Genomic DNA, 226,472 nt, shown 5'->3' with positions numbered 1-226,472 from the left:
TGAGCCGTGCACACAGCGTGACAGCACGAGCGGGACACGGAAGGTGATAAAGGCTTTCACAGGCGCCGGCGGGCAGAGACGACAATGAGCAGCACCAACTATTTGAATCCGGTCAATACCCAGACCTGGACCAACGGCCGCCACCAGGTGCGCTGCGTCAAGGTGATCCAGGAAACGAAGGATGTCCGCACCTTCTGTTTCATGTCCGAACAGCCGGTGATGTACTTTTTCAAGCCGGGGCAGTTCGTCACCCTCGAGCTGGAGATCAACGGCCAGCAGGTGATGCGCTCCTACACCATCTCCAGCTCGCCTTCCATTCCCTACAGCTTCTCGATCACGGTCAAGCACCTGCCCGGCGGCCTGGTATCCGGCTGGCTGCACGACAACATGAAAGAGGGTGTCGAGCTGGTGGTGCACGGCCCGGTGGGCAATTTCAACGCCATCGACTTCCCGGCCGACAAGGTGCTGTTTCTCTCCGGCGGCGTCGGCATCACGCCGCTGATGTCGATGACGCGCTGGTTTTTCGACACCAACGCCAGCATCGATATCGACTTCGTGCACAGCGCCCGCGCCCCTTCGGATGTGATCTATCACCGCGAACTGATCCACATGTTCTCGCGCATCCCGGACTTCAATCTGCACATCATCTGCGAAAGCAAGGCGGATCTGGGCGAGACCTGGGCGGGCTATCGCGGCTTTCTGACCGAGCCGATGCTGGAGCTGATCTCGCCGGACTACCTGGAGCGCGAAATCTTCTGCTGTGGCCCGGCACCCTACATGGAGGCGGTCAAGAAGATCCTGCGCAAGAACGGCTTCAATATGGATCACTACCATGAGGAACTGTTCGGCGCTACGCCGGCCGAGGTCAAGGAAGACGTCATCGAACTGGCCGAGCAGGCCGAGGCCGAAAACGAGGAAGTGGCCTACAACGAGCTGCTCAGCGTCGAGTTCGCCGGCTCCGGCAAGAGCGTGCGCATCCAGCCCGGCGAAACCGTGCAGGCGGCGGCCTCCAAGCTCGGCCTGCATATCCCCCGCGGCTGCGGCATGGGCATCTGCGGTACCTGCCGGGTGGCGCTCAAGTCCGGCGAGGTCGAGATGGAGCACAACGGCGGTATCGACGACGAGGATATCGAGGACGGCTACATTCTCTCCTGCTGCAGCCGGCCCAAAACCGATCTGGTGGTGGACTACTGAGCTACCTGCGCCCTGTCAACCGACGACACCGATCTGTCGTGTTATACTGCGGATACCTGGATGCCAAAAGATCAACAATGCCGAAGCTGGATGGACTGAAAGAAGAGCTTGCCTATCTCAAGCTGTGGTTGGGAATCCTGATTGTTACCGCCATCAGCCTTGTCGGATGGTTACTGACAAGCTTCCATTCTGCCTCATGGTTTTTGTTGTTGGGCGGGTTTGCAGCGCTGCTTTCCATTGCCATCGGATGCTTTGCTCTGCACCGCCAGATCGGCGTCAAGATCAGAGAGATTGCGGAGATATAGACATGGAAATCGTAATGGGCCTGGTCCTTGTTGCCAGTGGCGGCTTTCTTACTTATCTCGCTCTGGATGCCGTTCGCCGCACCAGGTAAATGCAGGAGGCGCCGCGCACTGGCCGTAACCTGATGGCATTTTGATGCCACGTCGCTGCTTTCTCCTGTACTGTCCGGCATCCAGCACGTCAACAACGCCAGCCTTGCCGTCAGCCGACGCCGCCGATCTGCTTCTCCCCGCGCGCCATGGCGCGCCAGCGGCGCTGATCCTCGCGCGGCGAAAAGCCGAACAGGCGGCGGTATTCGCGGCTGAACTGTGACGGGCTTTCATAGCCCACCCGGCGCGCGATAATCGCCATCTCCAGACCGCCGCCCAGCAACAGACGCCGCGCCTCTTCCAGCCGCACGCGCTTGTGAAACTGCAGCGGGCTCATCGAAGTCACCGCACGAAAATGGTGATGCAGCGAGGAGACGCTCATGTTCACGCTGCGCGCCAGTTCGGCCATGCTGATGCCGCGGTCGCAGCGCTCGCGCAGCAGCGCCACCGCCGCGCGCACCCGGGCGGCGTGGCTGTCACGTACGACCATGGCGGCCAGCGCCGCTCCCTGCTCACCGCTGATCAGGCGGTAGAGAATCTCGCGTTTGTAGAGCGGCGCCAGTACGGCGATATCCGCCGGCTGCTCGAGCAGTCGCAGCAGCCGCAGCACGGCGTCCAGCAGCGGCGCGTTCAGCGCAGCGACGTGCAGACCGCGCGGCGTCTCTGCGCCTCCCCCGACGGCAGGCGGCATGGCGCTGACCAGGCCGTCCAGCATGTCGAGATCCAGATCGAGGCGCAGCCCCAGATAGGGCCGCGAGCGGCTGGCGTCGTCGACCTGCGCCATTACCGGCAGATCCACCGGCGACACCATATAGTGCAGCGGGTCGTAGCCGTACAGCGCCTCGCCCAGCGACAGCCGCTTGCTGCCCTGAGCGATGACGCTGAAGACCGGCGCCTGGATCACGTGGCGCGGCGGCCGGGGGGCACTCAGCCGGTTGAGGGTCAGCCCGGCGATAGCGCTGCGATGCTTGCCGTCACGCCCGGCGGTCAGACGATCGAGCAGAACCGGCAGCTCGCGCTGCATGGGTGGCAGGGCGTCGCGCTGCGCCGCCAGGGCAGGGGCGTCGCCTGATGTATCCCGCATAAGGGTGGTCATGGCGGTATCCCACCTCCTGTCACAACGTGGTGCCAGATTACGACCCGACGCCGATGGCGACCAGCGCCGATGCAGGAACAGGCAAGAATGGCGGGCGATCGCGCCACACCGCTGGGCGAATGGCATCCAGACTGTCTGCGCAGTGTGTCACTCATACAGGAGTTCTGATCATGAATTATCGCAAACTCGGCAATACCGGCCTGTTCGTCTCCGAACTCTGCCTGGGCACCATGACCTTCGGCGGTCGGGGCGAGATGTGGCAGAAGATCGGCGATCTACACCAGGCGGATGCCGATCGGCTGGTCGGCCGCGCGCTGGAGGCGGGCGTCAACTTCATCGACACTGCCGATGTCTATTCGCAGGGGGAGTCCGAGGTCATGACCGGTCAGGCGCTGAAAAACCTGGGCGTCGCGCGCGATGACGTGGTGGTCGCGACCAAGGTGTTCGGCACCACCGGCGGCGACAATCCCCACGGCGGGCCGGGGGTCAACAACCGCGGCGCCTCGCGCTATCACATCATGGAGGGGGTCAAGGCGAGTCTGAAGCGGCTGCAGCTCGAACATATCGATCTTTATCAGATCCACGGCTTCGACCCCGCCACCCCGATCGAGGAGACGGTACGTGCCCTGCATACGCTCGTCGAGCACGGCCATGTGCGCTACGTCGGCGTCTCCAACTGGGCCGCCTGGCAGATCGTCAAGGCGCTGGGCATCGCCCGTCAGCACGGCTGGCACCGCTTCGAGTCGCTGCAGGCCTACTACACCCTCGCCGGGCGCGATCTGGAACGTGAACTGGTGCCGATGATGGCCAGCGAGAACCTCGGCCTGATGGTATGGAGCCCGCTGGCCGGCGGCTTTTTGAGCGGCAAGTACCACCGCGATGGCGAAACGGACGCCGCTAACCGCCGCGCCAGCTTCGACTTCCCGCCGGTCAATCGCGAGCGCGTCTTCGACTGCGTCGAGGCGATGGCGCCGATGGCCGAACAGCGTGGCGTCTCGGTGGCGCGTATTGCCCTTGGCTGGCTTTTGCACCAGCCGGCAGTGACCAGCGTGATCGTCGGTGCCAAACGTCTCGAACAGCTCGACGACAACCTCGGTGCCACCGAGATACGCCTGACGCCGGAGGAACTGGCAACGCTGGAGGCGGTCAGCGCCCTGCCGAGTGAGTACCCCGGCTGGATGCTGACCCGCCAGGGCGAGGCACGCCGCGAGCAGCTGGCACAGTCCGGGGAGCGCTGAAACAGATGGATGGGTTTTCTGGCGCCCGAGTATGGACTAAGCTAACCGGACCAGGTTGATATTGGAGATAGCATGGATATTATCAACATGCACGATGCCAAAACGCGCCTGTCCCAGTTGGTGGACAGGGCGGCGAAGGGCGAGCCCTTTATTATTGCCAGGGCCGGCAAGCCATTGGCACGTGTGACAGCCATCGACACGCCAGAACCCGCCCGGGTCCAGCGGCTGGGATTTCTCAAGGGACAGATACAGGTGCCGGAGGATTTCGATCGCCTCGACGAAACGGATATTGCCGACACGTTCGAGGGTTGAATGAATCTGCTGCTGGATACGCATCTGTTGTTATGGGCAGCCGGCTTCCCGGAGCGCCTCGCCAGGGAGGCCAGGGCGCTGCTCGAGGCGCCGGAAAATCGGCTTTTCTTCAGCGCGGCGAGCATCTGGGAGGTCACCATAAAAAGCGGCCTGGGCAAGCCCACCTTCCGGGTCGATCCACATCTGTTCCGGCGGGGGCTGGTGGAAAACGGCTATGAAGAGCTGCCGATCATCAGCAGCCATACGCTCGCCATCAGCCATTTGCCGCCGCTTCACCGCGATCCTTTTGACCGGATTCTGGTAGCGCAGGCGGAATACGAAGGTATTTTACTGCTGACCAGCGATGACCGCGTGGCCGCCTATCCCGGCCCCATAAGGCGGGTTTGAGGTCTAGCATCCTGCGTCAGACTGAAGGTCGGCCGCATATAATGCGTTTCCGTTTATAGCGCCGATAACAATGCTCACAAATCGAGGACTTCTCGTGATAATGCCTTTCATGCGCCGCTGCGGCGCACTTTTGCTGCTGGCTGCGGCGACCTTCGCTATCCCACTCGGCGCGTATGCCGATAATCAGACGCCGCAACAGGTGCGTATCGCCGTCGACGTGCCCTACCCGCCCTTCGAATACCGCAACGCCGCCGGCAAACTGGAAGGTTTCGAGATCGATTTGGGCCACGAACTCTGCAAACGCGCCGACCTCGATTGCGAATGGGTCGTACAGGGCTGGGATGGCATTATTCCCGGCCTGCTGTCACGCAAATACGACGCCATCATGTCATCGATGCGCATTACGCCGGAGCGCGAGCGCCAGGTGCTGTTCACCGAGCCCTACGCCATGTCGCCCAAGGTGTGGGTCGCTCGCCGCGGCAGCGACATCAACCTCGACGATCCGCAGTCGCTGAAGGGCCTGAGCGCCGGCGTGCAGCGCGGCACCACCCAGGACGCCTATGTGACCCAGCGCTACGGCGATACGCTGGACATCCACCGCTACGCGACCGCTGACGAGGTGGCGCTGGATCTGCAGACGCAGCGCCTCGATCTGGCCTTTCTCAACTATCCGGTCGCGCTGGAAACGCTCGGCATCGGCAAGCCGGACAGTCAATTGGTGCAGGTCGGCCCGCGCATCGACAGCCCGGAATCGATTTTCGGCCGCGGTAATGCGATCGCCGTGCGCCCCCGCGACAAGGCGCTGGCCGAAACCTTCAACAAGGCGCTCGACAGCGTTTATGCCGACGGCACCTTTGTCAGGCTGATGCACCAGTATTTCGACTACGATCTGCGCCCCGCTTCGCGCAAGTAGTCGTCCCTCACCGAGGCACCGTCCTCGCCGGGCACCTGTCCCGGCGGGGCTCGGCGCCACACTATCCGGCCGTCATTGCCTCCCGTGCTTCTGCCTTCTCCATCTCGCCGATCAGCTCGCCCACTCGTTTCAGCGCATAGCGAATGGCGTCATTCATTACCGCGTAGTTGAGCCGCAGGCAGTGGCGATACTTGCCGGTGGCGGAGAACATCACGCCGGGGGCAATACGGATGTCCTCGGCCATCAGCCGCTCGTTAAGCGCCAGGCTGTCCAGCGCGGCGCCGCATTCGATCCATAGCATATAGCCGCCTTCCGGCTGGCTGACCCGCACCGAGGTGGGAAAATGGGCGTCGATCACATCCAGCGCGGCATGAAGATTGTGGCGATACTGCTGTCGCATGCGGCGCATATGCGGGTCGAAGTAGCCCTCGCGAATGAACTCGGCGATCGCCAGCTGGGCATGGGTGGCCGTCGAACCGGTACCCACATACTTCATGTGCAGCGCTCGCTCGCGGTAGCGCCCGGGGGCGATCCAGCCGATGCGCAACCCCGGCGCCAGCGTCTTGGAGAACGAGCTGCACAGCAGCACCCGCCCTTCGTCATCGAGCGAGCGGATGGTGGGCGGACGTGGAAATGCCCAACTGAGATCGCCATACACATCGTCCTCGATGATCGCCACGTCGAAGCGCCGCGCCAGTGCCAGCAGGGCACGCTTGCGCTTTTCCGAAAAGGTATAGCCCAGCGGATTGTTGCAGGTGGGGGTAATCTGAATGGCACGCACCGGCCACTGCTCCAGCGCCAGTTCGAGGGCTTCGAGACTGATGCCGTCGCGGGCACAAGTGGGAATCTCCAGCGCCTTCATGCCATAGGCGTTGATCGACTGCAGCGCCCCATAGAAGCTCGGCGAGTCCACTGCGATGATATCGCCCGGTTCGCATACTGCGCGCATCGCCACCGAAATCGCCTCGTGGCAGCCGGTAGTGATAACGATCTCGTCCGGATGCAGCCGGCAGCCATGGGCCACCGACAGCCGCGCGATCTGCTCGCGCAGCTCCGGCCGGCCGTGCAGGGTGTCGTAATTGAGGCCGATCAGATCGTGACGTCGGCCGGCGCGCGAAAGCGCGCGCAGCAGCGGCTTGATAGTAGGGGTGTCGATATCCGGCATGCCGCGCCCGAGGTTGTGCATATGGGTATCGGGCAGCACACAGGTGCCCTCGCGCACCTGCTCCCACTGGGAAACCGCCACCGGTCGCTGGGCCATCTTCGACGGCGGCGGAAAGGCGGGGCGCTCACGAAGCGCGCAGACGAAATAGCCCGAGCGCGGCCGGGAACGGATCAGCCGGGCATCCTCCAGCTGATGATAGGCGTGCTGCGCGGTGGAGAGGCTGACGCCGTGCGCCTCGGCCAGCGCGCGCACCGAAGGCAGGCGCTCACCGGCGCTGTAGTAGCCCGCCCTGATGCGCTCGCGCAGATGATCGGCCAGACGTTCGTAGCGGTGGGTCGACATGGCGGCCTGCCTCCGTTTTCGGGTCCGGTTCCACTCTATCGCCTTTATGACTGTATGGATCGGTACAGATAAAAACAGAAATGACCATACAGAGTTCGTTAATACCGCCCTGTATGGCAAAAAAAGTCAGCACCTGGCGCTGCCGATACCCGCCTGCCACGTCGCATGATGATGTCACACATCATCATACCGGAGGCCGCCATGAACCTCGCTGTCCAGGGATTCCTGAATCGCCTTCAGCTGGCACGCCAGAGCGATCAACACCCGCGCAACCGCGCCGCCACCGAACAGACGCCATCGTCGCCATCGCCGAGCCGCTGGCAGCGCTGGCACAGCCGTCGTCAGCTGGCGCGGCTGAGCGATGCACAGCTATGGGATATCGGCGTCAGCCGCGAAGAGGCGCTCGAGGAGGCGCGCAAACCCTTCTGGCGGTAGTACCGGCAGCCGGATAGCCTTCGAGGCGGAATGAACGCACGGCCGGGTCGACATCCCATACGCCGCTCTGGCACCAAAAGCGGATCGGATGTCGCCCGCTTCATCCGTACCAATGTCTAAGCCCCAAAACCGTCGAAACCTGCTGTAATGCCGTCTGGTGAATCGATTCAGTTACCACAGGATTCACCTACAACGGCAATATGCAAACGGGGGGTGTTGCAATGTCACGTCTCTTTCAATGGTCGATTACCGTGGCGCTGGCAGGCTTTCTGTTCGGTTTCGACACCGCGGTCATTTCCGGCGCCGACAAGCCCATTCAAGCGCTCTGGGGGCTGAGCGACCTGCAGCATGGCCTGTTGATCATGTCGATGGCGCTCTGGGGCACCGTGCTCGGCGCCATTTTCGGCAACTGGCCAACCGACAGGCTGGGGCGCCGCGCCACCCTGATGATTATCGGTATGCTCTACCTGGTCTCTGCCATAGGGTCGGCGGTCGTCTCCGACCCATGGACCTTCGCCTTCTTTCGCCTGATCGGCGGCATTGGCGTTGGCATCTCCTCCGTAGCGGCACCCACCTATATCTCCGAGATCGCACCACCTCAGCGTCGCGGCTTTCTGGTTGCCATGTACCAGTTCAACATCGTCTTCGGTATTTTGATGGCGTTCGTCTCCAATTACATTATCGGCAGCCTGATCAGCGACAATGCCTGGCGTTGGATGCTGGGTATAGAAGCCGTTCCGGCGCTGATCTACACCCTGATGATTCTGCGTATTCCGCGCAGCCCGCGCTGGCTGATCCTGAAAAGAAACGACGTCGAAGAGGCCGGCCGCACACTGCGACTGATCAACCCCGGGGTAGATATCGACGCCGAGATCGCCACCATCCGTCGGGCGGAAGAAGAGGAAGCCTCAACACAATCGCGCTTTTTCTCACGCCGCTATCGTCTGCCGATTCTGCTGGCCTTTCTGATCGCTTTCTTCAACCAGCTCTCGGGTATCAACTTCATCATCTACTACGCCCCTCGCGTGCTCGAAGCCGCTCAGCTGGGCAGCCAGGCTGCGCTGTTGTCCACTGTCGGTATCGGTATGGTCAATCTGCTCTTTACCATGCTCGGCATGTCACTGATCGACCGCTTCGGACGCCGTACCCTGCTGTTTATTGGCTCGGCGGGCTACTTACTGTCGCTGGTGCTGATCTCACGAGCCTTCTTTGCCGGCGCGCTGGGTGGCGCCGAGGTGCCGCTGCTGCTGGCACTGTTCATCGCCTCGCACGCGATCAGCCAGGGCGCCATCATCTGGGTATTCATCGCAGAGATTTTCCCCAATAGCGTGCGCGCCCGAGGACAATCCTTCGGCGCCTCGACCCACTGGGTTTTCGCGGCCCTGATCACTCTGGTGATGCCCTGGGTGCTGGGCACGTTCAGCGGCGGGCCGGTATTCGCCTTCTTTGCAGTCATGATGCTGCTGCAGTTGGTCTTTGCGATATTTTTGATGCCCGAGACCAAAAGCGTCAGCCTCGAGGAGCTGCAAAAACATTTGGTGGGCGACAACGTCAGTCTGCGCCGCGCACGCCTGTCCAGCGTGCGCACGCCTTAGCAGAGCGCTTCGTCTCGGCCCGGCAAATTTCGTGCAACGGAGCTCGACATGTTGTCGGGCTTTTATTCAGGGCCGATGTCCAAGGTGCGCTCAGGATGCTCCGATAGCCGATTGCTTGGGTCGCCACTCACACAGACGATCGGCACGACACGTCAATCGGCTCCTCATCGCTACTGGTTGATAGCGACAGATTTTAACACCCGATGGCCGATGGAAGCCGTGCTTTTGAAAATGACATTACTTCCCGAATCATGAATTCGAAAGACGATCTCGAATCTCGCCAAGACGCTCATGCATGCCGAACAGCAAAATGGCGGCTTCGCAGGTAATACGCCAGAAGACCAGACTCAGCAGGATGCCGATCAGCTTGATGAGAAAACCAAAAAAGCCGGAGAGGGGAGAGTAGGGAGAGCTGAAAAAAAGAGAACTCAGCCCCATGAGGACGATCAGAATGATCCCGATCCAATAGGCGATTTTGATGAGAGAGGGGGAAATAAACTTGTTGAACCCTGCCAAATCAGAAAATTGCATGTCTATGCTCCGCTATATTATATATCGCTTTAAAGTTATTTATTGCCTCGTATCGCTCGAACTTCGGCGTCGAGCCATGAAATTCTACTTGAAATCGCCAGATGCTCCAACCAGCAGCTTGTCGGGCTTGATCGATCATCGCGAAAACGATGGATTGTGCGTCAGGTTGATTAATCGGATGAAGCGAATAGGCCCGCTATTTGACGAATCCGGGGGTGAAGCTGACCAAAAGCCCGGGGTTTGCAACAGACCAGCGTCAAGTCCGAAAGGCTGCTGGCGATACTTGCCGAATGATCTCTCATGCCCGACGCCAGGGGTGGCCCGCAGGAGGACGGCAGAATGCAGGAATCCCGACACGTCGACCCCACCAAACCTCCTCTTCGAAACTATTTAACTTTCGAATAAAAAGATGATATCTTCCGAAACAAGCTTTCCCCTGCGACTTCGGTGCCTCTTATGCAGCGACGCCAGACACCACAGCGACGCGACGCCATTCTCGAACTGCTTGCCGAACGCGGCGAGGTCACCGTCGAGGCGCTGGCCGAGCAGTTCGACACCTCCAGCGTCACTGTGCGCAAGGATCTGGCGGCGCTGGAAGCGGCCGGCAGGCTGATACGCCGCTACGGCGGCGCTATCCTGGTCGAGCGTGACGGCGAGCGGCCGCAGCGCATCTCACCGGCCAAGAAGGCGATCGCCCGCGCCGCCAGCCGCCGCATTCGCGATCACGCCAGGCTGATTATCGACAGCGGCACCACCACCGGCGCGCTGATTCCCGAGCTGGGCCGCTGTAGCGGGCTGGTGGTGATGACCAATTCACTCGGCGTGGCCGGGGCACTGCGCGCGCTGGAGCCACCGCCGACGCTTTTGATGACCGGCGGCACCTGGGATCCGCATTCGGCCGCCTTTCAGGGCCGGGTAGCGGAGACGGTGCTGCGCGCCTACGACTTTGACCAGCTGTTCATCGGCGCCGACGGCATCGACCCGACACGCGGCACCACCACCTTCAACGAGCTGACCGGACTTTCGCAGGTGATGGCCGAGGTCGCCCGCGAGGTCGTGGTGATGATCGAGTCGGACAAGTTCGAGCGCCGCATTCCCAATCTGGAACTGGACTGGACGCAGATCGACGTGCTGATCACCGACGCCGGGCTGACGAGCGCCATGCAGGAGCGCCTGGAGGCGCTGGATATCGACCTGGTGATCGCCGGGAGCGATACCTGAGCCGTCCCGCTCACTTCACTATTAATCTTCATTGCATATTTTTATCGGGGAGTTATCAGCATGTGCGGCATTGTTGGCGCGGTCACCGACCGCCAGGTGCAGAACATTCTGCTCGAGGGACTCAGACGGCTTGAATATCGCGGCTACGACAGCGCCGGCATGGCGGTAATCGCCGCCGACGGCCGGCTCGGCCGCCAGCGGGCGGTGGGCAAGGTAGCAGCGCTGGAGGAGAAACTGCAGGCTTCATCGCTGAGTGGCAGCCTTGGCATCGCCCATACCCGCTGGGCGACCCACGGCCGGCCGAGCGAAAAAAATGCCCACCCCCATCAGTCCGGTGACAAGCTGGCCGTCGTACATAACGGCATCATCGAGAACTACGAGCCACTGAAGGCCGAGCTGGAGCGTGACGGCTACGTCTTTCACTCCGAAACCGATACCGAAGTGGTCGCCCACCTGATGGCGCGCGAAGCGGCCCGCAGGAATGATCTGCTGAGCGCCTTTCGCCATGTCGTGACGCTGCTCGAGGGCGCCTACGCGCTGGCGGTAACCCATGCCGACTTTCCCGATCAGATCGTCGGCACCCGCCGCGGCAGCCCACTGGTGGTCGGCGTTGGCATCGAGGAGGCGTTTCTCGCCTCGGACCCGCTGGCGCTTTTGCAGGTGACCGACCGCTTCATCTATCTACAGGAAGGGGACCTGGTGCGCCTGGGTCGCCATGGCAGCGTCGAGGTGTTCGACGCCGAACAGCAGCCGGTAAAGCGCGACAGCACTATCTTCGAGCACGGCGACAACGCCGTTTCGCGCGGTGAGTACCGCCATTTCATGCTCAAGGAGATCTTTGATCAGTCGCAGGTGATCACCCATACGCTTGAAGGTCGCCTTGGCGAACGCCACGTCTTCCCGCGCATTCTGGGTGCCGACGCCGATGAACTGCTGTCACGGGTGCACAATATCCAGATCATCGCCTGCGGCACCAGCTATCACGCCGGCATGGTGGCGCGCTACTGGCTGGAGAAACTGGCCGGGATTCCCACCCAGGTGGAGGTCGCCTCGGAGTATCGCTACCGCGAGGTGGTCGTGCCGCAGGGCACCCTCTTTGTCACTCTTTCCCAGTCCGGCGAGACGGCCGATACCCTGGCGGCGCTGCGCCACACGGCGCAAAAGGGCGGCTATCTGGCCAGCCTGGCCATCTGTAACGTGCCCGGCAGCTCGCTGGTGCGCGAGTCCGACCTGACGCTCATGACCCAGGCGGGTCCGGAGATCGGTGTGGCCTCCACCAAGGCCTTTACCACTCAGTTGGTATCGCTGCTGCTGCTGACCCTGGCGCTGCGCCAGGTGCAGCACGGCGATGATGAAGTGCAGGCGCGGCTGGTAAGCGCACTGCGTGGTTTACCGCAGCTGATCTCCCGCGGTCTGGCACTGGATAGCGCTATCGAAGGCCTTTCGGCGGCCTTTGCCGACAAGCATCACGCCCTCTTTGTGGGCCGCGGCACCATGTTTCCCATTGCGCTGGAGGGGGCGCTCAAGCTCAAGGAGATCTCCTACATCCATGCCGAGGCCTACCCGGCCGGCGAGCTCAAACACGGCCCGCTGGCGCTGGTCGACGCCGACATGCCGGTCGTGGCGGTGGCACCCAACGACGAGCTGATCGGCAAGCTCAAGTCCAACCTGCAGGAGGTGCGCGCCCGCGGCGGCGAGCTGTTCGTCTTCGCCGACGAAAACATCGCGCTGGAGGAGGGAGAAGGCATTCACCTGCTGCGCCTGCCGGCGGTGGATGAGTTTATCGCCCCCATCCTCTACACCCTGCCGCTGCAGCTGCTCGCCTATCACGTGGCAGTGCTCAAGGGCACCGATGTGGACCAGCCGCGCAACCTGGCCAAGAGCGTCACCGTGGAGTAATCCGCCAGCCGGCAGTTCGCGGCGCACTGGACGGCATCGGCGGCAGGCGGGAAGCATTGGCAGCGCCCCTGATATAACGCTTTGCGTTATATGCTGCGTCGCGTTAATATCAGGCTAACGGAAAGGAGCAGGGCTTGATCAAGGGTTTCAGAGACAGGCAGGCTGAAATTATCTTCTCGGGCCGCGTCTCCCGCAAACTGCCACGAAGCATGCAGCGCACTGCTCTGAAGAAGCTGCGCCAGCTGGAAGCCGCCGTCCGACTCGAGGATCTATGCATACCGCCGGGTAATCGTCTGGAAGCGCTGCAGGGCGATCGTACCGGGCAGCACAGCATTCGCATCAATGATCAATGGCGGCTCTGTTTCCGTTTCGAGGACGGCGATGCGCACGATGTCGAAATCAGCGACTATCACTGAAGAGGGAGGTAAATCGTGAACGAAGAGCAACTCCCCAACGTTCATCCCGGCGAAATCCTGCTGGAGGATTTCATCGAGCCGCTGGGACTGACCAAAAACGCCCTCGCGACGGCCATTGATGTCCCCGCCACCCGCATCGGCGAGATCACTCGGGGTCAGCGTGCGATCACGGCGGATACCGACCTGCGGCTATCGATCTACTTCGGCACCAGCTCGGGCTATTGGCTAAGGCTACAGAACGCCTTTGACCTCGAAGAGGCGAGACGCCACGGCGGTTTCGAGGGTATTCGCCCAAGGGTTGCCTGAGCCCGCCGCCAGCACGCGGCGCACTGCCGTTTTTGCTTCCGGGCCACATTAAGTCTGGCCTGAATCAAAGTCGTTTTACTACACTTCCTCCCGCGCCAGAAACAACCAGGCCTTGCGCTCTGCATATCGGTTGCCCTGCGGCATACCCGGCATAAACGCACGACCTGCACTAACAACCTCATTCAGGGAAAAATGCCCATGCCATCCTCAAGTCCCGCCAGGGCAGGTGCGCTGGTGCTGCTCGTCGCCTCGCTGGCGGGAGTGGCGCTTGCACTCTACGCCTATCTTGCCCCACTAACCGGCGTTACCGGCACCCTCGGGGCGCTGATCGTGATTCTCACCTGTGCGTTGCTCGCCATCATGGCGCTGGCCCTGATGGCGGTGAAAGCGCGCGCGGGGCGCAATCTACTGCGCGCGCTGATACTGATCGTACTGGCCGGTACCGCCTTTGCCGCACTGCTGCTTCATGAATGGTGGCTGGTGGCCGCCATGGTGCTCGGCCTTGTCGGGCTGATCATCGACATGGTGCGCCCCGCTTCTCCGACCTATGCACAAGGAGCCCGCTGATGCGCTCTCTTCGATCCGGCATGCGACGCCTGGGCACGCTGACCGCGCTGGCGCTGGCCGTCTCGCCCGTAACGCTGCTGGCCGCGCCGCAGGGCGAGAATAACGCTGCAGGCGGCAGTGCCACCCAGCAGCAGGCCAGCGACAGCAACCAACAGCAGGCCGCCGGTAGCGCACCACAGAATGGCAGCCGCTCGCCCATTCCACTGGTGCCCGACACGGCCACCTGGGACAGCTTCCACGGCCAGCTCAACGCCCAGAAATATAGCCCGCTCGATCAGATCAACACTGACAACGTGGGCCAGCTGGAAAAGGCGTGGGAGGTGCACACCGGCGATGTCTCCGACGGCTCGGGGGATATTCCCGCCACCGTCTGGTCGGCCACCCCGGTGTTTGCCAACGATACTCTCTATATCGGCACGCCCTTCTATCGGGTACTGGCGCTCGACCCCGCCACCGGCGAACAGAAATGGAGCTTCAATACCCACTCCGAGCTGCAGGCGCTGACCCAGCCGGTGCTCAAGAGCCGCGGCGTGGCCTACTGGGAGGCGGAGAACCCGGTCGAAGGAGAAGCCTGCCAGAAGCGGGTCTATCTGGGCACCATGGATGCCCAGCTGTTTGCCCTCGATGCCGATACCGGCGAGCTCTGTCAGGACTTTGCCGACGGCGGCGTGCTCAACGTCAATCAGTGGAACGACACCAACAACAAGTGGCCACTGTCGCTTCTGCAGCCGCCCACCGTGGTCGGCGACCACCTGGTGCTGGGCTGGGCCGGCAAGGACTGGGCTTTCGAGGAGGCGCCTCCCGGCACGGTATTCTCGATCAACGCCCGCACCGGCGAGCGCGAATGGACCTTCCAGGCGCTGCCGGACGACGTACGCCAGCAAAGCGGCACCGCCAACGTCTGGACCCACATGTCCGCCGACCGCGAGCTGGGGCTGGTTTATCTGCCGGTGTCGTCGCCGTCGCCCAACTTCTGGGGCGGCAACCGCACCGAGGAGATTCCGCTGGCCACTTCGACCACCGCGCTCGACGTCGAGACCGGCGAAGTGGTGTGGTCGCGCCAGTGGGTGCATCACGATATCTGGGACTACGACATCAACGCCGCGCCGACGCTGATGGATATCACTGTCGACGGCGAGGAGATCCCGGCGCTGATACAGGCCACCAAAATGGGCTTTCTGTTCGTGGTCGATCGCCGCACCGGCGAGGATGTGTGGCCGATCGAGGAGCGTCGGGTACCGCAGGGCGACGGCAGCGTCGAGGGTGAAGTCTATGCCCCGACCCAGCCCTTCCCGACCAAACCGGCGCCGCTGCTGGATCAGTCGAAAAAGCCGGGAATCTGGGGTCTGGCCGACGCCGTGGGCCTCGGCCAGTGCTCGCGGATGTGGGACAACCTCAGCTATGAGGGCATGTACACGCCGCCCACCACCAATGGCGAAGGCACGCTGGCCTACCCCGACAGCGCCGGCGGCATACAGTGGGGCGGTGTCGCCTTCGACCCGATTACCCAGACAGCGGTGGTCAACACCTCGCACATCGTGCAGACCGTCAAACTCTTCCCGCGTGACGTCTATGAGCAGGTCGCCAGCGGTTCGGGCAACGAGGTGGGCTACTCGCCGCAGACCGGCGCACCCTACGGCATGCGCCTGACGGTGGCGCGCAACTGGCTGGGTATGCCCTGCTGGGAGCCGCCCTTCGGCGAGCTGGTGGCACTCGATATGACCACCGGTGACGTCAAGTGGCGCCGCCCGGTGGGTGCCTCACAGCAGTACGGCTTCTTCATGCCGGAGCGCTGGGGTTCCCCCACTATCGGCGGCCCGGCGGTTACCGCGGGCAAGCTGGCCTTCATCGGCGCGTCGATGGACGCCAAAGTGCGCGCCTACTCGATGGACAGCGGCGACGAGTTGTGGGAGTCGCAGACCGAGGCTCCGGTGGTCGCCAACCCGGCGGTCTATGAATACCAGGGGCGCGAATACGTGGTCTTCATCGCCGGCGGCAATACCATCCTCAAGGATCAGGTCGGCGACCAGATCGTCGCCTACGCGCTGCCGGAAGACGCCTCCGGGAACTGAGTGCAGCAGTGATCGACGGCGATGTCGTCGAGATCAGGGGGCGGCCTGCGGGCCGCCCCCGTTTTGTGTGCGGGCAAAGGCGGCGACGGCAGTGCTATCCTTGGCGCTATCAATGTCTGCTATCGCGCTGCCTTTAGAGCCTTCCATGACCCATATCATCTCCATCCAGAGCCACGTCGCCTTCGGTTACGTTGGCAACCGCGCCGCCGTGCTGCCGCTGCAGCGCCTTGGCTGTGAAGTCACCGCCATCAACACCGTGCAGTTCTCCAACCACACCGGCTACGGCGCCTTTACCGGCGAGGTGTTCTCGCCCGAACATCTGCGCGACGTGCTTGATGGCGTCGAGTCCCTCACCGGTCTGCGCGATATCCAGGCGGTGCTGTCCGGTTACATGGGCGATGAAGCGATCGGCCGCGCGGTGCTGGAGAGCGTTTCGCGGGTGCGCAGTGCCAACCCCGGCGCACTGTGGTGCTGCGACCCGGTGATGGGCGACGTGGGGCGCGGCTTCTTCGTGCGCGAGGGCATCCCCGAGTGGATGCGCGACTGCGCCGTGCCGGCGGCGGATATCGTCACCCCCAACCAGTTCGAGCTCGCCTTTCTGGGCGACGGCGAGATCGCTACCCTCGATCAGGCGCTGGCAGCCGCGGCGCGGCTGCGCGAACGCGGGCCGCGCGTGGTGCTGGTCACCTCGCTGGAGATCGACGACAGCGCCCCTGATCATATCGACATGCTGCTCGACACCGCCGCGGGCAGCTGGCGCATCGCCACGCCGCGCATCGATTTTCCCATACCGCCCAACGGCGCCGGCGACTTCACTGCGGCGGTCTTTCTCGCCTGCCTGCTGCGCGACCATCAGGGGGTCGAAGGCGAGGGGCCGGCACGGGCACTGGAGCGTACCGCCGAGGCGCTGCACGCGCTTTTCGAACACACACAGCGGGCCGGCACCCGCGAGCTGGCGCTGATCAGCGCCCAGGACGATATCGTCGCCCCCAAAAGGCGCTTCGACGCCGTGCGCGTGCGCTGATGAGCGAGGCGCCGGCAAACGGCGGTCTACGTCTGGGGTTGGCCATGTGGGCCAACCCCGACTGGCGCGGCTCGCTTTACAGCCCCTACGCGGCAAGCAGCGAAGCCCTGCCCGAATACGCTGCGGTGTTCTCCTGCGTCGAGGGCAACACCACCTTCTATAGCGGCGCGCCGCGTGAAAAGGTGGTAGCCGGCTGGGCGGCGCAGGCCCCGGCGCACTTTCGCTTCTGCTTCAAGCTGCCGGCGGCGCTGACCCACGAAGCGCGGCTGGCCGGCGTCGAGGCACGTCTTGATGATTTTCTCCAGCGCCTGGCACCGCTGCATGATCGTCTCGGCCCCACCATGATCCAGCTGCCGCGGGATTTCGGTGCCGACGAGCTGCCGCATCTGGCGCAGCTGCTGAAGCGCTGGCCGCAGCAGCTACCCTGCGCGGTGGAGGTGCGCGACAGTGAATTTTTCCACAAGGGGAGCGCCGAGCGCGATCTCAACGCCCTGTTGATAAGTCGCCACGTCGATCGCGTGATGCTCGACACCCGGGCGCTGTTTGCCACTCCCGCCGGCGATGACGCGCGCCTTCAACAGGCGCAGCGCGAAAAGCCGCGCCGACCGCTGCACGTCATCAGTACCGGCAAGCAACCGCTGGTGCGCTTTATCGGCCACTTCGACGACGCCATCAACCAGCAGCGCTTCACCCCCTGGATCGAACGGCTGGCGCTGTGGATAGAGCAGGGGAAAACCCCTGTGCTGTTTGTGCATACCCCGGATAACCGCCAGGCGCCGCTGCTGGCGCGGGCCTTCTACAAACGCCTTGGCGAGCGCATCGCGCTGCCGCCGCTGACGCCCTTTGCCGGCGAGCAGCAGGCGTCGCTTTTCTGAACCGTCATCACGCCCTGGTGCCCTTTGCACGCGCCGGCAGGACTGTACAATGAAGCGGTTCAAGCGCAGGCGCGGCCGACAGCCCTGATGCCCTGCTTCTCCACAACGACACCAATATGCCCACTACGACGGACGGCGTCCGCCTCCTGTCGGCAACCCAGGGACGTTTCATGAGCAACAAGCGCCATTCCCACGCGCAGTGGTCCTCGCGTCTTATTTTCATCCTCGCCGCCGTCGGCTCGGCGGTTGGTCTCGGCAATATCTGGAAATTTCCCTATATGACCGGCGAGAGCGGCGGCGGCGCCTTCGTGCTGGTCTATCTGGTCTGCATCGCCCTGATCGGCCTGCCGATTCTGATGAGCGAGTGGCTGCTGGGGCGGATCGGACAGAAAAACCCCATCTCGACCATGGATCAGATCGCCGGCCGACTGAAACGCTCGCGCGGCTGGATGGCGATCGGCGTCGCCGGTATTGCCGGCGCCTGGCTGATTCTGTCGTTCTACAGCGTGATCGGCGGCTGGGCGCTGAGCTACATCCGCTACGCCGCAAGCGGCACCTTCAGCGGCATGAACAGCGACCAGGTCAGCACCCTGTTCAACGACCTGCTTGCCAGCCCCGGCGTACTGCTGGCATGGCACAGCCTCTTCATGGTGCTGGTGATCGCGGTAGTAGCCGCTGGCGTTACCAGCGGGCTGGAGCGCGCCGCCAAATTCCTGATGCCGGCGCTGGCCGGGCTGCTGCTGATCATGGTGGGTTACGCCGCCACCACCGGCAGTTTCGGTGAAGGCCTTGCCTGGCTGTTCCAGCCCGATTTTTCACGCATCACCGGCGAGGTCGTACTGGCCGCCATGGGGCATGCCTTTTTCACGCTCAGCCTTGGCATGGGCGTGATGATGGCCTACGGCTCCTATCTCGGTGACGACGTGCATCTGGGCCGCACCGCCGTGACGGTCGCGGTGCTGGATACCGTCATCGCGCTGGCCGCCGGTATGGCGATCTTCCCGGTGGTGCTGGCCAACGGCCTCGACCCTGCCGCCGGCCCGGGGCTGATCTTCCAGTCGTTGCCGCTGGCCTTTGGCAACATGGCAGGCGGGCTCTTCTTCTCGGTGCTGTTCTTCGTCCTGCTGGTATTTGCCGCCTGGACCTCGGCGATGTCACTGCTGGAACCGATCGTCGAGTGGCTGGAAGAGAAAACGCCGCTGAGCCGCCTGCAGGCAGCGCTGGCCGCCGGTATATCGGCATGGCTTTTGGGCATTGCGGCGCTTTTGTCCTTCAACGCCTGGTCCGGTGTCACCATTTTCGGGCGGGATATCTTCAATACGCTGGACTATCTGACCGCCAACATCATGCTGCCGCTGACCGGTCTGGCCACCATCATCTTCGTCGGTTGGGTGATGGGTCGCGACGAGGTACGCGCCCAGCTCAACCTGTCGGGCGGCAGCTGGAAGCTGTGGCGCTTCGCGGCGCGCTACATCGCCCCGCCGGCGGTGGCGATCGTATTCATATTCGGCGTGCTGGGATGATGGCGCGCCCTTCGAGCAGACGGATGCCGGCCCCGTCGGCATCCGTTTTTTCATTAACGGCGATCAATTCCGGGCCATGCGGTCTTGACAGACCTGTGAATAAAAACGGGGACAAAACTCGGCCAGACTGTGGAAAAGCCCTTTGAAATGGCTTCACGAAAGGGCAATGAGCGGCATCAGTCGCTGCAAAACGCCCCATGGCGGGGCCTTTCGGGGCAGGTCGGGCAGAATGGGTGGGGCCGTGAAGAGGTCACAAAAGGCGCCATTGTCAATAGATAATGTGGATAACTCCTCGCGCTCGATACTCTGCTCCGATCAGACGATGAATTGACGCCAAAAAAGGCGTTATTCACACGACACGGCGGGGACGCCGCTCTGGCACAATCCTTCGACTATCGACTCTATGGACAGCGCACACGGCCCCTGGCCGACGCGCCTGCCTGATCGCCTCTTTCGAGATGGAGCTGCAGATGAGCGGCAGCAACAACGACGCTACCCCCTCCGCCAAACAACTGCCCGGCAACGCTTCCACCCTGATCGGTATTGTGGCCAGTGTCGTCCTGCTGCTGGCGGTGGTGCTGTTCACCGCCAACACGCCGCTGAGCTTTCTCAACCTGCCGGGACTGCTGATCGTTATCACCGGCACACTGGCGGCCACCCTGATCAGCTATCCGATGCGCGAGATGCGTCACGTCTTCGCTCTCGCCGGCAGCGTCTTTCGCCGCGAGCGGGACTTCATTCGCGAGGATATCGCCGAGCTGGTGGCGCTGGCGAAAGAGTGGCTGCACGGCGACCCGCGTGCGGTCGAGCGAGCGCTGGAGACGACCCGCAACCCCTTTCTGCGCAGCGGCATCCGGCTGGTGATCGATAACGTCCGCGAGGAGGAGATTCTTGATCTGCTGCGCTGGCGCATCACCCGGCTGCGTGCCCGCGAGCACGCCGAGGCGCAGATCTTTCGCACCATGGCGGCCTACGCGCCGGCGTTCGGCATGCTGGGCACCCTGGTGGGTCTGGTCAACATGCTGGAGGTGATCCAGAACGGCGACCTGGCGGTGATCGGCCCGCGCATGGCGGTAGCGCTGCTCTCCACCTTCTACGGCATCCTGCTCGCCAATCTGCTGTTCAGGCCGATCGCGGTGAAACTGGAACGACGCACCGAACAGCGACTGATCGCCATGAACATGGTGCTGGAAGGCGTCTCGATGATTTCGCGGCGTCGTCTGCCCTCCTTTATCGAGCAGACGCTGGCGTCCTTTATCAGCGAGGGCCGCGACGAGCTGGGCGAGGAGGAGACCACCGCACCGCGCGAGGAGGATGTGCGCAGGAGGCCGCGTCGTGGCTGATGCACTGGTGCCCGGCGCCGCCAGCCGCTCGCGTCAGGCGGCGCGCGACCTGCTTGCCGAGCCGCCGCCGCGGGAAGAGAGCGACGGCTGGATGCTGGGCTATCTCGACCTGCTGACCCTGCTGCTGGTGCTGTTCGTGCTGCTGCTGGCACTGCGCAGCGGCAGCGAGGCAGCGGCGCCGAGCGAAGACGCGACCACGGTGATGATCTCGCCGCTGGTGCTCGAACAGATTCGTACTCCCGACTCCGTTGCCGAACGCCTCCTGCCGCCGATCGATATGCCGGCGCTGCTGCCGCATCTGCTCGCCGAGCGCGGGGACAGGCAGGAGAGCGGCGCCGAAAGCCGGCAGAGGGTCGCCGGCAGCGCGCTGCCGCCGCGGGTCAACGTCGAGGCGGCGCGAGCGCTGGCCGACAGCGTCGAAGGTGTCAACCTGGCCGCCGCCCGGGCGGTATCACAGGCGCCGCAGGTGAATGCCGAAATCGCCCTGGCGATCGCCAACGTGACGCGGGTCAATGCCGAGGCGGCACTCGCCGCCGCGCGCGCCCCCGAGGTCAACGTCGACGCCGCGCTGGCTACCGTCGAGGCGCTTAACGCCATCGACAGCCGGCTGGCGGATATCGAGGGCGTGCAGATCAGCCGCGAACGCGAGCGCACCATTTTGCGTATCGAGGACCGGCTACTGTTCCCCAGCGCCGACGTGGCGATCACCTATTCGGGCAGCGCGCTGCTCGACCGGCTGCTGCCGGTACTGCGCGATTTCGACGGCGAGATCTCGGTGGAGGGTCACACCGACAGCCGCAGCATCGATACCGAGCGCTTCCCCTCCAACTGGGAACTCTCCTCGGCGCGCGCCAGCGCGGTGCTGCGTTACCTGGCCCGCAACGGCGTCTCGAGCGAGCGGCTGCGGGCGATCGGCTATGGCGCCACCCGGCCGCTGGCAGGCAACGAAAGCGAAGCGGGGAGGGCACAGAACCGCCGCGTGGAGCTGGTACTGAGCCCGGCGCAGTAGGGGCGTCATGGCCCGGGGCCGCCTGCTGCGCAGTCATTCAGCCGTTGAAATTTTCTCGCAATTCACGCACCTGAGTCATTTCAAGGCCGGTGGCACTGGCGATCGCGCCATCGCCGAGGTCGGTATCACGGAGCAGATTGCGAGCAGTTTCAAGGGCACGATACTGTTCACCTTCCTGCCGACCTTCCTGCCGACCTTCCTGCCGACCTTCCTGCCGACCTTCCTGCCGACCTTCCTGCCGACCTTCCTGCCGACCTTCCTGCCGACCTTTCTCAAGTCCTATCGCGTGTCCTTTAGCTTGCCCCTGCCGTTCGGCCTCATTGAAATACGAAATCTGGTCGTGCAGGGCCCGCTCCCGTATCAGGGCCTGAAGGCGCGCAGTCTGATCGGCACTCAACTCCCGAAGGCGACTCATCGCCTCCCGAACGGGCTCATGAGTAATATCGCTCATGGTAGTATCCTCCTGCCAATGCCTGAAGAAGGTAATCCACGCCGCCAGCGGGCCGGACGGCAAACCGAGTCGATCCGCCTTGCCCAGCTCGATAACGTTCATCTGCAAGCTGTTGCCCAGCGAGACATGAGGCTGATGCTCATCGCGCATTTCAAAGCGCCAGATGGCCTGTTCGCACTCGGCCGGAATCGCGGTAAACAGATCAAAATCCAGCAGGTGCAAGCCCACCGAGGCGTTCAGCTGCTGATAGTCCGCCCCGGCATCGATCTGACTGCTCAGCACGCGTGCCAGATAGAACAGCCCGCGCTTGTGCCAGGCGTCATAACGGCGCACCTGAATTTCGACATTATAGCAGTCGCCGTCGCCATCACGAGCCAGTACATCCAGAATGATGCGCTTACCGCTGAGATCCTCTGACGCAATCTCCGGATTGAGGATATCGACCGAGGTAATAGCGGGCAGATCGGGGCGCAGATCGTTGATCAGATTGACCAACAGTGTCGGCGCAGCAACAAACAGCCGCTTGAAGACGTAATCGTTGGTGGGAGCGAGCAGTTCACTCATGGCCGCTTCTCATGATGATCATCAAGCGTTACATGACACCTGACTCATAGTCTTTTGGCAATCGTAAAGATACTCCTGAGGATAACACACGACTATCGGCAGCCCGGAGGCTGCCGATAACTTTTATACTGCCCGGCCCCGGCCCGCTCATCAGCCGAAGCTTTCGAGTTCGTCCTCGAGCTGGCGAGCAAGGCGTTTCGATTCGAAATGATCCTCGATGCCGCGGCGGGCGCGCAGGGCGCGTTCGCAGGCGCGCCGGCGGCGCTCTTCGTCTTCCTGGACCCTGAGATGCATGGCAATGTTGTGGATTTCGTTGCGGAGCGAGGTCAGAGGCATGGAGTCACCTGTCGTTTTCTGCATGGCGAAGGTTCTCTTCACATGGCGTGTGATCAGGAGAAGCAGTTCATTATTCTGCGCTCTCTGGCGTTCTTTCGATGCCGTTTCGCCCCGATCGCGGCGTTCGGCGTCGATCGAAGCGCGTCGTCAGCGTATGATAGAGCCGTTGACAATTTAATGACGTATCGCATTCATTGGCATGCGTCAACCCTTGACTGAGGATGAGCCTTGAGCGTCACCCTTTTCGACGATCTTCGCAGCCGGCTGCCCGCCTTTCGCCGCTCCGAGCAGAAGGTCGCCCGTTTCATATTGCGCCACGCCGATGAGGTGATTCATCTGCCGCTGGCCGCGCTGGCTGCGCGGGTGGGCGTCAGCGAGCCAACGGTTATCCGCTTCTGTCGCGCTATCGACTGCAGCGGCTATCAGGACTTCAAGCTCAAGCTGGCGCAGACGCTGGCCACCGGCGAGCAGTTCTCCGAATTCTCGATGAACGAAGCCGACAGCGTGGCGGAGTTCTCGCGCGGCATTTTCGACTCCACCGTGGGAACACTGCTGGGCGTGCGCGACCGCGTCGATGCTGCCTCCATGACCCGCGCCATCAACGCCCTGGCCGACGCCAGCCGGGTCGAGTTCTACGGCTACGGCGCCTCCGGCGCGGTGGCCTTCGACGCCCAGCACAAGTTCTTTCGCCTGCGTATTTCCACCGCCGCCTACTCCGACCCGCACATGCAGCACATGTCGGCGGTCACGCTGAGCGAACACGACGTCGTGGTGGCAATCTCGCAGACCGGGCGCACCAGCTCGCTGCTTTCCAGCGTCGATATCGCGCGCGAACACGGCGCCACCGTGATCGGCCTGTGCCCGGCGGACTCGCCGCTGGCGCAGAAATGCTCTCTCGGTCTTTTCATCGATGTGTTCGAGGACAGCGAGGTCTACCGGCCGATGAGTTCGCGCATCGCCCACCTGGTGGTGATCGATATCCTCGCCGTGGGCGTGGCCAAGACTCGCGGACCGCAGCTTGCCGAGCATCTGGTGGCGGTCAAACGCAGCCTCGACCCGCTGCGCACCAGGCTGCCCGACCCTTTCGGCGGCGCGCACCGCGACGACGACAGCTGAGCCGCGCCCTTGCGGCGGCTGTGTTAGAATAACGCCTCTTTATTCCCTCCCCGCGGCCTGCGGAGAACACTCTTATGGACGCCTCTGCGCTCCTCGATTCGCTCAATGCCGATCAGCGCGATGCGGTCGGCGCCCCCCAGGGCAACCTGCTGGTGCTGGCCGGCGCCGGCTCGGGCAAGACCCGCGTGCTGGTGCACCGGATCGCCTGGCTGATGGAGGTCGAGGGCCTCTCGCCGTGGTCGATCCTCGCCGTTACCTTTACCAACAAGGCGGCGCGCGAGATGCGTGCAAGGCTGGAGACACTGCTCGACGTCTCGCCACGCGGCATGTGGGTGGGCACCTTTCACTCCATCGCCCATCGGCTGCTGCGCACTCACTGGCAGGACGCGAAGCTCGCCGAGCACTTCCAGATCATCGACAGCGACGACCAGCTGCGGCTGGTCAAGCGCCTGCTGCGCGACAACAGCATCGATGAAGAGCGCTTTCCGCCCAAACAGGTGCAGTACTTCATCGGCGGCTGCAAGGAAGAGGGGCTGCGCCCGGGAGATGTCGACGCCCACGGCGATGCCTATATGCAGCAGATGGTCGATCTCTACGAACGCTATCAGCTCGCCTGTGAGCGCGGCGGCCTGGTCGATTTCGGCGAACTGCTGCTGCGCGCGCTGGAGCTGTTGCGCGACAACCCGCGTCTGCTGGCGCACTACCGCGAGCGCTTTCGCCACCTGCTGGTGGACGAATTCCAGGACACCAACACCCTGCAGTACGCCTGGCTCAGGCTGCTGGCGGGCGATCGCGCCTGCCTGACCGCGGTAGGCGACGACGACCAGTCAATCTACGGCTGGCGCGGCGCAAAGGTAGAGAACCTGTCGCGCTTTCGCGACGAGTTCGCCGATACCAGAGTGGTACGACTGGAGCGCAACTACCGCTCCACCAGCGCCATTCTGGAGTCCGCCAACGCCCTGATTCGCCACAATGCCGGGCGCATGGGCAAGGAGCTGTGGACCGATGTCGACGCGGGTGAACGGCTGTCCCTTTACGGCGGCTTCAACGACCTCGACGAGGCACGCTTTATCGTCGATACCATCGCCACCCGGGTGCGCGACGAGAACCGGCGGCGCCGCGATATCGCCATTCTCTACCGCTCCAACGCCCAGTCACGAGTGCTTGAAGAGGCGCTGATACGCCAGGGGGTGCCCTACCGCATCTACGGCGGTCAGCGCTTCTACGAGCGCCTCGAGATCAAGAACGCGCTGGCCTACCTGCGCCTGCTGGTGTCGCGCGACGACGACGCCTCACTGGAGCGGGTGATCAACGTGCCGGCCCGCGGCATCGGCACGCGCAGCGTCGAAGCGCTGCGCGCCCACGCCCGCGACGAGGGCATCTCGCTGTGGCAAACGCTCAATGACGCGCCCTCGAAGGGGCTTTTGAAGGGACGCGCGGCGGCCAGCGTGGCCACCTTCAGCGACATGATCGACCGCCTCGACAACGACACCGCCGGCATGGCGCTGCACGAAATGATCGATCACGTCATCGCCACCACCGGGCTGATCGAGCACCACCGCGCCGAGAAGGGCGAGAAGGGCCAGGCGCGGGTCGAAAACCTCGAGGAGCTGGTCAGCGCCGCGAAGTCCTGGACCCAGAACGACCCCTTCGACCCCATCAACGACGGCGACGACGACTCGCTGGGCACCTTTCTCGCCGAGGCGGCGCTCAACTCCGGCGAGCACGAGGCCGATGAGTTCGACGACGCGGTGCAGATGATGACCCTGCACTCGGCCAAGGGGCTGGAGTTTCCGCTGGTCTTTATCGCCGGCATGGAGGAGGGGCTGTTTCCGCACAAAATGTCGCTGGAGGAGCCGGGGCGCCTCGAGGAGGAGCGAAGGCTCTGCTATGTGGGCCTCACAAGAGCGATGGAGAAGCTCTACCTGACCCACGCCGAGACGCGCCGCCTGCACGGCCGCGAGACCTTTCAGCGGCCGTCGCGCTTTCTGCGCGAGCTGCCCGAGCAGTTCGTCGAGGAGGTGCGTCTGCGTGGCCAGGTAAGCCGCCCGGTATCGGCATCGAGCAGCCTGCAACAGGAGAGCGTAGCCGGTGACGACGACATGCCGGGGCTGTCGCTGGGCCAGCGGGTCAGCCATCCGGTGTTCGGCGAAGGGGTAGTGATCAACGCCGAGGGCGAGGGCCAGCGCGCCCGCGTGCAGGTCAGTTTCGAGGAGGAAGGCGACAAGTGGCTGGTGCTGGGCTTTGCCAAACTGGTGCCGCTGGGCTGAAACTGAACATGCCCGGATGTCACCAAAAATTCATCACCTGCCGCTATATTAACCATCATTATGGTCTGTCTATAAGACCTTAACCCCTTCGATACGACCTATTACCGCGGTCGGAGCTTTATGGATATCACCAACGATCGTCACACCCAGCACATCTCGCGCCAGTTCAACGAGGAGCTGGAGTCACTGCGAACCCGGCTGCTGGCCATGGGCGGGCTGGTCGAGCGCCATCTCAGCGAAGTGGTCGAAGCGCTGATCGAAAACGACGCCACCGCTGCCGAGCAGGTGCGCGCCAACGATCACGCCGTCAACGACTTCCAGCTCGAACTCGACGAGGCCTGCACCCATGTGCTGGCTCGCCGTCAGCCCACCGCCTCCGATCTGCGCCTGGTACTGGCGGTGACCCGCACCACCTCCGACCTGGAGCGTATGGGCGACGAGAGCAACAAGATCGCGCGTAACGTGCTGCATCTGATCGAAAACGGCCAGAGCTCCCGCGGCGTGGCGGAGATTCGCAACATCAGCGCCCGCGTGCGGCTGATGTCGCGCAACGCGCTGACCGCCTTCGCCCGTATGGACGCCGACACCGCCCGCCAGGTGCTCACCGAGGACGACGAGGTGGATCAGCACTACAGAAGCGCCATGCGCTCGCTGGTCACCTTCATGATGGAGGACCCGCGCGCCATCAGCCCGGTGCTCAACGTGATGTGGATTCTGCGTTCGCTGGAGCGCGTCGGCGACCACGCCAGCAACATCGCCGAATCGGTCATCTATCTGGTCGAGGGCGCCGACGTGCGCCACGTCGGCAAGTCCAGCCTCCAGCGCGACGCCGAAGACAACCTCTGACGATTCCCGCCGCCCGCCGCAACGGCGGGCGGCTGTGCTACGCTCCCGCCTTTATCCTCTCCCGATGGTGACAGGATGGTGTATGCCGTCTCCGCGCTGAGCCGCGGCGTGTCAATGGTGCTCGAACCCGGCCTGCGGCGCTATGTGTTCGTACCGCTGCTGGTCAATCTGGTGATCTATGCGGCGCTCTTTGCGCTGGTGATCGAGCGCTTCTCCGGCTGGGTCGACTACTGGATGGCCGCCATACCGGGCTGGCTCGGCTGGCTGGAGTGGCTGATCTGGCCGCTGGTGATCGTCTCGCTGCTGCTGGTGCTGGCCTTCACCTTCACCCGTCTGGCCACTTTGATCGCCGCGCCCTTCTACGGCTTTCTGGCCGAAAAGGTCGAGCAGCGCCTGAGCGGCCAGAGCGAAAGTATCGATGAGCGCTCGCTGTGGCGTCAGGGCATCGACAGCCTGAGGCGCGAATTGCAGAAGATCGCCTGGATGCTGCCGCGGGTGCTGCTGCTGGTGCTGATCGGCTTCGTGCCGGGGCTCAATATTCTGGCGCCGCCGGGCTGGGCGCTGTTTTCGATCTGGAGCATGTCGATCCAGTATCTCGACTACCCGATGGACAACAACGGCGTCAGCTTTGCGGAGATGCGTCGGCGACTGACCCTGCGCTGGTGGTCAACGCTCACCTTCGGCGGCGTGGTATCGGCACTGATCTGGATTCCGGTGGTCAATCTGCTGGTGATGCCGGCAGCGGTAGCGGCCGGCGTCATCGTCTGGCGCCGCGACTACCGGGCGCTGCCCGCGCCACACCGACACTGATCTCCTTCAACGCCCCCTTCGGACGCCAGGATGCCCCAACGCCTTTATTTCCTTGCTGCCGGCGCGCTGCTGCTGGCCGGCTGTGCCGCGGCACCGCCCCCGCAACCGACGCCGCAGGTCGATACCGATGCCATCGATCTGCTGTTCAGCAATGTGCCGCTGACCGACAGCAACATCGCCCCGCGGCACTACTCGCCGGCCGCGGGCGGCGCACTCGAAGCGCGCCCGGGCTACCTGGTCGACCGCTCGCTCGGCGCCCGCGGCCAGAACCAGCGCGTGCGCTTTATCGTGCTGCACTACACCGGCGGCGATGAGCGCGCCGCGCTGCGCACCCTTACCGAAAGCAATGTCAGCGCTCACTATCTGGTGACCGACAACCCGGGTCGCTACCGCGACCGGCCGGTGGTGCTGCAGCTGGTGGATGAAGACCGACGCGCCTGGCACGCCGGGGTCAGCCAGTGGGCCGATCGCAGTAACCTCAACGACACCTCGGTCGGCATCGAGATCGTCAATCCGGGCTATCACGACTCCCCCGAAGGCCAGGTGTGGACGCCCTATTCGCGTGCTCAGATCGAGCTGGTCATTGAACTGACGCGGGATCTGGTCGAGCGCTACGACATCGAGCCGCAAAACGTGCTGGGCCACAGCGACATTGCGCCGGGGCGCAAGGTCGACCCCGGCCCCTTCTTCCCCTGGCAGCGCCTCTATCAGGCCGGCGTGGGTGCCTGGCCCGAGCGCGAGACGGTGGCCCGCTGGCAGCGGCAACTGTCGCAGGCGCCGCTGAGCGTGGCGCAGTTTCAACGCGCCCTTGCGGCCTGGGGCTATCCATTGGCGGTGAGCGGTGTCATGGATGAAGAGACCCGCCGCGTGGTGCGCGCCTTCCAGCTGCACTTTCGCCCCACCGACACCAACGCCAGGATGGATATCGAAAGCCAGGCGATTCTGATGGCGCTGCTGGAGCGTTATCAGGGCGAGGCGGCGGTGAGGGCGCTGCGTTAGCCGGCCCGGCTGTCAGCGGCGCTGACCACCACCGGCGCCGCCATGCGCGCGGCGGGAAAGATACAGCGAAAGCAGGCGCCCTCGCCGGGATCGCTGTCGATCTCCAGCCAGGCGTCGTGGCGCAGCAACACGTGTTTGACGATCGCCAGACCCAGCCCGGTGCCGCCGCTGGCCACCGAGCGGCTCTTGTCGACCCGATAGAAGCGCTCGGTCAGCCGCGGGATATGCTCGGGGGCGATCCCCTCGCCGTCGTCGATCACCTCGACGGCCGCGCCCGCCTCGCCCCAGCGGCAGTAGCGGATGGTGATATGGCAGCCCTCCGGGGTGTAGCGCACGGCGTTGTAGACCAGGTTGGAGAGCGCGCTGTGGATCTCCTGCTGGTCGCCGAACAGCCGCCGCTGCTCAGCGATCTCGCAGCTGATCCCGTGGCTGCCCGCCGCCAGCGCGGCGCCGTCGCTGCGCAGCGACTCGCACAGCGCCGCCATGTCGATGGAGTGCTCGTCGCGCTGGCGGTCGCTGGTTTCCAGCCGCGACAGGGTGAGCAAATCCTCCACCAGATGCTGCATGCGATCGGTCTGTTCATGCATGCGGTCGAGCCCGCGCTGCATGGCCGGCGGCAGCATGTCGGCAGCGCTGTCCTGCCAGGTTTCCAGATAGCCGGTAAGCACCGTCAGCGGCGTACGCAGCTCGTGGGAGACGTTGGCAACGAAGTCGCGGCGGGTCTGCTCGAGGCGCTGCAGGCGGGTGATATCGCGGATGACCAGCAGCCGCTCGTCGTCGCCGAAACGGGTGATCTGGCAGGCCAGCGAGCGGGCGTCACTGACCGGCGACTTGAGGGTGATCGGCTCGCTGTAGTCGCTGCGGCGAAAATAGCGCACGAAATCGGGGTCGCGCATATAGTTGGTCAGGTGGTGGCCGTGGTCGTGACGCTTGTCGAGGCCGATCAGCCGCTCGGCGGCACTGTTCCACCAGTCGAGGCAGCCCCGCGAATCGAGCATGACCACCCCTTCGCTCATCGACTCGGCGGACTCCTGCACCCGTCTGAGCACCGAGCGCAGGCGGTTTTGCAGCTGCTGCTGGCCCTTCTGATAGCGCCACAGGCGATCGAACAGATCGCCCCACACGCCCTCGCCATCCGGCGGACGCTGATCCACCGGCGCTTCCAACCAGCGGTAGAGACGCTTCAGGTGGCGCAGCGTCATTGTCAGATGGATCGCCAGCCCCAGCGCCAGCCCCCAGCCGGGATAGCCGAGCAGAAAGCCGAGGATGCCGAAGCAGACGATCAGATAGGCGAGACGCCAGAGCTCGTTGAGCCAGTAGTTCATGGCAACCGGTATCCCGTTCAACGAATGGCAGCCGGCAGTACCGACCTTTTGTAACCTTCCACTATAACGCCTGCCGAGGCACTCACCCGATGGCGATACGAACTACTGGCGGGCCGAAAAGCGATAGCCGGTGCCGCGCACCGTCTGCACCAGATGCTGGTGTGGCTCGCCCAGTACCTTGCGCAGCCGGCGGATATGCACGTCGACGGTGCGCTCCTCGACGTAGACATTGCCCCCCCACACCTGATCGAGCAGCTGAGTGCGGGTGTAGGCGCGCTCCTGATGGGTCATGAAAAACTGCAGCAGGCGGTACTCGGTGGGACCGATCTCCAGCGGTTTACCGTCGATACTGACGCGATGGCTGACCGGGTCGAGCTGCAGGCCGTTGACCTCCACCTGCTCCTCGACGCCAACCGGCGTGGTGCGGCGCAGTACCGCCTTGAGGCGCGCAATCAGCTCGCGCGGCGAGAAGGGCTTGGTGATGTAGTCATCGGCGCCGCTCTCCAGCCCCTGCACCTTGTTGTCCTCCTCGGTACGCGCGGTGAGCAGGATGATGGGAATATCGCGCGTCGTTGACTCCCGCTTGAGCCGCCGCGCCAGGTCGATACCGCTGACGCCGGGCAGCATCCAGTCGAGCAGGATCAGATCGGGACGCTCGTCGACCACTCTGGCATGGGCGGACTGGGCGTCCTCGGCTTCCAGAATGCGAAAATCGGCCATCTCCAGCGCCATCGCAATCATCTCGCGAATCGGCGCCTCATCGTCGACTATCAGGATGGTTCTGGACATCTATGACGGTTCCCTGCCGGTAGGAAATGCGGCGGCTGTTATCCTGCGCGCCTGCCGGCGCCCGCACGGCGGCCACCCCGAAGGCGCTACCATTCAACCCCTACGATATTACATTTTCATGAACAGCGCCGCCGCATGGCCTTCGCGGCCGCCCCGGCGTGTCACTGCGGCCAGCTGGCCAGCGCCACCCCGGCGAACAGCACAATGCCCACCCAGTGATTGTTGAGAAAGGCGCGAAAGCAGCCCTCGCGGGAACGCTGGCGGCACAGATACTGCTGCCAGGCGAATATGACCGCAATCGCCCCCAGCGCCACCCAGTAAAAACCACCGAGGCCGGCGCTCTGACCCACCACCGCCAGCAGCAGCAGGGTCATGACCTGCAGCGCGGCCTGGAGGAGCAGATCGAAGCGACCGAACAGCACCGCCGTGGAGCGAATGCCGATCTTCACATCGTCGTCGCGGTCGACCATCGCATACCAGGTGTCATACACCAGCGTCCAGGCGATATTGGCGAAAAACAGCCACCAGGCCACCGCCGGCACCGCCTGCTGCTCGGCGCCGAAGGCCATCGGAATGCTCCAGCCGAAGGCCGCGCCCAGCACCACCTGCGGGAAGTGGGTATAGCGCTTCATGAAGGGGTAGCAGATCGCCAGCGCCGCGCCGCCCAGCGACAGGACGATGGTGAACAGGTTGGTGAAGCAGACCAGCACGAAGGCGATCACCAGCAGCGCCGCGAACAGCGTCAGTGCCTCGCGCTCGCTGATCCGGCCAGTGGCCAGCGGGCGGTCGTGGGTGCGCTGCACGTGGGCGTCGAAGTGGCGGTCGGCGTAGTCGTTGATCACGCAGCCGGCAGCGCGCATGACGTAGACACCGGCGACGAAGATGAGCAGATTGCGCCGTTCGGGCAGGCCGTCGGCAGCCAGCCACAGCGCTGCCAGGGTGGGCCACATCAGAAGCCAGGTGCCGATCGGCCGGTCCAGCCGGGCAAGACGCAGAAAATCGGGCAGTCGGGCGAGAGGCGAGGACGTCATCATGGCTCCTGTCGGTCACAGGCCCCCAGTCTAACCGAAGGCGGGGCCTCGGCGCTGTCTGTCAGCGCACTCGAAAAATACTCCTGCACCAGTAACTGCCGAGCGCCCGGCAGGGTGAACAGCGAACGACGTGCGGGCAGCGCGGGCAGGCCCGCAAAGCCGGGGCGGGCGTGGGTGGCCTCGATCGCCGAGCGCGTCACCCGCGACTTGCCCGCCCCGCGCAGGCGGTGCGAGAAGAGTTGATGGCCCAGCGCCCGGTTACCGATACCCGCAAGCCACGGCGAGCGGTCATCGAGCGCCGCCACCGAACGGGCCGCTACCAGCGTCCGGCCCTCGGCCTCGAGCGTCACCTCACGGCGCCACACCAGCCGGCCGGCGGCCAGCCCCAGCGCTGCCAGTTCGTCAGGGCGGCCGCGCGCCACGCCCTGGGCGTGGATACGTACCCTTATGGTGGCACCGGCCACGCTTTCGAGGCGGGCGGTAAGGGAGTCCCGCGAACGTATCAGCGACGCCGGCAGCGCCCCGCGATAGAGGGCGACCGGGTACCAGCGAGGGGGAAGCGTGACGGCATCCATGGGCATCATACGGTCTGGACGTGGGGCGCGAATCAGTGTGCCCGACGAGCCTATTGGCTTTGTCGTGCCATGGCAATCGTGCGGTGAGAAGCGCCATTATGCAGTTTTGGCTGGCGTTGGGGGCCCCGGCGTTGCTAGTCTGCACCGGTCGAACAGTGTTCACTCCATCGACACGGGGCCAATGGGGCTTCCCGGCAGCCCTGTGGAGGAATAACCTCGGCCTTTCGCAAGGCAGTATGCAAAGTTGCTATAACAGAAGTTGCTATAACAAGGGGCGGCCCGACAAACGTCATCAGCCCAATCAGGAGGCGTTATGCGCAAACCAGAACTCGCCGCGGCCATTGCCGAGCAGGCGGATCTTTCCAAGGACAAGGCAGGTCAGGTTCTCAACGTCGTCCTCGACGAGATTACCCGCAGTGTTTCCCGCGGTGAGGATGTCACCCTGATCGGTTTCGGAACCTTCACCGTTCGCGAGCGCGCCGCTCGCACCGGCAAGAACCCGCAGACCGGCAAGGAGATCGACATCCCGGCCAGCCGCAACGTGGCCTTCAAGGCCGGCAAGGGCCTGAAGGACGCTGTCTCGAAATAAGACAGACTATCTCTGTCCGCCCAGCGGGCGGGCAGCCGCCGACCTCTCTTGAGAACGCTCGGCACCTTTTCGTTGCTTGTAAAAATCACCGGCTGCCCCAGGGGGCAGCCGGTGCTGTTGGGTACGCCGCTTTTGATGCCGCCGGCGCCCGGTGTCACGGGTGTCCGGTGGCGCTCAGCCTCGCGCGCTACGCACGCCGCCGGCCAGTTCGCGGGTCAGCTCATGAACCGCGCGGGTACCGGCGTCACTGCTGTCGGCTTTGTCGATACAGTCGACCAGCGCCGAGCCCACCACCACCGCATCGGCGAAGCGGCCAATGGCGGCGGCCTGGTCGGCACTGCGAATACCAAAGCCCACCGCCACCGGCAACCGGCTTTTCTCGCGAATGCGGCCGATGGCGTGTTCGACCTCATCCGGAGTGGGCGCCCGGCCACCGGTCACGCCGGCCACCGAGACGTAGTAGATAAAGCCGGAGCTGTTCTCCAGCACCCGCGGCAGGCGTCGCTCATCGGTGGTGGGCGTCGCCAGGCGAACAAAGTCGAGCCCCGCGGCCATCGCCGGCGAACACAGCTCGCGGTCGTGCTCGGGGGGCAGGTCGACCACGATCAGGCCGTCGATACCGGCCTCCGAGGCGTCCTTTAAAAAGGCCTCGACGCCGTAGCGGTAGATGGGGTTGTAGTAGCCCATCAGTACGATCGGCGTGTCCTGATCGTGCTGGCGAAACTCGCGCACCATCTGCAGCGTTTTGCGCTGGTTCTGACCGGCGCGCAGGGCGCGCTGGCCGGCCTTCTGGATAGCAGGGCCGTCGGCCATCGGGTCGGTGAAGGGCATGCCCAGCTCGATGATGTCGGCCCCCGCCTCGGGCAACCCCCTGAGGGTGGCCAGCGAGGCCTCATAGTTCGGATCGCCGGCGATGGTGAAGGTCACCAGCGCCGCGCGGTTTTCCTCTTTGAGCGCTTCGAAGCGGCGGCTGATACGTGTCGCCATTATTCGCTCTCCCCGGTCTTTTTTGCGACGTCGTGCGGCGGCTGCATGTCATCCACGCTGCCCGGCTCGGCCGCCGCCACGGTGGTATCGGGCAGCTTGTCGGTATCACCGTGCTCCTCGAGCCAGTTGGCAACGCTGGCCATGTCCTTGTCACCGCGCCCGCTCATGTTAAGCACCACGATATGATCGTGCGGCAGGTCGCCGGCGATTTTCGCAAGGTGCGCCAGCGAGTGGGCCGACTCCAGCGCCGGGATAATGCCCTCCAGCTCGCAGCACAGCTTGAACGCCTCGATCGCCTCGCGGTCGGTGACGGCGACGTAATTGACCCGCTTCTGGACGTGTAGCCAGGCGTGCTCGGGACCGATACCGGGGTAGTCGAGCCCCGCCGACACCGAATGAGCATCGATGATCTGGCCGTCATCGCTCTGCAGCAGGAAGGTGCGGTTGCCGTGCAGCACTCCCGGCTGGCCGCCGTTGAGGCTGGCGGCATGCTCGCCGGTTTCGATGCCGTGCCCGGCGGCCTCGACGCCGATCATCTGTACCGATTCGTCGTCCAGCATGGGATGAAAGAGCCCCATGGCGTTGGAGCCGCCGCCGATACAGGCCATCAGGGTGTCCGGCAGGCGCCCTTCGCGCTCCAGCATCTGGGCGCGGGTTTCGCGGCCGATCACCGACTGGAAGTCGCGCACCAGCGCCGGATAGGGGTGCGGGCCGGCCACCGTGCCGATCAGGTAGAAAGTGGAGTCGACGTTGGTCACCCAGTCGCGCAGCGCCTCGTTCATGGCGTCCTTGAGGGTGCCGGTACCGGACTCGACCGGAATCACCTCGGCGCCCAACAGCTTCATGCGAAAAACGTTGGGCTGCTGGCGCTCGATATCGGTGGCGCCCATGTAGATCACGCAATCCATGCCGAAGCGCGCCGCCACGGTGGCGGTGGCCACGCCGTGCATGCCGGCGCCGGTCTCGGCGATGATGCGCTTCTTGCCCATCTTGCGCGCCAGCAGAATCTGGCCGATGCAGTTGTTGATCTTGTGCGCGCCGGTGTGGTTCAAATCCTCGCGCTTGAAGTAGATCTTCGCACCGCCGAACGCTTCGGTGAGCCGCTCGGCGTAGTAGAGCGGCGTGGCACGGCCGATGAAGTCGCGCTGATACTCGGCCAGCTCGCGGCGGAAGTTCTCATCGGTGCGCGACCACTCCCACGCCTGCTCGAGTTCGAGAATCAGCGGCATCAGGGTTTCGGCGACGAAGCGGCCGCCAAAATCGCCGTAGAAACCGTCGGCGTCGGGACCGGCGGTGAAACGCCCTTTGGTGAACTGCTCGGCAAGTGTCGAGGACATGGGGACTCTCCTGTACAACAGGTTCCGAATGATGCCGCCATCCTGGCACTCCCCGGGGCGCAAAAAAATCGATAAAATCGCGCAAAAGATTGAGGAAAACTCACATGAGCACGCCCCGTTCACTGCCGCCTCTTAACGCCCTGCGCGCCTTCGAGGCTACCGCACGGCTGGGCAGCGTCACTGCCGCCGCCGAGGAACTGAGCGTCACCCATGGCGCGGTGAGCCGCCAGATTCGTGCGCTGGAGGCACACTTCGCCACCACGCTTTTTGACCGCGCCGGGCGCGGCCTGGTGCTCACTCGTCACGGCCGCCGGCTGCACGCCGGAGTGGGCGACGCCTTCACCGCGCTGAGCGAGAGCTGCCACGGGCTGGCCGCCGAGATCGAGGGCGCGCCCTTCACCCTCGCCTGCCCCGGCAGCCTGCTGGCGCGCTGGCTGATCCCGCGCCTCGACCGGCTGCAGCGGGCGCTACCCGAGCTGCGCCTCAACGTTTTCGCCAGCGAGGGCGGGCTCGACCCCGGACGCGACGACGTCAGCGCTTCGCTCGCCTTTATTTCGCCGCCCTGGCCGGCCGGCATGCGGGTAATCGAGCTGGCCGAGGAGACCATCGGAGCCGTCGCCACCCCCACGATCACCGCGCCGCTGGAAGGTCGCCCGCCCGCAGCGCTGTTCGACGCTACCCTGCTGGATACCACCTCGCGCCCCCAGGCCTGGCCGCAGTGGGCCGCGGCGATGGGGCTCGACGACGAGCAGCTGGCCCGGGCACGCCGTGAGGGTCAGAGTTTCGAGCACCTCTACTACCTGCTGGAAGCGGCGCTGGCCGGACTGGGCATGGCGATCGCACCGCGACTGGTGATCGCCGGCGAACTGGCCAGCGGTCGGCTGATCGCTCCCTGGGGATTTGTCGATACCGGCGCAAGGCTCTGCTTGCAGATGCCCCGGGAGAGCGCCGAGCGCGGCGGCGAGCAGCTGGCGCAGTGGCTCAGGGAGGAACTGGCAACATCATGACGCGGGCGGTGGCATACGGCGTCAGCGTTTGGCCTGCAGCCGCTCCAGTGCACGACGATAGGCGCCGCTGCGCACTGCACGGCTGACCAGCGGCATGGCGCCCTTGATACCGGCACGCACCGCCTGGCGCTGAAGGTTCGACATGCGCAAATCGAGCATCTGCGCCGCCCAATCGGGCAACAGATCGATACCGGCGCGCATGTAGAGCGCCCCGGCAGGGCGCAGCAGCAGATTGCGCGGCGGCGCCTCGAGCAGCACCCGCACCACGTCACGCGTGCGCTCGTCACACACCAGCTCGCCGCGCATGTGGTGCAGGTAGTCATCCACCGCCGCGCGGCTGTCGGGCACGTTGCGTGCACCGAGTGCCTCGGCAATGCAGGCGGTCTCGAAGAAGTAGCGGTCCTGTTCGGCGCGGCTCAGGCCGGAGTTGCGGTAGCGCAGCTGGCCCGCCATGAAGCGGCTCATCTCGGCGACGTGAACCCACACCAGCAGATCGGGGTCGGCGGCGGCATAGGGGCGACCATCGGCGGCGTGACCGCGCACCTGCGCATGCACCCGACGCACCCGATCGATCGCCTGCTCGGCCTGCTCGAAGGTGCCAAAGCTGGTGGTGGCGATAAAATCACTGGTGCGGCGCAGGCGGCCGATCATATCGCGGCGAAAACCGGAGTGGTCCCATATGCCCGCCAGCGCCAGTGGATGCAGCATCTGCAAGAGGAGCGCACTGATGCCACCGCACATCATCGGTGTGAAATCGCCGTGGATGTTCCTGACCAGACCGTCACGGGGAAAGGGGCCCGGGTTTTCGTGGCTGCGCGTCTCGCCGAGACGCTGCACCATGGCATCGCGCAGGTAGGTGGTCATTGCGTCAGGTGAGGGCAGCCGAAGATCGAAGAGGTTCGCAAGCTTTCAGTATAGAGAAAATCGGATAACGCAGAGTACTACATCTGCCCGTAACGCCCCGCCGTCTTGCCCCGAACCCGCGCTGTCCGGGCGAATGCAAGCTCGGCAAGAGGCATGGAACCGCGTGAGAGTCAGGTGCCGAGAAGCTGATTCAGCCCCAGCGACAGCATGGGAACATAGGTGATCAGCAACAACGCTGTCAACATGCAAGCGATAGGCAACATAAGAGGCAAGAAGAGACGCTGAACCGGAATGCCGGCTACTGAGGCGGCGGCAAACATGTTGACCCCCAGCGGCGGGGTGAACATGCCCAGTGCAAGATTAACCACCATGATGACACCGAAATGCACAGGGTTAATACCGAATCCGACAGCCACCGGTGTCAATATGGGTGCCAGCACTAGAATGGCGGCGGCGGTCTCGACAAACATTCCGACGAAAAGCAGCAGAATATTTACACCCAGCAGAAAGGTTAGTGCCGAACCCAGATATATCTCGGCCCAGTTGCCGATAGCGGCAGGCAGATCGGAAAGGCTGATCAGAAAGCTGAAAAGAGAGGCAGCCGAAATGATCAGCATGACTACACCGGAAGCCACCGCCGCTTCGCGAAAGAGTTCGGGCAGGTCCCGGAGACGGATCCGACGGTAGACAAAAAGGCCAAGAGTCAGCGCATAGACGACCGATACGGCAGCGGCCTCGGTCGGTGTAAAAATCCCACCATATATGCCGCCGATGATAATGATCGGCATCAGAAGCGCCCAGAATGCGTCGCGAGTGCTCTGCCAGAGTGGCCTGCGACCTTCGCCATCGCGAAGACCATGCCCCTTGAGGCGACACCAGACCTGCACCATGAGCAGCAGGCTTAACACAACCAGCAGACCCGGCCCCAATCCGGCCATGAAAAGCTGGGTGATCGAGGTTTCGGTAGATACGGCGTACAGAATAAGCGGTACCGATGGCGGAATGATGACCCCCAGTCCAGCTGCCGAGGCCTGAATCGATGCGGCTAATGTGTTCGGATAACCGTATCGCGCCATGGCAGGAATCAAAATGCTACCGACCGCAAAGGTTGTGGCCACCGAGGAGCCGGATATCGCGGCAAATACCATACAGGTCAGTACACAGGAGCAGGCCAACCCCCCCTGTATCCCCCCGGCCAAGGCACGCGCAAACTCGACCAGACGATGTGAAATGCCGCCATGGGTCATGATAACGCCCGCCAAGATGAAAAAAGGCACGGCCATCAGCGGGAAGCTGTCCAGCCCGGTGAACATCTTCTGTGGCACCACCATCAGGGGCAGCGGTGAGGCGAAGGTGATCGACAGGACTGCAGCCAGCGCGATCGATACCGCAACCGGTACGGAGATGGCGAACAGGACAAGCAGAGAAAGCGACAGCAGCACGTTCATTCAGAATTTCCTCGGGCGTCTTCACGCTCCGCCTGCAACTGACGCAGCAGGACGCCGGGGATCGCCGTCAGCGCTCCTGCCGGCAGCGCCGCGTAGAAGTAGCTCATGGAGAACCCCAGCATGGCGATACGCTGGGAGGCGACCCTTTCCGTCATGGCCCAGCCCTGCCAGACCAGCACCAACAGAAAAATCAAAATCAGCAGGGTGACCAGCCGCAGGACCATTATCTGCCCCTGCGCCGGCAACTTTTCACGCAGAAAATCGATGGGGATCATCGCTCCCTGTCGAAAGCCGGCCCCTGCGACCAGAAAGGTGGACCAGATAATAATGCCGCGCGCCGTGACCTCCGACCAGACGGCAGCATCACCCAACACAAAACGCGTCACCACCTGAAAAAACACCAGCGCCGTTGCTATTGCCAGCAGTGCCGCCGCTAGATTGTGGGCCAGCCGTACGGCGGCTTCCCCTACGCGCTCAAGAAAAGACATGATGCGAACTCTCCGCTGACCGAGGCCTCGCCAAGCGCCGGGGCCCATGGCATTGATCGGCATGTTTACTGCTGAGCGGCGCGAATGCGCTCGATTAGTTCAGGGGCATAGCGCTCGGCGTACTGATCGTACACAGGCTGAACCGCCGCTTCGAAGGCCTGCTTATCGACCTCTTCCACCACCGACATACCGTTGGCCTTCATCTCTTCGATACCCGCCTGTTCGTTATTGGCAACGGTCTGCCGGGAGGCCTCAGCGGCGGCCCGGGCGGCTTCACGGAACCACGCCTGCTCTTCTTCATTGAGCCGGTTCCAGTGAATCTCGGACATCACCACCGCTGCCGGCGAGTAGGCATGCCCGGTGAGCGTGGCGTATTGCTGGATCTCCCACATGTTGTTGGCGGTGATAATCGGTATGGGATTTTCCTGTCCATCGATCGTGCCCTGCTGCAGTGAAGTCAGCACCTCTGTCCAACTCATTGGCGTAGGGGAGGCGCCCAACGCTCTGAACGCGGCGATGTGCACTTCGTTTTCCATGGTGCGCAGCTTCAGCCCTTGGAAATCCTCGGGATCTTCAATCGGCCGCACCGAGTTGGTGACGTGACGAAATCCGTTTTCCGCCCAAGCCAGGCCGATCAGACCGGCCGGCTGGAAAGCCTCCAGAATATCCTGGCCGATGTTGCCATCAAGCACCTTGTGGGCGCTTTCATAGCTTTTGAACAGAAACGGAAAATCCAGCGCATAGACTTCCGGCACAAAGTTACCGATCGGTCCGGTGGAAGAGATCGAAAGCTCCACGGTACCGATCTGCATACCCTCTACCACATCACGCTCGCCCCCCAACGCTCCGGAGGGCTTGATAGAGATCCGGATCTCCCCGTCTGATAGCGATTCGATCCTGTCGGCGAAGGCACGCCCCGCGTCACCGTAGTGGGAGTCCAACGGCGGCGTGAAGGCAAGATTCATATTGCGCTGTGCGAGGACGTTGCCGGCCAGGGTGGCGCCAGTCAGCACTGTGATCAATAGAGCGATCTTTTTCATGGGTTCCTCCAGAGACAGGAATAAAAGCGGGGTTCGCTTTATTTCGTGCGCATTTTTCAAAGCACCGAGCACGAAGAGGTATGATGAGGTGATGATGACCCTTCGCGATATTACCCATGGGTCTTATAGCCACTGGTCGTACACAGAAATCGAGAGAGTCTGTCTCGAACACCCTATCGATCGGGACCGTCCGGCAATGGCGGCAGCCATGGAACGATCCTCTCAGGCGAGCAAAAAAACGGGCGGGCGCGTACCGGCGGTCAGCGCTGAGCCGGACGAAGTCGGTAGAGCTCGCTGGCCCGGGTCAGATGGTTGCCCATGGCCCGTGCAGCGCCCTCTACGTCGTGCAATGACAGATAGCGGGTGATTTCGCGATGCTCGCGAAGGGTGACATCTTCCGCGCCCTGAAAGCTGACAATCGCCACATGATAGTCCTTGAGCCAGTGCAGCATACCCCTCGCGGCGGCGGCGAAGATGGGATTGCCGGTCATGTCAGCAATGGCGTAATGAAATGCCATGTCGCTTGCGATGAAGTCGGCCCCGGTCTGCTGGCGCTCCATGTCATTGATCAAATTCTCAAGATGGGCGATATCTTCCGGCGTCGACCTAGCCGCGGCCATGCGCACCATGCCGGTTTCGAAGAAAAGTCGCGCCTGTACCAAGTGGTCGATATTTTCCGTCGAGGCAGAGAGCAGTAAACGGGCCGTGGCGTCAAAACGGTCAATCATGGCACTAACGGTGAGCGAACTCACGCGGGCCCGCTCTCCATGCGAGATGGTAATCAGCCCCATCGACGCCAGACTCTGCATAGCCTCCCGTACGGCAGGCCGGCCCACACCGAACTGCGCCATCAACTCGCGCTCCGGCGGCAATTGGTCGCCCGGTTGCAGGGCGCCACTGCGCAGTTGATCAAGTAGACGATCCAGCACCTCGTCAGACAGTTTGCGGCGCCGAATGGGTTCGTTGGGTGTCGCATCCATACTGTTGTCCCGCTATTGGCAATCCCACCATTGTGCCACGAACGGATACTTCGTCCTCCCCCTTGCGCTTTTGGCGGCATACATTGCTGCGTCCTGCATATCGACGTGCACGAAAGTGCTCAGGCGGTCCTCATACAGAGGTTGTATTGCTTTATTGGTATGATGACATGATGATCAATCTGGAAAAGCAGGGATATCTCGCCCCGGTTGTCGGAAAACGCCTCCGGAGTTGCGATATTCGGCACCATGACAGTGGAGAGCACATGGCTATCGGTTTGAGTACTTACGCCTTTTTCTGGCGTGGTTCTACACGCATGCAAACGCCCATGACGCTGGAGGATATGCTTGAGGAGACTGCCGAACTGGGTGGAGCGGTCTTGCAGATCTGCGACTATGCCGCTGTCGAAACGTTTGACGACGCCCGCCTGACTGAGCTTTCACGCCATGCCAAGGCGCTTGGCATCACGCTCGAACTAGGTACGCGCGGCCTGAATCTCGCGCATATCGAGCGCTATCTGCAGATCGCCGAAAGGCTGGGCGTCAGCATGCTGAGAAGTATGTGCCATAGCGGCGAAGACCACCCCGATGACGCCGATGCGATCCGCCGCATCGAAGCGCTGCTGCCGCAACTGGAGAACCAGGGGGTGGTGCTGGCACTCGAGACCTATGAGCAGATACCGCTCAACAGACTGATGAACGTGATCGAGACCGTCGACAGTCCCCATCTCGGCATATGCCTCGATCCGGCCAACTGCGTGGCCGCACTGGAGATTCCACAACAGGTGATCGAGCGCAGCGCCGAGCGAGTGGTCAATCTGCATATCAAGGATTTCGCCTTTACCCGATCCCCGGCCTGGGTCGGCTTTCAACTGATAGGCGCACCGCTGGGCGAGGGACTCTTGCCGTTTGACGACATGATGGCACGCCTCCAGCCAGCGGCACGCCGCATCAACTGCATTATCGAACACTGGCTACCCTGGCAGCACGATAGTGTGACCACCCATGACACCGAAACGCGCTGGACGCGCCACGGCATCAACCTTTTGAGGAATCGACATGGATAGAAGTTACCGCAACATCGCGCTAGTAGGCGCCGGCGGCAAGATGGGGATGCGCATTTCCGCCAATTTGCAGCGCAGTGATTATCACGTCTACTACTGCGAAAATGCCCCAGAGGCACAGCAGCGAATTCACGCCGAAGGTCGCGAGGTCAGCGCCATCGAGGAGGTTATCGAACACTGCGAGCTGGTGATCCTGGCCGTTCCGGATACCGTTCTGGGAAACGTCTCCGAAGCCCTAGTGCCCAGCATGACAGCCGGTGCTACGCTTTTGACTCTCGACCCAGCCGCTGCCTACGCAGGGCTCTTGCAGCAGCGCGACGATCTACACTATGCGGTCGCCCACCCCTGCCACCCCTCCATTTTTCTGCAGCGGCGCAGCAATGACGAGTGGGCCGACTCCTTTGGTGGCAGTGCTGCCACTCAGTCGGTCGCCGCGGCACTGCAGGCCGGCGATGACGCTCAGCGCAAGCCGCTGACGGACGTTATTCGTTGCATGTACGCCCCGGTAGATAACGTCTACTGGATGACCGTCACCCAGCTGGCCTATTTAGAGCCAACTCTCGTCGAGACAGTCACCTGCATGCTGGGCACCTTCATGAAGGAGGCGCTGGAAGAGACGGTCGAGCGTACCGGTGTCGCGCGCGAGGCAGCCGAGGCGATGCTATATGGCCATATACAGATTGCTCTGGCAGTGGCCTTCCGCAGTACCAATCCTTTCTCCGATGCCTGCATGGTGGCTATCGAATATGGACGCGAAACCATCCTGCGACCGGACTGGAAGAAGATTTTCGATCAGTCCGAGCTCGACAAGGTGATTGCTCGCATGCTGAAGATCGACCAGTTGAAGGGAGAGCGGGGCCACGCCCGCGTACCTGCCGACAGCTGAGCCCAAGGCCTACGTCGCTGTCAGGGCGCCGCCCTTTCCATCCCGGTACCCCTTCACGGATCGCCTGCGACCAGGCCTTGCCCGATACCATCTCGGGCAGCGTCCGGGTGCGCGGGTTGATATGACCGCGCCGCCATTGCGGCTTGTATCGCGCCAGCCGCGGCGCCAGCGCTCCCCAGAGGATGATCACCGGAGCAGGGCGCGGCTGAAGCCGAGCAGTAAGCGCAGCACCCTAAACCTGCCCATAGCGACCCGCGGCGTCGCCCAGCCAGCGCTGAACCAGCGGCTCGGCAGCCTCCGGGGCTTCTTCAAGCAGCGCCCGTGACAGCTCACGCACGCGCTCGAGGAGGTCGCGGTCGCGGCTCAGATCGGCGATTTTCATCCCCACCAGGCCGGTCTGGCGGGTGCCAAGCACCTCGCCGGGGCCGCGCAGTTCGAGATCGCGCTCGGCGATGCGAAAGCCGTCACTGGATTCGCGCAGCACCCCCAGCCGCTCCCGCGAACTGTCGGAGAGCGGCGGATGGTAGAGCAGCACGCAGAAGCTCTCTACCGAGCCGCGCCCCACCCGGCCTCTGAGCTGATGCAGTTGGGCCAGCCCGAGGCGCTCGGGGTTTTCGATAATCATCAGGCTGGCGTTGGGCACATCGACGCCCACCTCGATCACCGTGGTGGCGACCAGCAGGTCCAGCTCGCCGTCGCGAAAGGCGGCCATCACCTCAGCCTTTTCGGCGGACTTCATGCGCCCGTGCACCAGCCCCACGGCGAACTCCGGCAGCGCCTCGGTGAGGGTGTCGCGGGTCACCTCGGCGGCCTGGCAGGTGAGCGCCTCGGACTCCTCGATCAGGGTACAGACCCAGTAGGCCTGGCGCCCCTCGAGGCAGGCGTTGCGGATGCGCTCGGTGACCTCGCTGCGGCGTTCATCGGCGACCGCCACGGTCTTCACCGGCGTGCGCCCCGGCGGCAGCTCGTCGATCATCGACACATCGAGATCGGCGTAGGCGCTCATCGCCAGGGTGCGCGGGATGGGGGTGGCGGTCATGATCAGCTGATGCGGCGTGGTAGTGCCGGTCTCGCCCTTCTGACGCAGGGCGAGGCGCTGATGCACGCCGAAGCGATGCTGCTCGTCGATGACTGCCAGCGCCAGGCGGTGGAAGTGCACGTCCTCCTGAAACAGGGCGTGGGTGCCCACCGCCACCTGCGCGCGTCCCTCGCTGAGGCGCGCTTTGGCATCGAGGCGCGCCTTGCCCTTGAGCTTGCCGGAGAGCCAGGCTACGTCGATGCCGAGCGGTTCGAACCAGCCCTTGAGGCTTCGGTAGTGCTGCTCGGCGAGCAGTTCGGTAGGCGCCATCAGCGCCGCCTGATAGCCCCCGGCGACCGCCGCCAGCATCGCCATGGCGGCCACCACCGTCTTGCCCGAGCCGACATCGCCCTGTACCAGCCGCAGCATCGGCGTAGCGCGCGCCAGATCACCGCCGATCTCGGTCAGCACGCGGCGCTGGGCACCGGTCAGCGAGAACGGCAGACGAGTCAAAAAGCGGCTGGCGAGGCCGTTGCTGGCGTTGAGCTCGGGCGCGGCGTCGCGCTGAATATCGAGCCGCACCCGATGCAGGCTCAGCTGGTGGGCCAGCAGCTCCTCCAGCGCCAGCCGCCGCTGTGCCGGATGGGCTCCCTCGGCCAGGGTCTCCAGCGGTGCATCCGGCGGCGGAAAGTGCAGGTAGTCGAGACATTCGCGCAGCGCCGGCAGGCGAAAGCGGCTGCGCAGGCCGTCGGGCAGCCGCTCCTCGACGCTGATGTCACCGCTGTCGAGACGCTCGAAAGCCTGCACGATCAGCGCGCGCAGGCGCGGCTGGGCAAGCCCTTCGGTGGTCGGATAGATCGGTGTCAGCGTCTCCTCCACCTCGGCCGCGGCGTCATCGCGTAAAAGCCGGTACTCGGGGTGGTAGAACTCAAGCCCGGTGCTGCCGGTGCGTGCCTCGCCGAACAGCCTGAGCCGGGTGCCGCGGCTGAACTGCCCCTTCTGCGCCGGCGAGAAGTGGAAAAAACGCAGCGAGGCGATGCCGGAGCCGTCACGCAGGCGCACCAGCAGGCTGCGCCGACGCCCCTGAACAATATCGGCGGCGGTCACTTCGCCCTCGATCACCGCCTCGCGCCCCGGCTTCAGGGTAGCGATGGGGGTCACGCGAGTGCGGTCCTGATAGCGCAGCGGCAGGTGAAAGAGCAGATCCTCGACACCGGCCAGCTGCAGGCGCGCCAGCCGCTCCGCCATGGCGGGGCCGACGCCGGCGAGGCTGTCGAGAGGCGTGATCGACATGGGCGCCCTGCCGCCTAACCGGCTTCGGCCTCGGGCTGGCTGGCCCGGCGGCAGGCGTAAATGGCCCGGGTCAGGGCGTCGATCGCTCGTGGCCGGGGAAAGCTGGCGCGCCATGCCAGCGCGATGTTACGGCTGGGCGACGGCGCGCGGAAGGGGCGCGTCTCCAGCAGCCCGCTGACGTAGTAGCCGGTGCCCACCGCCGACTGCGGCACCACGCTGATCCCCAGCTTCGAGGCCACCATGTGGCGGATGGTCTCCAATGAACCGCCCTCGGCGACCATGGGGCTGCCGGGCTGCTGCATGTGCTCCTTGATGGTGGGGCAAGCCTCCAGCACCTGGTCGCGGAAGCAGTGGCCTTCGCCCAGCATCAGCATCTTTTCGTCATCGACCGCATTGGGGTCGATTTCGTCATAGGCAAGCCAGGGGTGATCGGCCGGCAGCAGCACCTCGAAGGGCTCTTCATAGAGCGCCTTGGTCAACACATCGGGCTCGTTGAAGGGCAGCGCAACGAGAATCACATCCAGCTCGCCGGAGCGCAGCTTGCGGCGCAGCTGATCGGTCAGATTCTCCTCGATGTAGAGCGGCATCTGCGGCGCCTCGCGCGCCAGCTCGGGAATCAGGTGGGGGAAAAGATAGGGCCCCAGTGTCTGGATCGCTCCCACCCGCAGCGGGCTGGAGAGCTGATCCTTGCCCTCGTTGGCCATCTCGCGAATGGCGCCTGCCTGCTCCAGCACGCGGCTGGCCTGGGCGACGATCTTGTCCCCCAGCGGGGTGACCTGAACGGTGGACTTGCTGCGCTCGAAAAGGGCTACGCCCAGCTCTTCTTCCAGTTTCTTGACGGCCACCGACAGCGTCGGCTGAGAGACAAAGCAGCGCTCGGCGGCGCGTCCGAAGTGACGCTCATGGGCGAGGGTCACGATATAGCGAAGTTCTGTTAGAGTCATGTTGCAGACCGATCCAGCACGTGGACGTGGAACAGGGAATTGTCGCCCCGCGCGACGGTTCAACACGGGAAGTCGACACAGCGAAGCACCTGCTGCCGGCACCGGGCGAGCCATTCGCGCGGGCCGCTACCAAGTGTTTCCTCGTCGGCCCCATCATGCAAGGAGCCTGACGCTTGAATAAAACAGTCCTCATCCTGGGATGTGGTGATGTCGGTACCGCCCTGGGGCAGCGCCAGCTGGCCCGCGGCTATCGCGTGGTCGGCGTGCGCCGCAGTGTGCAGGCGCTGGCCGACACCGGCATCGAAGCGCTGTCGATGGATGTCAACGACGAACACGCCCTCGATACCCTGCCCGACGCCGACATTGTAGTCTACGCCATCAGCGCCGACCGCTTCGAGGAGAGCGCCTATCAGGCCGCCTATGTCGACGGCCTGTCGCAGGTACTGACGCATTTTGAAAATCGCCGCACGCCGCCGGCGCACTTCTTTTTCGTCTCCTCCACCTCGGTCTACGGTCAGCAGGAGGGTGAACGGGTCGACGAGGAGAGCGAGCTTTCCCCGGCGAGTTTCTCCGGGCGGCTTTTGGTCGAGGCCGAGCAGCGACTGGCGACCAGTTCGCTCAAGGGTACCACGGTACGCTTTTCGGGTATCTACGGCCCCGGCCGCGAGCGGCTGATTGGCCAGGTGCAGGAGGGTCGCATCGCGCCCGAAACGCCGCCCATGTACTCCAACCGCATCCACCGTGACGACTGCGCCGGCGTGCTCGATTTTCTGATCGAGAAGGCGCTGGCGGGCGAAACGCTGGCAGCGGTCTATCTGGGCAGCGACAGCGAGCCGACGCCGCTGCACGACGTCATGCTGTGGCTGGCGCAAAAACTGGGGGTGAAGCCCGATACGCCGATTCAGTCCCCGCTGCGCCGCCGCGCCAGCAAGCGCTGCGACAGTACGCGGCTGGTCGAGGCGGGCTATCGGTTCGAATATCCCACCTTTCGCGAGGGCTATGCCCAGGTCATGCGCGAGGCGGGGATCAAAACCGCCGAACAAGCCTGAAAGGCTGAAAGGCGAACGCCGGTTCAACCGGCGCGCTCTAATCGGCAGCGTGCATCGCCGGACGCCGTCAGTCGCCCACCACCATGATGCCTTCCGCCTCTACCTGGCTGCCACGCGGCAGCTGCTTGACGCCGACCGCGGCGCGCGCCGGGTAAGGCGGCTGGAAGTACTCCTCCATCACCTGATTGACCCGCGAGAAAGTCTCCAGATCGGTCAGGTAGATGTTGAGCTTGGCGATGTCGGCCAGCGAGCCGGAGGCCGCCTCGCATACCGCCTTGAGGTTTTCAAAGACCTGGCGCGCCTGCAGCTCGACGTCGCCGCCGACCAGCTCCATGGTCTGCGGGTCGAGGGGAATCTGGCCGGAGAGATAGACCGTGTTGCCCGTCTTGATCGCCTGGGAGTAGGGGCCGATCGCCGCCGGGGCGCGGTCGGTATGAATGGCAGCGCGATTGCTCATGGAAACCTCTTGTATGCTCCGTAGGGTTATCGATTCGGGGTACGGGCGGTACCGCTCAGCTACACACGCGCGACACGCGACCTACGTCGGCTATGTTGCGTATGCGCTTGATGATACGGGCCAGATGGACGCGATTTCTGACCGACAGGGTCAGATTGACGATCGACAGCCTGGCATCGCGCTCCTCGATATTGATGCGCTCGATATTGGCCTCGGCGTCGTTGACCAGACTCGCCAGCTCCGCCACCAGACCGCGACGGGTTTCAACCTCGAGCCGCAGCCCCGCCGGAAAATCATCCTCGACGCAAGCCGACCACTGTAGCGGAAAGCTCTTTTCCGGGTCATCCCGACAGTCGTCGAGGTTGCCGCACTCGATGCGGTGTACCACGATACCGCGCCCGGCGCTGAGCTTGCCGACGATGACATCGCCCGGCAGCGGATAGCAGCAGCGGGCGAAACTGATCACCATGTTGTGACCGCCGCTGATGGCAATCGCCCCCTGGCTGTCGCTGTGCGCCAACGGCTCATCGCGGTGCTCGGTCGGCGCCGTGGAAGCGTCAGTAAGCCGCCGCGCCACGCTCCAGGCGACCCGGTTGCCCAGGCCGATCTCCTCCAGCAGGTCATCCAGGCTGTCGACCTCGAAGGCCGCCAGCAGCGCTCTGGTCTGCTTTTTCGACAGCCTGTCCAGCGCGTATTCGGAGTCCGCCAGCGCCTGATCGAGGAGTCGGCGGCCCAGCGCGATGGAGTCGTTGCGCTGCTGATGCTTGAGCGCGTGGCGCACCGCCGAGCGCGCCCTGGAGGTCACCGTGAAGGAGAGCCAGGCCAGATTGGGGTGAGCCCCCGGGGCGGTGATGATCTCTACCGTCTGACCGCTCTCCAGCCGTGACGACAGCGGCGCCAGGTGGCGGTCGATGCGACAGGCGATGCAGCTGTTGCCGATATCGGTGTGCACCGCGTAGGCGAAGTCGATCGCGGTGGCGCCGCGCGGCAGCTCCATGATGTCGCCCTTGGGGGTGAACACATAGGCGTCATCGGGGAACAGATCGTTCTTGACGTGCTCGATGAACTCCAGCGAGTTGCCGGCGTGGCGCTGCATCTCCAGCAGCCCGCGCACCCACTCGCGGGCGCGGGCGTGGCTGCCCATGGCGATCGGCCGGTCGGTCTGGCCCGCCTTGTAGAGCCAGTGGGCGGCGATACCGTTGTTGGCCATCGCCTCCATCTCGCGGGTGCGAATCTGCACCTCGATGGGCAGGCCGTTGGGGCCGAAAAGCGTCGTGTGCAGGCTCTGATAACCGTTCGCCTTGGGGATGGCGATGTAGTCCTTGAAGCGCCCCGGCACCGGTTTATAGAGGTTGTGCACCGCGCCGAGAATGCGGTAGCAGGTGTCGACCCGGTCGGTGACGATGCGAAAGCCGAACACATCCATCAGCTCGTTGAACGGCTTGCGCTGATCGCGCATCTTGCGATAGATCGACAGCAGGTGTTTCTGACGCCCCATCACCGTGCCGGGCAGCTCGTCATTGTCGAGCGTGCTCTGCAGCGTGCTCTGCACGTGACGCACCATCGAGCGGCGGTTGCCGCGCGCCCTGACCACCGCGCGCTGAATGCGCTCGGCGCGCATCGGGTAGATCGCCTGGAAGGAGAGGTCCTCCAGCTCCATGCGGATGGTGTTGATCCCCAGCCGACCGGCGATGCGCGAGTAGATCTCCAGCGTCTCGCGGGCAATGCGGCGCTTTTTGTCGGGACGCAGCGCCCCCAGGGTACGCATGTTGTGCAGGCGGTCGGCGAGCTTGACGATGATCACGCGGATATCGCGCGACATCGCCAGTACCATCTTCTGGAAGTTCTCCGCCTGGGCGACCGCCTTGTCCTCGAAGGTGATCTGGGTCAGCTTGGAGACACCGTCGACCAGCTCGGCGACCTCCTCGCCGAACTGGCGCGACAGCGCCTCCTTGGTGATGCCGGTATCCTCGATCACGTCATGCAGCATCGCGGCCATCAGGCTTTGATAGTCCATGTGCATGTTGGCGAGGATGTTGGCGACCGCCAGCGGATGGGTCACGTAGGGCTCGCCGGAGCGGCGGCTCTGGCCGTCGTGGGCCTGCTCGGCGTAGTAGAAGGCGCGCCTGACCCGGGCGATCTCGTCAGCAGTCAGATAGCCGTCGAGACGGTCGGAAAGATCGTCGATCGTGAACATGGCGGGTCAGGGTACGGTAGACAGTCGGCTCAGGCCTCGGTGTCGGGTTCGTAGCGCGGGCGCTGCGGTACCATCGCTTCGATCGGTTCGTCGAGCACGCTGCGGTCGACCTTCTGGGCAGCGATTTCACGCAGCGCCATGACAGTGGGCTTGTCGTTTTCCCATGCCAGCTCGGCGTTGCGCGAACCGCGCGCAAGCTGGCGTGCGCGATGGGTCGCCACCATGACCAGCTGGAAGCGGTTATCGACGTGGTCGAGGCAATCTTCAACCGTTACTCGTGCCATGAAACGGCTCCTGAATGGTTTGATGCTGAGGGGTTTTACGGTGGGCGACGACCTTTCGCTCGACCCGCCGCTTCCCCGAATGACGCTGCGGCCAGCCGCCGGGGCGGCCGACCGCAGCGTTCCGGAAGGGGGAATCGAGTCTACCGGAGGGGCGGCTGTGCTGACAAGAGCCCCTCGATAAGCCCCGGATTCTCCGCCTGTACGCGTTTCGTTCGCAGACGTTCGGCGCCGATCAGCGCCTCCAGCTGGCCCACGGCGGCATTGAAATCGTCGTTGACCACCAGGTAGTCGTACTCCTCGAAGTGCGACATCTCGCTGACCGCATCGCGCATGCGCCGCGCGATGGTCTCGGTATCGTCCTGGCCGCGGCCGGCAAGACGCTCGTGAAGGGCCGTGCGCGAGGGTGGCAGGATGAAGATCGACACCGCATCCGGGCGCTGCGCCCGCACCTGGCGGGCGCCCTGCCAGTCGATCTCGAGAATCACGTCCTCGCCCAGCGCCATGCGCTTTTCGATCTCCACGCGCGAGGTGCCGTAGTAGCGATCAAACACCCAGGCGTGCTCGAAGAACTCACCGACCTCGACCATGCGCTCGAATGCGCTCAGCGCGACGAAGTGATAGTTGAGCCCGTCGGTCTCGCCCGGGCGCATGCTGCGCGTGGTGTGCGATACCGACACACCCAGCCCCGGCGTGCGCTGAATCAGCTCGCGCACCAGGCTGGTCTTGCCGGCGCCGGAGGGGGCGGAGACGATATAGAGCGTGCCCGTCGACATAAAAAACGGTCCGGATGGCTGCGAAGCGGGCCATTATGGCACAGTGCCGATGACAACGTGCACCATGGTTGCACGGGACGGCGGGTATCGCCGTCCCCCGCTTCAGACCGTCTCTTCGCCGTGCAGCGGCACCGCCGCCAGCGGAAAATGGCGCGCTCGTCTCAGAAACTCAGGCTGGCGCTCAGCCTGACCGCCAGCGGCTCGCCGATCATGACCCTGGTATCGCCACCGCTGGCGGTATACCAGGTGATGTCGAACAGATTGTCAACGCGCAGCTCAAAGCCGCTGCGTTCGTCCCAGCCGGGCGGCGTCCAGCGCGCAAAGGCATCCACCACGCTGTAGTCATCAAGCGTGAAGCTGTTATCGGCATCGCCTTCGCGTTCACCCACGTAGCGCACCCCGCCACCCACCCGCCACAGCCCGCTGGCCGGGTCGACGGCCAGTTCGCGGGCCAGCAGCAGCGCCGCGGTGTGGCGGGCAACGTTGGGCAGCTCATTACCGACGAGGCCACTGTCGCCGTCGCTTTTGACCTCGGCGTCGGTCCAGGCGTAGTTGGCCAACAGCGACAGCCGGTCGCTCAGCTCGCCCTCCAGCGACAGCTCTACCCCCCGCGAGCCGCTGCTGCCGATGGCCCGCGCGACGCCGTTGTCGCTGACCACGATGTTGTCCTTGTCGATATCGAAGTAGACCAGCGAGGCCGCCAGCCGGTCGTCGAGCAGACGCCGCTTGAGGCCAACCTCCCAACCGCGCCCCTCTTCGGGGTCAAAGCGCTGGCCGCTGTCACTGTCCGGCTCGTTGGGCACGAAGGATTCGCTGTAGCTGGCGTACACCGAGGTCATGGCGTCGAGCCGATAGAGCAGGTTGGCATGAGGCAGAAAGTAGGTGTCGTCGATATCGGCCTGGATCACGGGCTGAACACCCTCGATGCCGTACTGCTCGCTGTACTGATAGCGCCCGCCCAGCCCCAGTATCCAGCGCTCGCCGAAGTGAATGCGGTCATCGAAATAGAGAGCGCTGTTGTGCAGCTCGTCGAGACGATGGCTGCGCGAGTCGAGGTAGTGATCGGCGCCCCGGGGCGGTTCCAGGCGGCCGTAATCCAGGTTGTCGATCGACTGCCGGTCGGTCTCGCCGCGATAGCGATCGGCCAGATAGTCGCGGCGCCGCTCGTGGTCGGCGCCCAGTGTCAGCTCATGGCGCAGGCCGGCCAGTTCGACGTCGCCCAGCAGTTCGCCGGCGGTGTAGATCACGCGGCGGTCGAAGCCGAGGTTGGCGTCGGCGCGGCGGGTCAACAGCCCGTCCTCGTCGACGCTCAATACGCGAGGCTGGCCGTCATCGTACTGGCGACGGTTCCAGCCGTAGACAAGACGGCTGCTCCAGTCGGCGTCGAGGTCCTGCTCCCAGCTCGCCGTAACCGCCTGGTCATGGCCGGTCACCCGCGACCAGTCTTCATCCAGACGCCGCTTGCGCGGAAGATCGAGGGGGTCGCCGTCGACGAAGGCGGTACCGCGATCCAGCGTCAGGTCGTAGTCGCGATATTCGTAGGCCAGCCACAGCCGGGTATCCTCGTCCTGCCAGGCCAGCGAGGGGGCAATCACGGTCTGCCGGTTCTCGCCGAAGTTGCGCCAGTAGTCCTCATTCTGGCGGCCAACGATGACACGATAGGCCGTGCCGCTGTCGCCCAGCGGCCCGGTGACATCGATACTGGTGCGGCCACCGCCGAACGAGCTGCCTTCGCCGCTGATCAGGCGCTGCGGCTGATAGCGGGGCTTTTTGCTGACGATATTGACCACGCCGCCCGGCTCCTGAATACCGTAGCGAAAGGAGCTCGGCCCCTTGAGCACCTCGATGCGCTCGGCGGTGAAAAGCGGGAAGGTATTGCGCGGCTGACGAATGCCGTCGCGCAGAATCGAGCCATCGCTGTTGCTGCCGAAACCGCGCTTGATGAACCCCGCCTCGGTGCCCCCCATGGTATTGCTCAGGGTGATGCCGGGCAGCCACTGCAGTGCCTCGGTGAGGCTGTTGGCGCCACTATCGTCGATCTGCTGGCGGCTCAGTTGCTCGACACTGCGGGCGCTGTCGAGAAAGTCGATCTGCTGGCCGGTGGCGATGCGGGTGGGCGCCGGCAGATAGCGGCTCTCCTGCGGCCGATCGGCGACGACGGTCATTGTCTCGAGCTCGCTCGTGCCGGCATCGGCAAGCGCCATGGGCGCCAACAGCAGGTTCGGCAGCAGGGCGACGGAGGCAATGCGAATACGCATGGAACAATCCTCTTGTTGTTGGCGCGGCGCGATGGCCGGGAAGGAAAAGCACGGTACGACGTACCGAGCGCTGCAGGGGCCGGGGCCGCGCCTACGGCGGCGCTTCTACCGCCGGCAGGGTGGCCTCGAAGGTGCCGTCGGCGGCGATCGGCATGAACTGCCGGTAGAGGGTGGTGAGGGTGCGCTCGGGGTCGAGCGCACCACACTGGCGCGGGTGTAACCAACCGGCCAGCGCTTCCAGTGCGACAATGGCGAAAGGCCCCTGGTGGTGGCCGTGCCAGAGGGCGTGAAAACGTCCCTGCTGTACCGCCTCGAGATCCGCCCATCCCGGTCGGCGCGCCACCACGGCGGCCATGTCGGCCAGCGTCACGGCGGAGTCGACGCCAAAGCCGGCGCGAATCGAGCCGCCGCGCGGCCACTGGGCGGCGGTCGCCACGATCACGTCGGGCGGATGCGACAGGATATATTCGGGATTGAGCAGATTCTCCCGCCCGGGACTCAGCCCGGCCGCGATATTGTCACCGCCGGCCGCCTTCACCAGGTCGGCCAGCCCCGAGTCGAAATTGCTGCGACAGCAGGCAACCTTGAGACCGGGTGCAATATCGATCAGCACCCGCGGTCGCTCGGGGGCGCGGGCGGCGCAGTGTTCGACACGCTGCCGGCGCTGGGCGATCGCCGCGACAAGACGCGCGGCGCGCGGCTCGGCATCCAGTACCCGCCCCAGCAGCCGCAGCGAAGGGGGCGTATCGCGCAGCGGGTGCTCGCGGAAGTCGATATAGAGTACGGGGATGTCCAGCGCCGCCAGCAGCGCTGTCAGCGACGACTGTTCCAGCTCGCCGCGGCGAGCCAGATCGAACAGCACCAGGTCGGGGTCGAGTGCCACCAGCGCTTCCGGGTCGAGCGGCGCCGACGCGCTGCCCGGCGTGGGCAGGGAAGCGAGAGCGGGGAAGGCGGCATCAAAACGCGCCTGTGCCTCGTGATCGAAGCCGTCGAGCGTGTCGCGCCAGCCGCTCAGTCGTGCCACCGGATCGTCGAGCAGCGCCGCCAGCGCGAACAGATGGCGCGGATTGTCGAGGAAAATACGCTGCGGCGGCCTGTCGAAGGTGACCTCACGGCCGGCGAGATCGGTCACCTCGAGGGGGAAAGTCGCCGCCGCCGCAGGCAAGGGCGGGAACAGAGCCGTGGCGCATAACACCCACAGCAGCAGATAACCCTTGCATCGCATGTCAAAGCCCACCCGAACCGCTCTCGAAAGAAAACGATTATCATTCGTTACCTGGCGTGGGTCAATACAGCGCAAACGCCTCTCTTGCGCGATACCGGCGCGCGATCAGGCCATGTCCAGCGCCGGATAGTGTCTGAAAATGCCCGTTTCACCGAACGGCAGGCGCCGTTCGGAGGTCAGGTACTCATCGATCAGCGGCAGTTCGCGTACGCTGTCGTGCAGCGCGATCACGCGAGGAACGCTCGCCTCGCTGGCGGCCATGGCATTGGGCAGTGCATAGCGCAGCCCCTGCACCATGTGAAACAGCGACAGATCGACATAGGAGAGCCGCCTGCCCACCAGGTAGTCGCCATTTTTCGCATTGTGCGTCAGCGCCTGCTCGAAGTAGTGCAGAAACCTCGGCAGCCGGGCGTCGATAAAGGCGTCGGCGCGGCGTCTGGCCTCCGCCTTCTGCTCTTCGTAATAGAGGCTCGGGCCGAGGGGGTGGTGCAGGTCGTGTACTTCGGCGGTGAAGTCGGTCACGGTGAGCTGCAGGCCGTTGGCCCACTGGCGGCTTTCATCATCGTCGGGCACCAGATTGAGGCGCGGGCCGAGCCAGAAGAGGATGTTGGCAACGTGGGAGAGGGTCAGCCCGCCCGCCTTCAGAAGCGGCGGGGCAAAGTGGGGATGGCCGTCCTGCCCGCCCTGCAGCAGGGCAACGACCGCCTCGGCGCCTTCCGGAGAGGCGTTGCCGATATCGATATAGTCGGCGTCGCCGGCCTCCAGCGCCAGACGGATAAATTCACCGCGCCCGGGAAAGCCCGGCCAGTAGTAGAGTTCGTAGTCCATGGTCTCCTCGCAGTGGGCGGTGCGTTGAATCACCCCTCACCGCTCCACTTTTCAGCATAGGCGGCGCTGCGCCAACAGGCGAGCGTGCCTTCAAAGCGTCTGCCACAGCGCCGGCGCCGGGCGCGACAGCGCCTCGCGCACGATCTCCAGCGCGTGGGCCAACTGCTCGCGCGAGCCGGCAGCGCTGAAACACAGGCGGATCGCCTGGGGCGCGGCGGTGCTGCCGACGCAGAACGCCTCGCCCGGTGTGACCCGTACGCCGCGGCGCGCCAGGTGCTCGATCAGCGGCGCCGCGCGCATTTCGCCGGGCAGTGTCAGCCAGACGTAGAAGCCGCCACGGCGCAGGCGGATATCGAAATCGCCCAGTTGCTCCCGCACGATCGACTCGCGCGCCGCCAGCTCCTCGAACTGCCAGTCGAGCAGTTCGTCCGCGGCACCGCTGGCCAGCCAGTGATCGACCGCCAGGGCGGTGAGCGCCGGCGGCGCCCATACCTGGTGGCGCTGCACCGCCGCCAGCCGTTCGTGCAGCGCCGGCGGCGCGCGCATCACCCCGGCGCGCAGCCCACCGCCGAGAATCTTCGCCACCGAGAAGAGAAACAGGGTGCGCTCCGGCGCCAGCCGGTAGAGCGGCGTGCCGCGCTCCTCCTGCGGCAGCAGCATGACGCCATCCTCGATCAACCAGAAGTCGCGCTGCCGAGCCAGCGCGACCAGCGCCTCGCGACGCGACTCACACAGCCGCGCGGTGGTGGGGTTGTGGTGATCGGGCATCAGGTAGAGGGCGCGAAACGGCTGGCGGTCAAAGCGCGCCGCCAGCGTTTCGACATCGATGCCGTCATCGTCAAAGGGAAGCGCCACGGTACGCAGATCGCGCTCGCGGGCGGCACTGATCAGCCCCGGATAGCTCAGCGCCTCGGCGGCCAGTCGCTCGCCGGGCGACAGCAGCGCGCCCAGCGCCAGCGAGATACCGTTCATCCCGCCCTGATCGATCAACAGCTCGTCGGCCTCGACGGGCAACCCCAGCCGTGCCAGCCAGCGCGCGTAAATATTGCGATGCGGCGCCGGCGCGCCACCCAGTGGGTAATTAACGGCACGGTCCAGCGCGGCGCCGTCACCGGCGATAGCGCCCAGTGCGCTCGCCAGTGCCGCCTGACGGCGCGGCGAGGGGGGCGGCAGCGACAGGGCGAGATCGATTGTATCCTCTTCCAGCGACGAGCCGGCCGAGGGCACAAAGGGCGACGCCTCGCTGGCAGCCTCGCGCACATAGGTGCCACTGCCCACCCGCGCCTCGACCAGCCCCTTCTGTTCGACCAGCGCGTAGGCGCGCGTCACGGTGCCCACCGTGACCGACAGCGCATCGGCCAGCCGGCGCTGTGGCGGCAGTCTGGTGCCTGCCGCCAGCTCGCCGTCGGCGATGGCCGCTTCGATCGCCTCGGCCAGCGCCCGGTAGCGTGGCCCCTTGTCGGCGAGTCGGGGTGTCCAGATTGTCATGGTATCAATAAAGCGATTGACGCCCTCTTCAGTGCCTTTATTCTTGCATTGTATCTATAAATTGTTTCCCAAAGCAATAATTGTAACCCATACAAAGGAGGTCCGATGCTCTCTTCCGGCTGGCTGCTGTCCGTCATCCTTTTCGCCATCTCCGCAACCGGCACGCCCGGCCCCAACAACGTTATGCTGACTGCTTCGGGCGCGCGCTACGGCTATCGCCGCACCCTGCCCCACATCTTCGGCATTCTGCTCGGCGGGCTGGTGCTGTTTACCGCCCTGGCGCTGGGGCTGGGAGTGCTGTTCGAGCGCTATCCTGCCGTGCAGAACATTCTGAAAGTGGCAGGCGCCCTCTATCTGCTCTATCTCGCGTGGAAAATCGCCAGCGCGCCGCCGCCGCAGCTTGAGCACCAGGGTGACGCAAAGCCGCTGACGCTATGGCAGGCGGCGCTGTTTCAGTTCGTCAACCCCAAGGTGTGGGTCATGGGGCTGGCGCTGATGGCGGGCTTTCTGCCCAGCGAGGGGTCACCGTTGCTCAACGCCCTGATGCTGGCCTTTCTGATCGAACTGGTCGCCTTTCCCTGCATCTCGATGTGGGCCGGCTTCGGCACGGTGATCGCCCGCTTTCTGGAGACGCCCCGGGCGTGGCGCATCTTCAACGTCGTCATGGGATCGATGACCGCCGCCTGCGTGCTCTTCATTGTAGGATAGGGCTTTTGGCCGAGGGGATCTTCACCATGACCGCCAATCACGACAAGCCACTGATTCGCGCCGCCGCGCAAGAGGATATGGCGGCGGTGCAGGCGATCTATGCCCACCACGTCGAGCGCGGGCTGGGCTCCTTCGAGGAGACGCCGCCGGACGTGGCGGAGATGACCGCCCGCTGGCGCAGGGTGACCGGGAGCGGGCTACCGTGGCTGGTGGCAACGTTCGACGATGCGGTGGTGGGCTACGCCTACGCCGGTTACTATCATAGCCGCTCCGGCTGGCGTTTCTGCCTCGAGGATTCAGTCTATGTACGCCAGGATGCCGGCGGGCGCGGCGTGGGCAGCGCGCTGCTGGCGGCACTGCTCGAGCGCTGCGCGGCGGGCCCCTGGCAGCAGATGATCGCGCTGGTCGGCGACAGCGACAACGCCGGCTCGATCGCGCTGCACGAGCGCCTCGGATTCAGGCGCTGCGGCATACTGCAGGCGGTGGGTTTCAAATTCGGTCGCTGGGTGGACGTGGTGGTGATGCAGCGCGCACTGGGGCGAGGTGAAGGCCCTGTACGCCAACCAGTCCCTCCAGAGCCGGCGGATTAGCCGGGCTCAGACGTTCTCGTTCAGGTGATGCTTGAGAGACCGCAGGCTATCACGCAACTGACAAAACTCCTCGCGGCTCAGGCCGGTCGCCCTGCGCGCCGCAAAGGCGACATTGCGAGCGCGGTCGCTCATTACCCTGCCTTCATCGGTCAGCGCCACTTCGACCTGACGCTCGTCCTGCCGGGAACGGCGGCGCGTTACCAGTCCCGCGGCCTCGAGGCGCTTGAGCAGCGGTGTCAGGGTGGCGGAGTCGAGCGCCAGCCGCTCGCCGATGCCTGAAACGGTACGCCGGTCCTCCTCCCACAGCACCAGCATGACAAGGTACTGGGAGTAGGTCAGATCCAGATCGCCCAGCAAACGCCGGTAGAGCTTGCTCATCGCCAGCTGAGAGGTATACAGGGCAAAGCAGAGCTGCTCTTCCAGCTCGAGAGGATTGGCATCATGCTGCTGAGTCTTGCCAGCGTCGGAGGTCATAGGCTCGTTGCCATTATAGGCTGTTGGGTTATCCGTCATCGGTCGCCACCGGGAGCGACTACAGGCAACCAATCTTTTAGTATTCTTAAGACCTTATCGAACAAAGGGCGATATGACGAGAGTGATTACCCATTCATTTGTAACATTGCGTATACCTTATCGCCCAGTGCGTCCGTTATCGGATTTCGAGCATGCGCTCAGGGCGCCAGAAAATCGAGTTTTTCCCGCAGAACTTCCCAGCTTTCGCGACTATTTGCCGCAATCATGCGCCCCTGTTGCAAAGTCGGCCGATAGGGTGAACCATCCAGCAGCGCGGCATAGCCCCCCGCTTCCTGATGGATCAGCACGCCCGCGGCGTGATCCCAGGGCATCAGTTTGGCGGTCAGCATGAAGTCGACAAAGCCGAATGCCATGGTGCGGTACTCGTGGCAGGCGCAGCCAAAGAACATCATGCGGCCGAAATCGGGAAGCAGTCCGGCCAGCTCGTACTGGGTATCCTGCGGAAAGAGACGCAGCGAGGTGGAGCCGACCATCTTCGCGACACGGGTGGTATCCGACACCTGCAGCCGGCGCCGAGTGCCGTCGGCACGGCCATACCAGGCGCCTTCACCGCGGCTGGCGGTAACCCAGTCATCCATCAGCGGGTCATAGAGCAGGCCGAAAACCGTCTCGCCGCCGCTGACCACGGCCATAATCACGCCGAATTGATTGAGATTGCGGGCAAAGTTCCAGGTGCCGTCGACCGGGTCGATGATCACCGCCATCTCGGCATCCTGAATGCGATCGAGCAGTGAGGCGTTCTCGGCGACCGCCTCCTCGCCGATGACGGTCGCGTTCGGAAAGCACTTTGCCACCTCGCGGGTCATCAGCGCTTCAGCGTTTTTATCGGCAATGGTGACCAGATCGTCAGGAGCGCTCTTGGCCTCGATCGCCTGCGGATCGAGCATACGAAAGCGCGGCAATATTTCCTCGCGCGCGGCGCGGCGTACGATGTCGATCAACTGGCGCGCAGCGTCTTCGGCTATATTCATGATCTCTCCTGGAGGTTTCAAACAGGCCTGGTTCGGATAGCAGGCAGTATATGGCAGCCTGAATCAGCATAATGCCGGCAGGGACCACTTTCGAGTCGTGCAGCGCTGCAACGCTCCTGACGATTTCAGGCATCGGTTTGTCGATCGTCACTGTCGTGATCGGCAACGGCAATACGGCAAAGAGCATGCATCATGAGCAAAGCGGCACTGAAAAGACTGCGCCACCCGGGACCGGCATTGCGACTTCTGAGCGGTGCGGCAACCGGCCTGATGCTGTCGATGATGCTGGCCATTGGGTTGTGCTGGCATTTCTATACCGAGTACGAACGCGCCGGGCGCAACCGGGTACTGATCGAGGAGCTGCATCAGGTACTGAAAAGCGCCCAGATGCTGAGCGCCGAGCGTGGCCCGGCCAATGTGGCGATGGCCTCCGGCAGCGACCAGCAGCCAGCGGCGCAGGAGGTACTTGCCGCGGCCCGCAACGCGACCGACGAGGCACTGGCCGCACTGCCGCCGTCGTTCGATGCCGCCGCCATCGAAGAAGCACTCGCGCAGGCACGCCAGCGCGTCGATGCGGTGATCGCCACGCCGCCGGCACAGCGCAGCTTCGCCGCGCTGCAGCAGGCGATCGACGCCATGATCGGCGTCAGCACGCACCTCAAGATGCGGATACAGCAAAGCGGTTCGCGGATCATCGACCGGGCCCCCGAGCTGGATGGCCGGGTCGGTTTTGCGATCTCGCTGAGCACGCTGCGCGACCACGCCGGTCAGCTCGGCTCGGCGGTCATCGCGCCGCTGACCATGCAGGTGCCGCTGCCTGACAGTACGCTGGACGAGATCAACCGCCTGATCGGCTATCTACAGGCCAACTGGTATCTGCTGGGTCTGGAAACCTCCGCCGGGATAGCGTTCGGGGGCGAGCTCGAGGCGCTGCGCGAGCAGGCCCGGGAGCGCTACATGGTTCGCGGACTGGCGCTGGTCGATGAGGTTATCCGCGACAGCCGGGCAGGCCGGCCAACCCTTGATGCCACCACCTTCAGCGATCGCTATGTGGCCGCCATGCAACCTCTTGGGGAGTGGCGTGAGCGCTTTATTGACCAACTGCGCCAGCGCTATCGGCACCTCGAGCGTCAGGCGCTGGTTCGCTTTTTGCTGTTGACGCTGCTGGCCGGGGCGGCGATTGCGCTGACTGCCCTGACCCTGGTGCGTGTCTATCGCCGCCTGCAGCTGCCGCTTTTGCGCGCCAGTGAGGATGTGATCCGCCTCGCCGACGGCCGCCAGCGCAGACGCGGACGTGTGTCGCATGATGCCACGCTCGATCCGCTGTTCGCCGCTATCGATCTGCTGGAAGCCCGGCTGGACGAACGCACGCGCATCATGCGTGATCTGAAGCGCCAGGCCGACACCGACGGCCTCACCGGGCTGCTCAACCGCAGCGCCTTCGAGCGTGCCGGCGAACAACTGATGAGCGCCCGGGGCGAGGGCGTGATCTACCTGATCATGCTCGATATCGACCACTTCAAGGCGATCAACGATACCCACGGGCATCCGGTGGGCGACGATGTGCTGGTGAAGCTTGCGCATATTCTGCAGACCGGCGTACGCGCCAACGATCCGGTTGCCCGCCTCGGCGGCGAGGAGTTCGCTCTGCTGCTGCAGGCCGAGAGCCGGGCGGCAGTGATGGAGGCGGTGCGCCGCCTGCAGTCGGCAATCCGCTCCGCCGCCGTCAGGACCAGGAACGGCGAGTGGGTACACTTCTCGGTCAGTTTCGGCGTGGTCTGCGCCGACACTCATCAGCAGTGGCAGACGCTGATGGCCCGCGCCGACGAGATGCTCTACGCCGCCAAGGAAGCGGGGCGGGATCGTATCGTCATCCGTCAGGAGCACGGCGTCACAGAGTAAACACGATCGATCCGGCCGCGGCGCTCAGCCCGGCCGGCGCGAACGCACCACGGCAACCGCGCTGAGCAGGCAGCCGGCGGCGCCCAGCGCGACCACCAGCCCGAGCGCGGCAGGCGTGCCGTCCGACCATAGCCCCACCAGCGCCGAACCCAGTACGCCGCCGCCATACTGGGTGGCACCGACCAGCGCCGACACCGCGCCGGCGTGATCGGGAAAGTCCTGCAGGGCGCCGGAGATGGCGTTGGCGATGATGAAACCGGCCATCGCCACGAACAGAAACAGCGGCAGGGCAATGCCCCACAGACCGAACCAGTCGGTGTAGGCGTTGATGGCGGCCATCAGTGCCCACAGCATGGTGCTCAACGCCCCGCCCAGCAGCAGGCGGTCGACACCGAAGCGCCCGACCAGCCGGGCGTTGAGCATATTGGTCGCCATGATACCCACCACGCCGGCGCCGAACAGCAGGCCGTAGAGCTGTGAGGGGACGCCGTAGTAGTCGATATAGGCCAGCGGCGTGCCGGCCACATAGGCGAACATGCCGGCGTAGAAAAAGGCCCCCACGCCCACGTAGCCGAGCAGGCGGGGCTGGCTCACCAGCATCATGTAGTGGCGCAGCGCACGGCGCAGGGCGTCGTCGCTGCGCCGCGCCCGGGGCAGGGTTTCGGGCAGCGTCATCAGCGCCAGCAGGGCCAGTACGCCGATCGCCACCAGCACCCAGAAGATGGCGCGCCAGCCGGCAATGGCGGCGATCTGTCCGCCCACCAGCGGCCCCAGCAGCGGGGCGATGGCCATCACGGTCATCAGCGTCGACATCATCTGTGCAGCGCGCGCGCCGTCATGCAGGTCGCGCACCATGGCCCGCGACAGCGCTACGCTGGCGCAGGCGCCGATGGCCTGCAGCAGCCGCCAAATGATCAGTGTCGGCGTGCTGTCGGCCAGCGCGCAGCCGGCCGAGCCGACGATGAACAGCACCAGACCGACGGCGACCGGCATGCGACGGCCGAAGCGGTCGCTGATCGGCCCCCACAGCAGTTGCGCAAGGCTGAAGCCGACCAAATAACCGCTGACGGTCAGCTCGATCATGCCGTTATCCGCCCCCAGCGCACGACTCATGGCCGGCATGGCGGGCAGATAGAGATCGGTCGAGATGGAGGCAAACCCCATCAGCAGCCCCAGCACGGCCATCAGGCGCCAGCCGCGCGGCGCTTCGGCGGTCTGCTGTGGGTGAGCGTTGCGGTCGGTCATGCTGAGTCCACCGGCATTGTGGTCATCGTGATGGCGAAAGAGGCGTTATGGCGAGGCCCTGCTGATACGCACCGGCACCGGGCCATCACGGTCGATGGCATCGAACGATGCGGTGAATCGGCCCAGCTTGACCAGCCCGCGGGCATAGCCGAAATCCTTGCGGAAGATGGCCAGATTACCCCAGGGCGCAAACAGGGTGATATCCCCCACGCCGGGCTGATAGCCGGCCGGCGCGTCGTCGCCGGGGAGACTGCCGGGCAGATCGGCGACCTTCTCGGTGCCGTTGCCGTAGTCGGTAAGCTCGAGCTCCAGCGGCAGCATGTCGACAAAAGCCCGTCCGGCCGCGGTATCGTCGATGGACGCGGTTATGGACTGGTCGTCGACGGTAAAGACGATCTCCATGGCGTTGGCTCCTCTTTCATCGGATGGCGCTGCGGCCTGCACCGTGACGCTCGGCAGAGCGGCCAGCAGGCAGGCCCCATACAGCAGATGACGTACACTGATCATATCGTGCGACCTCCCGGCATCACGCAATGGACCGCGGCGGGCGTCGCGGCCTCGGCTTTTGTCAGTGGGCGGTAAAGCCACCATCGACCGGCAGGGAATGACCGATCACGAAGGTCGAGCCCGGCCCGCACAGCCATACCACGGCGCTGGCGATCTCCTCGGGCCGACCGAGACGGCCGATCGGCTGCTCCTTGAGGATCTCGTCCAGTGGCAGATCGCCGCTTTCCACCATTCTCGACACCATGGGGGTATCGATGGTGCCGGGGCAGACGGCGTTGACCCGAATACCGCGCGAGGCGTACTCCAGCGCGGTACTTTTGGTCATGCCGACCACGCCGTGCTTGGTGCCGTGATAGATCGAGCGCCCCGGCAGTCCCACCAGGCCACCCAGCGACGAGCAATTAACGATGGCGCCGCTACCCTGCTCGCGCATCTGCGCCAGTTCGTACTTCATGCAGCACCAGACGCCGAACAGATTGATCGCATTGACGCGATGGAACTCCTCGCTGGTGGCGTCGGCGGTCTCGGCGGCATCGCTCTGCACGCCGGCATTGTTGAAGGCGGCATCCAGCCGTCCATAGGTGGCCACGGTCTGCGCGACGAGGCTGGCGACCTGCTCCTCGCGGGTGACGTCGCAGCCAATCCCGGTCACTTCGAAACCCTCGTCGCGCAGGCGCTGCACGCTCTTTTCGAGCTCATCGCGATCGATATCGGAGAGCACCACCCTGGCGCCTTCCTGTGCAAAAGCCCTGGCGGTCGCAAACCCCATGCCCATGGCAGCGCCGGTGACCAGTGCCACCCTGTCTGCGAAATAGTCACTCATTGGCTCATCTCCCTGATCTTCACCTCTGTCATCCATGCCCATCAGGCTAGATCAGGGCACGGCCATTGATAACAGCGACCGGGCGATAGCACTCCGGAGCTCAGTTCATGAATCCCTCGCGCGCGAGGGATCAAAAAGCTGCGGACGCTGCCCCAACCACAACGCGGCGCCTTCAAGGGGCGCCGCGTTGGGAGGGTCAGGCAAAAGCGCTCATCACGAGGCGTCGTTTGCCGGTTGATTCAGCACGCCGCGCTCCTCAAACACCGACTTGAACACCGGCATGGCGGAGAAGACCCGCGGCCAGCCGGCATAGAAGGCCAGCTGGGTCAGCACTTCCGACGCCTGCGCCTTGCTCAGGCCGTTATCCATCGCCCGATTGAGGTGGAAGGTCACCTGCTCCGCCTGGCCGGTGGCGACCAGCGCACTGACGGTCACCAGGCTACGGTCGCGCGGTACCAGCCCGGGACGCAGCCACAGATCGAGGAAGAGCACGTCGGTGGTGTAGTGCAAAACGCCCGGCGAGACGCCACCGTAAGTCTCCTGCACGATGTTCTGGCGCTGCTGCTCGGCCTCCTCGTCCAGCGGCAGGCGCTGTTCGGGCATCGCCGGCGTGTCGGCATTGCTGATGCCGCGCTCGTCGAACACCTCGTTGAGAATCGCCGTCGCCGAAGTGGCGTTGGCCCAGCCGCTGTAGAAAGCCAGATGGGTAATCAGCTCGGAGAGTTCCAGCGGCGTGACGCCGTTATCCAGCGCGCGGCGGAAGTGAAACGGCAGCTCGATGGTCTGGTTCTGCGCGATCAGCGCGGAGAGGGTGACAATACTGCGGTCACGCTGATTCAGCCCCGGCCGGTTCCAGAGATCATCAAGGACGACATCCTGGGTATAGTGGGCAAAGGCCGGCGACGTCTGACGCATTTCGGCCTGCGAAGGGCTGGGCGTATAGCGTTGCGAAGAGGAGTCGCTGGGGGTGCTGCTGCATGCCGAAACGAGCGCAGCGATGGGCAGCAGGGCAAATAGATATCCGGAGCGCATGGTAATCGATCCTTTTATAGACGACTTATGGACGACAACAGGATGATGAACGGCGATGGCTGATCGCCTCGGTAACCGCCATGGCGATTACCGAGCGGGCCATTACTGGCCGTTATACTGCTCGTCGCTGACCGCTTCCAGCCACTCCACGGCGCTACCGTCAACCTCTTCCTGGATGGCCAGATGGGTGACCGAATGGGTCGCCGTAGCGCCATGCCAGTGCTTGACGCCGGGCGGTACCCAGATGACATCGCCGGCGTTCATTTCACGCTTCTCGCCACCTTCTTCCTGCACCCAGCCGGTACCCGAAGTGACCACCAGCGTCTGACCGGCGGGATGAGTGTGCCAGTTGGAACGCGCACCGGGAGAAAAGACCACTTCGCCGGCAGTGGCGCGAGTGGCTTGCTTGCTGCCGAACAGCGGATTGATCAGAGCGTGGCCGGTAAAGATATCGTCACCACCCACCTGCGAATCGCGCTCGGCGGCAGGGGTGATCTGCGTCTGCTGGCCGGATTCCTGTGCCTGCGCGGTACCGATCAGCAGTACGCTGCTCAGCGCGGCGATCAACGTTCCCTTTTTCATGACATTTCTCCCTTGAGTGATGTTGCCGTTGACGACATTCGGCGCAGGAAACTGCACTATCGACGGCTATAGCGCCTCAATACAGAAGCGACGAATTGCTCGTTAAACGATATTACGGCATTGCCGAAACACAATTTCACAACATCATGGCAGATGCCATGCAGGAGATATGAAAACACTTATGAGGTGTTTTCATGATCGAGATTTTACGCTCGGGAAAGAGAAAGAGAGGTCTGCAAGCCCTCCCAATATTAAGTTTTAAATCAGAAAATGGCCAGAGATTTTATTTTTTCAACATCGTACAAGGCGCCATAAAAATCAAAAACAGGGTCATGCATCAGGCCATTTAATCTTGCGTCATACTTAACGCTTTTACCAGAATCGAGAAGGCCGGTGATGACTGCCGCCGGTGAGGATAATAGAGAAAATAGCCGGGGAAAGGGGGCGACCAGTCCTCCAGAACCGCCTCCAGCTGCCCCGCCTCTATCGCCTCCTGCGCCAGCCCTTCCGGTACATAGCCGATACCGTAGCCGTCGATGGCCGCCTTCAGTATCGGCGTGATGGTGTTAAAGGTCAGCTGACCGTTGACCTTGACGTTGATCTCGCGCCCGTCCTTTTCGAACTCCCACGCATAGATGCCGCCGTGGGTAGGCAGGCGCAGATTGATACAGTTGTGCCCGGTCAGCTCCTGCGGATTTTGCGGCCGGCCGTTGGCGTTGAAGTAGTCCGGCGAGGCGACCGCGCGCATGGCGAAATCGGGGCCAATGCGCACCGCAATCATGCCCTCGCTGACCTGCTCGCCGAGCCGCACGCCGGCGTCGAATTGGTCGCCGACAATATCGGTCAGCTCATAGTCGCTGACGATCTCCACCTTTATTTCCGGATACTGCTGCAAAACATGGCGCAACCTGGGCCACAGCAGCGTATCGGCGGCGTAGTCGGTGGCGGTAATGCGGAATTTGCCGGCTGGCTTGTCGCGCTGCTCCATCAGCGACCACAGCTCGTGTTCGATCTCCTGCAGAAGAGGGCCTACCCTGTCCAGCAGCTGCTGGCCCTCTGCCGTTGGCGCCAGTTTGCGCGTGGTGCGTGCCAGCACCCGAATGCCCAGCCGCTCCTCGAGATCGCGCACGCTGTGGCTGAGCGCCGACTGCGACACGCCCAGCTGCGCCGCCGCTCGGGTAAAGGTGCCGGCGCGGGCAACACTGGCAAAGGCGACAAGGCCGGTCATGTTCTCTCTTAGCATTTATGAACTCTTTGCATGGGTGCTAAAAGATATTACACGCATAGCAGCGGGTCTCGGACTGCTATGCTCTTGTTGAAGTCAACCTGAAAACCTGGATCAGGAGAGCACCCAATGGATATCAGTCGCGCAGGCTCCAAGCCTTCCGCTCAGCCGCCCGAAGAGTACTTTACCGGCACCGTGCGGCTCGACCCGCTTTTCGCCGCCGAAGCGCCGGGGCGCACCAGCGGCGCCGCCGTCACCTTCGAGCCGGGCGCACGCACGGCCTGGCACACTCACCCGGCCGGCCAGACGCTTATCGTGACAGCCGGGCTGGGTCTCGTACAGCGCAAGGGCGGGCCCATCGAAGAGATCCGCCCCGGTGACGTGGTCTGGTTTCCCGCCGACGAAGTGCACTGGCACGGCGCCTCGCCCGAAGTCGCCATGACCCACATCGCCATCCAGGAGTCGATCGACGGCTCACCGGTCAGCTGGATGGAGAAGGTCACCGACGACGAGTACCAGGGCAGGAAGTAAGGCTCGGGGACAACGGCCAGAGCGCGTCAGGATACCGCCGAGACCCGCCCCGACGGCGCCGCCTCGCCGCCCCCCTTTCAGGGCGAGCGGGGCGAGCGCGAGCTGGCGGTGGTGTTCTCAACGGCGCCTCTATTGCGGCGGGGCTGATCGATGAGGTCAGTATCCTGCTCTGCCCGGTGATCGACGGCGCCACCAGCATTCCCGCCATCTGCGACTATCAGGGTCCGCAGGGCATGGCGGCACTGGCCCCGTTCGAACTGATCGCCAGCGAGGTGTTCGAGGACGGCGTGGTGTGCTGCGCCACTGGCTGGTGGCAAACCACAGCGACTGAGCCGCCTTCTGCTGTGTTCCCTCCCTGCCGTACATAACGGCGTTATCCCCCATCGCCATGGCCGGCGGCTCGGATCGATTTCGAGAGAAGTTAAAATAGCCGCTGCCGCTATTTTAAAAAATGGCGAAAAATGAAATAGTCTTGGGCACTATTTCAATTTGCGGGTATGCCCATGCAGCGTGGGGTGACAGGCCATTACCTTCCCGGCATCGCCGGTGGCGTAAGCTGCCGCGCCTTCGTGCCGGCACCGCTACCGCCCGATCCGCCGCTTTTGCTGGACAACAAGCTGCAGGAGCGTCTTTCGCAGGCGCTCGTCGCGCTGGGGCGACTGGACGGTATCTCGACACTGCTGCCGGATACGCAGCTTTTCCTCTACAGCTATGTGCGCAAGGAAGCCGTGATGTCCTCGCAGATCGAGGGCACCCAATCCTCGCTAAGCGATCTCATGGTCTACGAGATGGACGGCATTCCCGGCGTGCCGATGGACGACGTACAGGAGGTCTCCTGCTACGTGCGCGCGCTCAACCTGGGGGTGCAGCGCATTCGCGAAGGTCACCCGATCACCTTTCGCCTGGTATTGGAACTGCATCAGGAACTGATGACCAATGGCCGTGGCACGCACCGCCGACCGGGCGAGTTTCGCCAGAATCAGGTCTGGATTGGCGGCCATCGCACCGACGAGGCGGCTTTCGTACCGCCACCGGCCAACCAGCTTGCCGACTGCTGGAGCGCCTTCGAGCGTTTTCTCAATGATGAACCCGTCGCCACTTCTGCGGTTATCAAGGCCGCGCTGGCGCATGTTCAGTTTGAAACCATTCACCCCTTCATGGATGGCAACGGCCGCCTCGGGCGTCTGCTGATTCCGCTGATTCTGGTGCAAGCCGGTATTCTTGCCGAGCCGCTGCTTTACCTTTCGGTGTTTTTCAAGCGCCACCGCCAGGCCTACTACGAACAGCTGCAGCAGGTGAGGCTGACCGGCGATTGGGAAAGCTGGTTGCTCTTTTTCGTCGACGCCATCGCCGATACCGCCCGCCATGCCGTTGCCACGGCGCAGTCGTTGAATGCGCTACTGGCGCAGGACAGGGCGCGCCTGAGCGAGCTTGGCCGTCTTTCGGGCTCGGCAAACCAGGTGCTGCAGGCCCTTTTCAGTCATCCGATCGCGAACGTCGCCACGCTTCAACGTGAGACAGGGCTGACGCCCGCTACCATCGGCAGGGTGCTGGAAGGATTGGAGACGCAGCTGGGTATGGTGCAGGAATTGACCGGCAACAGGCGCAATCGAGTGTTTGCGTATCGTGGCTATATCGAATTGTTGAGTCGCGACACGAACTGATCGAGAAAATCTTCACTGATAATATCGGAAACAGCTCCTTGAATGTTTCGGGACTGTACATTTTGTGAGGTAGATGTGGACGATACTGAGCACAAATTTCTGACGGCGCTCGAGGACAAGCTCTGGAAAGCCGCGGACAAGCTGCGCAACAACCTGGATGCCGCCAACTACAAGCACGTGGTGCTGGGGCTGATCTTTCTGAAGTATGTCTCCGATGCTTTCGAGGAACGCCAGCGCGAGCTGCTCGCGCTGTTCAAGGATGACGCCGACGACAACATCTACTACCTGCCGCGCGAGGATTACGACAGCGACGCCGAGTACGAGCAGGCGCTCAATGATGAGCTGGAAATCCTCGATTACTACCGCGAGGCCAACGTGTTCTGGGTGCCGAAAGAGGCGCGCTGGAGCACGCTGAAAGAGAGCGCCGCACTACCCATTGGCTCGGTGCTCTGGCAGAACAGCAAGGGCGAAGACGTGCGCCTGCGCTCGGTGAGCTGGCTGATCGACAACGCCCTGGAGGCCATCGAAAAGAGCAACGACAAGCTCAAGGGCGTGCTGGAAGGCATCAGCCGCTTTCAGGTCGATAACGACAAGCTGATCGGGTTGATCAACTCCTTCTCGGATACCTCTTTTACCCAGCCGACGCTCAATGGCAAGCCGATTAACCTGCGCAGCAAGGACATTCTCGGCCACGTCTACGAGTACTTCCTCGGTCAGTTTGCCCTTGCTGAAGGCAAGCAGGGTGGGCAGTACTACACGCCAAAAAGCATCGTCTCGCTGATCGTCGAGATGCTGGAGCCCTACAAGGGCCGGGTGTATGACCCGGCGATGGGCTCCGGGGGGTTCTTTGTGTCGTCGGACAAGTTCATCGAAGAGCACGCCCGAGAACACCACTACGACCCCGCCGAGCAGAAGAAGCACGTGTCCATTTACGGTCAGGAGTCCAACCCCACCACCTGGCGGCTGGCCGCTATGAACATGGCCATTCGCGGCATCGACTTCAACTTCGGCAGGAAAAACGCCGACAGCTTTCTCGATGACCAGCACCCGGACCTGCGCGCCGACTTCGTGATGGCCAATCCGCCGTTCAACGTCAAGGACTGGTGGCACGAGTCGCTGGCCGAGGATGTACGCTGGCAGTACGGCACCCCGCCAAAAGGCAATGCCAACTTCGCCTGGCTGCAGCACATGCTGCACCACCTTGCCCCCGTGGGCAGCATGGCGCTGCTGCTCGCCAACGGCTCGATGAGTTCCAACAGCGGCGGCGAGGGTGAGATTCGCCGCCGCCTCGTCGAGAAAGATCTGGTCGAGTGCATCGTCGCCCTGCCGGGCCAGCTCTTTACCAACACCCAGATTCCCGCCTGCATCTGGTTTCTGACCCGCGACAAAACCGGTGGTCTTTCACCCAACGGTGTCGAGAAGCGTCGTCGCAAGGGGGAGGTGCTGTTTATCGACGCCCGCCAGCAGGGCTATATGCGCGACCGCGTACTGCGCGACTTCACCCGTGAAGATATCGCCAGAGTCACCGACATTTTCCATACCTGGCAGCGCACCGACGCGTTTGAAGACGTACCGGGCTTCTGCGCCTCCGCCGATCTCGCCGCCATCGAAAAACACGATTTCGTGTTGACGCCAGGGCGCTACGTGGGCGCCGCCGCGCAGGAAGAAGACGGCGAACCCTTCGCCGATAAGATGGCGCGGCTGACAGCGCAGTTGAAAGAGCAATTCGAGGAAAGTGACCGGCTGGAAGCGGAGATCAAGCGGAATCTTGGGGGGCTGGGGTATGAGCTCTAACCCGAATTTCTCATAGCACCTCAGCCAGTACCGCGCTCAGGCTGTAACACAGCTAAACACCTCTTGGCTCCACTTACGCTGCCTGCTTTTTAACCACTTCCCGTCGTTCAGGCACACTGCCCCCTTTCCCCCATTGCATCGGGCCGGGGGCGCCCGTGCATTCAGCTCGGTACCAACCGTCTGACGAGATCGGATAACGCCGTTTTATAGGGATAGCTGTCACTCATCAGCACTCGGACGCGACGCGTATTACGGATGATGACCGCGCCCACTTTGATGAGTTTGAGCCTCAGGTTACTCGGGCTCATACGCGCGAAGGACGTGCTCTTCAGGTAAGTCCGTAACCGCTCGAACAGCGTATAGGCGAACCCCGACAAGATCAGCCGCCACTGATTGGCCCACCAGTGCGTACTGGAAGTGCGATCAGCGAACAGGCTCAGTTGTTGATCCTTGATCCGGTTTTCCATGTCGCCTCGAGCACAGTACTGCTCGTAGTAAAGCTTGAAGCCGTCGTCGTAACGGGAACTGATGATAAACCGGGGGTTGGAACCCCGTTCGCCTTCTTCCAGACGGGCCACCACCCAGCGAGGGTATTTCCAGGAGTGGGCTTGATACTGGAAGCGGAACGTCCCCGCTACTTTTCCGCCCACCTGCCACTGGGTCTTGCGCACCAGCATCATGGGGACGTCCACTTCCTTGAGCAGCCGGCTGTTCTTGCCGATACCCACGATGTAGTCGACGTGATGCCGATCACACCAGTTCAGCATCCGGGGGCGACAAAAGTGGCTATCGCCCCGTAACACGATCTGTGTATCGGGCCAGTACTGGCGGATAAACCTTACCAGCAAGGCAAGGATGGCCCAGCTATGTCGGCTGTCGCTGCGGTCACTGGTGCGCAGATAGCTCACCAACAAGTGGCGCCCACAGAAGACATACAGCGGGAAGTAGCAGTGGTGATCGTAATAGCGGTTAAAGAACTTGCCGGGTTGCTCACCATGAACCGGGATGTCCGTGCCATCAAAGTCCAGCACGATCTCTTTCGGTGGTTCGTCATGCTGTTCAATGAAGTGATGCCAAAGTAACTCATGGGCCTTCACCATCGCTTGCCGATCCGCGTTCTGCTCTATCCGGCACAACGTCGACTTGCCCGCCAGCGTTTCCTCTTCACCCAGCGCCGTCTGAAGAGCTTGATCATAGCGCAGGGCGTCATGGTCGTTGAAATCTTCATAGCCAGCGGCGACACCGAACACCCGCTGACGAACCAGGGTGTCGAGCTTGTGACGAACCTGTTCCGGTGTCCGGGGATCATGAAGCGCCGACGCGAGACGGTGCGTCAGGCGATGTTGCTTGTCGACTTTCCGTAGCAGGAGCAACCCCGCATCCGAGGTGATGTGTCCCCCGGAGAAATCGGCTTCAATTTGGCGGCGTGAGAGTGGCGAGAAGGTCAGTTTTTCAGGTACCATTTTGGAAGCGGCTGTGGGTGTTTGATGGATTGGTTAGGTTCTTGAAATCATAGCACTTTCAGCCGCTTTCTTTTATACCCCGTGAGAAATTCGGGCTAAGTGGAATCGAGTTCAAATCAGAGATGTATGTGAGCTAATAATTGACTGTGTCAATAAGACCGCTCCGCAGGTAAGCTACGCAACTCCGTATAAAATGATTCGGACGCCTAATATTCGTAACGGTCGAATAGACCTTACGAATTGCCGCTACGTTGAAAAGGATACTTACCAAAAGTGGACGAGAAGGGCCACCGTCGAACCAGATGATATTTTGCTCACCAGAGAAGCCCCTATGGGAGAGGTGGGCTTGGTTGACTTCAGCGATACTGTATTTTTAGGACAAAGGATTATGCAGTACCGTGTCGATAAGGACGTTCTCCACCCTAGATTCTTACTTTATTCCTTCTTGTCGGCGGATCTTCAAAATCAGTTTCGGGTGCATGACGGTACTGGATCAGTAGTCAGTCATATACGGGTTCCAGATTGCTCTAAGTTTGAGCTAAATTTGCCACCGCTTTCAGAACAAAATCGCATCGTCGAAATACTCGGAAATCTCGACGACAAAATTCAAATTAACCACCAAATCAACCAAACCCTCGAACAGATGGCCCAGGCCCTCTTCAAAAGCTGGTTTGTCGATTTCGAGCCGGTCAAGGCCAGGATCGCCGCGCGCGAGCGGTGGTGGGCGCTCCACCCAGACAATGAACCCGCATCCCCAGTCTACTACGCCGCCGAGCTGGACGAGCCGCCCGCGGTTGGCGATCTGGAAACGATTATGAACCGCGCTGCGATGCAGGCGATATCCGGCAAGACGGCGGCGGAGCTCGACGCGCTGCGTGAGGAAGAGCCCGAGCGCTACCAGGAATTGTATGATACCGCCGCGCTGTTTCCCTCGGCAATGCAGCCGAGTGAGCTGGGAGAGATTCCGGAGGGGTGGGAGGTATCAACGGTCGGCAGAGAGTTTGATGTGACTATGGGCCAATCTCCACCCGGAAATACCTATAATGAAACCGGAGAAGGTATACCATTCTTCCAAGGGCGTAGAGATTTCGGAGATAGATTTCCGACTAATCGAGTTTACTGTACTCAACCTAAGCGAATGGCAAGGCAGGGCGATACACTTCTGAGTGTGCGCGCCCCTGTAGGTGATGCCAACATCGCTTTAATTGACTGCTGTATTGGACGTGGCTTGGCAGCGATTAGACATAAATCCGGCTGCTCATCTTTCACTTACTATTCTGTCATTCAGCTTGGTCATGAGCTTTCGCCGTATGATTCTGAAGGAACGGTATTTGGTTCTATAAATCAAAAAAATCTTAAGGATGTCTCGCAGCTTGTACCACCTCATGAGGTGCTGTTTTCTTTTCAAAAGGCTGCCAAAGCTCTTGATGAGCAAATCAAGTTAAATAGTGAAGAGCTAGCTTCGCTTGCTGCGATGCGAGACACTCTCCTCCCTAGACTCCTCTCCGGCGAGCTGACGACCTCGGAAGCCGAAGAAACACAATCAGAGGTCACGGCGTGACCCCAGCGGCCAAGCCATGGAAATCGTTTGAAGAGCAGCTCGCGATTTTGGTAGAGCGTGGCCTGCAGGTCGATGACCGGGAGGCGGCGTTGAGCTATCTGGCACGGATCGGCTACTACCGGCTCAGCGGGTATTGGTATCCGTTCCGGCAGTTGGAAATCTCACAGGATGACGACGGCCGGCTGGTGAAGCGCCGTCTTAACGCCTTCGTGGCCGATAGCCATTTTCGCGAAGTGGTCGATCTCTATGTGTTCGACAAGAAGCTGCGCCTGCTGGCACTCGATGCCCTCGAGCGCATCGAAATGGCGCTGCGGGTGGATATTGCGCACCTACTGGGTGAGCAGGACATTCATGCCCACGAAAATCCACAGTGTCTGCATGGCCATTTCAGTAAGCAACTGCTGAAAAAAGGCAAGGCCAAGGACAAGACGCAACATCAATTGTGGCTGGAAAAATATCATCAGCACTTACACCGCGCCCGCCGTGAACCCTTCGTCGCGCATTATCTCAGCAAGTATGGCCGGTTGCCGATCTGGGTCGCGGTCGAGGTGTGGGATTTCGGCATGATGTCCAAGCTCTACGCCGGCATGAAACAACCGGATCAGGATCGGATCGCCGCCAAATACGGCGCGACGAGTGGCCGAGCATTGGCGGAGTGGCTGCGGAGTTTGAATTTCATCCGTAACGTTTCGGCGCATCACAGCCGCCTCTGGAACATCAACGTACTGGAGCGTTCGGCCCCGCTTGCCGACGACGCCTATTGGCAGACGTTGAACAATGCGCGGCCCTTTTTCTATTTCTGCTTGATGCAGAAGCTGATGCGGATCATTTGCCCGAACTCACGATGGCATCAGCGCTTCCGTAAGCTGATGGCGGATTTCCCGCAGACGGCGTCTGGTGCGGTCACGCTTCGAGATGTTGGTGTGATCGACGACTGGCAGGCGTGGGCGCTCTGGAGGTGAGCGATTCAGGAAGGCAAAACGAGAACCGGCGCGTACACAGTGAACTGTGAAGAGGCGCCGGGCGTATTACGGTGAAGTATAGCGATGACACAAAACGTGTCAACGGACGTTGGCAGTTCAGCGGGTGGCAAGGAGCGGGGCATGACCGAAAATCAACTGGAGCAGCTCTGCCTTGAGTGGTTCACCGAAAACAGCTGGGAAACCGCCCACGGGCCGGATATCGCCCACGACGGCGCATCGCCGGAGCGAGAGGACTACCGGCAAATGCTGTTGCGAGCTGATCTCGGTGGGGGCATCGTAAAGATAAACCAGCAACTGCCAGATTCGGCAGAGTGTGACATGGACTGCCGAGGCCTTTAATGCTTGAAATCGATTCCCTGGAAGATATCGCCGCGCTGCGTGAAAGCGTGGACGTCGAGTGCAAGCTGGCTCAGGGCCGTGACGGCAAGGGTGCGTTGCCCAGGGAGTTCTGGCCGACCTACAGTGCTTTTGCCAATACTCAAGGCGGCGATATTTTTCTTGGTGTCAAGGAACGTGCCAGCGGGCATTTTGAGCTTGCCGGCGTTGCCAATACCCAGAAAGTTATCGACGAACTCTGGACCGGACTTAATAACTCTCAGAAGGTTAGCGTTAACCTGCTGCGCGAACGTTGGGTACGCATCCTTGAGATTGAAGGCAAGGCTGTGGTGCATGTCCATGTCCCTGCGGCTACTCGCAAGCAGCGTCCGGTATATCTAAGTGGTAATCCCCTTACCGGCAGCTACCGTCGCTTTAATAGTACCGATCATCAACTGAGTGAGGAGCAGGTACGTCGCATGCTGGCCGAGCAGGTCGAAGATAGCCGCGACAACGAGATCCTGAGGGGCTTCGGCCTGGACGATCTGGATTTCGACAGCTTCAATCAGTATCGCCAACTGTATGCCAATCGGCAGCCGGATCATCCCTGGAATCAATTGGATGCACAGACATTTCTGTATCAAATCGGTGGCTGGCGCAAGGATCGGGAAACCGAACGCTCGGGACTTACCCGTGCCGGGTTGCTGATGTTCGGACAGCAGGTTGCCATTATCGAGGCCTGTCCTAACTATATGCTCGACTATCAGGAGCGGCCTGAGCCCAAAGCGGAGCTGCGCTGGGTCGATCGGCTGACTCTGGATGGTAGCTGGTCGGGCAACGTATTCGACTTCTATCGTCGAGTGATTCGCAAGCTGACTGCCGATCTCAAGGTGCCTTTCGCTCTCGAGGGTGATCAGCGCCAGGATGATACCTTGGTGCATAAGGCGTTACGTGAGGCTTTGGTCAATACCCTCGTGCATGCAGACTACACCGGGCGGGCTTCGATTCTAGTAGTCAAACGACCCGACATGTTCGGATTTCGCAACCCCGGCCTAATGCGCGTGCCGGTAGATCAGGCTATGGCCGGAGGATACAGCGACTGCCGCAATCGGCTGGTGCAGAGCATGTTTCGCTATATCGGCCTGGGCGAGAACGCAGGTTCGGGGCTCCCCAAGATCTTTCAGGGTTGGTCAAGCCAGCACTGGCGTAAGCCCGTGCTTCGTGAAGTGCATACGCCTTCCGACCAGACACTGCTGGAACTGCATATGCTTAGCCTGGTGCCGGAGTCTGTGCTGGCCAAGCTTCGCGACTCCCTGGGTGAAAAGGTATTTGCCGGTCTTTCAGATCAGGAGCGCCTTGTCCTGGTAACGGCCTCTATCGAAAAAACGGTGGATCACGGGCGTATGATGACCATTTTGGACATCCATCCCCGGGATTTGAGCCAGCTCCTGTCAGGATTAGTGGAGAAAAAACTGATCCTAAGGAATGGGGCTGGGCGTGGGACTGTGTATTTCCGACCTGATGCGCATATGGAAGATATCTTCACAGAGTTGGAGAGCGCGCAGGACGACGATCCAGGTTCTAGTGCTTTGGAGCTGAATACCGGAAATTCGTTAATTAACTCTGAACCTTTGGGGGCGAGCTCTGAACCTTTGGGGGCGAGCTCTGAACCTTTGGGAGCCAATTCTGTACCTTTGGAGGCTCTACGAGACATTGCTGCACCGGTGGCAGATAAGTCAAAACCCTCCAAGTCAGAAGTGGAAAACGTTATCCTGGCGCTGTGTGCCCAGCGCGCTTTGAAGTTGGATGAGCTGGTGCAACTGCTTAACCGTTCGGAGCAATACCTGCGTTTGCGTTACATAAAGCCCATGGTCAGAGCGCGACGGCTCAAGCTGAGATATCCAACCAAGCCAAATCACCCTCATCAGGCCTATATCACGGAGGCGCCAGGCCATGATCAATGAGAGCCAACTGGAAGAGCTCTGCTTGGCGTGGTTTGCCGAAAATGGTTGGGAATCCTGCCGCGGCCCGGATATCGCTCCAGATGGAGATGTCCCGGAGCGGCCGGACTATCGTCAGGTCATATTGCTGGGTGACCTGGAGTCGGCCGTGCGACGCTTGAACCCTCAACTGCCAGAGACTGCTGTGGAGCAGGTGATGAGCCTGGTGGCGAAGCCAGGTAGCCTCGATCCGGTTGTGAGCAACCGGGCCTTCCACCAACTGTTGTTGGAGGGCGTGCCGGTCATCTACAAGCAGGACGAGCATGAGGTGCACGACCATGCTTTCCTGATCGATTTTGCCCAAATCGATGCCAACCGCTTTCGTGCCATCAATCAATTTACTATCGCTGGTGGCAAGCAACTGCGTCGTCCCGATGTGATTGCCTTTATCAACGGCCTGCCGTTGGCGGTGATCGAGCTGAAAAGCCCTGGCAGCGAAACCGCCGATATCACCGGCGCCTTCAACCAGCTACAGACCTACAAGACGGAAATCCCCGATCTGTTCGTCACTAACGAAGCGCTGGTGATCAGCGATGGCTACACCGCGCGGGTGGGTTCGCTGACGGCGGATCAGGAGCGCTTCATGCCGTGGCGCACCATCAAGAATGAAGACGACAAGCCGCTGCTCGAATGGCAATTGGAGACGCTGGTCAGGGGTTTTTTCGACCGGGCGCTGTTTCTCGACTATCTGCGCTATTTCGTGCTGTTCGAGATCGACGCCGAGCGGGTCATCAAGAAGATCGCCGGGTATCACCAGTTCCACGCGGTACGTGAGGCAGTCAAGGCAACCGTCATTGCCGCCGAAGAGCCTGCAGCGGGCGTTGGTGAAAAGCGCGCGACCTACGGTGATGAAGTTGAACCCGGCAGCAAGAAGGCCGGGGTGGTATGGCACACCCAGGGCTCGGGCAAGAGCATCTCGATGGTCTGCTACGCGGGCAAGCTGTTGCAGCAACCGGCGATGCACAACCCGACGCTGATCGTGGTGACCGACCGCAACGACCTTGACGGCCAGTTGTTCGGCACTTTCAGTAGCGCTCGCGATCTGCTCAAGCAGGACCCTATCCAGGCCGAAGACCGCGAGAGCCTGCGCCAGAAGCTCGCCGAGCGCGAGTCCGGCGGCATTATTTTCACCACGGTACAGAAGTTTGCCCTGCTGGACGACGAGCGCGGCCACCCGATTCTCAACGGCCGCCACAATATTGTGGTCATCTCGGACGAGGCGCACCGCAGCCAGTACGGCCTGAAAGCCACGCTTAAGCAGGACGGCCAGTACACCTTTGGCTTCGCCAAACACATGCGCGATGCCCTGCCCAACGCCTCTTTCATTGGCTTTACCGGTACGCCGATTGCCAGTGAGGACAAGGACACCCGCGCCGTCTTCGGCGATTACGTCTCGATCTACGACATTCAGGACGCCGTCGACGATGGCGCCACCGTGCCGATCTTCTACGAATCCCGCCTGGCGCGGCTCGACATCAACCGTGAGGAAATCAACCAGCTCTCAGAGCAGGTCGACGATCTCATCAAGGATGAAGAAGATACCGGCGCCCGGGAGCGCACCAAGGGCGAGTGGAGCCGCCTCGAAAAACTGATGGGCGCCGAGCCACGGCTACAGCGTATCGCCGCGGACCTCGTCGATCACTTCGAGATGCGCAATCAGGCCATCGAGGGCAAGGCGATGATCGTCGCCATGAGCCGCAGCATCTGCGCCCGGCTCTATAGCGAAATCGTCAAGCTCCGCCCGGACTGGCACGACGACGACCCGGAAAAGGGCGCGATCAAGGTCATCATGACCGGCTCGGCCGCCGACAGTGCGCTGCTGACACCCCATATCTACAACAAAGCCACCAAAAAGCGGCTGGAGAAGCGCTTCAAGAACCCGGCCGACCCGCTCAAGCTGGTGATCGTGCGCGATATGTGGCTGACCGGTTTTGACGCACCATGCTGCCATACCATGTACGTCGACAAGCCCATGAAGGGCCACAATCTGATGCAGGCCATTGCCCGCGTGAACCGGGTGTTCAAGGACAAGCCCGGTGGGCTGGTGGTCGACTACATCGGCATCGCCAACGAGCTGAAAAATGCCCTCAAGGTCTACACCGACTCGCGCGGCAGGGGGCAGCCCACCTACAGCGCCGAAGAAGCCTTCGCGGTGCTGGAAGAGAAGCTCGATATTATTCACGGCATGTTTGCCAGGGGCGCCAACCGTGAAGGCTTCGACTACAGCGGCTTCGAAGAAGCACCGCACAAACTGCTACCGGCGGCAGCCAACTACCTCCTGAGCCTCGACGATGGCAAAAAGCGCTTTCTTGATACCATGCTGCAACTCACCAAGGCGTATTCGCTGTGCAGCACGCTGGATGAAGCCAGAGCGCTGCACAAGGAAATCGCGTTTCTCTCGGCCATCAAGACGGCGCTGGTCAAACATACCAGTACGAACCGCTCGCTGAGCGAGGCGCAGAAGAACTCGGCGCTCAAGCAGATTCTCGATAACGCCGTGAAGGCCGACGATGTGACGGATGTGTTTGCGCTTTGCGGGCTCGAAAAGCCCAATATCGGGCTGCTCTCCGATGAGTTTCTCGAAGATGTGCGCCAGATGCCGCATCGCAATCTGGCCGTCGAGCTTTTGGAAAAACTGCTCAAGGACGACATCAAGGCCAGAACGCGCACCAACGCCGTGCAGGAGAAAAAGTACTCGGATCGTTTGCAGGAGACGCTGCGCAAGTACAACAATCGCGGTATCGAAACGGCGCAGGTGATCGAAGAGCTGATTGAGATGGCCAGGCAGTTCAAGGCCGATATGGAGCGCGACGAGGCGTTGGGCCTGAACCCTGACGAGATCGCTTTTTACGACGCCTTGATCACCAACGAAAGCGCGGTACGCGAGCTGGGTGACGACAGGCTAAGGGCGTTGGCAGTAGAAGTAACCAATAAGCTTCGCAGCTCGACCACTGTGGATTGGCAGGTACGGGAAAGCGTGCGCGCCAGGCTGCGGATTCTGGTGCGCCGGACGCTGCAGCGCTACAAGTACCCGCCGGATAAATCACCGGAAGTCATAGAGTTGATTCTCAGGCAGGCTGAACTGCTGTCGAACCAGTGGAGCCGATAGGAGAGGCTTTTCGCCTATAAACAGCGAAAAACCTCGATGACACTCACCGAGGTTTAGACGCCGACCGGGCACTCCCTGTCCATTTGCTGGAGACTCTGAACCCCAACACGCATGAAGTCAACCGCTGCCGGCTCTTTCACTCCACATCCTGAATCTTAATGTTGATTTTTTGATGTATTTACTTTTATATCAGTAGCTTGTAGATATAGATTCCAAGTCTTTTCCAAAGACTACCCACTTTACTATCCAATTGGTATTGTTACGGGTTTGAATATATCGGTCCGTCATCATTCATTGAAGGTATCTAATAAGCACTATTACTTAGCTGACAAGCAAGCCTTCTAGTCGCAAGTAAAAACTTATTTTTACCTTATATTATCGATGTTAATCATGCGTCATTACGGCGACATCGGCGATATTCAGGGGTGGCAACGGTAGTGCCTCCGATGGGTGCAGGATGGGAGTGATAGCAGCGACGGGTAAATCCTTGGTGGGGTGCTCCTGAATGGCCCCTTGGGGCCATTTTCGTTGACGAAGTTTCCAGACTGAATTCGCCTATGCCTCTATCCTCCTTTAGGTGCGATGCTCTCGATTGTTGAGCAAAAGCCAAAGCCCAGCGCTAGCAAGCGCCGCACCAGTCCAGGGCAATATTGCCATGGGGGCAACGATTGTCAGCAGGCCACCAATTACCGCTCCGCTACCGATCCCCACGTTAAACGCCGAAACGTAAAGCGCCGATGCCATGTCCGCTTGGCCTGGAGCGCTGTCGATTGCCGTGCCCTGCAGCCCTGCCACCAGCACTGCACTCGCCCCACCCCATATCGACAAGGCCAGGGCGATGGGTACGAAGCCATCGCCAAATCCAAAAAGTATCTGTCCTACCGCAAGGCCGGTTGTTGCTATCAGTGCAAGCGAAATAGCCGAAAGACCAAGCCAGCCCGAGAGGCTCAGGGCGAATGCCCCCGCCACGCCAAATACCAACAGAAGCCCGGGCATGATCGCGACACGGATGCCGGTCGTCTGCTCCAGCAGAGGTACAATATAGGTATATGCGCAGAAATGTCTTGACACGATGATCGCGGTCGCCACCACGACCCGACACAAGCGACGATTGCGAAAGGAAGGCGCGGGAGGCGCATCGGCGGATCCGGGAGGCACTTTCGGCAGCACAACCATACCCATCAGACACAGGATCCCCGCCAGCAGCGCAAGTCCGGCGAAGGCCCAGCGCCATCCGATCGCCTGAGCGACGGTCGTTGACAATGGAATCCCCGCTATACCTGCCAGAGAGATGCCGGCAAAGACGATAGCCAGTACACGTGTTTTAGGCACATCGGGCGAAAGACGCACAGCGAAAACCGCCAGGATCGTCCAAAAAACGCCGTGTGCCAGAGCCATAAGGACTCGAGAGGCTGCGAGCAGCCCATAGTTTGGCGCCAGTGCCCCAAGCCCACCTGCCACGGCAATCGTGGCAAGCAGGATCAGGAACAACGTTCTACGATCCCATTGAACCGTCAACATCGTCAGCGGTACTGCTGACAACGCCGCGATCCATGCATAGCCCGTGACCAGGCTGCCAATAGCACTCTCGGAAACACCAAGATCGTCTCGGGCCGCAGACATGACGCTGATCGGCAGATACTCGCTGGACTGGGCGACAAATGCGCCGAGCGCGAGCAGTATGAGACGCCCGATCATTGTAATGATTTCCGCTGTTCACGCAGAAAGGCGCTCACCTGCTCGGTAAGGGCCCGAGGCTGTTCCATTGGTACCAGATGACCAGATGGCAGCTCCATATAGCGTGCACCAACGATGGTGTCTGCCAGGTTTCTGGCGTGACCAGGCGGCACCATATGGTCATGCGAGCATCCAATGACCAGCGTTGGCGCGATGATACGCGCCACGCTTTCGGTAACGTTGATCGACAAGTCCAGATCGACCTGGCGTGCCATGCCTTCCCAGTTGGTGTCTGCCACCGTGGTGTCGATTATCTGTTGCAACGACTCAGCGCTGAACGATGCAAGTGCGCTGGGGCTGAACCCTGTCAGCATGATCAAACGCGCCATGGCCGGGCGATCGGTGCGGATGAGATCGCGCCAGAGCGTAAACTGGAGCTGTAGCCGTGTCTCATCCGACGAGGCAAAACCATTCACGAGGATCAGCGAACGGACTCTCTCAGGATGATCACCGGCGATTCTGGCAGCCAACGCCGCACCCAATGAAAAGCCGAGCAGATGAAAGCTCGACGCCCCTGCCACATCCGCAACGGCCAATATCTGTTCAACCAGATCGTCAGCTGTAAGCGGACGGCCGTCGTCCATCGTCTTACCGGAACCTGCGTAATCGGGACGAATCAACTTCCATTCATCACTCAGCGGCTCGACCAGCGCACTCCAGTTCGACTCCGCGTCTCCGCCGGTGCCATGCACAAGAATCAGCGGCTCTCCGTCACCATCTACCCTGTAAGACACTCTGGTGTTCTTGAAATCGACATAAGGCATTTGATGGCCCTCTCCATGCTGGATTGAGTGGGCAGAGATGCTAAAGTCTGACACCGCTGTCAGGGTCAAGGAGATGTCGTGCAGATCGGTGAATTATCCAAAAGGACGGGAGTTAGCGTTCGGATGCTGCGTTACTACGAGCAGCAAAAACTTTTGAAACCATCGCGCCTGGCATCAGGCTACCGAGACTATGGCGTCGAGGAAGAGGAAACCGTCCGGCATATCCGCCGGCTTGGTGAGGCAGGTCTGAAGCTGGACGTCATTCGCCGATTCCTGCCGTGCGTGACTGGTGAGCGACCGGACTTCCATCCCTGCCCCGATCTGCTCGATACCCTGCGCCGGGAAGTTTCAGTGATAGAGGACCGAATCGCCCTGCTCGAAGAAAGTCGACTCGATATTTTGGGGTATCTGGAGCGTGCAGATAAAGGCAGTTAGCGAATTGAGCGATGCTGCAAGCAGCTCCAACACTCATTTGCTTATGGATCGGTTGACATCGCTATCTTCACAAACTCTGAAGCAGAGGGAGAAGGGGCAAGTGTCGCCAGACAGAGTGAAAACGCCGCCGTCGGCTCGACGATGGAGCGGTAGCGAATCCGATCCTTTCTGAAGGTCTGCATACTCTCTGGCACGATCGCCACTCCGGCACCCACGGCGACCAGCGATAGCACAGCATGCATACCGTGTGCCTCCTGAACCACTCGGGGGACAAAGCCCGCATTCGTGCAGAGGCGAATGACCTGCAGATGGAAACCACGACCCTCGAGCATCGGCCAGAGGATGAATGCCTCGTCAGCGAGATCGGCAACGACGAGCGTCTCCTGCTCCGCCAGCGGGTGCTCTTTCGCAAGAGCAATGCACAGCCGGTCATGGTCGAAGGACTGGAGTGTCACCCCTTCGGTCTCGGTCAGCGGTGGGATAACGACACCCACATCGAGCGAGCCTTCCTGTAATCCTGTCAGCTGCGCTGCAGTAGTGGCCTCGCGAAGCTCCAGATCTACGTTCGGATATATGGCGCGATAGGATCGAATCCTATCCGGGAGTCGACCATAGAGCGCACTGCCGACGTAGCCCAGTCGCACGCGCCCCGACCGGCCAGCCGCCGTCTCGCGTGCTGTCCGGATGGCGGTGTCTGCTTGTCGCAGTGTCTCTCGGGCTTCGCGCAGGAAGGCCTCGCCGGCCGTTGTCAGGCCGAGCATGCGCTTGCCTTCCCGTGCCAGAAGTGCGACGCCGAGATCCGCTTCAAGCCGGCGCATTGCCACCGTCAACGGCGGCTGCGACATCCCCAGACGCTCGGCAGCGCGATGAAAATGCAGTGCTTCTGCGACCGCTACAAACTGCTCCATCTTGCGCAGATCGATCATGCCCCGACCCTGCGCAACTTGCCTTGATACTTCATCCATATCAAAACCGGCTTCAAAAGATATTGGGAATATCATGATAGGTCTTTCATTATTCCGATCCAAAGGAGGATGTCATGACCGATCAGCAATATTTCGAGGGACAGACCGTACTCATTACCGGTGCGGGACGCGGGCTGGGGTTAGCCTACGCCCGAACGATAGGCCAGCTAGGCGCGACCGTACTGCTGCATGACGTGGGGGCCAACACCGACGGTGAGGGCAATGATCCTGCGGTTGCCAGCGCCGCGGCAGGTCAGCTCGCCGAAGAGGGCATTGACGCTCATGCCTTTCATGCCCCCATTGAGACCCACGAGCAGTGCCATGCGCTGGTGCAAGCGTGCCTCGACGTGAACGGTCACCTGGATGCCTTCATTCACAACGCGGGCTGGGTGGCTTACGCATCGATTGAACAGATCGAAGATGCCGCGTTCGACCGCGCCATGGCAGTCATGGCGAAGGCGCCGCTGTGGATTGCCCAGGCCGCGTGGTCGAGCCTGCGCCAGGCCGGCTACGGGCGCATCGTTCTCACCACGTCATGCCGGGCACTGTTCCCGGAATACGTTCATCAAGGGCTCGCCGCCTACACCGCCGCCAAGATGGCCGCCGTCGGCCTCGTCAATGTTCTCGCCGCCGAGGGCGCAGCGCATGGCATCGTCGTCAACGCCGTTTCCCCAGTCGCCAAAACGCGTATGTGGGGCATTAACAATGAGCCAACGGAGCTAAAGCCCACTGATGTCGCGCCAGGGGTAGCTTTTCTGGCCTCGTCTCTCTGCCGAGAAGGCGGTTGGATTTTGCGCGCCGCGAACGGTCAGTTCCATGCCTCGCGCGCCGAGGAGGCGAGCGGCGTCGACTATCCGCGCGATCTCAACGCCGTCAGCGCGAACACCTTCGAGGAAGTGGCCGAGCGTTGGGGCGACATTGCGCTGGCGACGCGAGAGGCGCGGCAGGTGACAGGAGACATGCAAACGATGAGAGGGAAACGGTCATGAACGTCATCACCCCTACCGTTAACGTCGCCGTCGCGGCGGACGCCATCATCGGTGAGAGCCCGGTCTGGTCCGCGCACCGCGGCGAACTGCTGTGGATCGATATCCTGGGGCAGCGTCTACACCGCTACGACCCCACGAGCGGACGTAGCACCAGCAGTGCTACTTCGGCGCCTATCGGCCTGCTGGCAGAAAGCCCTACGGGTCAGATTACGCTGAGCCAGGGCGGTATGCTCGCCCGCTGCATCGCCGACGGAAAGATCGAGGCCATCGCCACTGCTCCTCTTGCGGCCCCAGCTTTTCGCTTCAATGATGGAAAGTACGACCAGCAAGGGCGACTCTGGACCGGGCTGATGAATACCCAGGGAAAAAAAGGTGTCGGTCTGCTTTGCCGCTTCGATCCCGACGGCACGTGGCGCATCGCCGATAGCGGCTTCGACCTGCCCAACGGCCTTGCCTGGAGCGCGGATGGTGAAACGTTCTACTTCACCGACTCGCACAAGGGCGAGATCCACGCCTACGACTTTGAGGTTTTGTCCGGCAACATCAGCCATCGCCGAACCTTATTTCGTATGGATCCGGCGGTAGGCAAGCCCGACGGTCTCACATTGGATACCGATGGCCATCTGCTCAGTCCGCTGTTCGACGGCGCAGCGATCGCCCGGATCGCCCCTGACGGCACACTCGAGCGTTTAATCCGCCTGCCAGTACCGAGACCCACCCACTGCGCGTTTCTCGGTGACGGCAAGACACTGGTCGTTACCACCGCCCGCCTCGGACTGACGCCGACTCAGTTGGCAGCGGCGCCCGAGTCCGGCTCCCTGCTCGCGCTGGACTATGAAACGGTATTGTCTTAGCGCAGCAGCCAGTATAGATACCCCGTCAGGGGGAACAATAAAACGAACTGGTTGAAGGTGCCCTCGTCTCGCCACTGCTTAAAGCGCTGATAGACGGTTATTCATGGACCACAACGCTCCGAAAGATCGCGCCGCTGGGCGGTCCGAGCAGAGAATTCAAAGAATGGCATTGAGCATGTGTCGATCATCTCGACGCGGGCAGTCCATGTCTGTGGCGGAGAAACGATATCCTTGACCATCTACCAGCACTGGTCGGAAAGCTCGTAACGGCCTGCCATGACAGGTCTCCTGTTCGATGAACAGGGACAGCGTAGCAAACATGACTTTTCAGGCAGGGCCTGGGAGGCGTGTTGTAGTGGCTAAATCACTTGACCACTACACTTTTGCCCCTTTTTGCACGCAAAGATGAGTCCAGAAGCTGGATTTTTGTTTCCAGGCATCACTCCACATTCTGAATCTGCTCCCGCATCTGTTCGATCAGCACCTTCAGCTCCACCGCGCAGCGTGTCGTCTCGGTCACCACCGCCTTGGAGGAGAGCGTGTTGGCCTCGCGGTTGAGCTCCTGCATCAGGAAGTCGAGCCGCCGCCCCACCGCGCCCTTTTGTTGCAGCTGACGCTCGACTTCAACCACATGGGTTTCCAGCCGGTCGAGCTCCTCGGCCACGTCCGCCTTCTGCGCCAGCAGCGCCATCTCGGCCTCCAGCCGCTGCGGGTCGAGTTCGGCCCTGACCGTCTCGAGCCGTTCGAGGATCTGGCGACGCTGGCGCGCCAGCACGTCCGGCAGGTGGGCACGCACCTCGGCCACCTGGCCACGAATGCCCGCAAGGCGTTCGCGAATCAGGGCGGCCAGGCGCTCGCCTTCCCGCTCACGGCCGGCGTCGAGATCATCCAGCGCCGCGGTCAGCAGTTCCAGCGCTGCCCGACGCAGGGCATCGGTATCCGGGCCGCGGTCGTCGGTCACGCCAGGGTAGCCCAAAAGCGCCATCAGATCGGGCATCGCCGCCTCGGGGGCGTGGCTCCTGAGCTGCGTCAGCGCCGCCATCAACTGCTCGACGCGCTCGCCATTGATCGCCACCGTGTCGCTCGCCGCACTGCTTTCAAGGCGCAGCGTGCACTCCACCTTGCCACGCGCCAGGCGCTCGCGCAGGCGTTCACGAAAAGGCGTTTCCAGATCGCGCAGACTCTCCGGCAGGCGAAAGTGCACATCCAGATAGCGCTGATTGACCGAGCGCAGCTCCAGCGCAAGGCTGGCCTGATCGGTGTCGAGGCTCTGGCGAGTGAAGGCGGTCATGCTGCGTGTCATGGGATCGATCCGGCGCGCGTGAATGTGTGCCCATTCTATCCCCAATGACGCGCCAGCCCCGAACGATTCGGTGAAAGGGCGTCGATGCGTGTAAGATGCGCGCCTTTCGATTTTTCATTCACGATTGTCATTTTGATAGCGGAGCAGGCCAATGCGACCCAGTGGACGTGCCAACGAGGCGACCCGTGAGATTACCCTGACCCGCGGCTTTACCCGCCACGCCGAGGGCTCGGTGCTGGTCGCCTGCGGCGATACCCAGGTGCTGTGCACGGCCAGCGTCGAGGCGGGCGTGCCGCGCTGGCTGCGCGGCAAGGGCCAGGGCTGGATCACCGCCGAGTACGGCATGCTGCCGCGCGCGACCCACACCCGCGGCGGCCGCGAGGCGGCGCGCGGCAAGCAGGGCGGCCGCACCATCGAGATTCAGCGGCTGATCGGCCGCAGCCTGCGCGCGGCAGTGGATCTGAAGAAGCTCGGCGAGTTCACCATCACCATCGACTGCGACGTGCTGCAGGCCGACGGCGGCACCCGCACCGCAGCGATTACCGGCGGCTGCGTGGCGCTTGTCGATGCGATGCGTTACCTGCAGCGCGACAAGAAGATCACTACCGATCCGCTCAGGGGTCTGGTCAGCGCGGTGTCGGTGGGCATCTTTCAGGGCCAGGCGGTCACCGATCTGGACTACGCCGAGGACTCCCGCGCCGACACCGACATGAACGTGGTGATGAGCGAGGATGGCGGCATCATCGAGGTGCAGGGTACTGCCGAGAAGCAGGCGTTCAGCCGCGCCGAACTCAACGCCATGATGGAGATGGCCGAGAACGGCTGCGCGCATCTGTTCGCGCGCCAGCGCGAGGCGCTGGGCATAGCGAGCTGAGAGCAGGAAGGAAAGGCGTCGCTACCCAGCGGTAGCGAGACGTCTGCGGGGCGCGGCGAAGGGACCAACCCGCGCCCGGTCGGTGTGTTACAGCGTCTGGTCGTACTCGATGATCAGCGGCGCGAATTCGCTGAAGTCAGCTTCACGGTCGATCCAGGCGTGCTGTACGGTGCGGGCGATATCCGGCCCGGTAATCTGGTAGTCGAGCCGCCAGCCGTCCTGGCGCTTGCGCGGCACTTCACTGTCGAGACGCTGCCACCAGGTATGGTGGCCGGCGTTGCGCTCCACTTCGCGGAAGGTGTCGACGAAGTCCATCGGCCCGAACACCTGATCCATGAAGGCGCGCTCCTCGGGGCGAAAGCCCGGCGTGCTCTGGTGCTCCGACCAGTGGTCGAGGTCGATGGTCTTGTGGGCGATATACCAGCTGCCGGCGATGATGTACTGACGACGCTTGCGGCGCAGCTTGCTCAGATAGTCGCTGTAGTGCTGGATAAAGCGGTGGCGAGCGTGCGGGTCTTCCGGCATCAGAAAGGAAGCCACGCTGAAGCGCTCGTAGTCGGCCTGCAAAAAGCGCCCTTCGTTATCACACTGCTCGAAGCCCAGACCGTACATGATCGCCTTGGGAATTTTGCGGCAGTAGATCCCCACGCCGGCAAGGCCATCCTGCTCGGCATCGAGGAAATAGCCCTCATAGCCCTCGGGGTAAAGAATCGAGTCGTCCAGCTCGAAACTCTTGGTCTGCAGATTCTGCACACAGACGATGTCGGCGTCCTGCGCCGCAAGCCAGTCGAGAAAGCCCAGCTCCACGGCGCGGCGCATACCATTGACGTTGATACTGGCGATTTTCATACATGGTCCCTTGTTTTTCGCGCGTGTATGATACCCGAGCCTGACAGTTTTGGGGAAACGCTGCATGCCTTTCGGCGCCATATCGAACGCTGTTCGAACTGTGTCGCAGCGGCTTTTCCTGCTGTCGATCGAGGCACGCCTTGATGCGCTTTCAGGTTGTTATTGGGGTGAATGGTACTGCCTGCAAGTTCCCGATGATTTTCCCGCCTGTCACCCCCGGCACCTGCGCCGACGGCCGATACCACTCAAAGGGTAGCGATATGTTTGACGATCAGCGTGAATTCATTGAGTTCGCCATCCGCGAACAGGCCCTTCTGTTCGGCGAGTTTACCCTCAAGTCGGGGCGTATCAGTCCCTGGTTTTTCAACGCCGGCCACTTCCGAAGCGGGGCAGCGCTGTCGATGCTGGGACGCAGCTACGCCTCGGCCATCGCCCGCGCCGAGCCGGCGTTCGATATGCTGTTCGGCCCGGCCTACAAGGGCATTCCGCTGGCCTGCGCCAGCGCCATGGCGCTGGCCGACCATCATGACCGGAGCCTGCCCTGGGCCTTCAATCGCAAGGAGGCCAAGGATCACGGCGAAGGCGGCAACCTGGTGGGCGCGCCATTGAAGGGTCGGGTGCTGATTGTCGACGACGTCATTACCGCCGGCACCGCCATCGGTGAGTCGATGGCACTGATCGAGGCCGCCGGGGCCGAGGCCGCCGGCGTCGTGGTGGCGCTCGATCGCCAGGAGCGCGGTCAGAGTGACATCAGCGCTATCGAGGATGTAAAAAGACGCTACGGCATCCCGGTCGTGCCGATCGTGACGATGGCGCACGTGCTCGAGTACCTCGAAGCGCACGCCGGCGCCGAGCTGGCGCCCCACGCCGAGGCGATCCGCGACTATCGCGCGCGCTACGGCGCCTGAATACCCGGGCGATTATCATCGCGCGCTCAATCAGGGCGCTGCGGTCAGTGAAGGCAAACGTAACGCAAGCCGTTGGCGGCGGCCGGAAGCCGCCGTTTCATGGAACGTTCAGCGAGGAACTACCTCATGAAAAAATCAGCCATTACCCTGCTGGGCGGCGCGCTGGCGCTGACCAGTCTCAATGCCGCGGCCATCAGCCTCTCCGGCAGTGTTGCCGATAACGCTCAGAGCGTGCAGCTCAGCCAGTCGCTGATGCCCGGCTGGAGCACCGGCATCGGCTACTTCAACAGCGACGACAGCGGCCGCAACGCCAAGGCCTGGTCAGGGCAGCTGATGTTCTCTCCCTGGCTGCCGGGGGTCGATCTATCGCTGGGCGGGCGCTATCAGTACCTCGATAGCGACTACGGTGACGGCGGCGGGCTGGGGCTGGGCGGCTCGGCCTATGTCGATACACCGATCCCGCTGGTCAGCGTTGGCGGCTACGGTTTTTACACCCCGAGCGGGCTGACCCATGGCGATATCGACAGTAGCCGCGAGCTTGGCGCTCGCGCCCGGGCGCAGTTCATCCCCGGTCTGCAGGGCTTCGTGGGCTATCGCTACTACCGTGTCGATTTCGATAACCACGACGACAGGACCCTGTTCAGCGGGCCGGAGCTGGGCGTGTCGTTCGGCTTCTGAGCCTGCCACTGCGCATCGTCGAACGGGCCCGGTCACGCCGGGCCCGTTTTATTCGTACTGCGGAAAACCGTCATGCTCGACATTGTGCTCTACCAGCCGGAGATCGCCCCCAACACCGGCAATATCATCCGGCTGTGCGCCAACACCGGCTTTCGCCTGCACCTGATCGAGCCGTTGGGTTTCACCCTCGACGACAAGCGGCTGCGCCGCGCCGGCCTCGATTACCACGAATGGGCGCGTCTCAGCCGCTATCGCAACTTCGAGCATTTCATCGAAGAGGCGGCGCCGCAGCGGCTGCTGGCGGTTTCGACCCGTGGCCGGCAGCGCTACGACCGGGTCGCATGGCGCCGCGGCGACGCCCTGCTGTTCGGTCCCGAAACCCGCGGCCTGCCGCAGGCACTGCTGGATTCACTACCGCCGGCGCAGCGCCTGCGACTCCCCATGCTGACCGACAGCCGCAGCCTGAACCTCTCCAACGCCTGCGCGGTGCTGGTCTATGAGGCCTGGCGGCAGCTGGACTTCGGCGGCGCCGATACGCTCGAATAGCCTGCCGACGATCAGGGCGCCAGCACGCCGCTCATCCATGCAAAAAGGCGCTGATAGCTGGCGTTCTCGGCGGCGCTGAGAAAGCCCTGCTGCTCGATCAATTGCGGCACCTGCTGCGCCACTGCATCGAGCTGGGTGCTCATGTCGCTCGCTTTCTGCTCATCGATACGACCGTTTTGCCGCGCGCTGTCGATACGGCCGCGCAGCGCCTCGATCTGCTGCGTAATCGCCTCACGGTCGTTGTGATTGACGGCGTATTGCTCACCGTCGACGTGTACCTCCAGCCCCGAGCCGCGTACCAGCCGGATCAGTGCCGCGGAGGGCGTGTAATGGCCCGACAGCGCCTGCGCCTGCTTGTCGCCGAGCTGCTGCGTATCCACCTCCACAAAGCAGCCGCTGGTATGGGCGAACTGCTGCAGCGCTTCATCGAGACGCTGCGCGGGATAGTCGTAGTTCATCGCCTGCGGCTGGCAGGCCGACCAGGCGGCGGGGGTAAAGAGCATGCCGATACTCAACAGAGTGGCGCCGATAACGGTCGTAAAAGGGATGTTTTTCATGGTGCTGCAGTAAACCCGAGAAGTGATGATGACGCCTTTATTCAAGCACCAAACTCCCGGGTCTGGAAGTGACGCTCTGTAACCGCCAAAGCGCTCGATCAGTTGGTCTGCGCACGCTCGCAGCGAGCATGTATCATGACGCCCTGGCGTCCTTCGCTTTCTTTCAGGTTTCCTCATGTCCGAGATTCGTCAACGGCTCAACGACCTCAACCCTCGCCAGCGCGAGGCGGTGAAGTATATCGACGGCCCCTGCCTGGTGCTGGCCGGCGCCGGCTCCGGCAAGACCAGCGTGATTACTACCAAGATCGCGTATCTGGTCCATGAGTGCGGCATGAGCGCACGGCGTATCGCGGCGGTCACCTTCACCAACAAGGCGGCGCGCGAGATGAAAGAGCGCGTTCAGGCAATGCTGCCCGGACGCAGCGGACATGGCCTGACCGTGTCGACCTTTCACACCCTGGGGCTCAACATCATCCGTTCGGAGCTGAACACCCTCGGTCTGCGACCCGGTTTTTCGCTGTTCGACCCGGAGGACGCCCGGGCACTGCTGCGCGATCTAATGCAAAAGGATGCGCAGATCGACGCCGACCAGATTCAGCGCGTACAGAGCCGTATTTCCAGCTGGAAAAACGATCTGGTGCTGCCCGGCGCGGCGCTCTCTCACGCCGAAAGCGAGGATGACGCCTACAGCGCGCGCATTTACGAGCACTACGTGCGCCATTTGAAGGCCTACAACGCGGTCGACTTCGACGACCTGATCATGCTGCCGGCGACGATGTTCGAGCGTCACCCCGAGGTGCTCCAGCGCTGGCGCGGGCGTATTCACTACATGCTGGTGGACGAGTATCAGGACACCAACTCCAGCCAGTATCAGCTGGTGCGCATGCTGATGGCGGAGCGCGCGACCTTCACCGTGGTAGGCGACGACGACCAGTCGATCTATGCCTGGCGCGGCGCGCGGCCGGAGAATCTGGTGCAGTTGGGGGAGGATTTTCCCTCGCTCAACGTCATCAAACTGGAGCAGAACTACCGCTCCACCTCGGTGATCCTGCGCGCCGCCAATACCCTGATCAGCAACAATCCTCACGTCTATGAAAAGACGCTGTGGTCGGACCGGGGGCGCGGCGAGGCGATCCGCATTATCGTCAACCGCAACGAGGAGGCCGAAACCGAGCGGGTCGCCACCGAGATTCTCACCCGGCGTATCAAGGAGAGCGCTTCCTGGCGCGACTTTGCGGTGCTCTACCGGGGCAACTTCCAGGCGCGGCTGCTGGAGCTCAAGCTGCAGCACCATCAGATTCCCTACAAACTTTCCGGCGGCACCTCCTTTTTCTCCCGCAACGAGATCAAGGACGCCATGGCCTACCTGCGGCTTTTGATCAATCCGGCCGACGACAACGCCTTCCTGCGCATCGTCAACGTGCCGCGCCGCGAGATCGGCCCGGGCACACTTGAAAAGCTCGCCAACTACGCTCAGGAGCGCCGCGTCAGCCTGTTTGCCGCCTGCAGCGAGATGGGACTTGCCCATATTCTCACCGAGCGCGCGGTGGAGCGGCTGGGGCGCTTCAACCACTTCATCGAGGGGGTGCGTCGACGCATGGATCAGGGTGACGCCATCGCCGCCATCCGGGCAATGTTCACCGAGATGGACTACGAGCAGTGGCTCTATCAGAACGCCAGCGCGCCGGTGATCGCCGAAAAGCGCATGGGCAACGTCTGGACCCTGATCGATCAGCTGGAGAAGTCGCTCGGACGCAACAGCGAGGAGGGCGATGAGGTCTCGGAGGAGACCGACGACGTCGAGGCCGCCATCTCGCGGCTGGTGCTGCGCGACATTCTCGACCAGCAGGCGCAGGAGGACGACACCGACCGGGTGCAGCTACTGACCCTGCACGCCTCCAAGGGGCTGGAGTTTCCCCACGTCTACGTGATGGGCATGGAAGAAGAGCTGTTGCCCCACCGCAACGCCATCGAACTCGACACCATCGAGGAGGAGCGCCGGCTCGCCTACGTGGGCATCACCCGCGCACGTCAGACCCTGACCCTGACTCTGACGCACCAGCGCAAGCAGTACGGCGAGCTGATGAACTGCACGCCGAGCCGCTTTCTTGATGAACTGCCGGAGGAGGATCTGGAGTGGTTCGGCCGCGCCGACAAGGAGGACCCGGAGAAGAAACACGAGCGCGGCCGCGAGGCGATCGCCGGACTGCGCTCGCTGCTGGGCTAGTCCCGCGGACTCGTGACAGGAAAAGCGCCGGACTCACTCTGCCGGCGTGACCACCGAGGCGTGATTCGCCGGATAGTGGATCAGATCGTGAAAGCGCGCCACGCCGGAGGCCGGGTTGCGATAGGCATGTGGCTGATCGGCGGGAAAGCGCAGCGCATCGCCACTGTGCAGAGGATGCCGGGTGCCATCGACGACGAGCTCCATGCTGCCCTCGATTACCACCACATGCTCGATGACCCCGGCGGCGTGGGGGGCCGACTCACTCACCGCACCCGGTTCGAGTTCGACGGCGTACATCTCGAAGCCCAGCGCGGGGTCGAAGGCAAACAGCGGCTCCACCCGCATGCCGGCGGTGTCCCGGTAAACCCCGGGCGCAGCGTGATGCGTCTCGACCCCCGAGGGCAGCAGAAAGTACGACAGCGGTACCTGCAGGCCGCTGGCGATTTTCCACAGCGTTGCCACCGTCGGCGTCGACTCGCTGCGCTCGATCTGCCCCAGCATCGCCTTGCTGACCCCACAGGCCTGCGCCGTACGATCCAGGCTCCAGCCGCGTTCACCGCGCAGACGTTTGAGATGCCGACCGATCGCGGCGAGTTTCGCGTCCATATGCCCGCTCCCGTGCCAAAGCCATCATTATGACCCGACAGGGAGAGATCGTCTCGTGCGTTATCGCGCACATTGCCGCACCACCTTTTGTGCGTTATAACGTACAAAAGAGTGCAACAGGGATCTCCTCCATGTCCCCATCCGATACGCCACCCTCCAAAACGGCGCGCGCGCCGTTCGGCGTCTCCCATCTCAGTGCTGGTTTTGTGGCGGTGCTGGTGGGCTACGCCAGCTCCGCCGTCATCATCTTTCAGGCCGCCGAGGCGGCCGGTGCCACACCCGAACAGATCGGCGGCTGGCTGGCGGCACTGGGGCTGGCGATGGGCGTCACCTCGATCGGCCTGTCACTGCGCTACCGCCAGCCGATCCTGACCGCCTGGTCGACCCCCGGCGCGGCGTTGCTGGCGGTCAGTCTGCCCGGCGTACCGCTGAGCGACGCCATTGGCGTTTTCATGTTCTGCGCCCTGTTGATTCTGATCTGCGGCCTCACCGGCTGGTTTGCCTGGCTCATGCAGGTCATTCCCCAGTCGATCGCGGCTGCCATGCTGGCGGGCGTGCTGCTGCGCTTCGGGCTGGAGGCGTTCGCCTCCCTGCAGCAGGATGGGGTACTGGTACTGTCGATGATACTGACCTGTCTGTTCGCCCGGCGCTGGCTGCCGCGCTACGCCATTCTGCTGGTACTGGTCGTGGGACTTGGCGTGGCGACGGTCAGCGGGCAGGTGGATATGTCCCATACCCAGTGGTCGCCGACGCTGCCGAGCGCCATCTGGCCGACGTTTTCGCTGTCCAGTCTGATCAGCGTGGGCGTGCCGCTGTTCGTGGTCACCATGGCGTCGCAGAACGCACCGGGCGTGGCGACCCTGCGCGCCGCCGGCTACGACGCTCCCGTGTCGCCGCTGATGATCTGGACCGGCCTGGCAACGCTGCTGCTGGCACCCTTCGGCGCCTATACCGTCTGCCTGGCGGCCATCACCGCGGCGATCTGCATGGGACCGGACGTGCACCCCGACCCGAAGCGGCGCTATCCGGCGGCGGTCTGCGCCGGCGGCGTCTACCTGCTGGCAGGGCTCTTTGGCGGCTCCATCGGCGCGCTGTTCGAGGCACTGCCACAGGCGCTGGTGGCCGCGCTGGCGGGCCTTGCCCTGCTGCCGACCATCGGCAACAGCCTGCATCTGGCACTACAGGCGCCGTCACAGCGCGAGGCAGCGCTGATCACCTTTCTGGTAACGGCTTCGGGGGTGACCCTGATGGGCATCGGCGCCGCCTTCTGGGGGCTGATCGGCGGGCTGCTGGCACTGACGGTGGCGGGGTACTGGCGGCGAGGGGAAAGCGAACTCGGCGGGGATTAGGGCGGTTATCGGAATACGCTGTGAGTTCACACCAGATTCAGCACCGCGAAAAAGCCGGTCAGCAGCAGCGCCACGGCGATCGCCACCGGGTTGCGCAGCGCTGTGAAAAGATAGTGAAACAGCAGCGACAGCGGCAGTGCGACCACAAACCAGCCGAGATAGTTGCTCAGCGGCACGCTGACCTCGGCCCAGGTCCACATCTCGTGGTGAATCGCCACCGGCTCGATCAGCACATCCAGCGCCACCATCAGCACTGCGCCGGCCAGACCGCGCAGCGGCCATGAAGCCCCCGGCAGCAGGCGCTGCACCACCACGTTGAGGCAGTAGAGCAGCAGTGCCCAGTTCACTCCGATCACCAGCGGCGTGTGCCACAGCCGCGGTCCCAGCACATGGCCATAGGTGTAGTCGCCAAAGATCAATCCGGTTTCGGTGCCCACCGCCTCGGCGGCAAAACCCACCATGTAGCACAGCGCGATGTAGCCCCACAGCCGCGTGCGACTGCCGGGATGAAAGGCGAGCGTCAGCAGCAGCGACGCGACCAGCGTCAGCGGCGTCAGCAGAATGAAGTGGCTATGCACCGGCAGCGCAATGCCCAGCGCGCCGAAGGCGTAGATCAGGCTCAGCAGCACGATCACCGGCCCCGCGCGCAGCGGGTGGGTTATCATCGTGCTCGGGCGTGTGGACATACGGGCTCCCTTGTGCCGGCGGCGCTGCACGGGCGGTGTGTCGTCATGGCTCGCGACGCGCCATCTCGCCGACCATTATTTTCGCCGACAGCAGACACAGCGGCAGACCGCCACCGGGGTGAACGCTGCCGCCGCAGAAATAGAGGCCGTCAACGTGACGGCTATGGTTGGGGTGGCGCATGAAGGCGGCGCTGCGGCTGTTGGAGCTGGTGCCGTAGAGCGCGCCGAGATGCGACAGGGTGCGGGCTTCGATGGTGGTGGGGTCGAAAACCGCCTCCTCGACGATCGCCTCGCGCAGCGCCACCGGTGCAGCGCGCGTCTCCCCCAGCATGCGCTCGAGTTTCGCGATCACTTTCTCGCGCAGCCGCGCGCGCAGCAAGTCCCAGTCCTGGCCAGCGCTGAAGGGGGCGTTGATCATCACAAACCAGTTTTCGCCGCCGGGTGGCGCGGCGCCGGTGTCGTAGCGCGACGAAATGCTGACATAGACCGTCGGGTCATCATCGATACTGCCCGCCTCCAGCGCCTCGAACTCACGACGATAGTCGTCGCTGAAAAAGATGTTATGCACATCCAGTTCGGGAAATGACTTATCCACACCCCAATAGAAGATCAGCGCCGAGGTCGATTTCTCCTGGCCGAGCGTACGCTCGGGACGCGGTGCCCGAGGCAGCAGCCGCTCATGGGTGAAAAAAAGATCCATGTTGCTGACGACCCGATCGAAGCCCTGAACCTCCCCGCTTTCAAGGCGAACGCCGCTGGCCCGCGGCCGACGCCCACCGTTTTGGGTAACGATCTCGGCCACCGGGGTATTGAAAGCGAAGTGAACGCCCAACCGCTCGGCAAGCGCGTGCAGTGTGGTGGCGATCGCCGGCATACCCCCTTCCGGTACGAAGGCGCCAGCGCCGTGCTCGAAGTGGGAAATCATGGAGAGAAGCCCCGGCGCGCGCCATGGGTTGGAGCCGTTGTAAGTGGCAAAACGGTCGAACAGCTGCACCAGGTGGGGTTCACCAATGGCGCGCTGATGCACCTCGTGCAGGGTGCGGGTCAGTTCGAGACGGTGCAGGCGCGTGAGCGCTCGCCCCACCTCGGCGTTGAGCCAGGTACTCGGCGCGTGCAGCGGTTTCTCCAGGAAGGTGCGCCCGGTCAGGCGGTACTTCTCCTCGCCGCGAGCCAGAAAGGCCAAAACCCGTTCGGCGGGCACGCCCAGAACACGCTCGGTCTCGTTGGCGAAGGCGAGGGGGTCGGCATAGGCGTCGAGGCGGGTGCCGTCCTCCCAGGCGTAGCGGCACACCACATCGAGGCGGCGGTAGCGAAAATGGTCGGTGGGGTTTTCGCCGGCCAGTTCGAAAAGCTCGTCGATATAGTGCGGCATGGTGAGCAGCGAGGGGCCGAGGCCAAAGCGCCAGGCGCCCAGCCGCAGTTCACTCAGCTTGCCGCCGGGCGCCTCGGCGGCCTCGAACACGCCAACCTCGTGGCCCGCCAGCCGCAGCCGGATGGCGGCCGCCAGCCCGGCGATGCCGGCGCCGATGATCGCCACCCGCCACGTTTCCCGGTGATCCGTTGCCACCGCGCTCAGGACGCCAGCCGCCGCATGGCGATCAGGCCGCGTTGACGCAGCGTCGTTTCATCAACCCGGTCGAGTGCATCAAGCCAGGCCGTCGCAAAGCTGCCCGGACCGTCGACGCGCTGTTCGGCCAGCTCGGCGGCTACTGCGACGTGAACGTGCGCTGCCGTGGCGGCGTACAGCGGTTCATCGACCACCGCGCAGTAGGCGGCAACGATCGCCCCCAGCGCACAGCCGGTACCGGAAACCCGCGGCTGCCAGGCGCTGCCACCGCCGACATCGATCTGCATGGTCGCCCCGCTTTGCGCCTCATGACCCACCAGGCTGTCGGTCGGCCCCGAGGCGGAGATGGCCGCGGCGCTGTCGAGCAGTTCGCAGGCGGCCTCGAGCGAGTCCTGCGGCGAGCGGCCGCTGTCGACGCCGCGACCACCGCCCTCGCGACCGGAGAGACCGATAATCTCGGAGGCGTTACCGCGAATCACCGTCGGGCGCTGTTCGAGCAGCTCCAGCGCCAGCCGGTGGCGCCACATCATGGCGCCGGCGCCGATGGGATCGAGCACCCAGGGGCGGCCCTCGCGTCGTGCACCGGCGGCGGCGAGGCGCATCGCCTTCACCGTATCGGCGGCCAACGTACCGAGATTGATCAGCACCGCGTCGGCCACGGCGGGGAAGTCGCCCGCCTCTTCGGGGTTATCCACCATGGCGGGCGAGGCACCGGCGGCCAGCAGGGCATTGGCAACCAGGTTGACAGTGACATTGTTGGTCAGACACTGCACCAGCGGCGTTCGATCCCGAAGCGCTCGATGCGCTCGCACAACGGTTTCGATCGCAGGTTGATCGGCACAATCATCGCCTCTATCCATTCCGGGCTCCGTGGTTGTAGGCAGAATGCACGCTCGGGTGCGACCGTCAGCATGACAGGCGGCGCGGCGGCCGTCATGGGGCGAGCGCTGCAAGAGCGTCGCCGTCGCTTCTGGACACCCATGATACGCAGCGTTAGGATAGCGCGCAGTCTTGCGCTGGAAGACTCCTCTTCAGTCCGCCCTTAGCTCAGCTGGATAGAGCGTTGCCCTCCGGAGGCAAAGGTCGAAGGTTCGAATCCTTCAGGGCGGGCCATCGACACAGGCCCTGCTGCACCCCTTCCCTCTCTGTTGTTCGGCCTGGTCCTGATACCCGCCATCGTCTCATCACTTCTTCGGCTTTTTGACCGGCCGCTGCCAGCCCTGTTTGGCCACCTGACGGCTGCGGCCGATGGCGAGTTCGTCGTCCTTCACCTCGCGGGTAATGGTGGAACCGGCGGCGATGGTGGCGCCGTCACCAATGGTCACCGGCGCCACCAGGGCGCTGTTGGAGCCAACGAAGACGTTATCGCCGATGTGCGTCTGGTGCTTGTTGGCGCCGTCGTAGTTGCAGGTGATGGTACCGGCGCCGATGTTGCTGCCGCGACCGATCACGCTGTCGCCGAGATAGCTGAGATGGCCGGCTTTCACCCCTTCGCCAAGCGTCGCGTTCTTGGTTTCGACGAAGTTGCCCACATGCGCGCCGGCCGCCAGCCGGGTACCGGGCCGCAGCCGCGCGAACGGGCCACAGTCGCTCTCCTCGCCCAGCTCGACGCCTTCCAGATGGCTGTTTGCCTTCACCACCGCACCGCGTCGCAACACGCTGTCGCGGATCACACAGTTGGGGCCGATCACCACCTCATCTTCCAGCACCACGCGGCCCTCGAAAATCACGTTGATGTCGATGAAGACGTCCTGGCCGACAGTGACATCGCCGCGCACGTCGATGCGCTTCGGATCGGCCAGACTCACCCCCTCGCGCATCAGCCGCTCCGCCTCGCGGCTCTGATAGAGACGCTCCAGCGCCGCCAGCTGCGTCCGGTCGTTGACCCCCTGCACCTCGCTTGCCGACGCCGGCTCGGTGGTCGCCACCTCGACGCCCTCGGCGGCGGCCATGGCGATCACGTCGGTGAGGTAGTACTCCCCCTGAGCGTTGTCGCTGGAGAGCGCCGGCAGCCAGCGTTTGAACTGCGCGCCGCTGGCCGCCAGCAGGCCGGTGTTGCACTCGCCGATCGCCTGCTGCTCGGGGCTGGCGTCCTTCTGCTCGACGATCGCTATCGCCCGGCCGCGGTCGTCACGCAGGATACGCCCGTAGCCGTGCGGATGCGCCAGCTGCACGGTCAACAGCGCCATCTGCCGCTCGCCGACCCGCTCGACAAGCGCCTCCAGCGTCTGCGGCTGGATCAGCGGCACGTCACCATAGAGCACCAGTACCGGGCCGTCGCCCAGCTGCTCCAGCGTCTGTGCCACCGCGTGACCGGTGCCGCGCTGCTCGTGCTGATCAACAAAGTTGATCGGCAGACCGTCGAGTGCCGCTTTCACCTGATCGGCACCATGCCCCACCACCACATGGAGTCGCGGCGCTTCAAAGGCCTGCAGCGCGGCGTCGATAACGTGGCGCACCATCGGCCGGCCGGCCAGCGGGTGAAGCACCTTGGGCCTGCGTGAACGCATGCGGCTGCCCTGTCCGGCAGCGAGGATGACGATGTCGATGGGCATGGCGGCGGCTCTTCTCCGGGATACGACCTGAAATTCAAGGGCGTGCTCGACGGCACGCCCACGATCATGGCCAGTGTAATGGATAGCTCAGCCACTACAGAAACAAACGCTACAGCAAAAGCGACAGGAGCAGCGTCCAGACGCAGGTGTAGAGCAGCAGCGCGAGGCTGAAGCGCAGCGTGGTACGGGTGATATCGGCCTCATTGCCCACCAGCCCCACCGCGGCGGCGGCGATAGCAATCGACTGCGGCGAGATCAGCTTGGCCATCACCCCGCCGGCGGTGTTGGCCGCCACCAGCAGTGCCGGGGTGGTGCCGATCTGCTGCGCGGTGACCGCCTGCAGGTTGGCGAACAGCACGTTGTTATTGACCACCGAGCCGGTGATGAAGACGCCCAGCCAGCCGATCACCGGCGAGAAAAGCGGAAACAGCTGGCCCGACTGAGCCAGCGCCAGCCCCATTGCGGAGGAAGCACCGGCGAAGTTGGTAATATAGGCCACCGCCATCACCAGGCAGATCATGACGATCGGCTTCCACAGCTCGCGCCAGGTCTGCACCAGCTGTTCGCCGCTCTGACGCCAGCCGATCGACGGGGTAAAGGCCGTGGTCAGCAGAGCGCTGAGCGCGATCGCCGAACCGGCAGCGCTGACCAGGTTGAGATTCCACACTGCGGCAAGCGGAGTGGCCTCGCCAACGATCGGCGGCAGCGCCATCACCTGCTGGTGCAGCCCGGGGGTCGGCAGCGCGAGGGTCGTCCAGGCCAGCGGCCCGCCGGCGGCGAACAGGGCGCGAAACGGCGGCAGACTCCAGAGCAGAATCATTGCGGTCAGGATGTAGAAGGGCGACCAGGCACGAATCACCTCGGCGATGCCCCATTGACGGTCGGCCACCTCGGCGGCGTCCGACTCGCGATAGATATGCCGCGGTGACCACAGCCGCATGAAGCCGGCCAGCGCCGCCATGGCCAGCACCGGCGGAATGATATCCACCAGCCAGGGGCCGAGGGCATAGAGCACCAGCGACTGGCTGATACTGAACAGGGCGCCCACCATCAGCACCACCGGCCAGGTTTCGCGCAGGCCTCTGAAACCGTCGAGAATCGCCACCAGCAGCGCCGGCACGAACAGGGTCGACAGCTGCACGATCAGAATCAGCATCACCGCCATGGCGTCGAGGGTCACACCGCCCTGCTGAGCCCCCACGATGATGGGAATACCGATCGCGCCGTAGGCCCCCGAAGCGGCGTTGGCGACCAGACACAACATGGCGGCGCGCAGCGGCTTGAAACCCAGCTCGACCAGTAGCGCACTGCAGATGGCGATGGGAATACCAAAGCCTGCCGCACCCTCCAGAAAGGCACCGAAGCAGAAGGCGATCAGCAGCACCTGAATGCGCTGATCCCGGGAGACCGAGGCGATGCTGCCGCGAATGACCTCGAACTTGCCGCTCTTGACCGCGATCCTGTAGAGCCACACCGCCATCAGCACGATCCAGCCGATCGGCCACAGGCCGTTGAGAATGCCGTACAGGGCAGCGCCGGCGATCGCTGTCGGCGGCATGCCGAAGACCGCCGCGGCGGTTACCACCGCCACGCCCAGTGCAATCAGAGCAGCATTGGTGCCCTTGAGTCGAAACAGCGTCAGCGCCAGCAAAAAGGTAGCCACCGGTATAGCCGCCACCAGTGCCGACAGCGTGACGCTACCAAGCGGGTTATAGACCTGCTGCCACATAACAGTCTCTCCCGGCGTTAGTTGATCGATGACAGGCGATGCGGACAGTCACGTCCGGCTGCAAAATCCGCCAGATTTTTCAGGGTGGTATCGGCAATCTCGCTGAGCGCCTCGCGGGTAAAGAACCCCTGGTGGCCGGTAATCAGCACGTTGGGGAAGGTCATCAGCCGCACGAAGAGATCATCGTCGATGAAATCCGCCGAGCGGTCGGCGAAAAACAGCGGCGCCTCCTGCTCGTAGACATCGATCGCCAGCGCACCCAGCTGGTGCGACTTGAGTGCCTCGATGACTGCCGGGGTATCAATCAGCCCGCCTCTGGAGGTGTTGATCAGCATCGCGCCGGATTTCATTTTCTGAAGTGAATCGGCATTGATGAGGTGATGGGTACTCTGAAACAACGGGCAGTGCAGGCTGACGATATCGGATTCGGCCAGCAGGGTGTCGAGCTCCACCGCCGTGCCGTACTGCTCGAAGGCCGCTGCCGGCACTGGATCAAAACCCAGCACCCGACAACCAAGGCCATGAAAGATGGCGGCGGTCGCCAGCCCGATGCGGCCGGTGCCGACGATGCCCACCGTCTTGCCGTGCAGGGTCATGCCCAGCAGGCCGTCGAGGGCGAAGTTGCCTTCGCGTACGCGGTTGAAGGCGCGGTGAGTATGACGGTTGAGCGTCATCGTCAGTGCCAGAGTATGCTCGGCGACCGCCTCGGGAGAATAGGCCGGTACCCGGGCGACGAACAGCCCCAGCTCGTCGGCGGCTTCCAGATCGAGGTTGTTGAAGCCGGCGCAGCGCAGCAGTACAGCGCGCACGCCAAGTTCTACGAGCCGCTCCAGCACCTCGCGATCGAGCTGAGCGTTGACGAAGACGCAGATGGCGTCGGCGCCCTCGGCAAGGGCGACGGTATGCTTGTCGAGCTCGGCATTCAAAAACTCGAAAGAGATATCGAGCTCGGAGGAGAAATCCTCCCGATGCGCCTCGAAAGAGCGCTGGTCGTAAGGTTGACTACCGAAGAATTTAACCTGCATATGTCCCCCCGTTTTATAACCTGTGCCGCTTTCCAGGCGATTGGGCGATTGACCGTCGTGGAAGTCGGCCTATCGTTGCGGCAACAAAAATATCGTTCTCTACTATCATGGACGATTTGGTGCCGTGAGTTGCTGTGACAAATTGGCGCCCGGAGCGGCACCATGAAACGAGAAAAAGTACGGCGGAAAGCAAAAAATCGCCGGGAGCGATTTTTGACGCCGCAGGCGGCCCGAAGGGTGCCCGCCAGGGAGGGCAGGGCACAAAAAATCACCGGGAGTGATTTTTGACGCCACGCAGTGGCGGCCCCAGGGGGTGCTCGCCAGGGAGGGCAGGGCACAAAAAATCGTCAGGAACGATTTTTGACGCCACGCAGTGGCGGCCCCAGGGGGTGCCCGCCAGGGAGGGCAGGGCACAAAAAATCACCGGGAGTGATTTTTGACGCCACGCAGTGGCGGCCCCAGGGGGTGCCCGCCAGGGAGGGCAGGGGGACACACAACGGGAATGCTGGACAAAAAAGCGGCCCGCAGGCCGCCTGATCGACGTTTCGCACTTTACAGCCAGCGAAGCGCTACTTCTGGCCCTTGCGGTTGCGCAGCTGTGACAGGGTACGCAGCCGCGCAGTGGCCGCCTCGATCTCGGCCAGCGCGTGCTGATGGTCAAGCTCGCCGCTGCGTCCGGCAAGCGCACTGCGCGCCTCGTCACGGGCCTTTTCTGCCTCGCCGGCGTCGAGATCGCGAGCACGCTCGGCGCTGTCGGCCAGCACGCTCACCTCATGAGGCTGGACCTCGAGAAAACCGCCGGAAACGTAGAAGATCTCTTCTTCGCCTCCTTCACGGATAACGCGCACCGGTCCCGGCTTGAGCTCCAGAAGCGACGGCTCGTGACCGCGGAGGATACCCAGCTCCCCCATAACGCTGACCGCTACCACTCTTTCGACCTCGCCGGCGAAGATATTGCGCTCCGCACTGACGATACTGCACTGCATGGTCGCCATGAGCGCTCCTCCTTACATGTTGTCGGCTTTCTCGACCGCCTCGTCGATGGTGCCGACCATGTAGAATGCCTGCTCGGGCATATGGTCGTAATCGCCGTTGAGGATGCCCTGGAAAGCGCGAATGGTCTCCTTGAGAGAGACGTACTTGCCGGGCGCGCCGGTGAACACCTCGGCGACGAAGAACGGCTGCGACAAAAAGCGCTGAATTTTGCGCGCCCGTGCCACGGTCTGCTTGTCCTCGTCGGAAAGCTCATCCATGCCGAGAATGGCGATGATGTCCTTGAGCTCCTTGTAGCGCTGCAGCACGTTCTGCACGCCGCGCGCCACCTTGTAGTGCTCGTCGCCGACCACCTGGGGGTCGAGCTGACGCGAGGTGGAATCGAGCGGATCGATGGCGGGATAGATACCCAGCTCGGCGATCGAACGCGCCAGTACCACGGTGGCGTCGAGGTGGGCGAAGGTGGTCGCCGGCGACGGGTCGGTCAGGTCGTCGGCCGGCACGTAGACCGCCTGCACCGAGGTGATCGAACCGGTACGGGTCGAGGTGATGCGCTCCTGCAGAAGACCCATCTCCTCGGCCAGGGTCGGCTGATAGCCTACTGCCGACGGCATACGCCCAAGCAGTGCCGACACCTCGGTCCCCGCCAGCGTATAGCGGTAAATGTTGTCGACGAACAGCAGCACGTCGCGGCCTTCGTCGCGGAAATCCTCGGCGATGGTCAGGCCGGTGAGGGCCACGCGCAGACGGTTGCCGGGCGGCTCGTTCATCTGACCGTAGACCAGCGACACCTTGTCGAGAACGTTGGACTCCTGCATCTCGTAGTAGAAGTCGTTACCTTCACGGGTACGTTCGCCGACGCCGGTAAATACCGAATAGCCGGAGTGCTCGGTGGCGATATTACGGATCAGCTCCATCATGTTGACGGTCTTGCCCACACCGGCACCGCCGAACAGGCCAACCTTGCCGCCCTTGGCGAAGGGGCAGATCAGGTCAATGACCTTGATCCCCGTCTCCAAAAGCTCGTTGGAAGCCGCCTGCTCGGCGAAACTGGGCGCACTGCGGTGAATCGGGCTGCGTTTCTCTTCGCCGATTTCGCCGCACTCGTCGATCGGCTCGCCGAGCACGTTCATGATGCGGCCCAGGGTCTTCTGGCCTACCGGTACCGAAATCGGCGCGCCGGTGTTGGCGACCGTCATACCACGCTTGAGGCCTTCGGTGGAGCCCATGGCGATAGCGCGCACCACCCCGTCGCCGAGCTGCTGCTGCACCTCGAGGATGGTACCGCTCTCCTCGACCTCAATGGCTTCGAAGACGTGAGGCACGTCGCTGCGATCAAACTCGACGTCAATCACCGCCCCGATGATCTGTACGATACGTCCGCTCATCCTGATTCCTCTTGAATCTGTAAAAAACTTTCCGACGGGCCGACCCTACACCGCGGCGGCACCACCCACGATCTCGGAGATTTCCTGGGTGATGGCGGCCTGACGCGCCTTGTTGTACTGCAGCTGGAGGTCGTCGATGATGTCGCCGGCGTTATCGGAGGCGTTTTTCATCGCGATCATGCGGGCGGCCTGCTCGCTGGCGATGTTTTCCACCACGGCCTGATAGACCTGGGCTTCGACGTAGCGCACCAGCAGCTTGTCGAGCAGGGTTTTAACGTCCGGCTCGTAGATATAGTCCCAGCCACCGCTGGAGACGTCGTCCTGCTCGGCATCTTCTGCCTCGTCCTCTTCGTCGAGCGACTTCGGCAGCGGCAGCAGCTGATGCACGACCGGCTTCTGCGTCATGGTGTTGACGAACTCGTTGTAGACCAGATCGATTCGGTCGAGCTCGCCTTCGTCGAAAGCCGCCAGCATGACGTTGATACTGCCGATCAGCTGCGACGCTTCCGGCGCATCGCCCAGGCTGCGCACGGCTGCCTTGAGATCGCCGCCATACTTGCGAAAGAACACGCTGCCCTTGGTTCCCAGCGCGCAGAAGGAGACCTCGACACCCTGGTCACGCCATTCGCGCACCTCGCGCAGTACACGCCGCAACAGGTTGCTGTTGAGACCGCCGCACAGGCCGCGATCGGAGGTCACCACGATATAACCGATGCGCTTGACCTCGCGCTCGATCTGATAGTCGTGACGATACTCCGGATTGGCACGGCTGACGTGGCTGACTACCCGGCGGATACGGCCGGCATAGGGCTGGCTGGCCGCCATGCGATCCTGAGCGCGGCGCATCTTGGAGGCCGCCACCATCTCCATGGCGCTGGTGATCTTCTGAGTATTCTTGATACTCCCGATCTGGGATTTGATCTCTTTTCCGGCTGCCATCGCGAAATTCTCCTTGTCAATCAGCGCAGAGCGCCGGGCTGCAGTGATCGATCACAGCCCGGCGGCGGGGCCTCAGTAGCTCTGCGTTGACTTGAACGATTCGAGAGCGCTTTTCAGGCCCTGCTGAATCTCGTCGTCATAGCCACCGGTGCTGTTGATCTTCTCCATCAGCTCGGCGTGCTCGCTCTGCATGAAATCCTGCAGCGCACGCTCGAAGTCGAGCACCCTGTCGACCGGCACGTCCTCGAGGAAGCCCTCGTTGGCGGCATAGAGCGTTACCGCCATCTGCGCGATCGACATCGGCGAGTACTGGTTCTGCTTCATCAGCTCGGTAACACGCTGACCGTGCTCCAGCTGCTTGCGGGTTGCCTCGTCAAGATCGGAAGCGAACTGCGAGAAGGCCGCCAGTTCGCGGTACTGCGCCAGCGCCAGACGCACGCCACCGCCCAGCTTCTTGATGATTTTGGTCTGTGCCGAACCGCCCACGCGGGATACCGACAGGCCGGCATTGATTGCCGGGCGCACGCCGGAGTGGAACAGATCGGTCTCGAGGAAGATCTGGCCATCGGTGATCGAGATCACGTTGGTGGGGACGAACGCCGATACGTCGCCGCCCTGGGTCTCGATGATCGGCAGCGCGGTCAGCGAACCGGTTTTGCCGCTCACCTCACCATTGGTGAGTTTCTCGACATACTCGGCATTGACCCGCGAAGCGCGCTCCAGCAGACGCGAGTGGAGATAGAAGACGTCGCCCGGATAGGCTTCACGACCCGGCGGACGACGCAGCAGCAGCGAGATCTGACGATAGGCAACGGCCTGCTTGGAGAGATCATCGTAGACGATCAGGGCATCCTCGCCGCGGTCGCGGAAGTACTCGCCCATGGTGCAGCCGGCGTAGGGTGCGATGAACTGCATGGCGGCCGGATCGGCAGCACCGGCGGCAACCACGATGGTGTGCGCCATGGCGCCGTGCTCTTCAAGCTTGCGTACCACGTTGGCGATGGTCGACTGCTTCTGGCCGATCGCCACATAGACGCAGGTGATGCCCTTGCCTTTCTGGTTGATGATGGCATCGATGGCGATCGCCGACTTGCCGATCTGACGGTCACCGATAATCAGCTCACGCTGGCCGCGGCCGATCGGCACCATGGCATCGATCGACTTGAGACCGGTCTGTACCGGCTGATCGACGCCCTGACGAGCGATAACGCCGGGGGCGACCTTCTCCACCGCGTCGCTTTCGCTGGCCTCGATTTCGCCCTTGCCGTCGATGGCGTTACCCAGCGCATCGACCACGCGGCCGACCAGTTCGCGACCTACCGGCACTTCGAGGATACGGCCGGTGCACTTGCCGGTCATGCCCTCTTCGAGCTTCTGATAGTCGCCCAGCACCACGACACCGGCGCTGTCGCGCTCGAGGTTGAGCACCATGCCGAAGATATCGTGGGGGAATTCAATCATCTCGCCGAACATGGCGTCGGCCAGCCCGTGGATGCGCACGATGCCGTCGGCGACACCCACGATGGTGCCTTCGTTGCGCGCCTGGGCGTCGAGATCGAGATTCTCGATCCGACCCTTGATGATGTCGCTGATTTCGGAAGGATTGAGTTGCTGCATGCCGTGTCCCTCGACTTCAGTGGTTCAGAAGGCTGGCGAGACGATTCAGACGCCCTCGTGCCGAACCGTCGATGACGGTATCACCGGCACGAATGACGACGCCGCCCAGCAGCGTCTCGTCCACCGAAGTGGTGATCGTGATTTCGCGGTTCAGGCGCTTTTCGAGCGCCTGTGCGAGCTTGTCCTGTTGCGCCTGATCAAGCGGATAGGCCGAGATGATCTCCACGCTGATGCGCTGCTCATGAGCTTCGCGTTCAGCCTCGAACAGCTCGCTCATGGCGGCGAGGGCATCGAGGCGCTGCTGACGCGCCAGCACCATCAGGAAGTTGGCGCCGCGTTCGGGCACCAGCTCACCCAGCAGTTCGACCAGGGTATTACCCTTGTCGCGCGCCGCACGGCGCGGGTCGTGAATAAGCCGGTGTACCCGCTCGTCGGCGGTCAACCGCGCCGCCTCGGCCAGCATCGCCGACCATGCATCGAGGCTGTCGTTCTCGCGGGCCAGCTCGAAGGCGGCTCTGGCGTAGGGACGTGCCTGGGTCACATTGTCCGACATAAGGCGTCCTCTCAGAGTTCTGCAGCGAGCCGGTCGACCATCTCGCGATGTTTCTTCTCGTCGATGGAGGACTCGAGAATGCGCTCGGCACCCTGTACGGCCAGCGTCGCCACCTGGGCACGCAGCTCCTCCTTCGCCCGCTGTACTTCGCTGTCGATTTCGCTGCGCGCGTTGGCAATCATGCGCTCGCCCTCGACACGAGCGTCATCACGCGCATCCTCGATCATCTGATTGGCGCGTGTGCGGGCCTTTTCAAGAATGCGAGCGGCCTCTTCGCGACTCTCACGCAGGGTCTCTTCGGCCTGTTCATTGGCCTGGCTAAGCTCGGCGCGCGCCCTGTCGGCCTCCTCGAGGCCGTCACGAATGCGTTGCTGACGCTCTTCGAGCGCCTTCGTGATCGGCGGCCAGACATACTTCATACAGAACCAGAGAAAGATCGCGAAGGCGATCATCTGGCCGATGAGCGTCATATTGATAGTCACGCGGATATACCTCCTGCGGTTTCGTGGTGGCCGGAAGCGGTCACACCGAGCGACCCGGGCCCGGTGTGAAGGATTTAACCGCCGGCGACGACGAAGATCAGGTACATCGCGATACCCACGCCGATCATCGGCACGGCATCAAGCAGACCGGCCATGATGAAGGTCTTGGTCTGCAGTTGGTCGCTCAGCTCCGGCTGGCGCGCGGTGGAGTCGAGCAGCTTGCCGCCCAGCAGACCGAAACCGATACCGGTGGCGATAGCGGCCCCACTGATCATGAGGGCGGCAGCAATGTAAACGAGTTCCATGGAGTGGCTCCTGTTTCAGGGTTAGCGATCAGGGATCAAGGGTGATTGAAACTTGCGTTGTTATTGGCGTTAGTGCTCTTCGAAGGCGGCATTCAGGTAGACCACGCTCAGCACGGCAAAAATGAAGGCCTGCAGCACGATGATCAGGATGTGAAAGATCAGCCAGGGAACATCCAGTACCCACATGATCCAGAAAGGTAGCAGGGCGATCATGATGAAAATCACCTCGCCGGCGAAGATGTTGCCGAACAGACGCAGTCCAAGGCTGATCGGCTTGACGCACAGCACTACCAGTTCCAGCAGCAGGTTGAAGGGAACCAGCGACCAGTGGTTAAAAGGCGTGAACGCCATCTCTTTGGCGAAACCACCAAGGCCCTTGTTGCGGATGCTGTAGAAAATGATCAGACCAAAGACCGCAAAGCCCAGCCCGAGGGTGACGTTGGGGTCGCTGGTCGGCACGATACGCATGTAGTCGACGCCAAATCTGGCAAAGATCTGCGGGAACAGATCGATCGGCAGCCACTTGAGGGCGTTCATGAAAAATATCCAGCAGAACAGCGTCAGTGCCAGCGGCCCGATCAAGCGGCTCTGGCCATGAAAACTGGTGCGCACAATGCCTTCGCAGAACTCGAACACCATCTCGAGCGCATTCTGAATACCGGACGGCACACCGGTGGTGGCGGTTTTACCCAGATGGCGAAACAGCCACAGAAACAGCAGCCCGGTGGCGATCGACCAGCCCATGGTATCGACATGGATGGCCCAGAAGCCCATCTGCCGAGCCTCTTCGAGGCTGTGGGCAAAGGACCAGCCGTGTTCGGGATGCAGGCCGAAGGTCAGGTTCTGCAGGTGGTGCGTGATGTAGTAGGTCGAACTGGTCGTCTCGCCTGCCATAACGTTGCCTTGAATCCTGTTTTAGTGGGAACCGGCTCGGCCGATCAGCCAGGGGCCTGCCCCGTAAACGCCCTGCACCAGGGCGAAAGTCGCGAAAAACCATACAGGCGCCTGCGGCGGTACAATGCTGAAGACAACAGCAAACAGCAGCATCACCAGCATATATTTGCCCACCTGAGCGCGATACAGACTGCCGATCATGCGAGCCCTGAAACGTGCTCCCCGATACATGAAAGCTCGCCACGCAAACCAGGCGTTGGGTATCAACGCCACCAGGCCGCCCAGCAGTGCGGAAAGGGTGACACTACCTTTTCCGACGATCAGGCTCAATGCTACGACAGTCAGGATGACGCCGACCTGAGCCAGCAGCAGGCGATGCACCCCGGGACGCTTCGGTCGCGCCGGAGCCACTCTGTGCGGTCGTTGCATGAGCTTTTTACGCCTTCACAAGCTTTGACGCGCCACGTTCGAACGGGCAGGCGGATTATAAGGAAGCCCCCCGGCGGCTTCAACGCTGCCGGTCGGGAAATCACCGCTGTAAAAGCCTATCTGCGCCAAAAGCGGGTCGATCCTGTGTCAAACCGGCACCGTTGACAACACCGGGTTAAGTCGCGTTTAAGCGCTTGATCCCGTTTACGGGCCGCAATGCCGGGGAGGTCAACCGATGTGGGAGAGGATGCCGTCGAGCTCGTCGAGGCTGGTATAGCGAATGGTCAGGCTGCCCTTGCCGCTTTTATTGTGGCTGATGTTGACGCGCGCACCAAGCAGCTCGGCGAGCTGATTCTCCAGCCGATCGACATCCTTCGAGCCGCTTTCGACGGGTGCGGGCTCCTTTTTTTTCTGCTCGGCAAGGCGTTTGACCAGTGCTTCAGTCTGACGCACTGTCAGCCCTCTGGACACGACCTCGCGCGCTGCCTCGCGCTGACGTGCGCCCTTGAGCGCGAGCAGCGCGCGGGCGTGGCCGACATCCAGCTCGCCCCGGGAAAGCAGCGTCTGCACCTCTTCTTCCAGTGCCAAAAGGCGCAGCAGATTGGCCACCTGGGCGCGTGATCGCCCTACGGCGTCAGCGGCCTGCTGCTGGGTGAGCGAAAATTCGTCCATCAGCCGCCTGAGCGCCAGCGTCTCCTCGATCGGATTGAGGTTTTCGCGCTGGATGTTCTCGATCAGCGCCAGTGCCAGCGCCGACTCGTCGTCGAGTTCGCGTACTACCGCCGGAATGACGTCCAGCTCGGCCAGTTGGGCGGCCCGCCAGCGGCGCTCGCCGGCGATGATCTCATAGCGCGCTTCGCTGCCTTCGGGCAGTGGTCTGACCACGATAGGTTGCATGACGCCACGATTGCGAATCGAGGCCGCCAGCTCCTCGAGCCGCTCGCCGTGCATCTCGCGGCGCGGCTGGTAGCGCCCGCGGGTCAGTTCGGCCAACGGCAGGCGTTCGAGACGTTCACGGCTGTCGATCAGCGGCGAGGCATCGGCCGGCACCGCGGCACCCTGTTCGCCGTCGTCATCCAGGGGTACCTGTGAACGCTGGCGAGCATTGGCACCGATCAGGGCATCCAGTCCTCTGCCCAGGGCACGTTTACGCGTCATGAAGGGATCCTCGCTTGAGGGCCTGAGGGATACCGGCAAGGCATCGTGACAGCGCCATGATGACACCGCCCGCGGCCTGCGCAAAGTCCGCTGCGGATTGTCCGGATCGACACGATGGTCATGGCGATACTACAGCGACAGCCGGCGCGCCAGTTCACGCGCCAGCACGCGATAGGCATGAGCACCGCGCGACAATCGTGCGTAGCGATTGATCGGCTGACCGTGACTGGGGGCTTCGGCAAGGCGCACGTTGCGCGGAATGGTAGTACGCAGCAGATCGTCACCGAAGTAGTTCGACAGCTGATTGCTGACGTCGCGGGTCAGGCTGTTGCGGTTATCGAACATGGTGCGCACGATGCCGTCCAGCGACAGCCCCGGATTGATGCCGTCACGAATCTGCTCGACGGTATCGAGCAGCATGGAAAGACCCTCGAGGGCATAGAACTCGCACTGCAGCGGAATCAGCACGCCGTGCGCCGCGGTCAAAGCATTGACGGTCAGCATGTTGAGCGACGGCGGGCAGTCGATCAGCACTACGTCGAAATCGCCGGCGAGCGGAGCAAGCGCACGCTCGAGGCAGCGCTCGCGGGCATCGCGGTCGAGCAGGGCGACCTCGGCGGCGGTAAGGTCACCGTTGGCGGGCAGCAACTGGTAGCCGGCTTCGGCGCAATCGATGAGCGCCTCGCGGGCCGGCAGCTCTTCCAGCAGCACATCCAGCGTACCGCCGTTGGCAAGCCCGTGCTTGTCGATGCCGCTGCCCATGGTGGCGTGACCCTGGGGATCAAGATCGACCAGCAGCACCCGCTTTTTGAGCGAGGCCAGCGCCGCGGCGAGGTTGACGGCAGTAGTGGTCTTGCCGACGCCCCCTTTCTGATTGGTCAGTGCGATGATGCGGGCCAAGAGTGATGTCCTGTTGTGTTGTCTCTGAAAAGCCTGTCAGCGCGCCTCGATGGTCAGCAGGTGACGCTGCCCCTGCTCGCCGGGCACCCTCAGCGCCCGGGTGTTGGTGATCAGCGCCTGCTCGGGCAGAGCGTCAATCTCTGCCTGGCCCACCATCGCCAGCCAGTGGCCGCCGGGAGTGAGCAGATGCCGTGTCAGGGCAACGAAGGCGTCGGGGGCGGCGAAAGCACGGCTGATGATCTGCTCGAAACGCGCGCCCCCGAGCTGCTCGACGCGCTCGTTCAATGCCGTCACGTTATCGATACCCAGCTCGAACAGCACCTGACGCTGAAAGCGAATCTTCTTGCCCACGCTGTCCACCGAGGTGACAGCGATATCGGGCCGTGCGATCGCCAGCACGATGCCGGGCAGGCCGGCACCGCTGCCCACATCCAGAAGCCGCGGTCCCTCGATGAAGGGCAATACGGCGAGGGCATCGAGCAGATGGCGCGTCACCATCGTCTGCGGATCGCGTACTGCCGTGAGGTTATAGGCCCGGTTCCACTTGTTCAACAGCGCGACAAAGGCCAGCAGACGTTCGCGGACGGCACTTTCGACCTCGAGCCCCAGCGCCGCCAGCCCCGTATCGAGGCGCTCACCGAGCGCGTTGCTCATTCACCGCTCGCTCGCGCTACGCCGGAGCGATCACGCTTTTTGAGATGAATCAACAGCATCGAGACCGCCGCCGGCGTGACGCCGGGAATGCGGCCGGCCTCGGCCAGGGTTTCGGGGCGCGCCGTCTCGAGTTTCTGGCGAATCTCGTTGGAGAGCCCGTCGATGCGGCTGTAGTCGATATCAGCCGGCAGCCGGGTTGCCTCGTGGCGCCTGAGTTTTTCGATTTCCTCGCTCTGACGGTCGATATAGCCGCGGTATTTGGCCTGAATCTGCACCTGCTCACGCACCAGCGGATCCTGCGGCGCTCCCTCGCAAAGCGCCGCGATATCGTCGTAACCGAGTTCGGGGCGACGCAGCAGATCAGACAGGCGCTGCTCACGCGAGAGCGGGCCGATGCGTTCGGCAAGCCGGGCGGCCGCCGCGCTGCCGGGCTGAACCCGGATTTGATCGAGGCGGGCCTGCTCGGCCTCGATAGCGTCACGGCGGATTTCGAAAGCGCGCCAGCGGTCATCATCGACCAGCCCCATGTCGCGGCCCAGTGCGGTCAGGCGCAAATCGGCGTTGTCCTCACGCAGCAGCAGACGGTACTCGGCGCGGGAAGTGAACATGCGGTAGGGCTCCTGAGTGCCCATGCGAATCAGGTCGTCGACCATCACGCCGATGTAGGCCTCGTCACGCCGTGGCCACCAGGCCTCCAGCCCTTTGACCCGACGAGCCGCGTTGAGGCCGGCCAGCAGCCCCTGGGCAGCGGCCTCCTCGTAGCCGGTGGTGCCGTTGATCTGACCGGCGAACCAGAGATTGTGGATAACCTTCGTTTCCAGCGAGTGCTTCAGATCGCGCGGATCGAAGAAGTCGTATTCGATGGCGTAGCCGGGGCGGGTGATGTGGGCATTTTCGAGCCCTTCGATGGAGCGCACCAGTTCAAGCTGGGTATCAAACGGCAGCGACGTGGAGATGCCGTTGGGGTAGAGCTCGTGGGTATCGAGACCTTCCGGTTCGATGAAGACCTGGTGGCTCTGCTTGTCGGCGAAACGGTGGATCTTGTCCTCGATCGACGGGCAGTAGCGCGGCCCGGTGCTGTCAATCACTCCGGAGTACATCGGCGAGCGGTCGAGGTTGGCGCGAATGATGTCGTGAGTGCGCTCGTTGGTGTGGGCAATGAAGCAGCTCACCTGCTCGGGGTGCATATCACGGTGGCCCATCCACGACATGACCGGTCGCGGCGTATCGCCGGGCTGCTCGCCGAGTTTCGAGAAATCCACCGTTCTGGCGTCGAGCCGCGGCGGTGTACCGGTTTTCAGCCGCGCGACACGCAACGGCTGTTCGCGCAGCCGTTCGGCCAGTGCGTTGGCGGCCGGGTCTCCGCAACGTCCGCCGCTGTGATGTTCCATACCAATGTGGATCACGCCACCGAGGAAAGTACCGGTACACAACACCACGGCGTCGGCCATGAAACGCACGCCACCACGGGTCAGCACGCCACGTGCGGTATCGCCTTCGACGATCAGGTCATCGGCGGCCTGGGAGAAGATCGACAGGTTGGGCTGATTCTCCAGCATGTGGCGAATCGACGCCTTGTAGCGTACCCGATCGGCCTGAGCACGGGTGGCGCGCACCGCCGGCCCCTTGCGCGAATTGAGGGTACGAAACTGGATGCCGCCATGGTCCGTGGCCAGTGCCATGGCGCCGCCGAGAGCATCGATCTCCTTGACCAGATGGCTCTTGCCGATACCGCCGATGGCGGGATTACAGGACATCTGGCCGAGGGTTTCGATGTTGTGGGTCAGCAGCAGGGTACGACACCCACTACGAGCGGCAGCCAGTGCGGCTTCGGTACCCGCATGACCACCGCCGATGACGATTACATCAAAGCGGTCGGGGTAAATCACGTTGTCAACCTCGAAAAACGGGAAAGCAGCAGGCGATCAGCGGTAAGCGTCGGTCCTTTGGTCGGATCCGATTCCGTGAGCCCGCTGTTGGTAGCGGTTATCGGTTGCCCACAGGGGTTTGAACCGGCTGTGGGCAACCTTCCTTGCGAATGGTGCGCAGTATAACGCGACTGTGAACAGGCGTCAGGGTTTTCCACATTGGGCACCACACCTCATCGGGTTTCAATATTTAAAAACAGTCTTTTTAAATAAGAAGTTCTGTTGTGGTTGTGATTACTGGGGACGCTCGATTCTGTGGAAAAGCCGATTTTTTGTAAAAAAATCAGTTGCTCACCATGTTGTCTCAACGGTTGTGAAACTGCGCGCGGTGCGGGCACAGTCTCTGCGAAGGCTGTGCACAAGATCCCTTTTTACCCACAGGCGTTGCTGTCCCGGTTTTTTCAACCGGGCTGTACGGCAGTTGTGCCCGCAGGCGTTCAGTGCTGCCGGCAAGTATCCGAAGCGTGCTGAAAGCCGCCGGTGACAGGAGTTGTAGGCAGAAAAGGAGAGGCCTGAAATTTTTTTTGTCCACAGGGGGAAAGCGGCATTCAGACCGGGAGCAGGAAGGCGAAAATAGCGTCAGGCGGACCTGGGGGGTGCCCGCCACGCAGTGGTGGCCCCAGGGGTGCCCGCCAGGGAGGGCAGGGCACAAAAAATCGCCGGGAGCGATTTTTGACGCCGCAGGCGGCCCCAGGGGGGTGCCCGCCAGGGAGGGCAGGGCACAAAAAATCACCGGGAGTGATTTTTGACGCCACGCAGTGGCGGCCCCAGGGGTGCCTGCCAGGGATGGCAGGGCACAAAAAATCACCGGGAGTGATTTTTGACGCCACGCAGTGGCGGCCCCAGGGGTGCCCGCCAGGGAGGGCAGGGCACAAAAACGCCTGCTCGAAGGCAGGCGTGTATTGAAGCGCTGACAGGCGGCGACTCAGACGGTAAAGGAGGCGCCGCAGCCGCAGGTGGTAGTGGCATTGGGATTTTTGATCAGAAAACGCGCGCCGGCCAGGCCCTCCTCGAAGTCCACCGTGGAGCCGACCAGGTATTGATAGCTCAGCGGGTCGATCACCATGGCGACATCGCCGTTTTCGATCACGGTATCATCGTCGTTGAGGTTGTCGGCAAAATCGAAGCCGTACTGAAAGCCCGAACAGCCGCCTCCCGTCACGTAGACGCGCAGCTTGAGAGCGGCGTTGCCCTCCTCGATAACCAGCGCTCTGACTCGCGCTGCTGCGGCGTCGGTGAAGATGAGCGGTGTCGGGACAAAGGATTGTGCTGTCCCGCTCATCGCGGCCTCCCTGTTGGATAGCGAACGGCACAGGGCCGAATGATGCCTCATTATCGTCAGCAAGGCGCCGAGGGGTCAATCGCGGCAATTGATTCATGCGCGACCGACAATATCGGCGACGCCTGAAACCGCCAATAGTGATAGGCTTGTAAAGGCCATGGCCCGGACAGGGCAGCGTCAGGGAGATCGGGTTTGCCACGCCTACCGCGTCGTATATCGCAGTGGAATCTGGAAAATTTTCGTCGCCAGCTGGCCACCGTCGATGCGCTGCCACAGCTTTGCCTGTTGGCAGTGATGTCAGGAGCATTGACCGGCATCATCATGATTGCCTTTCGCGAGCTGATCAGCCTTGGTGCCCTGCTGTTCATGCCCGAAGGGAGCGGCGAAGCCTTCGAGGCGCTGCCGATGGCGATGCGTGCGGCACTGCCGGTGATTGCCGTGGTGATCATTGGTGTGGGGCTTGGCTGGCAGAAAAAGAGTGCGCGGCGGATGGGCATCGTCCACGTCATTGAACGCTTCACCTATCACCAGGGCGTAATGGCGCGCAGTAACTGGCTCAACCAGTGGTGGGTCGGCGTTGTCTCTCTGCTGGGTGGTCTTTCCGCTGGCCGCGAGGGGCCGGCAATCCATCTTGGTGCCGGCGCCTCGGGCTGGATCGGTCAGCAGCTCAAACTGCCGCACAACAGCCTGCGGGTGCTGGTCGGCTGCGGTGTGGCGGCAAGCATTTCAGCCTCTTTCAACACCCCGGTGGCGGGGGTGATCTTCGCCATGGAAGTGGTCATGATGGAGTACACCCTGACCGGTTTCATGCCGGTGATGCTGGCTGCCGCTACCGGTGCGGTAATTACTCAGATCTACTTCGGCACCGCTCCTGCTTTCATGGTGCCCAGCGTGGTCGAGCCACAGCTGATCGATATTCCCTGGATCATTCTGATGGCGCTGGTCATCGGCATCATGGCCGGTGGCTTCATCCGGCTGGCCGGGCTCGGCAAGCGTTCGGACAAAATGAGCTGGCCCTTTCGCCTGCTGCTGGCCGGGGTGCTGACCGGCGTGGTGGCCTGTTTCTACCCCCAGGTGCAGGGCATTGGCTACGATAGCGTGACGCAGATTCTTGCCGGCAATGTGGCGCTGGATGTGCTGCTGGCGCTGGCGCTGGGCAAGCTGCTGCTGACTGCGATATCGCTGGCCTGCGGCGTGCCGATCGGGGTGGTCGGCCCGACGCTGGTGATCGGTGCGGCGGCCGGAGCGCTTTTCGGTATCGGTGCCACCGAGCTTCTGCCTACCACGGTGTCCGATGCCAATCTCTACGTCATGCTGGGTATGGCGGCAATGATGGGGGCGGTGCTGCAGGCGCCGCTGGCGGCGATCATGGCGCTGCTGGAGCTGACCCACAGCCCCGATCTGATTCTCTACGGTATGCTGGCGGTACTCAGCGCCTCGCTGACCGCGCGCCTGGCCTGGCGCACCCAGGGCTTTTTCATTACCACCCGTCAGGGGAGCACCCTGCATCCGCTGCATGAACCCTTGATGCAGGCGCTGGCACGGGTTGGCGTAGGCGCGGTCATGGACCGCAGTGTGACCGTCACCGCGGCGCAGATCGATATCGAGCGCGCTCGCCAGCTGCTGGCCTCACGACCCAAATGGCTGCTGATCCATCGCCAGACCGATCGCAGCCGCGCCGATACCGAACCGGGCAAGGCGCCGCTGGCGCTGCTGGCAGCCGACATGGCGCGGGCGCTGGATGACGACGAGGAGTCGCCGGGCTGGAAAAACGACGGCACTATCGACCTGCTGGAGATTCCCGGCAAGCGCCTCGAGCTGGCTCCCATCGATTTGCAGGCCACGCTTGCCGAAGCCTACGAGCGACTCGATGATCGCCGCCTCGACGCACTCTATGTACGCCATATTACGGCGCCCATGATGCATCGGGTATCGGGAATCATTAGTCGTGACGCCATAGAAAACTATTATCGCTGAAAGCGAACACTGCTGATCGGCGTGGCTGCCGATCCGTACCGACCGTCGACGAGGAGTTGCCATGTACAGCTGGGTGCTCAGCCTCCATATCATCGCCTTCGTGGCCTGGTTTGCCGGGCTGCTCTATCTGCCGCGTCTTTTTCTCTACCATGTGCATAGCCTGCGCCAGCAGGACGAGCAGGGCGCCAGCCGCTTTCAGGTAATGGAGCGCAAGCTCTATCGCGCCATCATGAACCCCGCCATGATCGCCACCCTGGTATTTGGCATCTGGCTGGCGGTGCTCGGCTTCAACACTCTGTTCGGTGCCGTCTGGTTCTACCTCAAGCTGCTACTGGTCGTGGCGCTGATCGGCTATCAGCATGTCTGTCTTGCCAATCTCAAGCGCTTTGCCGCCGGTACCAACCGCCGCGGCCGGCTCTATTTCCGCGTTTTGGGCATGATACCGGCGCTGCTGCTGATCGCCATCGTGGTACTGTCGGTGGTCAGGCCCTGGTGAGGCAGCTGCCCAACGTGCTGGTGCTTTCCGGCCACGACCCCACCGGCGGCGCCGGCATGATCGCCGACGTTGAATCGATCCGCGCGCTGGGCGGTTGGCCGCTGACGGTACCCACGGCGCTGACGCGCCAGACCACCCGCGACGTGGTAGCGGTCGAGCCCAGGCCCGCCGAGGAGATCGAGGCGACGGCGCAGGTGGTCATCGACGACTGCCCCATCGCTGCTATCAAGGTGGGGCTGATCGCCGACGACGCCTCGCTTGCCGCAGTCGTCGCTCTCTGCCGCGCCCACCCCGAACTGCCGATCGTTGTCGATCCGGTTCTGAAGGCAAGCGGCGGGCGTGAACTCTCGAATCATGCATTGCTGAAGGCGTTCGTGCGCCATCTGCTGCCGCAGGCTACGCTTTTGACACCCAATCTTGCCGAGCTGGCACGACTATCGCAGGGTGTTGGTGACGTTTTGCAGCAGGCGCAGCGGCTTCTCGATGCCGGTGCCGAGGCGATTCTGGTCACCGGCACCGATACGCCCGGTGAAGCCCCCGGTGAGCAGGTGACCCACCGCCTGTTCACCAGTAGTGGTGCCATACACGAATGGCACTGGCCCAGACTGGCAGGGGAGTTTCACGGCTCCGGCTGTACGCTGGCCGCCGCTATTGCAGTGCAGCTGGCAAAAGGCGATGAACTGACGGCCGCCTGTGCCACCGCGCAGCGGTTCAGCTGGCAGGCACTATCGCAGGCGCTGAACCAGGGGAGCGCTCAGGCACTGCCCGACCGTTTGTGGCACTGTGCCGGCATGAATTCCGATCGAGGAGAGAGGTAATGCCAGCATGGCAGCATGGTCTTTACGCCATCACCGACGAACATCTGCTGGGCGACGACGCCCGCCTGATCGACGCCTGCGAGGCAGCGCTGTCGGCGGGCATTGCGCTTCTACAGTACCGCGACAAGTCCGCCGACGAGGGCAAACGAGAACGTCAGGCGCGGGCGCTCAAGGCGCTCTGCGATCAGTATCGGACACCGCTGATCATCAATGACGATGCGGCGCTTGCCTGGCGCCTGGGCGTCGGGGTTCATTTGGGGCGGAGCGACGGTTCCATTGCCCGCGCGCGCAAGGCGCTGGGCCCGGAGGCGATCATCGGCGCCAGCTGCCAGGGCAGCCTGGAGATCGCCGAACAGGCCAAACGTGAGGGGGCCAGCTATGTCGCCTTCGGGCGTTTCTACCCCTCGACGACCAAGCCCGATGCTCCCGAGGTGGATATCGCCGTGCTCGAACAGGCGGCGCGCCTTGAACTGCCGCGCGTCGCTATCGGTGGCGTGAACAGTGACAATATTGGCGCCACCGTGGCGGCCGGTGCCGATCTGGTGGCGCTGGTGGCGGCGATTTTTGCTTCACGGGATCCGGCTGCCGCGGTCACAACGCTCAATGGTCGGGCCGGCTGGTCGGCATAGTGTTATCCACACCCGGTGGGTGGCGTCTGCGATCAACCGGCTGTGGACAGTGTTGTAATCCTGTTTTGATGCGGGCGGACGTTGAGCTGTCCGCCTGCCATGTTCGAGGAGCGTGACAATGGAAATACCGACTTCCGAGACGCTTTTTGCCCGCGCCGGAAAGCGTATCCCCGGCGGCGTCAACTCGCCGGTGCGGGCCTTCAAGGGGATGGGCCGTGCACCGCTTTTCATCTCCCGTGCCCGCGGGCCCTATCTGTTCGACGTCGAGGGGCAGCGCTATATCGACTACGTCGGCTCCTGGGGACCGATGATCACCGGTCACGCCGATCCCGATGTGCTGAGTGCGGTGCGCGACCGGCTGGAGGATGGCCTGTCGTTTGGCACCCCCACCGCGGTGGAGACCGATATGGCGGAGCTGATCTGCGAGATCATGCCGTCGATCGACATGGTGCGCATGACCAACTCCGGCACCGAGGCGACCATGTCGGCGGTGCGGCTGGCACGGGGCTATACCGGGCGGGATAAAATCGTCAAGTTCGAGGGTAACTACCACGGCCACGTCGACTCACTGCTGGTCAAGGCCGGTTCCGGTGCCCTGACCCACGGTGAGCCCAGTTCGCCCGGCGTGCCCGCCTCGCTGGCCGAACACACCATTACCCTCTCCCATAACGACAGCGATGGCGTGCGCCGCTGCTTCGAGGAGATGGGCGACGAGATCGCCTGTATCATCGTCGAGCCGGTGGCCGGCAACATGAACTGTATTCCTCCCGAGCCCGGCTTTCTCGACACCCTGCGCGAGGTGTGTGACCAGAGCGGCGCGGTGCTGATCTTCGACGAAGTGATGACCGGCTTTCGCGTCGCGCTCGGCGGCGCTCAGGCCTTTTACGACGTTACTCCCGACCTCACCTGCCTGGGCAAGATCGTCGGCGCCGGTATGCCGGTGGGCGCCTTCGGTGGCAAGCGCGATATCATGGCGCACCTGTCGCCGCTGGGACCGGTCTACCAGGCCGGTACGCTGGCCGGCAATCCGCTGGCCATGGCAGCCGGTATCGCGCTGCTCAGAAAGATCCGCCAGCCCGACTTTCATACTCGTCTCGCCGAACGGGTCGCGACCCTCTGCGACGGCCTCGAACAGCGCGCCGCGGCAGCGGGTGTCCCCTTGATAACGCAGCGCGCCGGCGGCATGTTTGGCGTCTTTTTCACCGAGCAGTCCAGCGTCAGCGACTTCGAGACCGTGACACAGTGCAACGTCGAGCGTTTTCGGCGCTTCTTTACCGCCATGCTCGACCACGGCGTTTACATGGCACCCTCACCGTTCGAGGCGGGTTTCATGTCGAGCGCTCACAGCGATGAAGAGATTGCCGCCACCCTCGAGGCCGCCGAACAGGTTTTCGCCGAACTCGAATAAGCCGACCGTCGGGCGTTGCCGGCGCCCGCCCCCTTTTGACGCGGAGCGATGTCCTTGAACCAGAGACTGCCCCCCACCACGCTGGATGAGCTGGTCGACCGGCTTGTGGTATGTCACGCCCGGGCCGCTCACTGTGCCCCTGACAGTGACGTCGGTACGCCAGGATCGGTTCGCGATTCGGCACGTCAGAGTCTGGATCGGATCCGCCTGCTGCTGGATCAGAGTGAGGACATTCGCCGTCTTGATGAGCTGTCGCAGCGCAGCGAAGAGCTCGGCCAGCGGCTGGACGCGCAGTTCGCCGAACGCCGGCGCGAGGGGCGGGTGTGCGAGATCGGCAGCGAGATGCCACGGACCGATACCGTGCAGCATGACGGGCGCACACTGCAGCTCAACGGCATCGAACCCGGAAGCGTACCGAGCTGCCGCGACGCCTGCCTTGATCTCGCCGCGCTGCTGGTGGATCTGGAGGTACGCGACGAACAGATGCTGGCCGATCATGCGCTCAATCGCTACCTGGAGTGCAGCGGCGACTACGCTCTGGTGCCACTGCTGAGCTGGTACAAGATCCTGTGCGCCATGATGGCTGCCGAGCAGGTACTACGGCGGTTGCAGCAGCCCGGACTGCAGAGCACCGACCGCGACGCGATGCTTTCCGATTACCGCCGCCATGTGGCGCTGGCCGAGCGCTACAGTGAAATGACCATTCCCTGGCTGCTGGTCAGTGTGGGTGTTGCGGGCAGCGGCAAGAGCCGTTTCACCGAACAGGTCGTGCGGAGGCTGGGCGCGCTGCGGTTGCGCTCCAACCTGGAGCGACGGCGGCTGCGGGCGACGCACGGCACCGAATCGGATGCCAGGCGCTACGATGACGCCACCAATCGCGCCACCTACGAGCGTCTCGGGGAGCTGACCGGCATTCTGCTGTCGTCGGGCTATCCGGTCTGTATCGATGCCACTGCGCTCAAGCGTACACAGCGCGATCGGCTACGGCACGAGGCCGAAAAACGCGGGCTGGCGGCGCTTCTGATCAGCTTCGAAGCCGATGACGAGACCCTGCGCGACCGGGTGCGACGGCGCAGTCTGCGCCGCGAGGAGTCGCCACAGGCGGCGATCGAGGTGCTGGATACGCAGCTCGGCGCGCGCGAGGCGTTCGGCGAAGATGAGCTGCCGTGGCTGATCCATCTCGATACCACCGCCGAAAATGCCAATACGACGCTGGTCGCGCTGATTCGCGAGCGGCTGCGACTTGATCGGCGTGGCATCTGAGTGGCGCCGGGAAGAAGCCGGTGTCGTGCTATTCGTGCGAGGAAGCACCGCGCGCTGAAGGAGCCAGTGGCGTGCCGCCCAGATTCTGGCGCACCCAGTTCATGGCCTGAATACGGTTGCTCACCTTGAGCTTGCGAAAGATGTTATAAAGATGTGACTTGACCGTATGCTCGCTGACGAACAGCTGCCCGGCAATTTCGGTGTTGGATGCGCCGGTGCCCAGCAGGCGCAGGATCTCCAGTTCACGCTGGGTGAGCCCGTTGGCCGGACGGAAGGCGTTGATCTGCTGGCGCCGGTAGAAGCGAATCAGCCGCGTCATCAGATTACGCGACATCCACAGTTCCTGGTCGATCAGTTTGGTAATGCCCTTGCAGATCAGCGCCAGTGAATCGCGCCGGTAGAAAACGCCCTGCAGCCGGAAGGTAGTGGCCAGATTGACCGCCTGATCCTCGTCGACGAGGTTGAAAGCGGCAAGCGTCAGGTTGGCCCTGTCGCCGGCGACACTTTCTTCCCAGTGGAACATGTCCTTTTCATTGACGTGATCGGCGTCGAGCAGCACCACGCGCTGAATATCATCCTCGACCGGTACCGCATCGCGTGGCGTCAGGGCTTCGACATCGCAGCCGATGCGATCGCGCACGTACTCCATGAAGAGTTCGCTCTGCGGGTTGGTTTCGGTGACCAGCAGCACCGTCACCCTGAGTTCTATATCGTTATCCACAATGCCCCCTTAAGCCTCGCCCTCGGCGCATGGTACGGGCCCATTTTAATCCGGAAAACGTCTGAATAGTGGCAAGGGTATGACACTTTTATATCAGACGCCCTAATCTAGAGTCTGTCGTCCGGCTCATCGATAAGCGTGCAGATGTTCCGCCTCGCCCCATGACGCCATAGAATGGGGCATTCACTTCACAACGGAAGTCTCTTTCATGTCCGCTTCACGCTCTCTGGTCGTGGCCAGCCATAATGCCGGTAAATTGAGGGAGTTCCGCGAACTGCTCGGGCCGCTGTCATGGCAGGTAACGTCCCAGTCCGAACATGGTATATCGGCCGCGCCGGAAACCGGCTTGACCTTTATCGAAAACGCCCTGCTCAAGGCGCGGGCAGCCAGTGTCGGCAGTGGCCTGCCGGCGCTGGCCGACGACTCGGGGCTGGCGGTGGACGCGCTGGGTGGGGCGCCGGGCATTCATTCGGCGCGCTACGCCGACGCCCACGGCGACGATCAGGCCAACAACCGCAAGCTGCTGGAAGCGCTGGCCGAGGTGCCCGAAGGACAGCGTGGTGCCCAGTATCACTGCGTGCTGGTCTATCTGCGCCACGCCGAAGATCCGGTGCCCATCGTCGTTCACAGCAGCTGGGCGGGCGAGATCCTGTCGCTGCCGCGCGGCGAGGGGGGCTTCGGCTATGACCCGCTGTTCTGGGTGCCCGACCAGGGCGCCAGCGCCGCCGAACTCTCCGCCGAGCTGAAAAACCGCATCAGCCATCGCGGTCGCGCGCTGACCGAACTGATCGAGCGCCTGGGCGAGGGATGAGTGCTGAACTGCCGCCGCTGTCGCTTTATATCCATACCCCCTGGTGCGTGCGCAAGTGCCCCTACTGCGATTTCAACTCCCATGAGCTGCAATCGTCGCTGCCCGAGCGGGCCTATATCGATGCCCTGATTGCCGATCTGGAGGCCGATCTCGATGCGGCGGCCGGCCGGAAGCTGGAGAGTATCTTCATCGGCGGCGGCACGCCCAGTCTGATCAGCGCCGCCGGCTATTGTCGCCTGCTGGATGCCATCGCCGACAGGGTGGCGCTGGCAGAGGATATCGAGATCACCCTCGAGGCCAACCCCGGTACCTTCGAGCGCGAGCGTTTCTTCGGCTTTCGTGAGGCGGGCATCAACCGACTGTCGCTGGGGGTTCAGAGCTTCAGCGATACGGCACTGGCGCGTCTGGGGCGTATTCACGGCAGCGACGACGCCCGTCGTGCGGCGGCAACCGCGCGGGAAGCCGGTTTTGATGAGCTCAATATCGATCTCATGCACGGCCTGCCGGGACAGCGCGTGCAGGCGGCGCGGGATGACATCGAACAGGCGCTGGCCCTGTCACCCACCCATCTCTCCTGGTATCAGCTGACGCTGGAGCCCAACACCGCCTTCTACTCGCGCCCTCCCGAGCTGCCCGATGAGACCGTGCTGGAGGCGATACAGCAACAGGGTGAGACGCGGCTGACGGCAGCGGGTTTCGCACGCTACGAGATCTCCGCCTGGTCGCCCCCGGGTCACGCCTCGCGCCACAATCTCAACTACTGGCGTTTCGGCGACTATCTGGGTATCGGTGCCGGGGCGCATGCCAAGCTCAGCCGTCTCGAGCAGGGCGAGCTGGTGATCGAGCGGCGCTGGAAGGTGCGCCAGCCACAGGGCTATCTGGCGCGCCACACGCCGGCACAGAAGAGCGATCCGCGCGGTTTCACCGCCGGAAGCCGTGAGGTGGACCGCGACGAGCGTGGTCTCGAGTTTCTGATGAACGCCCTGCGGCTGGTGCAGGGCGTACCGCGCGGCGACTGGTCGGCGCGCACCGGCCTCGATGATGCCCGGCTGATCCGCCAGACCGCACCGGCGGTGAGGCGCGAGCTACTCGATCTCGACAGCGAGCGGCTGCGCGCCACGCCGCTGGGGCTTCTGTTTCTCGATGACCTGCTGGCGCTGTGTGACGACGAGATTCTGGTGCGCGGCTGATTCGAGAGTATCCATAAAAGGGAAATCGCCATGCTCTCCTACCAACACGTCTGGCATGCCGGCAACTTCGCCGATGTGCACAAGCATCTCGCCCTGTTTGCGCTGCTTGAGCGGCTGATGGAGAAATCCTCCGCCATGACGCTCTTTGACACTCACGCCGGACGCGGCCGCTACCCTCTCGATGAGCCGGAAACGGCGCGGCTGGGAGAGTACCGCGACGGCGTGCTGCCGCTGTGGCAGGCCGACCGCCTCGACAATGGGTTGCTGGCGCGCTTTCGTGGCGTGCTTGATGAGGTGCAGCGCTCTCCGGGCGGCGCACAGCCCGATCACTATCCCGGTTCGCCCTGGTGGTTTGCCCGCTGCCTGCGGCGCGGCGACAGTCTGCGCCTTTTCGAGCTGCATCCCGGCGAACATCGCCATCTGGAAGAGGCTGAACTGGGCCGCGGGCGCGTACAACGCCGCCAGGGCGACGGGCTGGCAGGATTCGCCGACGCACTGCCGGTCGCCACGCCACGGCTGGCGGCGCTGATCGACCCCAGCTGGGAGGTGAAGGGGGAGTTCGCGCAGGTGGCCAAAAGCCTGGCGCAGGTGATGAAAAAGGTACGCCATGCGGTGGTACTGATCTGGTATCCGCTACTGGCCGACCATCGCCACCAGCCGCTGCTCGACGGTATTCGCAAGCAGGGTATTCGCAACGTCTGGCGCAGCGAACTGACCCGCTTTGCACCCGGCAGCGTGCGCGGCCTGTACGGCTCGGGACTTTTGCTGCTCAACCCACCGTGGCAGCTCGACCTTCACCTCGATGAGGCGCTGACCGAGCTGGCGCGCCTCTACGGCGGCGCGGCGACACATGAAAGCGGCTGGTGGGTGGCGGAGTAGCCGCACGCTGTCTGGAGAGCGTTGCAAAACGCCCCCTGACCGCCATGTGCCGAGAGCAGGTTGAAAAAAAGGGTATCGCCAAAGAGGGCGAGCGCAGCGTCCGGGGAGGATGCTTAGCGCCCTTTGGAAACCTGCCCTCGGCGCTGGAACTCGATCATGAGACACCACACTAGTGAGTAACGGAGCCCTGGCGGGAAGCAGAAGGAATTTCGGCAACTGCTTTTTGCACGCCCGTTGCGCCCAGTGAATAGGGCACTACACGCGTGTCTTCAAGCGTTGCGAAGGTGTTGATCACCTCGTCGTAGGCGCGCTTCAGCACCGGCTGGTTATCGTCGGGCTGTTGGCTGACGAATACCGTATCCAGCGGGGCCTGATCACTTTCAACAAGACGCTTCATGCGCATCAGCCACCTGTCGCCCTTGTCGATAATGGCGCTTGAGTCCTTCAGTCTGAAGCTGATCGGCTTTATGGCCTGGCGGGGGCGGCCTTCCACCTGCCACACCAGCGGTAATCTGACCTGATGCAGTTCATCGCCCAGCACACTCTCGCTGTAGGTGCGGTTCGTGAAGCGCTTCAACCAATCGCTCACCCGGCCGGTAAGCAATGCCTCATGACTCGGGCGACGATCGAAATCATGATGCACATAGCGCATGAAAAGGGTGTCCAGCTCCTTTTGTGGTGTCTCCACCATGGCGGTGCCCGGTACACTGAAACGAAAAACGGTTTCACGCGGTGCAATCAGATGGCGAAAGAGACGACGCTGACCCTCACCGTCACCGCGACTTTTCTCCATCAACTGCGTCAGCCGCTCCAGCTCCAGTACAAATTCCCGCCGTGCCGCTCTGAAAAATTGCGCGGGAAGCTTGTCGAAAAAATGGGTCACGCGCTGGCTGGCGCGGGTTTCGACCCGATATAGAAAGCGGCCGTCGCTGCACAGCATGACAATGCCCAGATTGGCAAACTCTCCCGTTTCGGGATAGGGCTGAAAGCGCAGCACGGCGTAGTTACACACAAGGGTGCTCATGGCGCACTCCAGAATGACGCTTCTCGTAGTCTCTGCAGATAATAGAGTAGCGTATCAGGATCGGGGATAATCGGCAGCGTCTGCTCGACGGGATCAACAAAACGCCACTCTTCGGGTATCAGATCGATGATGTCGTCCCACTCCTCGAGCGCGGTTTCCATAAGCGTCTGATATCGCGCCTGCACTTCCAGGTCTTTCAACTTCTCACGCTGATGACTGAAGACATGACGGGCGAAGTCGCCCGGCGTGTCGTCGAAGGCCAGGTTGTGATCAATCACGACCAGTTCGTCATGCTGATCAAGCAGCAGATTAACGTTACCGCCCTTTTCGGTAAGGAAACGATCATGGTTGTTGGTCCATATATCGAACAGGAGTACACGCTGTTGCAGTTCGGCCGGGACTTTCGCTAATTGTTCGAATGCCAGTTCGCGGCTATAGGGCACGAGGCGAGAGGCGAAAGCGGGGCCATCGGCCAGATCATCCTCTCTTCCTGAAGGTTCAAGGCGCTTTGCGAAGGTCACGACTGCGCCGCATCGACGGATCGAATCTCCGCTGCAATCTGCTCGCTGACCTGTTGCCAGCCCGCCGACAGGGCGCGCACCAGCGCCGCATAGCCATCCTCGCCGAGCGGCTGTTCGACGTTGAAAGCGCGCTGGCTGATCAGGCCGCCGTCGCGGTCGCGCAACTGATAGCGCCCGGCAACCACCGCCACGCCATCGTAGCGTCCCTGAAAGGCGGTGAGGTCGACACGCACGCCGATATCGAGGCCTTCGAGCGTCGTCCCTTCCATCATCACCCGCCGCCGGTCGAGATTGTCTTCCAGCGTCTGGCGCAGGGCTCTGGTCAGCTGCGCGGCGATGCTGTCGGCCCACAGGTGGCCCTGGGCCTCGTTGATCTCGATATCGCTGAGCTGATAGATCACCCCCTGACCGTTGAGATAGTCCGCCATGCGTATTGGCGAGACCGCTACCTGCGGTGCCGAGGCGGGAAGACCGCTGTCGGTCGGTGAAGCGGCCACCTCGGCACCCGGCAGGGTGTAGCGGTGAAACTGAGTCGCCTGGCCGGCACAGCCGGCCAGCAGCGCCGCTGCCGCCACACCCAGCAGCGGCTTTAACCATCGCGACGGGCGGATTGTGTCGATGCTCATGGGCGGGCCCTCGGTACCGGATCGGCGATCTGATCGCGATTGAAGATCAGGGAGTTGGGTTGTTCGCTGATGGTGCGCGCAGCCGGCTGCAGCGAGCGTATCAGCTGTTCCAGTTGCTCCAGCGTGGAAACCAGTTCGCCGTAGGCCGGCGCGTCGCTGGAGTAGCCCGACAGCGTGCTCTCGATGCGGCGCAGAGTGTCACGCACCTCGCCGGGCAGCGCTCGGGTGGCTTCGTCGTCGAGCACCTCGTTGAGGTTCTCTGCGGTGGCGTTGAGCTCATCGATCAGCGCCTGCGAGCTGGCCAGCGTCTGATTGAGATTGTTGAGCGAATCATTCACCGGCAACTGGTTGAGCTTGTCGAGCAGCCCCGTCACCTTCTGCTCGATCTGTGCGAAACCGCCCGGCTCGCTGGGGAATATCGCAACGTCATCGTATTGTCTTGGCGTCCAGGCGGAAGGGTTCTTGACGAAGTTGGTATCGACGAACAGCGCGCCGGTGAGAAGGTTGCCGGTAGCCAGTGAGGCGCGCATGCCGTTTTCGAACATGCGGTTGAAACGATGGCGCCACTGATCGAGCGACTGTTCGTCGACCTCTGCCTGCAGCCGCTGCGGCTCGATGCGGATCAGCACCGGAATGCGGAAGCTCTCGACCTGGTTCTCCCTGAGCTGATCGATGCGCCACGGCACCGAATCCACCGTACCGATGCGCACGCCGCGATACTCCACCGGCGCGCCGCGGGACAGCCCGCGCACGGTATCCTCGACCATCAACACGTAGCGCAGATAGTAGCTGAAGCTACCCTGCAGGGCGTCCTCCTCGTCGCTGTAGAGGGTAAAGGCCAGATCGCTGTTTTCGCCGACCGGCTCGCCGGGCGGAATATCCTCCGGTACGCCGAAGGTGACGCCGCCGCTGACCAGTGACTCGAGCGAGGCGAGGCCCAGCGAGAAGCCCTCCGAGTTGAGATCGAAGTTGATTCCCGAGGCAAGCCAGAAGCGGGTATTGCTGGTCACCAGCGCTTCATAGGCCTGCTGAATGAAAAGTTGATAGTGCACCACACGGTCTTCGGTATCGAACTCGACCTGCTCCACCCGGCCGACGGTAAAGCCCTGGAACAGCACCGGGTCACCGACGCTGAGCGACCCGGCGTTGGCGCTGGTCAGGTGCAGTCTCAACCCCTGGGCGTCGGGGGGGGCCACCGGCGGCTGATCGAGCATCGTGAAGGTGCGCTGCTCCTCTTCGGCGCTGCCCGGCTGCAACTGGATATAGGCGCCGGAAAGCACGGTGTTCAGACCGCTGATGCCTTCGCGACCGATGCGCGGCTTGACTACCCAGAAGCTGGTATCGGCATTGAGCAGACGCTCGGTACCCTGGTTCATGCGCGCATGGATGACCGCATGGCTGGTGTCCTCCGACAGGGACACCGAAGTGACCTGCCCGACGTCGACGTTACGCGCCTTGATCAGGGTGTTGCCGGGACTGATGCCCTCGGCGTTATCCATGATCAGGGTGATCTGCGGGCCCTGCGAAGAGAGGCTGTGGAAAAGCATCCAGGCGCCGATCAGCGCGGCGATCAGTGGAATCAGCCAGACCGGTGAGATGTGACGGTGCTTCTTGCGGCGGGCGGTCGCGTCGGTTTCGCTCATGGCCCCGTTTCCTGTGGTTGCCCTGCAGCAGCAGGCGAACTGGATGTTGACGTATCGGCACCCGAGTCGGTGCCCGGGTTACTGTCGACGGCGTCCCAGATGAGCCTGGGGTCAAAGCTCATCGCAGCGATCATGGTGATCACGACGACCGCGCCGAAGGCGATGATACCGGGCTCGGCGGAGACCGACATGAGACTGCCCAGGCGCACCAGCGCGGCCAGCAGCGCCACCACGAAGACATCGATCATCGACCAGCGGCCGATGAATTCGGTAATCCGATAGAGCCGGGTACGCACTTCGGGACGCCAGGGCTGTGGTCGGCGCACCTTGAGACACAGCCAGCCGAGCGCCAGAAGCTTGGCGATGGGCACCACAACGCTGGCGATGAAAATAATCGCGGCGATGGGGAAGTCGCCGTGATCGAGCAGCAGCAGTATCCCGCCCATGATGGTCTGGGTGGTGGTCTCGTCGAGACTCGATACCGTCATGATCGGCAGCACCATCGCCGGAATGTAGAGCAGGATGGAGAGCAGCACCAACGCCATGGTGTGCTGCAGGCTGAAGCGCCGGCGCAGATGCAGCTTCTCGCCGCAGCGACGGCAGTGGCAGGGGCAGGGGCTGTGGTGGCGGTAGTCGTTGAGGGTACCGCATACCGGGCAGCCGGCGACCTTTTGTGCCCGGCCGCTGTCGCCGGCCACGACATGCGCCGGCGGCGGCGGTTCCGCGGCGATGCGCTCCCACAGCCAGTCGCTGTCGATACTGCGGGTGAGCAACAGCATCAGTACCACGAACAGGCAGAAGGCCCAGAAAGAGACGCCGAAGCCGATGGTGGCCAGCGACATGATCTTGACCAGACTCACCAGCACCCCGATCAGAAACACATCGCCCATCATCCAGTGTTCGAAGTGGCGCAGGGCACGCAGCATCAGCCGCGCCTTTGGCGGCTGGTGATCGAGCAGCAGGGCGGCGTGAATCCAGATCATCTGGGCCAGAAACAGCAGCGGTATCAGCACCAGCACCAGCCATAGCACAATTGCCAGCAGGGTATAGCTGCCGCTGGAGAGAATGGCAATGGCGTCCGTCAGGCTGATGGCGCGCTCGATACCGCGCGCCGAAAAGGAGATGAACGGAAAGGCGAGCGCCGTCACCAGCGCCACGGTCGCGGCGACCGCCAGTGCCAGGGCGTGCTGGGCCGGCGCGCGCTTGCGCGCCATCAACTCATGATCGCAGCGTGGGCAGCGGGCGCTCTGTGAATAGTCGAGCGGCGGTATGACGCTGACCAGATCGCACTCATGGCAGATCCGCAGCGGCCGGGAAACGGAAATCGTGCTGGCGATGAGGCACTCCACGATCGACAACGCCAAGGGCCTTTACCGGGGCAGGAGGGCAGCGGTCGGCGCTGTGGCAAAAAAAATTAAACATTCGCTTGTGTATGTAAATAGCATTGACTGCCCGCTTCGACAAGACCGCTGTCGTCACGATCGGCTCAGGGCGCTTCAGGCTGATGCCAGAGATGATAATAGACCCCGTCGGGGCGGCTCAGTAGCGCCTCGTGCGAGCCCTGCTCGACGATACGGCCCTGCTGCATGACAAGAATCGCGTCGGCGTCGATCACGGTCGACAGGCGGTGCGCCACCACCACCATGGTGACCCGCCCCTTGAGGGTCGACAGCGCCCGGTTGAGGCGCGCCTCGGTGAGGCTGTCGACGCTGGCAGTGGCCTCATCCAGCAGCAGTACGCGCGGCCGGCGCAGCAGCGCCCGGGCCAGCGCCAGCAGCTGACGCTCGCCGGTCGATAGTGTCAGGCCGCGCTCGCCCAGCGGCGTTTCCAGCCCATCCGGCAGCCGGTCGATCAGCGCTCGTAGCTGGGCCTCGTCGATCGCTCGGGCGATCGACGCCTCGCTGGCCTCGAGCCCCATCAGCAGATTGTCACGCAGGGTGGTCGAGCGCACGAAGGGCTCCTGCGGCACACTGGCGATAGCGGCGTTGAGCACCTCGGGGGCGAGCGTCTCGATGCGCCGGCCGTCGAACAGCAGTGCGCCGCCGGAGACCGGCTGCAGCGCACAGAGCAGGTCCAGCAGGGTCGACTTGCCGCTGCCGGTGTGGCCCACCAGGCCCAGAAAATGCCCTTCGGCGATATCGAGACTGATGTCGTCGAGGGTGTTGGCGGCGGCGCCCTGATGGCGAAAAACCAGCTGTTCGAGGCGGTAGTCGGCGCGTGCTATGGGCCGGTGGTCGTCACCGCTTGTCGCCTGCGGGCGATCGAGCAGGGTCAGGATGCGGTTACCGGCAACGCCTGCCTGCTGAAAGATATTGAAGCGCTGGGTAATCTCGATCAGCGGCTCCGAGACGCGTCCCAGCCAGGTGACGAAGGCGTAGAGTACACCGATTTCGGCGCCGCCCTGAAGGCTGTCGAGGCCGTAGGCGATCAGCAGCGCGGCGAGAATGATCACCCCCACCAGGTCGAGCGCCGAGCGCAGCAAAAGCCCCGAAATACGGATGGTGTGCAGCCGGGCGTGATACTGGGCGACGTTGAGGCGGTGATAGCGCTCGCGAAAGCGCTCGGTCTGGTTGAACGCCTGCAGTACGCCCATGCCGCCGATCGCCTCGTTGATACGCGCGTTCTGGTCGGCGCGCAGCCGCCGAACTGCCATGGCGGCGGGACCACTGGCGCGCTGATAGCCCCAGATCACAACGGCGGCGACCGGAATCAGAGTGGCGGCGATCGCGGCCAGCTGCAGATCCATCAGCGCCATTGCCAGCAGAATGGCGACCAGCAGCACCAGGTTCTGCAGCACGGTGGCGAGAAACTCGACGTAGAGTTCACGCAGGTCGTCGGTGTCGTTGGTTACCCGCGCCACCATCTCGCCGGTCGGGGTGGCGTCGATAACGTGCTGCGGCAGGCGCATGACGTGACGAAACACCCGCTGGCGCAGAGCGTGCACCGCGTCCAGCGCAATGCGGGCGAACCACAGGGTCTGCAGATAGCGCCCCAGCGCCGCGATCAGCTGGCTGGCCACATAGAGGCCGGCGAGCAGCGCCAGCGGCGCGAGGCGCCAATCCTCGGGCACCAGATAGCCGTCGATGTAGTGCTTGATCAGCCAGGGGCCGAGCACATCCATGCCGGTGGCCACCAGCAGCACGCCGGCGGCCAGCGCCAGCCGTCCCGGCGCGCGGCCCAGCGGTCGCAGCATCATGGCGATCAGGCGACGATTGATCACGTTGGCTCCTCGCCGCTCTGCTGGCGCCACAGCCGGGCGTAGTGGCCGTCGCGTGCCAGCAGCGCGTCGTGGCGCCCCTGCTCAACGGCGCGCCCCTCGTCGAGTACCACAATATTGTCGCACTGCTGCACGGCCGACAGGCGGTGGCTGACGATCATGCGCGAACGCCCACGCTGGCGCGTCAGGGTCTCGAGCAGTTGCCGCTCGGTGCTCTGATCGACCGCCGACAGGGTGTCATCGAGCAGCATAATGGGCGCCTCGGAGAGCAGCGCACGGGCCAGCGCGACCCGCTGACGCTGGCCGCCGGAAAGCGTGACGCCGCGCTCGCCGATACGGGTAGCAAGGCCGTCGGGCAGCTGTGCCAGGTCGGTGCCGAAGGCGGCGGCCTCGAGCGCGTCGACGATCGCCGCCGCGCTGGCCTGCGGCCTGCCCAGCGCGACGTTCTCACCCAGACTCGAGGCGAACAGGAAAGGGTCCTGGGGCACGTAGGCGTACATGCCGCGCAGCGCTGCCAGCCGGTAGTCATCGAGCGGATAGCCGCCGAGGTGAATCTGCCCCTTCTCGAGCGGATACTGGCGCAGTAGTAGCCGTATCAGGGTGCTCTTGCCGCTGCCGGTGGCGCCCACCACGCCCAGGCTTTCCCCCGGCGGCAGCCGCAGATGTAAATCGCGCAGCGCCGCTGCTGTGGCCAGCGGGTAGGTGAAATCTGCGATATCCAGCTGCAGATCGATGGCCTCGGCCGTGTCGCGCTCGCCGGCGTCGACAATGGTCTCGCGCTCGTTGAAAAACGCGATCAGCCGCCGTGCCGCCGCCTCGCCGCGCTGCAGAATGTTGAGGCACCAGCCGAGTGCGAACATCGGCCAGATCAGCTGCACCAGGTAGAGGGTGAAACTGGTCAGCTCGCCCAGCGTGATGGCGCCTTCCAGATAGCGCCAGCTGCCCGCCGCCACCGTGGCCAGCATGGCGCTGCCCAGCGCCAGAAAGACCACCGGATCGTAGCGCGCCTCCATGCGCTGCACGTTGTAGCCGGCGCGGGCGTGGGCCTCGGCGCGGCGGTCGAAGTCGGCGATCTCGGCTTCGAGCAGCGAGTGCTGACGCAGCAGCCGCAGCCCGGCGATCGCCTCCTGGGTACGGTCGTTGAGTTCGGAAAAGCGTGTCAGCGAGTCGCCGAAGTGGCCCTGTACCCGCCGCGCGACCTGATAGAAGCCCCACGCCATGAAAGGGAAGGGCACCAGCGCGATCAGTGCCAGCGGTGCATCAATGACGAACACCATCATCGCCAGTACCAGCACCAGCGTCAGGGCGCCGTCGATGCTGGAGAGTACGCCTTCGCCGGCGGCCACCTCCACTGCGTCGATATCCTGGGTCGAGCGCGCCAGCAGATCGCCGCTGCGCCGGCGCTGGAAAAACCCCGGATCGAGGCGGGTCAGCTTTGCATAGAAACGATCACGCAGGTTGATGCCGAGCTGGTAGGAGGCGCCGAACAGCAGCATACGCCACAGATAGCGCAGCCCGTACATCGCCAGCGCTGCCGCCACCAGTATCATGGCGCGCTGCCAAAGCTGATCGGCGGCGAGAGCGCCGCGGTCGAGGGCGTCGATGATCCGTCCCGCCCACCAGGGCAGTGCCATGTTCAAAAGGCCCACCCCCAGCAGCGTGGCGATGGCGAGCAGATAGCGGCGACGGTGTCGCTTGATGAAGTCGAGTAGCAGCTGGCGCAGTGCCATGGGATCAGCGATCGATAACAGGAGATAAAAAGGCGACAGCGCTCGTAACGAGCGCTGTCGCGGTTGCGGCACCCATGATAACCGCCGCCGCGGGCGGCGGCGAGGCGGGGCTAAACCGACGTCGAATGCTTTTCGGCGGATGCCGCGGCGCCGGCGTCGTCATCATCGCGAATGGCGGCGATGAACTCGTCGCCCCAGCGGCGGATGTCGTTGTAGCTGACGATATCGTTCAACTGGCGCAGGCGCGCCTCGGCTTCGGTGCGCGGCAGGTTGAGCGCCATGTAGAAGGCGCGCGCCAGGTCGTGCTGGTCGTGGGGGTTGGTCAGCACCGCCCCCTTGAGCTCGGCGGCGGCGCCGGCGAACTCGGAGAGTACCAGCACCCCGCAGCCGCGGGTCATCGCCTGGCTGGCGACATACTCCTTGGCCACCAGGTTGAGGCCGTCGCGCAGCGGTGTGATCAGCGCCACGTCGGCCATGGCGTACCAGGCGACCACTTCCTCGAAGGGGAAACCACGGAAGTAGAACTGAATCGGCGTCCAGCCGATGCTGGCGAAGCGGCCGTTGATGTGGCCGATGATCTGCTCGATCTGCGTCTGCAGCTCGTTGTAGATCGTCATCTCCTTTGCCGCCGGCACGCAGATGCTGACCATGGTGACCTTGCCGTGCAGCTCGGGATTGTCATCCAGCAGCAGTTCGAAGGCGCGCAGCTTCTCGACGATGCCCTTGGTGTAGTCAAGGCGCTCCACCGACAGCATGACCCGCACCCCTTCGCACTCCTCGCGCAGTTGCTGCATGCGCTCGCGGCACACATCGCTTGCCAGCGCGCGCTCGACGCGACCCATGTCGAGCCCCACCGGATGGGCGCCGAGACGCACGATGCGAGTGCCGGTGTCGACCGCCGAGGTCATGCGCTCCAGCCCCACCGCGCAGCCATAGGTGAGAAAGCGCGGCGCGCAGCTCTGGCTGTCGACCGTTTTCAGCGGCGCCACGCCGCGGGCGACATCGACGAAGTTCTCCACCTGGCGCGGAATGTGGAAGGCAACATAGTCGCACTGCAGCAGGCTGCCGATAATGTCGCGGCGCCACGGCAGCACGTTGAAGACGTCCGCCGAGGGGAAGTAGGTGTGGTGGAAAAAGGCGATACGCAGATCGGGCCGCAGCTCGCGCAGATAGGCCGGCACCATCCATAGATTGTAGTCGTGAATCCACACCAGCGCGCCCTCGGCGGCCTCGGCGGCGGTGCGTTCGGCGAAGGCGCGATTGACCTCGCAGAACACCGACCAGTCCTCCTCGCGAAACACCGCCCGCTCCCAGAAGGTGTGCAGGGTGGGCCAGAAGGCCTCCTTGGAGAAGCGCTTGTAGAAGATGTCGACCTGCTCCTGCGACAGCGCCACGCGGGCTGCGGTCAGTAGCGGATACTGTTTGGCATCGACGCTGGTGTGCACCTCGAAGGGCTCGTCGCTCTCTTCATCGTGTACCGCCCAGGCGACCCAGGAGCCGCGCGCGTTGGCGAAAAAGCTCAGCAGGGTGGGCAGAATGCCGTTGGGCGAGGTCGGCCGGCGGCGCTGAATGCGGCCGTTGGCGCGAAACTCCTCGTAGGGTAGACGGTGGTAGACCATCACCAGCTCCGCCTTGCCGGTCACCGTGGCGTCGCTTTTCAGCTCCGCCGTCAGTCCGGCACTGCCCAGAAAGCCGAAGTGGGCAAAGGCCTCGACGATGCCGCCGCAGCCCGGTTCCTCGGCCTGCAGGGTGTGCGCCAGGTGGCGCGTCGCCTCCAGCAGGCCCGCCTCCGAGTTGCCCACGCAGACTGCCTTGAAGCCGGCGCTGAGCATCGCCAGGTCGTTGAGGGTGTCGCCGGCGACCAGCACCTCGTCAGGGTCGATCTCCAGCAGCTCGACCATCCTTTTCAGAGAGGAGCCCTTGTTGACCCCCTTCGGCAGCAGGTCGAGATAGCGCTCGCTGGAGTAGACCAGGTCGCAGCCGGTGCGTTCGGCAACCTCTTCGAGTCTGGGGTGGGAGGCGATCTGTGTATCGCAGTAGAAGGAGCAGCGGCGCATCTGCGGCTCGTCCTGACGCACCAACCCCTCAATGCCCTCCAGCGCGCCGGCCACGACCGACTCACCTGACCAGCGCTCGTCGATCTCGTTTTGCAGCGGCTGAATGGGGGTCAGTGAGTCGCCGTAATAGAGACTGGCGCCAACGTCGGCGATGATGAAATCGGGCTGCGGCAGGGTCGGGTCGGAGAGCAGCGGCAGGATCGCCTCCAGACTTCGGCCGCTGACGTAGGCGAGTTGAATCTCGGGGTGAGCGGCGATCGCCTGGTAGAGGCGCAGGCGCGTTTCGGCCTCGCCGCCCAGAAAGGTACCGTCAAGGTCGGTGGCAAGCAGCATGGTCCGTTCTCCTTGTAGCCGTCCGCCGCTTCGCCAGCCTCACGGGCTGGCAAAGCGTATCGAACCGGAATGTCGCTGACAGCATATCAGCCCGTGCCGTTGACCCGCTCGCGAATACGATTTTGTTCCTCGTAGTCATAGAAGTCCGGGTCAGCGAAAAGATCGGGCTGGGCGCTGTCGTGAAACATATCGAATACCTGCGGGCTGGTCTGCGACATCGGCTCGAAGTGCGCCGTTTCACCGGCCACCAGGGTCGACACGCGGCGGCGCCGATAGAGGGCGAAAACCCCCAGCAGGGCGAGTACCAGGGCGACGTAGAGTGGCATCGCCTGGGGCCCCAGAAAACTCATCGCGGTGCCCGCAATCAGCGGCGCCAGGGCGCTGCCGGCGCCCTGCATGACCAGCATGTCGGCGGAGCCGGCGACGATCTCGTCAGGGTTGAGCTGGTCGATCAGCTGCGCCACTGCCAGCGGATAGATTGAAAACGACAGGCCGCCCCAGAGGAAAAAGAGCGCCAGCAGCGCCTCGCGCTGCCAGGCGCCGGGCACCAGCGAGGTAAAGGGCATCAGCGCGGCGACGGCGGCGGCGATGATGACGACCCAGGTCATCACCCGAGCGCGATCGCGCTTGTCCGAAAAGCGGCCGATGGGCACCTGCAGCAGGGCGCCACCGACGATCGAAAAGCTCATCAGCAGGGCGATATCGCCGGTATCCCAGCCGAGCTGACGGGCGTAGACCGGCGCCAGCGACCAGAAGGCGCCCATCGCCAGCCCCGACATGAAGGCCGCCGCCACCGCCAGCGGCGCGAAGCCCAGAAGCGCCACCAGGCTACTGCGCGGACGCTCCGGTAACTCCGGCTGGCGCTTGCGGGTCATGCTCATCGGCAGCATTGCCCAGCAGATGAAGATGGCGCTGAGGGCGAACAGCAAAAAGCCCTCCGGCGTGGAGAGCCGCAGCACCTGCTGGGCCAGCGCCAGCATGCCGAGGTTGACCGCCATGTAAAGAGCGAATACCCGGCCGCGAATGTGCGCTGCCGCCGAGCTGTTGAGCCAGCTCTCGATCACCGTCATCACGGTAATGAAGGCCAGTCCGTAGATGATGCGCAGCACCAGCCACACCCAGGGGTTGACCAGCAGCACGTGCAGAAGCGCCGCCGAAGCGCAGACCGAGGCGCAGAAGGTGAAGGTGCGGATATGCCCCATGCGGCGGATCAGCCGGCCACTGACCCAGGTGCCGCCGATAAAGCCGATGAAGTAGCCCGACAGCACCATACCGAGAATGGCGGTCGAGAACCCTTCGTCGAGGCCGCGCAGCGACAGCAGGGTGTTGAGCAGACCGTTGCCCAGCAGCATCAGTGCAACCGTTGCCAGCAGCGCGCGAACGGGCCGTAGCAGTGCGCCCATGGGGCCTCCCCGGATATTGTTATGAAAGAGAGAGCAGCCGCGACCTTTGGTCTACGACTTTAGGATAACGCCATGTTGTTAACATAGCGCTTTCGATGCGGGAAGGCGAACTTCACTGTCAGGGCACTTTCGCCAGCCACTCGCGCCACCGTCAGCCTGCTGCCAAAAATCTTGTATTCGCCGTGGGCGATGAGATCTCCGTTTGCGGATTGCGGATTCAACGTGCACGAATCAGCCGGCGGAGAAGGGCGGCCAACCGCCTTCACCGGCGCTTTTGTGCAGGGCGTCGTGCTGCGCCATCCAGCCCTCGGCCAGACGATCGAGACTATCAAGATAGTCCGTCAATGCCATCGGCCTGGCCAGCCCGAAGCCCTGAAAATAGTCGACGCCGAGACCGGTCAGCAGGGCCATCTGCTCCGCGCTCTCGACGAATTCGGCCACCACGCGGGCACGCAACTGGCGGGCGAGGGTACAGGTGGTGCGCACCACCTCACGGTCGAGTTCCGATTCGCCGAGCTGACGCACGAAGGTGCCGTCGATCTTGAGCAGGTCGAGCGGAAAGCGCTTGAGGTAGTCGAAGGCGGCGCGTCCGGTGCCGAAGTCGTCGATGGCGACTCTCACCCCCAGTGCGCGCAGCGCGTCGAGGGTTTCGCCGGCACGCTGCTGGTTGCGTACCGGTACCGTCTCGGTGATCTCGAGGCAGAGCCGCTGCGGCGGCCAGCGGTAGCGTTCGAGCGTCCGGATGATCAGCTCTTTCAGCCATTCGCAGCCCAGTGTCTGGCCGGACAGGTTGATCGCCACGCTCTCCAGGCGTCGCCCCTGAGGGTGACAGGCGAGCTGCGCCAGCGTCTGCTCGATCACCCAGGCGTCGATCTGTGGCATCAGCCTGCACGCTTCGGCTACCGGCAGAAAGTCGTTGGGTCCTGTCAGCTCTCCGGCGGGGCTCTGCCAGCGCAGCAGAATTTCGCAGCGGGCGCTGTGCGGCGTGTGGCGCGATACCACCGGCTGGGCAAAAAGTACAAGCTGCCCCTGACACTCGTTGCCGGCCAGGCTGCTGCGCAGCCGATGGCTCCAGCGCGCCGCAAGACGCTGCTGCTCGATCAGCGTGGTGACGGATTCACGGCAGCGGTAGAGGGCCTCGCGCTGCTGCGGCGCCTGGCGCACTGCACGCAGCAGCAGCGCGGCAAGTCGCGGTAGCGCTTCCAGCGGCAGCCGTTCGATCAGCACCACATGAATGCCGAGACGCGCAGCGGCGATCGCCGGTTGGGGTCGGGAATCGTCCAGGCGCTGCGCCAGCGCCTCGGCAGTGGCGTTGACGCCAGCTTTTTCCGTGTCGCCCCGGCAGGGTACCAGCACCACCATCAGACCCGGGCGCAGGCGTGCGGCGCAGCCGCCGAGATGTTTTTCGCAGCCGCGCAGGGTCTGTGCCAGACGGTATTCGACGCGCTGCGCTTCATGGTTGCCGATCAGCATCTCGAGGTCGTCGATATCGTCGATCTGCACGCCGATCACGGCCGCTTCGCGATAGCCGCAGTCGCTGGCAAAGCGGCTCAGTCCGGCGCTGTTGCAAAGCCCGGTGACGCTGTCCTCGAGTGCGGTAGCGGCGAGGCGTCTGCTGGTACTTTCGAGATTGCGCGCCAGTTCGTGGCAGAGAAAGCCGATCAGGGCCGCCACCAGCACGCTCAGTTGCAGGGCCAGCAGTTGATCGACGGCAGCCGGCGTTGGCGCCAACTGGTGACAGGCGATGACCAGCCAGCCGGTAAGGAAGGCCGCCATGCCGCTGCGGCTCCAGCGCGGCGGCAGCAGATAGGCCACCAGCACCGGCGGCAGCAGGCAGAGCATCGACAGCCAGCCCAGCGTCAGGGCGTGATTGGTGTGCCACAGTGCATGAATCGCGAGCAGCATGACGGCGATCGCCAGCCAGCCCAGCGAGGCGCGCAGCGACCACGGCGGGTCGTGCCGGGCATTGTGTCGACAGGGATGAAAGAGGGTTCTGGCGATGGGGGTAAACAGCAGTATCGAGGTCGCTTCACCCAGCCAGAACGCGATGATTGGCGGCCAGTTCGGCCATTGATTGCTGAACTGCAGGGAAGCCAGTGGTGCCATTAGCGTGGCGCAGACGACAGCAATCAGCGGAATGCGCAGCAGGTGACGCATTCGTCGGTTGTTGACCGGCAGCACGAGCTGTCGTGACAGATGCAAAACGAACAGCAGGGTGAGTACAAAAGCCAGGCCGTGCAGCAGTGTTGCGAACGGCGAGGCGCCCAGCCACAGGTCATAAATCAGCGTCGCCAGCGTGGCAAACGGAATCAAACACGCCCCGCGCGCCATTACCGCGCCATAGGCCAGGGCGTCGGAGGGCAACAGCAGTGCCGGTACCGTCAGGCTATCGCCGCATGGCAGGGTGGGAAAAAGCCGGTCAAAAAACATCGACGCGGCCAGGCACAGCAGCATCAGCGCAAAACCGTTGATCAGCCGCTGTGGGAGAGAAGCGGACAAGTCGCCGTGACGACGGCCTTTGGAGTTCATATTGGAGTTTTGCCTTCTGCCGTCCCCGACACCGTGACAGTAACAACGTGTGTCGACTGCCTGCGCCACTTGCTGTCAGTGGCTTCCGGTGAATACGTGACCTCCTGATATTACATGATTTTCAAGCGGGATACGGCGTACCCCCGTCACTGTGGACCGGCCTTCGAGCAGCGGCGGTGCGTTACATATAGTGACAATCGGCGAGTGAACGGGTGAGGCCGGCCTGTTTTTGGATATGGATAGCGGGCTTTCACTGCGCGAGCGTTTTCAACGATGAGGGCGTGATGCCCTGGTAGGGGCGGCCGGCGTGGTGCTCAGCGTGGCATGCGGTGCAGCGACCCCATATTCTCGAGCGGTTGTGGCGGCTCGATCATGAACCCCTGGAGGAAGTCGATCTGCAGACTCTGAAACTGCGTCAGGACATCATGCTGTTCGATGCGCTTGACGACGATTGTGACGCCCATCAGCTCCTTCAGGGTGTTGATCGCTTTCAGCATGGCACGGGAGATGGTGTCGGCTTCGACGGCGATCAGCTCGTCGCAGTTGATCTTGAGATAGTGGATCGGCAGCGAGCGTATCCACTGCAGCGCAGAGAAGTTGGGGTCGAAATTGTCGAGGGCGATCAGACAGCCGCTGTGGTGAAGGCGCGCAAACAGGGCTCCGGCAGCCTTGAGTCTGGCGTTCACGGCGCTTTCATTAAACTCGAAGCAGAGCGCCCCGGCGGGCAGGGCAGCGCTGTCGATACGCTCGATCAGCTCATCCTGGAAGCGGTCATCATCGATGGCGGCGGCGGTCAGGTTGATCGACCAGACCCGCCCTGACTCGAGTCGGCCGGCGCGGTACTGATCCGAGAGCCAGGCAAGGGCGTTGCGGGTCACCCAGCGGTCGATCTCGACGCTCAGGCCGTAGCGTTCGGCGGTAGGCAGGAAGCTGCCGGGATAGACAAGCCGCTTCTCCTCCTTGAGGCGAACCAGAAATTCGTGATGGGTGGCCCTGTCGGGGGCGCCGTCGACGGCAACCACGGGTTGAACGTGAAGACGCAGTCGATCCTCGTCCAGCGCCGCCTGCAGGCGTTGCGCGGCGTCTGTCTGGTGGGGCAGGGGCGCGGCGGTTGCCTGCTCATCGGCGAGACATATTCGGTTGCGACCGGACTCCTTGGCGATATAACAGGCGGCATCGGCGGCGCCCAGCAGGGTGCTCAGGCTGTGCCGGCCCTCATCGCTGCTCAGAGCGGTCAGCCCCATGCTGGCCCCTACCTGAAAGTTTTGACCGTTGCAGTGGAAACGAAACGTCTCGATGCGACGGCGAATCTTCTCCGCGACGCGGCGCGCATCGTCGAGCTGGCAGTCATGCAGCAGCAGGCCAAACTCATCGCCCCCCAGTCGGGCCACGACATCGCTGTCACGGATGCTCTCGCGCAGCAGATCGGAGATCTGACGCAGCAGCTCGTCGCCGGCCTGGTGGCCGCAGGTGTCGTTGACGATCTTGAAGCGATCAAGATCCAGATAGCAGAGCGCGCCCGGGGTGGATTCGCAGCGCAGGGCCTGTGCGAGGCGATCTTCGAATTCGCGCCGATTGACCAGTCCGGTCAGGTCATCATGGCTGGCCTGATAGTTGAGCTGCCGGGTCAGATTGTGAGTGGCGCTGTGGTCGCGCAGGACCACGACCACGCCGACCGTAAAACCGTGGCCGGGCCGGATCGGCGAGACGCTATCCTGTACCGGATAGCGCTGACCATCGCGGGCAACCAGCAGGTGTGTCTGCTCGCTGATATGAGACTGGCCGCTGGCCAGCACTCGGCGGGCGTGATTGTCGAGGCGGCGGCCACTGTCTTCGTCAAGCAACGTATAGACAAGTGCCACCGGCACGCCCCGGGCCTCTTCATGGCGCCAGCCGGTCAGCCGCTCGGCCTCGGCGTTGATAAAGGTGACCAGGCCGCTGTCGTCGGTGGTGATCACGCCATCGCCGATCGACGCCAGGGTGACGTTGGCCAGTTCGCGCTCGCGGCCGAGCTGCTCCTCGAGCCGCTTGCGCTCGGTGATATCGCGCACCATGCCCGAGAATGCCGCTTCCGAGTCGGCCACCCCCTCACTGATCTGGATCTCCAGTGAGCGCGCCTCGCCGCTGTGGTACAGGCGCAGTTCGCAGCGCTCCCCGGTCGCTGGCGCTGGCCGTTTCAACAGCTGCTCGACCGGCGTACCGATGAGTTGATCGGCGCAGACGCCGAAAAGCGCCTCCGCTCCCGGGTTGAGAGAGGTCAGGGTGCCATCGGCGCGCCAGGTGACGACACCGTCGCGCATATGCCGCACTATCGCCCGGGTACGCGCCACGGCGCGCTCCAGCGCCCGGCAGACGCGGTTATAACCGGCGGCGATCTGGCCTACCTCGGTGAAGGGATCGGCGGCCACCTGCGCGCCGATGTCACCGCGTCGCTCGTGATCGCGCATGGCCTCGAGCAGTTCGAAAAGCTCGCTGCGGGCGCCGTGCTCGGTGACATTGAGGCCCATCTCCTCGTCGTCGGCGCTGACGCGTAGCGCCATCAGGCCCTTCATGCCACCAAACAGCAGCCACGCCACGCCCAGTCCCCACAGGGCACAGACGAGGATGCCGAGCAGTTGCACGCCGGTCTGCGCCCAGGGGCCGAGGCCGGTACCCAGCCGGTGTGGATCGCCCAGCAGGCCGACGGCCAGCGTCCCCCAGATCCCCGGCGCCAGATGGGCCGGAATGGCGCCGATGCCGTCATCGATACGATATTTGAGCAGCGCGTTGTCGGCCGCCAGCATCAAAAGCCCGCCCAGCGCACCGACCAGTACCGCTTCCGGCAATGCCAGGGCGTGAGCGCCTGCGGTGACGGCCACAAGCCCGGCGATAGTGCCGTTGAGCGCCAGACAGGGGTCGACGTGGCCGTCACGTCGCCAGCCCCACAGCAGGGCGCTCAGAGTGCCGGCAACGCCGGCCATCAGGGTATTGAGCAGGATGAATGGGACCCGCTCGTCGAAGGCAAGCGTGCTGCCGCCGTTGAAGCCGAACCAGCCGAAAAAGAGCAGCAGAACGCCCAGCATGGAGAGCGGCATATTGCTGGCCGGAATGCGGCGCGGCGCCTCGCCCGCAATAAAGCGGCCGCGACGCGGGCCGATATGCAGCAGCGCCGCCAGCGCTACCCAGCCGCCCAGGCTGTGGACCACCGTCGAGCCGGCGAAATCGACGAAGCCCAGCGCTTCCAGCCAGCCTGGCTCGCCGCTCCAGAAGCCGCCCCAGGCCCAGTGGCCGAACATCGGGTAGAGCAGCACGCTGACCAGCAGTGCGATCACCAGATAAGCGCCAAACGGCATGCGCTCGGCCACTGCCCCCGATACGATCGTAGCGGCGGTGGCGCAGAACATGCACTGAAAAAGAAAGAACGTGGCCAGTTGAACGCCGTCGGCCGACATGAAGTCCGGCACGTAGAGATCGAGACCGATCCAGCCGGCGTGATCGATACCGAACATCACGCCGAAGCCCGCCAGCCAGAACGCCATAATCGAGACGGCAAAATCGCTGACGTTTTTCATCGCCACGTTAATGGCGTTTTTGCTGCGCGTCAGGCCGGCTTCCAGACACAAAAAGCCGGCCTGCATCAGAAATACCAGCAGGGCGCTTATCGATACCCACAGGCTGTCGATCGTTGAAGCAGTGTCCATGGCTCAGAGCTCTGAAGTCATTGTTATTGGAATCGGACCTATACGTCGTTTCGGCCGGGAGCCGGAGCTCTTGAATTCTATGATATCGGTATGTCGCTTGTTTCCCCGCGCAAAAGCACGGCCGCCCGAGCAGATCGGTCGCGATAAACGCAATCATCCCGAATTATATTGAGTGGTCAGTTTGCCTTCTTGTGACATAAAAATCGAACGGGCCCGATGGCGGGCCCGTTCGATATGAGGTTGCGATCAGTGACGTCGATGGCTGCCAAAAACCATTGCCACGCCGCCCAGGATGGCAGCCATGCCGAGGAGGGCGCTCGGCGACAGCACATTGCCGAGGATCAGATAGTCGAGTACGGCGGTGACGATCGGCACCAGGTAGAACAGACTGGTGACGTTGACCAGATTGCCGTCACGAATCAGTCGGTAGAGCAGCAGCTGTGCCAGCACCGAGACCACCAGCGCCATCCACAGCACCGGCACGATCAGTCCGGGCTGCCACGCCAGCCGCATCGGTTCCAGTGGCAGCAGTACCAGAAAAAGCACCAGGCTGACCGCATACTGCAGTGGCAGTACCTCGCGCGGCGGCAGCTGCAACCGCTTCTGGCTGATCGCACCCAGCGTCATGCAGGTCAGTGCGCCCAGCGCGAAGGCCATGCCGATAGTCGATACCCGCGCCGCCAGCAGGCTTTCGAGCACTACCAGCGCCAGTCCGGTCAGCGACAGTGAAAGCCCGGCCAGCCGCCAGAGCGAAAAGCGCCGCTCGGTGAGCAGCAGGGTCAAAAGCGGCTGGATGCCCAGCAGGGTGGCCAGCAGGCCGGGAGTGATGCCGCTATCCAGCGCCCTGAAGTAGCACACCGCATAGCCGCCGATCAGCACAAGCCCGGTGCCGGTGGTGCGCAGACGGCTGCCGCGCGGTGGCAGCCAGCGGCGATAGCGTGCGCCGATCGCCAGCAGAGCGAGTAGCGCCAGCGCGAAGCGCAGAACAAGAAAGGCAAGCGGGGAGGCGTGGTCCAGCCCCCAGCGAGTGATGACCGGCGCGCTGCCCCACAGCAGCACGAACAGCGTCATGGGGGCGAAGCTGCCCCGCAAAACGGAAGTTGTCATGGGATATTCTCATCTGTCGAAACGTCACGACCCGCTGCCGGACGCCTTCAGCGTCGACACATGGCCCGGCGAGCGGGAGGAAATCGGGCCTGATCAGCCCAGCGCGACCCGGCGCGGCGGATAAACGCCGACGCCGGCAGCGACGATCGCTGCAACGGCCGCCACAACACGAGGCGGTGCAACGAACGCGACCCGGCGCGCAACAGATGAGAAGGGAGGGGATATTGTCGCCGCACGCACCACTGCCGCCGCGAAAGCGGCGACGCGATAGAAGCTGTGGTGCGTGGCAAGTGGCGACATGGAAATTCCGTGGTGGTTCATGGGTGATTCATTGTTGAAGCTATCATTGTTGAATCAGGACGTCCAGACAGAGCGCGGCGCCGATACTGTCCGGGGGTCATTCCCACGACGGCGCTGAAGTCGTGAATACAGTGCGCCTGATCGCTATAGCCGCATGCCAGTGCCGTTGCCAGCAGGCCTGTTCCCGCCTTCAGACGGTGGCGGACGAGCGCTACGCGTTGAGTGCGGCTGTACTGTTTGGGAGTCAGCCCGACCTGGCGGAGAAACAGTCGTTCAAGCTGTCTCTGACTGATGGAACACCCCTGCATCAGCTCCAGGATGCGGCGCTGACCGCGGCTTTCGGCGATAAGATGGAGTAGATGTTTTACCGGCGCTGCCTTTTGCAGTGGACGCTGCACAAGCGTCAGCAGCTCGGCCTCGATAAGTCGTTGCTGTATTGTCCTGTCCGCCTCGGCAAGACGATCCGTCAGGCGCTGCCAGCGCGCCTCGGCGCTATCGTGACCCTGATAGCCACACAGCCTGTCCAGCCGACTGCCGAGACAATGTGCCCCCCTGCCGGGCTGCAGACGCACTCCCAGCAGATCGACCCGGTGTGGCAGCCGCAAACGTGTGGTCGCCATCTGCGGGCCACAGATCAGCATACGATGAGCATAAAGACGATCATTCAGGCCGAGCGGATCGGCAAAGTTGAAGATAATGCCGCTGCCGCCGTCCGGATGGAGCAACTGCACGCTGGCATCGACATCTGTAAAGCCTCTGAGCCACCAGAAGCACTGCACATGAGCGGCCAATGCCGGGCTCGGCGGGAGCGTGACAAAGTGGGCAAGGTGGGGCATGTCTTCGGCGGGCAGGGACATGGCGAATCTCGCGAAATGTCGAAAATCTACAATAGCGCGGCGGTAACGATCTGCACACTGGTCTCTCGCAATGAATGAAGGAGAGCCCCTCATGCGTATGGATTATCGAAACGCGGCCCCTGGTGCCATAAAAGCGATCCGGAGGCTGGATGACTATCTGGTCGCGCAGTGCGATACCGAGCAGGGTATCGAGCCCTCGCTCATGGAGCTGATCAGGATCCGCGCATCCCAACTCAACCGCTGCGCCTTCTGCGTCGATCTACACAGCCGTGACGCTCGCCGTCAGGGAGAAACCGAGCAGCGCCTGTACGCGTTATGCGTCTGGCGGGAGACTCCTTTCTTTACTCCGCGTGAGCGTGCTGCGCTGGCCTGGACGGAGGCCAACACGCTGCTGTCAGAGGGCGTCGAAACAACCCTTTTTGATGAGATGCGGCGGCATTTCTCCGAGCCACAGCTGGTGAACCTCACGCTGGCGGTGGCAACTATCAACGCCTGGAATCGCTTTGGTGTCTCCTTTGCGCCGGTGCCCGGGTATGATAGGGGGTCGTAAAAACGCCGTTGCCTCTCAGAGATAGAGCGCACCCTCGCCGGCCACCAGCGCCCCGCCGGCGATGTGAATGGCGCTGATACCACCGCCATGACGCTCGACCCGGCCCTGGATGTGGCTTGGGCGGCCCATCTCGACCCCCTGGGTTATCTGCCAGTCGAGCACTGGCGTGTCTTTATGTCGCGACGCGAGATAACCGATCAGCGGCGCGGCAGCACTGCCGGTGGCGGGGTCCTCCGGAGTGCCGGTCAGGGGCGCGAACATGCGTGCGCGCAGGTGGTACTCGCCCTCATCCACGAAGGCGTACAGATAGCTGGTTGCCGGGTCGGGACAGCAGGATTTGAGCACGGCGCTATCAAGCTCGATCCGCGCCAACTGATCACGATCGGTCAATTCGATCAGGTGATAGGGCACGCCGCAGGAGGCGATGACCGGTGCGCCGACGATAGCGGCCTCGTCGAGGCCGAGGACCGCGGCGGCCTGCGGCGGTGTCAGTGTGCTCGGCCGTACGTTCAAGGGTTGCGCCGTAATCAATCGGGCCAGATTGCTGTCGAAGTGGATGGGGACATCGCCGACACCTTCCACCAGGGTCAAAGGCGAACTGCCGTCATGACGGCCCAGCGCACGCAGCAGGCAGGCGGTGCCGATGGTGGGGTGGCCGGCAAAGGGCAGTTCACACCCCGGCGTGAAGATGCGCAGATGTACCCGCTCGGGGGATTCATGGCGGGTAATAAAAACCGTTTCGGAGAGATTCAGCTCTCCGGCGATACGCGCCATGGTGGCGCCATCGAGTGTTTCGGCCTCAGTGAACACCGCAAGTGGATTACCGGCGAAGGGCGTATCGGTGAAGACATCCAGCAGATAGTAACGGTGAGCAGTGCGATTCGCGAAGGGATGGGGCGAGGCTGTCGAGGGCATGGCGAGAGCTTACCTTTCGATGAAGGAGGTTAATTTTTTCCATTTCTGGGTAATGTTTTTAGATACCGGGTGCGATGCGCACCTGCGGTTTGATGCGTGCCCGGACCTGCTGATAGATCGGAATGTCTTCCTTCGCTTCCAGCGTAACGGCCAGACCGTAGGGGATGGTGTCATCTCGTGATTCAGAACACCTTGCTGTTGGCTGTCGAGCGCCACTTTCTGACCTGGAGCGACGATGGATCGGTCGATACTGCATTGGGCGGCGCTATTTAGCATAGGAGCGTTGTAGAGTTGGCGCCCTCCAGGCAGCAGGATGTCAGGTTTGATGGCACGTCGAAAACCGAACCCCAATCGGGTGACCGGGCTTGAACAGCGCTTGCGAAGGAAGCACATCGACCCGTTGACCAAGTTGTGGATAGGCATCTCCTACGAGAAGGTTGGGGATGAAGTTACGCCGATCAATATCCCTGGCCAGCTCGGCCTCCAGAAATTCCGCCTTGCGCTTTCCAGTTCCCGCGTTGGGGTAAGCAGGACAACTCTTGCCGGGAAAGCTTGGCCGCCAATTCTGAATGCAACACCTGATCAAACCGGTACTGCCTGCTGGGAAATAGAATAAATTGTGTTAAAAACAATGGCTTATTTTTATTTTGTTGGATGCTTTTCGATCTTTTTGGCCGTTTCACTTACCAATACAGAAACTGCCGAAAATCTCCCCCAGTAGTTCATCGGCGCTGAATTCACCGGTGATGTCGCCAAGGGCGTCCTGGGCGGCGCGCAGGTCCTCCGCCAGAAGTTCCCCGGCACCCGCGCCGGCAAGCTGTTCGACGCCGTGGGTGAGTGCCTGTCCGGCGCGATCCAGTGCCTCCAGGTGGCGGCGTCGGGCGGAGAAGCGCCCTTCGCTGGTGGCCTGATAGCCCATCACCTCCTTCAGATGCGCTTTCAGACTTTCCACACCTGCGCCGGTGGTCGCCGACAGGCGGATCACCGGCGGCATGGCGGAGAAGTCCGGTTCGGCGCTTTCGCCGCTCTCGTCGATCTTGTTGCGCACCAGTGTGAGCTTCGAGGGGTCGGGCAGGCGGGCGACGAACTCGGGCCAGATCGCCATTGGGTCAACGGCGTCGCTCTCGCGGCTGTCGACCATCAGCAGCACCCGGTCGGCACGCTCGATCTCGCTCCAGGCGCGCGCCACGCCGATTCTTTCCACCGCGTCGGGGGTGTCACGCAAACCGGCGGTATCGATCACGTGCAGCGGCATGCCGTCGAGGTGGATGTGCTCGCGCAGCACGTCGCGGGTGGTGCCGGCGATATCGGTGACGATAGCGGTCTCCTGCTCGGTCAGGGCGTTCAGAAGGCTTGATTTGCCGGCGTTGGGGCGCCCGGCGATCACCACGCTCATGCCCTCGCGCATCAGCGCCCCCTGGGCGGCGCTGGCACGCACCTCGGCCAGGCTTTCGCACACCGCCGAGAGCCTCTGCGCCACCCGGCCGTCGCCGAGAAAGTCGATCTCCTCCTCGGGAAAGTCGATCGCGGCCTCGACATAGACGCGCAGTTCGATCAGCCGTTGCACCAGCGTCTGCACCCGGGTGGAGAACTCACCCTGTAGCGAGTGCAGGGCGTTTTCGGCAGCGGCGCGGGAGCTGGCCTCGATCAGATCGGCGATCGCCTCCGCCTGGGCGAGGTCGAGCTTGTCGTTCAGAAAGGCGCGCTCGGAGAACTCGCCGGGCCGTGCCAGCCGTGCGCCCAGCGTCACGGTGCGCTCCAGCAGCCAGTCCATGATCACCGGGCCGCCGTGGCCCTGCAGCTCCAGCACGTCCTCGCCGGTGAAGGAGTGGGGGGCGGGAAACCACAGCGCGATGCCCTCATCGAGTACCTCGCCGTCGCCGCCGAGAAAGGGAGCGTAGTGGGCGCGCCGTGGCTCGGGGGCGAAGCCGAGCATGGCGCGGGCGATCTCGCCGCTGCGCTTGCCGGAGAGGCGAATAATGCCGACGCCGCCACGTCCCGGCGGCGTGGCCAGCGCGCTGATGGTGTCCTGATCGAGCATGGCAGAGCCTGAGAGAGGAGTCATGGGGCAGCGCCAGCCGCCGCCGTGACGGGATTGTCCGCTGCCGGGTGCGGGTGCTGCAAGCCATGCCGGCCCGAATCGGGGGGATTCGGGCCGGGGCGTTGTTCAGGCGAATCGCGTCTCGGCTGGGTTAATGACCGAACTTTTCGTTCTCGCCCATATCCGGTTTGTGCTCTTTTTTAACGTTCGATTTGGCGATCTCGTAGAGCTGGAACGCCTTGCTCTCCTTCGACTGCCAGTGCTCGCCGAAGTCGATATCGATCTCCATGAGGGCGATATCGGGATCTTCCCGGCCACCGTCGAACCAGGCCGCGACGAACGGGTTCCAGTATTTGTCGATCAGCTCGCTGTCGCTGCGCAGGCGAGCCCTGCCGGACATGGAGACATAGACCCCCTCTTCCTGATCGGAAAAGGTGATGCAGACGTCACGATCCGCTTCGGCCTCGAAGGATTTCTCGGCGCTGCGTTTGGTATAGAACCAGAGCGTGCCGTCGTAGGCCTCCTGGACCAGATGCATGGGGCGTGCTCGCGGTACACCATCATCCAGGGTGACCAGCATGCCGACGCTGATCTCCTTGATCAGGTTCCAGATTTTCTGCTTGTGCTCCGGGCTTGACATGGTTGCCTCCTGCGGCCGTCCATTGCTGAGTGGGGTATTCCTTTGGATGCGCCTGCCGGCGCCTCGTGGCGGCTTCCGAAAGATTAGTTCCGCTACCCAACGGTGGCAAACCGGAGCGAACGAGAGGCGTTGAATTCACGGCTCGGATGCCGCGCTATACTGACGCCATCGCCCGCTATATGGACAGCCGCGCCGGCCACGATCTCATGACGCACAACCGTTTCTTTTCGACCGATCATCGCGCCCTGCTCAACGAACTGGCGACGATCGACAACCTGCTGATCATTCAGGATCTCGATGGCGTCTGCATGGGGCTGGTGCGCGACCCCCTCACGCGCCGGCTGGAGCGGCGCTATCTGGAGGCGGCGGGGCGGCTCAACGACCACTTCCATGTGCTGACCAACGGCGAACATATCGGTGCGCGCGGCGTGAATGCCATCGTCGAGCGCTCGCTGGGCAGTGCCGACGAGGCGCGCCGCTACGGCCTCTATTTGCCCGGCCTGGCCGCTGGCGGGGTGCAGTGGCAGGACCGCTACGGGGGCGTCGAGCACCCCGGCGTCAGCGAGGCGGAGCTGGATTTTCTACGCGAGGTGCCCAGGCTTGGCGCCGAGTTTTTGCGCGGCTGTCTTGCCGCTGCACCCTTCGAACTGCCGTTTGACGAGCGTGAACGGCTGATCGCCTCGGCGGTGCTGGATAATCCTGCCTCGCCGACGCTCAATCTCAACGGCTGCTATCAGCGACTGGCCGACCGTCCCGCTGACTGGCGGACTTTGCAGCGGCGCGTGGCGGCCTTCATGGATGGCGTGATCAAGGACGCCGAGGCGCGTGGTCTCGAGGGTGCCTTCTTCATGCACTACGCGCCCAATGCCGGGCGCGATGCGGCCGGCCACGAGCGGCTGCGCGATGGCGACGAGCACCAGGCCGGTACCACCGATTTTCAGCTGATGCTCAGCGGCGCGGTCAAGGAGGCCGGCGTGCTGGCGCTGCTCAATCGTCATATCCATGCCCGCAGCGGGCGCTATCCGCTGGGTGAGGCGTTCAACGCTCGCCAGGCGCCGCGCGATCTCGCCGGCCTGGTGGCGCTGGTGCGCCAGCATATCGACCCGGCCGACATGCCGACCCTGATCGGCGTCGGCGATACGGTCACCTCACTGCAGGAAGAGGGCGAGTGGCATCGCGGCGGCAGCGACCGCGGCTTTCTCACCCTGGTGCAGCAGCTGGGGCGCGCCTTCGAGCGCGACAATCGGGTGCTTTTCGTCGACAGCAGCGCCGGCGAGGTGCGCCGTCCGGGTGTCGACGCCGCGTTGCTGGCGCGCTTTGCCGACGGCGCCGACATCGACCCCTGGCCGGGAGTGGCGGGCATCACCGACCCCGACGACGAACTGACGCTGGACGTGATGTTTCCCGACGGCTACACCCAGTATGTCGATTTTTTCTGCGCGCTCGCGGCGCGCGCCTCGGGAAAGGAGCCCCAATGAGCGATTGTCACTTCTACGAGCCGCGCCGCGGCCACGGCCTGCCCCACGACCCCTTCAAGGCGATCATCGCCCCGCGCCCGATCGGCTGGGTTTCGTCGCAGAGCGAGCAGGGGGTGCGCAATCTTGCCCCTTACAGCTTCTTCAACGCCTTCTGCGCCGCGCCGCCGATCATCGGGTTTGCCAGCGCCGGCTGGAAGGACAGCGTGGCCAATATCGAGGCGAGCGGCGAGTTCTGCTGGAATCTTGCTACCCGCCGGCTGGGTGAGGCGATGAACCACTCCAGCGCCGGGGTCGCGGCGTCGGTCGACGAGTTCGAGCTCGCCGGTCTGACACCTGCCGCTTCGCGGGTAATCAAAACGCCACGGGTGCAGGAGACGCCGGTTGCCTTCGAGTGCCGGCTGTCGCAGCTGATCCGGCTTAAGTCCGCCGCCGGTGAGAAGCTCGACAGCTGGCTGGTGCTCGGCGAGGTGGTGGGCGTGCATATCGATACCGCCATGCTGAAAGACGGTGTCTACCAGACGGCGGCAGCAGAGCCGATCATGCGCGCCGGTGGGCCCGCGACCTACTTCACCGTGACCGACGACGTGCGCTTCGAGATGCAGCGGCCGGGATAAGCATCGGCCGAAAAGTGGCTGCGTAACTTTATGCGGCTCGGCGCGCCGCGAAAAGGGGCCGGCAGTCACCGGCCCCTGTTCTTTTCATACCGATCAGCCTCCCAGCACGCTGTCGACCAGCGCTTTCGCTTCCTGCTGGATGCGCGCCAGGTGCTCCTCGCCTTCGAAGCTTTCGGCATAGATCTTGTAGACATCCTCGGTGCCCGAAGGGCGGGCGGCGAACCAGCCCGCCTCGGTGACCACCTTGAGGCCGCCGATCGGTGCGTCGTTGCCGGGCGCTTCGGTCAGCGTGCGGGTGATGGGGTGGCCGGCGAGGCTGTCGGCCGTGACCTGCTCAGGCGACAGCCTGCCCAGCTTGGCCTTCTGCTCGCGGTCGGCGGGCGCATCGATGCGGGCATAGACCGGCGCGCCGTGTCGGTCGGTCAGCGCCCGATAGCGCTCGCCCGGATCCTGGCCGGTCACGGCAGTGATCTCGGCCGCCAGCAGGCCGGCGATGATACCGTCCTTGTCGGTCGACCAGGCGCGGCCGTCGATGGTCAGGAAGGAGGCGCCGGCCGACTCCTCGCCGCCGAAGCCGAGACTGCCCTCGATCAGACCGTCGACGAACCACTTGAAGCCCACGGGCACCTCGACCAGCCGGCGGTCGAGCGCCTCGGCCACGTAATCGATCATCGACGACGACACCAGCGTCTTGCCGATGCCGGTTTGAGCGCCCCACTGCGGGCGATGGCTGAAGAGATACTCGATCGCCACCGCCAGGTAGTGGTTGGGATTCAAAAGCCCCGAAGAGCGGGTAATGATGCCGTGGCGGTCGTGGTCGGTATCGCAAGCGAAGCAGACGTCGAAGCGCTCGCGATTTTCGATCAGCCCCGCCATGGCGTGCGGCGAGGAGCAGTCCATGCGGATTTTGCCGTCCCAGTCGAGACGCATGAAGCGGAAGGAGGGGTCGACGGTGGTGGAGAGCACCTCCAGCGGCAGCTCATATCTGGCGGCGATACGCGGCCAGTAGTGCACCCCGGCACCGCCCAGCGGGTCGACCGCGAACGTCAGCCCCGACTCGCGGATCGCCTTCATGTCGATCACCCGGTCGAGCCCACCGATATAGTGCTCGATAAAATCAAAACGCTGGGTCGTCCCGGCTTCGAGCGCGTCGGCGTGATCCACCCGACGCACGCCGCGCAGGCCGTCGGCAAGCAGTTCATTGGCGCGGTTTTGTATCCATTTGGTCACGCCGGTATCCGCCGGACCGCCGTTGGTGGGGTTGTACTTGAAGCCGCCGTCGGTGGGCGGGTTGTGCGACGGCGTGATGATGATGCCGTCGGCCAGGCCGCTGTGGCGCCCCAGGTTGTACATCAGGATGGCATTCGAAAGGGCCGGTGTGGGGGTATAGCCCGGTTCCCCGCCGGTCTCCTCGCAACCGGCATCAATGCGCGTCTCCACGCCGTTGGCGGCCAGCACCTCCAACGCCGAGACGAAGGCCGGCTCGGAGAGGGCGTGGGTATCCATGCCGATAAACAGCGGGCCATCGATACTCTGGCCTTCGCGGTAGTCGCAGATGGCCTGGGTGGTGGCGAGAATGTGCCACTCGTTGAAACTGTTGTTGAGAGATGAGCCGCGATGGCCGGAGGTGCCGAAGGCGACCTGCTGGGCAGGGATGTCTGCATCGGGGCGCTCGCTGTAGTAGCGCGACACCAGCCGCGGCAGATTGGCGAGACGGTGTTCGTCGGGCAGTTGTCCTGCCTGAGGGTCGATGCTCATACGGCTTGCCTCCGGGACATGATTTTTTGTTCCAGTCGATAATGGTCAGTCTAGCAGCCTGTCGGACTTAACGCTGATCGGCTGCAAACCCCGGGCTTTTGGCCTGTTTCATGCGCTCGGACTCGTTAAATAGCGGGCTATTCGCCTCATCCGAGCGATCAAACCGGCTCAAAATCCGTCATTTTCGCGACGATCGGTCAAGCCCGACAGGCTGCTGGCAGGTTGCAAGCGATATCCACGGTTGCCAGACGATTGTTGTCGAGCAATTGACTTTAACCGAGCGCGCTATATAAATTAATCCAAGGTTAAGTTTTATAACTCGAGAAACAAATGGCCCGGACAGGCCGGCGAAACAGCACTGTCAACAGGTCGACGAGACGGTAGACACAGGAAGGCAGGGATATGATGCGGGCAGGGAGCGTTCGGTGGGCGCGAAAGAAGGTGAGGGCATGAGTCACTTGCGCCATAGCGATACGGGCAGCACGCCGCTGCCCGGCGAGAGTGCCACCATCCACTCGGCGCGCGCAGCGCTGGATGGGCACAAGCGGGGGCTCAGGGGGCTGCTGCCCTTTCTTGGTCCGGCCTTCATTGCCGCCGTGGCCTATATCGACCCCGGCAACTTTGCCACCAATATCCAGGCCGGTTCGACATACGGCTATATGCTGCTGTGGGTGATTGCGCTGTCGAATCTCATGGCGGTGATCATCCAGTCCATGTCGGCCAGGCTGGGCATTGCCACCGGCTACAATCTTCCCGAGGTCAGCCGTCAGCGCTTCCCCCGGGCGGTGACGGCAGGGCTGTGGATTCAGGCCGAGATCGTCGCCATTGCCACCGACCTGGCGGAGTTCATCGGCGGCGCCCTGGGGCTGCATCTGCTGTTTGGTATTGCGCTGTTTCCGGCGGCGCTGATGACCGGGGTAGCGTCGTTCGTGATTCTGGAACTGCAGCGGCGCGGCTTTCGCTGGCTGGAGGCCGGCATTACCGCGATGGTCGGAGTGGTCGTGGTGGCCTTCGCCTATGAAGTTGCCATTGCCGCACCCGACGGCGGTGCTCTGGCACACGGCCTTTTCGTACCCCGCTTCGAGGGCGCCGACAGCGTGCTGCTGGCCGCCGGCATTCTGGGGGCGACGGTCATGCCGCATGTGATCTATCTCCACTCGGCTCTCACCCAGCGCCGCGTGGTGGGCCGTAACGATGCCGAACGGCGACGCATCTTTCGCTATGAGCTGGTGGATATTCTCATCGCCATGGCGATCGCCGGAGTCATCAACGGCGCCATGCTGGTGATGGCCGCCGGCCTTTTTTACGCCACCGGCGAGACGGTCTCGACGCTGGAGGGCGCCTTCGCCCGGCTGGGCGATCAGGCCGGCACCTTCGCGGCGGTGCTGTTCGGCGTTGGCCTGCTGGCCAGCGGGCTGTCCAGCTCGTCGGTCGGCACCCTGAGTGGTCAGATCATCATGCAGGGCTATATCAACCGCAGCATTCCCCTGTTTCTGCGGCGCCTTGTCACCATGCTGCCGGCACTGGCGATTCTGGCCATGGGCGTCGACCCGACCACGGCGCTGATCATGAGCCAGGTGGTGCTGTCATTCGGCATTCCCTTCGCCCTGATCCCGCTGGTGATCTTCTGCTCGAACCGCCAGCTTATGGGGTCGCTGGTCAATCATCGGGTGACGACCGGTGTCGCCTGGGTAATAGCCGTGGCGATTATCGCGCTGAATCTTTTTCTGCTGTATCAGACGTTGTTCGGCGGCTGAGAAGTGGCCGCCATGCCCGGCGCCCGGGGCGGGTCAGGAGTGGCGTGCTCGAACGCCCAGGCTCATGGCCATGGTACGCACCGTCCGGGCCGTCGCGTAAACGACGACGGCCATTACGATCAATGCCTGAACGCGCCATGAAAGTTTCACGCGATGTCTCCTTGCGGTGGAGCGTGGTGGGAACGCAAGGCATGAGACCACAGGCGTGTGACGAAAAGTTGAAGGGGCGGGTTCTGGTCATGTGGGTGTGAAAGAGGGACTCTCTTCAGCGTGACTGTGAGCGGCGCCAGACGGCGGGCGCCTCGTCCCGGTAGTCGCGGGCTGGAAAAGAGGCCTGAACGTCGATCAGCAGCAGGGCGGTAGCGGCCATGGTGAACATCTCGAGTGGCAGGAGAGGCTTCAGCGTATACTCCTCCCGGGCGTCTCACGGGGGCGAAGGGGGCAAAAAGCGGACGGTTTCGGCCATCATTTCCTGAGGAAGAAAATGTCACTGCTCGATGAGTATCTGCCGGTCTATCAGTTCAGTGAACGACACAGCTGCCGCGTGACGGCGGGTGCGGCGACCATTCTCGACGCCGTGATGGTCTGGCGCATGGAGAGCGATGCCGTCAGAGGGCATCGCCAGGCTGGTGCTCGGCTTTCAGGTGGCGGGGATGGAAAACGGAGCCCGTCGGTTGACGACCGAGACGCGGGTTTTCTGCCCGGATCGCGCCTCGCGGCGGCAGTTCACGCCTTACTGGTGGTTGATTCGCCCCGTCAGCGGCCTGCTGCGTCGGCGCATGCTGTCATCGATAAAAGCGCACAGCGAAGGGCGCGAATGAGATGTTCCCACCCTCAGGAGAGCTGGCACATCAATTGCCAGGAACGGTGTAAAGCCATCTGCAGGCGGCCTGTTCGATCAGGCCAGGTTCACATGAAGTGCGAAGGACCTATAAAAGCTGCCCCGCCGCAATCACCAGTCCACCGACGGTAGTGATAAAACCGATCAGCCACAGAAAATGGCGGTCGTGGCGCCGCATCATCTCATCGAAGCGTTTGTCGACCTGCTCGAAGCGCTTTTCGACCTGCTCGAAGCGTTTGTCGACCTGCTCGAAGCGCTTGTCGACCTGCTCGAAACGGGCCAGCATATCCTGACGCTGCTCTTCGAGGCGTTTGTCGACCTGCTCGAAACGGGCCAGCATATCCTGACGCTGCTCTTCGAAGCGCCTGTCCATCTGCGCAAACCCCTCGCGCATCAGTTCGCGCTGGTGCCTGAGCTCCTCCTCGACACGTACCATGCGCTCGCGTAGTTCGATCTCGTAGACAGCCGGCGGCTTGCCCAGACTCTGCTCGGCCAGCCACTCGCCAAGGTGGGCCTTGAGGTAGGCGATATCCTCTTCGGTCAGGGTCATGGGCGGACTCCGAATCAGTGAGCTGGGGGCAGTCTAACACAGTGGCTGCGGAGGCATTGACGGAGACGTCGGTGTGATGTTCCGGCACGGCCGGCGCTACTGCCCCTCCATATGCACTGCCAGCCACAGCGTGGGTTGGTCAGTGGCGGTGAAGGTCACGCGATGTTCGGCATGGGCGGGAATAAAGAGAGTATCGCCGGGCTGAAGTTCACTCACCTCGCCCGACACCTCGACGCCGGCCTCGCCTTTCAGCACCACCACCCACTCGTCGTGGGCCTGACACCAGGGTTGATCGACGGGCGTGATCTGCCCGTGGGAGACAATACGTTCGATACGACAGCCCGGCCGGGCGAGCAGGTCGGTGAAGACTTCCCCACAAGAGGCATCGGGCAGATCAGCGAACAGATTGAACGGGGATGACATCATGGGCTCCTCGTTAATTGACGGCGATCCGTTTTACGCTGCGCTATCGTCGCTGTGCGGCGCGCCGTGCTCTTCATCAAACGCCAGCTCAAGCTGGCCGGGCTCGTGGGCGGCCTCCTCGGTCCAGGCAGTGCCCAGGGGCGTGGTGTCCGAGGCCACCATCACATAGTGGCTGCTCTGCTCCCCGGTGGCGTGTATGGGATGAAAGCGAATGCAGTAGAGGCCGAAGGCCGCCATCAGCAGGTGCATGACGGCCAGGTTCCACAGAAAGCCGTCGGCGCCCAGCCACTCCATCACCAGCCCGGCGCTGAAGGGGCCGAGGACGGCGCCGATGCCCAGCGCCAGTACCAGGCTGGCACTGGCCGCCACGATCTGCTGTTCGCTGAGGAAGTCGTTGGCGCAGGCCAGGAAGATGGAGTAGAGCGTCAGCATGGTGGCGCCCAGCAGTACGGCCAGGCCGGTCAGCGCCAGCGGCGACCAGCCGCCGGTAATGACGCCGCCCAGTGCCAACAGCATCGCCATCAGTGCCACCACCACGATCACCCACTGGCGATCGACGCGGTCGGAGAGCTTGCCCAGCGGCCACTGGGCCAGCGCGCCGCCGAAAATGAAAGCGCCCATGAACAGCGACACCTGGCCCACATCCAGGCCGCTGTTGCGGGCAAAAACCGCGCCCATGCCGAATATTGCGCCGTTGGTGATGCCGGTCATGAAGCAGCCCAGCGTCCCCAGCGGCGAGAGCCGGTAAAGCCGGCGCAGGTTCATGGGTTCCGGGTGGCTCAGCTCGGGCTGCGGGGTATAGCTGATCAGGATCGGTACCAGCGACAGCGATACCAGAATCGACACCAGCAGGAAAAGCCCCACGCCGCTCGGGTCGCCGCTGCCCAGCAGCAGCTGGCCGCCGCCCATGCCGATATAGCTGATCACCATGTAGACGCCCAGCAGCCGGCCGCGCAGGCGGTTGGAGGCGTAGCCGTTGAGCCAGCTTTCGGCGACCACATAGAGGCCGGCGTAGGTAAAGCCGGTGACGAAGCGCATGGCGGCCCAGATCAGCGGATCGACAAACAGGGCGTGGATCAGAATCGCCACCGACGTGACCGAGGCGAGCGCCGCGAAGACGCGAATATGGCCCACTTCACGCAGCTTGCGCGGCGTGATCAGCGAGCCGGCCAGAAAGCCGACGAAGTAGGCCGACATCACCATGCCGGTGACGGTGTTACCGAACGCCGCCTCGGAAGCGCGCACCCCCAGAAGCGAGGTCTGCAGACCGTTGCCCATCATCAGAAGGCCCATGCCGAGCAGTAGCGTCCAGAGACTCCAGGCGGCGGAAAGCGTACCGGGACGGCGGGCGGTGGCGGCGGTCATGAAAACTCCGGGGCAGGGTGGTCCACAATGCGGTCAGCATAGCCGCCAACACCGGCTCGCGGATAGCGGTACCTGCCTACTGTACCGCGTCGAGGCCGATATCGAGCTGCGGCGCCGAGTGGGTCAGCGCGCCCACCGAGACAAGATCGACACCGGTTTCGGCCACCGCGCGCAGCCTCTCGAGATCAAGCCCACCGGAGGCGTTGAGCAGGCAGCGCCCGGCGGTCATGGTGACCGCGCGGCGCATGTCGTCGAGGCCCATGTTGTCGAGCAGAATCGAGTGCGGCGGCGTCTTTAGCGCCTCCTCGAGCTGCGCGAGGCTGTCGACCTCCAGCTCGACCATGCGCAGATGGCCGAGCCGTTCGCGAGCCAGCGCCAGGGCTTCGCGCACGCCGCCCAGCGCGGCGATATGGTTGTCCTTGATCAGCATGGCGTCGTCCAGTCCGAGGCGATGATTGACGCCGCCGCCGAGGCGTACCGCGCGTTTTTCCAGCGCGCGCAGGCCGGGGGTGGTCTTGCGCGTGCAGGCCAGCCGCGCATGGCTGCCCTCGAGCTGATCCGCCAGCCGGCGGGTGAGGGTGGCGATACCGGAGAGCCGGGTGAGGAAGTTGAGCGCGGTGCGCTCGGCGATCAGCAGCGCGCGGGTGGCACCCTCCAGAGTGGCAATGATGTCGCCTGCCGCAAGGCGCCGGCCGTCGTGGCAGGCGGCATCGAGGCGAATCATGGGGTCGACGTGATAAAGCACCCGCGCAAGCGCGTCCATGCCGGCCAGCACCCCGTCGGCGCGCGAGCGCAGCTGCAGCCGGCTGCGATGGTTGGCGCCGATCAGCGCCTCGCCGGTAATATCGCCACCGCGCCCCAGATCCTCCGCCAGCGCGGTCGTGACGATGGGGTCGAGAATGACATGGGGCAGCGGGGCCACGTCGAGGAGGGCGCCGCTCATGACACCATCTCGACACGAGCGTCGTGCGGGGCACGGGTGAAATCGGCCGGCGTGCTCGGCGCGGGCAGAGCCAGCATCGCCTCGATGGCGCGCCGGGCGCGAATCGCAATCTGCTCCTCGACCTGCACGTCATGCTGGCCGAAGGCGAGCGAGGCGAGAATACCGTCGAGGCTGATGCGCTGCATGTGCGGGCAGAGGTTGCAGCTGCGCACGAAGGCGATCTCCGGGTGGCGCGCGATCAGGTTGTCGCTCATCGAACACTCGGTGAGCAGCAGCACCTGCTCGGGGCGGTGATCGTCGACCCAGCGCTCCAGCGCGGCGGTGGAACCGGAGAAGTCGGCGGCCTCCAGCACGCCGGTGGGGCACTCCGGGTGAGCCAGCACGCGCACGCCCGGGTGGTGGCGGCGCACCGCCCCCACCTGGGCAGGGGTGAACTGCTCGTGCACCTCGCAGCTGCCCTGCCAGACCAGAATCGCAATATCGGTACGTGCCGCCACGTTCCGCGCCAGGTGTTCGTCGGGCAGCATGATGACCCGGTCGACGCCCCACTGAGCGGCGATCGCCTCCACTACATCGAGGGCGTTGGAGGAGGTGCAGCAGATATCGCACTCGGCCTTCACCGCCGCGCTGGTGTTGACGTAGGTGACCACCGGCAGGCCCGGGTAGCGACGCTTCAGCTCGCGCACCTGAGCCCCGCTGATCGAGCTGGCCAGGGAGCAGCCGGCCCGCGTATCGGGAATCAACACGCGTTTATCGGGGCACAGAATCTTCGACGTCTCCGCCATGAAGTGCACCCCTGCCTGGACGATGGTGCGCGCCTCGCTGCGGGCCGCCTCGCGCGCCAGCGCCAGCGAGTCACCGCGAATATCGCCGACCAGCGCATAGACCTCCGGCGGCATGTAGTTGTGCGCCAGGATCACCGCGTCCTGTTCCTGCTGCAGCGCTCTGATGGCGTAAACGCGGCGGGCGATATCGGGCCAGGCCTCGGCGCCGACCTGACCCTCGACGCGGGCATAAAGGTCATCGGTGGCGCGGGCGACCGCCCTGTCGTAGGCGGGCAGCAGCGCTTCGATGTCAGGGCTGAAAGCCTCGGCATTCATCGGCCCCTCCGTAATGTTGTCAAATTGAGCATTATGGACAGGCTAAAGGGCGATCGGATTTTGAGCAAGTTGAGAAAAAGGGCGGGGCCCAGAGCTATCGACCGGCGCTCTGCATGTCGGTGTCCAACCACTCGATGAAGCGCGCCACAATGGGACGGTCGGCGGCGAGCGGGCCGGGCAGGGCGTGATAGGCATAGCCCGGTAAACGTATTTCGGGCCGCCAGGGCACCAGCCAGCCGCGCGCGATCATCGAGCGTACCAGAAGCTCGCTGACCAGAATCAGGCCGCGTCCGGCGAGTCCGGCCTGCACCACCTCCGGCTCATGCGTAAAACTGTACATTGATATTGAAGATGAGCGCGGCTCACCTGCCTCTGCCAACCACATTGTCCAGTCGACCGGCGCAAGCCGCTCGGACTCCCAGCGGGTGGTGATCAGCTCGGCCTCTGACGCGGTAGTGAGTCGCGCCGCATATTCGGGGCTGGCAAAGGCGGCAATGGACTCCTGCATCAGCTGCCTGCCACCCACTATGGAGGTCTCGGTGGGGGCGTAACGCAGAGCCAGATCGACGTGGCGATCGCGGCGCATATCAATGCGCTGCGTCGAAGAGAGCAGTGTTACCTCAAGTTCGGGGTGACGGCGCTGAAAGTCATCCAGCCGAGGCGCCAGCCATAGGGTAGCGAAAGCGGGGGTGGTCGAGATGGTCAGACGCCGAGCGGATTTGCTCAGGGTGTCGAGAGTCACTTCCAGCTGTCCGAAGGCCTCCGTCGCGCTTTCGGCCAGCAAACGACCCGCCTCGGTGAGCCGCACGCGACGGCTCTCACGAATGAAAAGTGCAATGCCGAGCTGCGTTTCCAGGCCGCGTATGTGATGGGAGATCGCTGTGGGAGAGAGGTGCAGCGTCTGGGCTGCCGCCCGGAAACTGCCCAGCCGGGCGGCTGACTCGAAAGCGCGCAGTGCCGGCAGGGAGGGAAGGCGCATGGCGGTAGCTCCTGTGAGGTGAGAGAAACTCACCTCTACACGCTTTCTTTACTTTTGTCATCGCCTGTCGCGACAGCAGATAGTGCAGTGACACTCATCCTTTATATCAAGGAGTCACTGGTGACCACTCTTCTGCGCATTGATGCCAGCGCTCGCTTCGAGCGCTCCCTGACCCGCATGCTGGGCGATCTCTTCATTGAGCGCTGGCAGGAACTCGAGCCCGGCGTGGCGCTCATTACCCGTGACGTGGGGCGTCACCCTCCCGCCATTATTACCGCCGCCTGGATCGCGGCGGCCTTCACCCCAATGCCGCAGCGCAGCGCCGAAGACACCGCTGTGCTGGCGGATTCGGAACGACTGATCCATGAGCTGGAGCAAGCTGATGTGCTGGTAATCGCCACGCCGATGTACAACTACGGAATGCCGGCGGCACTGAAGGCATGGCTTGATCAGGTGATACGCCTTGATCGCACCTTCAGCTTCGACCTCGCTCGCGGCGACCGGCCGTTGGCGCCGATGCTGGATGGCAAACAACTGGTGCTGCTGACCGCCAGCGGCGAATTCGGCTTCGGCGCGGGCGAACCCAACGAGGGGGCCGACCATCTACTGCCGCATCTGCGCAGCGTTGCGAAATATCTGGGGGCTGATAATCTTTGCCATGTCGGTATCGAGTATCAGGAGTTCGGCGATCAGCGCTTTGAGGACTCACGCGCTCATGCCATTGAGGATGTGAAGGCGCTGGCGGCGCGAATGGCCGGTTAAGCTTCCCGGTGGGCCGGCAGAAACAGGCCTTCATGACAGCAGCTGTCCCGCCGCGACCACCAGGACGCCTACCGTACTGATAAAGCCGATCGATCATGGTATGCCGCGTCCGGGTGAGCGCCGAGCGAAGTTGGGCGTGGGTAAAGCTTCCATAACTAAACCTGCGACAACGGATGAGCTTGACGCTGGAGATAGATATCTTGAAATATCGACACTGATAAGATGCGCTTTGACTTTCTGGCCCCATGAAGATGTGATAGCCACCTGGCCAGAATTCGAGCTGGAGTTCAATGTATGAATAAATTGCCGTATCTCGCAGAAAAAATGTCGCTATTTCAAAAACATTGCCAGGCTCAGTCTGTCGCGCGAGCTGTACTTGAGCAGCTGTGTCATGAGATATTGCCCGGGGACTCGGAGCGATCCATTGTCAGTAAAGCTATTTGTCTATCGGAGGCAAATGGCGTAACGGAGACGTGGTACCATGACTGCCCTGCACTGGTATTGCTGGGCTCCAGAAGTTGCCTTTCAATTTCGGGGCGAGACTATGAGCCCAGCAGTGAGAAAGTTGGAGATAATAATCTTGTTACCATCGACTTGAGCCCCGTATGGCGAGGTGCCTGGGGAGACTATGCAAGATCCTTCTTTATAGAGAGCGGACGTTGTTCGTTTAGACCAGAAAGCAGCGAGTTTCTTGAAGGGTATAAGCTGCAGGCGATGCTACATTCAGAAATGATGGCTTTTGTTGAGCCGAGTACGACCTTCGACGCCCTGTATCAGTTTGGAAATAACCTGATCACGGAAAGCGAATACTTGAACCTCGATTTTCAGAAAAACCTGGGCCACAGCATCGAAAATGCGTTGGCTGACAGGCATTTTGTTGAAGCAGATAATCACCACCGATTGGAAGACGTTAATTTTTTTACCTTTGAGCCCCATATTCGCCATATTAATGGGCGCTGGGGTTTCAAGCATGAAAATATTTATTATTTTGATGACGATGGGAAGCTTGAAATACTTCTTGGCCGCAAATTCTGAATGCAACACCTGATCAAACCGGTAAGGTGTTGGCCCTATGCCATATTCTGAACTCTGCATCGAAGAACGTGCCACTATCCAGGTCAGCCTCGCACAAGGCTTGAGCATCAGGAAGGTAGCGGCTCTGCTTGAACGGTCTCCGGCGACGATCAGTCGAGAGATACGGCGCAATGGGTCGTCCGATGGACGGTATCGCGCGTCACATGCGCAACAGCACCGTCATGACCGTCGAGACGGTTGTCGGCCCAGGCGCAAACTGCTTCCAGGCAGCCCTCGATTCGCCCTGATTCAGCACATGCTGGGCAGTGACCGCCCGGCGGTGCTGATCTGGATCATGACCTTCGTGTTCGGTCTGCTGGGTGTGGCGGTCGGCTATGAAAACAATATCGCCCTGATTCCGCTGGCGGTACTGCTGGGGCTGGCCATGGGAGGCGATCGTCTGGTGGGAACCGCAATTGCGCTCGGCGGTGTCGGTATCGGTTTTGCGACCTCACCGATCAATGTCTATACCGTAGGCGTCTCGGATCAGATCGCGCAGCTGCCGATGTTTTCCGGCGCCGGGCTCAGAAGCGTGCTGTGCGTCGCGGCGCTGGCGCTGCTGGCGCACCATACCAGCCGTTACATGAGGCGGCTGCGTCGCGACAGCGGGGCGTCACTGCTTGACCGCGATGACGAGGAAGCCGGTCTCGACAAGCCGCTGCAAGCCTATAGTCTGTCGCGTACTGATCTGGCGGTTATCGCGACGTTTGCCCTCGGCCTTGTGATCATGCTGTATGGCGTTTTTGCCCACGGCTGGTATATCAATGAGATTTCGGGCGTTTTCATCGCCATGACGATTGCGATCGGCGCCGTGGCCAGGCTGTCGCCGGCGAAAATCAATCGCTATTTCTTCGAGGGGGCGGCAACGGTGACCACCGGCGCGCTGCTGGTGGGGCTGGCCCGCGCCCTGCAGGTAATGCTCGAACAGGGCAGCATCGGTGACACCATCGTGCACGCTCTGGCCACGCCGCTGGCGGGGCTGCCGGTACTGTTTTCCACCTGGGCGATGACGCTGGTGCACGCGATCATCAATGTGTTCATTCCTTCCGGCAGTGGTCAGGCGATGGCCACCATGCCGATCATGATTCCACTTTCCGACCTGATCGGCATGACGCGACAAACCGCGATTCTGGCCTTTCAGGTGGGTGATGGATTGACCAACATGATCGTACCCACGTCAGGCGGCACCCTGGCGATGCTGGCCATTGCCAGAGTCCCCTACGACCGCTGGGTGCGTTTTTTCTTCCCGCTGCTGATCAGGGTGTTCCTGCTCAGCTGGGTCATACTGGCGTTTGCGGTGATGATCGGTTGGGGGCCGGCATGAGCCACAAGCGTTCCGATCGGATCGCAGCTGAGCTGCGCCGCCGGATTCTGGATGGCGAGCTTGGCCCCGGCACCCGGCTGGAGAGCGAAGCGACCCTGAGCCATCGTCTGGTGACCAGTAAATGGACACTGCGAGAGGCGCTCAAGTCACTCGAAACCCAGGGGCTGATACGGGTGCGCAGCGGACCGGGCGGCGGTGCCAGTGTGACCGAGGTGAGCGCCGATACGGCTTCCGATCTGCTCTGGAATTTCTGTTTCAGCCGCGATCTGAGCGTGTCGGACATTTATGCGCTGCGCAAACTGCTGGAGCCGGCACTGGCGCGCCAGGTGACACCGCTTCTCGATGAGGCGGCGCTGGACGCTCTGGCCGACAGGGCACATCGATGCTGCAGCTATCGCAGCGAAGGCCGCGGCGTCTCCGAGCGGGAGGACGAACTCAACTTTCATGTGCTGCTGGCCGGTGCCTGCCCCAATCCGCTGCTGCGATTTCTGGTCGAGTTTCTCAACGGTCTGTTGCTCAAGGTAGTCGCTGCCCAGAACGTCGACCCGGCACTGGCCGGCGTCGATCTCAACTACCATGGCCGCGACTACCACCTCGAGCTGATCGACGCCTTCAGAGCGCGGGATGGGGTGCGCGCCGAACGGCTCATGTTCGAGCATATGGAAGCCGCACAGCATTATATGGAGGAAGTCGCGACGCAGGCGGCGCGTCGTCGGGCCGCCCCCCAATCCGAAGATCACCGTCAGGAGCCGTAATGGTCATGAACACAGCCACTGTGCAGCACATTCTGACTGAACTGGTCGGTTTCGATACCGTATCGCGCCACTCCAACCTGGCATTGCTGGACTGGATCGAGCGCTATCTGGCCGACCATGGCGTGGAGAGTCAACGTATCAAAAGCGATGACGGCAGCAAGGCCAACCTGCTGGCCCGTATCGGCCCGGATGTCGAGGGCGGCGTAGTCCTTTCAGGACACACCGATGTGGTGCCGGTGGATGGTCAAACATGGCACAGCGATCCCTTTACCCTCAGTGCCCGCGAGGGTCGCCTCTACGGCCGTGGCAGCTGCGACATGAAGGGGTTTATCGCCTGCGCACTGGCGATGCTGCCCGAGTGGCGCACGGCCAGGCTGAATCGGCCGATCTGGCTGGCACTCTCCTACGACGAGGAGGTGGGCTGTCTGGGCGCGCCCCGCATGATCGAGCAGATGGTTGCGCACTGCCCGCGGCCCGCGGCGGTGATCGTGGGCGAACCGACCCTGATGCAGCCCGTTACTCGGCAGAAGGGCATCACCTCGCTGAGAACCCTGGTCCGCGGCGTCGAGGCGCACTCCAGTCAGATCGGCGCGGGCGTTTCGGCGATCCATGTGGCGGCTCGGCTGGTCAGCCATATCGAAGCGATCATGGAAGATCTGGTCGCTGAAAGGTGCTGCAACCCGGCGTTCAATGTGGCCCATTCAAGCCTGCATGTTGGTCGTATCGAAGGGGGAAGCGCGATCAACATCATGGCTCGCGAATGCACCTTCGAGTGGGAAATTCGCCATCTACCGGAAGAGGGTTTCAACGCCGTTTTCGAGCGCTTCGAAAGCTTCAGCCGTCAGCTCGAAGAGACGCTGCAGGCGCGCCACAAGGATTTTGCGATCGAGACAACGCTGTTGACGCCGACGGTGCCGGGGCTCGACGGCGGTGGCAACGTTACCGCGATAGCCCTGTGTGAGCAGCTGCTGGGCCCTCGTCAGCCCGAGGCGGTGGCCTATGCCACCGAAGCCGGTCAGTTTCAGCAGGCCGGGCTGGAAGCGATCATCTGCGGCCCCGGCAGCATCGAGCAGGCGCACAAGCCGGATGAATATATCAGCGAGACGCAGCTCGAACAGGGGCTGGACTTTATGCACCACCTGGGCAAGCAGCTGCTGGAGTGATTTTCCGACCACAGGCCCTATACGCCGATGCTTACCAGCGCTTGGCGTAGCTCGAGGGCCGAGACCGGTTTATGCAGCAGCGGAATGCCGCTGGCGGTCGCCTCGCGCAGCCGCTGCGGCGCCGTATCGCCGGTAAGCAGCAGCGACGGCAGATCGGTGCCGAAATGCGCGCGAAGATGGCGAATCGTCTCGGCGCCGGTGTTCTCGCGCAGGCGGTAGTCGCAGAGAATCGCCTGCGGTGGTTGCGACCAGTCCAGATTCAGCGCGCCTTCGAGGGAGTCGGCGGTGACACACTCGCAGCCCCAGGCGGTCAGCAACTGCTGCATGGCGCCGAGAATCGTCTCATCATCGTCGATTACCAGTAGTCGTTGACCCGCCAGCGATGCCTCGGTAGACGCGGGTGAGGAGGAGGTCTGATGGCTCGGCAGCGCCTCCTCAGCCAGCGGCACGCGCAGGCGGAACACGCTGCCGCGCCCCGGTATGGAGGCCAGCGACAGCGCATGCCCCAACGTATGGGCCAGCCGTTCGGCGGTGGCCAGCCCCAGTCCCAGCCCCTTGCGGCGGTCCCGCTCCGGGTTGCCCAACTGGTGGAACTCGCGAAAAATCTCGCGCTGCTGATCGGTGGCAATGCCAATCCCGGTGTCGTACACCTCGATGGAGCACTGCCCGCCACGCCGGCGAGCGGCGACGAGCACGCCGCCGCTGTCGGTGTAGCGGATGGCGTTGGCGATCAGGTTGCGCAGAATCAACTCAAGCAGCGCCGGGTCGGAGTGCACCACCGCTTCGCTGTCCCGGCTGCGATAGATCAGCGTCCTGTCATCGGCCAGCGGCGCCAGCTCCATCTCCAGCTTGTGAAACAGCGCCTGAAGCGCGCAGGGGCGTTGCTGTGAGTGAATCACGCCAGCCTCGATGCGGGAAAAATCAAGCAGAGTGTTGAGCATGTCCGCAGAGGCGCCGCTGGCCGCTTGCGCGCTCTTGAGCGTCTGTCGCTGGATAGCGTCGAGGCGGCTCCAGGAGAGGCTCTCCAGCAGCAGCTGCAGCGCCTGTACGGGTTGGCGCAGATCGTGACTGGCGGCAGCCAGAAAGCGCGACTTGTCGTGGTTGGCGCGTTCGGCCTCTTCACGGGCGGCGCTGGCTTCCCGTTTCTCCTCCTCCAGCCGCGCGATCAGGTCGAGATTTTCAAAGCGCAAGCGGATCGAGTCACTGATGTCGCGGCCCATCAGCCGTCCCTGACCGGCCTGGCCAATGGCGAACAGCAGGCAGAAGCCCGCCAGCATTTGATAGTAGAAAACGTCCATGACGACGAAGCGGAGGATAGCGGTCAGCATCATGGGCAGCATCATCGCCAGATAGATGGACTGAATGGGCGAGAACAGTGCCATGGCGATGGAGCTGTTGGCGGCCAGCATCGCCAGCAGCAGGGCCGTGGCGGCGGGCGACGTGTTGTGATCGACGCCCAGCCACAGCAACCCGCCCCAGCAGATACCTTCCAGCACAAGGCCGACGATCATCCGCTGCTGGATGGCGGGGATTTCGCCGGCAACGAACCCTTTCCGCAGGGTGAGATATGAATAACATGCCAGTCCGCACAGCACGCCCAGGGTTATCAGGCACCAGAGTGCGAGCGCCGGCAGGGAGACTTCCGTGGTGCAGATGTCGATAGGCGTTCCGTCCAACGCCGATACTGCTTTCAGGGTACTGCCGCTGGTAGCGTAGAAAACCACGGCCAGCAGCGTCGCCACCATCATGGCTACCGGTAGCAGCCGGATCGTACCCTGGAGCACAAGCCGCAGCCGCTCGTGCTCGAAGCGTTCCTGCAGATTCATGTCACCCAGCCCAGCCGCCGGGCGGCGAAGGCCGCCTCGGCGCGACTGGAGGCGTTGAGCAGCGTCAGCAGCGCCTGCACATGGCCGCGCACGGTGTATTCGGATAGATAAAGGCGTGCAGCGATCGCCTTGTTGGAGAGCCCTTGGCAGAGTAGTTCGAGCACTTCGAGCTGGCGCGGCGTCAGTTGCCGCTGTGGTGGCTCGTCCGGCAAGGTCGGTGCGGTCTCCGCTACCCCCTCGAGGAGCGCGCTCACCTGATGCAGGAGTGTCTGCGGTTTGTCGCTTTTGGAGATAAAGGCGCACACGCCCAGCGCCTGTGCCTCCTCGCGAATTTTCGTCATATCGAAACCGGAGAGCATGACGATGCTGGCGCCCGGCCAGCGTCGCCTGAGCGCGCTGACGCCGGCCAGACCGCTGACACCGCCGAGCTGCTGATCCAGCAGCACCAGCGCCGGGTCGAGATGGCGCTGGGCAAGCGCCGCGGTCAATGAGACGGCCTCGACAATCACCACCCTTTCAAGCCCCTCGGCCAGCACGCGGCTGATACCGCCAAGAAAGAGCGGATGATCGTCGATCAGCAGTAGGGTGCGTAGGGGCATGGGGCTTGCACTCATGAAAACAGGGCAGGTCTCGATTCATGCTACCAAATGCCATGGTGCCTTCTTCCCGGTCCGGGCAAGAAGAGTCAATTTTGACCGTATAACGGAATTTGACAAAAAATTACAATCGAAAAGCCAATAAAGGAGTCAGTCCATTACTGTCAGGATTACCGACGATCACATTGTCTCCAGCGTTCTGTCGTGACATACCCCACAGCTTCTCCGGGGCTTTTGGGCACGGGCAGAACAGAAGGTCTCAGTATGTCTGATATCAAGACGTCAGCAAGCGCTGCACTGCGTCGAAAGGGCTGCGCCGATGATGCTGCCTCGCATCGCCTGAGGGTCATGCGCATCGTGCTGGCGCTGCTTGGCGCCTGCTTCGGCCTGCTGGCCCTGTTCAACGCCCTGGATGGCAGGCCGGTGATCGCGCTGGCGGAATTCGGCATGGCGTGCTGCGGCGTACTGCTGCTGATTAAATTCCGCAGCGATCAAGAGGCCGAACGCTGGGCACTGCCGCTGACGATGCTGCTGGGCGCGGTGATTCTGCTGGTGTTCTGGCGCAAGCCTGTCGAGGAGAATGTTTTCTTCTGGATCATGCTGATGCCGGTGGTCAGCTATCTACTGCTGGGGCGCTACCGAGGGCTGCGCTACACCGCGGTGTTCATGACACTGGCACTGGCGATTTCCGTCTACAAATTCAGCCAGACCGATATCGGCTACTCGCTGACTGCGGTGTTCAATGTAGTGCTCTGCTCGCTGTGCATTTTCACCATGACCCACGCTCATGAGAAGGCGCGCGAGCAGGTCCATCGGCAGTTGACCGAAGCGGCCGTTGTTGACCCGCTGACCGGGCTGATCAATCGCGCCGGCCTGAGTGCTCGCTTTTTCGATCACCGTGCCTCTCTGCGCCGCCATCGGCGACCGGGATCGCTGATTCTGCTCGATCTTGATCACTTCAAGGCGATCAACGACTCATATGGCCACGCTGTCGGCGACCGGGTGCTGATATGGATGGCCGATCTGTTCGATGAGTGCCTGCGCGAGATGGATGCTGCCAGCCGGATTGGCGGCGAGGAGTTCGCCCTGCTGCTGCCTGATGCCGACGAGCGCGTCGCGCTGCTGATCGCGGAGCGGCTGCGGGGCAGGATTGCCGCTGGCGGCTGCGAGATCGGCGGGCAGCGCATAAAGGTCACCGCGACCATGGGAGTGACCCCAATCGAGCAGGATGACAGCGATATATCGGCGCCGTTGATGCGCGCCGATGCGTTGCTCTATCGGGGCAAGCGCGATGGCCGCGATCGCGTGGTCAGTAATCTCGGTAGTCCCGATAGCGTGTTCGATAACGCTCCTGACGTGGCTGGGCTATGGAGTGAAAGGATGCACAGTCCGTAACTGCCGATATCCGGTAGTGTCCTGCCTCTCCGCGCTGGCCGATCATCGGTCCACGGATGACAGCCTCAGTACTCCCCGTGCGACAGCGGTGTCTGCACGCCCGGCGCCATCTGCTGGCGCCACTGCTCGCGGCAGAAGCGAAAGCGCTCGGCGGGGCGGCCGCCGGTGGCGGTGTCCACGTCGCCGGTGGCGACCACCAGCCCGGTGCGCTCCAGCGCGCGGCGAAAGTTCTGCTTGTGCACCGCCAGGCCGATGATCGCCTCCACCGTCTGTTGTAGCCGTGAGAGGGTGAAGCGCTCCGGCAGCAGTTCGAATACCACCGGACGGTAGCGCAGCTTGCCGCGCAGGCGGTCCATGGCAGTGGCCAGAATGCGGCGATGATCGACCATCATCTCGAGGCCGGTGACGGGCAGTGCTTCGTTCGCCGCGCTATCGGCGTTGCGCTGCGCCTCGGGCACCAGCCCGGCTTCGAAAAGCAGCTCGTAGCGCTCCAGCACCCGGGCGTCGACCCAGCGCGCGCCGTTCAGGGCGAAGGCGAGCCGGGCCCGCTGGTGGCGCGCCTCGCGCGTCGCTGCGCTGTCGGCGGCCGCGGCCCAGCGCTCCAGCGCCGGGGCCAGTGCCATGTCGATCAGCGCCGGGCGCCCCTGGCGGTAGTCCTCCCAGGGAAAGAAGTCATACCAGCTGCGCCACTGGGCGGCCATGCCCGCCGGCGTATGGCGGGCAGCGGTCAGGCCCAGATAGCCGATCGAAATATGGCGCGCCGCCGGCGTCTCGAATAGCTCGTGCGAGCGTGCCAGGTCGCCGAAGGTATAGAGCTGCTCGCTGTAGCCGAGTTCGAAACCGGTCTGGCTGGCGACCCAGTCGCGCAGCCCCTGCTCGAAGGTGGCGTGGCTGACCGGGTCGAAGGCGCCGGCCGGCAGCGCGCTCATGCCGTCCGCCGTGCGGATGACCAGCACGGTGGGCGAGGCGACCTCCATGGCGATCACGACCGCGGAGAGGTCGATGGCGATGGCGGCGCTGTCGGACATGGGCAGCCTCCGGAAGACGCAGGAGCGGGGCGACATGAAAAGCCCCCGCCGGAGCAGGGGCCTGGAGGAGCGATTATGACGAGGTCAGGACGAGGTTGCCTTGATCTCGTCGTTTTTCTCGATCTTCCTCGTAATGTAGTACTGCTGGGCGATCGACAGCAGGTTGTTGGTAATCCAGTAGATGACCAGCCCCGCCGGGAACCACAGGAAGAAGAAGGTGAAGACGATCGGCAGCATCTTCATGATCTTCGCCTGAGTGGGATCGGGCGGCGTGGGGTTGAGCTGCTGCTGCAAGAACATCGTCAGGCCCATGATGATGGGCAGGATGAAGTAAGGGTCCTGCGCCGACAGGTCATGAATCCACAAAAAGAAGGGCGCATGGCGCAGCTCGATGGACTCCATCAGCATCCAGTAAAGGGCGATGAATACCGGCATCTGAACGACGATCGGCAAACAGCCCCCTAGCGGATTGATCTTCTCCTTCTGGTAGAACTTCATCATCTCCTGCGACATCTTCTGGCGATCGTCGCCGTGCTGCTCCTTGATGCGCTGCATCTCGGGGCCCATCTTGCGCATCTTCGCCATCGACTTGTAGGCGGTGGCGGAGAGCGGGAAGAGCACTGCCTTGACCAGTACGGTGAGCAGGATGATCGCCACGCCCCAGTTGCCCACCAGCGCATGGATCTGGGTCAGCAGCCAGAACAGCGGGTTGGCGAGGAACCACAGCCAGCCGAAATCAACCGTCAGCTGCAGATAGGGCGCCACTGCGTCGAGCCGGTCGTGCTCCTTGGGACCGATATAAAGGCGCGCCTCGAGGTCGGCGCTCTGCCCCGGTGCGACACTCTCGGTGGGGCCGGCAAAAGCCGCCACGTTACGGCCGCGGCGGTCGACGTCGGCGTAGTAGAGGTTCTGCTGCTGCTGGCCGGGCACCCAGGCGGAGACGAAATAGTGCTGCAGCATCGCCACCCAGCCGCCGTTCACATCACGGTTGGGGAAGCTGCCGTTCTGGATATCGTCAAAGCCCACCTTCTGATAGTGATCCTCCGGCGAGGAGAAAGCGGCACCGAGGAAGGATTTCATGCCAATACCGGCGCCCTGGGTCGGGTCGGCGCTGTTGTCACGCGCCAACTGGCCGATAAAACGCGCGGTGACCGGCGTCTGACCGGTGTTATCAAGCAGATACTGCACGTCGACGACGTAACTGTCGCGCTTGAAGGTAAAGCGCTTGATGATATCCACGCCGTTGACGGTCGCGCTCAGATCGACCTGTAGCTGGTTGCCGTCGCCGAGCTGATAGCTGTTCTGCGCCGCGCTGAAGTCGATGCGTCCCTCATGCCCCTCGAGCTGCAGACCGGAGCGGGCGATGTAGCTGCGCTGCTGATTGTCGGAGAGCAGTACATAGGGGTCGCTGGCACCGAGCTGGCGCTGATATTTCGGCAGGGCGGCGTAGACGATATCGCCACCACGGGTGTCGATACGCAGATCAAGGGCATCGGTATCAACGCTGATCAGCCGCTCCGGCGCGCCTTCAGCGGGTGCCTCGTCGCTGCCCGGCTGGCTGCCGCCCGGCTGTGGGGTGGTGCTGCCGCTGGCGGGGGCGTTGAGCCCGCCGCTGCCGCTGCTTTCGCCGCTGCCTTCCTGCTGGGCCACGGTGGGGGGCGCATCGACGCCCGCCGGTTGCTGGCCATAATCGTTGCTCCACTGGATCACCAGCAGGTAGGCAAGCACGGCCAGCGGAATGACGAAGAGAAGACGTTTCAAATCCATTGGGATTGCCCGGTGGGGAAAATGTCGACGCGGCGCAGACCACGGATGGCACGGGAAAAGAGATCGCGCCTCGTACGGCTATTGAGGTTTCGACTGACGCTGCACATCCTTTTCAAGGCGCCGCCACATGCCGTGAAGCTGCCGGGCCAGGGTTTGTGCTTCCAGCTCGTGCACGCCGCGGCGAGAAAGCACCACAATATCCACCGCCGGCAGCCAGTGCTGGCGCAGCCGGATCGACTCGCGGGTCAGCCGTTTGAGGCGGTTACGATCCACGGCGCGCTTGAGATTCTTCTTGCTGAAAACCAGCCCCACGCGGACATGTCCCAGGTCGTTGGGCGTGGCGAGGGCCAATAACCCCTTGCCGTGAACCTTGAAGCTGGCGTTGTCGAAAACGTGACGGTATTCCCCGCCGGTCAGAATGCGCAGACCGCGGGGAAATCCCTGTGAGGCCATGGGGCGCAGCTTCCAGACGCCATTCAGGCGCTCAGACGCTTGCGGCCCTTGGCACGGCGACGTGCAAGAACCTTGCGGCCGTTTTGGGTCGCCATGCGGGCGCGAAAACCGTGGACGCGCTTGCGCTTGAGCACGCTGGGCTGAAAAGTACGTTTCATGATGGCACTTCCTGAATTGGCTACGAGAAAATTGATCGGTCGACCCGCGCCCTGGCGTTAGGCGCACGGAGGTCAAGAGCCGGGATTCTAGAGAATTCAACCGGGACGTGCAATTTTTATCCCGACCGATCTGCAAGCCCCTGTGCATAAAACTGTGCACAGGCGGTCTATATCCTGCCGGCAGATAACGCAGGTCGCTGAAAGGCTTGTTTTATTGCTTCCGATCCGGTTGTCCACAGGCGTTGCGCGTCAGGGAAAAGGTGTGGATAACCCCTGATGCGGACGTTACACTGAGCGGCCATTGGCAGCAGGAGGGCCCTGCCCGCCACGCTCACGATGCGCGGTGCGAAGGCTCGGTGCACCCTCCTTCAAGACTCACCATCAACGAGGTCGCGTGTGTCCATCGCTCTTTGGCAGCAGTGTCTCGACTACCTGCAGGATGAGTTGAGTTCTCAGCAGTTCAATACCTGGATTCGCCCCCTGCAGGCCGAGGGTGGCGACAGCGAGCACGAGCTTGCGCTGCTGGCGCCCAATCGCTTCGTGCGTGACTGGGTCAACGACAAATACCTCAAACGGATCAACGAGCTGATGCGCGAGCTGGGCCAGGGGCGGGCCCCGCGCGTCAGCCTGGGGATCGGCAGCCGGCGCACGGTATCCAATCCGCGCGCTGCAAGCGCCGACGGGGCTGCTTCGTCCGGCGTCGAAAGCGCGCCGCCGGCGGCCGATATGGCGGCCGTTAAAGAGGCGCCCATGCCGCCGCCGTCGCCCACCGCGCCGCGCGGTGAGTATCAGGACGAGCGCGAGATTCCTGCCGCTTCCGGCGGCAGCGCGACCGGGAGTTCGCGCCGTACCGAGGGCGGCGAGCGCCAGGTGCAGGTCGAGGGCAGTATCCGCCACCAGAGCGGGCTCAACCCCGGCTTTACCTTCGAAACCTTCGTCGAGGGCAAGTCCAACCAGCTGGCGCGGGCCGCGTCGCGGCAGGTGGCGGAGAACCCCGGCGGCGCCTATAACCCGCTGTTTCTCTACGGCGGCGTGGGGTTGGGCAAGACCCACCTGATGCACGCGGTGGGCAACCACCTGGCGGGGCTGCGGGAGAACGCCCGGGTGGTCTATCTGCACTCCGAGCGCTTTGTCGCCGACATGGTCAAGGCGCTGCAGCTCAACGCCATCAATGACTTCAAGCGTTTTTATCGCAGCGTCGATGCGTTGCTGATCGACGACATCCAGTTTTTCGCCGGCAAGGAGCGCTCCCAGGAGGAGTTCTTCCACACCTTCAACGCCCTGCTGGAGGGCGGTCAGCAGATGATTCTGACCTCGGACCGCTATCCCAAGGAGATCAGCGGCGTCGAAGAGCGCCTCAAGTCGCGTTTCGGCTGGGGGCTGACGGTGGCGATCGAACCGCCCGAGCTGGAGACCCGGGTGGCGATCCTGATGAAAAAGGCCGAACAGGCGAAGGCCGATCTGCCGCATGACGCCGCCTTCTTCATCGCCCAGAAGATCCGCTCCAACGTCCGCGAGCTGGAAGGCGCGCTGAAGAAGGTGATCGCCGACTCCCACTTCATGGGCCAGCCAATCACTCAGGACTTTATCCGCGAGTCGCTCAAGGACCTGCTGGCGCTGCAGGACAAGCAGGTCAGCGTCGACAACATCCAGCGCACGGTGGCGGAATACTACAAGATCAAGGTGGCCGACCTGCACTCCAAGCGCCGCTCGCGCTCGATCGCCCGGCCGCGTCAGGTGGCGATGTCGCTGGCCAAGGAGCTGACCAACCACAGCCTGCCGGAGATCGGCGACGCTTTTGGTGGTCGCGATCACACCACCGTGCTGCACGCCTGTCGCAAGGTGGGAGAGCTGCGTGAAGAGAACGCCGACATTCGCGAAGACTACAAGAATCTGCTGCGGATTCTGACCAGCTAGCACGTCACTGCTTTATACTAAAGGCTATTGCGGTCGTGCCACTGCCAGGCAATCCAACCATCGAGAGCCCAGACAGAGTGAGCCCCCATGAAATTTTCCATTTCGCGTGAAGCCCTGCTGCGTCCGCTGACCCTGGTGGCCGGGGTGGTAGAGCGCCGTCAGACCCTGCCGGTGCTCTCCAACGTACTGCTCGCCCTCGAGGGTAGCGAGCTGTCGCTGACCGGCACCGACCTGGAGGTCGAACTGATCGGCCGCGTCGAACCCTCGCAGGTCGAGGAGAGTGGCGCCGTGACCGTGCCGGCGCGCAAGCTGATGGATATCTGCAAGTCGCTGCCCGAGGGGTCGGAGATCACCCTGGCGCTGGAAGAGGGGCGGGCGCTGCTGCGCGCCGGGCGCTCGCGCTTCACCCTCGCCACTCTGCCGGCGGCGGAGTTTCCCAGCATCGACGAGGGCCAGGGCGAGACCGAACTGACCCTGCCGCGGCGTACCCTCAAGCAGCTGATCGACGCCACCGGCTTCGCCATGGCGCAGCAGGACGTGCGCTACTATCTCAACGGCATGCTGGTCGAGCTGCGCGACCAGCTGGTGCGCACCGTGGCCACCGACGGCCACCGGCTGGCAGTCTCCTCGCGCAGTACCGAGGTAGCCCTTGATGAGCCGCAGCGGCTGATTCTGCCGCGCAAGGGGGTTACCGAGCTCTCCAGGCTGCTCGACGACAGCGACGAGCCGATCACCCTGCGCCTCGGCGCCAGCCACCTGCGCGCCCGCACCGGCGCCTACACCTTCACCTCGCGGCTGGTGGACGGCAAGTTCCCCGACTACGAGCGGGTTATCCCCAAAGGCGGCGACAAGCAGGTGCTGGCCGAGCGCAACGAGCTGCGCCAGGTGCTGTCGCGCACCGCTATTCTTTCCAACGAGAAGTATCGCGGTGTGCGCCTCAACCTCGAAGAGGGCAACCTGCGGGTGCTGGCCAACAACCCCGAGCAGGAAGAAGCCGAGGAGAATGTGGCCATCGACTACGCCGGCAGCACGCTGGAGATCGGCTTCAACGTCGGCTATCTGATCGACGTGCTCAATGTGCTGGATACCGACCAGGTGCAGCTCACCCTCTCCGACCCCAACAGCAGTGCGCTGCTGGAAGCGCCGGGCGGCGGCGATGCGATGTATGTGGTGATGCCGATGCGCCTCTGATTCGCGCGCTGCCTTTCTTGCCGCTACCGTTCTGCACTGCCCGGCCTTCTGCCGGGCAGTGCCTCCCTCGCTGGACCCCTCATGCCGCTCGACCGTCTTCACTTCCAGGGCCTTCGCAATCTGGTGCCGCTCGAGTGGCAGCCGGATGCTCACGTCAATCTGATCTTCGGTGATAACGGCAGCGGCAAGACCAGCCTGCTGGAGGGGCTGCACATCCTCGGCATGGGGCGCTCCTTTCGCACCCGCCAGCTCAAGTCGGCGATCGGCCACGACGCCGCGGCGCTGACCCTGTTCGGTCGCCTGGCAGGCTCGCCGCCGCTGCCGCTGGGGGTCGAGCGCCGCCGCGACAGCGAGACGCTGAGCCTGCGCATGGCCGGCGAGCGGCTGGAGCGGGTCGCCGAACTGGCGCGCCAGCTGCCGGTGCAGCTGATCAACCCTGACGCCTTCCGCCTGATCGAGGGCGCACCCGCCGCGCGGCGCGAGTTTCTCGACTGGGGCGTGTTCTACGTCGAGGCCGACTTTTTCGACATCTGGCGACGCGTCAGGCGATCGCTCAAACATCGGAATGCCCTGCTCAGACATGATAGAATCGACGAGCAGTCGTTGGCGCTCTGGAGCCGCGAGCTGGCGCGCTGGAGCGAGGCGCTCGACGCCATGCGCAGCGATTGGATGGCGCGTTTCGTCGAGGTTTTCGAGCCCACTCTGCGTGAACTGGTCGATCTGCCCGAGCTGTCGCTGCGCTATTACCGCGGCTGGGATCGTCAGCGTCGTCTGGAAGAGGTGCTGAGCGACGGCCTGGCGACCGATCGGCAGATGAAGTTTACCCAGCAGGGCCCGCAGCGGGCCGACCTGCGTCTGCGTGTGGGGCGCCATCCCGCTGCCGAGGTACTTTCCAGGGGGCAGCAGAAGCTGGTGGTCAGCGCCCTCAAGCTGGCGCAGGGGCGGCTTCTGGAGGCCGAAAGCGAGCGTCGCTGCCTCTATCTGATCGACGATCTCGCCGCCGAGCTGGACGATCGCCACCGCCGCGCCTTCTGCCGGCTGCTGGAGCAGATGAATTGTCAGACCTTTCTGACCGGTATCGACCCCGCAGCCCTCGACGGCTACTGGGACCCGAGCACCAGCGTCACGAGGTTTCACGTCACACAGGGTCGTCTGGCACACAGGCCGGCGGCACCATGACCCGGGAGCATCAATGAGCGATCCACAGGCTTACGACTCGTCGAGTATCAAGGTTCTCAAGGGGCTGGACGCAGTACGCAAGCGCCCGGGCATGTACATTGGCGATACCGACGACGGCACCGGGCTGCACCACATGGTGTTCGAGATCGTCGACAACTCCATCGACGAGGCGCTGGCCGGCCACTGCAGCGAGATTCGCGTGGCGATCCATGCCGATGAGTCGATCACCGTCTCCGATGACGGCCGCGGCATTCCCACCGACATTCACGCCGAGGGGGTGTCGGCGGCGGAAGTGATCATGACCGTGCTGCACGCCGGCGGCAAGTTCGACGACAACTCCTACAAGGTCTCCGGCGGTCTCCACGGCGTTGGCGTGTCGGTGGTCAACGCGCTTTCCGAAGAGCTCAAGCTGACCATCTGGCGCAACCATCAGGTTCACGAGCAGACCTATCACCACGGCGTGCCGCAGTCGCCGCTTGCCGTGGTGGGCGACACCGAACGCTCCGGCACCCAGATCAGCTTCAAACCGTCGAGCGAAACCTTTGCCAACATCGAGTTTCACTACGAGATCCTTGCCAAGCGCCTCAGAGAGCTTTCATTTCTCAACTCCGGGGTGGCGATCCGGCTGATCGACGAGCGCGACGGTCGCGAGGAGCTGTTTCACTACGAGGGCGGCCTGCGCGCCTTCGTCGATCATCTCAACACCAACCGCACCACCGTCAATCCGGTATTTCACTTCAACGTCGAGCGCGACGACGGTATTGCGGTCGAGGTGGCGATGCAGTGGAACGACAGCTTCACCGAGAACATCTTCTGCTACACCAACAACATTCCGCAGCGCGACGGCGGCACCCACATGGCCGGCTTCCGCGCCGCCCTGACCCGCAGCCTCAATAGCTACATCGAAAGCGAGGAGCTGCAGAAAAAGGCGAAGGTGACCACCTCCGGCGATGACGCCCGCGAGGGGCTGACCGCGATTATCTCGGTCAAGGTGCCGGACCCCAAGTTCTCTTCCCAGACCAAGGACAAGCTGGTCTCCTCCGAGGTCAAGACCGCGGTCGAGCAGGAGATGAGCCGCCAGCTCTCCGACTACCTGCTGGAGAACCCCAATGAGGCGAAGGCGATCGTCAACAAGATGCTCGATGCCGCCCGCGCCCGTGAGGCGGCGCGCAAGGCGCGCGAGATGACGCGCCGCAAGGGGGCGCTGGATATTGCCGGGCTGCCCGGCAAGCTGGCCGACTGCCAGGAGAAGGATCCCACCCGCTCCGAGCTCTACCTGGTGGAGGGCGACTCCGCCGGCGGCAGTGCCAAGCAGGGCCGTGACCGCCGCAGCCAGGCGATCCTGCCGCTCAAGGGCAAGATTCTCAACGTCGAGAAGGCGCGCTTTGACAAGATGCTCTCCTCCGCCGAGGTGGGCACCCTGATTACCGCGCTGGGCTGCGGCATCGGTCGCGAGGAGTTCAACGCCGACAAGCTGCGCTATCACTCGATCATCATCATGACCGACGCCGATGTCGACGGCTCGCATATCCGTACCCTGCTTTTGACCTTCTTCTTCCGCCAGATGCCGGAACTGATCGAGCGCGGCCACGTCTTTATCGCCCAGCCGCCGCTCTACAAGATCAAGCGTGGCAAGCAGGAGATGTATCTCAAGGACGAGTCGGCGCTGATCCAGCATCTCACCACCACCGCGCTGGACGGCGCGGCGTTGCACGTCAACGAGACCGCACCGCCGATCGCCGATGCGCCGCTGGAAAAGCTGGTGCATCAGTACCGCGACGTGATGGACCGCCTCGACCGGCTGGCGCGGGTCTATCCGGCCGATGTGCTGCGGCGCATGGTCTACGCCGCGCCGGTCAGCGAGGCGATGCTTGCCGACCGCGCAGCCATGCAGGGGTGGATCGAGGCGCTGCAGGCCGACATGGACGAGCGCATCGCCTACGAGGGCGGGCCGCGCTACACCTTCCGGCTGGTCGAGCACGAAGAGCGCGGCCTCTATCTGCCGGCGGCGACCCTGACCGCCCATGGCGTCGCCACCGACTACCCGCTGGGACTGGGCTTTTTCCAGTCGGCCGATTACGCTGCCATGACGGCGCTGCAGAAAGAACTGGATGGCCTGCTCGAAGAGGGCGCCTACATCGCCCGCGGCGAGCGCTCCAAGCCGGTGGAAAGCTTCCACGACGTGCTCACCTGGCTGATGGCCGAGGCCAGCCGCGGCTTCAGCATCCAGCGCTACAAGGGGCTGGGCGAGATGAATCCGGATCAGCTGTGGGAGACCACCATGGACCCGGACAGTCGCCGCATGCTCAGGGTCTCGATCGAGGACGCGATCGGCGCCGACATGATGTTCAACACCCTGATGGGCGACGAGGTCGAACCGCGGCGCGACTTCATCGAGCAGAACGCGCTGGTGGCGAATCTGGATATCTGACGCCTGTCGGGCCTGGCCAATCGTCGCGAAAACGATGGATGACGCGATTCAATTTGTGCGATCAGCGAGCGGAAAGCCAGCAGCAGAGAGACAGCGCTATGGCCGCGGCGATCAAGATATCGACGATCTGAAAGATGTGAACGACTGGACGCAGGTGGCTACCGGGCCCGTTGATCACGCCGCCATGCTGCGTCCGGCGCCGTCTCTTTCGGGGTGCCCATATCCTCAGCGATACAGTCGCTCATAAACCGGCGCAAGTGCATCGCAGAGCGCTTCGGCGGCTTCCGCCATGGCAAAATCAGGCTGCTCCTCGAATTCGGCGACCTCAAGGCCGATCAATTCGTGATGGCCGATGGCACTGCAGAGCGCGTATAGCTGTGCCAGATCGGGGCCCCCTGCAACGCTGTATTCGGTGGGCATCAGACCGGGAGCCAGCAGGTCGCAGTCGAGATGGAGATAGACCGGACGGTTGCCGATGGCCTGCGAAAGCGCCTCTGGCGTCAGGCTTTCAGAAGTCAGGTGCCGAATGTCGTACTGCGTGATCAACGCAAGTTCGGCTTGATCCAGTTCGCGGCCATCGGCCAGCACCACCTGGTCGAGGCGCCAGCCGCTACCCAGACCGCTGTCCCACAGTTCGGCTGCGGCCGTCAGCACCATGCCGCCCAGATAGCCGGAGACCGAGCTGGCGGGGGTATTGAGATCACCATGAGCATCGAGCCAGATCAGGCAGGCATCGGGATGATGGCGTGCAATGACCGGTAGTGTGGCCAGCGCAGCAGCGCATCGCGGCAGTACGGCAAGAGGTTTATGACCCTCCACCAGACGCAGCGTCAGCGTCTCGGCGAGCTGGCGAAGTTCCGGCAAGGCGCTTGCCAACTGCGCCTGCCAGTCGGCATCAAGCGGAGTACGGGGTGTTCCCACTTTCGTGAAAGTGGTGTCGAGCCGCCCGGCAAGCGTCTGTGCAAGACGTTGTGCGCCTGCCATGGCGTGTGGAGAGCGGTCTGCGCTACGTCCCTGGAAAAGAATCATTGCGGCTTAACCCGTCGGTAGTGCCCCCACTGTTCAGGCTGAGTGTCGAGGCTTTCCAAAAATAGCGGGCCTTGAAGCGACGCGCCGATTCGCTCAGTCTGTAACCGCAGGCTATCTCACAACAACGCCAAAAAAGAAGGGGCCAAAATGAAAGAGACACCAGCCGATTCAGGCCGGGTCGCCAGCCGGCGCAAATTTCTTGGCATGTCGGGCGCTGCCCTGGCGAGTGTCGGGCTGGGCGGGCTGGCGCTACCCGGCACACCGACCCGAGCGAGTGAAGCCGTACCGTCGGCGCCTGCCGGCATGGCAACGCCTTCGGCAACCCATCCCATCGGCATCAACTACAACGAAAATGCGCTGGGCATGTCGCCCCGCGCCCAGCTGGCGGCGATCGACTCGATCTCCGGCGCCAACCGCTACCCCTTTTCGCGACTGGCGCCATTTCGCCAGCAGCTGGCCGATCATCACGGCGTGGCGCCGGCGTCGCTACTGCTCACGCCCGGCTCCTCGGCCGGCATTCGCGCCTCCATCGCCGCCCATGCCCGGGGTTCGAATACGCAGCTGGTGATTCCGGAGCTGACCTACGGCGACGGCGAGCATCACGCCTCGAACTACGGTATGTCGATTGCCAGAGCCCCCTCCTCGCGGGAGGACTGGTCATTCGAGATGGCCGATATGCGTGCCCTGGTGGACAACCACGATGGAGCCTCGGTGGTCTATCTGGTCAACCCCAACAATCCTACCGCCACCATTACGCCCGCCGACGAGATCGAGGCGTGGATCGAGAGCCGGCCCGACGACACCATCTTTGTGGTCGATGAAGCCTACGGTGAATTCGTCAACGACCCCGCTTTCCGCTCGGTCGATGGCCTGATCGCTCGCGGTGTGGACAACGTCATACTGCTCAAGACCTTCTCCAAGATTCACGCCATGGCGGGCCTACGGGTGGGCTACCTGGTGGCTGCGCCACCGCTTGTCGAGCATGTCGCCGGCTTTATCGAAAGCGACTGGATGACCCTCTCCTGGCCCGGCGTCGAAGCGGCGAGCCACTCCATGCGCGATGATGCTTTCCTGGCGCGCAGCAAGCAGAGCAATGACGAAAGCCGGGCCATTCTGACCCGGGCGCTGGAGGAGCTGGGCATGGATTATCTGCCCAGTGAGGCCAACTTCGTGTTCCACCGTACGCCGGTACCGCTGGCGCAATACCAGCAGTTGATGAAAGAGCACTTCGTGATGGTGGGACGCCCCTTTCCACCGGCGCAGGAGTGGTGCCGAACGTCTCTGGGGACGCCGGAGCAGATGCGCTACGTCGCCCAGGTGATGCGCAACCTGCGCAGCCAGCAGCGGCTGTAGAGGTTGCCCGGCAGCTGTGTGGAAAAAGCGCTATCGCGATGTTACCGCAGGAAGCTGAAGGGTGGCGGGTCGATAGCGCTTTTATATTATTCATTTGCCCAGGGGTTTAGCAGGGGAACCTGCTTATCGGCAAAGTCGGCAAGGTTGCGCGTTACTACTGTCATACCGTGAACAAGCGCCGTTGCAGCGATGCAGCAATCCCGATCAGCGCCCGGGTCGGGCACATGAAGTGCGGCACAGCGCAGCGCGACAGCGGTATCGACCGCCAGGGTGCGGCCGGCGAATTCCGGCATCACCTGGCGCTGTCGGGAGTCGGTGTCTGTGGCGGTCAGCTCAAATCCTCGAAGGGGTTATAGGCCACTTCCCAATAGTACCCTTCGGTATCGCGAAAGTAGCCCGAATAGCCACCCCAGAAAACTTCCTGCGCGGGTTTGGCCAGGGTGGCACCGGCGCTCACCGCTTGCTTTAAAACTGCGTCAACGTCCTCTTTCGACGCGACGTTATGTGCCAGCGTCATCCCGCTCCATGTGCCAGTCGCGGTATCGGCGATACCGATATCCTCGGCCAGTTTTTCGCGCGGGTAGAGCGCCAGCCAGCTGCCTTCGAGGCTGAAAAAGGTAATGTCGTTACTGTCGAAATCGTGCTGCGGCAGGCCCATTCCATCGCGGTAGAAACGGGTGGCGCGTGCGAGGTCGTCGACACCGAGGGTGATGATGCTGATTTTGGGTTTCATGGTATTGCCTCCAGTGCCAGCGAAGGTCCGCGCTTTACCCGGTCCATGCTCACCAGAGTGGTAAAGGCTCTGACACAGGGGGTATTCATCAGCATCTCGCGCGTGAAGCACTCATAGTCAGCAAGGCTGGGTGTAGTCACTACCAGCACAAATTCGAACTCGCCGGTGACGTAAAAGCACTGCTCAACCTGTGGATGCTGGCGCATACGCTGCTTGAAGGCGTCAATCTGGGGACTACGTTCCTGCTCGAGATCGACACCCACCACACAGGTTACCGGCAATCCCAGTACCTCGGCGTTCAGGCGAGCCACTTCCGCTTCGATCACACCGCTTTTTCGCAGGCGCTTCAGGCGCCTCTGCACCGCAGCCGCTGACAGCCCGACGCGGGCACCAATATATTCTCCTGTCAGGCGGGTATCGTGTTGATAAAGGGCCAGAATACGTCTGTCCAGCTCGTCTGCAACCGGTGTTTGCGGTTTGCCTGCATTGCGCTTCGACATTCGAGGTTTTCCCGCAGCCATATGAGCCAAAATGCGGCCTTTGAAGCCATGATTCTCCATAGAATGCCTCAAACACGCTGTGGAGTAGAGGCCCACCATGACGAATGTTCTACCACTGATAGCCGAAACCGATACAAGACTATGTCAACCGGCCCGCTCTGTGGGCGATGGCTGGCGCGCGCAGCAGCCTGTAGCCGAGTCAATGCATGCCACTCTGGCCGAATGTCGCGGATACCATGGCAGCGGTCGGGCATTGGCGGCGCCTCAGGTCGGTATTGGTTTGCGCATCATCGTGATGCAGCTGGGCGGCAGACCGCTGACCCTGATCGATCCGGTGATCACCTGGCGCAGCGATGAGATGCGGTGGGTATGGGATAACTGCTTCAGTCTTCCCGGACGAGCTGCCAGGGTAAAACGACATTGTCACATTGGTCTGCGTTTTTATGACGGTAAGGGCTTTTTGCGTGAATGTCGAAGGCTACCCGCGCATCTATCCGAACTGGTTCAGCATGAGGTGGATCATCTTGACGGCATTCTGATGACAGCGCGCGCTGAAGAAATTCGATGGCGGGACAGCGCCTCGACGGATGCCTTTCCCTGTCATCATGGACCGCGTTTGCATGCCGAGCGGATTGACATGGCGCACCAATGGATTGATCCAATATTTCTCGCAACGCCACAGTTTCGACCACCGCCCATGGGGCCTCTGGACGGTATTGATCTGACATGCAAGCTCGAAACGCTTAACCCGATACGCAGTTTCAAGGGGCGCGGAGCTTCATGTCTTGTGGCGCAGCATGCTGACAGGCATGGAGCGGCGGGCATCGTTTGTGCCAGTGCCGGTAACTGGGGAATGGCGATGGCCTGGAGCTGTCATCAGCAGGGTGTGCCGCTACAGGTCTTCGTCTCAAAGCACGCCAATGCTCGCAAGGTTGCGGCGATACGGTCATTTGGCGCTGATATCCGAGTAGCAGGCGAGGATTTCGATGAGGCCAAAACGGCCGCGATCAAGCATGCAAGGGCGCAGGGCCTGACCATGGTCGAGGATGGTCGGCAGATCGAGATAAGCGAAGGCGCGGGTACTGTCGCCTGTGAGTTGACGGCGAAAGGAGCCTGCTCGGAGGTCGTACTGATCCCCCTGGGCAACGGTGCTCTGATCGGTGGCATAGGGTGCTGGATCAAGTCATCAATGCCCTGGGTAGAAATAGTAGGCGTTTGCGCGCTCGGCGCCGATGCTACACGAATAAGCTGGTGTGAGGGCCGCAGGATCACTACGGCACGGGTGAATACCATGGCGGATGGTGTTGCCGTTCGCGAGCCTATCCCCGAAGCGTTGAGTGATATCGACGACTGGGTTGATGACATCGTATCGGTCAGTGAAGAGGAGATAATGGCGGCGATGACACTTGCCAGACGCGATATGGGGTTACTGCTGGAGCCGGCCGGTGCGCTTGCGTTGGCGGCGCTGCTTCACGAGCCCGAGCGTTACCGAGGACGTTCGGTGAGCGCAGTACTGACAGGCAGCAATCTCTCACATGAGCAGGAGAAATGGCTTATGTCGTCTCGACCATAGCCTGACCAACCAGGTGCGCGCCACCTTGGTAGCCTGTCATCGACGCATTTCAACCCCGAGATGTCCCAAAGGTGTCGCCCGGGCAGCTATTTTTGATCGCGACGATTATGGAGGCGTTAGCCCGTATCTGGTGCGCATGGCGTCCAGCTCGCCTGTCAGTGAAAGCTGATGCAGGAAAAAATCGACGGTATCCTGAAGGCGCTCGGCATCGGCCTGCATCAAATAGGCCAGCTGGCTTTGGGTCAAGGGGTTGGCGGCCATGGGAGCCGCGAGCTGTTCGTTGTCATGGGCGTAAAAGAGAGCTTCGGGGCTATCCGTAATCATGACATCCACCTGGTGGTTGGCCACGGCTGGCGGAATGTCGAGATTATTGTTGAAGGTGATGACCTCGGCCTGATGAATGTTGGCCTTGACGAAAGCTTCATTGGTACCGCCCGGATTGACCCCGATGCGCACGTTGGGTTGGTCGATATCTTGTAACGACGTAAAGCGTGACGCTTCCTCGGCCCTGACTAACGGCGTTTTGCCATAGGTCAGATAGGGTGTGGAATAGCGTGCCTGAAGCTGACGGGCGAGAGTACGACTGATGCCGCTCATGCCGATATCGTAGTCGTCGTCCTGCAGGTCCTTGATCAGGGTCGGCCAGGTTGTTTTGACGAACTCGAGCTCAAGCCCCATGGCATGGGCCATCTTCTCGGCCATTGTGATATCGAACCCCTGATACCGGCCATTATCTTCATGGCTGAAGGGCTTGTAGTCACCGGTCGTGCCGACACGCAGGGTGCCACTTTCCATAATGGCATCCAGATCGCGTGCCGCAGCGTCGAGACTGAAAGTGATCAATACCATTGAGACCAGAGCACGTACCCACATGACATATTTTCCCTTGTATAAAGAAACAGGTTTATGGTCGATCCGCTGGTGTCATGAATTATGGATTCTTCGACGGCAGCCTGCGAATCGTGCCGTGACAGACTGCTCACTTTTTAGCGAATAAGTGATCACAATACCAGCGTGGACGGTATGTTCTCAGGCGTTTGGCACTGCTTCCAGCGCCGTCAGATGCCGGGTCAGAAAGCTTCGAAGTTGCCGGACGGCCGGCACGAATATCGTCGATCAGGTCCCGCCGGGACTTGTAAACCAGGCCGTGGCCCCATTGCCTTGCGTTGTACCAGGTCGGCATCATCGCTGACCTCTCGACAAAGGAAACATCCGATTTAATGCCCGACACCTTTAGTACCCTCGCCGGCCAGTTCTTCGGCCTCGCTTCGCTGATCCTGTGCCTTGTCGGTTTCGCCAGCAGGCGCGATGAGCGCCTGCTGCTGCTTTTGATTCTCGCCAACGTCGCGTTTGCGTTGCAGTTTGCCTTTTTCGGCAGCTGGACCGCGGCGGCGCTGTCGGTAGTGGTGATTGCGCGCATCGCGCTGGCGCGGCGCTACCCCGGCAATCCCGTGGTGATGGCAGCGGTGCTGCTGGTCAGCGCGGTGGTTGCCGGCCTCACCTGGCAGAGCTGGGCGGATTTACCGGCGCTTGTCGCCATGGTTACCGGCACGCTGGGCATGTTTCTGCTGCGCGGTATCGGCATGCGCGTCTTTCTGGGGCTGGCGGCGCTTTTCTGGATGTTCAGCCACCTGTTGGCCGGTTCAATAGGCGGCACACTCGCCGAGGCGCTGGTGATCGTTACCAACGCCATCACCATTGTGCGCCTGAGGCGGGCCCAAAGGCGCTATCGGGAGGCGTTCGACGAGGCCCTCGCCCGGGAGCGTTAGCCCCGCGACAGCCAGCAGCCGTTAGCTGTTTGAAAGCATGTAGGCACGAAGCTGCTGCTCCTCTCGCATGACGTAGAGAACCAGAACCCGCTCCTCATCCGCACGACAAACAATGCGACAGGGTGGAACCACTACCTCCCTGTATACCGAATCAGGCAGTTCTGGCGGAAGCCGTCCGGAGTGGGGAAAATCCTCCAGGCGCTCGATCCTGTCGAAAACCGCCTGGACCAGTCGAGTGGCAGCGGCTGGATTATCGAGCGCAATGTACTCGGCAATGGCGTCCAATTGTTGCAGGGCCGGCTCGGTCCAGATTACTTCAGCCATTTACTCATTTTTTCCCTGGCCTCACGCTGGCAGTGCGTTCTTTCCTCGAGTACGGCACGCTCTCCTCGTGAGAGCCCCTCAAGCAGCTCAAGCCGACGCTGCATGAACTCATAATCCTGCACATCAACAAGATAAGCAGACGGCTGGCCATGCTCAGTGATCAGTACCGGCTCCCTGGAGTGATGCAGGTCTGCCAGGATTTTTGTCGCCTGGCGCTTGAGGTTTGTCACAAGCTCAACTTTCATGGGTTCACCCCGCCCCGGATCGTCAGTGACACTATAGTATCATTCTGATGGACGATGACAGTGAACGCCCGCGCCGCCACGTTCAGTCATGGCCACCTTGAAAAAGCTGGCCCTGCGCCGGCAGCGGCGCCAGCCCGCGATATTCATACTCCGCCGTCAGTGAGGCTTTCAGATCGATATCGCCCGTTTTGCGCTGTACCAATTGGCGCAGGCTGTCATCGTCGAGTGCCTCTACCCGGCTGCCTCGCCAGGGGCCGAAGCGCAGCTTGAGACCGGGTAGTGGCTGGCCGGTGGTGGCCCAGTCGATAAAAGCTGTCACGTCATGAAAGCCGAAGCGGGCCATCAGCCCGGGGAGCAGCGCCGCGGTCATCTGCACGTCGAAAAGCGCATCGTGGGCACCGGTGGGGGCTTTACCGGTCAGTTCCTGAAAGGTGCTGCCCAGTGAGCCGCTTGCCAGGCCGTCGCCCATTTTGAGCCGCCTTGCCGGGATGGCGAGATCGAGCACATCGCGGGGCCGATAGCCCAGCCGCGCGGCGATCACATTGTCGAAGCCGCTGTTGCCAAAGCCAATGGTCAGCGCGTCGAAGCCGCGCTGTGCCGCTTCGCGATAGACGGCCGGTATAGCGCGGCGGTAGTCGGGGCAGTCGGCCACGTCGGCGTCCGTCAGACCGTGCACGCGTGTGGTGGCGGGGTCGATGGCCACGCCGGGGTGGTAGTGGTGGTTGGAGCGCCACTGCTCGATGAAAACGCCGTGCGTGCCCAGGTCGCCGCCCAGCAGCGCCAGCTGCACCACGCCGCAGCGGCGCGCCGGCCCGCCGGCGGTCTCGAAGTCGTGGATCATGACCTTCATGGCGCGCTCCTGCATCAATGGTGCGTTGCCGTGAGTAGGAAAGCGCAGTATAGCGATAGCTGCCGGGTATCATCGCGCGAGGCCACAGTGCAGGGGGCACGTACAAACGCAAAAAAGCCCCGCCGGGCGATAACCCGGCGGGGCGTGGCGGAGGCAACGGTTACTGTGCGTTGCCGTTGAATTCGTCGATGCTGTAGCGGTGTTCCATCTCGCGCTGGTTGCTGCCGTACCCGCTCACCTCGATGGTGCCGTCACGGTCGAGTTCGATGTCGTCAAAGCGCTCGAAGCCGTCGCTGTTGGCGCGGCCGAGCAGGCTGTCGAGCTGCTGCGGGCTCAGGCCCCAGGGCGAGACCACGGTGCGGTTGCGCGACTCGCGGATCACGTCTCCGCTCTGACCGTCCAGCGTCAATTCCAGCTCCCAGCCTTCCCTGTTCCAGCCGTCGGCTTCAAACTCGGGGTTGCCGCGCTCCTCGTCGACCTGCAGGTCGCGGAAGGAAGTAATGCCGGCGGCAGTGGCCTGCTCGATCATGTTGGAGAAGGTGGACTGATCGATGGCCTCTTCATAGTCGCTGCGATCGGCCATGGCGGTGCCGCTCATGCCCAGCGTGGTAGCGGCGGCGAAAGCGAGGGCGATAGGTGTCTTTTGCATGGGAGTCTCCCGGTCGAATGAAATAACGCTTCGTTTGTCGGAGCGCCTCGAAGCGAGGCGATCACGTCCGATGGCACCTACTCTAGGTGAGCGCACCTTGCCCTGGCGTGAGCCTGTCATTCAGATTTCGTTCATCTTTAGCCTTTTGCCGTGGTGGTGGCGTTCACTGGCGGTTCATGCGCTTCGGTCCACACTATGAACATGAAAATCCTGCACACTATTATGGCTGTGATACTTGCCGGCGCGCTGCTGACTGCGGCGTTGGGCGCCGCACCGCTGGCGGCCGATGACGACCGCGACGAACTGCGGCGCCGGGTCGAACAGGGGGAGCTGGTGAGTCTGGCGACCATTTTCGACTGGCTGGAGCAGCACTTCGAGGGACGCATTCTGGAAGCCGAACTGGAAAACGCCAGCCCGCCACGCTATGAGGTCGAGATGATCAGCCCCGACGGTCAGATTGCCGAATTCGAATTCGATGCCAGCGACGGCCGCCTGTTGAGCGCCGAGGGGGTCAACCTGCGCGCCATGCAGCGCCAGCCGCTGTCGTCGGCGCGCGCAGCTGCAGGAGAGCCGCGTTGAAGGTATTGTTGATCGAGGATGACCAGGCGCTGGCGCAGGCGCTGTGTGAGTCGCTGACCGAGGCGGGGCTGCTGGTGGAGCTGGCCGCCAACGGCAGCGACGCCGATTTTATGCTCTCTACCGAGCGCTTCGATGCCGCCGTACTCGATCTGGGCCTGCCCGATGGCGACGGCGCGCGCTGGCTGTCGCAGTGGCGCGAGGCCGGCATCGAACTGCCGGTGCTGGTGCTGACGGCGCGCTCGCGCTGGTCGGACAAGGCGGCCGGTTTCTCTGCCGGCGCCGATGACTATGTGGTCAAACCCTTCGAAACCGCCGAGGTGATCTTTCGCCTGCGCGCCCTGGTGCGGCGCAGCCATGGTCACGCCCATCCGGTGATCCGCAGCGGCGATCTGAGCCTTGATACCCACGCCGGCACCGTCACCCTGGCCGGGCGGCCGGTGTCGATGACCGCCCAGGAGTCGCGCCTGCTGGCCTATCTAATGCACGCCGCGCCGCGGGTAGTGAGCCGCACGGAACTGGCCGAACACGTCTACCAGGGCGATCAGGAGCCCGACTCCAACGTGATCGACGTGCAGATCAGCCGCCTGCGGCGCAAGTTCGGTCGTGAACGGATCGAGACCCTGCGTGGGCGCGGCTACCGGCTGGTGGCGCAGGAGTCGTCGTGACGGCGCGCCGTTTCACGCTGGCGTGGCGACGCCGACCGCTGTCGCTGGGTAGCCGGCTGCTGCTTGCCTCGCTGCTGCTGGTGGTGATTTTGCTGCCGCTGGCGGGGCTGGGCCTGTCATGGAACTTTCGCCTCTCCGCCACCACCGCCTTCGACAATCGCCTCGAGTCGCTGCAAAACGCTCTGCTGGCCAGCGTTGAGCAAAATCCGGTGAGTGGCGCCGTACAGGTCACCGGCTCGCTGGGGGACCCGCGCTTCGAGCGCCCCTACTCCGGCTGGTACTGGCAGGTCGAGGGCGCCGATACGCTGCTGACTTCACGCTCGCTGTGGGACCGCCGCCTGCCCGAGCGGCCCGGCGAGGATGCGGCGCGTATCTACAGCGCCGAGGGGCCGCGCGGTCAACGGCTGCGCATCATCAGCCGCGAGATTCAGCTGAGTTCGCGGCGCCAGCCGCTGGAGGTCTCGCTGGGTATTGTGACTTCCGATCTGGAGGCGGATATCGACCGTTTCCAGCGGCTGCTGGCACTGTTGCTGAGCGCCTTTGGCGCGCTGCTGCTGATCGGCCTGGCGCTGCAGATGCGCTGGGGGCTGGCGCCCATGCGGCGGCTTTCGGCCAGCCTGGCGGCGGTACATGCCGGCGAAATGGCGCGCCTTGACAGCCGTCGTTTGCCCACCGAGCTGGCAGCGTTGGCGCAGGCGATCAACGGCGTGCTGGAGCGCGACCGTCAGTTGATCGAGCGCGGTCGCGCCGCCGCCGGCAATCTTGCCCACGCCCTGAAAACGCCGCTGAGCGTGTTGAAAACCCGCATCGAGCGGCTTCCCGCCGAACGTCGCCAGCCACTGGAGACGGAGCTGGCGCGTATCGACGACGCCGTGCGTCATCATCTGGCGCGCGCCTCGGCCTCCGGTGGCGGCACGCTGCATGGCCGGGTCGCCGTGGGTGCCGCCATCGAGCCGGTGGTGACGGCGCTGGCACGGCTGGCCGAGCGTCGCGCTATCGTGCTGGAGCGCCACATTGATGCCACCGCCGGTGGCCGCATCGACCCCCAGGACCTGCAGGAGCTGACCGGCAACCTTTTGGAGAATGCGCTGGCCTGGGCGCACAGCCGGGTGAGGCTGCAGGTGGTCCGCGAAGGGGGCGGCGTTCGGCTGCGCATCGAGGATGACGGCCCGGGCATGACCGCCGCGCAGTGCGAGGCGGCGCTGAAGCGCGGTGAGCGGCTCGACAGCGCAGCAGCCGGCTCGGGGCTGGGATTGGCTATTGTCGAGGACCTGGTGAGCCTCTACGGCGGCAGTCTGGTGCTGGAGCGCGCCGCGGCCGGCGGACTGGCGGTGGCGGTGTGGCTGCCGGCCTCGCCGGTCGCCACCGATGCTCGCGGCGGCGCCGAGTGACGCCCGCCGGCGGGGAAAAATCGCGCCCGATCATTGGCCGTTGCCGGCGCTTTGCGCCATGATGGCAGAGAGACCTTAGGAGCGGCAGCTGCTGCCCGCCCCTCTTGAATGGCCGCGCGTCACAGCGGCGGAGCGCGGCCGTCGATCATCCCCGAGGAGATATGCACCATGACCAACGCCGAGCTCAACGAACTCAAGCAGCGCTATGTCGCCAGCGGCGCGGCCAGTCCGGATGGACACTTTGCCGACCGCGCCGAGAACGCCGAAGTGTGGGACGCTGACGGCAATCGCTTCATCGACTTCGCTGGCGGTATCGGTGTGCTCAATATCGGCCATCGCCATCCGAAGGTGGTCGAGGCGGTCAAGGCGCAGCTTGACCGCGTCATGCACACCTGTCAGACGGTGATGCCCTACGACGGCTACGTGCGGGTCGCCGAGAAACTCAGCCGGATTACCCCGGTGCGCGGCCATGGCAAGGTGATGCTGGCCAACTCCGGTGCCGAGGCGCTGGAGAACGCCGTCAAGGTGGCGCGCGCCGCTACCGGCCGTTCCAGCGTGATCTGCTTCTCCGGTGGCTATCACGGCCGAACCTTCATGACCATGGCGATGAACGGCAAGGTCGCCCCTTATCGCACCGACTTCGGTCCCATGCCGGGTCAGGTCTATCGCGCGCCCTATCCGGTCAAGTCGCTGGGCATCAGCGACGAGGACGCCATCGAGGGCTTGAAGATGACCTTCAAGACCGATGCCAATCCGCAGGATACCGCGGCGATCGTCATCGAACCGGTACTGGGTGAAGGCGGCTTTCACACCGCCTCGCCCGAGTTCATGCGTCAGCTGCGCGAAATCTGCGACGAGCATGGCATTCTGCTGATCGTCGATGAAGTGCAGGCAGGCTTTGGCCGTACCGGCAAGATGTTCGCCATCGAACACAGTGGCGTCGAGCCGGACATCATGACCATGGCCAAGAGCATGGGCGATGGCATGCCGATCTCGGCGGTGGTGGGCACCGACCACCTGATGGACGCCTCCGGCGGCAACTCGCTGGGCGGTACCTACACCGGCAGCCCGGTCTCCTGCGCCGCGGTGCTGGCGGTGCTGGAGGTATTCGAGGAGGAGAACATTCTCGACAAGAGCCGCGCGGTGGGCGAGAAGCTGGCCGGCCGGTTCACCCGCTGGGAGGCGTCCTTCGATGCGCTGCGTGGTAGCCGTAACCTCGGCGCCATGGCGGCTTTCGATCTGGTCGATGGTCAGGGCAAACCGGATGCGGCGCTGGCCGGCAAGCTCTGCAAAACCGCTCGCGAGCGTGGTCTGATCCTGCTCTCCTGCGGCCTGTACGGCAATACCATCCGCTTTTTGATGCCGGTTACCATCAGCGATGAAGTGCTCAATGAAGGCCTCGATATCATCGAGAGCATCATGAGTGAGCTGGTCGAGCAAAAAGAGACCGCCAGCGCCTGATCGCAGGCCCTGTCTTCGCGAGACCCCAGGCCCCGCCGGGAGAACCCGGCGAGGCCTTTTACGGTCTGGCTGTTGTCTTCAGGCGACGCTAGCCGGCGATCGACAGGAAGGTCTCGACCTCGTCGCGGTCGGGAATCGACTCGGTAGCGCCGTGTTTTTGCACCGCAAGTGCCGCGGCGGCAGTGGCGCGCAGCAGGCAGGTGGAGACATCCCGGCCTTCCTGCAGGGCCGCCATGTAGTAGCCGATGAAGGTGTCGCCGGCGCCGGTGGTATCAACCGCCTGAACCGGCCGCGCCGGCTGGTAGTGCGTCTCGCCGCTGTTGGCGGTAATGAACCAGGCGCCTTCGCTGCCCAGCGTCAGCACGATGTCGGTCTCCGGCAGCTGCTCGTGCAGCGCCCGGGTCAGCACTTCGGTGGTGCTCTCTGCATCGCATCCCACCAGCGCGGCCGCCTCGCCGCGATTGACGAACAGAAGCGACAGTTCATCCAGCGGCAGATCCTTGACCGCCCGGGTCATCGGTGCCGGATTGAAAGCGATCTTCAGCCGGTGTTGCAGGGCGCGTTCGATGATCTCGTCCACCGCATTGCACTCGTTTTGCAAAAGCAGCCAGTCGCCGAATTCGGCGCCGTCGAGCAGACCGTCGATACGCTCGGCGGTGAAGGCCTGATTGGCGCCGCCGAACAGCACGATGGCGTTTTCACCCTTGTCATCCACCTGAATCACGGTATGGCCGCTGGGGCCATCGACGAGGCGGACGCTATCGGTATCGACGCCCCCTTGGCTCAGCGTATCGAGCGCCCAGCGATCGCTCTTGCCCAGCTGCCCCCAGTGCACGACTCGACCGCCGCCGCGCGCCAGCGCAAGGCTCTGGTTGGCGCCCTTGCCGCCCAGTACCACCCGGTAGTCGGTACTGGAGAGCGTTTCGCCCGGTTTGACCAGGTGTGGCACTCGGTAAACGTGGTCGATATTGATCGAGCCGAAGTTGTAAACGGTAGGGGAAGAAGGGGCGAAAGGCGCCATGCTTACTCCTGTCCTGTAGAGTCAATGGACTGATCATCGAACAGACGGCGGCCGGCTGTCACCCTGTCGCCCTCCCGGATGATACGGGGCGAGACCGCCGGGCCGCCTGTCATGAGGCTTTGATCGTCGGATCAGTCGTCTTCCTGCGACGTTTTACCGCCGCTTTTACTGTCGTCACTGCTCTTGCCGCTGCTGCCGGAGGCGCCTTTCGAACTGCGGTTGCTGTCCAGTAGATCGGCCACCGACTTGAGCGTCTCCTTGGGCCGGAAGGGGTAGCGCTCGATCTCCTTCTGATCGGAGATACCGGTGAGCACCAGAACGGTATGCAGTCCCGCCTCGATGCCGGCGACCACATCGGTATCCATGCGGTCGCCGATCATGCCGGTGCGCAGCGAGTGCGCGCCCAGCTTGTTGAGCGCCGAGCGAAACATCATCGGATTGGGCTTGCCCACCACATAGGGCTCGCGCTTGGTGGCGCTGGTGATCAGCGCCGCTACTGCGCCGGTGGCCGGCAGCACGCCTTCCGGGCTGGGGCTGGTAACGTCGGGATTGGTGGCGATAAAGCGTGCGCCGCCGTTGATCAGCCGAATCGCACGGGTGATCGCCTCGAAGGAGTAGGTGCGGGTCTCGCCCAGCACCACGTACTCCGGGTCGGCATCGGTCATGATAAAGCCGGCCTCATGCATGGCGGTGGTCAGCCCCGCCTCGCCGATCACGAAGGCCGAACCGCCGGGCGACTGATCGGCCAGAAAGGAGGCGGTGGCCAACGCCGAGGTCCACAGCTGATCCTCCGGTACCTCGATGCCGCTGCGCGCCAGCCGCGCACTCAGATCCCGCGGCGTATAGGTCGAGTTATTGGTCAGTACCAGAAAGGGTTTGCCCTGCTCGCGCCACTGGTGAATGAGCTCTGCGGCGCCCGGAATGGCGCGGTTTTCATGAATCAGCACGCCATCCATGTCGGTCAGCCAGCAGTCGACGTCTCTCTCGGCGTGGTGTTTGCGGCTCGTCACTGATTGTTCTCCCGTGTGGGTAGGGTTTGTGCATAGCGTCGCACGAAGCGCCTGCCGGTTCGACATTTTCCCTCACTATACACGGCAACATTGACCTTTCATGGACAGCTGTTCTCGCCGTGCCGCGGCTGCGACAATGACGTTGTCATCTCACTTCTCGGGAGCCTGTCATGAGTGACTCGCAAACGGCGGCGACGCTGGATGAAGCGCTGCGCCTTGAGCTTATCGCCGTGCGCGATCGCGCCTGGGCGCCTTATTCCCACCACCCGGTAGGCGCCCTGCTGATCAGCGACAGCGGCGCCCGCTACCCCGGCTGCAACGTCGAGAGCGCCCACTACAAGGGGCTGTGCGCCGAAGCCGGCGCCATCGCGGCAATGGTGGCCGGCGGCGAGCACAGCATCCGCACCCTTTACGTGATCGGACCCGGTGAAGCGCTGTGTACACCCTGCGGCGACTGCCGCCAGCGCATTCGTGAGTTCGCCACGGCGGCAACCGAAATCGTGGTGCTCGATCATCAGGGGGTGGCGCTGGCGCGCTATGACATCGCCACCCTGCTGCCGGACTCCTTCGGGCCCGGCAACCTCGAGGCGGCTGGCCCTGACCGGAGTACAGCCGGTTGAAGGAGGCTTTCAAGGGCGGCGGTATAACTTCCGTCACGCTGTCACTAAAGGGTCAACAAAATATAATGTACAAAGCTTGTACATCGGGAACCACTATGCCATTGTAAGGTCATAAGGACAGCAGGGAAGGCTGTCCGGAGCCGGCAGGATGCAGGCTCGATGCGGCAGGATCGCCGCGAATCCGGTCAGGAAGACCGAGGACAGGGCAGGATGCCCCAACGCCGGCAGGGAGTGCCGGCTCACACCAGGGAAGGAGAACGTATCATGACTCATCAGGTCGACTGCACCCGCTGTGGTAATACTCAGGATGCACCGCTGGACGTTCATAACGACTGGGACGAAATCAACTGCACCGAATGCGGTGAGTTTCTCAACACGGTCGGCCACTGGCGCGACGGCCAGGGCGCCAGCTACGCCATCCGCGCCCTCAACATGTCGAGGATGCTGAGCCTGCAGCTGGCCCGCGAAAGCCAGCCGATCAACGATCAGCAGGTCGTCGGGAGGCAATGGGCATGATGCGCGTCACCCTTGATCTGCGCTGTAATGAATGCGGCCATAACCAGTTTCATATGCCCGTGCAGCGGATGGAGGGCCATGGCATCTACTGCGCTTCCTGTAACGCTTTCCTGTGCGATACACACAATCTGGAAAAAGCATTTCAGGCGATCAACCGCGCGGCCCCCGCACGACAGACACCAGCTGCTCTCTCTGCCTGAAGTGGCGTTCACCGCCAGGCGGCGGTGACAGTAAAATATCGCCCGATCTTTTAAACGCCGCCTTTATCAGGCGGCGTTGTCGTGTCGGGCGGTCAATGATCCGATGCGTCACTCAGAAAATGATCGCCAGTATCACTAGCCCCAGACCCAGCAGCGATACCCCCCAAACCATCGAGCGCAGCCAGGGGACACCCAGCGCATAGAGTGGCAGATAGGCGATACGCCCCAGCAGATAGAGCCAGGCGCCCCAGGCGGTCAATGCCCCCAACTGGTTGCCGACATGGGCGATCAGGATCGCGCCGATGAACAGCGGCAGGGTTTCGAACAGATTACGCTGAGCGCGAAACAGGCGGGCGGTAATGCGGCCCATGGGCGGACCGTCGTCATCGCGGGGGCCGGCATTGTACGCGAGCCCGGTTTCGCGATTGCGAAAGGCGGCGGGCAGCATGATCTGTACCACGGCGAGTACCAGCGTCCAGCTCAGCAGTAGCAGCTCCAGCGTCATGGATCAGTTCCCTGTAATGGTGGTGAGTGACGTTCGGACGACGATGCCCGCCTCCGGCGGCCGGTCGAACCCTTCGAGCCTGGCACAGTGTCGCGCACAACACTCAGCCTTCGAACGACAGGTTGCGCGCTGCTGCAGGTGAGCCGCGAGAGCCCAGTACAAAAACCCCCAGCGCTTCATGCAGTCGCTGCGCCTGACCCTGCAGTTCTCCCACATCGTCACGCAGCTCTTCGGCCAGCGCTCCATTCTCGCGCGTGCCTTCGCCGATGGCGGCGATATCACGACTGATCTGCCCGATGCTGTCACGCTGCTCGCTGCCGGCGTGACGAATCTCGTCCATCAGAGCATTGATGCGCCGCGTCTGTTCGGCGATCTCGCCCATGGTGTCGGTGACCTCATCGGCGCGGGCGCTGCTGGTCTCCATGTGCTGGCGCGTCGAGGCGATCGTCTCGGCAATCTGGCGCGAGGCCTCGGCACTTTTCTGCGCCAGCGTGCCCACCTCCTGGGCGACCACTGCGAAGCCGCGGCCACTTTCTCCGGCGCGAGCGGCCTCGACCGAGGCGTTGAGCGCCAGGATATTGGTCTGAAAGGCGATGCTGTCGATCAGTGCGGTGATCTCGGTGATATGACCCGAGCTTTCGCGCATCTGCCGGGTTGCCTCGCCGAGCTGGGCGACCCGCTCGCAGCCCTGCTCGACCAGCGCGCCGGCATGACGGGTTCGCTCACTGGCGGCATCGGCGCTGGTCAGGTTGTCCTGTACCCGCTGGCCGAGCTGATCGAGGGTGGCGGAGGCGCGCGCCAGCGCCTGCCCCTGGTCTCGAGTTCGCTCGGCGAGCCGCTCATTGCCGGTGGTGATATCCCGCCCGGTGCCGGAGAGCGCGGCGACGCTTTCGACCACCTGATGCAGTGTATTGCGTACCGCCTGCAGCGTGTGCCGGAAGCTTTCGCCGAGGGTGCTGAACATGGACTGCTCCTCGACGCCGAGATCGAAATGACCGTCTTGACGGCCGATATGGGTGCTCATGGCGCTCAATTCGCTGGCAGCGATCGCCTCGCGGCGCATCAGCCTCGTCATCGCCACCAGCATCGTGGCTTCCATGACCACGTAGGCCGCATGTACCAGCACCATGGCCATGAGATGGTTCAGATGATCGGCGGGCATCACGTAGATCGGCGCGCCGCGGCTCTGCAGAAAGCCCATCAACAGATGATGCACGGCGATAACGCCGGCGGCCGTCACCACCGGACGCCAGTCGCGGTAGAGCAGCAGTAGCGACAGCAGGATGAAAATTACGAAATGCGCCTCGATCAAGCCGTTGAGCAGATGAATCTGCAGCGCTGCGAAGATCATGAGCGCAGTGGCAAAGAGTAGCCGCGTCACCAGCGCTGTGGGCCATCGTGTGGCGGCGAGAATCACCGTAGCGGTAGTCGGCAGACCGATTGCCAGCGCTGCTATCCAGCGGTCGTGGAAGGGGGCAAGCGCGATACTGGCAACCATCAGCAGCAGCGTCATAAACGACATCATACGACTGGCGCGTTGATAGACCGGCGCCAGCAACAGCTCGATACGACTTGAAGTAGAGGCCATGGCGAGATTCTTGAAGGCGATGGAAGAAGGGCGTAATTACTGTATCGGCGTACTTGAGAAATACTTGATTCAGTGTTTTCTGAAAATCGGGTGAGCGCAGATACCTTTCAGCCACAGCCCGGGCAATGTGTCTTCCTGTGCTCCGGCGCCGAGTGCTTGTTCTCGGCGGTGCCCTCAAGGGCTGGACCTTTGGAGAGTGGAGGCGGTGAACACGACCGCTATAATCCTGTACACATTTGCATTAGTGGAGCAGAGCCGATGACCGACATAGTCGAACGCGCCGGCGGATGCCTGTGCGGCGCCGTACGTTTCAGGGCGCGTCACGGCGGAGAGGTGAGCCTTTGTCACTGCAGCATGTGTCGCCGTGCCACCGGTGGACCGCTGTTCGCGGTGCTCTGCGACGGCGAGGCGCAGTTCGAGGAGGGTTCTCCGGTGGGCGTCTATCACTCCTCCGAGCAGGGCGAACGCGGCTTTTGCCAGCAGTGCGGCAGCAGCCTCTATTTCCACCATCGGGGCGAGAATTTTTACGCCTTCACCGCCGGCAGCTTCGACGATCAGGGGCCGATGGTGCTCACTTCGCAGATCTTTATCGACGACAAGCCGGGCTTTTATGCGCTGGCCAACGACACGCCGCGCTATCGCAAGGGGCCGAAGAGCAGGGCGTCCGGCGAAGGTGAGCAGCCGGCCGGGTAGCGCTGAAAGAGGAGAAAAGGAGGAGTCCCGGCGATTGAAAGCGGAAGACAGTGATATCGAACCGCTGCTCGCCGTCAGCTTATGGCGGATAAACGTCATAGGCGCTGCCGGGAGATCTCCGCATGTCGCATATAGCTTTCTATTGGCGGCCCATGGCCGCCATGTCGATGGAAAGGCTGCTGCTAGTGGCTGATCATCCAGGGGCGGGCACCGGTTCTGCTCTTGTATGCCGGCTGCACATCTGTGGTTTTCCCGCTGTTGCCCGAACAGCAGCTGCAACCGGCAGGATGGGTGCCTTGCCAGGTGTTCGAGGTGTGTGGCCGCTCGGCGCTGCGCTCATTGGTATCGTGAGCCGTTCGCGTGGCTGTTGATACCAGCGCCAGTCGCGGCGGCGAAATCAACCGCGGCGCACTGACGCCGCAGCTCGGACATGTGGCAGGCAGGGCGCACTCCAGCATCGGTCGCCGCCTGTTGAAGAGGCCGCAGTTCTCACAGTCGTATTCGTAAACGGGCATGTGGCTACTCCTTGTCGTAGGCGATCGGTACGTCGACACCTGACGAAATGATCTGCTGTGGTCCGCTGGCATTCGGCTGGATATCGAAGTCGAAGATGTCGCAGGGGAGCCACAGCGTCGCACAGGAGTTGGGGATATCGACCACGCCGCTGATATGCCCCTGCACGGGGGCACAGCCCAGCAGGGAGTAGGCCTGAGCGCCGGAGTAGCCGAACTTTTTGAGGTACTCGATGGCGTTCAGACAGGCCTGGCGATAGGCGACATTGACGTCGAGATAGTGTTGCTTGCCGGCCTCGTCGACTGATATTCCCTCAAAGATGAGATAGTCGTTGTAGGTCGGCACGATCGGACTGGGTTTGAAGATCGGATTTTTGATGCCGTATTTCTGCATCCCGCCCTTGATCAGCTCGACTTTCATATGTACCCAGCCACCGGCCATTTCGATCGCACCGCAGAAAGTGATTTCGCCGTCACCCTGGCTGAAGTGCAGGTCACCCACTGACAGCCCGGCACCGTCGACATAAACCGGGAAGTAGACCTTCGAACCCCGCGACAGGTCCTTGATATCGCAGTTGCCGCCATGTTCGCGTGGCGGCACTGTACGCGCCCCTTCGGCGGCAGCCCGGTTGCGATCGTCACCGGTCAGTGCTCCCATGTGGGCGGTCTCGGCAACCGGTGGATTGGCCAGCGGCGGTACGCGGTCGGGATCAGTGGCGATCAGTTCCTTCTCGCGACTGTTCCAGGTGCCGAGCAGGTCGCGGCTGGGGAGACAGCCGATCAGTCCCGGATGGATCAGTCCGGCGAAATTGACTCCCGGTATGTGGCGCGAACTGGTGTAGAGGCCGTGAAAGTCCCAGATTGATTTCTGAGCATGAGGAAAGTGCTCGGTGAGAAAGCCGCCGCCATTCTGCCTTGAGAAGAAACCGTTGAAGCCCCATTCGGCACCCTTCAGCGCGCCTATATCGAGAATGTCCACTACCAGCAGGTCACCCGGTTCGGCACCTTTGACGCCGACGGGTCCTGAAAGATAATGAACCGTGCTCAGATCCACATCGCGAACGTCGGTAGCGTCGTCGTTGTTGGCGACAGCACCGGCGGTCCAGTCGTAGGTTTCGAGAATGAAGTCGGCACCGGGCTGTACCCAGCAGGCCATGGGGATATCGGGGTGCCAGCGGTTGTGCACCTTTTCGTTGGCGGTGGCGGGCGTGTCAAGGTCGACCCTTATGAGCGTATCAGTCATTTTTTTCTCCTTGTAGCGGTGTCTTGTAGACGAGCCGGAATATCGAGCATCAACTTCAGTCTTCAGCCCCGGGTGCTGTGCAGCAATACGTCGGATAACGCAGCTGGCAGCCTGTCGGACTTAACGCTGATCGGCTGCAAACCATCAGACGGTGAGATGTCGGCTGATACGAGCGGCATCGATTTCGTCACCGGCGGTTTCGAAAGCGATATGGCCCTTGTCGAGCACGATCATGCGGTCGGCAATATCGCTGGCGAAGCTCAAAACCTGCTCCGATACGACAATGCTGATCTTTCGTATCCTCTTGATCTCATTAAGTGTTCTCGCCAAGTCCTTGATGATTGAAGGCTGAATTCCCTCGGTGGGTTCGTCGAGCAGCAGCACTTTCGGGTCGGTGGCCAGTGCGCGGGCGATGGCAAGCTGCTGCTGCTGACCGCCGGAGAGATTGCCCGCCTTGCGTCGACGCATGTCATGGAGCACCGGAAAGAGATCATAGATGTCCGTTGGCACGCTGCGCCGACCGGTGGCCTCAAGCCCGGCGCTGATGTTCTCTTCGACGCTGAGCGTGCCGAATACCAACCGCCCCTGGGGGACATAGGCCAGCCCGCGTTTGACGCGTTCGAAAGGCTGACGCCTTATGATCTCCTCGGTGCCGAATTGAATGGTGCCGCTGGCAGGCAAAATGCCGATGAGAGCCTTGAACAGCGTGGTCTTGCCCATGCCGTTGCGCCCCATGATGGCCAGTGTTTCATTGTTGCCGACACCGAACGAAAGACCGTGAATGACCTCGCTCATGCCGTAGCTCACGCGAATGTCGCGGGTATGAAGCATAATGGTTTCCCCTGCAGCTGAGCGGCCCGCTAGTGGCCGAGATAGACTTCTATGACGCGCTCATCGGCGGCTACCTTTTCTACTGGCCCTTCAGCGATAATCCGACCCTGATGGAGTACGGTGACCTTGCGCCCGATCTCCTTGACGAAATCCATGTCGTGTTCGATAACGATTACCGCACGGTTCTCTCTGATGCGGTTGAGCAGGGCTGCGGTGGCTTCGCGTTCGGGCACGCTCATGCCGGCCACGGGTTCGTCGAGCATCAACAGTTGCGGGTCCTGAATCAGCAGCATGCCGATCTCCAGCCACTGTTTCTGGCCGTGGCTCAAAAGTCCGGCGCTTATCGTCAGTTGATCGCTGAGATAGATGGTTCGCGCAATCTCGTCGATGCGTGACCGAAGCTCTGGCGTGCGACGAAAGAACAGACTCGACAGCACCGAGCGCGCGCCAGGCGAGGAGAGTTCCAGGTTCTGGTAGACCGTCAGGTTTTCATAGACCGAGGGTGTCTGGAACTTGCGCCCCACGCCGGCTTGAACGATCCGGTGCTCCGCAAGACGTGTCAGCTCCCTGTTATTGAATGTGATCCTGCCGCCGGTGGCGCGGGTCTTGCCGCAGATCAGATCGAGCAGCGTGGTCTTGCCGGCCCCATTGGGGCCGATCACTACTCGCAGCTCGTGGCGCTCGACGTAGAAGTTGAGCCCGTCGATCGCCTTGAAGCCGTCGAAGGAGACTTCGAGGTCCTCGATCTCGAGCAACATGGCGTTGTTCATCGGCTCGGCTCCTCGGCGGCTGGATCGCCGGACGGTGGTGTGCGCCCGGCTTGTCGGCGCCATTTCGAGAGCGCCTGCGGGGCGTAATCGCTGACCAGTCCCGCCAGGCCGCGCGGAAAAAACATCACCACTGCAATGAACAGCGCGCCCAGCAGTACCGGCCACAGCTGCGGAAAGGTTTCCGAAAGCGTCGTCTTTGACCAGCTCACCATGAAGGCGCCCACTGCCGCACCGACTACCGAGAGGCGGCCGCCCACGGCGCAGAACACGACCATCTCGATAGAGGCCACGGCGCCGATAAAGGTCGGTGACATGAAGCCCACCTGAAGTGTAAAGAACGCGCCGCCAATAGCAGCAAAAACCGAGGCCACCACGAATACGAACACTTTCATATTGGCGACGTCATAGCCGGAGAAGCGCACCCGGTCTTCCTGATCGCGCATGGCGATCAGTAGTCGGCCAAACCGGCTCTCCAGCAGATAGCGACTCGCCAGAAGGCAGAGCAGCAGTGCGACGCAGCAGGCGTAGTAGAGAATGGTTCTGGCGCTGTCGGTACGAATATCCCAGCCAAGCAGTGTGCGCAGGTCGGTAATACCGTTAATGCCACCGGTATAGCCCTGCTGGCCGACAATCAGGATCGTCATGATCACGGCGATTGCCTGAGTGATGATGGCAAAGTAGACACCACCGACGCGGCGTTTAAACATGGCGTAGCCGATCAGCCAGGCGAATACGGCCGGTATCACCACGATCGCCATCAGCGTCAGCGTGAAGCTGTTGAAGGGCTCCCAGAACCATGGCAGCTCGGTGACCCGGTTCCAGTCCATGAAGTCGGGTATACCGGGCGTGGTCTGGCTGGCGGTCGCTTCCGGCGTGGAGGCCTCCAGCTTCAGAAACATGGCCATGCAATAGCCTCCCAGACCGAAGAAGATGCCCTGACCGAGGCTGAGGATCCCGCCATGGCCCCAGCACAGCACAAGGCCGACGGCCACGAAGGCGTAGGTTAGATATTTACCAAAGAGGTTGAGGCGATAGATGTCAGTTATCGCCGGCAGCAGCACCATCAGCAGCGCCGCTATTACTGCCAGCTGGATGAAGGTGATACGTCCGCCGAATGCCGTAATCATGGCTTTCATGTTATTTCTCCCGAAAGCGGGGCGCGTCTGTCAGCGACGCACCTTACTGGCGAACAGTCCCTGGGGGCGGAACATGAGAATCACGACCACCGTCAGCAGGGTGAATACCTTGGCCATCGAGCCTGACCAGAAAAACGACAGGATCGATTGCGACTGGGCAATGCCGAAGGCCGATACGATGGTGCCAAACAGGCTTGCTGCGCCGCCGAAGACCACTACGAGGAAGGTATCGACAATGTATTGGCCCCCTGATGTCGGGCCGGTAGAGGCGATGGTGGTGAATGCCGCTCCTGCCACACCTGCGGTACCGCATCCCAGAGCGAAGGTCAGCCGGTCGACCCGGTCGGTATTGATGCCGGCGGCGTTGGCCATGGTGCGATTCTGGGTGGTGGCGCGTACTTTTGTGCCCCAGCGTGAGCGGTACAGCAATACCAGTAACGCCACGCTAAGCAGGATAGTGATGGCAAGGATAAACAGGCCGTTGAGAGGGATATCGATCATGTCGGTGGCGCTATAGGAGCCCAGCAGCCAGTCCGGCATGGTGACGGTTTTTTCTCGCGGTCCGAAAATCGAGCGGAACAGCTGCTGAAGGATCAACCCCAGACCCCAGGTGGCGAGCAGGGTGTCCAGTGGTCGCTGATAGAGATGGCGAATCATGAAGCGTTCGACCAGGTAGCCGAGCATGAAAGCACCGAGGAAGGCGACAGCAATGGCTACCGGAAAGTAGGCGTCAAGCGCCCACTCCCCCAGGGTGGCGGCCTGTACCGATACCAGATAGGTGAGGTAGGCGCCCAGCGTCATGAACTCACCATGGGCCATGTTGATGACGCCCATCTGGCCGAAAATGATCGCGAGCCCCAGTGCCATGAGCAAAAAGACACAGAACAGGCTCAGGCCGGAGAAGCCCTGCATGGCGAAAATGGCGAAGAGTTCCTGAGTGGTAAAACCGCTCATGAGAGACCTCCTGTGCGATACCGGCGCAGTACCCATGCCACTGCGCCGTTACTGTTGGCGGGCGGGAAATGGAGATCAGTAGCCTTCCGGGAAGGGATTGGGCTCGATGATTTCCGACTCGAAGATCACCCTCGCCTGACCATCCGGCTGCCACTCCCCGATGCGAGTGCGCATCGACAGATGGTGGTTGGGCATGAGTCTGGTGTAGCCGTGCGGCAGACCTTCCTGCCACTCCAGTCCGGCCGAGGCGGCGGTCACCCTGCTGACGTCGAAGCTGCCGGCCTTTTCGACCGCACGCTTCCACAGCCAGGGGCCGAGGTAGGCGGATTCGGTCACGTCACCGATGACCGCATCCTCGCCGTATTCGGCCCTGAAGGCGGCAACGAAGTCGTTGTTGGCAGGGATATCGAGGCTCTGGAAGTACTTCATCGACGACCAGAAACCGGCTACGTTCTGCTTGCCGATACCCAGCACTTCGTCCTCGGTCACCGAGATGGTCAGCATCGGCATGCGCTCAGGGGTCATGCCGGCGGCATTGAGCTGCTTGAACCAGGCGACGTTGGAGCCACCGACCACGGCGGCGAATACCAGGTCAGGCTTGCGCAGCTTGATCTTGTTGATCAGTGAGCCGAACTGAGTGTTACCCAGCGGATAATAGTCCTCGCCGACGACTTCACCGCCCAGATCACGCTCGATGTGCGTTCGCGCGATCTTCATGGAGGTGCGCGGCCAGATATAGTCCGAGCCGACCAGATAGAAGGTCTCGGCGCCATGGGTCTCGGCGACCCAGTCGAGGGCGGCAAGAATCTGCTGGGTAGCTTCCTGGCCGGTGTAGATGACGTTTTCGGACTGTTCCAGACCCTCGTAGAAGGTGGGATAGTAGAGCAGGCCGTTATTTTGCTCGAAGACCGGCAGCACCGCCTTGCGTGAAGCCGAAGTCCAGGCGCCGAATACCGAGGCAACGTCATCTTCTTCCAGCAGCTTGCGCGCCTTTTCGGCGAAGGTGGGCCAGTCGCTGGCACCATCCTCGACGATATACTCGATTTGACGGCCCAGCACGCCGCCCTGCTCGTTGATCTGCTTGATGGCCAGTTGCTCGGCCTGTACGGAGCCGGTTTCACTGATTGCCATGGTACCGGTCAATGAATGCAGAATACCGACCCTGACCGTATCATCGGTTACGGCAAGCCCTGTGGTATTGACCTCTTCGGTAGAGGGTTTTTCTCCGGCCTGCACCGAGTCCAGCATGGCGCTACAGCCCAGGGCGGTGAGAGTGAGTGCCGCCAGCAGTTGCCGGCCGGAAGGGCAGAACTTCGTCTTTTGTTGTGTCATGAAGTACTCCGTGGGATAGCGAAAGCAAAAAGTGCCGAACGCCGTTGCTGCCGTGGCACGGCGGTCTGCTCATGGGAGGTTCTCTTCGCTATCTACACTGACGTGGCACTCACGGATCGCCCATACGCTGATCAACGCACTGACCTACGTCGTTTGACGTAGTTGAAAAGCGGCAGGGTGCCGGCAGGACGTGCAAGCATGTAGCCTTTCATCGCTTATTGCCGCCACTCGCTGAGCGGACATCCAGGAGGGGCTGACATGGATCCCCGGTCGTCACCGCAGCGCATCGTCAAGATCCGCCGAGCCTATAATCGCTGGGTCGGTGATGAAACTCTGGAAGACTATGCCCTGCGCTTCACCGCCCGTTCGTTTCGTAAATGGCGCGAGGCCTGTATTGCCAATACTGCCCTTGGAGGGATCTCTTTTCTGGCGCTGGAGGCGATCGGTGCCGTTTTGATGGTGCGTTACGGCTTTGCCACTGCCGCCACTGCCATCCTGACCGTCTGCTGCATGATCTTCGCGCTGAGCCTGCCGATTGCCTACTATGCCGCTCGCTATGGCGTCGATATCGATCTACTTACACGAGGCGCCGGATTCGGCTATCTGGGTTCGACGATTACATCGCTGATCTATGCCGGCTTCACCTTTCTTTTTTTCGCCCTGGAAGCGGCCATCATGGGGCAGGCGATCACTATGTATTCCGGCATGCCGTTGTCACTGGCCTATCTGTTGAGCTCGGTGGCGATCATTCCACTGGTGATTTATGGCGTTACGGCGATCAATCGCCTGCAAGCCTGGACTCAGCCGCTGTGGCTGATACTGCTGGTGCTGCCCTATCTCTGCATTGCCTGGCAGCGTCCGGAGACTTTCACCGATTTCAGCACTTTCACCGGGCGACAGCACGATGGCAGCTTTGCCTGGGCCGCCTTTGGTGCTGCCTGCGGCGTCGCACTGTCACTGGTGGCGCAGATAGGCGAGCAGGTCGACTATCTGCGCTTTTTGCCGGAAAAACATGCCCGAAATCGCCTGCGCTGGTGGCTGGCGGTGGTCATGGCCGGCCCGGGGTGGGTCGTCCTGGGTGGGCTCAAGATATTCGGTGGCGCTCTGCTTGCCTTTTTGGCACTGCAGCATGAGTTGCCCTGGGCGCAGGCGGTCGAGCCGACGCATCTGTATCAGGTCGCTTTCGGCTATGTTTTCGATTCACCCGGGCTTGTACTGGCGGCGACCGTGCTCTTTGTGGTTCTTTCGCAGATCAAGATCAACGTCACCAACGCCTATGCCGGTTCGTTGGCGTGGTCCAATTTTTTCTCGCGAGTGACGCGCAGTCATCCGGGGAGAGTGGTGTGGCTGATTTTTAACGTATTGATTGCGCTGATTCTGCTCGAGGTCGGTATATTTACCGCTATCGAGAGTGTATTGGGGTTCTATGCCAATCTGGCCGCTGCATGGATCGGTGCGCTGGCTGCTGATCTGGTGATCAATAAGCCGCTGGGGTTGTCACCTCGCGGCATCGAGTTCAAACGCGGCCATCTCTACGATATCAATCCAGTCGGCATCGGCGCACTGGTACTGGCGGGAGGAGCGGCCCTGGCCGCCTATGCCGGCCTGTTTGGCCCGGCAGCACGTGCCGCGGCGCCGGCGATCGCGCTGGGCGGTGCCTTTGTCAGCGCCATTGTTATCGCGCTATTGACGCGCGGTCGCTTTTATCTCGCTCGCAAACCGGTATCGCGGGAGATGCTCGCTTCGAATCGGGAGGGCCATGCCATATGCGTGCTTTGCCACAATAATTTCGAGCTTGACGACATGGCGATGTGTCCGGCCTACGCCGGCACCATCTGTTCTCTGTGCTGTAGCCTCGATATGCGCTGCAATGATATCTGCCGTCCGGAGGCACACTTCTCATCGCAGCGTCGCGCGCTACTTCTGCGTCTGTTGCCAAAATCGGTTTTTCCGGGCCTGTATACGCGCCTGAGTTTCTATGTGCTGGTGTTGGGCGCACTGAGTCTGGTGCTGGCCGGTGTGCTGGTAACAGTGTATGCCCAGGTTGCGCCGCTGCTGGTCGATGATGACACGGATGCACTTTTCGATATCTTCGTTCGCACCTTCCTGCTTCTGAGCGCACTAACGGCGATGCTGTCCTGGTGGGTCGTGCTGACACGTGAGGCGCGGGCGGTAGCCCAGGAAGAGACTTCGCGTCAGACCGAATTGCTCATGCACGAGATTCGCGCCCACGAGAAAACCGATGCTGAACTGCAGCGTGCCAAGAGCGAAGCCGAGGCTGCCAATCGGGCCAAGAGTCGCTACGTTTCGAGTCTGAGCCATGAGTTGCGTACACCGCTGAACAATGTGCTCGGCTATACCCAGCTACTGCGTCGCGATGAGCGTTTCGACGCTGTACAGCGTGACCGGCTCGACATCATCCAGCGCAGCGGAGAGCATCTGCTGGCGCTCGTCGATGGGCTGCTGGATATCGCCCGTATCGAAGCGGGGCGACTCAGCCTCGAGGTCGGCGAGATCGATATGCAGGGGCTGATGAATCAGCTTGATGCCATGTTCGCTCCGCAGGCCGAGGACAGGGGATTGGATTTCCGCATCGAGTGGCATAGCCGCATCCCGGAGCGAGTGCGCGGTGACGAACAGCGGCTGCGACAGGTTCTGATCAATCTGCTCAGCAACGCGATCCGCTTCACCAGCGAAGGGAGCGTGCGTCTGCGCATCGCTTATGCCTGGGAGGTGGCGACCTTTGATGTGATCGATACCGGGCCGGGCATCGATCCATCTCGTCTGGAAGAGATTTTCCTGCCTTTCGAAAGGCTTGATGTGCCGTCCAGCGCAGATACCGCCGGCACCGGACTGGGGCTGACCATCTGCCAACTGCTGGCGCAGCTTATGGGTGGCGAGTTGACGGTAAGTCCGGGGGCAGGAGGTATAGGTAGCCATTTCAAGCTGCGTGTCTTCCTCGCTCGCGTGATGCCAGTGCCGCTGCACGCCGGCACCACGCCGAATGTCATTGACATGCCGGCGCCACAGCGTCGAGCCCTGGTGGTAGATGACATGCCGGATCAGCGCGCTCTGCTCGGCGACGTTCTGAAGCCGCAGGGCTTCGAGGTGGCCAGCTGTGCCGATGGGCCGAGCGCGCTGCGCTTTCTGGCTGCCGAGCGTGTCGATCTCATCGTCATGGACGTTGGCATGCCGGCAATGGATGGCTTTGAGGTCAGCCGCCTGATTCGAGCACGTTGCCTTTCCGACGCACCGATCCTGGTGGTTTCCGCCAACGCCTATGGCGAAGATGTGGCGCGCAGCGAAGCTGTCGGCTGCGATGCCTACCTCTCCAAACCGATCAACCTGGAGCTGCTGGAGGAGAAACTGGCGACATTATTGCAGCACGCGCCGCAAGCCCACCCCCGGGCCCGCGTAGAGGCCAGCGCTGGACCCGCTGCCATGATGGCTTCGGACGCGCCGCCGCTGCCACGCTCCGAGCCGGCCGCATCGGCTAATGCCGCAGGCCTGCGGGCTCGGCTTCAGGCTGCCGCCGATGCCGGCGCTGTTGCCGGTATTGAAGCCGTGCTCGGCGAAATCGAGACGGCCTGTCCAACGAAGGGCGAGATCATAAAGGAGATGCGTACCGCCGCCCGCCGTTTCGACTTTGACCATCTTGTCAGGATCGCATGGAAACTTGACGCCCCGCCGATGCCTATCGCCAGGAGAGAAGACGATGACGCCTGAATCTGACGCAGTAGCCCATGAATCTGCGGCTCGGAAGATTCCCGGTGTGGTGCTGATTGTCGATGACCAGCCCGATGCGCTGGCACTGTTGGCCGAGACGCTGGGCGATGAGGGGTACACTGTAATCGCGGCGGCCAGCGGCCGCGCGGCGCTGGAACGTGCGCGCATCATTACGCCGGATATCGTGCTGCTCGATGCACTGATGCCGGGAATGGATGGTTTCGAAGTCTGCCTGCGAATGAGCAGTGATCCTTCGCTGTCCCGGGTTCCCATTATTTTCATGACCGGGCTCACCGAGAGTGAAGACATCGTACGCGGCTTTCGCGCCGGGGGGGCTGACTACGTCACTAAACCGATCAAGCCCGATGAGATACTGGTGCGTGTTGAGGTTCATCTTGAGCGCGTACGTGCTCAGCGCCAGGTCGATATGGTGGTCAATGCCGGTGGTCGCGCCGCCCTGATCGCCGATCGTGAAGGGCGTATCCGCTGGCACAGTTCGCGAGCGCCTGCTTATCTGCGACGCTACCTTGGTCTCGAGGAGAGTGTGCGGCTGCCTTCTTCTGTGATGCACTGGATACAGCAGGCCGAACCCGCGTCACGGCCTCATGATGTGGTGCTCGAGCAGTCAAGGCTATCGATCCGCATGGCTGGCCCGGCAGACGAAGAGGGCTGGATTCTGACGCTGGTCGAGTTCGATGATCACGCCTCGGTCACCGATCTGGCGGAGCGGTTTGGTCTGACACGGCGTCAGGCCGAGGTGCTGCTGTGGGTGTCGCGCGGCAAGACAAACCGCGATATCGCCGAAATTCTCGCCATGCAGCCGCGCACCGTGAACAAGCATCTCGAACATATCTTCCCCCTCCTCGGCGTCGAGACCCGTGCTGCCGCTGCAGCGACAGCGCTACGGGCGATCGGCGGTTAGGAGCTGTCTGGCCAGTATTGTGGTTGCCCTGGCGAGACTCAACGCGACTCGGCACGCCGCAGCGCCATGTTGTCGATGGTGTCATAGACCTGGCGCGGGTCGACAAACCCCTGCTGCTCGACTTTCTTGCCGCCATCCTTGCCGACCAGCACGGTCGTCAGCGGACCATCGGCACTTGTTCCCAGCGCCGCCAGCAGGGCGCGGGTTTCGGCATCGGTCAGGGGCTGGCCCTCCTTGCGCCCTGCGCCCGCCTCCACGGTGTAAAGCACCATGTCGCGGTCGCTGAAGGCGCCCCGGCTGGTTTCGACGATGCCGCGCATGCGCTGATAGTCGGGCCGTTCGTTGTCCGGCGTGACGATCACCAGCGGCCGCGAGCGGCCCTGATCGGCCAGTAGCGGATTGGCGGCCGGGTCGATATCCGCCGCGCCCGCATTGCCGATCCCCACCAGCGCGGCCGTCAACAGGACGGCGCTATACCATTTTGTCATCTCTTCCCCCGCGCTCGATCCGTGGTAGCAAAGGCGTCATGCCCTCATGTGTCGCAGTATAGCCGCTGGGCACAGGCCTTCATGGTCCTTCAGCGTGGACCATCGTCAGCGCCGCGGCAGTCGCCTACAATTTCGTGACCTGCTTTCCATTTTTTCCGCGGAGAATGCCATGCCTCGGCGCCTGATCGTCGCCATTACCGGTGCCACCGGCTTTGTCTACGGCGCCCGGGCGCTGGAGTTGCTGCGTCCGCTGGATATCGAGACGCATCTGATCCTGTCGAAATCCGCCGATCTGACGCGGCGCTACGAGACCGCCATCACTCGCGAGGCGTTGCATGAGCTTGCGGACGTGGTGCATCCGGCCGGCGATATCGGTGCCTCGCTCTCCTCCGGCTCCTTTCGCACCCTGGGCATGCTGGTGGCGCCCTGCTCGGTGAAGACCATGTCGGAGATCGCTGCCGGTACCACCACCGGATTGATCTCACGTGCCGCGGACGTGGTGCTCAAGGAGCGCCGCCGGCTGGTGCTGATGCTGCGCGAAACCCCGCTGCACCTGGGCCATCTGCGTACCATGACGGCGTTGACCGAAATGGGCGCGATTCTCTTCCCGCCGGTGCCGGCTTTCTATACCCGACCGGCGAGCATCGAGGCGATGGTCGACAACAGCGTGGCGCGGGTGCTCGATCTGTTCGATATCGAGATAGACGGGATGCCGCGCTGGGGCGAGAACCTGCACCCGCCCGGCCGCGAACAGGATCGGGAGCCCTGAGTGCAGAAAAAGGCCGACCTGCCGACCAAAATCTGCCCGGTATGTGGCCGGCCGTTCAGCTGGCGCAAGAAGTGGGCACGCCATTGGGAGAGCGTGATCTACTGCTCCGAACGCTGTCGGCGCAATCGCCATCGGGCCGTGCGTTAATTGATACGTTGCTGCGATCCGCTGCTACGCTCAAGGGAGACTTGCCTCGTACTACTGCTTTGGTAGTACCCGCCCCGCAAGCCCCCTTTCAGGAGCCGTTGATCATGAGTCAGAACGTGGCCGAGATTATCGTCGATACCCTTGCCGATGCCGGCGCACGCCGCTGCTACGGTGTAGTGGGCGATACCATCAATCACTTTACCGATGCCATTCGCCGCAGCGATCTTGAATGGGTGCACGTGCGTCATGAGGAAGTGGGCGGTTTCGCCGCCGGCGGCGAGGCCTACATCACCCGCGAACTGGCGCTCTGTGCGGGTACCTGCGGCCCCGGTAGCCTGCACTTCGTCAATGGTCTGTATGAGTCCCACCGCAGCAACGCGCCGGTGGTGTTCATCGCCTCTCAGGTCGCGACCGCCGAGTCCGGCGTCGGCTTTCCCCAGGATGTCGATCAAAAGCCCATCTACGAACAGTACAGCGTCTTCTGCGAAACCCTGACCAACCCCGATCAGGCGCGGCGCATGACGGCGCTGGCCGCTCAGGCGGCGCTGGCCGAGAACGGCGTGGCGGTGATCATCGTCCCCGGCGATCTGTTCACCCAAACGCCCTCGAAGGATCTGCCCTGGCGCGCGCGGCGCTTCAATCCCATCGTACGCCCCAGCGCCGAAGAGTTCGTGCCGGCAGTCGAGCAGCTCAACCGCGGCGGTAAAATCTCCATCTACGCCGGTTTTGGCTGCGAAAATGCCCGTGAGGAAGTACTGGCGCTGGCGGATAAGCTCAAGGCGCCGGTGGCCTGGACCTCGCGTGCCAAGGACTTCATCGAGCCGGATAACGCGTTCGAGGTCGGCATGACCGGCGTCTTCGGCCTCGCCGGGGGCTATCACGCGGTGGCCGAGTGCGACACCCTGATCCTGTTGGGCTGCAGCTTCGCCTGGAGCCAGTTCTACCCCGACAGCGCCACCATCATCCAGGTCGATATCGACCCGCAGCAGATCGGCAAGCGCCATCCGGTGGATATCGGCCTGGTGGGCAGCGTGCGCGATACCTGCGCGGCGCTGACGGCGGTGATCGACCCCCATGAAGACAGCCGCTGGCTCGAGCACTGCCGCAAGCTCTACCACGAGGCGCTTGCAAGTGCCGCCCACGAGTCGAAGGATGACAACCTGATTCATCCCCAGGAGCTGACCCTGGCGATCAACGACCTGGCGCCCGGCGATGCCATCTTCACCGCCGACGGTGGCAGCCCCATGGTGTGGATGTCGCGTCACATTCGTACCAACGGCCGGCGCCGCACCCTGACGAGCCTGGTGCACGGCACCATGGCCAACGCCTACCCCCAGGCGATCGGCATCAAGAAGGCGCTGCCCGACCGCCAGGTGATCGCCATGTGCGGCGACGGCGGCCTCTCCATGCTGATGGGCGACCTGTTGACCCTCAAACAGGAAAACCTCGCGCTCAAGATCGTGGTCTACAACAACAACTCGCTGGGCTTTGTCGAGCTGGAGCAGAAGGTCGAGGGACTGCTGGACGCCTACACCGATCTGGATGAGACCAACTTCGCGAAGCTCGGTGAGGCGATCGGCATTCGCGGCTGGCGGGTCGAGCAGGATCATGAACTGCCCGGTGCGATCACCGAGTGGCTGGCCCACGACGGCCCGGCGATTCTGGATGTGAAGGTCAATCGGATGGAACTGGTGATGCCGCCGAAAATCGAAGCCGGCCAGGTCTTGTCCACCGCGCTCTACTCCGGCAAGGCGGTGCTCAACGGCCGCATGAGCGAGGTCGTCGATCTGGTGAAAACCAACTTCCTCAAATAGGCAGGCCGCGTCACTTCCCTGACATGCGCCTGCGCCATGATGCCGGCAGTGGTCGCCGACCCTGCCGGCCACATTGCCCCGCAGCGCCACTGTCATGGAGGTGAGAGATGATCGATCTGACGGCACAGGAAATCGCACGTCTCAAAAGCCGCGACATCCATCCGCTCAGGCTCGAGGGCGGTGACTGCCTGATCGAGATGCACGGTCGTCGCATTCTCTGCAGCCATCACGACCTGCACCGACTGGCCGCGCCCTCGCTGCGTGAACGTCTGCGCGGGCAGGTCAATCGCCTTTCCCGCGCGACGTAAGCGACCGACGGGCGCTCTTTTACAGGTCCCGGGTGGCGTTCATGCCGCCCGGGCCGGGGCCTTCACGCGAACGTCACGGTGGTTAGCCGAGATGCCGCTCTCGTAAAGAACTGCTTGGCCGCAAATTCTGAATGCAACACCTGATCAAACCGGTAAGGTGTTGATCCTATGTCATAACGAGGTGTCCACCTCTGCTGGGCAAGATCAGGCAATGGTGAAGCTGTGCCAATAGACACCTCCATTGGGCCGCTTCTTTGCTCAGAGCCCCCACAGTGGCCACCCCAATCGCTGCAGTAGCTCCACGATGGCATTCAGGAGCCCAGGGAGGAGGTAAACGATCTCGATTCGGTCCCGCATAAGAAGGCCTCACATTGGCTAGTGGGCCTCCTGGGGTGATGTCACGACATACTGGGGGCGACAAGTGCGCGTTGTGGAGTGCGCTTCTACAACAGCTACCACAGCGCGCTCTGGGTGGGCTTGCTCAACAAGCGATTGCCTGGATGCCTTTCTTCTGGATGACAGCCAAGAGCCTCAATGCTGGCCCTCCAGGGCGCTTTACGCCGCGCTCCCAGTCTGAAACCAGGTTCTTGCTGACGTTGAGGTAACGGGCGAACACGGGCTGAGAAAGGTGCTCGCGCTCACGAAGCGCCCGGATGGCTTCGGGCGGGATAGACTCTACGGGGCTCAGGCAGGCTTCATCGAAGCCACGCATGGTCTGCTTGTTGACGGCACCGACTTCATGCAGTGCTTCCATGGTTTCATGGATCGCCGCCATTGCATCGCTACGGTATTTTTTAGCCATCGTCTTCCACCTCCGAAAACTGCCCTCTCCGAATCATCTCAACCAGGTGTTCCTCTGATAGGTCGAGAATGTGCTGGGCGGCCTGCTTGAATGCAGCCTTCTCGTCATCGCTGATGTTACTCTGCTGACTCTTGGCGAATCCGTATACGAAAAAGGCGCGGTGTGCCTGACGGTAGAGGATGATCGTGCGATAGCCACCCGATTTACCTTGCCCGGGGCGAGCCACTCGCTGCTTGATAACGCCTCCGCTCAAGTCAGCATCAACCAGGCCCTGCTCGGCTCGCTGGATAGCATCGCGTAGCGCGGCGTCATCGAGCTTCTGTTTCCTGGCGAAGCGCTCAAACCAGGCGTTCTTGAAGATCCTCACCGGTCGCGTCCTTGTCATTCAAAGTATACCACATAGTGTGACACCTTGCGACCCTCAGCTGCAATCCTGCCGGCAGGAGAGGAGGGCACCGTTCGGCTCACAGGTGCCCCCAGGAAAATCCCCGCCCTGAGAGGACACCAAACCATGCTCGCCGTGCACACGACCATCAGTGTACTTCCCTACCGCTGCATAACTTATCTTGCACAAGGCGAGGAGATTGAGGTGATCGATACCGTGCCTGCCCTTCCCTCTATAAGCTACTTCGCTCTCTATCATGAAGGATCGCGTCTCAAGTTGTTGGAAGCGATGGCGATTCGCCTGGCTGAAGCAGCCGATTTCACCCGACCATTTTTCGTTTGAATCGCTTGCGAATAACGCAAAAAAACGTCGCGCGCCCTCGCTGCGTGAACGTCTGCGCGTGCAGGTCAATCGCCTTTCCCGCGCGACGTAAGCGAACGACGGGCGCTCTTTTACAGGTCCCGGGTGGCGTTCATGCCGCCCGGGCCGGGGCCTTCACGCGAACGTCATGGTGGTTAATCCTTTCTGTCACGCGCACTTTCCAGACTGGCGGGGCGGTGTTGCTGTGCACCGCATTCATAACGCTTGATGGAGGGTGACAATGAGCATTTCACGACGCGATTTTCTGGCGCTGAGCAGCTGCACCGGGCTGGGCCTGGCCGGTAGTGGACTGCTTGGCGCGCCGGCGATCGTGCTGGCCGACAACCGCCGGCCGCAGGTGACGAGCCTGATGAGCGGCGATGTACTGGCCGACCGCGCCATGCTGTGGGGGCGCACCGACAGGCCCGCGCGGATGCTGATCGAGGTGGCGGATAACCCGGAATTTCGCGGCGCGCGCCGGCTGGCGCCGCTGGACGTGCTGCCCGACACCGACCTGATCGGCCGGATCGACGCCACGGGCCTGCGCGGTATGCAGGAGGTGCACTACCGCATGCGCTGCGCCGCCCTCGATGACGACCGCGCGCTCAGTGCACCGGTCAGTGGGCGGCTGTCGATGCCGGTGGACGGCCCTCGCGACGTGCGGTTTGTGTGGTCCGGCGACGTGGTCGGTCAGGGCTGGGGCATCGACGAGGCGCGTGGTGGCATGCTGGGTTGGGAAACCATGCGCCGTCAGCAACCCGACTTCTTTATCCACTCCGGCGACAGTGTCTACGCCGACGGGCCGCTTCAGGAGCGTGTCGAACTTCCCGGCGGCGGGGTCTGGCGCAACATCGTCACACCGGCCAAGCGCAAGGTGGCCGAGACGCTGGCGGAGTATCGCGGCCAGCACGCCTACAATCATCTTGATGCCCACTTCCGCCGCTTCGTCGCCGAGGTGCCCATGCTGGCGCAGTGGGATGACCATGAAACGGTCAACAACTGGTACCCGAGCGAGATTCTCGACGACGACCGCTATAGTGAAAAGAACGTGGCGCTGCTCTCCGCCCGTGCCCGGCGCGCCTTTATCGACTATATGCCGATCCGCATGGAGGCCGCGGCGCCACAGCGTCTCTACCGCCGCTTTCGCTGGGGGCCGAGTATCGAGGTCTTCATGCTCGATATGCGCAGCTACCGCGGTGACAACAGCGACAACCGCCAGTCGCAGCGCAACGAAGAGAGCGCCTTTCTGGGCGACAACCAGTTCCGCTGGCTGCGCGGCGCGCTCAACGACTCCACGGCCACCTGGAAGATCATCGCTGCCGACATGCCGATCGGCCTGGTGGTGCCCGATGGACAGCGCTTCGAAGCGGTCGCCAACGGCGAGGGCGGTCCACCGCTGGGGCGCGAGATCGAAATTGCCCGTCTGTTGCAGGCGATCCGCGACGACGACATCGACAACGTGGTGTGGTTTACCGCCGATGTGCACTACACCGCCGCACACCACTATGCCCCGGAGCGTGCCGCCTTCAAGGCGTTCAAACCCTTCTGGGAGTTCGTCAGCGGTCCGCTGCACGCCGGCACCTTCGGCCCCAATGAGCTTGATGGTACCTTTGGTCCCGAAGTGGTGTTCTACAAGGCGCCTCCCGAGGGGCAGAGCAACCTGCCGCCCACAGCGGGCTATCAGTTCTTCGGTCAGGTGGACCTCGAGGGTGAAAGCGAGGCGCTGACGGTAACCCTCAAGGACACCGGCGGTAACGCCCTGCATACCCAGCGGCTCATACCGGAACGCCGTCGCGCCTGATAGAGGCTGCCCGGCCAGGGAGTTCTTCTCGCCCCCGTTTCGCGCTATAAAAGCAGCGTTACCGGGATTCAGGGGCGAGCATGAGCAGAACGAACGACAATATCCGCTTCTGGCGCAGCGCTGCCGTGACAGCCTGTTGTTTCATTCGACATGTTTTGTTGAGCGCAGTCTCCTTATGACGTTATCGGTAGTGGCCACCTCACCAAATTCGTAGGCGATTGTCGTCATGGAGACACGTTGCACTTGTTCAGCGGTTAATGACCCGAAGCCAAGATCCGGATAATCCATGGCGGCATTACCGTCTGAAAGCGCTATCATCTTGTATTCACGATGCGCGCCATCTCTAATGGTTGTTTCACAACAGACATTGGTAACAGTACCACAGACAATGAGTGTGTCGATATCCCTGGAGCGCAACACCGTGTCGAGGTCGGTATTGTGAAAACCGCTGTAAAAAAGTTTGTCGATAATAACATCTTCTCTTTTCGGAGCAATTTCCTCAATAATCTCGATGCTTTTATGTCCTCGTGCCAGGATAGTATCGACGTCGGGATAAAGGTCGCGCATGCGTCCGGTATCCGTGCCATCGCCACGTACTACATGTCGCAGGTATATGACGGGAAGCATTTCGGCACGTGCCGCGTCGATAAGTTTTCGAATATTGGAGATAATGGTTTTGGTCTGCGGCACATAAAGTGCTCCGGATTCATCACAGAAAACACGCTGCATATCGACAACAATGATGGCACTTCGACATGGGTTGATCGTCCATTTCACCAGAGGCTTATTCATATTTTTTTCTCCTCCTTTCGCTTCTCCATCATTGGGCGTAGCTGAAAGTTAACAAGATAGTTGAGCGCCATGAGAAGCACGATACCGACCATCATGGGCTGGGTGAGTATGCTTTCCAATGAATCAGGAAAAAGCGCCACGACCTCCTGCGGTAAAAACTGTGTGCCTAGTGAAATAATGAAGGATGGAGCGGCCACTGCAATGTTGTACTCATCCCAATCTATCCGCGCGAGCATCTGAATGCCGCTTATTGCAATAGTGCCAAACAGAACTGTGGAAGCGGCTGAAAGCACGGCGCCAGGCAGGCCGGCGATGAAAAGCGCAAACTGCGGTAGGCAACTCAACGCAACGGCAAAGACGCCGGCAGCAAGAGTCACAAAGCGGCTGCCGACCCTGGATAGCCTTATAATTCCGACATTTTCCGGATAGGAGGTAGTGCCCAGACCTCCAAACAGAGCACCACTGGCGGAGCCCAGAAACTCGGTGAAGAGGCCGCGGTTGACTCGCTTTGTATCGAGCGGCTGGCCTCCCCAGTCGGCCAATAGTGTATACATACCCATTGCTTCTGCTCCGGCTTGCAAAAAGGCGAGCAGCATCAGGGCAACGATAGGTGCGGAAACACCGAAGCCAAAGGGTAGCAGCTTCGGTACACCGATAGCAGACGCTGAAGCGGTATCCGGTAACGGGCTGATACCTGTCAGTAATGCTATCAGGCTCCCGCCGATAATACCCCACAATAGCGCTCCTCGACGAAGAAGGCCTTTACGGGCCATTGTCATGCAGGACAGAATAATGAGTACGGTCAAACAAGCCGTTATGAAGCTGGCAACCCCAAAGGCAGGCGTATCAGGTGTACCGAACCACCCCTGCAATCCGATGCTGGCGAGCTGAGCGCCGATGATTACCATAAGCGTGCCGTAAACTATCGGCGGCGATATATACCGAATAAGGTTGCCCATTAGTCCCATTCTTCCTACGGGGACTGAGAGCAGCATGAAGATCAAAGCGGCGACCACCATCGATCCAAACGCGACGCCAAGCCCTTCATCCTGACCCGCAGCCAGAACGGCAACAAAAAAGGCAGCCGTTGGCCCTTGAACAACCGGTAGTTTGAGAAAGCGTCCGGATTGTAAAATCGTGACCAGGCCGGTGGTAAGAAAGCAGGCCTGGATAATGTAGCCTGTCTGTTGCGCTGTCAGGGACAATGCCTGTCCGATCAGAACGGGGAAAATCCAGATGCCTGTCAATGCCAAAAGATGCTGGAAGCCGAAGAGAGTAGTACGGGTTAAGGGCATGCGATCTTCGATCCCATAATCGAAAACCACATTTTGATGTTGATCAGTCATGATGAGCCTTATGCTTGTTGTAGTATGGTTTCAGTGGATTATTTTCGATTCAGAAACTTCTGAGCCAGCGGCGTGATCAGAAAGGTCACGATCATGATGACCTGAGGAGCTATCAGTGCTGCTACCTGCCAGGCGGCCATTGAAACGATGATGGGCTCCCAGAACATCAGTAGCAGTGTGATAATCAACCAGGTGGGGCCCAGCAGAGTAAGCGCGAGCTTCAGACGCTCCAGAAAAACAGCCATTATTGAGTATTTCCTGCCAGCAATGCTGACTTGATCTTACCATTACGGAACGTAACGTCAAGGGGTCGGGCCATGACAGTCAATGCAAGGAGCGATATGCGTAAAAGACTCCGCACTGGTAACAAACGTAGCGCTGAAGCTCATAAGGCAGTGCTGGATGCAGCGCTTGGGTTGATTGCGGAGCGCGGCCCTACCGGATTTGCCATGGAAGCCGTGGCCAAAAGAGCGGGCGTAGGCAAGCCGACAATCTATCGCTGGTGGCCGGACAAAACAGAGCTGCTTCTTGAACTCTTTCATCGCGAGATATTGCCACCTCCCGAGATTCCTGAAGAAGCTGATCTGTTAACTGAGCTCAAGCTGCGAATGCATGAGCTTTTCAGGTCCTGGCGTGAGACATCGGCCGGACGTATTTTTTGCAGCCTTGTGGTCGAGATGCAGGCCAGTTCGGAAACGGTTAAAAAGCTGCGTGAAGAAGCACTGGCGCCACGACGACGACAGTCGGTCATGGCTTTTCAGCGTGCTCGTGATCGTGGCGAGATTGCATCGGATGTCGATCTGGAGGGGCTGGTGGATCTGCTGTATGGATGGGCGTGGTACCGGCTTATGACTGGTCAGTTAATACCTGACAGTGCTTTTGAGGTGGCGCTGGAGGCCCTTGCCAAAGGAGCAGGAGGTGTTTGTTCGGGCTGAGCTATCGTGCCTGGCCAACATGACAACCGTACGCCAAACACTTTATAACCGAGTTGTTACCAGAGCCGAGGTCGGGCATGAGCAGAACGAACGACAATATCCGCTTCTGGCGCAGCGCGGCGCTGCCGTGGCTGGAAGCGCGGCTGACCCGCGACGGACGCCACATCGCCTATGGGCTGCACAGTCACGACGCCTTCTCACTGGGGGCGATACTGGGTGGGCGCAGTGTCTATCGCTACCATGACAGCGGCGGCGAACAGGTACTGCCGCTGACCGCCGGTGCCGTAGTGGCGATGAACCCCGGTGAGGTACACGCCTGCAATCCGGTCGATGATCTCCCCTGGTCCTATGGCATGCTCTACATCGACGCCGATTACCTGGCCGGCCTGCAACCGGACGGTGGCCCCCTCCGCCCGGTAGGCGTGCGCGCCAGCCGCGACGCGGCCCTTTATGGGGCACTGGCGACGCTGTTTGACGACCTCTTCGATACGGCCACCCGTGTGGCGCCCGAGCGTGTCGACGCGCTGCTGCGCCTGGCGCTGGCGACGCTCGAGGCGGACAGCGAAGAGAACCGGCTCGAAAGCGCGGCGCTGGCCGGCGTGGCGACGCTGATTCGCGAACGCTGCACCGAGACGCTGACGCTTGAAGGGATCGCATCGCAGGCCGGCATGTCGGTGGCGCATCTGGTACGCGCCTTTCGCCGCCACTACGGCATTACCCCCCACGCCTTTGTGATCGACTGCCGGCTACGCTATGGTCAGCAGCGCCTGCGTCAGGGGGCTTCCATCGCCGAGGCGGCGCTGGCCAGCCGCTTTGCCGACCAGGCGCACTTTCAGCGCGTCTTCAAGCGGCTCACCGCCGCCACGCCGGGTCGCTACCGCCACGCTATATCAGAGTGATCGATAGTGCAGCAATGACCAGACCCGCTGCCATCAGACGATTGAGCCACTGCAGGCGGCGTTGTTCCATGACGCGCCGCCCGAGACGAGCGCCGAGCAGGGCCCAGCTCGCCAGGCTGGCGTAACAGATGACGAAAAAGAGTACGATGAACAACACTGTCAGCGCCGCGCCGCCGTCGGCGGTATAAACGCTGACACCGGCTGCCGAGGCGATCCACGCCTTGGGGTTGAGCCACTGCATCAGCGCGCCGCGCCAGAATGAGGGCGGCAGCGGTGCGGCGCGCTCGTGGCCGGGGCCGTCCGATCGGCTCAGCCCCCACGCCATCCACAGCAGATAGCCCATGCCGACCCAGCGCAGCAGTTCGGTCAGCCGCGGCACAATAGCGCTCAACCCCTCCATCCCCGAGCCGATCAGCACCAGCAGCAGAGTGAAACCGAGGGTGGCGCCGGTCACGTGGCGCAGCGCTCGGCGCAGACCGAAGTGCAGCCCGCTGTGCAGGGCCACCAGGTTGACCGGGCCGGGCGACAGCGAGGCGGCGAGGGCGAACAACGACATGGAGAGTATGAGCGTCGGCACGACAGGACTCCGGCGGTGATGTAGCCCTCAGCCTGACGCTGGCGGTGCGCCGTGTATTGAATAAAATGCGCCTTCCGGTAGTCTCCGAAGTTTAATGAAAAGTTCATTCAAGCTCGTTGGACTGCAGGCCGTTATCGGCTTTGATCGACGACGTTAATAACCTCCTTGTAAAACGGCCAGTGACCGGTTTCATCTACCGGGCCGGAGGGCTCGACAATGGCATACAAGCGCCAGGCAACGAGGGAGCAGCAGACGGCCAGGGAGGCCCCGATCCACACAGGGCGCTGTTGCGATGGCGCCTTCGATGACATCGAGCGGCTGTCGCAGGTGCTGCACTACGCCTTCCAGCCGATCGTCAACGTTCACACCGGGCGTTGCCACGGTGTCGAAGCGCTGCTGCGCGGCTATCAGTCGCTGGGCTTTGA

The 226,472-nt window shown here is 62.9% G+C and carries 213 protein-coding genes, 1 tRNA gene and 4 pseudogenes (1 of these 218 only partly in view); 98 read left to right on the top strand and 120 right to left on the bottom strand.

The window, feature by feature from the left end; all coding sequences use genetic code 11:
* The first annotated feature begins 84 nt into the window (after nt 1–84).
* Together H146_RS0101385 and H146_RS0101380 are read left to right on the top strand one after the other, a co-directional pair.
* Nucleotides 85–1,194, top strand: a complete 1,110-nt coding sequence (locus tag H146_RS0101385) for an FAD-binding oxidoreductase (RefSeq protein ID WP_019950056.1) — start codon at nt 85–87, stop codon at nt 1,192–1,194.
* 77 nt (nt 1,195–1,271) lie between these two features.
* Nucleotides 1,272–1,499, top strand: a complete 228-nt coding sequence (locus H146_RS0101380) for a hypothetical protein (RefSeq protein WP_019950055.1) — start codon at nt 1,272–1,274, stop codon at nt 1,497–1,499.
* A gap of 199 nt (nt 1,500–1,698) precedes the next feature.
* Here the strand turns inward: H146_RS0101380 and H146_RS0101375 are convergent, their stop codons facing one another.
* Nucleotides 1,699–2,682: an AraC family transcriptional regulator gene (locus H146_RS0101375; RefSeq protein ID WP_019950054.1), complete on the bottom strand. Its 984-nt coding sequence runs from the start codon at nt 2,680–2,682 to the stop codon at nt 1,699–1,701.
* Nucleotides 2,683–2,852: 170 nt separating this feature from the next.
* On the opposite strand from H146_RS0101375, the gene H146_RS0101365 reads away from it, so the two are divergent.
* Together H146_RS0101365 and H146_RS0101360 are read left to right on the top strand one after the other, a co-directional pair.
* Nucleotides 2,853–3,920: an aldo/keto reductase gene (locus H146_RS0101365; RefSeq protein WP_019950053.1), complete on the top strand. Its 1,068-nt coding sequence runs from the start codon at nt 2,853–2,855 to the stop codon at nt 3,918–3,920.
* 72 nt (nt 3,921–3,992) lie between these two features.
* Nucleotides 3,993–4,232 carry a type II toxin-antitoxin system Phd/YefM family antitoxin gene (locus tag H146_RS0101360; protein ID WP_019950052.1) on the top strand — a complete coding sequence of 80 codons (240 nt, stop codon included), beginning with the start codon at nt 3,993–3,995 and terminating at the stop codon, nt 4,230–4,232.
* Here H146_RS0101360 and H146_RS22390 read toward each other — a convergent pair.
* Nucleotides 4,160–4,345, bottom strand: a pseudogene (locus H146_RS22390) (hypothetical protein); the annotation flags it as partial. The gene H146_RS0101360 and the pseudogene H146_RS22390 overlap by 73 nt on opposite strands.
* Here H146_RS22390 and H146_RS0101355 point away from each other — a divergent pair.
* Nucleotides 4,254–4,619, top strand: a pseudogene (locus H146_RS0101355) (type II toxin-antitoxin system VapC family toxin); the annotation flags it as partial. The pseudogenes H146_RS22390 and H146_RS0101355 overlap by 92 nt on opposite strands.
* Before the next feature lie 100 nt (nt 4,620–4,719).
* The gene (locus H146_RS0101350; RefSeq protein WP_019950050.1) at nt 4,720–5,532 is read left to right on the top strand and encodes a transporter substrate-binding domain-containing protein; all 813 of its coding nucleotides are present in this window, start codon (nt 4,720–4,722) and stop codon (nt 5,530–5,532) included.
* 61 nt (nt 5,533–5,593) lie between these two features.
* On the opposite strand, the gene H146_RS0101345 is transcribed toward H146_RS0101350, so the two are convergent.
* Nucleotides 5,594–7,039, bottom strand: a complete 1,446-nt coding sequence (locus tag H146_RS0101345; RefSeq protein ID WP_019950049.1) for an aminotransferase-like domain-containing protein — start codon at nt 7,037–7,039, stop codon at nt 5,594–5,596.
* A 201-nt stretch (nt 7,040–7,240) separates the two neighbouring features.
* On the opposite strand from H146_RS0101345, the gene H146_RS0101340 reads away from it, so the two are divergent.
* A complete protein-coding gene (locus tag H146_RS0101340; protein WP_019950048.1) occupies nt 7,241–7,474 on the top strand; it encodes a DUF1127 domain-containing protein in 234 nt (77 codons plus the stop codon).
* 221 nt (nt 7,475–7,695) lie between these two features.
* Nucleotides 7,696–9,069, top strand: a complete 1,374-nt coding sequence (locus H146_RS0101335; RefSeq protein ID WP_019950047.1) for a sugar porter family MFS transporter — start codon at nt 7,696–7,698, stop codon at nt 9,067–9,069.
* A 249-nt stretch (nt 9,070–9,318) separates the two neighbouring features.
* Here H146_RS0101335 and H146_RS0101330 read toward each other — a convergent pair whose 3' ends face one another.
* Nucleotides 9,319–9,600: a DUF4282 domain-containing protein gene (locus H146_RS0101330; protein WP_019950046.1), complete on the bottom strand. Its 282-nt coding sequence runs from the start codon at nt 9,598–9,600 to the stop codon at nt 9,319–9,321.
* A 456-nt stretch (nt 9,601–10,056) separates the two neighbouring features.
* On the opposite strand from H146_RS0101330, the gene H146_RS0101325 reads away from it, so the two are divergent.
* The 11 genes from H146_RS0101325 (at nt 10,057) to H146_RS20115 (ending at nt 21,855) form a co-directional block, all read left to right on the top strand.
* A complete protein-coding gene (locus H146_RS0101325; protein WP_019950045.1) occupies nt 10,057–10,821 on the top strand; it encodes a DeoR/GlpR family DNA-binding transcription regulator in 765 nt (254 codons plus the stop codon).
* A gap of 60 nt (nt 10,822–10,881) precedes the next feature.
* On the top strand, nt 10,882–12,720 hold the full coding sequence (glmS, locus tag H146_RS0101320) for a glutamine--fructose-6-phosphate transaminase (isomerizing) (protein ID WP_019950044.1): 1,839 nt from the start codon (nt 10,882–10,884) through the stop codon (nt 12,718–12,720).
* 134 nt (nt 12,721–12,854) lie between these two features.
* Nucleotides 12,855–13,136 (top strand): type II toxin-antitoxin system RelE/ParE family toxin, encoded by a 282-nt coding sequence (locus H146_RS0101315; protein WP_019950043.1) that lies wholly within the window; start codon nt 12,855–12,857, stop codon nt 13,134–13,136.
* 15 nt (nt 13,137–13,151) lie between these two features.
* The gene (locus H146_RS0101310) at nt 13,152–13,442 is read left to right on the top strand and encodes a HigA family addiction module antitoxin (protein ID WP_019950042.1); all 291 of its coding nucleotides are present in this window, start codon (nt 13,152–13,154) and stop codon (nt 13,440–13,442) included.
* A 198-nt stretch (nt 13,443–13,640) separates the two neighbouring features.
* Nucleotides 13,641–14,009, top strand: a complete 369-nt coding sequence (locus tag H146_RS0101305; protein ID WP_019950041.1) for a hypothetical protein — start codon at nt 13,641–13,643, stop codon at nt 14,007–14,009.
* Nucleotides 14,009–16,081 (top strand): pyrroloquinoline quinone-dependent dehydrogenase, encoded by a 2,073-nt coding sequence (locus H146_RS0101300; RefSeq protein WP_019950040.1) that lies wholly within the window; start codon nt 14,009–14,011, stop codon nt 16,079–16,081. The genes H146_RS0101305 and H146_RS0101300 overlap by 1 nt, the downstream gene beginning before the upstream one ends.
* A gap of 145 nt (nt 16,082–16,226) precedes the next feature.
* Complete coding sequence (gene pdxY / locus H146_RS0101290) at nt 16,227–17,105, top strand: pyridoxal kinase PdxY (RefSeq protein ID WP_019950038.1); 879 nt, start codon at nt 16,227–16,229, stop codon at nt 17,103–17,105.
* On the top strand, nt 17,105–17,980 hold the full coding sequence (locus H146_RS0101285) for a DUF72 domain-containing protein (protein WP_019950037.1): 876 nt from the start codon (nt 17,105–17,107) through the stop codon (nt 17,978–17,980). The genes pdxY and H146_RS0101285 overlap by 1 nt, the downstream gene beginning before the upstream one ends.
* 170 nt (nt 17,981–18,150) lie before the next feature.
* Complete coding sequence (locus H146_RS0101280) at nt 18,151–19,503, top strand: sodium-dependent transporter (protein ID WP_019950036.1); 1,353 nt, start codon at nt 18,151–18,153, stop codon at nt 19,501–19,503.
* A 470-nt stretch (nt 19,504–19,973) separates the two neighbouring features.
* A complete protein-coding gene (locus H146_RS0101275) occupies nt 19,974–20,846 on the top strand; it encodes a motility protein A (RefSeq protein WP_019950035.1) in 873 nt (290 codons plus the stop codon).
* A complete protein-coding gene (locus H146_RS20115; RefSeq protein ID WP_019950034.1) occupies nt 20,839–21,855 on the top strand; it encodes an OmpA family protein in 1,017 nt (338 codons plus the stop codon). Before H146_RS0101275 ends, H146_RS20115 begins: the two co-directional genes overlap by 8 nt.
* A gap of 37 nt (nt 21,856–21,892) precedes the next feature.
* On the opposite strand, the gene H146_RS0101265 is transcribed toward H146_RS20115, so the two are convergent.
* Nucleotides 21,893–22,870, bottom strand: a complete 978-nt coding sequence (locus H146_RS0101265) for an Rpn family recombination-promoting nuclease/putative transposase (RefSeq protein ID WP_019950033.1) — start codon at nt 22,868–22,870, stop codon at nt 21,893–21,895.
* 150 nt (nt 22,871–23,020) lie between these two features.
* Nucleotides 23,021–23,206, bottom strand: coding sequence for a PA3496 family putative envelope integrity protein (locus H146_RS0101260; RefSeq protein ID WP_033195350.1), 186 nt, complete (start codon nt 23,204–23,206; stop codon nt 23,021–23,023).
* Nucleotides 23,207–23,434: 228 nt separating this feature from the next.
* On the opposite strand from H146_RS0101260, the gene hexR reads away from it, so the two are divergent.
* From hexR to H146_RS18105, 5 genes are all read left to right on the top strand, one after another.
* Complete coding sequence (gene hexR / locus H146_RS0101255; RefSeq protein WP_019950031.1) at nt 23,435–24,322, top strand: transcriptional regulator HexR; 888 nt, start codon at nt 23,435–23,437, stop codon at nt 24,320–24,322.
* Nucleotides 24,323–24,396: 74 nt separating this feature from the next.
* Nucleotides 24,397–26,592 (top strand): DNA helicase II, encoded by a 2,196-nt coding sequence (uvrD, locus tag H146_RS0101250; RefSeq protein WP_019950030.1) that lies wholly within the window; start codon nt 24,397–24,399, stop codon nt 26,590–26,592.
* Between the two features lie 120 nt (nt 26,593–26,712).
* Nucleotides 26,713–27,438 carry a phosphate signaling complex protein PhoU gene (gene phoU, locus H146_RS0101245; RefSeq protein WP_019950029.1) on the top strand — a complete coding sequence of 242 codons (726 nt, stop codon included), beginning with the start codon at nt 26,713–26,715 and terminating at the stop codon, nt 27,436–27,438.
* Nucleotides 27,439–27,513: 75 nt separating this feature from the next.
* Entirely contained in the window at nt 27,514–28,248 is a 735-nt protein-coding gene (gene cysZ, locus H146_RS0101240) for a sulfate transporter CysZ (protein WP_019950028.1), read from the top strand.
* 30 nt (nt 28,249–28,278) lie between these two features.
* A complete protein-coding gene (locus H146_RS18105; RefSeq protein WP_019950027.1) occupies nt 28,279–29,247 on the top strand; it encodes an N-acetylmuramoyl-L-alanine amidase in 969 nt (322 codons plus the stop codon).
* On the opposite strand, the gene phoR is transcribed toward H146_RS18105, so the two are convergent.
* The 4 genes from phoR to H146_RS18100 all read right to left on the bottom strand — a co-directional run bounded on the left by phoR (nt 29,244) and on the right by H146_RS18100 (nt 32,973).
* Nucleotides 29,244–30,572 carry a phosphate regulon sensor histidine kinase PhoR gene (gene phoR / locus H146_RS0101230; RefSeq protein WP_019950026.1) on the bottom strand — a complete coding sequence of 443 codons (1,329 nt, stop codon included), beginning with the start codon at nt 30,570–30,572 and terminating at the stop codon, nt 29,244–29,246. The two genes, H146_RS18105 and phoR, sit on opposite strands and share 4 nt — an antisense overlap.
* A 102-nt stretch (nt 30,573–30,674) precedes the next feature.
* A complete protein-coding gene (phoB, locus tag H146_RS0101225; RefSeq protein ID WP_019950025.1) occupies nt 30,675–31,361 on the bottom strand; it encodes a phosphate regulon transcriptional regulator PhoB in 687 nt (228 codons plus the stop codon).
* A gap of 161 nt (nt 31,362–31,522) precedes the next feature.
* The gene (gene ubiA / locus H146_RS0101220; protein ID WP_019950024.1) at nt 31,523–32,392 is read right to left on the bottom strand and encodes a 4-hydroxybenzoate octaprenyltransferase; all 870 of its coding nucleotides are present in this window, start codon (nt 32,390–32,392) and stop codon (nt 31,523–31,525) included.
* Nucleotides 32,392–32,973, bottom strand: coding sequence for a chorismate--pyruvate lyase family protein (locus H146_RS18100; RefSeq protein ID WP_019950023.1), 582 nt, complete (start codon nt 32,971–32,973; stop codon nt 32,392–32,394). The genes ubiA and H146_RS18100 overlap by 1 nt, the downstream gene beginning before the upstream one ends.
* A 304-nt stretch (nt 32,974–33,277) precedes the next feature.
* Here H146_RS18100 and H146_RS0101210 point away from each other — a divergent pair.
* Nucleotides 33,278–33,556: pseudogene (locus H146_RS0101210) on the top strand (HU family DNA-binding protein); the annotation flags it as partial.
* A 174-nt stretch (nt 33,557–33,730) separates the two neighbouring features.
* Here the strand turns inward: H146_RS0101210 and trpA are convergent.
* Together trpA and trpB are read right to left on the bottom strand one after the other, a co-directional pair.
* Nucleotides 33,731–34,543, bottom strand: coding sequence for a tryptophan synthase subunit alpha (gene trpA, locus H146_RS0101205; RefSeq protein WP_019950021.1), 813 nt, complete (start codon nt 34,541–34,543; stop codon nt 33,731–33,733).
* Nucleotides 34,543–35,880: a tryptophan synthase subunit beta gene (trpB, locus tag H146_RS0101200; RefSeq protein ID WP_019950020.1), complete on the bottom strand. Its 1,338-nt coding sequence runs from the start codon at nt 35,878–35,880 to the stop codon at nt 34,543–34,545. Before trpB ends, trpA begins: the two co-directional genes overlap by 1 nt.
* A gap of 104 nt (nt 35,881–35,984) precedes the next feature.
* Between trpB and H146_RS0101195 the strand changes: the two genes are divergently transcribed.
* On the top strand, nt 35,985–36,887 hold the full coding sequence (locus H146_RS0101195) for a LysR family transcriptional regulator (RefSeq protein WP_019950019.1): 903 nt from the start codon (nt 35,985–35,987) through the stop codon (nt 36,885–36,887).
* 21 nt (nt 36,888–36,908) lie between these two features.
* Here the strand turns inward: H146_RS0101195 and H146_RS18095 are convergent, their stop codons facing one another.
* From H146_RS18095 to nanR, 5 genes are all read right to left on the bottom strand, one after another.
* On the bottom strand, nt 36,909–37,751 hold the full coding sequence (locus H146_RS18095; protein WP_019950018.1) for an oxygenase MpaB family protein: 843 nt from the start codon (nt 37,749–37,751) through the stop codon (nt 36,909–36,911).
* A gap of 170 nt (nt 37,752–37,921) precedes the next feature.
* A complete protein-coding gene (locus H146_RS0101185; RefSeq protein WP_019950017.1) occupies nt 37,922–39,199 on the bottom strand; it encodes a TRAP transporter large permease in 1,278 nt (425 codons plus the stop codon).
* Complete coding sequence (locus H146_RS18090; protein WP_019950016.1) at nt 39,196–39,687, bottom strand: TRAP transporter small permease; 492 nt, start codon at nt 39,685–39,687, stop codon at nt 39,196–39,198. Before H146_RS18090 ends, H146_RS0101185 begins: the two co-directional genes overlap by 4 nt.
* Nucleotides 39,688–39,752: 65 nt before the next feature.
* Nucleotides 39,753–40,727 carry a TRAP transporter substrate-binding protein gene (locus H146_RS0101175; protein WP_019950015.1) on the bottom strand — a complete coding sequence of 325 codons (975 nt, stop codon included), beginning with the start codon at nt 40,725–40,727 and terminating at the stop codon, nt 39,753–39,755.
* A 260-nt stretch (nt 40,728–40,987) separates the two neighbouring features.
* Entirely contained in the window at nt 40,988–41,707 is a 720-nt protein-coding gene (nanR, locus tag H146_RS0101170; protein WP_019950014.1) for a transcriptional regulator NanR, read from the bottom strand.
* Nucleotides 41,708–41,970: 263 nt separating this feature from the next.
* On the opposite strand from nanR, the gene H146_RS0101160 reads away from it, so the two are divergent.
* Nucleotides 41,971–42,771: a sugar phosphate isomerase/epimerase family protein gene (locus H146_RS0101160; RefSeq protein WP_019950012.1), complete on the top strand. Its 801-nt coding sequence runs from the start codon at nt 41,971–41,973 to the stop codon at nt 42,769–42,771.
* Complete coding sequence (locus H146_RS0101155) at nt 42,764–43,654, top strand: phosphogluconate dehydrogenase C-terminal domain-containing protein (RefSeq protein WP_019950011.1); 891 nt, start codon at nt 42,764–42,766, stop codon at nt 43,652–43,654. The genes H146_RS0101160 and H146_RS0101155 overlap by 8 nt, the downstream gene beginning before the upstream one ends.
* A gap of 232 nt (nt 43,655–43,886) precedes the next feature.
* On the opposite strand, the gene recG is transcribed toward H146_RS0101155, so the two are convergent.
* Complete coding sequence (gene recG / locus H146_RS0101150) at nt 43,887–45,965, bottom strand: ATP-dependent DNA helicase RecG (protein ID WP_019950010.1); 2,079 nt, start codon at nt 45,963–45,965, stop codon at nt 43,887–43,889.
* Between the two features lie 14 nt (nt 45,966–45,979).
* Complete coding sequence (locus tag H146_RS0101145) at nt 45,980–46,909, bottom strand: hydrogen peroxide-inducible genes activator (protein ID WP_019950009.1); 930 nt, start codon at nt 46,907–46,909, stop codon at nt 45,980–45,982.
* 173 nt (nt 46,910–47,082) lie between these two features.
* Here H146_RS0101145 and H146_RS0101140 point away from each other — a divergent pair, with 173 nt between their 5' ends.
* Nucleotides 47,083–47,958: an SDR family oxidoreductase gene (locus H146_RS0101140; protein ID WP_019950008.1), complete on the top strand. Its 876-nt coding sequence runs from the start codon at nt 47,083–47,085 to the stop codon at nt 47,956–47,958.
* Between the two features lie 67 nt (nt 47,959–48,025).
* Here H146_RS0101140 and H146_RS0101135 read toward each other — a convergent pair whose 3' ends face one another.
* From H146_RS0101135 to H146_RS0101100, 8 genes are all read right to left on the bottom strand, one after another.
* Complete coding sequence (locus tag H146_RS0101135) at nt 48,026–48,415, bottom strand: RidA family protein (protein WP_019950007.1); 390 nt, start codon at nt 48,413–48,415, stop codon at nt 48,026–48,028.
* A 55-nt stretch (nt 48,416–48,470) separates the two neighbouring features.
* Complete coding sequence (locus H146_RS0101130) at nt 48,471–50,612, bottom strand: RelA/SpoT family protein (RefSeq protein ID WP_019950006.1); 2,142 nt, start codon at nt 50,610–50,612, stop codon at nt 48,471–48,473.
* A 29-nt stretch (nt 50,613–50,641) separates the two neighbouring features.
* The gene (gene rpoZ, locus H146_RS0101125; RefSeq protein ID WP_019950005.1) at nt 50,642–50,896 is read right to left on the bottom strand and encodes a DNA-directed RNA polymerase subunit omega; all 255 of its coding nucleotides are present in this window, start codon (nt 50,894–50,896) and stop codon (nt 50,642–50,644) included.
* A 140-nt stretch (nt 50,897–51,036) separates the two neighbouring features.
* On the bottom strand, nt 51,037–51,669 hold the full coding sequence (gmk, locus tag H146_RS0101120) for a guanylate kinase (protein ID WP_019950004.1): 633 nt from the start codon (nt 51,667–51,669) through the stop codon (nt 51,037–51,039).
* Nucleotides 51,670–51,830: 161 nt separating this feature from the next.
* Nucleotides 51,831–53,927, bottom strand: a complete 2,097-nt coding sequence (locus H146_RS0101115) for a TonB-dependent siderophore receptor (RefSeq protein WP_019950003.1) — start codon at nt 53,925–53,927, stop codon at nt 51,831–51,833.
* A 91-nt stretch (nt 53,928–54,018) separates the two neighbouring features.
* The gene (locus H146_RS18085) at nt 54,019–55,152 is read right to left on the bottom strand and encodes an ABC transporter substrate-binding protein (RefSeq protein ID WP_156826639.1); all 1,134 of its coding nucleotides are present in this window, start codon (nt 55,150–55,152) and stop codon (nt 54,019–54,021) included.
* A 105-nt stretch (nt 55,153–55,257) separates the two neighbouring features.
* Nucleotides 55,258–56,013 (bottom strand): glutathione S-transferase, encoded by a 756-nt coding sequence (locus H146_RS0101105; protein WP_019950001.1) that lies wholly within the window; start codon nt 56,011–56,013, stop codon nt 55,258–55,260.
* A gap of 57 nt (nt 56,014–56,070) precedes the next feature.
* On the bottom strand, nt 56,071–57,468 hold the full coding sequence (locus tag H146_RS0101100) for an aminotransferase-like domain-containing protein (RefSeq protein WP_019950000.1): 1,398 nt from the start codon (nt 57,466–57,468) through the stop codon (nt 56,071–56,073).
* A gap of 105 nt (nt 57,469–57,573) precedes the next feature.
* Here H146_RS0101100 and H146_RS0101095 point away from each other — a divergent pair, with 105 nt between their 5' ends.
* On the top strand, nt 57,574–58,176 hold the full coding sequence (locus H146_RS0101095) for a LysE family translocator (protein ID WP_019949999.1): 603 nt from the start codon (nt 57,574–57,576) through the stop codon (nt 58,174–58,176).
* A gap of 26 nt (nt 58,177–58,202) precedes the next feature.
* On the top strand, nt 58,203–58,766 hold the full coding sequence (locus tag H146_RS0101090) for a GNAT family N-acetyltransferase (RefSeq protein WP_033195343.1): 564 nt from the start codon (nt 58,203–58,205) through the stop codon (nt 58,764–58,766).
* 6 nt (nt 58,767–58,772) lie between these two features.
* On the opposite strand, the gene H146_RS0101085 is transcribed toward H146_RS0101090, so the two are convergent.
* Both H146_RS0101085 and H146_RS0101080 read right to left on the bottom strand, forming a co-directional pair.
* Nucleotides 58,773–59,240, bottom strand: a complete 468-nt coding sequence (locus tag H146_RS0101085) for a MarR family winged helix-turn-helix transcriptional regulator (protein WP_019949997.1) — start codon at nt 59,238–59,240, stop codon at nt 58,773–58,775.
* 197 nt (nt 59,241–59,437) lie between these two features.
* The gene (locus H146_RS0101080; protein WP_019949996.1) at nt 59,438–60,271 is read right to left on the bottom strand and encodes an inositol monophosphatase family protein; all 834 of its coding nucleotides are present in this window, start codon (nt 60,269–60,271) and stop codon (nt 59,438–59,440) included.
* Nucleotides 60,272–60,463: 192 nt separating this feature from the next.
* On the opposite strand from H146_RS0101080, the gene H146_RS0101075 reads away from it, so the two are divergent.
* Nucleotides 60,464–62,173 carry a GGDEF domain-containing protein gene (locus H146_RS0101075; protein WP_019949995.1) on the top strand — a complete coding sequence of 570 codons (1,710 nt, stop codon included), beginning with the start codon at nt 60,464–60,466 and terminating at the stop codon, nt 62,171–62,173.
* 24 nt (nt 62,174–62,197) lie between these two features.
* On the opposite strand, the gene H146_RS0101070 is transcribed toward H146_RS0101075, so the two are convergent.
* From H146_RS0101070 to H146_RS0101040, 6 genes are all read right to left on the bottom strand, one after another.
* Nucleotides 62,198–63,418: a multidrug effflux MFS transporter gene (locus tag H146_RS0101070; protein ID WP_019949994.1), complete on the bottom strand. Its 1,221-nt coding sequence runs from the start codon at nt 63,416–63,418 to the stop codon at nt 62,198–62,200.
* Nucleotides 63,419–63,463: 45 nt separating this feature from the next.
* Nucleotides 63,464–63,925 carry a cyclophilin-like fold protein gene (locus H146_RS18080; RefSeq protein ID WP_019949993.1) on the bottom strand — a complete coding sequence of 154 codons (462 nt, stop codon included), beginning with the start codon at nt 63,923–63,925 and terminating at the stop codon, nt 63,464–63,466.
* Between the two features lie 61 nt (nt 63,926–63,986).
* Nucleotides 63,987–64,748, bottom strand: coding sequence for an SDR family oxidoreductase (locus H146_RS0101060; RefSeq protein ID WP_019949992.1), 762 nt, complete (start codon nt 64,746–64,748; stop codon nt 63,987–63,989).
* Between the two features lie 213 nt (nt 64,749–64,961).
* Nucleotides 64,962–65,780, bottom strand: coding sequence for a carboxymuconolactone decarboxylase family protein (locus tag H146_RS22030; protein ID WP_019949991.1), 819 nt, complete (start codon nt 65,778–65,780; stop codon nt 64,962–64,964).
* A 102-nt stretch (nt 65,781–65,882) separates the two neighbouring features.
* Complete coding sequence (locus H146_RS0101050) at nt 65,883–66,362, bottom strand: (R)-mandelonitrile lyase (RefSeq protein ID WP_019949990.1); 480 nt, start codon at nt 66,360–66,362, stop codon at nt 65,883–65,885.
* A 346-nt stretch (nt 66,363–66,708) separates the two neighbouring features.
* Nucleotides 66,709–67,605 (bottom strand): LysR family transcriptional regulator, encoded by an 897-nt coding sequence (locus H146_RS0101040; RefSeq protein WP_026351668.1) that lies wholly within the window; start codon nt 67,603–67,605, stop codon nt 66,709–66,711.
* Between the two features lie 111 nt (nt 67,606–67,716).
* Here H146_RS0101040 and H146_RS0101035 point away from each other — a divergent pair, with 111 nt between their 5' ends.
* The 3 genes from H146_RS0101035 (at nt 67,717) to H146_RS0101020 (ending at nt 71,576) form a co-directional block, all read left to right on the top strand.
* Nucleotides 67,717–68,118, top strand: a complete 402-nt coding sequence (locus H146_RS0101035; protein WP_019949987.1) for a (R)-mandelonitrile lyase — start codon at nt 67,717–67,719, stop codon at nt 68,116–68,118.
* A gap of 515 nt (nt 68,119–68,633) precedes the next feature.
* Nucleotides 68,634–69,782: a Fic family protein gene (locus tag H146_RS0101025; protein ID WP_211213271.1), complete on the top strand. Its 1,149-nt coding sequence runs from the start codon at nt 68,634–68,636 to the stop codon at nt 69,780–69,782.
* Between the two features lie 75 nt (nt 69,783–69,857).
* Nucleotides 69,858–71,576, top strand: a complete 1,719-nt coding sequence (locus tag H146_RS0101020; protein WP_019949984.1) for a class I SAM-dependent DNA methyltransferase — start codon at nt 69,858–69,860, stop codon at nt 71,574–71,576.
* Between the two features lie 161 nt (nt 71,577–71,737).
* On the opposite strand, the gene H146_RS0101015 is transcribed toward H146_RS0101020, so the two are convergent.
* Nucleotides 71,738–73,039, bottom strand: a complete 1,302-nt coding sequence (locus tag H146_RS0101015) for an IS1380 family transposase (protein ID WP_026351666.1) — start codon at nt 73,037–73,039, stop codon at nt 71,738–71,740.
* 88 nt (nt 73,040–73,127) lie between these two features.
* Here H146_RS0101015 and H146_RS20505 point away from each other — a divergent pair, with 88 nt between their 5' ends.
* The 5 genes from H146_RS20505 to H146_RS0100990 all read left to right on the top strand — a co-directional run bounded on the left by H146_RS20505 (nt 73,128) and on the right by H146_RS0100990 (nt 81,007).
* Nucleotides 73,128–74,600, top strand: a complete 1,473-nt coding sequence (locus H146_RS20505; protein ID WP_083920748.1) for a restriction endonuclease subunit S — start codon at nt 73,128–73,130, stop codon at nt 74,598–74,600.
* Nucleotides 74,597–75,562 (top strand): Abi family protein, encoded by a 966-nt coding sequence (locus H146_RS0101005; RefSeq protein WP_026351664.1) that lies wholly within the window; start codon nt 74,597–74,599, stop codon nt 75,560–75,562. The genes H146_RS20505 and H146_RS0101005 overlap by 4 nt, the downstream gene beginning before the upstream one ends.
* A 141-nt stretch (nt 75,563–75,703) precedes the next feature.
* The gene (locus H146_RS0101000; protein WP_019949979.1) at nt 75,704–75,922 is read left to right on the top strand and encodes a hypothetical protein; all 219 of its coding nucleotides are present in this window, start codon (nt 75,704–75,706) and stop codon (nt 75,920–75,922) included.
* Nucleotides 75,922–77,862 carry an RNA-binding domain-containing protein gene (locus tag H146_RS0100995; RefSeq protein WP_026351663.1) on the top strand — a complete coding sequence of 647 codons (1,941 nt, stop codon included), beginning with the start codon at nt 75,922–75,924 and terminating at the stop codon, nt 77,860–77,862. Before H146_RS0101000 ends, H146_RS0100995 begins: the two co-directional genes overlap by 1 nt.
* The gene (locus H146_RS0100990) at nt 77,852–81,007 is read left to right on the top strand and encodes a type I restriction endonuclease subunit R (protein ID WP_245558677.1); all 3,156 of its coding nucleotides are present in this window, start codon (nt 77,852–77,854) and stop codon (nt 81,005–81,007) included. The genes H146_RS0100995 and H146_RS0100990 overlap by 11 nt, the downstream gene beginning before the upstream one ends.
* 573 nt (nt 81,008–81,580) lie before the next feature.
* Here the strand turns inward: H146_RS0100990 and H146_RS18075 are convergent.
* Together H146_RS18075 and H146_RS0100980 are read right to left on the bottom strand one after the other, a co-directional pair.
* Nucleotides 81,581–82,705, bottom strand: a complete 1,125-nt coding sequence (locus H146_RS18075) for an MFS transporter (protein WP_019949974.1) — start codon at nt 82,703–82,705, stop codon at nt 81,581–81,583.
* Nucleotides 82,702–83,508 (bottom strand): alpha/beta fold hydrolase, encoded by an 807-nt coding sequence (locus H146_RS0100980; RefSeq protein ID WP_019949973.1) that lies wholly within the window; start codon nt 83,506–83,508, stop codon nt 82,702–82,704. The genes H146_RS18075 and H146_RS0100980 overlap by 4 nt, the downstream gene beginning before the upstream one ends.
* A gap of 78 nt (nt 83,509–83,586) precedes the next feature.
* Here H146_RS0100980 and H146_RS0100975 point away from each other — a divergent pair, with 78 nt between their 5' ends.
* Entirely contained in the window at nt 83,587–83,943 is a 357-nt protein-coding gene (locus H146_RS0100975) for a MerR family transcriptional regulator (RefSeq protein ID WP_019949972.1), read from the top strand.
* Nucleotides 83,944–83,984: 41 nt separating this feature from the next.
* Here H146_RS0100975 and H146_RS0100970 read toward each other — a convergent pair whose 3' ends face one another.
* Nucleotides 83,985–84,869: a LysR family transcriptional regulator gene (locus H146_RS0100970; protein WP_033195340.1), complete on the bottom strand. Its 885-nt coding sequence runs from the start codon at nt 84,867–84,869 to the stop codon at nt 83,985–83,987.
* Nucleotides 84,870–84,982: 113 nt separating this feature from the next.
* Between H146_RS0100970 and H146_RS0100965 the strand changes: the two genes are divergently transcribed.
* Nucleotides 84,983–85,897, top strand: coding sequence for an SDR family NAD(P)-dependent oxidoreductase (locus tag H146_RS0100965; RefSeq protein ID WP_019949970.1), 915 nt, complete (start codon nt 84,983–84,985; stop codon nt 85,895–85,897).
* Nucleotides 85,894–86,751: an SMP-30/gluconolactonase/LRE family protein gene (locus tag H146_RS18070; RefSeq protein ID WP_019949969.1), complete on the top strand. Its 858-nt coding sequence runs from the start codon at nt 85,894–85,896 to the stop codon at nt 86,749–86,751. Before H146_RS0100965 ends, H146_RS18070 begins: the two co-directional genes overlap by 4 nt.
* Nucleotides 86,752–87,190: 439 nt before the next feature.
* On the opposite strand, the gene H146_RS0100955 is transcribed toward H146_RS18070, so the two are convergent.
* The gene (locus tag H146_RS0100955; RefSeq protein ID WP_019949968.1) at nt 87,191–88,054 is read right to left on the bottom strand and encodes a YicC/YloC family endoribonuclease; all 864 of its coding nucleotides are present in this window, start codon (nt 88,052–88,054) and stop codon (nt 87,191–87,193) included.
* Nucleotides 88,055–88,205: 151 nt separating this feature from the next.
* Between H146_RS0100955 and rph the strand changes: the two genes are divergently transcribed.
* Complete coding sequence (gene rph, locus H146_RS0100950; protein ID WP_019949967.1) at nt 88,206–88,928, top strand: ribonuclease PH; 723 nt, start codon at nt 88,206–88,208, stop codon at nt 88,926–88,928.
* A gap of 87 nt (nt 88,929–89,015) precedes the next feature.
* On the opposite strand, the gene H146_RS0100945 is transcribed toward rph, so the two are convergent.
* Nucleotides 89,016–89,777, bottom strand: coding sequence for an exodeoxyribonuclease III (locus H146_RS0100945; protein WP_019949966.1), 762 nt, complete (start codon nt 89,775–89,777; stop codon nt 89,016–89,018).
* Nucleotides 89,778–90,037: 260 nt separating this feature from the next.
* Between H146_RS0100945 and pyrE the strand changes: the two genes are divergently transcribed.
* From pyrE to trmL, 3 genes are all read left to right on the top strand, one after another.
* Complete coding sequence (gene pyrE, locus H146_RS0100940; RefSeq protein ID WP_026351660.1) at nt 90,038–90,685, top strand: orotate phosphoribosyltransferase; 648 nt, start codon at nt 90,038–90,040, stop codon at nt 90,683–90,685.
* Nucleotides 90,686–90,811: 126 nt separating this feature from the next.
* On the top strand, nt 90,812–91,363 hold the full coding sequence (locus H146_RS0100935) for a YfaZ family outer membrane protein (protein WP_019949964.1): 552 nt from the start codon (nt 90,812–90,814) through the stop codon (nt 91,361–91,363).
* Between the two features lie 72 nt (nt 91,364–91,435).
* Nucleotides 91,436–91,909 (top strand): tRNA (uridine(34)/cytosine(34)/5-carboxymethylaminomethyluridine(34)-2'-O)-methyltransferase TrmL, encoded by a 474-nt coding sequence (gene trmL, locus H146_RS0100930; protein WP_019949963.1) that lies wholly within the window; start codon nt 91,436–91,438, stop codon nt 91,907–91,909.
* A gap of 11 nt (nt 91,910–91,920) precedes the next feature.
* On the opposite strand, the gene H146_RS20110 is transcribed toward trmL, so the two are convergent.
* A complete protein-coding gene (locus tag H146_RS20110; protein WP_156826637.1) occupies nt 91,921–92,511 on the bottom strand; it encodes an STN domain-containing protein in 591 nt (196 codons plus the stop codon).
* Nucleotides 92,512–92,641: 130 nt separating this feature from the next.
* Between H146_RS20110 and rep the strand changes: the two genes are divergently transcribed.
* Nucleotides 92,642–94,693 carry a DNA helicase Rep gene (rep, locus tag H146_RS0100920; protein ID WP_019949961.1) on the top strand — a complete coding sequence of 684 codons (2,052 nt, stop codon included), beginning with the start codon at nt 92,642–92,644 and terminating at the stop codon, nt 94,691–94,693.
* A 33-nt stretch (nt 94,694–94,726) separates the two neighbouring features.
* Here rep and H146_RS0100915 read toward each other — a convergent pair whose 3' ends face one another.
* The gene (locus tag H146_RS0100915; RefSeq protein ID WP_019949960.1) at nt 94,727–95,299 is read right to left on the bottom strand and encodes a helix-turn-helix domain-containing protein; all 573 of its coding nucleotides are present in this window, start codon (nt 95,297–95,299) and stop codon (nt 94,727–94,729) included.
* 131 nt (nt 95,300–95,430) lie between these two features.
* Here H146_RS0100915 and H146_RS0100910 point away from each other — a divergent pair, with 131 nt between their 5' ends.
* On the top strand, nt 95,431–96,648 hold the full coding sequence (locus tag H146_RS0100910) for a benzoate/H(+) symporter BenE family transporter (protein WP_019949959.1): 1,218 nt from the start codon (nt 95,431–95,433) through the stop codon (nt 96,646–96,648).
* Nucleotides 96,649–96,674: 26 nt separating this feature from the next.
* Here the strand turns inward: H146_RS0100910 and H146_RS18060 are convergent, their stop codons facing one another.
* From H146_RS18060 to thiM, 3 genes are read right to left on the bottom strand one after another with little or no spacing between them, the layout of a single operon-like run.
* The gene (locus H146_RS18060) at nt 96,675–97,334 is read right to left on the bottom strand and encodes a carotenoid biosynthesis protein (RefSeq protein ID WP_019949958.1); all 660 of its coding nucleotides are present in this window, start codon (nt 97,332–97,334) and stop codon (nt 96,675–96,677) included.
* A gap of 43 nt (nt 97,335–97,377) precedes the next feature.
* The gene (gene crtD / locus H146_RS0100900; protein ID WP_211213270.1) at nt 97,378–98,901 is read right to left on the bottom strand and encodes a 1-hydroxycarotenoid 3,4-desaturase CrtD; all 1,524 of its coding nucleotides are present in this window, start codon (nt 98,899–98,901) and stop codon (nt 97,378–97,380) included.
* Nucleotides 98,902–98,906: 5 nt separating this feature from the next.
* Nucleotides 98,907–99,761 (bottom strand): hydroxyethylthiazole kinase, encoded by an 855-nt coding sequence (gene thiM, locus H146_RS0100895; RefSeq protein ID WP_019949956.1) that lies wholly within the window; start codon nt 99,759–99,761, stop codon nt 98,907–98,909.
* A gap of 176 nt (nt 99,762–99,937) precedes the next feature.
* Here thiM and H146_RS0100890 point away from each other — a divergent pair.
* Nucleotides 99,938–100,014: transfer RNA gene (locus H146_RS0100890), tRNA-Arg, on the top strand.
* 71 nt (nt 100,015–100,085) lie between these two features.
* Here the strand turns inward: H146_RS0100890 and glmU are convergent.
* The 17 genes from glmU to erpA form a co-directional block, all read right to left on the bottom strand.
* Nucleotides 100,086–101,456, bottom strand: coding sequence for a bifunctional UDP-N-acetylglucosamine diphosphorylase/glucosamine-1-phosphate N-acetyltransferase GlmU (gene glmU, locus H146_RS0100885; protein ID WP_019949955.1), 1,371 nt, complete (start codon nt 101,454–101,456; stop codon nt 100,086–100,088).
* A 109-nt stretch (nt 101,457–101,565) separates the two neighbouring features.
* Nucleotides 101,566–103,185: an L-lactate permease gene (locus H146_RS0100880; protein WP_019949954.1), complete on the bottom strand. Its 1,620-nt coding sequence runs from the start codon at nt 103,183–103,185 to the stop codon at nt 101,566–101,568.
* Between the two features lie 17 nt (nt 103,186–103,202).
* Nucleotides 103,203–104,210, bottom strand: a complete 1,008-nt coding sequence (locus H146_RS0100875; RefSeq protein WP_019949953.1) for a 2-hydroxyacid dehydrogenase — start codon at nt 104,208–104,210, stop codon at nt 103,203–103,205.
* 569 nt (nt 104,211–104,779) lie between these two features.
* Nucleotides 104,780–105,205 carry a F0F1 ATP synthase subunit epsilon gene (locus H146_RS0100870; RefSeq protein ID WP_019949952.1) on the bottom strand — a complete coding sequence of 142 codons (426 nt, stop codon included), beginning with the start codon at nt 105,203–105,205 and terminating at the stop codon, nt 104,780–104,782.
* A gap of 12 nt (nt 105,206–105,217) precedes the next feature.
* The gene (gene atpD, locus H146_RS0100865) at nt 105,218–106,591 is read right to left on the bottom strand and encodes a F0F1 ATP synthase subunit beta (RefSeq protein WP_019949951.1); all 1,374 of its coding nucleotides are present in this window, start codon (nt 106,589–106,591) and stop codon (nt 105,218–105,220) included.
* 45 nt (nt 106,592–106,636) lie between these two features.
* Nucleotides 106,637–107,530 carry a F0F1 ATP synthase subunit gamma gene (gene atpG, locus H146_RS0100860; protein ID WP_019949950.1) on the bottom strand — a complete coding sequence of 298 codons (894 nt, stop codon included), beginning with the start codon at nt 107,528–107,530 and terminating at the stop codon, nt 106,637–106,639.
* Between the two features lie 72 nt (nt 107,531–107,602).
* Nucleotides 107,603–109,147, bottom strand: coding sequence for a F0F1 ATP synthase subunit alpha (gene atpA / locus H146_RS0100855; RefSeq protein WP_019949949.1), 1,545 nt, complete (start codon nt 109,145–109,147; stop codon nt 107,603–107,605).
* A gap of 16 nt (nt 109,148–109,163) precedes the next feature.
* The gene (locus tag H146_RS0100850; RefSeq protein WP_019949948.1) at nt 109,164–109,700 is read right to left on the bottom strand and encodes a F0F1 ATP synthase subunit delta; all 537 of its coding nucleotides are present in this window, start codon (nt 109,698–109,700) and stop codon (nt 109,164–109,166) included.
* Nucleotides 109,701–109,711: 11 nt separating this feature from the next.
* Nucleotides 109,712–110,182: a F0F1 ATP synthase subunit B gene (locus H146_RS0100845; RefSeq protein WP_019949947.1), complete on the bottom strand. Its 471-nt coding sequence runs from the start codon at nt 110,180–110,182 to the stop codon at nt 109,712–109,714.
* A gap of 74 nt (nt 110,183–110,256) precedes the next feature.
* Nucleotides 110,257–110,487, bottom strand: a complete 231-nt coding sequence (gene atpE / locus H146_RS0100840; RefSeq protein ID WP_019949946.1) for a F0F1 ATP synthase subunit C — start codon at nt 110,485–110,487, stop codon at nt 110,257–110,259.
* A gap of 69 nt (nt 110,488–110,556) precedes the next feature.
* Nucleotides 110,557–111,381, bottom strand: coding sequence for a F0F1 ATP synthase subunit A (atpB, locus tag H146_RS0100835; protein ID WP_019949945.1), 825 nt, complete (start codon nt 111,379–111,381; stop codon nt 110,557–110,559).
* Between the two features lie 21 nt (nt 111,382–111,402).
* Complete coding sequence (locus H146_RS0100830; protein WP_083920747.1) at nt 111,403–111,810, bottom strand: ATP synthase subunit I; 408 nt, start codon at nt 111,808–111,810, stop codon at nt 111,403–111,405.
* 228 nt (nt 111,811–112,038) lie between these two features.
* Nucleotides 112,039–112,968: a ParB/RepB/Spo0J family partition protein gene (locus H146_RS0100825; RefSeq protein ID WP_019949943.1), complete on the bottom strand. Its 930-nt coding sequence runs from the start codon at nt 112,966–112,968 to the stop codon at nt 112,039–112,041.
* A 129-nt stretch (nt 112,969–113,097) separates the two neighbouring features.
* Nucleotides 113,098–113,868: a ParA family protein gene (locus tag H146_RS0100820; RefSeq protein WP_019949942.1), complete on the bottom strand. Its 771-nt coding sequence runs from the start codon at nt 113,866–113,868 to the stop codon at nt 113,098–113,100.
* A gap of 36 nt (nt 113,869–113,904) precedes the next feature.
* Nucleotides 113,905–114,522 carry a 16S rRNA (guanine(527)-N(7))-methyltransferase RsmG gene (gene rsmG, locus H146_RS0100815; RefSeq protein ID WP_019949941.1) on the bottom strand — a complete coding sequence of 206 codons (618 nt, stop codon included), beginning with the start codon at nt 114,520–114,522 and terminating at the stop codon, nt 113,905–113,907.
* Nucleotides 114,519–116,411, bottom strand: coding sequence for a tRNA uridine-5-carboxymethylaminomethyl(34) synthesis enzyme MnmG (gene mnmG, locus H146_RS0100810; protein WP_019949940.1), 1,893 nt, complete (start codon nt 116,409–116,411; stop codon nt 114,519–114,521). The genes rsmG and mnmG overlap by 4 nt, the downstream gene beginning before the upstream one ends.
* A 964-nt stretch (nt 116,412–117,375) precedes the next feature.
* A complete protein-coding gene (gene erpA / locus H146_RS0100805; RefSeq protein WP_019949939.1) occupies nt 117,376–117,732 on the bottom strand; it encodes an iron-sulfur cluster insertion protein ErpA in 357 nt (118 codons plus the stop codon).
* 192 nt (nt 117,733–117,924) lie between these two features.
* Here erpA and H146_RS0100800 point away from each other — a divergent pair, with 192 nt between their 5' ends.
* The 6 genes from H146_RS0100800 to H146_RS18055 all read left to right on the top strand — a co-directional run bounded on the left by H146_RS0100800 (nt 117,925) and on the right by H146_RS18055 (nt 124,323).
* Nucleotides 117,925–119,709, top strand: coding sequence for a chloride channel protein (locus tag H146_RS0100800; RefSeq protein WP_019949938.1), 1,785 nt, complete (start codon nt 117,925–117,927; stop codon nt 119,707–119,709).
* Nucleotides 119,710–119,770: 61 nt separating this feature from the next.
* On the top strand, nt 119,771–120,205 hold the full coding sequence (locus tag H146_RS0100795; RefSeq protein WP_019949937.1) for a CopD family protein: 435 nt from the start codon (nt 119,771–119,773) through the stop codon (nt 120,203–120,205).
* On the top strand, nt 120,202–121,023 hold the full coding sequence (thiD, locus tag H146_RS0100790; RefSeq protein ID WP_019949936.1) for a bifunctional hydroxymethylpyrimidine kinase/phosphomethylpyrimidine kinase: 822 nt from the start codon (nt 120,202–120,204) through the stop codon (nt 121,021–121,023). The genes H146_RS0100795 and thiD overlap by 4 nt, the downstream gene beginning before the upstream one ends.
* Nucleotides 121,023–121,652 carry a thiamine phosphate synthase gene (thiE, locus tag H146_RS0100785; protein ID WP_019949935.1) on the top strand — a complete coding sequence of 210 codons (630 nt, stop codon included), beginning with the start codon at nt 121,023–121,025 and terminating at the stop codon, nt 121,650–121,652. Before thiD ends, thiE begins: the two co-directional genes overlap by 1 nt.
* Nucleotides 121,653–121,776: 124 nt before the next feature.
* Nucleotides 121,777–123,060, top strand: coding sequence for a glutamate-1-semialdehyde 2,1-aminomutase (gene hemL, locus H146_RS0100780; protein ID WP_026351659.1), 1,284 nt, complete (start codon nt 121,777–121,779; stop codon nt 123,058–123,060).
* A gap of 54 nt (nt 123,061–123,114) precedes the next feature.
* Nucleotides 123,115–124,323: a P-loop nucleotide/nucleoside kinase family protein gene (locus H146_RS18055; RefSeq protein ID WP_019949933.1), complete on the top strand. Its 1,209-nt coding sequence runs from the start codon at nt 123,115–123,117 to the stop codon at nt 124,321–124,323.
* A 28-nt stretch (nt 124,324–124,351) separates the two neighbouring features.
* On the opposite strand, the gene H146_RS18050 is transcribed toward H146_RS18055, so the two are convergent.
* Nucleotides 124,352–125,044: a LuxR C-terminal-related transcriptional regulator gene (locus H146_RS18050; RefSeq protein ID WP_245558676.1), complete on the bottom strand. Its 693-nt coding sequence runs from the start codon at nt 125,042–125,044 to the stop codon at nt 124,352–124,354.
* A 208-nt stretch (nt 125,045–125,252) separates the two neighbouring features.
* Between H146_RS18050 and rdgB the strand changes: the two genes are divergently transcribed.
* Genes rdgB through rlmJ form a run of 3 tightly spaced genes read left to right on the top strand, consistent with a single transcriptional unit; the run spans nt 125,253 to nt 127,924 of the window.
* Entirely contained in the window at nt 125,253–125,855 is a 603-nt protein-coding gene (gene rdgB, locus H146_RS0100765; RefSeq protein ID WP_019949931.1) for an RdgB/HAM1 family non-canonical purine NTP pyrophosphatase, read from the top strand.
* Entirely contained in the window at nt 125,852–127,045 is a 1,194-nt protein-coding gene (hemW, locus tag H146_RS0100760) for a radical SAM family heme chaperone HemW (protein WP_019949930.1), read from the top strand. Before rdgB ends, hemW begins: the two co-directional genes overlap by 4 nt.
* Nucleotides 127,046–127,075: 30 nt before the next feature.
* Nucleotides 127,076–127,924, top strand: a complete 849-nt coding sequence (gene rlmJ, locus H146_RS0100755) for a 23S rRNA (adenine(2030)-N(6))-methyltransferase RlmJ (RefSeq protein ID WP_019949929.1) — start codon at nt 127,076–127,078, stop codon at nt 127,922–127,924.
* A 169-nt stretch (nt 127,925–128,093) separates the two neighbouring features.
* Here rlmJ and H146_RS0100750 read toward each other — a convergent pair whose 3' ends face one another.
* The 14 genes from H146_RS0100750 to H146_RS20500 all read right to left on the bottom strand — a co-directional run bounded on the left by H146_RS0100750 (nt 128,094) and on the right by H146_RS20500 (nt 148,951).
* On the bottom strand, nt 128,094–128,948 hold the full coding sequence (locus H146_RS0100750; RefSeq protein WP_019949928.1) for a DUF3037 domain-containing protein: 855 nt from the start codon (nt 128,946–128,948) through the stop codon (nt 128,094–128,096).
* Nucleotides 128,945–129,469, bottom strand: a complete 525-nt coding sequence (locus H146_RS18045) for a HipA family kinase (RefSeq protein ID WP_019949927.1) — start codon at nt 129,467–129,469, stop codon at nt 128,945–128,947. Before H146_RS18045 ends, H146_RS0100750 begins: the two co-directional genes overlap by 4 nt.
* Nucleotides 129,466–130,095, bottom strand: coding sequence for a PqiC family protein (locus H146_RS0100740; RefSeq protein WP_019949926.1), 630 nt, complete (start codon nt 130,093–130,095; stop codon nt 129,466–129,468). The genes H146_RS18045 and H146_RS0100740 overlap by 4 nt, the downstream gene beginning before the upstream one ends.
* Nucleotides 130,092–131,738 (bottom strand): intermembrane transport protein PqiB, encoded by a 1,647-nt coding sequence (gene pqiB / locus H146_RS0100735; protein WP_019949925.1) that lies wholly within the window; start codon nt 131,736–131,738, stop codon nt 130,092–130,094. The genes H146_RS0100740 and pqiB overlap by 4 nt, the downstream gene beginning before the upstream one ends.
* Nucleotides 131,735–133,102: a paraquat-inducible protein A gene (locus tag H146_RS0100730; protein ID WP_156826635.1), complete on the bottom strand. Its 1,368-nt coding sequence runs from the start codon at nt 133,100–133,102 to the stop codon at nt 131,735–131,737. The genes pqiB and H146_RS0100730 overlap by 4 nt, the downstream gene beginning before the upstream one ends.
* A gap of 122 nt (nt 133,103–133,224) precedes the next feature.
* On the bottom strand, nt 133,225–134,958 hold the full coding sequence (locus H146_RS0100725) for an ABC transporter transmembrane domain-containing protein (RefSeq protein WP_019949923.1): 1,734 nt from the start codon (nt 134,956–134,958) through the stop codon (nt 133,225–133,227).
* Nucleotides 134,955–136,685, bottom strand: coding sequence for an ABC transporter ATP-binding protein (locus H146_RS0100720; RefSeq protein WP_019949922.1), 1,731 nt, complete (start codon nt 136,683–136,685; stop codon nt 134,955–134,957). Before H146_RS0100720 ends, H146_RS0100725 begins: the two co-directional genes overlap by 4 nt.
* A 110-nt stretch (nt 136,686–136,795) precedes the next feature.
* A complete protein-coding gene (gene ggpS / locus H146_RS0100715; RefSeq protein ID WP_019949921.1) occupies nt 136,796–139,075 on the bottom strand; it encodes a glucosylglycerol-phosphate synthase in 2,280 nt (759 codons plus the stop codon).
* An 86-nt stretch (nt 139,076–139,161) separates the two neighbouring features.
* The gene (locus H146_RS0100710; RefSeq protein ID WP_019949920.1) at nt 139,162–140,478 is read right to left on the bottom strand and encodes an MFS transporter; all 1,317 of its coding nucleotides are present in this window, start codon (nt 140,476–140,478) and stop codon (nt 139,162–139,164) included.
* Nucleotides 140,479–140,709: 231 nt separating this feature from the next.
* Nucleotides 140,710–143,007, bottom strand: a complete 2,298-nt coding sequence (locus tag H146_RS0100705; protein ID WP_019949919.1) for an EAL domain-containing protein — start codon at nt 143,005–143,007, stop codon at nt 140,710–140,712.
* Nucleotides 143,008–143,321: 314 nt separating this feature from the next.
* On the bottom strand, nt 143,322–146,687 hold the full coding sequence (gene amt / locus H146_RS0100700) for an ammonium transporter (protein WP_019949918.1): 3,366 nt from the start codon (nt 146,685–146,687) through the stop codon (nt 143,322–143,324).
* A 246-nt stretch (nt 146,688–146,933) separates the two neighbouring features.
* Complete coding sequence (locus tag H146_RS0100695) at nt 146,934–147,794, bottom strand: DMT family transporter (protein ID WP_019949917.1); 861 nt, start codon at nt 147,792–147,794, stop codon at nt 146,934–146,936.
* 93 nt (nt 147,795–147,887) lie between these two features.
* Entirely contained in the window at nt 147,888–148,094 is a 207-nt protein-coding gene (locus H146_RS21140) for a hypothetical protein (RefSeq protein ID WP_156826634.1), read from the bottom strand.
* A 17-nt stretch (nt 148,095–148,111) separates the two neighbouring features.
* Entirely contained in the window at nt 148,112–148,951 is an 840-nt protein-coding gene (locus tag H146_RS20500) for a helix-turn-helix domain-containing protein (protein WP_083920745.1), read from the bottom strand.
* 91 nt (nt 148,952–149,042) lie between these two features.
* On the opposite strand from H146_RS20500, the gene H146_RS0100675 reads away from it, so the two are divergent.
* On the top strand, nt 149,043–149,501 hold the full coding sequence (locus H146_RS0100675) for a carboxymuconolactone decarboxylase family protein (protein WP_019949913.1): 459 nt from the start codon (nt 149,043–149,045) through the stop codon (nt 149,499–149,501).
* A 15-nt stretch (nt 149,502–149,516) separates the two neighbouring features.
* Here the strand turns inward: H146_RS0100675 and H146_RS0100670 are convergent, their stop codons facing one another.
* Nucleotides 149,517–150,416, bottom strand: a complete 900-nt coding sequence (locus H146_RS0100670) for a PhzF family phenazine biosynthesis protein (RefSeq protein ID WP_019949912.1) — start codon at nt 150,414–150,416, stop codon at nt 149,517–149,519.
* A gap of 325 nt (nt 150,417–150,741) precedes the next feature.
* Between H146_RS0100670 and H146_RS21135 the strand changes: the two genes are divergently transcribed.
* Complete coding sequence (locus tag H146_RS21135; RefSeq protein WP_156826633.1) at nt 150,742–151,032, top strand: hypothetical protein; 291 nt, start codon at nt 150,742–150,744, stop codon at nt 151,030–151,032.
* A gap of 63 nt (nt 151,033–151,095) precedes the next feature.
* Here the strand turns inward: H146_RS21135 and mnmE are convergent, their stop codons facing one another.
* Complete coding sequence (gene mnmE, locus H146_RS0100660; protein ID WP_051090946.1) at nt 151,096–152,481, bottom strand: tRNA uridine-5-carboxymethylaminomethyl(34) synthesis GTPase MnmE; 1,386 nt, start codon at nt 152,479–152,481, stop codon at nt 151,096–151,098.
* A gap of 127 nt (nt 152,482–152,608) precedes the next feature.
* Complete coding sequence (locus tag H146_RS0100655; protein WP_019949909.1) at nt 152,609–153,097, bottom strand: pyridoxamine 5'-phosphate oxidase family protein; 489 nt, start codon at nt 153,095–153,097, stop codon at nt 152,609–152,611.
* 146 nt (nt 153,098–153,243) lie between these two features.
* On the opposite strand from H146_RS0100655, the gene stpA reads away from it, so the two are divergent.
* Nucleotides 153,244–154,575, top strand: coding sequence for a glucosylglycerol 3-phosphatase (gene stpA, locus H146_RS0100650; protein ID WP_019949908.1), 1,332 nt, complete (start codon nt 153,244–153,246; stop codon nt 154,573–154,575).
* The gene (locus tag H146_RS0100645; RefSeq protein ID WP_019949907.1) at nt 154,572–155,189 is read left to right on the top strand and encodes a flavin reductase family protein; all 618 of its coding nucleotides are present in this window, start codon (nt 154,572–154,574) and stop codon (nt 155,187–155,189) included. The genes stpA and H146_RS0100645 overlap by 4 nt, the downstream gene beginning before the upstream one ends.
* 93 nt (nt 155,190–155,282) lie before the next feature.
* Here the strand turns inward: H146_RS0100645 and pgm are convergent, their stop codons facing one another.
* Complete coding sequence (gene pgm / locus H146_RS0100640; protein WP_019949906.1) at nt 155,283–156,947, bottom strand: phosphoglucomutase (alpha-D-glucose-1,6-bisphosphate-dependent); 1,665 nt, start codon at nt 156,945–156,947, stop codon at nt 155,283–155,285.
* A gap of 449 nt (nt 156,948–157,396) precedes the next feature.
* Here pgm and H146_RS0100635 point away from each other — a divergent pair, with 449 nt between their 5' ends.
* A complete protein-coding gene (locus H146_RS0100635; protein WP_019949905.1) occupies nt 157,397–158,704 on the top strand; it encodes an Nramp family divalent metal transporter in 1,308 nt (435 codons plus the stop codon).
* Between the two features lie 602 nt (nt 158,705–159,306).
* Nucleotides 159,307–159,525 carry a hypothetical protein gene (locus H146_RS21805; RefSeq protein WP_019949903.1) on the top strand — a complete coding sequence of 73 codons (219 nt, stop codon included), beginning with the start codon at nt 159,307–159,309 and terminating at the stop codon, nt 159,523–159,525.
* 108 nt (nt 159,526–159,633) lie between these two features.
* Here H146_RS21805 and H146_RS0100620 read toward each other — a convergent pair whose 3' ends face one another.
* The 6 genes from H146_RS0100620 to H146_RS0100595 form a co-directional block, all read right to left on the bottom strand.
* Nucleotides 159,634–160,095: a hypothetical protein gene (locus H146_RS0100620; RefSeq protein WP_019949902.1), complete on the bottom strand. Its 462-nt coding sequence runs from the start codon at nt 160,093–160,095 to the stop codon at nt 159,634–159,636.
* Nucleotides 160,096–160,191: 96 nt separating this feature from the next.
* The gene (locus H146_RS0100615) at nt 160,192–160,521 is read right to left on the bottom strand and encodes a cupin domain-containing protein (protein WP_019949901.1); all 330 of its coding nucleotides are present in this window, start codon (nt 160,519–160,521) and stop codon (nt 160,192–160,194) included.
* 30 nt (nt 160,522–160,551) lie between these two features.
* A complete protein-coding gene (locus H146_RS0100610; protein WP_019949900.1) occupies nt 160,552–161,883 on the bottom strand; it encodes an MFS transporter in 1,332 nt (443 codons plus the stop codon).
* 76 nt (nt 161,884–161,959) lie between these two features.
* Entirely contained in the window at nt 161,960–162,826 is an 867-nt protein-coding gene (gene nadC / locus H146_RS0100605) for a carboxylating nicotinate-nucleotide diphosphorylase (protein WP_019949899.1), read from the bottom strand.
* A complete protein-coding gene (gene nadA, locus H146_RS0100600) occupies nt 162,823–163,926 on the bottom strand; it encodes a quinolinate synthase NadA (protein ID WP_019949898.1) in 1,104 nt (367 codons plus the stop codon). The genes nadC and nadA overlap by 4 nt, the downstream gene beginning before the upstream one ends.
* 94 nt (nt 163,927–164,020) lie before the next feature.
* Nucleotides 164,021–164,905: a LysR substrate-binding domain-containing protein gene (locus H146_RS0100595; protein WP_019949897.1), complete on the bottom strand. Its 885-nt coding sequence runs from the start codon at nt 164,903–164,905 to the stop codon at nt 164,021–164,023.
* A gap of 120 nt (nt 164,906–165,025) precedes the next feature.
* Between H146_RS0100595 and H146_RS0100590 the strand changes: the two genes are divergently transcribed.
* The 6 genes and pseudogenes from H146_RS0100590 (at nt 165,026) to argE (ending at nt 169,983) form a co-directional block, all read left to right on the top strand.
* Nucleotides 165,026–165,667: an FMN-dependent NADH-azoreductase gene (locus H146_RS0100590; RefSeq protein ID WP_019949896.1), complete on the top strand. Its 642-nt coding sequence runs from the start codon at nt 165,026–165,028 to the stop codon at nt 165,665–165,667.
* 294 nt (nt 165,668–165,961) lie between these two features.
* Nucleotides 165,962–166,702: a M24 family metallopeptidase gene (locus H146_RS20480; RefSeq protein ID WP_211213269.1), complete on the top strand. Its 741-nt coding sequence runs from the start codon at nt 165,962–165,964 to the stop codon at nt 166,700–166,702.
* A gap of 37 nt (nt 166,703–166,739) precedes the next feature.
* Nucleotides 166,740–167,003 (top strand): annotated as a pseudogene (locus H146_RS22020) (helix-turn-helix domain-containing protein); the annotation flags it as partial.
* The gene (locus H146_RS18040; RefSeq protein WP_019949893.1) at nt 166,998–168,065 is read left to right on the top strand and encodes a TIGR00366 family protein; all 1,068 of its coding nucleotides are present in this window, start codon (nt 166,998–167,000) and stop codon (nt 168,063–168,065) included. The pseudogene H146_RS22020 and the gene H146_RS18040, both read left to right, overlap by 6 nt.
* A complete protein-coding gene (locus tag H146_RS0100575; protein ID WP_019949892.1) occupies nt 168,062–168,820 on the top strand; it encodes a FadR/GntR family transcriptional regulator in 759 nt (252 codons plus the stop codon). The genes H146_RS18040 and H146_RS0100575 overlap by 4 nt, the downstream gene beginning before the upstream one ends.
* Nucleotides 168,820–169,983, top strand: coding sequence for an acetylornithine deacetylase (gene argE / locus H146_RS0100570; RefSeq protein ID WP_019949891.1), 1,164 nt, complete (start codon nt 168,820–168,822; stop codon nt 169,981–169,983). The genes H146_RS0100575 and argE overlap by 1 nt, the downstream gene beginning before the upstream one ends.
* Nucleotides 169,984–170,000: 17 nt before the next feature.
* On the opposite strand, the gene H146_RS0100565 is transcribed toward argE, so the two are convergent.
* On the bottom strand, nt 170,001–171,809 hold the full coding sequence (locus tag H146_RS0100565) for an ATP-binding response regulator (RefSeq protein ID WP_019949890.1): 1,809 nt from the start codon (nt 171,807–171,809) through the stop codon (nt 170,001–170,003).
* A complete protein-coding gene (locus H146_RS0100560; RefSeq protein ID WP_019949889.1) occupies nt 171,806–172,408 on the bottom strand; it encodes a LuxR C-terminal-related transcriptional regulator in 603 nt (200 codons plus the stop codon). Before H146_RS0100560 ends, H146_RS0100565 begins: the two co-directional genes overlap by 4 nt.
* 261 nt (nt 172,409–172,669) lie before the next feature.
* On the opposite strand from H146_RS0100560, the gene H146_RS0100555 reads away from it, so the two are divergent.
* On the top strand, nt 172,670–173,800 hold the full coding sequence (locus H146_RS0100555) for a GGDEF domain-containing protein (RefSeq protein ID WP_019949888.1): 1,131 nt from the start codon (nt 172,670–172,672) through the stop codon (nt 173,798–173,800).
* 65 nt (nt 173,801–173,865) lie between these two features.
* Here the strand turns inward: H146_RS0100555 and H146_RS0100550 are convergent, their stop codons facing one another.
* The 4 genes from H146_RS0100550 to rpmH form a co-directional block, all read right to left on the bottom strand.
* A complete protein-coding gene (locus H146_RS0100550) occupies nt 173,866–174,828 on the bottom strand; it encodes an NUDIX hydrolase (protein WP_019949887.1) in 963 nt (320 codons plus the stop codon).
* Nucleotides 174,829–174,912: 84 nt separating this feature from the next.
* Nucleotides 174,913–176,595: a membrane protein insertase YidC gene (yidC, locus tag H146_RS0100545; RefSeq protein WP_019949886.1), complete on the bottom strand. Its 1,683-nt coding sequence runs from the start codon at nt 176,593–176,595 to the stop codon at nt 174,913–174,915.
* Between the two features lie 78 nt (nt 176,596–176,673).
* Nucleotides 176,674–177,048 (bottom strand): ribonuclease P protein component, encoded by a 375-nt coding sequence (gene rnpA, locus H146_RS0100540; protein WP_019949885.1) that lies wholly within the window; start codon nt 177,046–177,048, stop codon nt 176,674–176,676.
* A gap of 23 nt (nt 177,049–177,071) precedes the next feature.
* Nucleotides 177,072–177,206, bottom strand: a complete 135-nt coding sequence (rpmH, locus tag H146_RS0100535; RefSeq protein WP_019949884.1) for a 50S ribosomal protein L34 — start codon at nt 177,204–177,206, stop codon at nt 177,072–177,074.
* Nucleotides 177,207–177,602: 396 nt separating this feature from the next.
* Between rpmH and dnaA the strand changes: the two genes are divergently transcribed.
* The 4 genes from dnaA (at nt 177,603) to gyrB (ending at nt 183,924) form a co-directional block, all read left to right on the top strand.
* The gene (gene dnaA, locus H146_RS0100530) at nt 177,603–179,123 is read left to right on the top strand and encodes a chromosomal replication initiator protein DnaA (protein WP_019949883.1); all 1,521 of its coding nucleotides are present in this window, start codon (nt 177,603–177,605) and stop codon (nt 179,121–179,123) included.
* Between the two features lie 87 nt (nt 179,124–179,210).
* Nucleotides 179,211–180,314, top strand: a complete 1,104-nt coding sequence (gene dnaN, locus H146_RS0100525; RefSeq protein WP_019949882.1) for a DNA polymerase III subunit beta — start codon at nt 179,211–179,213, stop codon at nt 180,312–180,314.
* 81 nt (nt 180,315–180,395) lie between these two features.
* Nucleotides 180,396–181,493 (top strand): DNA replication/repair protein RecF, encoded by a 1,098-nt coding sequence (recF, locus tag H146_RS0100520; protein ID WP_019949881.1) that lies wholly within the window; start codon nt 180,396–180,398, stop codon nt 181,491–181,493.
* 13 nt (nt 181,494–181,506) lie between these two features.
* Nucleotides 181,507–183,924, top strand: coding sequence for a DNA topoisomerase (ATP-hydrolyzing) subunit B (gene gyrB / locus H146_RS0100515; protein WP_019949880.1), 2,418 nt, complete (start codon nt 181,507–181,509; stop codon nt 183,922–183,924).
* 225 nt (nt 183,925–184,149) lie between these two features.
* Here the strand turns inward: gyrB and H146_RS18035 are convergent, their stop codons facing one another.
* Nucleotides 184,150–184,908 (bottom strand): arginase family protein, encoded by a 759-nt coding sequence (locus tag H146_RS18035; protein ID WP_019949879.1) that lies wholly within the window; start codon nt 184,906–184,908, stop codon nt 184,150–184,152.
* 192 nt (nt 184,909–185,100) lie between these two features.
* Between H146_RS18035 and H146_RS0100505 the strand changes: the two genes are divergently transcribed.
* A complete protein-coding gene (locus H146_RS0100505) occupies nt 185,101–186,306 on the top strand; it encodes a pyridoxal phosphate-dependent aminotransferase (RefSeq protein ID WP_019949878.1) in 1,206 nt (401 codons plus the stop codon).
* A 328-nt stretch (nt 186,307–186,634) separates the two neighbouring features.
* Here H146_RS0100505 and H146_RS0100500 read toward each other — a convergent pair whose 3' ends face one another.
* Nucleotides 186,635–187,039: a VOC family protein gene (locus tag H146_RS0100500; protein ID WP_019949877.1), complete on the bottom strand. Its 405-nt coding sequence runs from the start codon at nt 187,037–187,039 to the stop codon at nt 186,635–186,637.
* Nucleotides 187,036–187,539, bottom strand: a complete 504-nt coding sequence (locus H146_RS0100495) for an Lrp/AsnC family transcriptional regulator (protein ID WP_019949876.1) — start codon at nt 187,537–187,539, stop codon at nt 187,036–187,038. The genes H146_RS0100500 and H146_RS0100495 overlap by 4 nt, the downstream gene beginning before the upstream one ends.
* Before the next feature lie 97 nt (nt 187,540–187,636).
* Here H146_RS0100495 and H146_RS20470 point away from each other — a divergent pair, with 97 nt between their 5' ends.
* Nucleotides 187,637–189,112: a pyridoxal-phosphate dependent enzyme gene (locus H146_RS20470; RefSeq protein ID WP_083920743.1), complete on the top strand. Its 1,476-nt coding sequence runs from the start codon at nt 187,637–187,639 to the stop codon at nt 189,110–189,112.
* Nucleotides 189,113–189,217: 105 nt separating this feature from the next.
* Here the strand turns inward: H146_RS20470 and H146_RS0100485 are convergent, their stop codons facing one another.
* Nucleotides 189,218–189,985, bottom strand: coding sequence for a transporter substrate-binding domain-containing protein (locus H146_RS0100485; RefSeq protein WP_019949874.1), 768 nt, complete (start codon nt 189,983–189,985; stop codon nt 189,218–189,220).
* 347 nt (nt 189,986–190,332) lie between these two features.
* Between H146_RS0100485 and H146_RS0100480 the strand changes: the two genes are divergently transcribed.
* On the top strand, nt 190,333–190,881 hold the full coding sequence (locus H146_RS0100480) for a YgjV family protein (RefSeq protein WP_019949873.1): 549 nt from the start codon (nt 190,333–190,335) through the stop codon (nt 190,879–190,881).
* A gap of 21 nt (nt 190,882–190,902) precedes the next feature.
* Here H146_RS0100480 and H146_RS0100475 read toward each other — a convergent pair whose 3' ends face one another.
* From H146_RS0100475 to H146_RS0100460, 4 genes are all read right to left on the bottom strand, one after another.
* Nucleotides 190,903–191,205 carry a type II toxin-antitoxin system RelE/ParE family toxin gene (locus H146_RS0100475; RefSeq protein ID WP_019949872.1) on the bottom strand — a complete coding sequence of 101 codons (303 nt, stop codon included), beginning with the start codon at nt 191,203–191,205 and terminating at the stop codon, nt 190,903–190,905.
* On the bottom strand, nt 191,193–191,450 hold the full coding sequence (locus H146_RS0100470; RefSeq protein ID WP_019949871.1) for a type II toxin-antitoxin system Phd/YefM family antitoxin: 258 nt from the start codon (nt 191,448–191,450) through the stop codon (nt 191,193–191,195). Before H146_RS0100470 ends, H146_RS0100475 begins: the two co-directional genes overlap by 13 nt.
* An 82-nt stretch (nt 191,451–191,532) precedes the next feature.
* Nucleotides 191,533–192,300 (bottom strand): 3'-5' exonuclease, encoded by a 768-nt coding sequence (locus H146_RS0100465; RefSeq protein WP_019949870.1) that lies wholly within the window; start codon nt 192,298–192,300, stop codon nt 191,533–191,535.
* Between the two features lie 160 nt (nt 192,301–192,460).
* Nucleotides 192,461–192,949: a PepSY domain-containing protein gene (locus H146_RS0100460; RefSeq protein WP_019949869.1), complete on the bottom strand. Its 489-nt coding sequence runs from the start codon at nt 192,947–192,949 to the stop codon at nt 192,461–192,463.
* 222 nt (nt 192,950–193,171) lie between these two features.
* Between H146_RS0100460 and H146_RS18030 the strand changes: the two genes are divergently transcribed.
* The 4 genes from H146_RS18030 (at nt 193,172) to gabT (ending at nt 197,045) form a co-directional block, all read left to right on the top strand.
* Nucleotides 193,172–193,528 carry a PepSY domain-containing protein gene (locus tag H146_RS18030; RefSeq protein ID WP_051090944.1) on the top strand — a complete coding sequence of 119 codons (357 nt, stop codon included), beginning with the start codon at nt 193,172–193,174 and terminating at the stop codon, nt 193,526–193,528.
* The gene (locus H146_RS0100450; RefSeq protein ID WP_019949867.1) at nt 193,525–194,193 is read left to right on the top strand and encodes a winged helix-turn-helix domain-containing protein; all 669 of its coding nucleotides are present in this window, start codon (nt 193,525–193,527) and stop codon (nt 194,191–194,193) included. Before H146_RS18030 ends, H146_RS0100450 begins: the two co-directional genes overlap by 4 nt.
* Nucleotides 194,190–195,584 (top strand): sensor histidine kinase, encoded by a 1,395-nt coding sequence (locus H146_RS0100445; protein ID WP_019949866.1) that lies wholly within the window; start codon nt 194,190–194,192, stop codon nt 195,582–195,584. The genes H146_RS0100450 and H146_RS0100445 overlap by 4 nt, the downstream gene beginning before the upstream one ends.
* 168 nt (nt 195,585–195,752) lie before the next feature.
* Nucleotides 195,753–197,045, top strand: a complete 1,293-nt coding sequence (gabT, locus tag H146_RS0100440) for a 4-aminobutyrate--2-oxoglutarate transaminase (protein WP_019949865.1) — start codon at nt 195,753–195,755, stop codon at nt 197,043–197,045.
* Nucleotides 197,046–197,133: 88 nt separating this feature from the next.
* Here gabT and H146_RS0100435 read toward each other — a convergent pair whose 3' ends face one another.
* Nucleotides 197,134–198,066, bottom strand: a complete 933-nt coding sequence (locus tag H146_RS0100435; protein ID WP_019949864.1) for a ribokinase — start codon at nt 198,064–198,066, stop codon at nt 197,134–197,136.
* 131 nt (nt 198,067–198,197) lie between these two features.
* On the bottom strand, nt 198,198–199,076 hold the full coding sequence (locus H146_RS0100430; protein WP_019949863.1) for an HAD-IIA family hydrolase: 879 nt from the start codon (nt 199,074–199,076) through the stop codon (nt 198,198–198,200).
* A 170-nt stretch (nt 199,077–199,246) separates the two neighbouring features.
* Here H146_RS0100430 and H146_RS0100425 point away from each other — a divergent pair, with 170 nt between their 5' ends.
* The 3 genes from H146_RS0100425 (at nt 199,247) to H146_RS0100415 (ending at nt 200,412) form a co-directional block, all read left to right on the top strand.
* Nucleotides 199,247–199,696, top strand: a complete 450-nt coding sequence (locus H146_RS0100425; RefSeq protein WP_019949862.1) for a cytidine deaminase — start codon at nt 199,247–199,249, stop codon at nt 199,694–199,696.
* 264 nt (nt 199,697–199,960) lie between these two features.
* Nucleotides 199,961–200,212: a hypothetical protein gene (locus H146_RS0100420; RefSeq protein ID WP_019949861.1), complete on the top strand. Its 252-nt coding sequence runs from the start codon at nt 199,961–199,963 to the stop codon at nt 200,210–200,212.
* Nucleotides 200,209–200,412, top strand: coding sequence for a hypothetical protein (locus H146_RS0100415; RefSeq protein ID WP_019949860.1), 204 nt, complete (start codon nt 200,209–200,211; stop codon nt 200,410–200,412). The genes H146_RS0100420 and H146_RS0100415 overlap by 4 nt, the downstream gene beginning before the upstream one ends.
* A gap of 112 nt (nt 200,413–200,524) precedes the next feature.
* Here the strand turns inward: H146_RS0100415 and H146_RS0100410 are convergent, their stop codons facing one another.
* Both H146_RS0100410 and H146_RS0100405 read right to left on the bottom strand, forming a co-directional pair.
* Complete coding sequence (locus H146_RS0100410; RefSeq protein WP_019949859.1) at nt 200,525–200,917, bottom strand: MAPEG family protein; 393 nt, start codon at nt 200,915–200,917, stop codon at nt 200,525–200,527.
* Between the two features lie 103 nt (nt 200,918–201,020).
* Entirely contained in the window at nt 201,021–202,505 is a 1,485-nt protein-coding gene (locus tag H146_RS0100405) for a methyl-accepting chemotaxis protein (protein WP_019949858.1), read from the bottom strand.
* A 258-nt stretch (nt 202,506–202,763) separates the two neighbouring features.
* Here H146_RS0100405 and H146_RS0100400 point away from each other — a divergent pair, with 258 nt between their 5' ends.
* Nucleotides 202,764–203,198, top strand: coding sequence for a GFA family protein (locus H146_RS0100400; RefSeq protein WP_019949857.1), 435 nt, complete (start codon nt 202,764–202,766; stop codon nt 203,196–203,198).
* Nucleotides 203,199–203,380: 182 nt separating this feature from the next.
* Here H146_RS0100400 and H146_RS22385 read toward each other — a convergent pair whose 3' ends face one another.
* The 7 genes from H146_RS22385 to urtA all read right to left on the bottom strand — a co-directional run bounded on the left by H146_RS22385 (nt 203,381) and on the right by urtA (nt 209,976).
* Complete coding sequence (locus H146_RS22385; protein WP_026351650.1) at nt 203,381–203,713, bottom strand: FmdB family zinc ribbon protein; 333 nt, start codon at nt 203,711–203,713, stop codon at nt 203,381–203,383.
* Nucleotides 203,714–203,717: 4 nt separating this feature from the next.
* A complete protein-coding gene (fmdA, locus tag H146_RS0100390) occupies nt 203,718–204,953 on the bottom strand; it encodes a formamidase (protein WP_019949855.1) in 1,236 nt (411 codons plus the stop codon).
* A gap of 144 nt (nt 204,954–205,097) precedes the next feature.
* Entirely contained in the window at nt 205,098–205,784 is a 687-nt protein-coding gene (urtE, locus tag H146_RS0100385) for an urea ABC transporter ATP-binding subunit UrtE (RefSeq protein ID WP_019949854.1), read from the bottom strand.
* Between the two features lie 29 nt (nt 205,785–205,813).
* Nucleotides 205,814–206,554 carry an urea ABC transporter ATP-binding protein UrtD gene (gene urtD / locus H146_RS0100380; protein WP_019949853.1) on the bottom strand — a complete coding sequence of 247 codons (741 nt, stop codon included), beginning with the start codon at nt 206,552–206,554 and terminating at the stop codon, nt 205,814–205,816.
* Complete coding sequence (urtC, locus tag H146_RS18025) at nt 206,551–207,690, bottom strand: urea ABC transporter permease subunit UrtC (protein ID WP_019949852.1); 1,140 nt, start codon at nt 207,688–207,690, stop codon at nt 206,551–206,553. Before urtC ends, urtD begins: the two co-directional genes overlap by 4 nt.
* A 30-nt stretch (nt 207,691–207,720) precedes the next feature.
* Nucleotides 207,721–208,644, bottom strand: a complete 924-nt coding sequence (urtB, locus tag H146_RS0100370; RefSeq protein ID WP_019949851.1) for an urea ABC transporter permease subunit UrtB — start codon at nt 208,642–208,644, stop codon at nt 207,721–207,723.
* A gap of 75 nt (nt 208,645–208,719) precedes the next feature.
* Nucleotides 208,720–209,976, bottom strand: coding sequence for an urea ABC transporter substrate-binding protein (urtA, locus tag H146_RS0100365; RefSeq protein ID WP_019949850.1), 1,257 nt, complete (start codon nt 209,974–209,976; stop codon nt 208,720–208,722).
* 258 nt (nt 209,977–210,234) lie between these two features.
* On the opposite strand from urtA, the gene H146_RS0100360 reads away from it, so the two are divergent.
* Together H146_RS0100360 and H146_RS0100355 are read left to right on the top strand one after the other, a co-directional pair.
* Entirely contained in the window at nt 210,235–213,702 is a 3,468-nt protein-coding gene (locus tag H146_RS0100360) for a response regulator (protein ID WP_019949849.1), read from the top strand.
* Nucleotides 213,692–214,624, top strand: a complete 933-nt coding sequence (locus H146_RS0100355) for a response regulator transcription factor (protein WP_019949848.1) — start codon at nt 213,692–213,694, stop codon at nt 214,622–214,624. Before H146_RS0100360 ends, H146_RS0100355 begins: the two co-directional genes overlap by 11 nt.
* 38 nt (nt 214,625–214,662) lie before the next feature.
* Here the strand turns inward: H146_RS0100355 and H146_RS0100350 are convergent, their stop codons facing one another.
* Nucleotides 214,663–215,112 (bottom strand): DUF4174 domain-containing protein, encoded by a 450-nt coding sequence (locus H146_RS0100350; RefSeq protein WP_026351648.1) that lies wholly within the window; start codon nt 215,110–215,112, stop codon nt 214,663–214,665.
* A 169-nt stretch (nt 215,113–215,281) separates the two neighbouring features.
* Here H146_RS0100350 and H146_RS0100345 point away from each other — a divergent pair, with 169 nt between their 5' ends.
* The 4 genes from H146_RS0100345 (at nt 215,282) to H146_RS0100330 (ending at nt 218,150) form a co-directional block, all read left to right on the top strand.
* Nucleotides 215,282–215,881, top strand: a complete 600-nt coding sequence (locus tag H146_RS0100345; protein ID WP_019949846.1) for a UbiX family flavin prenyltransferase — start codon at nt 215,282–215,284, stop codon at nt 215,879–215,881.
* Nucleotides 215,882–216,028 carry a DUF2256 domain-containing protein gene (locus H146_RS20460; protein WP_019949845.1) on the top strand — a complete coding sequence of 49 codons (147 nt, stop codon included), beginning with the start codon at nt 215,882–215,884 and terminating at the stop codon, nt 216,026–216,028.
* A 104-nt stretch (nt 216,029–216,132) separates the two neighbouring features.
* Nucleotides 216,133–217,842: a ubiquinone-dependent pyruvate dehydrogenase gene (locus H146_RS0100335; protein ID WP_019949844.1), complete on the top strand. Its 1,710-nt coding sequence runs from the start codon at nt 216,133–216,135 to the stop codon at nt 217,840–217,842.
* A 107-nt stretch (nt 217,843–217,949) separates the two neighbouring features.
* Nucleotides 217,950–218,150 carry a hypothetical protein gene (locus tag H146_RS0100330; protein WP_019949843.1) on the top strand — a complete coding sequence of 67 codons (201 nt, stop codon included), beginning with the start codon at nt 217,950–217,952 and terminating at the stop codon, nt 218,148–218,150.
* 481 nt (nt 218,151–218,631) lie between these two features.
* On the opposite strand, the gene H146_RS0100320 is transcribed toward H146_RS0100330, so the two are convergent.
* Together H146_RS0100320 and H146_RS0100315 are read right to left on the bottom strand one after the other, a co-directional pair.
* Nucleotides 218,632–218,952: a helix-turn-helix domain-containing protein gene (locus tag H146_RS0100320; RefSeq protein WP_019949841.1), complete on the bottom strand. Its 321-nt coding sequence runs from the start codon at nt 218,950–218,952 to the stop codon at nt 218,632–218,634.
* A complete protein-coding gene (locus H146_RS0100315; protein ID WP_019949840.1) occupies nt 218,945–219,319 on the bottom strand; it encodes a type II toxin-antitoxin system RelE/ParE family toxin in 375 nt (124 codons plus the stop codon). The genes H146_RS0100320 and H146_RS0100315 overlap by 8 nt, the downstream gene beginning before the upstream one ends.
* 144 nt (nt 219,320–219,463) lie before the next feature.
* Here H146_RS0100315 and H146_RS0100310 point away from each other — a divergent pair, with 144 nt between their 5' ends.
* On the top strand, nt 219,464–219,679 hold the full coding sequence (locus tag H146_RS0100310) for a hypothetical protein (protein WP_019949839.1): 216 nt from the start codon (nt 219,464–219,466) through the stop codon (nt 219,677–219,679).
* Nucleotides 219,680–219,938: 259 nt separating this feature from the next.
* Nucleotides 219,939–221,498 carry an alkaline phosphatase D family protein gene (locus tag H146_RS0100305; RefSeq protein WP_019949838.1) on the top strand — a complete coding sequence of 520 codons (1,560 nt, stop codon included), beginning with the start codon at nt 219,939–219,941 and terminating at the stop codon, nt 221,496–221,498.
* 141 nt (nt 221,499–221,639) lie between these two features.
* On the opposite strand, the gene H146_RS0100295 is transcribed toward H146_RS0100305, so the two are convergent.
* The 3 genes from H146_RS0100295 to H146_RS0100285 are packed head-to-tail and all read right to left on the bottom strand — an operon-like array spanning nt 221,640 to nt 223,881.
* The gene (locus H146_RS0100295) at nt 221,640–222,290 is read right to left on the bottom strand and encodes a cysteine hydrolase family protein (RefSeq protein ID WP_019949837.1); all 651 of its coding nucleotides are present in this window, start codon (nt 222,288–222,290) and stop codon (nt 221,640–221,642) included.
* Nucleotides 222,287–223,636, bottom strand: a complete 1,350-nt coding sequence (locus tag H146_RS0100290) for a uracil-xanthine permease family protein (RefSeq protein WP_019949836.1) — start codon at nt 223,634–223,636, stop codon at nt 222,287–222,289. The genes H146_RS0100295 and H146_RS0100290 overlap by 4 nt, the downstream gene beginning before the upstream one ends.
* A gap of 38 nt (nt 223,637–223,674) precedes the next feature.
* Entirely contained in the window at nt 223,675–223,881 is a 207-nt protein-coding gene (locus H146_RS0100285) for a hypothetical protein (RefSeq protein ID WP_019949835.1), read from the bottom strand.
* 96 nt (nt 223,882–223,977) lie between these two features.
* Here H146_RS0100285 and H146_RS0100280 point away from each other — a divergent pair, with 96 nt between their 5' ends.
* Together H146_RS0100280 and H146_RS0100275 are read left to right on the top strand one after the other, a co-directional pair.
* Nucleotides 223,978–224,571 (top strand): TetR/AcrR family transcriptional regulator, encoded by a 594-nt coding sequence (locus H146_RS0100280; protein ID WP_019949834.1) that lies wholly within the window; start codon nt 223,978–223,980, stop codon nt 224,569–224,571.
* 77 nt (nt 224,572–224,648) lie between these two features.
* Nucleotides 224,649–225,470: a helix-turn-helix transcriptional regulator gene (locus tag H146_RS0100275; RefSeq protein WP_019949833.1), complete on the top strand. Its 822-nt coding sequence runs from the start codon at nt 224,649–224,651 to the stop codon at nt 225,468–225,470.
* Here the strand turns inward: H146_RS0100275 and H146_RS0100270 are convergent.
* Nucleotides 225,457–226,047: a LysE family translocator gene (locus tag H146_RS0100270; RefSeq protein ID WP_211213268.1), complete on the bottom strand. Its 591-nt coding sequence runs from the start codon at nt 226,045–226,047 to the stop codon at nt 225,457–225,459. The two genes, H146_RS0100275 and H146_RS0100270, sit on opposite strands and share 14 nt — an antisense overlap.
* Before the next feature lie 216 nt (nt 226,048–226,263).
* Here H146_RS0100270 and H146_RS18020 point away from each other — a divergent pair, with 216 nt between their 5' ends.
* Nucleotides 226,264–226,472: the 5' end (the start) of a bifunctional diguanylate cyclase/phosphodiesterase gene (locus tag H146_RS18020; RefSeq protein ID WP_019949831.1), read on the top strand. The gene runs 1,633 nt beyond the window's last position; only the first 209 of its 1,842 coding nucleotides appear in the window; it begins with the start codon at nt 226,264–226,266; the stop codon falls past the right edge of the window.

The sequence above is a fragment of the Kushneria aurantia DSM 21353 genome, assembly GCF_000382245.1.
GTDB lineage: Bacteria > Pseudomonadota > Gammaproteobacteria > Pseudomonadales > Halomonadaceae > Kushneria > Kushneria aurantia.
The sequence above is the reverse complement of the archived record's forward strand: the minus strand, read 5'-3'. Positions and strand labels throughout refer to the sequence as shown.

What these genes read in the sequence shown, in the direction of transcription:
- phoU (WP_019950029.1), top strand. Translation starts at nt 26,713, where the DNA reads ATGGATATCACCAACGATCGTCACACCCAGCACATCTCGCGCCAGTTC.
- H146_RS0100695 (WP_019949917.1), bottom strand. Translation starts at nt 147,794, where the DNA reads ATGACAACTTCCGTTTTGCGGGGCAGCTTCGCCCCCATGACGCTGTTC.
- urtE (WP_019949854.1), bottom strand. Translation starts at nt 205,784, where the DNA reads ATGCTTCATACCCGCGACATTCGCGTGAGCTACGGCATGAGCGAGGTC.
- H146_RS0101115 (WP_019950003.1), bottom strand. Translation starts at nt 53,927, where the DNA reads ATGCGTATTCGCATTGCCTCCGTCGCCCTGCTGCCGAACCTGCTGTTG.
- H146_RS0101175 (WP_019950015.1), bottom strand. Translation starts at nt 40,727, where the DNA reads ATGAAAAAGATCGCTCTATTGATCACAGTGCTGACTGGCGCCACCCTG.
- H146_RS0101015 (WP_026351666.1), bottom strand. Translation starts at nt 73,039, where the DNA reads ATGGTACCTGAAAAACTGACCTTCTCGCCACTCTCACGCCGCCAAATT.
- H146_RS18035 (WP_019949879.1), bottom strand. Translation starts at nt 184,908, where the DNA reads ATGGCAGGCGCACAACGTCTTGCACAGACGCTTGCCGGGCGGCTCGAC.
- H146_RS18075 (WP_019949974.1), bottom strand. Translation starts at nt 82,705, where the DNA reads ATGATCGGGCGTCTCATACTGCTCGCGCTCGGCGCATTTGTCGCCCAG.
- nadA (WP_019949898.1), bottom strand. Translation starts at nt 163,926, where the DNA reads ATGAATGCCGAGGCTTTCAGCCCTGACATCGAAGCGCTGCTGCCCGCC.
- pdxY (WP_019950038.1), top strand. Translation starts at nt 16,227, where the DNA reads ATGACCCATATCATCTCCATCCAGAGCCACGTCGCCTTCGGTTACGTT.
- amt (WP_019949918.1), bottom strand. Translation starts at nt 146,687, where the DNA reads ATGGACACTGCTTCAACGATCGACAGCCTGTGGGTATCGATAAGCGCC.
- H146_RS0100485 (WP_019949874.1), bottom strand. Translation starts at nt 189,985, where the DNA reads ATGTGGGTACGTGCTCTGGTCTCAATGGTATTGATCACTTTCAGTCTC.
- H146_RS0101195 (WP_019950019.1), top strand. Translation starts at nt 35,985, where the DNA reads ATGAGCACGCCCCGTTCACTGCCGCCTCTTAACGCCCTGCGCGCCTTC.
- H146_RS0101265 (WP_019950033.1), bottom strand. Translation starts at nt 22,870, where the DNA reads ATGAGTGAACTGCTCGCTCCCACCAACGATTACGTCTTCAAGCGGCTG.
- H146_RS0100480 (WP_019949873.1), top strand. Translation starts at nt 190,333, where the DNA reads ATGCCCGACACCTTTAGTACCCTCGCCGGCCAGTTCTTCGGCCTCGCT.
- rsmG (WP_019949941.1), bottom strand. Translation starts at nt 114,522, where the DNA reads ATGAGCAACGCGCTCGGTGAGCGCCTCGATACGGGGCTGGCGGCGCTG.
- H146_RS18090 (WP_019950016.1), bottom strand. Translation starts at nt 39,687, where the DNA reads ATGTCTTTTCTTGAGCGCGTAGGGGAAGCCGCCGTACGGCTGGCCCAC.
- H146_RS0100915 (WP_019949960.1), bottom strand. Translation starts at nt 95,299, where the DNA reads ATGGACGCGAAACTCGCCGCGATCGGTCGGCATCTCAAACGTCTGCGC.
- H146_RS18085 (WP_156826639.1), bottom strand. Translation starts at nt 55,152, where the DNA reads ATGCGATGCAAGGGTTATCTGCTGCTGTGGGTGTTATGCGCCACGGCT.
- H146_RS22385 (WP_026351650.1), bottom strand. Translation starts at nt 203,713, where the DNA reads ATGCCCGTTTACGAATACGACTGTGAGAACTGCGGCCTCTTCAACAGG.
- H146_RS0100435 (WP_019949864.1), bottom strand. Translation starts at nt 198,066, where the DNA reads ATGGCGCCTTTCGCCCCTTCTTCCCCTACCGTTTACAACTTCGGCTCG.
- recF (WP_019949881.1), top strand. Translation starts at nt 180,396, where the DNA reads ATGCCGCTCGACCGTCTTCACTTCCAGGGCCTTCGCAATCTGGTGCCG.
- rph (WP_019949967.1), top strand. Translation starts at nt 88,206, where the DNA reads ATGCGACCCAGTGGACGTGCCAACGAGGCGACCCGTGAGATTACCCTG.
- atpD (WP_019949951.1), bottom strand. Translation starts at nt 106,591, where the DNA reads ATGAGCGGACGTATCGTACAGATCATCGGGGCGGTGATTGACGTCGAG.
- H146_RS0100410 (WP_019949859.1), bottom strand. Translation starts at nt 200,917, where the DNA reads ATGACGCTGGAGCTGCTACTGCTGAGCTGGACGCTGGTACTCGCCGTG.
- H146_RS0100280 (WP_019949834.1), top strand. Translation starts at nt 223,978, where the DNA reads ATGCGTAAAAGACTCCGCACTGGTAACAAACGTAGCGCTGAAGCTCAT.
- H146_RS0100425 (WP_019949862.1), top strand. Translation starts at nt 199,247, where the DNA reads ATGAGTGACTCGCAAACGGCGGCGACGCTGGATGAAGCGCTGCGCCTT.
- H146_RS0100345 (WP_019949846.1), top strand. Translation starts at nt 215,282, where the DNA reads ATGCCTCGGCGCCTGATCGTCGCCATTACCGGTGCCACCGGCTTTGTC.
- H146_RS18060 (WP_019949958.1), bottom strand. Translation starts at nt 97,334, where the DNA reads ATGTCCACACGCCCGAGCACGATGATAACCCACCCGCTGCGCGCGGGG.
- H146_RS0101260 (WP_033195350.1), bottom strand. Translation starts at nt 23,206, where the DNA reads ATGCCTCTGACCTCGCTCCGCAACGAAATCCACAACATTGCCATGCAT.
- H146_RS0100620 (WP_019949902.1), bottom strand. Translation starts at nt 160,095, where the DNA reads ATGACCCTGACCGAAGAGGATATCGCCTACCTCAAGGCCCACCTTGGC.
- H146_RS0100740 (WP_019949926.1), bottom strand. Translation starts at nt 130,095, where the DNA reads ATGAGCATCGACACAATCCGCCCGTCGCGATGGTTAAAGCCGCTGCTG.
- H146_RS0100350 (WP_026351648.1), bottom strand. Translation starts at nt 215,112, where the DNA reads ATGACAAAATGGTATAGCGCCGTCCTGTTGACGGCCGCGCTGGTGGGG.
- thiM (WP_019949956.1), bottom strand. Translation starts at nt 99,761, where the DNA reads ATGGATAGAGGCGATGATTGTGCCGATCAACCTGCGATCGAAACCGTT.
- atpB (WP_019949945.1), bottom strand. Translation starts at nt 111,381, where the DNA reads ATGGCAGGCGAGACGACCAGTTCGACCTACTACATCACGCACCACCTG.
- H146_RS0100465 (WP_019949870.1), bottom strand. Translation starts at nt 192,300, where the DNA reads ATGAAGGTCATGATCCACGACTTCGAGACCGCCGGCGGGCCGGCGCGC.
- gabT (WP_019949865.1), top strand. Translation starts at nt 195,753, where the DNA reads ATGACCAACGCCGAGCTCAACGAACTCAAGCAGCGCTATGTCGCCAGC.
- H146_RS0100290 (WP_019949836.1), bottom strand. Translation starts at nt 223,636, where the DNA reads ATGACTGATCAACATCAAAATGTGGTTTTCGATTATGGGATCGAAGAT.
- H146_RS0101060 (WP_019949992.1), bottom strand. Translation starts at nt 64,748, where the DNA reads ATGAGTGACTATTTCGCAGACAGGGTGGCACTGGTCACCGGCGCTGCC.
- H146_RS0101050 (WP_019949990.1), bottom strand. Translation starts at nt 66,362, where the DNA reads ATGAAAAAGGGAACGTTGATCGCCGCGCTGAGCAGCGTACTGCTGATC.
- recG (WP_019950010.1), bottom strand. Translation starts at nt 45,965, where the DNA reads ATGTCGATCACGCCTCTCGACAGCCTCGCCGGCGTCGGCCCCGCCATG.
- rep (WP_019949961.1), top strand. Translation starts at nt 92,642, where the DNA reads ATGTCCGAGATTCGTCAACGGCTCAACGACCTCAACCCTCGCCAGCGC.
- H146_RS21135 (WP_156826633.1), top strand. Translation starts at nt 150,742, where the DNA reads ATGGCACGTCGAAAACCGAACCCCAATCGGGTGACCGGGCTTGAACAG.
- H146_RS0101335 (WP_019950047.1), top strand. Translation starts at nt 7,696, where the DNA reads ATGTCACGTCTCTTTCAATGGTCGATTACCGTGGCGCTGGCAGGCTTT.
- pgm (WP_019949906.1), bottom strand. Translation starts at nt 156,947, where the DNA reads ATGAGCATCGACCCTCAGGCAGGACAACTGCCCGACGAACACCGTCTC.
- H146_RS0101145 (WP_019950009.1), bottom strand. Translation starts at nt 46,909, where the DNA reads ATGACTCTAACAGAACTTCGCTATATCGTGACCCTCGCCCATGAGCGT.
- atpE (WP_019949946.1), bottom strand. Translation starts at nt 110,487, where the DNA reads ATGGAACTCGTTTACATTGCTGCCGCCCTCATGATCAGTGGGGCCGCT.
- H146_RS0100795 (WP_019949937.1), top strand. Translation starts at nt 119,771, where the DNA reads ATGTACAGCTGGGTGCTCAGCCTCCATATCATCGCCTTCGTGGCCTGG.
- H146_RS0101075 (WP_019949995.1), top strand. Translation starts at nt 60,464, where the DNA reads ATGAGCAAAGCGGCACTGAAAAGACTGCGCCACCCGGGACCGGCATTG.
- H146_RS20500 (WP_083920745.1), bottom strand. Translation starts at nt 148,951, where the DNA reads ATGTCCCTGCCCGCCGAAGACATGCCCCACCTTGCCCACTTTGTCACG.
- glmS (WP_019950044.1), top strand. Translation starts at nt 10,882, where the DNA reads ATGTGCGGCATTGTTGGCGCGGTCACCGACCGCCAGGTGCAGAACATT.
- H146_RS0101325 (WP_019950045.1), top strand. Translation starts at nt 10,057, where the DNA reads ATGCAGCGACGCCAGACACCACAGCGACGCGACGCCATTCTCGAACTG.
- urtA (WP_019949850.1), bottom strand. Translation starts at nt 209,976, where the DNA reads ATGACACAACAAAAGACGAAGTTCTGCCCTTCCGGCCGGCAACTGCTG.
- H146_RS0101070 (WP_019949994.1), bottom strand. Translation starts at nt 63,418, where the DNA reads ATGACCGACCGCAACGCTCACCCACAGCAGACCGCCGAAGCGCCGCGC.
- H146_RS0100705 (WP_019949919.1), bottom strand. Translation starts at nt 143,007, where the DNA reads ATGAACTCCAAAGGCCGTCGTCACGGCGACTTGTCCGCTTCTCTCCCA.
- H146_RS0101090 (WP_033195343.1), top strand. Translation starts at nt 58,203, where the DNA reads ATGACCGCCAATCACGACAAGCCACTGATTCGCGCCGCCGCGCAAGAG.
- H146_RS0100335 (WP_019949844.1), top strand. Translation starts at nt 216,133, where the DNA reads ATGAGTCAGAACGTGGCCGAGATTATCGTCGATACCCTTGCCGATGCC.
- H146_RS18040 (WP_019949893.1), top strand. Translation starts at nt 166,998, where the DNA reads ATGCTGGGCAGTGACCGCCCGGCGGTGCTGATCTGGATCATGACCTTC.
- H146_RS0100330 (WP_019949843.1), top strand. Translation starts at nt 217,950, where the DNA reads ATGATCGATCTGACGGCACAGGAAATCGCACGTCTCAAAAGCCGCGAC.
- H146_RS0101130 (WP_019950006.1), bottom strand. Translation starts at nt 50,612, where the DNA reads ATGTTCACGATCGACGATCTTTCCGACCGTCTCGACGGCTATCTGACT.
- H146_RS22030 (WP_019949991.1), bottom strand. Translation starts at nt 65,780, where the DNA reads ATGCGCTCCGGATATCTATTTGCCCTGCTGCCCATCGCTGCGCTCGTT.
- H146_RS0101275 (WP_019950035.1), top strand. Translation starts at nt 19,974, where the DNA reads ATGAGCGGCAGCAACAACGACGCTACCCCCTCCGCCAAACAACTGCCC.
- H146_RS0100575 (WP_019949892.1), top strand. Translation starts at nt 168,062, where the DNA reads ATGAGCCACAAGCGTTCCGATCGGATCGCAGCTGAGCTGCGCCGCCGG.
- rnpA (WP_019949885.1), bottom strand. Translation starts at nt 177,048, where the DNA reads ATGGCCTCACAGGGATTTCCCCGCGGTCTGCGCATTCTGACCGGCGGG.
- H146_RS20480 (WP_211213269.1), top strand. Translation starts at nt 165,962, where the DNA reads ATGAATAAATTGCCGTATCTCGCAGAAAAAATGTCGCTATTTCAAAAA.
- H146_RS0101155 (WP_019950011.1), top strand. Translation starts at nt 42,764, where the DNA reads ATGGATAGAAGTTACCGCAACATCGCGCTAGTAGGCGCCGGCGGCAAG.
- H146_RS0101360 (WP_019950052.1), top strand. Translation starts at nt 3,993, where the DNA reads ATGGATATTATCAACATGCACGATGCCAAAACGCGCCTGTCCCAGTTG.
- H146_RS0100275 (WP_019949833.1), top strand. Translation starts at nt 224,649, where the DNA reads ATGAGCAGAACGAACGACAATATCCGCTTCTGGCGCAGCGCGGCGCTG.
- H146_RS0101340 (WP_019950048.1), top strand. Translation starts at nt 7,241, where the DNA reads ATGAACCTCGCTGTCCAGGGATTCCTGAATCGCCTTCAGCTGGCACGC.
- pyrE (WP_026351660.1), top strand. Translation starts at nt 90,038, where the DNA reads ATGTTTGACGATCAGCGTGAATTCATTGAGTTCGCCATCCGCGAACAG.
- H146_RS0100875 (WP_019949953.1), bottom strand. Translation starts at nt 104,210, where the DNA reads ATGCAGGTTAAATTCTTCGGTAGTCAACCTTACGACCAGCGCTCTTTC.
- H146_RS0101135 (WP_019950007.1), bottom strand. Translation starts at nt 48,415, where the DNA reads ATGAGCAATCGCGCTGCCATTCATACCGACCGCGCCCCGGCGGCGATC.
- H146_RS0101375 (WP_019950054.1), bottom strand. Translation starts at nt 2,682, where the DNA reads ATGACCACCCTTATGCGGGATACATCAGGCGACGCCCCTGCCCTGGCG.
- yidC (WP_019949886.1), bottom strand. Translation starts at nt 176,595, where the DNA reads ATGGATTTGAAACGTCTTCTCTTCGTCATTCCGCTGGCCGTGCTTGCC.
- H146_RS0101305 (WP_019950041.1), top strand. Translation starts at nt 13,641, where the DNA reads ATGCCATCCTCAAGTCCCGCCAGGGCAGGTGCGCTGGTGCTGCTCGTC.
- H146_RS0100965 (WP_019949970.1), top strand. Translation starts at nt 84,983, where the DNA reads ATGACCGATCAGCAATATTTCGAGGGACAGACCGTACTCATTACCGGT.
- H146_RS18105 (WP_019950027.1), top strand. Translation starts at nt 28,279, where the DNA reads ATGCCCCAACGCCTTTATTTCCTTGCTGCCGGCGCGCTGCTGCTGGCC.
- H146_RS0101000 (WP_019949979.1), top strand. Translation starts at nt 75,704, where the DNA reads ATGACCGAAAATCAACTGGAGCAGCTCTGCCTTGAGTGGTTCACCGAA.
- H146_RS0100360 (WP_019949849.1), top strand. Translation starts at nt 210,235, where the DNA reads ATGGATCCCCGGTCGTCACCGCAGCGCATCGTCAAGATCCGCCGAGCC.
- H146_RS0101300 (WP_019950040.1), top strand. Translation starts at nt 14,009, where the DNA reads ATGCGCTCTCTTCGATCCGGCATGCGACGCCTGGGCACGCTGACCGCG.
- H146_RS0101185 (WP_019950017.1), bottom strand. Translation starts at nt 39,199, where the DNA reads ATGAACGTGCTGCTGTCGCTTTCTCTGCTTGTCCTGTTCGCCATCTCC.
- H146_RS0100405 (WP_019949858.1), bottom strand. Translation starts at nt 202,505, where the DNA reads ATGGCCTCTACTTCAAGTCGTATCGAGCTGTTGCTGGCGCCGGTCTAT.
- H146_RS0100980 (WP_019949973.1), bottom strand. Translation starts at nt 83,508, where the DNA reads ATGCCTTATGTCGATTTCAAGAACACCAGAGTGTCTTACAGGGTAGAT.
- H146_RS0100830 (WP_083920747.1), bottom strand. Translation starts at nt 111,810, where the DNA reads ATGCAACGACCGCACAGAGTGGCTCCGGCGCGACCGAAGCGTCCCGGG.
- rpmH (WP_019949884.1), bottom strand. Translation starts at nt 177,206, where the DNA reads ATGAAACGTACTTTTCAGCCCAGCGTGCTCAAGCGCAAGCGCGTCCAC.
- H146_RS0100550 (WP_019949887.1), bottom strand. Translation starts at nt 174,828, where the DNA reads ATGTCCGACAGCGCCGCCATCGCCATCGACCTCTCCGCGGTCGTGATC.
- H146_RS18080 (WP_019949993.1), bottom strand. Translation starts at nt 63,925, where the DNA reads ATGATCAGTGTACGTCATCTGCTGTATGGGGCCTGCCTGCTGGCCGCT.
- H146_RS0100655 (WP_019949909.1), bottom strand. Translation starts at nt 153,097, where the DNA reads ATGTCAAGCCCGGAGCACAAGCAGAAAATCTGGAACCTGATCAAGGAG.
- H146_RS0100970 (WP_033195340.1), bottom strand. Translation starts at nt 84,869, where the DNA reads ATGATCGATCTGCGCAAGATGGAGCAGTTTGTAGCGGTCGCAGAAGCA.
- gmk (WP_019950004.1), bottom strand. Translation starts at nt 51,669, where the DNA reads ATGTCGACGGGCACGCTCTATATCGTCTCCGCCCCCTCCGGCGCCGGC.
- H146_RS0101080 (WP_019949996.1), bottom strand. Translation starts at nt 60,271, where the DNA reads ATGAATATAGCCGAAGACGCTGCGCGCCAGTTGATCGACATCGTACGC.
- hemW (WP_019949930.1), top strand. Translation starts at nt 125,852, where the DNA reads ATGAGTGCTGAACTGCCGCCGCTGTCGCTTTATATCCATACCCCCTGG.
- H146_RS0101365 (WP_019950053.1), top strand. Translation starts at nt 2,853, where the DNA reads ATGAATTATCGCAAACTCGGCAATACCGGCCTGTTCGTCTCCGAACTC.
- H146_RS0100995 (WP_026351663.1), top strand. Translation starts at nt 75,922, where the DNA reads ATGCTTGAAATCGATTCCCTGGAAGATATCGCCGCGCTGCGTGAAAGC.
- H146_RS0100670 (WP_019949912.1), bottom strand. Translation starts at nt 150,416, where the DNA reads ATGCCCTCGACAGCCTCGCCCCATCCCTTCGCGAATCGCACTGCTCAC.
- H146_RS0100565 (WP_019949890.1), bottom strand. Translation starts at nt 171,809, where the DNA reads ATGAATCTGCAGGAACGCTTCGAGCACGAGCGGCTGCGGCTTGTGCTC.
- urtC (WP_019949852.1), bottom strand. Translation starts at nt 207,690, where the DNA reads ATGAAAGCCATGATTACGGCATTCGGCGGACGTATCACCTTCATCCAG.
- urtD (WP_019949853.1), bottom strand. Translation starts at nt 206,554, where the DNA reads ATGAACAACGCCATGTTGCTCGAGATCGAGGACCTCGAAGTCTCCTTC.
- H146_RS0100305 (WP_019949838.1), top strand. Translation starts at nt 219,939, where the DNA reads ATGAGCATTTCACGACGCGATTTTCTGGCGCTGAGCAGCTGCACCGGG.
- H146_RS0100555 (WP_019949888.1), top strand. Translation starts at nt 172,670, where the DNA reads ATGTCTGATATCAAGACGTCAGCAAGCGCTGCACTGCGTCGAAAGGGC.
- H146_RS0100955 (WP_019949968.1), bottom strand. Translation starts at nt 88,054, where the DNA reads ATGACACGCAGCATGACCGCCTTCACTCGCCAGAGCCTCGACACCGAT.
- H146_RS0100560 (WP_019949889.1), bottom strand. Translation starts at nt 172,408, where the DNA reads ATGCCCCTACGCACCCTACTGCTGATCGACGATCATCCGCTCTTTCTT.
- ggpS (WP_019949921.1), bottom strand. Translation starts at nt 139,075, where the DNA reads ATGCTGCTTGCCACCGACCTTGACGGTACCTTTCTGGGCGGCGAGGCC.
- dnaN (WP_019949882.1), top strand. Translation starts at nt 179,211, where the DNA reads ATGAAATTTTCCATTTCGCGTGAAGCCCTGCTGCGTCCGCTGACCCTG.
- nadC (WP_019949899.1), bottom strand. Translation starts at nt 162,826, where the DNA reads ATGAGCGGCGCCCTCCTCGACGTGGCCCCGCTGCCCCATGTCATTCTC.
- H146_RS0100310 (WP_019949839.1), top strand. Translation starts at nt 219,464, where the DNA reads ATGCTCGCCGTGCACACGACCATCAGTGTACTTCCCTACCGCTGCATA.
- H146_RS18070 (WP_019949969.1), top strand. Translation starts at nt 85,894, where the DNA reads ATGAACGTCATCACCCCTACCGTTAACGTCGCCGTCGCGGCGGACGCC.
- H146_RS0100595 (WP_019949897.1), bottom strand. Translation starts at nt 164,905, where the DNA reads ATGCGCCTTCCCTCCCTGCCGGCACTGCGCGCTTTCGAGTCAGCCGCC.
- H146_RS0100295 (WP_019949837.1), bottom strand. Translation starts at nt 222,290, where the DNA reads ATGAATAAGCCTCTGGTGAAATGGACGATCAACCCATGTCGAAGTGCC.
- atpG (WP_019949950.1), bottom strand. Translation starts at nt 107,530, where the DNA reads ATGGCAGCCGGAAAAGAGATCAAATCCCAGATCGGGAGTATCAAGAAT.
- H146_RS0100355 (WP_019949848.1), top strand. Translation starts at nt 213,692, where the DNA reads ATGACGCCTGAATCTGACGCAGTAGCCCATGAATCTGCGGCTCGGAAG.
- thiE (WP_019949935.1), top strand. Translation starts at nt 121,023, where the DNA reads ATGCCAGCATGGCAGCATGGTCTTTACGCCATCACCGACGAACATCTG.
- H146_RS0101285 (WP_019950037.1), top strand. Translation starts at nt 17,105, where the DNA reads ATGAGCGAGGCGCCGGCAAACGGCGGTCTACGTCTGGGGTTGGCCATG.
- pqiB (WP_019949925.1), bottom strand. Translation starts at nt 131,738, where the DNA reads ATGAGCGAAACCGACGCGACCGCCCGCCGCAAGAAGCACCGTCACATC.
- H146_RS0101345 (WP_019950049.1), bottom strand. Translation starts at nt 7,039, where the DNA reads ATGTCGACCCACCGCTACGAACGTCTGGCCGATCATCTGCGCGAGCGC.
- H146_RS0100505 (WP_019949878.1), top strand. Translation starts at nt 185,101, where the DNA reads ATGAAAGAGACACCAGCCGATTCAGGCCGGGTCGCCAGCCGGCGCAAA.
- H146_RS0100645 (WP_019949907.1), top strand. Translation starts at nt 154,572, where the DNA reads ATGAGCGATTGTCACTTCTACGAGCCGCGCCGCGGCCACGGCCTGCCC.
- H146_RS0100870 (WP_019949952.1), bottom strand. Translation starts at nt 105,205, where the DNA reads ATGGCGACCATGCAGTGCAGTATCGTCAGTGCGGAGCGCAATATCTTC.
- gyrB (WP_019949880.1), top strand. Translation starts at nt 181,507, where the DNA reads ATGAGCGATCCACAGGCTTACGACTCGTCGAGTATCAAGGTTCTCAAG.
- nanR (WP_019950014.1), bottom strand. Translation starts at nt 41,707, where the DNA reads ATGGATGCGACACCCAACGAACCCATTCGGCGCCGCAAACTGTCTGAC.
- H146_RS0101385 (WP_019950056.1), top strand. Translation starts at nt 85, where the DNA reads ATGAGCAGCACCAACTATTTGAATCCGGTCAATACCCAGACCTGGACC.
- H146_RS0100285 (WP_019949835.1), bottom strand. Translation starts at nt 223,881, where the DNA reads ATGGCTGTTTTTCTGGAGCGTCTGAAGCTCGCGCTTACTCTGCTGGGC.
- H146_RS0100635 (WP_019949905.1), top strand. Translation starts at nt 157,397, where the DNA reads ATGAGTCACTTGCGCCATAGCGATACGGGCAGCACGCCGCTGCCCGGC.
- H146_RS0101100 (WP_019950000.1), bottom strand. Translation starts at nt 57,468, where the DNA reads ATGACAATCTGGACACCCCGACTCGCCGACAAGGGGCCACGCTACCGG.
- phoR (WP_019950026.1), bottom strand. Translation starts at nt 30,572, where the DNA reads ATGAACTACTGGCTCAACGAGCTCTGGCGTCTCGCCTATCTGATCGTC.
- H146_RS0100720 (WP_019949922.1), bottom strand. Translation starts at nt 136,685, where the DNA reads ATGGCACTGCGCCAGCTGCTACTCGACTTCATCAAGCGACACCGTCGC.
- phoB (WP_019950025.1), bottom strand. Translation starts at nt 31,361, where the DNA reads ATGTCCAGAACCATCCTGATAGTCGACGATGAGGCGCCGATTCGCGAG.
- argE (WP_019949891.1), top strand. Translation starts at nt 168,820, where the DNA reads ATGGTCATGAACACAGCCACTGTGCAGCACATTCTGACTGAACTGGTC.
- H146_RS18030 (WP_051090944.1), top strand. Translation starts at nt 193,172, where the DNA reads ATGGCTGTGATACTTGCCGGCGCGCTGCTGACTGCGGCGTTGGGCGCC.
- H146_RS0100910 (WP_019949959.1), top strand. Translation starts at nt 95,431, where the DNA reads ATGTCCCCATCCGATACGCCACCCTCCAAAACGGCGCGCGCGCCGTTC.
- H146_RS0100675 (WP_019949913.1), top strand. Translation starts at nt 149,043, where the DNA reads ATGCGTATGGATTATCGAAACGCGGCCCCTGGTGCCATAAAAGCGATC.
- H146_RS0100750 (WP_019949928.1), bottom strand. Translation starts at nt 128,948, where the DNA reads ATGAGCACCCTTGTGTGTAACTACGCCGTGCTGCGCTTTCAGCCCTAT.
- fmdA (WP_019949855.1), bottom strand. Translation starts at nt 204,953, where the DNA reads ATGACTGATACGCTCATAAGGGTCGACCTTGACACGCCCGCCACCGCC.
- H146_RS0100615 (WP_019949901.1), bottom strand. Translation starts at nt 160,521, where the DNA reads ATGATGTCATCCCCGTTCAATCTGTTCGCTGATCTGCCCGATGCCTCT.
- erpA (WP_019949939.1), bottom strand. Translation starts at nt 117,732, where the DNA reads ATGAGCGGGACAGCACAATCCTTTGTCCCGACACCGCTCATCTTCACC.
- H146_RS0101040 (WP_026351668.1), bottom strand. Translation starts at nt 67,605, where the DNA reads ATGCTAAGAGAGAACATGACCGGCCTTGTCGCCTTTGCCAGTGTTGCC.
- trpB (WP_019950020.1), bottom strand. Translation starts at nt 35,880, where the DNA reads ATGTCCTCGACACTTGCCGAGCAGTTCACCAAAGGGCGTTTCACCGCC.
- H146_RS0100610 (WP_019949900.1), bottom strand. Translation starts at nt 161,883, where the DNA reads ATGACCGCCGCCACCGCCCGCCGTCCCGGTACGCTTTCCGCCGCCTGG.
- H146_RS0100475 (WP_019949872.1), bottom strand. Translation starts at nt 191,205, where the DNA reads ATGGCTGAAGTAATCTGGACCGAGCCGGCCCTGCAACAATTGGACGCC.
- H146_RS0100415 (WP_019949860.1), top strand. Translation starts at nt 200,209, where the DNA reads ATGATGCGCGTCACCCTTGATCTGCGCTGTAATGAATGCGGCCATAAC.
- H146_RS0100470 (WP_019949871.1), bottom strand. Translation starts at nt 191,450, where the DNA reads ATGAAAGTTGAGCTTGTGACAAACCTCAAGCGCCAGGCGACAAAAATC.
- H146_RS0101280 (WP_019950036.1), top strand. Translation starts at nt 18,151, where the DNA reads ATGAGCAACAAGCGCCATTCCCACGCGCAGTGGTCCTCGCGTCTTATT.
- mnmE (WP_051090946.1), bottom strand. Translation starts at nt 152,481, where the DNA reads ATGACTCCTCTCTCAGGCTCTGCCATGCTCGATCAGGACACCATCAGC.
- H146_RS0101035 (WP_019949987.1), top strand. Translation starts at nt 67,717, where the DNA reads ATGGATATCAGTCGCGCAGGCTCCAAGCCTTCCGCTCAGCCGCCCGAA.
- H146_RS0101085 (WP_019949997.1), bottom strand. Translation starts at nt 59,240, where the DNA reads ATGACCTCCGACGCTGGCAAGACTCAGCAGCATGATGCCAATCCTCTC.
- H146_RS21805 (WP_019949903.1), top strand. Translation starts at nt 159,307, where the DNA reads ATGCCGTCAGAGGGCATCGCCAGGCTGGTGCTCGGCTTTCAGGTGGCG.
- H146_RS0101330 (WP_019950046.1), bottom strand. Translation starts at nt 9,600, where the DNA reads ATGCAATTTTCTGATTTGGCAGGGTTCAACAAGTTTATTTCCCCCTCT.
- H146_RS0100945 (WP_019949966.1), bottom strand. Translation starts at nt 89,777, where the DNA reads ATGAAAATCGCCAGTATCAACGTCAATGGTATGCGCCGCGCCGTGGAG.
- H146_RS0100990 (WP_245558677.1), top strand. Translation starts at nt 77,852, where the DNA reads ATGATCAATGAGAGCCAACTGGAAGAGCTCTGCTTGGCGTGGTTTGCC.
- urtB (WP_019949851.1), bottom strand. Translation starts at nt 208,644, where the DNA reads ATGAGCGGTTTTACCACTCAGGAACTCTTCGCCATTTTCGCCATGCAG.
- H146_RS0100420 (WP_019949861.1), top strand. Translation starts at nt 199,961, where the DNA reads ATGACTCATCAGGTCGACTGCACCCGCTGTGGTAATACTCAGGATGCA.
- H146_RS18095 (WP_019950018.1), bottom strand. Translation starts at nt 37,751, where the DNA reads ATGACCACCTACCTGCGCGATGCCATGGTGCAGCGTCTCGGCGAGACG.
- ubiA (WP_019950024.1), bottom strand. Translation starts at nt 32,392, where the DNA reads ATGACGTCCTCGCCTCTCGCCCGACTGCCCGATTTTCTGCGTCTTGCC.
- H146_RS0100460 (WP_019949869.1), bottom strand. Translation starts at nt 192,949, where the DNA reads ATGCAAAAGACACCTATCGCCCTCGCTTTCGCCGCCGCTACCACGCTG.
- H146_RS0101160 (WP_019950012.1), top strand. Translation starts at nt 41,971, where the DNA reads ATGGCTATCGGTTTGAGTACTTACGCCTTTTTCTGGCGTGGTTCTACA.
- H146_RS0100400 (WP_019949857.1), top strand. Translation starts at nt 202,764, where the DNA reads ATGACCGACATAGTCGAACGCGCCGGCGGATGCCTGTGCGGCGCCGTA.
- rdgB (WP_019949931.1), top strand. Translation starts at nt 125,253, where the DNA reads ATGTCCGCTTCACGCTCTCTGGTCGTGGCCAGCCATAATGCCGGTAAA.
- H146_RS0100825 (WP_019949943.1), bottom strand. Translation starts at nt 112,968, where the DNA reads ATGACGCGTAAACGTGCCCTGGGCAGAGGACTGGATGCCCTGATCGGT.
- stpA (WP_019949908.1), top strand. Translation starts at nt 153,244, where the DNA reads ATGCCGCGCTATACTGACGCCATCGCCCGCTATATGGACAGCCGCGCC.
- H146_RS0100935 (WP_019949964.1), top strand. Translation starts at nt 90,812, where the DNA reads ATGAAAAAATCAGCCATTACCCTGCTGGGCGGCGCGCTGGCGCTGACC.
- H146_RS0101095 (WP_019949999.1), top strand. Translation starts at nt 57,574, where the DNA reads ATGCTCTCTTCCGGCTGGCTGCTGTCCGTCATCCTTTTCGCCATCTCC.
- H146_RS0101380 (WP_019950055.1), top strand. Translation starts at nt 1,272, where the DNA reads ATGCCGAAGCTGGATGGACTGAAAGAAGAGCTTGCCTATCTCAAGCTG.
- trmL (WP_019949963.1), top strand. Translation starts at nt 91,436, where the DNA reads ATGCTCGACATTGTGCTCTACCAGCCGGAGATCGCCCCCAACACCGGC.
- uvrD (WP_019950030.1), top strand. Translation starts at nt 24,397, where the DNA reads ATGGACGCCTCTGCGCTCCTCGATTCGCTCAATGCCGATCAGCGCGAT.
- H146_RS20470 (WP_083920743.1), top strand. Translation starts at nt 187,637, where the DNA reads ATGACGAATGTTCTACCACTGATAGCCGAAACCGATACAAGACTATGT.
- H146_RS0100710 (WP_019949920.1), bottom strand. Translation starts at nt 140,478, where the DNA reads ATGGGCGCACTGCTACGGCCCGTTCGCGCGCTGCTGGCAACGGTTGCA.
- H146_RS0100850 (WP_019949948.1), bottom strand. Translation starts at nt 109,700, where the DNA reads ATGTCGGACAATGTGACCCAGGCACGTCCCTACGCCAGAGCCGCCTTC.
- H146_RS0101350 (WP_019950050.1), top strand. Translation starts at nt 4,720, where the DNA reads ATGCCTTTCATGCGCCGCTGCGGCGCACTTTTGCTGCTGGCTGCGGCG.
- rlmJ (WP_019949929.1), top strand. Translation starts at nt 127,076, where the DNA reads ATGCTCTCCTACCAACACGTCTGGCATGCCGGCAACTTCGCCGATGTG.
- H146_RS21140 (WP_156826634.1), bottom strand. Translation starts at nt 148,094, where the DNA reads ATGTCGCCACTTGCCACGCACCACAGCTTCTATCGCGTCGCCGCTTTC.
- rpoZ (WP_019950005.1), bottom strand. Translation starts at nt 50,896, where the DNA reads ATGGCACGAGTAACGGTTGAAGATTGCCTCGACCACGTCGATAACCGC.
- H146_RS0100500 (WP_019949877.1), bottom strand. Translation starts at nt 187,039, where the DNA reads ATGAAACCCAAAATCAGCATCATCACCCTCGGTGTCGACGACCTCGCA.
- H146_RS18100 (WP_019950023.1), bottom strand. Translation starts at nt 32,973, where the DNA reads ATGCCCATGGATGCCGTCACGCTTCCCCCTCGCTGGTACCCGGTCGCC.
- trpA (WP_019950021.1), bottom strand. Translation starts at nt 34,543, where the DNA reads ATGGCGACACGTATCAGCCGCCGCTTCGAAGCGCTCAAAGAGGAAAAC.
- H146_RS0100495 (WP_019949876.1), bottom strand. Translation starts at nt 187,539, where the DNA reads ATGTCGAAGCGCAATGCAGGCAAACCGCAAACACCGGTTGCAGACGAG.
- glmU (WP_019949955.1), bottom strand. Translation starts at nt 101,456, where the DNA reads ATGCCCATCGACATCGTCATCCTCGCTGCCGGACAGGGCAGCCGCATG.
- cysZ (WP_019950028.1), top strand. Translation starts at nt 27,514, where the DNA reads ATGGTGTATGCCGTCTCCGCGCTGAGCCGCGGCGTGTCAATGGTGCTC.
- atpA (WP_019949949.1), bottom strand. Translation starts at nt 109,147, where the DNA reads ATGCAGCAACTCAATCCTTCCGAAATCAGCGACATCATCAAGGGTCGG.
- H146_RS0100880 (WP_019949954.1), bottom strand. Translation starts at nt 103,185, where the DNA reads ATGTGGCAGCAGGTCTATAACCCGCTTGGTAGCGTCACGCTGTCGGCA.
- H146_RS0100320 (WP_019949841.1), bottom strand. Translation starts at nt 218,952, where the DNA reads ATGGCTAAAAAATACCGTAGCGATGCAATGGCGGCGATCCATGAAACC.